The following is a 229,503-nucleotide window of genomic DNA, read 5'->3' on the forward strand; positions in this document are numbered from 1 at the left end:
ACGAAGGCGATGACCTCGCCGCGTTTGATCTCGATCGACACCTCGCGCAGGGCGGGCTCCTCGGAGCCGGGGTAGGTGAAGGTGATGCCGGAGGCCGTGATGTGGTCGAAGCCGTCCGGGGCCGCGGCCGGGCGGGGGCCGATCAGGCGGCGCTCGGCGTCCTCGCAGAACTCCAGGAAGTCGGTGAAGTAGAGGCCCTGCTCGTAGAGGCTGTTGGTGGCGTACAGGAAACCGCTCAGCGAGCTCTGCGCCGATCTGATCGCCAGGACCGCGGTGCCCGCCACCGCCAGCGGGATGGCGGCCACCGCCAGGAGCAGGCCGAGGGCGACGTAGACGAGGGCGGAGCCGAGGCCGCCGAGAGCCTCGCCGACGAGCCGGGCGACGGTCTGGCGTCTGGCCAGTTGCAGCAGGACGTCCTGCTCGGCCGTGGCCACCGCGTCGTACATGCGCAGCAGGAAGCCGCGCATGGTGAACGAGCGCACCTCGGCCGCCGGATCGCGCTCGGCCAGCAGCTCCGCGATGATCCACTTTCGGCGGCGGGCCGGGATGAGGCCGTACATGGTCGCGTAGCTCATGCGCGCGCTGCGGACCGCCGCCCAGGCGTCGGGCAGGACGGCGAGCAGCAGCAGCGGCAGGAGCACCGGATGGAGCAGGCCGAGCACGCCGGTCGCGGCCGCGATGCCGACCGCGGCCGTGACCACGTCGATGGCCGACGACACCACCCAGCCGGCCACGCCCACGCCCCGGGCTCTGGCACGTTCCAAGGCGTCGTGGAACTCCGGGTCGTCGTAGGCCACGAGCTCCACCCGGCTGGTCAGCCCGTACAGGCGCTCCTCCGTCAGCCGGGTGATCTGCGGGGTGAGGCGTGCCTCCGCCCAGCCCGCGCCCGCCTGAACCGTCGTGCGCAGCACGGCCGCGGCGCCGACCAGGACGAGGCTGGGCAGCGCGGCCAGCACGCGGTCGGGGGTCGGGCCCTCGCTGAAGAGGGCGGTCAGGACGCCGGTGGTCGCCAGCAGGCCGAAGGCCGTGAAGACGCCGCCGAGGAGGTTGAGCGTGATCGTGGCCAGGGTGTCGCGCCGGCTCGCGCCCCAGGACATGCGCATCGCCTGCGCCACGAGTGAGGGCAGCCGCCTGGCGATGGTCAGGAAGCCGACCTCCGCCATCTTGTCGTTGTGAACGTTCCAGGTGGGGGTGGCGATCTCGCCGAGTTCGAGAGGCTCATCCTGCATGCTCTGAGTATGCGTTCGGCCACTGACAGTTTTGGTGGGGCCGTTCTCCGCGACCGCTGAGGGGCCCCGCCATATCACCGCGATAGGGGCAATCTGGTACGTCTCCCGGGGCGGACGGCATGCATACCGTGGCGGCACCCCCAACTCCCGGAGGAGGCCCCGTGCCAAGACCCCTTCGTCTCGCGCTCTCCCTCTTACTCGGTCTCACGTTCCTGCTGGTCACCGCGCCCGCGCAGGCCGCGGCCCTGGTCAGGGTCGTCAGGTACGACGCGAGCAGGGCGGCCGAGTTCGTGTCCACGGTGAACCAGGCGGCCCAGGTCTGGAACGCCGGCGTCGTCAACGTCCGGCTCGTCCAGGGAACACCCGCCGACTTCGTGGTGTACGCCGACAACGGCTGGCCGCGCGCGCTGCCCACCAGCCTGGGCCGCGGCACCATCTGGATCGGCAGGCAGGCCACCGCGCAGGGCTACAACCCGCTGCGCATCTCCACCCACGAGATCGGCCACATCCTGGGCCTGCCCGACCGGCGCACCGGGCTGTGCTCCGACCTGATGTCAGGGTCGAGCGCACCCGTGAGCTGCACCAACGCGAACCCGAGCGCCGCCGAGCGCGCCGAGGTCGACCGCAACTTCGCCGGCAGCACACCGGCGGTCGAGTTCGACCGGCTGCACGTCGACCGCTGACCGTGACCGGGTGGCGGCGGGGCCGGGCGGCCCCGCCGTCACCCGCAGGCATAGCCGGACGGCAGGCGGTTGTCGCCGTCCGGGCGGCTGCCCTGGAAGCCGAACGACGTGCTGGCCCCCGGGGCGAGCGAGCCGTTGTGCGCGGCGTTGCGGGCGGTGACGGCCTGGCCGGACGTGGTCATCGTGACGTTCCACCCCCCGACGATCGTGTGCCCGGGCGGCACCGTGAAGGTGACGGTCCAGCCGGCCAGGGTCGTGGAGCCGGTGTTGGTCACGGTGACCTGGATGACGTACCCGGTGCTCCACTGGCTCTGCACGGTCGCGGTGGCCGTGCAGCCGCCCGCCTGAGCGCCGCCCGTCGTCACGCTCACCGTCCCAGAACGCGGCGAGCGGTTGCCCGCCGCGTCCCTGGCGTACACGGCGAAGGTGTACGAAGTGCCCGCCGCCAGCCCCGTGACGGTGGCCGAGGCCGTCGTGCTCGTGGTCACCGTCGTCTCCGTCGAGCCCTGTACGCGGACCACGTCGTACCCGGCCACCGCCACGTCGTCGCTGGACGCGGCCCACGTCAGGGTCGCCGACGACGAGGTGACCGCGGAGGCGGCCGGCGTGCCTGGCGCGGTGGGCGGGCTGGAGTCCCCCTGCGCGTACGTCAGCCCGAACCCGTACGGGAACAGCGGCGTCTTCCCGTCCCCCGAGTTGATCGGCTGCTGGGACGCGCTGCTCATCCACGTCATGGGCAGCTTACCGGTCGGCTGGACGGCCCCGAACAGCACGTCCGCCACCCCCTGCCCCTCCGTGCCCGGCAGCCAGGCGGCCACCAGCGCGTTCCAGCCGGACAGCTGGGAGGCGATGTCGAGAGGGCGCCCCGAGACCAGCACCACGACGACCGGGACGCCGGACGCGCGCAGGTTCGCGATGGTGTTGAGGTCAGCGGCGTCCAGGCCGAGCCCGCCGGGCCGGTCGCCCTGGCCCTCTGCGTACGGCGTCTCGCCGACCACCGCGACGGCGACGCGGTAGGAGGAGTCGATGCCGGTGCCGTTCTGGCTGTAGGTGACGGTCGTGCCGGAGCCCGCGCCGTTCCTGATGCCCTCCAGGATGGTGGTGCCCGGGGTGATGTTGCCGGACGAGCCCTGCCAGGAGATCGTCCAGCCGCCGCTCTGGTGGCCGATGTCGTCCGCGCTCCTGCCGGCCACGAAGATCTTGCCGCCGCGGGCGAGCGGCAGCACGTTCCCGGCGTTCTTCAGCACGACCTGCGACTTGGCCACCGCCTCGCGGGCCAGCGCGCGGTGCGCCGCACTGCCCACGGTCGAGGTGTACGAGCGGTCCGTCAGCGGCTTCTCGAACAGGCCGAGCTCGAACTTCTTGGTCAGGACGCGCCGCACCGCGTCGTCGATCCTGGCCGTGGTCACCCGGCCGGCCTGCACCTCGGCCCGCAGCAGGTCGATGAACTGGCGCCAGGCCGTGGGGACCATCACCATGTCGACGCCCGCGTTCACGGCGGTGCGCACGTCGAGCGCGGACGTGCCGGTGGCGCCGTCGATCTGGTCGATGCCGTTCCAGTCGGAGACCACGAACCCGGAGAAGCCCAGCTCGCCCTTGAGCACCGTGGTGATCAGGTACTGGTGTCCGTGCAGCCTGGCGCCGTTCCAGCTGCTGAACGAGATCATCACCGAGCCCACCCCGCGCTCCACCGCAGCCCTGAACGGCGGCAGGTGGATCGCCCGCAGATCGGCCTCGGACAGCTGGGTGTCCCCCTGGTCGACGCCACCAGCGGTGCCGCCGTCGCCGACGTAGTGCTTGGCGGTGGCGAGCACGGACGCGGGGCCGTTCAGCGTGGCGCCCTGCAGGCCTGTGACGATCGTGGCCATCGACGAGGTCAGCTCCGGCGTCTCGCCGAAGGACTCGTACGTGCGGCCCCACCGGTCGTTGCGGGCCACGCACAGGCAGGGGGCGAAGTCCCAGTCGACGCCGGTGCCCGACACCTCCTCGGCCACGGCCCGGCCGACGCGCTCGACCAGGGCGGGATCCCGGGTGGCGCCGAGGCCGATGTTGTGCGGGAAGATCGTGGCGCCGACGACGTTGTTGTGGCCGTGCACGGCGTCCGCGCCGTAGAGGATGGGGATGCCGAGCGGCGTGGCCAGGGCCGCGTTCTGGTACCCGTCGTACATGTCCGCCCAGGACGTGGCCGTGTTGGGCGACGGCGCGGAGCCGCCGCCCGACAGCACCGAGCCGAGCCGGTACGCGGTGACGTCGGAGTTGCCGACCGAGCCGCGTTCGGCCTGGGTCATCTGGCCGAGCTTCTCGTCCAGCGTCATCCTGGACATGAGGTCGGCCACCCGGGTGGGCACGGGCAGGCTCGGGTCCTGATAGGGGGCGGCGAGCGCCCGGGGAACGACCAGTCCGGCGGCGACGAGCAGCGGCACGGCCGCCTTGATCGCCCACTGTCTGCTGCTCATGGCACGTCCAGAGGCTTGGGAGCGCTCCCAACACTCTAGAACACCCCCGCCCGGCCGCCCAGACCCAGCCCGCGGCCATCCTCCTCACCAGCGGGGACAGGGTGAAAGTTTCACCCTCGCGGACGGGCGAACGGCGGCAGCGCGGACAGGTCCTGGAGCGGGCCGCTGAGCTGGAGGTTGGCGATCACCCAGCACTCGCCCTGCCTGACGGCGACCAGGGTCACCCGGAACAAGTCGTTGACCTCGTGCCCCCTGACCGACGTGCGCTGCTCCTGCACGCCGTGCACGATCGCGACGTCGTCGTGAAGGCGCACCCGCGGGTCGAGGATCTCGAAGTGATGGTTCTTCAGATCGCCCCGATGCCGGTCGGCCCACTGCTGTTTGTCCAGCTTGAACCCCACGGGACCGATGCCCGCGAAGTCCTCGCCGAGAAGGTCGCCGAAGGCGTCCGCGTCGCCGTCCAGCTCGGCCCGCGCCCAGCGGCGAACGAGGTCGAGGACCTGCTCCTGACTGCTCATGATCTGCCCCTCTCAATAACCGGGGAAAAACTCCCCACTTAAATCTGGCACGACTCCACGACCGGCACAACCCCAACCGGGGAGTTTTCCCCCATATGCTGGTGAGTGTGATGGCCAAGCCCATGCGGGCCGACGCACGGCGCAACCTGGAGCAGATCCTGCTCGCCGCCCGCGACATGGTCGCCGAGCGCGGCCCCGACGTCCCGCTCGACGACATCGCCCGCCGCGCCGGGGTCGGCAGCGCCACGCTCTACCGCCGCTTCCCCGACCGCGACGCCCTGCTGCGCGCGGTCGCGCTCGACGCCCTGACCAGGACCGCCGCCGTGGCCAAGGCGGCGGCCGAGGGGGAGCGAGATCCGTTCCAGGCGCTGGCGCGCTACCTGCGGGAGGCACTCGAACTGCGGGTCTCGGCCGTGCTCCCGGCCCTGCTCGACGCGGTGGACCCGGCCAACGATCCGGTGCTGTCGCCCGTACGCGAGGAGTCCGCCCGCACCATCCGCCGGATGATCTCCGGCGCCCACGCGGCGGGCACCCTCCCGGAGGGCGTCACGTTCATGGACATCACGACCATGCTCGTACAGATCTCCCGCCCCCTCCCCGGGCCGCTCCCGGACGCGGCCAAGCACGCGCTCGCCCGGCGCCACCTGGAGCTGTTCATCCGCGGCCTCCGGGCGATGGGACCTGCGTGAAACCTCCACCGCGGTTTTACCGCGCGTGATGCCACACACGCAGAGGAAAGCGCCTTCCGGCGACCTCTGGGGGCATCCGGGCCGGGGCAGGTCGCGAGAGGGACGCGAAGCGGCGTTGGCGAACCCTCTTTCCTGACAAGATCCCGCCCTGTATGTTCGATCCGAAAGAAAGTTTCACCAATGGAGGAACATTGGGCAAGAAGCTTCACATTCTGGCATTACCGATCGCCGCCGCGGCCCTGGCACTGACGGCCGTGCCCGCGCAGGCGGCCGACGGCTATGACCGTTGCCCCGCCAACTACTACTGCCTGTTCTCCGGCCTGGACGGCACGGGCGACATCGTCCAGATCCAGAGCAACACCCCGGACCTGGCCGCCCTGAACATGGCCGACCGCGCGAAGTCCGACTGGAACCGCACGGGCTCGACCATCCACCTCTACTCGGAGGCGAACTACGACGGCTGCTCCGCCGTGACCGTGGCCGGCGGGAAGGGCAACTTCTTCAGCTCGTTCCGCGACTTCTTCAACTCCGTACGCGTCGGCGGGCCGAACGGCCCGGCCTGCGAGACCTTCGCCAAGGCTCGGCACACCGACTCGCACGGCTGATCACGGTCTGAGCGCCGCCAGGAAGCGGTCGGCCTCCGCGGCGATCCGCGGCAGGTCGGCCGCCGGGTCGGCGGACCGAGCCAGCAGCATGCCACCTTCGCACAACGCGCCGAAGACCAGCTGCGCACGGATGGGCAGACCGCCGTCGGCCGCCTGCCCGTCCGCCGTTGCCAGCCGGAGCCCGTCGAGCAGGACCCGCAGCGTGTGACCGTACTCGATCTCGCGGACCGCCTCCCAGCCCAGCACCGACGGCGCGTCGAGCAGCACGATCTGCCGGAACCCAGGATCGAGGCAGCGCTCGAGGAAGGTGCGGCAGCCGCGCCGCAGCGCCGCCCACGGGTCGGACTCCGACAGGGCGGCCCACTCCAGGGCGGCGGCGACCTCCTCCTGCTCCCCCACGAACGCCGCCCGAAACAGCGCGACTTTTCCGTCGAAGTGGTGGTAGGCCGCCCCCTTGGTCACCCCGGCCGCGGCGGCCACCGCGTCGATCGACGTGAGCGCGTAACCATGGGCCCCGAACAGCTCCCGCGCGGCCCGCACCAGCCGCCCCGTCGTCTCGTCCGATCGCTCTGCCTGGGTACGGCGGATCATCGTGCTCCCCTTGACCTGCATACTCGCGGTACGTAACTTCGAAGAAACAGTTACGTACCGCCAGTATGAAACATGGAGGTGAGTCGTGTCCCCCTCGTCCTCACCGCACATCGCCGTCTACGGCGCCACCGGTCACACCGGGCGACTGGTGGCCGCGGAGCTCCGCGCCCGCGGCAAGGAGGTCATCCTGGCCGGTCGCGACGGCGGAGCGCTCAAGGCCCTGTCCGACGAGCTCGGCGGGGCGCCCTTCCACCAGGCCCCGCTGGACGACCCCGCCGCGCTGCGCGAGCTCGCGGAGCAGGCGGCCGTGCTGATCCACTGCGCGGGCCCGTTCACGCACACCGGCAAGCCCGTCGCCACGGCGGCGGCCGAGGGCGGCTGCCACTACGTGGACCACGCCCTGGAGCAGCACCACACGAAGTGGATGTTCGACGCCATGCCAGAGCCCGCGAGGAGAGCGGGCATCACCATGGTCACGGCGATGAGCTTCTACGGCGGGACGGGCGACCTGCTCGCCGCCGCCGTGGCCGACGGCCTGACGGACATCGAACGGGTGATCACCGCCTACGCGGTGTCCGGCTGGCGGCTGACGACGGGCGCGAAGCAGACCGCCGAGTTGCTGTTCGCCGACACCCGGCGGATCACCTACGCGGACGGTGAGCAGCACATCGGCTACGTCGAGCCGCGTAACGCCGTCTTCCCGTTCCCGCCGCCGCTCGGCCCGCGCACGATGATCGCCCCCGTCCCGTTCTCCGAGGTCGTCACCGTCCCCAGGCACGTACGCACGCGCCGGGTCGAGGCGCAGCTCACGGCGGACACCTTCCAGGAGGAGCAGGTGTTCACCAGCGAGGACGCGGACGCCGGGACGCGGGCGGGCTCCGCGTTCACGGTGGCCGCGCAGGTGATCACCGCCGACGGCGGCGGCGGGGCCGGGCAGGTCAGCGGGCGCGACCTGTGGCGCATGAGCGCGCTGGCCTCGGTGGAGGCCGCTGTCCGCCTGGCCGCGAACCCGGGGAGCCCCGGCGTGTACGGCCCGGCCGAGGCCTTCCCCGCCGGGCCGCTCCTGCGCGACCTGGAGCGGCTCGGCCTGTTCACCCTCTCCCTGCCCGGGAAGGAGGCGTGATGATCCTGGTCACGGGAGCGGCCGGCGGCCCGCAGGGCTCGACCGGCCGGCACGTCGCGAACCTGCTGCTGGAGCGCGGCCAGGCGGTGCGCGCCTTCGTGCACTCTGACGACCACCGGGCCGAGGAGCTGCGCAAGCTCGGGGCGGAGGTGGTGGTCGGCGACCTCAGGGAGATCGCGTCGGTGCGGCCCGCCATGCGCGGGATCAGCAGGGCGTTCTTCACCTATCCGGTGACGGCCGGGCTGCTCGACGCCACCGGCGTGTTCGCCGCCGCGGCCAGGGAGGAGGGCGTGGCGCGCGTGGTCGAGGTGTCGCAGCTCGACGCCTCCCCCGAGGCCCTCACGCCGCGGATGCGCCGGCACTGGGTGGCGGAGCAGGTGTTCGACTGGGCCGGGGTGGGCGCGGTGCACCTGCGGGCCGCGGTCTTCTTCGAGAACCTGTCCGTCGCCGCCTCGGGCGGCACGCTGGCGCTCCCGCTGGGGCCGCGCGACACGCGGATCCCGCTGGTCGCGGGCGAGGACGTGGCCAGGGTCGCCGCCGGGCTCCTGCTCGACCCCGGGCCGGCCGACCCGGTGTGCCTGGTGACCGGGCAGATGACGACGATCGGGGAGGCGGCGGACGCGCTCGGGCTCTCGTACGCCGATCTGCCGCCCGAGGAGTGGGAGGCGCGGGCGCTGGGCGTCTACGGCGACCCGTACACGGTCGATCACCTGACACACCTGTGGGCGATCTTCCGCCTCATCGGCTCCGGCGACCACCCGCTGTACCGGGTCACCGAGAGCATCAAGCGTTACGGCGGCCGCCCGCCCATGACGCTGCGGGAGTTCGCCGGATAAATCCGGATAAAACGGGAAACCCCCGGCCGGAGGAGCGGCCGGGGGTTCCGTGGCGAGGGCGGGGATCAGCCGGTGAAGCCGACCGACGTCCAGTCGATGTACGCGTAGCCGCGGGCGCCGTAGTTGGCGACCGTCTTCTTGACCACCTTGATCTCGGGGCGCTGGTACAGCGGGATGGTGTGCACCAGGTCCCAGATCATCTTGTCGGCGGCGTTCGCCAGCTCATTCGCCTTGGTCTGGTCCGTCTCGTTCCCCACGGCCTCGATGGCCTTGTCGAGCTCCGGGTCGTTGCTCTTGGGGAAGTTGCTCTCGGAGCCGGTCTTGTAGATCTGCGGCAGGCCGCCGAGCGGCAGCGGCGTGCCGATCCAGGAGAACGGCACCAGGTCGAAGTCGCCCTTGATGATGTAGTCCGTGAAGAACTTGTCATCGGGGACCGGGCGGATCTCGATCTTGATCCCGGCCTCCTTGAGCATGGCCTGGGTGAGCTCGCCCTCCGTCTTAGCGGTCGGCACGCCCGCGGGGATGACGAAGGTCAGGTCGAACTCCTTGCCGTCCTTCTTGCGGTACTCGCCCTCCTGCTTCCAGCCGGCCGCGTCCAGCAGCTGCTTGGCCTTGTCCAGGTTGTACTTGCCGATGTCGCCGGAGTTGTCGACGTAGGCCTTGTGGTTGTTCATGAAGACGTGGTTGCCGAGCGTCTGGATCGGCCAGTCCATGTCCTTCAGGTCGGACTGCGTGATCACCTCACGGTTGATCGCGTACGCGACGGCGTGCCGGACGTTCTTGTCCTTCAGGAACTCGCTCTGGTTGTTGACGGTGATGTGCCGCCAGTTCGGGCTGAGCGACTTGCGGACGTCCGCGCCGGGGACCTCCTTGGCCCGCTTGAGGTCGGCCGGGTTGCCCGCCTGGATCGCGACCTCGTCGAGCTCGCCGTTGGCGAAGGCGTTCACCTCGGCGGCGGGCGTCTCGATCGTGCGGAAGATCACCTTGTCGAGCTTGGGCTTCTGGCCCCACCACTTGTCGTCACGCACGAGCGTGAGCGTCTTGGTGCCCTCGTCGATCTTCTCGACCTTGAAGGGGCCCGAGGTGACCGGGATCTTCTGCAGGTAGTCCTTCTCGTACTTCTCGGGGTCGAGCATGTGCGAGGCGGGGAAGAGGTGCGTGGTGCCCCGGTTGAACAGGCCCTGCCACTCGAGGTACGGCTTGGAGAAGGTGATGACGGCGACCTTGTCCGTGGCGCCCTTCGTCACCGACTCGATCTTGTCCCAGCCGTCCGTGGAAGCCGGCTTGTACTTCTTGTCCTTGCCGTTGTTGATCTTCCAGGCGGCCTCGAGGTCCTTCCACGTGATCGGCGTGCCGTCCGACCACACGGCCTTGTCGTTGAGCGTGTAGGTGACGACCTGCTTGCCGCCCACCGTCTCGTTCTTGACGTCGGTGACGTAGTCCTTGTTCGGCGTGAAGTTGGCCTCAGCGTCGGCCATCATCAGCTGGGGCATGAACACGTCGAGCATGTCCGCCGTGTCGGCCTGGTTGCCGTCGACGTGGTTGCCGTTCCACTGGCTCGGCCACTGGCCGACCGCCAGGGTCAACGTGCCGCCGTCCTTGACCTGCGCGTACGGCACCGGGTTGATGCTGATGGCCGGGGTCTCCGCCATCTGCTGCTGGGCCTGCTGCGACTGCTCGGCGCTCGGCTTCTTGCTCTCGCTGCCACCGCCGCCGCAAGCCGCCACGGCCATCGCCAGGACAGCGAGCCCTGCCGCCGCCCGGTATCGAACCTTCACTCTTCCTCCTGATTGTCCGAGGCCGTGATGACCTCGATCTCCTCCGCGTAGTGGCAGGCGGCGCCGTGATCCACGGCGTTCGCGAGCCGGGCAACCGAGGGCTCCTCTTCTACGCACCGCCGCCGCTCCGCCTCGCCGAGCTGGGCGAACTTCGGACAGCGAGTGCGGAACCTGCAGCCAGACGGCGGGTCGGCCGGGCTGGGCAGGTCGCCTTCGAGCAGGATGCGCACGCGCGTGCGCTCCATCTCGGGGTCGGGCAAGGGGATCGCCGACAGCAGCGCCTGCGTGTACGGGTGCGCGGGACGGTCATAGACGTTCTCGACCGTCCCGATCTCGGCGATCCTGCCCAGGTACATGACGGCGACACGGTCGGCGAGGTGCCTGACCACGGCCAGGTCGTGGGCCACGAACAGGTAGGACAGGCCCAGCCTGTTCTTGAGCTCCTCCAGCAGGTTGATCACGCCTGCCTGGATGGACACGTCGAGCGCGGACACCGGCTCGTCCAGCACCAGCAGCTTCGGCTCCAGCGCGAGCGCGCGGGCGATGCCGATGCGCTGACGCTGGCCGCCGGAGAACTGGCTCGGATAGCGTTCGGCGTGCTCGGGCGAGAGCCCGACGAGCTGGAGCAGCTCCGCCACCCGGGCCGAGGCGTTCTTCCTGCCGTGCGCGCGCAGCGGCTCGGCGATGATGTCGCCGACCGGCATGCGCGGGTCGAGCGCGGCCATCGGGTCCTGGAAGACGATCTGCAGGTCGCCCCGGAGCTCCTTGCGGGCGGCCTTGTCCAGCTTGGCGCTGTCCTTGCCGAGCACCACGACCCGCCCGCCCTGCGGCGGCTGGAGCTGCATGATCTGCTGCAGCGTGGTCGTCTTGCCGCAACCGGACTCCCCGACCAGGGCCAGAGTCTCGCCCTCGGCTATGTCGAGGCTGATGCCGTCGACCGCGAACACGGTGCCGACGCGGCGCTTGAAGACCGCGCCCTTCATCAGCGGGTAGTGCCTGATCATGTCGTCGAGCTCGAGCACCGTGGCGCGCTCGGCGCGCGGCACGCGTACCACGTCACTCGGCGGGATGACCGGCACGGGGAACACGTCGGGCCCGGTCAGGCCCTTGTGCTCGATCTCGTGCGAGCGGATGCACGCCACGTGGCGGCTGCCGCCGAAAGGCGTCAGCGGCGGCTCCTCGTCGTCGCACATGTCCACCTTCATCGGGCAGCGCGGCGCGAAGGGGCAGCCCGGCGGCAGCGCCGACGGCGACGGCGGGTTGCCCTCGATCGGCACGAGCGGCCCCTCCTCGCCGTCGACCCTGGGGATCGAGGCGAGCAGGCCCATCGTGTACGGCATCCGCGGCCGGTAGTAGATGTCGTCCACGGGGCCCTGCTCGACCGGCCGGCCCGCGTACATGACCAGCACCCGGTCGGCCATGCCCGCGATGACGCCCAGGTCATGGGTGATCATCACGATGCCGGCGCCCGTCTCCCGCTGCGCGGTCTTGAGCACCTCCAGCACCTGCGCCTGGATGGTCACGTCGAGCGCGGTCGTCGGCTCGTCGCAGATCAGCAGGTCGGGGTCGTTGGCGATGGCCATGGCGATCATCGCCCGCTGGCGCATGCCTCCCGAGAACTCGTGCGGGAACGCCTTGGCCCGCAGGTCCGGGTTCGGGATGCCGACCAGGTCGAGCAGCTCGACGGCCCGCTTGGCGGCCTTGTCCTTGGCCATCTTCTGGTGGACGCGCACGGCCTCGGCGATCTGGTCGCCGATCGTGTAGACGGGCGTGAACGCCGACAGCGGATCCTGGAAGATCATGCTGATCGCCTTGCCGCGCACCTTGATCAGCTCGTCCTCGTCCATGCCGAGCAGCTCGCGGCCGTGCAGCTTGGCCGAGCCGCTGACCACGGCGTTGCGCGGCAGCAGGCCCATGACCGCGAGCGAGGTCACGGACTTGCCGGAGCCGGACTCGCCGACGATGCCGAGCACCTCGCCGCGCTCGACCTCGTAGCTGACGCCGCGCACGGCCTCGATGCCGCCGGGGAAGGTGACGGTGAGGTCCTTGACCTCCAAGATGCTCACGAGTTGCTCCCCGGGTCGAGTGCGTCGCGCAGGCCGTCGCCGATCAGGTTCACGGCGAGCACCATGGCCACCAGCAGGCCGGCCGGAAAGACGAACAGCCACGGGTAACCGGTGGCGTTGCGCGAGCCCTCCGCGATCAGCGTGCCGAGCGAGACGTCCGGCGGCTGGATGCCGAAGCCGAAGAAGGACAGCGCCGCCTCGCCGATGATCGCGCCGCTGACGTTGAGCGTGGCGTCGATGATCAGCAAGGAGGACAGGTTGGGGACGATGTGCCGGAAGATGATCTTCCAGCGCGGGATGCCCATGTAGACGGCGGCCAGGACGTACTCCCGCTCGCGGAGCGAGAGCGTCATGCTGCGCACCACCCTGGAGGTGATCATCCAGGAGAACGCGGCGAGCAGCACCACGAACCAGAACCAGGAGCCGCCCTTCAACCTCGGCGAGATGATCGCGATGATCAGGAAGCTGGGCAGGACCAGCAGCAGGTCCACACCCCACATGAGCAGCTTGTCCGCCCAGCCGCCGAAATATCCGGCGAACGCTCCGACCACCGCGGCCAGGCCGGTGGCGATCAGCGCGACCAGCAGACCGACGATGATCGACTTCTGCATGCCACGGAGCGTGACCGCGTACATGTCCTGGCCGATCGAGGTGGTGCCCCACCAGTGGTCGGCGTCGGGGGCCGACAGGAAGGCCATGAAGTCCTTGTCCGTCCAGTCGTACGCGCCGATGAAGGGGCCGACGTACGCCAGCAGGACCAGCAGGACCATGGCGGCTATGCCGTAACGGGCCTGCTTGTTGCGGAACAGGCGCCGGAGGACGACTTTCGAACGCATCTCAGCTCACCCGCACCCGAGGATCGAGGGCCGCCACCAGCACGTCGGACAGGAACGCGGCGAACAGGACACACACCGCGGCGAAGAAGGTCACCGCCGCGACGGAGTTGACGTCGTTCTGGTTGATCGAGTCGACCAGCCAGGCGCCCATGCCGTGCCAGTTGAAGATCTTCTCGGTGAAGGTGGCCCCGGTGAACAGCGTGCCGAACGCGAACGCGAAGTACGTGGCCGAGGGGATCAGCGAGGTGCGCAGCGCGTGCTTGATCAGCGCGGTCCTGCGCCGCAGGCCCTTGGCCATGGCCGTGCGGACGAAGTCCTGGCCCAGCACGTCGAGCATCATGTTGCGCTGGATGCGGCTGTAGAACGCGATCGAGCCCAGGCTGAGCGAGATCGTGGGCAGGATCAGATGGTTCAGCCGGTTGAGGAACTGGTCCCAGCCCACGAGCTTCGGGTTGTACTCGCCGGTGTACTCGATCAGCGTGAACCCGAGCCCGTCATTGAGGCTGTACGTCGCGATGGCCAGCACCGTGGCCAGCACGAACACCGGGATCGCCATGATCACGAAGGAGCTCACACCGATCAACCGGTCGCTGAACTTGTACTGTTTCACCGCCGAGATCGCGCCGAACGCCACCCCGACGGCGAAGCCCACCAGCGTGCCGATGAGCAGCAGCCGCAGGCTGACCATGATCCGGCGGCCCATCTCCTGGTTGACCGAACCTCCGTTCCAGGTTTTGCCGAAGTCTCCCGTGATGACGCCCTTCGCCCAGGTCCCGTACCGCACAAGCACCGGAACCTTGTCGTTCAGGTTGTAGGCGTCGAGCGTGGAGTCGATGACCGACTCGGCGATGGGAGGCTGGCGGGCCTCATACGCGGCTCGCGGGTTCATGGTGGTGGCCGCGAGCATGTACGCGAGACTCGCCGCTATGGCGACCAGGATCACGTTTATTGCCAACCTGCGGAGCAGGTACTTGCCCATTACTCTCCGTTCGCGCTGACGGGGGGCGCGCACGTCCGGCCGGAGTGGCGTCCCCGCAACGAAAACCCGTCCCGCAGCTGAAAAACCAGTTGCCACGAGATGGCGATCAACGCGCAGAATATAAGCAAAGATGTAACAGTCAGAAACCGTCCGACATAACGGTAAGGTCACTCGCAATAGATCGACAAGACCGACACGACCTCTTACCACAACCACTCTGACCTGCGAAAACGTGTCACTTTAGACGTTCATTACCGGGCCATCCAGGCGTCTTGTGTCACGAAATCCGGACATAAATTGACGACTACGCAAAGTGATCCACTTCACGGCGCTTCTCATCGTCAAGTGAGTTCGGACAGCACCTTGGCGACGGCCTCATAAGAGTGCCTGACGCCGTCGTGGTTGCCCAGGCGGTGGCGCTCCAGCCGCACCGCCCCGAGATGGCGCACCTCATAGATCAGGGAACGCCAGGTCGCGGCCGGCCCGGGGTCCGGCTCCCCGTACGCGTCCCAGAACGCCACCCGCTCGTCCCGCCTGGCCGAGGCCATGCGGATGGTCCAGTCCGCGGCCGGGTCGCCCCACGAGGTGCGGTCCAGGTCGAGCACGCCGGTGATCAGCGGCTCGGGGGCGCCTCGGGCGATCATGACGTTGACCGTCCACAGGTCGCCGGCGAGCAGGCGGGGCTCGGTGATCTCGTCGAGCACGGCGCAGCGCTCCGCCGCCAGGGCGGCGGCCTCGCGGACGTCGGCCGCGTCCAGGGCGCATCGGTCGAGGTCGGCCGCGATGTCCTCCAGGGAGGCGAGCACGGCCGCGCTCCAGGAGACGTGCCCGCCGCCGGCGACCGGCCCGAACGCCGGTCCGCGTACCGCGTGGACGCCGCGGGCGATCTCCCCCAACTGACGGAAGAACGTCGTACGGGCCGCGCGCGGGTAGTCCCCCAGCCCCTCCGGCGCCGGCACCCCGTCGAGGAAGGTCTGCACGAGGTAGTCGCGGCCGATCAGCTCGTGCGACCAGTCCGCCGCGATGACCCGCGGCATCAGCGGGGCGATGACGGCGAGGTACGGCACGGTGGCGTACTCGTTGCGCATCAGCTCCCGCTCGGAGCCGAACTGCGCGGCGGGCTCCGGCGCGAACCGCACGACCACCGGCCGCGCCCGGCCCTCCACGGTGACGCGATAGGTGCTGTTGTACGCCCCGAGCCCCAACTCGACGGCGGACCGGGCATCCCGCCCGAAGACGCGGCGGCACACGGCCTGGATGCGGTCGGGGCTCACCGGCCGCTGGAACGCGTCGGCGGCCCGCTCGATCGGCTGGAAATCCATCCGGCCATCCTCCTACACCCGGGAACGGCACGCGAAAAGCGTCAGAGCATCACCGTGGGCACCGGTTTACTCACCGAGCGGATTCACAGTGTTATCTCGAGTTGACGCCTTTACAGCGAACCGGTTGCGAGGGATCATCTCTCTAGAGAGCTTGAGTCTGATTAGGCCTGCCAGCCGGTTAGAGGGGCCTCTTGGCAGAAATTGTGGACCACGACCCCATTATCGTCCTCGCCTCTCCCCAACTCCTTCTCGACCCCTATCCCTGGTACGAAGAACTCCGCCGGGAACGGCCCGCGTTTTTCTACGACCGACTTGACTCCTGGATTTTCACTCGTTACGACGATTGCGTCGCCGTGCTGAAGGACAGCGCGAACTTCGCGGCCGACTGGCGCCGGGTCGGCGAGACGATGCCGCCGCGGGCCATCAACATGCTGACCCTGGACCCGCCGGAGCACACCGTGGTCCGCCGGTTGTTCATGGAGGCGCTGCGCGCGCAGGACCACCAGGCCCTGGAACGGATGATCGAGCAGCACACGACCGAGCTGCTGGCCGTCCTCGCGCGCCGTCCGTCGTTCGAGTTCCTCACGGAATTCGCCGAACCGCTGGCGCTGTCGACGACCTCCGCCTATCTCGGCGTGCCGATGCCGGACCCGGCCTGGGCCTGCCGGATCGCCCGCGACATCGTCGCGGGGATGGACGCCGGGCTGTGGCCGGAGCGGGGGCGAGCCGTGGTGGCCGCGCAGGAGGAGCTGGCCGTGCTGGTCGAGGACTGGCTCGACCGTCCGCCGCCCTCCGGCGTCGTCGGCGTCATCGCGAAACAGGCCGCCGGCGGCGGCGTGGCCCCGGACATCGTCGCCAACACGGTGCGCGGGCTGCTGTTCAGCGGCTACAGCTCCGGCAGCAAGCTGCTCGGGCTGGTGGCGGTCGCCCTGCTCCACCAGCGGGCCGCCGGGCTGGAGCGGTTCCGCGAGGCCGACACCGCCCGCGCGGTGGACGAGATGGTCCGCTACGCCTCCCCGATCCAGGCGGTCGCCCGCGCGTGCGTGCACGACACCGAGGTCGGCGGCAGCCCGGTGCGCGCGGGGCAGGCGGTCACGCTGCTCCTGGGCGCGGCGAACCGGGACCCCGCGCGCTTCCCCGACCCGGACACGGCGTTGCTGGACCGGCATCCCAATCCGCATCTCGGCTTCGGCCGGGGCCCGAAGTCCTGCCTCGGCTCACCCTTTACCGCCATCTTCACCCGGGTGGTGCTCCGCGTCATCGCCGAGCGATATCCCGGCATCAGGGCGCGCGGCGCGCCGACGTATTTCCCGAACCTGACGGCCCGCAGCATAGAGCGTTTCGAGGTCGCCCTTCGGTGAAGGAGGTGTGCATGCTGAAGGTCGTCGGAGCCTCGTTCGGGCGTACCGGGACCTCTTCGGTCCGATTGGCGTTGGAGACTTTGGGATTCGGCCCCTGCCATTACATGAGGGAGCTTTTCGCCAGCCCCGCGCACGCGCAGGAATGGCTGCGGGTCGCCGACGGCGGAAATCCCGACTGGAAAAGGCTGCTCAACGGTTTCGCCACGACAATTGCCTGGCCGGCGGCATTTTACTGGCGAGAGCTCGCCGCCGCCTTTCCCGAGGCGAAGGTTCTGCTGATCGTGCGGGATCCGGCCTCGTGGTACGCCAGCATGAGCCGCACCCTGTACCGCACCAGGCCCGCGGAAGCCGAAGAGACCGTGCGGGACCTGGTCATCGAGAAGATCGTCTGGCGGGGGACGTTCTCCGGGCGATTCGGGGATCGCGATCACGCCATGGGCGTTTACCGCGCCCATCTGGACGAGGTTCGCCAGGCCGTGCCGCCCGGCCGGCTCATCGAGTTCGAGCCGTCGCGTGGCTGGGAGCCGCTCTGCGCCGCGCTGGGGGTCGACGTGCCGGATCTGCCCTTCCCCGTGGCGAACACCACCGACGAGTATCTGCGCCGCGCCGAGCAGGCCGGGGTCATCCCGCCACGGTGAGCAAGCATCAGAGGGGACAGGAAGTGGCACTCGCCGTTTCGTCCGCCGCCGACCCGTACGGAGCGGTGGCGGCTCATTGGGACGACCTGCACGTGGGCCCGCGCTCGGCGGCGCTGGTCTCCTTCTTCGCCGGCCTGGCCCCGCCCGGCGGGCACGCGCTGGAGATCGGGCCGGGCACCGGCCGGATGACCCTGGCGGTGGCCGGACGCGCGGCGAGCGTGCACTGCCTGGAGCCCTCCCCAGGGATGCGTACGGTGCTCATGACCAAGCTGGCCGGGCAGCCGGACCTGCGGCACCGGGTGACCGTGCTCGACGGCGCCGCGCCGGGCTTCCGGCTCGGCCGGCGCTTCGACTACGTCTACCTGGCCGCCGTGCTGCAGGACGTGCCGCCGCGGGCGCGCCTGCCGCTCTTCTCCGGCCTGGCCGAGCACCTCGCGCCGGATGGCGTGCTGGCCATGGACATGCTGACCGACGAGGCCGTACCCGATCATCCCGAGCGTGAGATGCGCAGCGCGCGCCAGGGAGAGTGCCGCTACACCCTGTCGTCGGCCGTCCGGCCGCTCGGGCAGGACCTGGCGTGGGTGCGGCGCGTCTACCGCACCTACCACCGCGACGTGCTGGTGGCCACCGAGACCGTGGAATGCGACTACCACCTCCACCGGCCCGCCGACGTGCTCGCCGACCTGCGCGCGGCCGGCCTGACCGCCGTGGGCGGCTCGGCCGTCACCGACGAGATGACCCCGCTCGACGACATGGGAACGCTGATCGCCCGGCACGACAGCTGACCGCTCTGGCCTCGGGGCCTGCCGTTCCGGCCTCGAAATCCGTCCGTCGGACCTCGACGGGCGGCAGCGGCGAATCAAGGAGGTGCACCATGCGGTACTGGTACTGACAGTTCACACCGTGGCCTGATCCTGCGCGATCAGGCCACGGCCTGGCACCCAAACGCCGACACGAACGGGAGTCATCCGATGCCGCGGTCCCACGACACCGAGGTGCTGGTCGTCGGGGCCGGCCTGACCGGGTTGTCCTGCGCCCTGTTCCTGGCCCGCCACGGCGTGCGGTGCACTCTCGTGGAGCGCCACCCCGACCTGCTGAGCCATCCCAGGCAACGCAGCCTGGTCCCCCGCCTCATGGAGATCTACCGGCAGGTCGGACTGGAATCCAGAATCCAGGAGAACCGGGTGGACTTCGCCGGTGCGGCCGAATACGTGGCCGTCCGCGCGGAAACGCTGGCCGACGCTCGGCATCTCCCCGTGGATCAGCAGGACGACACCGCGCGGACCGCCGCCTTCAGCCCCTGCGCGGGCACGCCCATCGACCAGAACCGGGTCGAGGACCTGCTGCGGACCCGCGCGCGGGAGCTCGGCGCCCGGATCCGGTTCGGCACCGAACTGCTCGATGTCTCCCAGCATGAGGGCGGGGTGGAGGCGCGCCTGCGCGATCTCGACGGCGCCGAGCACCGGCTCCTGGCCCGGTATCTCGTCGCGGCCGACGGCGGGCGCAGCTCGGTCCGGAGCGGGCTCGGCATCCCGATGGACGGGCCGGTCGACTTCTTCCGCCTGCTGACGCTCATGGTCGACGCCGACCTGCGTCCGGCGCTGGCCGGCCGTACCGTGCACATGGCCTTCCTCGAACGTCCCCGGCAGCGGACGTACCTTATGGCGCTGGACCGGACCGGTCAGCGCTGGGTCTTCGGCACCACGGACGATCCGGACGGCGCCGCGCCGGATGAGGACGAATGCATCGAACTGGTGCGTGCCGCGGCCGGCCTGCCGGCGGCGCGGGTGGCGCTCCGGCCGCAGATACCCGGCACCACCAGGACCGTCCTGCGGTTCGAGGTCGGCGCGGCCGTGGCGACCGCCTACCGGAAGGGGCGCGTGTTCCTGATCGGCGACGCGGCGCACCTGATGCCGCCGACCGGGGGGTTCGGCGGCGTCGTGGGCGTGGAGGACGCGCACAACCTGGCCTGGAAGCTGGCCGCCGTCGTACGTGGTCACGCCGGGGAGCCGCTGCTCGACACGTACCAGGACGAACGCCGCCCGGTCGCCGAGTTCGCCCTGCGGCAGGCGCTCACGCGGTACCGGTCCCGCCTGGCCGCCGGGGACGGCCCCGCCCACGACGAGCGGCCGGTGGACCGCTCGACCGTGATGATGGGACACCGGTACCGGTCGACGGCGGTGATCGGCGGCGCGAGCGAGCCGGCCGGGCCGGTGGAGGTCTCCGGCCTGTGCGGCGAGCCCGGCACGAGGGCGCCGCACCTCCCGCTCGCCGGAGCCGGCGAGCGATCCACCATCGACCTGTACGGCGCCGGCTTCGTCCTGCTGACCGGCCACGACGGCCAGGACTGGGTGACGGCGGCAGGCAAGATGCCGTCGCCGGTGACCGCCCGGCGGTTGGGGGCCGACCTGGCCACAGCCGGGATGCCCGCGGCCGACGCGGCGGCCCGGCACGGCATCGGGCCGGGGGGCGCGGTGCTGGTGCGGCCGGACGGGTTCGTGGCCTGGCGAAGCACGGGACCGGCCGCGGACCCCACCGCGGAACTGCTCGCCGCGCTCACCGCCATCCTGTCCGCACAACCCCCGGTGTGAGAGCCGGGCCCGTCAGGGCATCCACTTGCCGCCCGCGACGTCGATGGTGAGCCCGGTCAGCCATGAGGAGACGTCGGAGGCGAGGAAGGCGGTCACGTTCGCGACGTCGAGCGGGGTGCCGAGCCGCCCGAGCGGGTGCTCGGCCAGCATGCGCTCCTTGAACTCCTGCGGCATGCGCTCCTCCAGCCGGTCCGTCATGATCGTCGAAGGGGCGACCGAGTTGACCCGGATGCCGGTGGGGCCGAGCTCGGACGCCAGTTGCTTGGTCATCGCGATGATCCCGGCCTTGGCCGCCGTGTACGCCACGGAGGCGGAGGTCGGGGTGCGGGCCGCCAGCGACGACATCGTGATGATGGAGCCGCTGCGCCGCTCCCTCATGCGCGGCAGGAAACCCTTGATGACCAGGAACGTCGAGGTGAGGTTGGCGTGCATGGTGGCGTGCCAGTCCTCCTCGCTCGTCTGGTCGATCGGCCGCGGCATCCCGGCCCCGCCACCCGCGAAGATCGCCAGCACGTCGACGGGTCCGAGCCTGCGTTCGACCTCCACCCGCATCTCCTCGACGGCGGCGAAGTCGGTGGTGTCGGCGGCCACGCCGAGCGCCCCGCCGCCGATGCTCTTCACGGCGGCCTCGATGGCGCCGGGGTCGCGCCCGTTGACCACGACCCGCATGCCCTGCTCGGCCAGCACCCGGGCGGTCTCCCGCCCGATCCCCCCGGAGCCGCCGGTGACCAGCGCTACCTTGCCCTGCAGATCCGGATACATCATGACTTCCACTCCCTCACCGATCGCAGCCGTTCCCTTGCGAGTCAACGTTGCCCTGTGCGGGGGGCTCGGTGCGTCAGGCGCGAGGGGCGTTTCCGGCTGCGCCCGCGGGCGTGCGCCAGGGGCACGGTCCGTACTCCGTGGGTCGTACACCGCCCGATCTCGAGCGGATCTTCGCGGCAAGCGCCCCCTTCAGCGTGCGACGGCCAAAAAGTAGTCGTCGCCGCCGACCTGGCCGCCCTTCAGCGCCACTTCGAGCCCGTCGCATGCGGGGTCGTCCGAGGTCAGCACGCATACCGGGGCGCCAGGCGCCAGCGCGGCGACCACGTCCAGGGAGCGGGCGCCGAGGGCGGCCACGACCTGGCCCGAGGTGTCACCACCCGCCACCACCAGCCGCCCGACCAGCCCGGCCCGGACGGCTACGGAGGCGACCCGCCCGAGGAGGTCACCGATGATCGCGGGGTCCCGGGCCGGGCCCCGGGTGGACTGGACGATCGTGTGCCGCCCCTCCCCCAGGCTCTCCGCCACCTCGGCGAGCAGCCCGGCGAAGGAGCCACCCGACCCAGCGGCCGCACCCCCGCCGCGAAGGCCGGCGGAGGCGTCCAGCACGCGCCAGCCCGCGCGCTCGGCCGTGTCGATCTGGCGGGCGGTGATCGGAGAGCGACTGCCCGACACGACCAGCACCGGGGCTGCGGGGCCGAGCGGCTCGATCTCTTGCCGCTTCCCCGCACCGGCCGCCGCCACGTGGGCGAAGGCGAGGGCGTAGCTCAGGCCGCCGGAGCCGACGCAGTACAGCGGACCGCCCCGGCTCCTCGCGTCGGCGACCAGCAGGCGGCCGAGGGTTCGGACGTGATCCTCGGTGTGGGCATCCGCCACGAAGGCGGCGTTCTCCCCCAGCGCCCGGTACGTCTCCTCCGACGGCGGGGGCGACGCGGGCAACCAGCCGATAGGTCCCGCGCCCTGCTCGGCCAGGCGGATCCGGAGGTCGGCCTCCGAGGCAGGGGTGATCGGGTGGTCGCGCATGGGCGGGTAGCGGTCGAGCCGGTGGACCTCGGCGCCCGAGCGTACGAAATGGTTCGCGAACCAGGTGTAACGCCCCAGCTCCGGCTGGGCGGCGAGCACCGGGACCGGGCCCCGCGCCAGCCCGTCCCGGTGGAGGGCCGCGATGACCGCCCCGATGCTCCCGTGCGCGGGCGAGGAGTCGAACGTCGAGCAGACCTTGTACTGGATGACCAGCGGCCTCAGCGCCGCCATGGCCTTGAGGACGGGCAGCACCACCGGCACCGGGTCCGCGGCCGCCCGGGCGGTGGTGGCGACGCCGATGACGTCGTACGCGTCGTCGGCCTCGTGCAGGCGGGCCGCGTCGGTGACCAGGGAGCCGGTCAGCCCGAACCGCCTGAACTGCCACAACGCGTCGGTCGCCCCCGTGAAGTCGTCCGCGACGAAGGCGAACAGCGTCACGACCGCACCGCCCCGGACCGGCCCCGTCCCCGCCGCGCGCAAGCCCGCCGCACCACCCCGGACCGGCCCCGTCGTGGCCGCCCACAAGCCCGCGTCACTTGCGGATCACCCCGCCGAAGTGCTTCAGCGCCGCGCGCAACTCCGGCTCGTCCACCTCGTCCAGCGGCACCCCCGCCACGGAGGCCGCCCAGGCCTGGCGGATGCTCGTGATCCCCGCGGCCGGACCGTCCGGATGGCCGAGCACGCCGCCCCCGGCCAGTACGAGCAGGTCGGCGGTCCCCGTACGGTCCAGGGCGACGGGGGCGGTGCCGGCCCACTGGGCGGACGACAGCACGGGCAGGCAGGGGAAGCCGCCGAGCAGCGGCTCCCGGACCGCCGCCACCGTCGAGGCCACCTCGTCGTCGGTCACGTAGAACTTGCTGTGGAACCCGCCGCAGTGCAGCTGGTCGACCCCCGCCAGCCGGGCCAGCTTCTGGTAGGCCACGTGCCCGATCCCGAGCCCCGGATGGCGGGCCAGCGCCCCGATGCCGGTGACATGGCCGTGGATCGGCACCTGGGCGTGCCGGCGCAGCATGGCGACGGCCGGGAGGCCGACGATGTTGAGGTTGGCCATCACGCAGGTGCCCCCGGCGGCCACCACCAGGTCGTGGTTGCGCAGCATCCGGTCGGGCTCGTCGCTGATGTTGAACGCGTACATCGGCCGCCGCCCGGTCCGCCGCTCCACCTCGTCGAGGGCGGCCGTCACCGCGCGGATCCGCTCGGGGAGCGGGGCGGGCGGGCAGTCGGCGTTGACCTCGTCGTCCTTGATGAAGTCGGCGCCGGCCAGGCCGAGCTCGCGCACCAGGTCCACGTAGTCGGCGGGGCGCAGCCCGACGTTCGGCTTGACGATGGTGCCGATCAGCACCCCTTCGGGGCGGCCGACCAGCCGCCGGGTGCCCTCGACGGCGAACCCCGCCGGCAGGTACGCCTCCCCGAAGGCCGCGGGCAGCTCCAGGTCCACCAGCTTGAGCCCGGCCAGCTCGCGCAGCTCGTAGAGGTTGCCCGCGACCACGGGGAGCAGGTTCGTGAGCGAGGGGCCCGTGTTCTCCAGCGGAAAACCGATCTTGACCAGGCCCGCCGTGAGAGGCCCGTCCCCGATCGCCCCCGGCAGCGGCTCGGAGACGGGAAGCGGGGTCTCCGCGATGGACAGCACCACGGCGCCGTGGCGGGCGCGCAGCTCGTCGGTCTCGCCGCGCACGCTGACGAAAGTGCCCGTGCTCTGCTCCCCCGCGACCGCGCTCACCGCCTGCTCCAGCGGGAGGCGGGTGAGCACCCGGTACGTGGCGACGATCCGCTCGCTCACAGCACGCCCGCCAGGTGCTCCATCGCGAGCGGCGGGCTGGCCAGGATCGGGACCGGGGCCTCGGCCGTTCCGGCCACGCGGGCCATCGACGCCTGGGCCAGCACGATCACGTCCACCTCCCCGCCCAGCGCGGTCAGCGCCGCGGCCACCCGCGCGTCGTGCGTGGCGGCGTCCCCGCCCATCAGGGCCTCGAACGCCCCCTCGCACACCCTGGCCGTCAGCGAGACCTCCCGGCCCAGGGCGGCGGCGCGGCGGCGTACCAGGTCGGCGGTGGGGTCGAGGGTGGTGGACAGGGTGGCGAGCACGCCGATCCGGCGGCCGAGGGCCACGGCGCGGTCGGCCATCGGGCGGTCCACCCTGGTCACCGGCACGCCCGTCAGCGGCTCGGCGGCCTCCACGGCGGCGCCGATCGACGAGCACGTCACGAGGATGTGGTCGGCTCCGGCCGCCTCCGCGGAGCCGATGTGGCCCGCCACGCGCCGGGCGGTCTGGGGGGTGAGGTGGCCGGCGGCGATGGTGTTCTTGATCAGGCTGTCGTCGACGATGTTGAAGGTCTCGACTCCCGGCAGGTGTTCGGCGCACAGCTTGGCGAACACGTCGACCAGGGTCGCGGAGGTGTGGATCAGTCCCAGCCTCTTCGTCATGAGCCTCACTTCATCCGATGAAATGTCATCTTCATCGGATGAAATGCTATGAAAAATCGGGCGAGAGCGGTAGCGTCCGGAGCGTGGCAATCGATCCCAAACGGGACAGGCACGCCCAGGTGGTCCAGGCCCTCGGCCCCCGCATCGTCACGGGCGAGCTCGCTCCCGGCACGTCCATCCCCATCGAGGAAGACCTGGTGGGCGAGCTGGGCGTCGGCCGCTCCGCGGTCCGGGAGGGCGTGAAGGTCCTGGCCGGCAAGGGCCTGCTGGAGACCAGGCGGAGCGCGGGCACCCGAGTGCGCCCGCGCGGCTCCTGGAACCTGCTCGACCCCGACGTCCTGAGCTGGCGGTTCGAGCCCGAGCCACGCCCCGGCGACATCCAGATGCTGGCCGACCTGCGCGTCGCCCTGGAGCCCGGCGCCGCCAGGGTGGCGGCCGAGCGGGCGGACGCGGTCGCGGTCCAGCGCATCGACGAGGCCGTGGCCGCGCTGTACGCCACGGCCGACGACCCCGAACCCTTCATCGAGGCCGACCTGGCCTTCCACAAGGCGGTGTTCGCCGCGGCGGACAACGACCTGCTGCTCTACATCTACGACATGATCAGCATCGCCCTGCGCTCCGTACGGCAGGTGCACACCCGTTCGGTCGCGCACAACAAGGAAACGCTGCCCGGCCACGAGCGCGTGGCGCTGGCGATCAGGCGACGGCACCACCGCAAGGCCGAGGAGGCCATGCGCGAGGTGGTCGAGGTCGCCCGCGCCGACGCCGAGCAGCACATCCGCCTCTGCTGCTAAGAACCAGAAAGAGCCAACCTTGGACGTCCTCATCGACGTGGACGGCCCCGTGGCCGTCGTCACCCTCAACAGACCCGCCAAGCTCAACGCGATCACCCCCGACATGGCCGCCGCGCTGCGCGCCTGCCTGGGCCGGGTGGACGCCGACCCCGCCATCCGGGTCGCGGTGCTCACGGGCGCGGGCGAGCGCTCGTTCTGCGTCGGCAGCGACATCCGCGAGCTGGACGAGTACGCCACGCCGTGGGAGTTCCGCAACCGCGGCGACTACGGCGACGCGGTCCGCGCCCTGCGCAAGCCGATCGTCGCGGCCGTCAACGGCTACGCCTACGGCGGCGGCCTGGAGCTGGCCCTGGCCTGCGACATCCGCCTGGCCTCGGAGACGGCCACGTTCGCCGCGCCGGAGATCAAGCTCGGCTGGATCGGCGGCAGCGGCCAGTCGGCCCTGCTGGCCCACTCCGTCGGGCCCGGCAACGCCGCCACGATGCTGCTCACCGGCGACCCGATCGACGCCGCCCGCGCGCGGAGCTGGGGGCTGGTCACCGACGTGTTCCCGCAGGAGAAGCTGGTGCCGGCGGCGCTCGAACTGGCCGCGACGATCGCCGGGCGCCCGCCGATCGCCGCGCAGACCGCCAAGGCCAACCTCAAGGCGGCCTACTCGATGCCGCTCGACCAGGCCATCCAGTACGAGCGCGACCTGCAGACCGTCTGCTTCGCCACCGAGGACGCGGCCGAGGGCAGGGCCGCCTTCGCCGAGCGCCGCGAACCCGTCTTCGAGGGGCGCTGATGGGCGTCCTGGACGGCTACCGCGTGGTCGACCTGTCCATCGCGATGGCGGGCCCGCTGGCCGCCATGCGGCTGGGCGACCTGGGCGCGGACGTGGTCAAGGTGGAGCCGGTGACCGGCGAGTGGCAGCGGCACGCCCCGGCGGGAGGGGCGACGGGCAACCAGGTCAACGCCTCGTTCCTGTCCCTCAACCGCAACAAGCGCAGCCTCGCCGTCAACCTCAAGTCCGACGAGGGCCGCGCCATCGTGCACAGGCTCGCCGCGACGGCCGACGTGTTCCTGCAGAACTACCGCGCCGGCGTGGCCGAGCGGCTGGGCATGGACTACGAGACGATCCGCGGCATCAACCCCGGCATCGTGTACGTCTCCATGTCCGGGTACGGCGAGAGCGGCCCGTACGTGTCGAGACCCGGCCAGGACCTGCTCCTGCAGGCCATGAGCGGCGCCATGCTGAGCACCGGCCGCGACGGCGACCCACCCGCGCCCGCGGGCACCTACGCGGTCGACGCCATCACCGCCTACAGCGCCTTCGAGGGCGCGCTGGCCGCGCTGCTGCACCGCGAGCGGACCGGCGAGGGCCAGCGGGTGAGCGTCAACATGCTCGACGCGGCCGTCGCCGTGCAGATGCAGGAGCTGTCGATCTTCACGGTCGGCGGAGTGCCGCAGCGGCGCGGGCACGAGCCGCACGGACACACCTACATCCGCGCGCCGTACGGGGTGTTCGCCACCAAGGACGGCTATCTCGCGCTCGGCATGCCCAGGCTGGACGCGCTCGCGGTGGCCCTCGACCTGCCGGAGCTGGCGGGCATGGACGGCGACGCCGACGGCCACACCAGGCGCGACGAGATCACCGCGCTGGTCGCCGGGCGGCTGCCGGACCGGACGACGGCCGAGTGGCTGGAGATCTGCGCCCGCCACGACCTGTGGGCGGGCCCGGTGTACGGGTACGCGGAGCTGGTGGCGGACCCGCAGGTCAGGCACAACGGCTCGTTCGTCACCTACGAGCACCGCACCGAGGGCACGGTCACCACGCCCGGCTTCCCCTACGGCTTCAGCGCCACCCCGCCGCGGGTGCGCCGGGGCGCGCCGCTGGTCGGCGAGCACACGAGGGAGCTGCTGGCGGAGCTCGGCTACCCGCCGGAGCGCACAGCCGAGCTGGTGGCGGAGGGCGTGCTGGCATGCGAGGACTGACCTGGGACCATCCCCGGGGGTACGCGCCGCTGGACGAGCTGACGCGGCTCGACCTGGCCGGGGGCAACCCTTACGGGGACGTGCCGGAGCCGATCGAGTGGGACCGGCAGCCCCTGGAGGGGTTCGAGTCGGAGCCGATCGCGAAGCTGTGCGAGACGTACGACGTGCTGGTGATCGACCATCCCGGGCTGGGCGCGGCCATGGACGCGCTGGTGCCGATGGACGAGCTGTTCGACGAGCCGGTGCGGACGCGGTTCGTCGGCAGGAGCCACGAGAGCTACCACCTGGAGGGCCGCCAGTGGGCGCTGCCGCTCGACGCGGCCACCCAGGTGAGCGCGGCCGGGCCCGGCGTCGAGGTCCCGAGGACGTGGCCGGAGATGGCGGAGTTCGCGCGGGACGCGCGGATGGCGCTGTGCCTGGGCGGGCCGCACGCGTTCCTCATGTTCTGCGCGCTGTGCTCGGGTGACTTCCTCGACGAGGCGGCCGGGGCGCGGGCGCTGGAGCTCATGTCGGAGCTGCTCGCGCGGTCCGATCGCGACGTGTCGCTGCTCAACCCGATCGGCGTGCTCGACACCATGACGGCCGGCGGGGTGGACTGCTGCCCTCTGCTGTACGGCTACGTGACCTACCCTCTGACCTTCTCGGACGCCCCCGCCTGGCCGGGCGAGCCGCCCGGGAGCGTGCTCGGCGGCACCGGGCTCGTGGTCTCCAGGCGGCGCATCGGATCGATCCGCGAGGCCGTCCGCGCCCACCTGCGCCGCCTGGTGTCGGAGCCCGTGCAGACGAGGCTGTTCCCGGCCACCGGCGGGCAGCCCGCGGCCCGCGCCGCCTGGCAGGGCGACCCCACGCTCGCCACCTTGGAGGCCGCCTGGATCAGGCCGCGCTTCTCCGGCTACATCGCCCTGCAGGAGAGGTCGTCCGCGCTGGTCCGCGACGGGCTGCTGGCCCGCGCCCGGCCTCGCGACCTGCTCAGGGATCTGCACAAGGAATGGAGGCGGAGATGACCACCGCGCTCGTGACAGGCGCCGCCGGGGCGCTCGGCAGGGCGATCGTCCGCCGGCTGGCGGCCGACGGCCACCAGGTGGCGGCGCTCGACCTCGACGCCGGCTCCCTCGAAGGCGCGCTCAACCTCAAGACGGACCTGCGCGACCCGGCCGCGATCGAGTCGGCGTTCGCCGAGACGGCGGCGCGGCTCGGCCCGGTCGGCATCCTCGTCAACAACGCGGCCGTCTATCCGGCCAGGCCGTTCCTGGAGGTGCCGCTGGCCGAGTACGAGGACGTGCACGCGGTCAACCAGCGGGCCTACTGGCTGGCGGCCCAGCACGCGGCCAGGCAGATGACCTCGGGCGGCGCGATCGTCAACATCGCCTCGATCACCATGCACGGCGGCTGGTCCGACCTGGCCGCGTACGTGGCCACCAAGGGCGCGGCGGCGGCGCTGACCAGGGCGCTGGCGCGCGAGCTGGGCCCGCGCGAGATCCGGGTCAACTGCGTCTCGCCCGGCGCGTTCCCGACGGCGGCCGAGGAGATCCACGAGGACCCCGAGGCGTACAACCGGTTCGTCCTGGAGCGGCAGTCGCTCCAGCGGCGCGGCACGCCCGACGAGCTGGCGGCCGTGGTGTCGTTCCTCGCGGGCCCGGACGCGTCGTTCGTCACGGGCCAGACCATCGAAGTCAACGGAGGGTGGGTGATGGCATGACGCCGGACCGCAGGCGGCTGGCCGAGCTGACCGGGGACCTGAGCGCGGCCGGCGGGGTCCGGCTGGTGACGCTCGGGGACGGGGTCGAGCGGGGCATCAGGACGCTGGAGTTCCGCACCGGCTCGGGGCTGGCGTTCGACGTGCTGGTGGACAGGTGCATGGACATCGGGCACGCCGAGCACGCCGGGCGCTCGTTCGGCTGGCGCTCCCCCACCGGCTTCCGCCACCCCGGGCTGCACGAGAACGCCGACGAGGACGGGCTGTCCTGGCTGCGCTCGTTCTCCGGGCTCATCGTCACCGCCGGGCTGGACCACACGCTGTTCGGGGGCGACGTGCCCGCCGACACCTACCGCTACCCGCCCCGGCAGTCGGTGCGGCACGGGCTGCACGGCCGCGCCGGCAACCTCCCGGCCCGGCTCACCGGGTACGGCGAGCGCTGGGACGGCGACCGCTGCGTGCTGTGGGCCGAGGGCGAGGTGCGCCAGGCCGCGGTGTTCGCCGAGAACCTGCGCCTGGTCCGCCGCGTCGAGGCCGACCTGGGCGGCGACGAGATCCGGCTCGTCGACACCGTCACCAACGCCGGGTTCGAGCCGGCGCCGCACATGTTCCTGTACCACATCAACCTGGGCTGGCCGCTGCTCGACGAGGGCGCCAGGCTGGAGGCCGACATCCGCGAGACGCTCTGGCAGAGCGACAGCGTGGCCGAGCAGAAGGCCGACCACGTCACCTTCCCGGGGCCGGCGCCGGGGTTCGTGGAGCAGGTGTACGAGCACGCGCTCAACCCCGGCGCGGACGGGCTGCACCGGGTGGCGGTGGCCAACGACCGGCTGGGGATGAAGGTCACCGTGGAGTGGCGGGCGGAGGAGTTCCCGTACTTCTTCGAGTGGCTGAACCTGCGCTCGGGCAACTACGCGGTCGGCCTGGAGCCGTCCACCCACCACGTGTCGGGCGACGCGGCGGCGCGGGAGGACGGCAGCATGATCTGGCTGGGCCCGCAGGAGTCGCGGACGTACCGCACGACCTTCCGCGTCTCCTAGTGGGTCTCCTAGCGGAGTCGATACGCGCGGCGGGCGGTGCCGGCGAAGACCTCGGCCCGCTCGCCCTCCGACAACCCGGCGCACAGGTCGTCCGCGGCCTGTGCGACCTGGTCGTACCCGGCCGCGAGCAGGCAGACCGGCCAGTCGGAGCCGAACATCACCCGCTCGGGCCCGAACGCCTCCAGGACGGTCTCGGCGTACGGCCGCAGGTCGGCCACCTGCCAGGACGTCCAGTCGGCCTCGGTGACCATGCCGGACAGCTTGCAGTAGACGTTCGGGCGGGCGGCCAGCTCCAGGATCCGGGTCCGCCACGGCTCCAGCTCGCCGGTGGCGATCGGCGGCTTGGACAGGTGGTCGAGCACGAACGTGAGCTCGGGCATGGCCGTCACGGTGTCGATGGCGGCGGGGAGCTGGTGCGGCAGCGTGAGCAGGTCGTACGCCAGCCCGGCTGCGGCCACCGCGGCGAGCCCGCGCCGCACGTCGGGCCGGGTGAGCCAGCCGGGGTCCGGCTCGGACTGGACGCCGTGCCGGACGCCCACCAGCCCGGCCGGCAGGCCCGCCAGGGTGCCGGCGGCGTCGGGCGCGGTCAGGTCGATCCAGCCCACGACGCCCGCGACCAGGTCGGACTTCGCGGCCAGCGACAGGAACTCGCGCGTCTCCGCCAGGTCGGGCAGCACCTGCACCAGCACGGTCGCGGTCACCCCGGCCGCCGCGGCGGGCCCGGCGAGGTCGTCGAGGGTGAACGTGCGCCGGACGGGCGCCATCGGGTCGGAGTCGAGCCAGCCGTGCGGGCGGGCGGCGAGGTCCCAGACGTGGTGGTGGGCGTCGATGCGGTTCATGGCGCGGGTCATGGCTCAGTCCAACTCGGTCCAGAGAGCTTCGGGAATCGGGGTGGCGGCCAGGGTGAGGTCCTCGGCCACCTCCTCGGGGCTGCGGGCGCCGACCACGATGCCGGTCACGGCCGGGTGCCGCAAGGGGAACTGGAGCGCGGCCGCCGCGAGCGGCACGTCGTACGCGGCGCAGCGCTCGGCCAGGCCGCGCGCCCGCTTCAGCACGGGCTCGGGCGCCGGGGCGTAGTCGTAGTACGCGCCGGGCCCCGGGTCGGCCAGGATGCCGCCGTTGAACACCCCCGCCACCAGCACCCCGGTGCCGCGCTCCGCGCACAGCGGGAGCAGCTCGTCGGCCGCCGTGCGGTCGAGCAGGCTGTAGCGGCCGGCCACCATCACGCAGTCGACATCCGTCTCCCGCACGAACTTGACCAGCATCTCGGCCTGCGTCATGCCGACTCCGACGGCCCGCACCCCGCCCTGCTCGCGCAGCCGCGCGAGCGCCGGGTAGGCGTGCCGCACGGCCTCCTCCCAGTGGTCGTCGGGGTCGTGGATGAGCAGGATGTCGAACGCGTCGAGCCCGGAGCGCTCAAGGCTGGCGGCGAGCGAGGCGTAGACGCCCTCCACGGTGTAGTCGCGCCTGGCGGGGTCGAGCAGCGCGCCCACCTTGGTGCTCACCGTCGCCTCGGACCGGTCGACGCCCGCCAGGAACCGGCCCAGCCTGCGCTCGGCCAGCCCGGAGCCGTAGCGGGGAGCCGCGTCGAAGTAGCGGACGCCCGCGGACCAGGCGGCTTCGAGCGTGGCGGCGGCCTGCTCGTCGCCGACCGCGGTGTACAGCCCGGCCAGGGGCGCGGTGCCGAGGCCGATCCGGGAAACGCCGACGCCGCTGCGCCCGAGCTGCTCCATGATCGGCAACCTAGCAGAGCTCCCATCTTTCGGCTAGATCTGGGGGAGGTATGGACATCGGATGACGTTGTAGCGTAGAGATACATCCTACGTTCACCGCGCTTGTGGCGTCCCTGTGAGCGGCTGCTGAGCCGGACAGGTCGTACGCATCCATGCGCCCCCTCCACCGTGTTCTGGAACAGGAGTGACGGTGTCCAACGACGGCTACACACGACGAGGCGTGCTCAAGACCGGCTTAGGCGCCGCGGCCGGATCCCTGCTCGTGACAACTCCCGCGCACGCCTCCACGGCTGCCGGCCCGCTCGTGCTCTGGTACGACCGCCCGGCGGCGGCCTGGTTGGAGGCGCTGCCGGTCGGGTGCGGGCGGCTCGGGGCCATGGTGTTCGGCGGCGTGGCCACCGAGCGCCTGCAGCTCAACGAGGACAGCATCTGGGCCGGCGGGCCGCACGACTACGACAATCCCGAGGCCCTGGCCGCGCTGCCCGAGATCAGGCGGCTGGTCTGGGAGGACAAGTGGCAGGCCGCCCAGAACCTGGCGGACAAGAAGTTCCTCGGCAAGCCCAGCGAGCAGGCGGCGTACCAGGTGCTGGGCGACCTCACGCTGACGTTCCCGGGCGCGGCCGAGTTCACGGAGTACCGCCGCGAGCTGGACCTGACCAGGGCCGTCACCACGGTCACGTACGTGCGGGACGGCGTGCGCCACACGCGCGAGGTCTTCGCCAGCAACCCCGACCAGGTCCTCGTCGTACGTCACACGGCCGACCAGCCCGGCGCGGTGACGTTCCAGGCGGCCTTCACCAGCCCGCAGGCGTCCTCCTCCGCCGCCGCCGGCCGCGACTCGATCGCCCTGGACGGGGTCAGCACCGACACGCAGGGCCTGAAGGGCGAGGTCCGCTTCCGCGCCCTGGCCAGGGCGCAGGCCCGGGGCGGCGCGGTCCGCACGGACGGCGGCACGCTGATCGTCGAGGGGGCGGACGAGGTCACGCTGCTGATCTCCATGGGCTCCAGCTACCGCAGCTACAAGGACGTCGGCGGCGACCCGGCCGAGGTGGCGGGCAGGCATCTCACGCGGGCGTGCGGGCAGCCGTACGAGGTGCTGAAGCGCAAGCACGTACGGGACCACCAGCGCCTCTTCGGGCGGCTCGAGATCGACCTGGGCACCTCGGAGGCCGCCGCGCTCCCCACCGACCAGCGGATCGCGCGCAAGCAGCTCGACACCGACCCCGGGCTGGCCGCTCTGTACTACCAGTTCGGCCGCTACCTGCTGATCTCCAGCTCCCGCTCGCCCGGCTACGCCGCCAACCTGCAGGGCATCTGGAACGACTCGCTCACGCCCGCGTGGGAGTCGAAGTACACGATCAACATCAACTGCGAGATGAACTACTGGCCGGCCGCGCCCGCGAACCTGATCGAGTGCATGGACCCGCTGTTCGACCTGATCAAGGATCTGGCCGAGACGGGGGCGAGGACGGCCGCGACGCAGTACGGCGCGAAGGGCTGGGTGGCGCACCACAACACCGACGGCTGGCGCGGGACGGCGCCAGTGGACTTCGCGTTCTACGGCGTGTGGCCCAGCGGCGGGGCGTGGCTGTGCCTGATGCTCTGGGAGCACTACCTCTACACGGGGGACGAGCGGCGCCTGCGCGAGCACTTCCCGCTGATCAAGGGGTCGGTGGAGTTCTTCCTGGACACGCTGCAGACCGATCCCAGGAGCGGCTACCTGGTGACGAACCCGTCGCACTCGCCGGAGGTCGGTCACCACGAGGACGGCGGGGAGAACGTCAGCATCTGCGCCGGACCCACGATGGACATGCAGATCCTGCGGGACCTGTTCGGGGCCTTCTCGGAGGCGTCGGAGATCCTGGGGGTCGAGGCGGAGATGCGCGCCAAGGCCGCCGAGGCCCGCTCGCGGCTCGTCCCGAACCAGGTCGGCCACCTGGGGCAGATCCAGGAGTGGCAGGAGGACTACCGGGGGGACGCCGCGCTCTCCCGCAGCCGCCACATCTCGCACCTGTGGGGCCTGTTCCCCGGTCACCAGATCGACCCCCGCCTGTCGCCCGACCTGGCCGCCGCCGCCCGGCGCACCCTGGAGCTGCGGGGCGAGGCGGGGGCGGGGTGGTCGCTCGCCTGGAAGATCAACTTCTGGGCGCGGCTGCTGGACGCGCCCGAGGCCTACAAGCGGCTGTCGAACCTGCTGCTGCCTGCCCGTACGGCGCCGAACATGTTCGACCTGCATCCGCCGTTCCAGATCGACGGCAACTTCGGCGGGACGTCGGGGATCACGGAGATGCTGCTGCAGAGCCACGGCGACCAGGTGCACCTGCTGCCCGCCCTGCCCGCCGCCTGGCCGACGGGGTCGATCCGGGGCTTCCGGGCACGGGGCGGCTTCGAGGTGGACCTGTCGTGGAGCGCGGGCGGGCTGTCCCGGGGGCGCATCCGCTCGGACCTGGGTCGCAAGCTCACCCTCCGGACGGCCGCACCGGTCACGGTGACGTCCCATGGGCGCCCGGTCACGGTCTCCCGCCCCGAGCCGAACGTCGTCGTCTTCGACACCCGTCGAGGAGGCGCCTACGACGTCACTCCGTCAGCCTGAGCACCACCCCCGCGGGGCCCAGTGGGGTGCGGGGGCGGGTGCGGGAGGCTTCGCCGCGGGCGTGGGCGGCGAAGAGGCGGGCGGCCTCGTCCGGGTCGCCCGCCGCCAGGGCCGCCACCAGGTCGTCGTGGTGGCCCGCCATCGCCGTCCAGTCCCCGTCGTACAGCGGGTTGCCCACCACGTGCAGGCTCCACAGGTTCGACTCGATGGTCCGCCACAGCCGCAGCAGGAACGAGTTGCCGCACGCCGCGCAGACCCGCCGGTGGAAGGCCAGGTCGGCGTCGCGGAAGGCGCCGATGTCCCCGTCCTGGGCCGCCTGCCGCATGGCCAGCACGTCGGCCGAGAGCTCCCGCAGGGTGTCGGCCTGGATACGGACGGCGGCGCCCCGTGCGGCATACTCCTCCAGCAGCACCCTGATGTCGCGAACTTCCCGGGCCTGCTCGTCCGAGATCTCCGCGACATAGCTCCCCCGGTTGGGATAGGAGATGACCAGCCCCTCGTGCGCCAACCGCTTGATCGCCTCACGCGCCGGGGCCTGGCTGGTGCCGACCCGGCGGGCGATCTCCGCCTCCACCAGCCGCTGCCCCGCCACCAGCTCCCCCGAGACGATCCACCCCCGCAGCAGCGCGTAGACGCGGTCGGACAGGAGCTCCCTGGGCAGCAACCGGGCGGCGGGCGGCGCGATCTGCTGCTCCTGCCAGATCCGGGCCACCGTCGACTGCGACAGCCCGAGCTGCCGCGCCATCGTACGGGTCGAGGGCACGGCGGGGCCGTCGGCCGCGGCGGCGATCACCCGCTCGGCCTCCTGCCGCTCCGCGCTGCGCGGGCGGCCGGGCCGCGGCGCGTCCGCCAGCCCGTCGAGCCCGCGCTCCACGAAACGGGCCCGCCACTTGGCCACCGTCGCCGGGCTCACGTCGAGCCGGACGGCGATCTCCTTGCGAGGCAGCCCGTCCGCGCAGGCGAGCACGATCCGGCTGCGCAGCCCCAGCCCTCCGGAGGCCCCTTCGGCCCACTCGCGCAGGGCGGTGCGCTCCTCCTCGCCCAGCACCAGCCGCTTGTCGTCATCGCGTCCAGCCACGGCCCCACCTTAACGTATTTATGACTCAGTCATCCGCTGGAAACTTATTTGTAGCACCACATATCCCCTTGACGAGGGTATGTGACCAACGTATTAAATAATCGCTAATCGAGTATCGACCCATTAAAAGGCGTCGCAGATCTCGCCCCCTTGGAGGTGCGATGCGTTCCCCCCATCCATTCCTCGCCCCCACAGCCCTCGGTTGCCTACTCCTGCTCACCGGCTGCGGCGGGGGCGGCTTCGCCGGCGATTCGCAGGCCAAGCAGGGCGAGAGCGGCCAGATCACCGTCCGGATGCTGGTCAACATCACCCCCAACCTCACCCAGGCGTACTGGGACGGCCTGGTCAAGCCGTTCGAGCAGGCCAATCCCGGCATCGACGTCAAGGTCGAGGCGCCGACCGGCAAGGGCGTGGCCGACACGCTGCCGCAGCAGCTCGCCGCGGGGAACGCGCCCGACGTGGTCGAGACGCTGACGGCGGACGAGACGCTCTCCAAGCAGATGCTCGACCTCACCGACCAGCCGTGGACGAAGGACACGCCACTGGCCAAGGAGGCGAGCCTGGGCGGCAGGATCTACACGGTCGGCGTCGGCGTGCAGGCGCAGTCGCTGGTCTTCTACAACAAGAGCGCGTTCGACAAGGCCGGGATCGACCGGCCGCCGACCACGCTCGACGAGTTCGACGCCGCGATGGGCAAGCTCAAGGCGGCCGGGTGGCTGCCGCTGCAGACCGGCGGCGAGTTCCTGACCGGGCTGCAGCTGCTGCAGTTCTCCGGCCCGTCGCGCGCCCAGCTCCACCCCACCTGGCAGCAGGACGTCAAGGCGGGCAAGCTCAAGGCCGGCGAGTCGCTGCTGCCCTACCTGGAGCGCTACCGCACCTGGATCGACAAGGGGTACGTCGACAAGAACGCCCTGGGCACGAAGTACGCCGACGCCGAGACCTCGTTCCTGTCCGGCAAGGCCGCCATGTACGTGATGGGCAGCTGGTTCACCGCCGCCGAGGCCAAGTCCAAGAAGGACTTCGAGGTCGGCGTCTTCCCCGCCCCGGTCGACAAGGGCCAGGCGTACCCCGGCCCGCAGGGCGCCACGATGGCGGCCCCGTACATGATCCTCAAGTCCACCCCGAACAAGGACGCCGCGCTCAAGCTGGTGCAGTGGCTCGTCAGCGACCAGGCGGCGGTCAAGAGCCAGCTCAAGCAGGACGGCAACTTCCGCGCCGGCGTGGAGCGCGAGTTCACCCCGCTGGAGAAGCAGGTCCAGCAGATCCTCGACAGCGCCCCCTCCGGCGTCCCGCAGGGCGAGGGGTACGGCGACGCGACCCTTCCCAAGGGCTTCAACGCCGCCTGGAACACCGAGGTCCAGGGCCTGTACGTGGGCAAGTCGCCCAAGGAAGTGGCCGAGGGCGTGGACCGCTGGCTGGCCGGCCGCAAATGACGCTCACCCGGGAAGCACCCGCAGTCATCCCAGAAACCCCCGTCCTCCAGAAGAGAAGGCGCGGCGACGGGTGGGCCACCACGATCATGGTCGCCCCCGCCACCGTCCTCTACACCGTGATGCTGATCGTCCCGGTCGGCCTGGCGCTCTACCTGAGCCTCACCGACTGGGACGGCTTCAGCGCCGATCCGGCCTTCGTCGGCGCCGCCAACTACCTCGACCTCCTCGACGATCCGGAGCTGCGCCGCGCCGCCCTCGTCACCCTGCTGGTCGCCGCCGCGGGCACGGCCGGGCTCAACCTGCTCGGCCTCGGCTTCGCCCTCCTGGTGAACGGCGCCTCGAAGGCGAACACGTTCTTCCGGATCGTCCTGTTCTATCCGCACGTGCTCAGCGCCCTGGTGGTCGGCTTCCTCTGGTCGGCGATCCTCGGCACGAACGGCGCGGTCAACAACCTGGTGACGAAGTGGGGCGGCGAGGTGCTGCCGTTCCTGTCGGATCCGGCCTGGGCCACGGTCACCATGATCGGGGTGCTGGTGTGGGCCGGGTTCGGGGTCAACGTGGTGCTCTACCTGGCCGGGCTGCAGGCCGTGCCGCACTCCCTCATCGAGGCGGCGCGCATCGACGGCGCGACGCGCTGGCAGGTGTTCAGGAACGTGACGCTCCCGGCGCTCGGCCCGTCCGTGACCGTCAACATCGTGCTGTCACTGGTGACGCTGCTCAAGACGTACGACCTGGTGGTGTCGCTGACGGCGGGCGGCCCGGCCGGGCAGACGCAGACCGTCGCCTACCTCATCCTGTGGAACTCCTTCCACGACGCCCGCCTCGGCTTCGGCTCCGCGCAGTCGGTGCTGCTCATGCTGGTGACGGGGGCGCTGGCGTTCGTGGTGACCAGGTTGCGCAGGCGCGGCGAGCTGGCGGTGCACCAGTGAGAAGGATCTTCCTCTGGGCGACCGTCGCCTTCATGCTCATCCCCCTGTACGTGCTGACCGTCAACGCGTTCAAGGGCCAGCAGGACATCCTGGCCGACCCGTTCGGCCTGGGGACCCTCACATTGGAGCCCCTGGGCAGGGCGCTGACGAACCCGCAGTTCAACGTGGTCAAGGGGTACGCGGTCACGCTGCTGTTCGTGGTGGCGGTCAACGTGCTGTCGGTGGTCCTGGCCGCGCCCGCCGCCTACGTGATCGCGCGCAGCCCGAAGCGCCGCTTCCGGGTGCTGATGCTGTTCTTCCTGGCCGGGACGTTCATCCCGGGCCAGGTGCTGGTCATCCCCGTCGTGTACGTGCTCAAGACCCTCGGCCTGATGGGCACCATCCGGGGGTTCGTGCTGTTCGAGACCGTGTTGACGCTACCGTTCTCGATCTTCCTGTACGCCGGCTACATCGCCACCGTCCCGGCCGTGCTCGACCAGGCCGCGGCCGTGGACGGGGCGGGCAGGCTGCGTACGTTCTGGCAGATCGTCTTCCCGCTGATGAGGCCCGCGGTCGCCACGATGGTCATCCTCAACACCTTCTCGGTGTGGAACGACTTCGTGAACCCGCAGATCATCCTGGGCCCCGGCAGCGGCCTCTACACCGTGACCACCGGCGTCTACGCGGCCGTCAGCCAGTACTCCACCGACTACACGGTGGTCTTCCCGACGCTGCTGCTGGCCATCGCGCCGCTGCTGGTCTTCTTCGTCTTCATGCAACGGCACATCATCAGCGGCCTGACCGCCGGAGCAACGAAAGGGTGAAGATGCGGACAGTATCCCCGGGACCCGCGGACGGTCCCTCTGTCACGGCAACCGTCCCGCTCGGCGTGCCACCGGCCTGGGCGGTGCTCGAACGCAGGCTGTTCGACGCCCTCGACGAGGCCTGGCGGGCCTTCGCCCGCCGCTACTGCGGCCCCGACGGGCGGCTCGTCTACCACGGACCGGCCGCCGACCGGGACGGCGCCGACGACTTCTACGAGGCGTTCTTCAACTGGCCCACGCTCTACCAGCTGGGCGGCGCCGACGACCTGCTGGACGCCTCCAAGCACCACTGGGAGGGCGTGACCACGCAGCTCACGGAGCTGGGCTACCTGGTGGACGAGTTCGAGCGCGGCTATGACTGGTTCCACCAGGGCGAGTCGCTGCTGCTGTTCTACGGCATCTGCGCCGCCGACCCGCGCGACGAGCGCTTCCGCGAGCGCGCCTGCCGCTTCGCCGACCTCTACCTGCCCGGCTCGGCCAACTACGACGCCGAGCACGACATCATCCGCGCCCCGCACAACGGCGCCGGCGGCCCCCGCTACGGCCTGCAGTGGGAGTGGGCCTCCTACCACACAGACCTGGTCAGCATGCGGCCGTACGGCCTGCCGCTGCGCGACCTGCCCGGCATCGCCGAGTGGGAGGACCTGGGCGACCCGAGCAACGCCGCCCGCATGGGCGCCGCCATGAGCGAGCGCCTCGGCCGCGGCGACGTGGCCGTGAACCTGGCCGCGACCAGCCTGGCCGTCAACGCCTGGCTGTACGACGGCGACGACCGCTACCGCGACTGGGCCCTGCGCTACATCGCCGCCTGGGAGCGCCGGGCGGCGGCCAACGGCGGGATCCTGCCCGACAACGTGGGCCTGTCCGGAGAGGTCGGCGAGCTGCACGGCGGCCGCTGGTACGGCGGCACCTACGGCTGGCAGTGGCCGCACGGCCTCTACAGCGTCGGCGCCGCCGCCGCGGTCGCCGCCGTCAACGCCCACCTGCTGACCGGCGACGCCGCCACGCTCGCCATCGGCCGCGACCCCCTGGAGATCGTGTACGACAAGGCCGTCCAGGCCGGGGTGACCGAGACGGAGATGAGCACCAGCGACCGCTGGCTGGCCGAGCTGGGCGACGAGGCCGGCAAGCCGACCATGCTGGTGCCGAACCGGCACGACGACCGGGGCTGGTTCGACTTCCAGCCGCCGCAGCTCGGCCTGCCCGTCTGGCTCTGGCACGCCTCGCTCGGAAGGGACGACGCCGAGCGGCTCGACCGGCTGAGAGCCGCCTCCGGCTACGACTGGGCCACGGTGCGCCCGTTCAGGAACAAGGAGGAGGCCGGGCACGAGGCGCCCTGGCTGGAGTTCCTGCGCGGCGCCAACCCCGGCTTCCCCGAGGCCATGCTGTCCACCGCGCTCGGGCAGGTGCAGCGCCGGATGGCGCTCATCGACGCCGACCACGAGGACCTGTCCGCCATCCACGTCCACCACTGGCAGCGGCTCAACCCGGTGCTCACCGAGGCGCTGCTGCAGCTCGTCACCGGCACCCCGCAGGTGCTCTACAACGGCGGGCTGCTGCCCACCCGGCTGGCCTACTTCGACGCCGACCGCCACCGCCCGGGGCTGCCCCGGGACGTGGCCGCGCTGGTCGACTCGGTACGCCCCGACGGCACCCGCGTCGAGCTGGTCAATCTCGGCCTCACCCACACCCGCAGGGTCGTGCTCCAGGCGGGCGCATTCGGTGAGCACCGCATCGACCGCGCGGTCGCCACCCGGGGAGAGGAGGGCTACCCCGGTGACCCGCGCGCCTACACCACTCCCCCGATCACCGAGTCCGAGCGGGAGGTGACGGTGGACGGGCCGCGCCTTCTCGTCGAGCTGCCGCCCGGCCGCCGCATCCGGCTCGACCTGCACACGACCGCGCGCGTCCGCACGCCGTCGCACCAGCACTACTGAGGAGTTACATGGACGACGCCATCTGGGATCTGCCTGTTCGCGGGCCACTGCCCGCCGGACCCGATCCCGTCCTCGTGGAGGGGCTGAAACGGATCAGCTCGGCCACCGCCTGCGCCAAGCTGCACGCCCAGGGCATCCGGCGGACCTTCATCGAGGGACCGCGTCCCATCGCCCAGGGGCAGAAGATCGCCGGACGGGTCCGCACTCTGCAGTTCATGCCGCAGCGCGAGGACATCGCCTCCGGGCTCGGCCAGGAGTACGTCGAGCGGCACACCGCGCTGTGGGCCGTCCTGGAGACGATCGAGCCGGGCGACGTGCTGCTCGTGCAGGCGTACGGCAGCGCGTACACCGGCTGCTTCGGCGACATGCTGGTGCGCTACTTCAAGCGCAGGGGCGGCGCGGGCATCGTCGTGGACGGCCGGGTCCGGGACCTGCCCCGGGTGAGCGGCATCGGGCTGCCTCTCTGGACCACGGGCGCGACCCCTCATTACGCCTCGCAGGCGGAGCTGTTCCCGTGGGCGTACGACGTGCCGGTGGCCGTGGGCGGCGCGCTCGCGCTGCCCGGCGACCTGTGCGTGGCCGACGACGACGGCGCCGTGGTCGTGCCGCGCCGGCGCGCCGCGTCGGTGCTCGAGGCCGCCGCCGACCACGAGCAGTGGGAGCGCTACAGCCGCGCCCGCATCGAGGAGGGCGGGGCGCTTTCTGACTACTACCCACTCACCCCCGAGACCCGCGCCGAGTACGAGCGGTGGCGGGAAGTTAAGGAGAGCCAGTGATCCTCAGGTCCCTGGGCGCGGTCGTCTTACTCCTGGGCGGGCTGACGACCCCGACCCCGGCGGCTGCCGCCAAGACGTGCGACTATTTCGTCTCCCCCTCAGGCGGCGACCGCGGCGACGGCAGCGCCCAGCGCCCGTGGAAGTCCATCGAGCAGGCCCGCGACCGGCTCCGGGCCAAGAAGAAGCAGCACCAGAACTGCGACATCGTGGTCAACCTCAAGACCGGTGACTACGTCGTCGACAAGACGATCACCTTCACCGAGGCCGACTCCGGCGAGAACGGCCACAAGATCATCTACCGCAGCGCCGACGGCCCCGGCAAGGCCAGGCTGCTCGGGGCCAGGCCGCTGGCCGGCTGGCAGAAGTACGACGACAACATCTACAAGACCAAGGTCGACCGGAACTTCTACACCCTCTTCGAGGACGGCAAGCGCGCCACCACCGCCCGCTACCCGAACAGGACCAGCGACGACCTCTGGTCGCCGTACCTGTTCTCGGTGCTGCCCGAGGCGGAGTACCAGGCCGTGCACAACTGGCTCTTCTTCGACCCCAAGGACGTCCCGAAGGAGTGGGACGCCGACTTCGACAAGAACGCCCAGATGGTCGTCTGGTCGGGCGGGTCGTGGAGCTGGTTCAGCGACACCGTGCCGCTGGGCGGGGCCGACTTCCGCAAGAACTTCTTCACGTTCAACCACGACACCCGCTTCAGCCTCGTCAACAGCCGCAGCGGCTCGCGTTACTTCCTGCAGAACACGCTGCGCTTCCTCGACCAGCCGGGCGAGTACTACTTCGACTTCGCCAACAGCGAGGTCTACTACTGGCCGAAGGGCTCGATCGACAAGGTCCTGGCCCCCACCGTCAAGACGCTCATCTCGCTGGCCGGGTCCTCGCCCGAGCGGCGGGTGCAGAACCTCTCCTTCGACGGGCTGGCGCTGCAGTACTCCGACTTCGTCGACTGGTACCGGTACGGGTGGAACGCCGCCGGCGACTCGGGCTACGAGCACAAGTACCCGATCTACGACCGGCAGATCGAGATGCCGCGCAACCGGTTCGGCATGATCACCGTGACGAACTCCCGCGACATCGACCTGACCAGGCTGCACCTGTCCGACAGTGGCTTCACGGGCGTCTTCCTGCTCTTCGCCAACGAGCGCGTCAAGGTGACGGACAGCCTGCTGGACAACCTCGGCGGCGACGGCATCAAGGTGGAGGGCGGCTATCCCGGCGAGGGCGACATCACCGGGCACCACACGTTCTCGAACAACTACATCTACCACGTCGGTGAGCTGGTGCCCGGCGACGCGGCCGGCATCGAGCTGATGAACACCGGCAACAACGTGGTCAGCAACATCGTCGTCAAGCACAGCGCCCGCTACGGCATCAGCCTGGAGGTCCGCCCCGAGATCAAGAACGAGGACAACTACGCCCGCAACAACCGCTTCTCCTACATCCGCCTGGAGGAGGCCGGCCTCGACAGCGGCGACATGGGCGCTTTCTACACCTACGGGGTGCACAACGTCGAACCGCACCCGATCGACAACTACGTCTCGCAGATGGTGATCGGCGACGTCATCAACGACCCCGCCGGGCAGATGCCGGACTCCGGCACGCGCGGCGTCCACATGGACGCGGGCGGCTGCGGGTTCTCGATCGAGAACGTCGAGGTGGGCAAGGTCAGCGACGACAAGTACCAGGCCTACAAGTGCAACGAGGTCAAGAACGCCAACTGGGCGGACGGCTTCGACACCTCGAAGATGGAGTACGACAAGATCGGCGTGACGAGCGCGTTCCCGTACCCGATCCCCAGCTAGACGCGGTAGGCGAGAGTCCGGTCTCGATCCGGGCCGGGCCCTCGCCCACGCCCCGCCGCCCGGCGTCGCATCGCGGCGCGGGTGGCCCGCGTAACCGGCCTCCGAGCAGCCTGCGTCCCGCGTCCGTCGCGCGGGCGCCGCACCCCCTGGAGCGCACGCATCATGGACGACCTCTCGCGCCGCGGCTTCCTCTTCACCGCGACCCTCGCCCTCACCCTCGCCTCCGGCTCGCCCGCCTCCGCCGCCGGCCCTCCCGGGGCCGGGTGGTTCGCACGGCCACGCCGGGCCGTGCGGCCGATGGTGCGCTGGTGGTGGCCCGACGCCCATGTCGATCCCGCCGAGATCCGGCGGGAGGTGGACCGGCTCGCGGACGCCGGGTTCGGCGGGGCGGAGATCGCGGCGGTGCACCACAGCATCCGCGACAAGTCGCTGCTGGACCCGGCCGGGCACGGCTGGGGCACCCCCGCCTGGAACGCCGCCGTCGAGGCCGCGCTCGACCAGGCCGCCAGGCGTGGCCTGGCCATCGACCTCACCATCGGCCCCTCCTGGCCGGCCGCCGTCCCCACGATCACGCCCGAGCACCCGGCCGCGGTCAAGGAGCTGGCGCACGGCTCGGTCGCCGTGGCCGCAGGCGCCACGTACGCGGGCGAGGCGCCGCCGCCCGCCGTCGCCGGGCGTCCGGCGCGAACGCCGCTGCTGGTCCAGGCGGCCCGGCTCGACCCCGCGAACTCCACCCGCAAGGAGACCGGCCTCGACCCCGCCTCGGTGGTACAGGTGCCCGTGAGCGACGGGCGCGTCGACTGGACGGCGCCCGCCGAGGGCGAGTGGGTGCTGATCGCGTACTGGGAGCGGGGCTCGGGCCAGCGCCCCGAGTCCGGCCCGCACACCGCGCCCGAGGCGTACGTGGTGGACCACTTCAGCCGGGCGGGCACTCAGGCGGTGATCGACTACTGGGAGTCCCGGCTGCTCACGCCTGCCGTGCGGCGGCTGCTGAAGCGGGCGGGCGGTGCGCTGTTCGAGGACTCCATCGAGATCGAGAGCGACGCGCTGCCGTGGACGACGGGGCTGCTCGCGGAGTTCGAGCGGCGGCGGGGGTACTCCCTGGCGCCGTTCCTGCCGGTGGTGGTGCTGGCGGACGAGGACCCGGTCTTCGCGTACGACGCCGTGCTGACCAGGCATGCCCGCAAGGACTACTGGGACACGGTGTCCGAGCTGTTCAACGAGCACCACTTCGGGATGTTGCGTGACTGGGCGCACTCGATCGGCCTGGAGCTGCGCGCGCAGCCGTACGGGCTGCAGACCGACGCCATCGCCGCCGCGGCCATCCTCGACGTGCCCGAGGGCGAGTCGCTCGGCTTCAAGAACCTCGACGACTACCGCTGCCTGGCCGGTGGCCGGGACCTGGCGGGGCACGAGGTGCTGTCGTGCGAGGCGGGGGCGTACGCGGGCGGGGCGTACACGACGACCTGGAAGAAGCTGCTGCGTACCGTGGGAGGCGCGTACGCGGCGGGGCTCAACCAGGTCGTCCTGCACGGCTTCTCCTACGCCACCGCGCCCGGCGCGACCTGGCCCGGGTTCGCCGCCTTCACCCCTTACTCGGGAACGGTCGGGTACGCGGAGTCATGGGGGCCGCGGCAGCCCACCTGGGGGCACGTCGACGACATTTCCGGATATTTCGCCCGCGTTCACCTGGTCCTGCGGGAGGGCGCCCCGCGGGCCGACGTCGCCGTCCTGCGGCAGACCGGCTACACCAAGACCGGCATCGGCGCCGCCTGGTTCACCGCGAGCGGCATCCCCACCGGGTGGACCCACCAGTTCGTCAGCGCGCCCCTGCTCGACCTGCCCGCCGCCCGCGTCTCGGGCCGGCGCCTGGCGCCTTCCGGGCCCGCCTACAAGGCGGTGTTCGTGGAGGGCGACCGCTTCTACGCCTCCGAGTGCACGATGACGGTCGCGGTGGCGCGGCGGCTGCTGGAGTACGCGCGAGCCGGGCTGCCCGTCGTGCTCCTCGGCGCGTGGCGGTCCGCCTCGGTGCCCGGGGTGGCCGCGGAGGGGGAGAACGAGCGGCTCCGAGCGGTTCTGGCCGACCTGCTGGCCGAGCCGTTCGTCCGGCTGATCGCCGACCAGGCCGAGCTCCCGGACGCGCTCGCCGCCCTCGGGGTGCGGCCCGACGTACGGTACGCGACCGCGTCCACACTGCTGGCGGCCCACCGGGTGGCCGGTGAGGTGGACTACTACTACCTCTGCAACGGCAAGCACGGCGAGAACGTCAAGCCACCGGTGACGCCCATCGACCACGACGTCACGCTGGCGCGCACGGCCCGCGACGGCGTCCCGTACCTCCTGAACCCGTGGACCGGCCGGGCCGAACGCCTGGCGCTCCACACGACCGACGCCGACGGGATCCGGCTGCGGGTGCGGCTGCAGCCAGGCGAGTCGATGATCGTGGCCATCGGCCCGCCGGGGCTGTTCGGAACGCCGCCGTGGCAAGGCCCGCACGTCACGGCGACCGACGCGGACCTCGTCCGGCACTCCGACAGTGCCCTCGTGCTACGTGCCTCCCGCGCCGGGACGTACACCACCGAACTCTCGGACGGCCGCACCCTCACCACGTCGATCGGCCCGCTCCCCGAGCCCGTGCCACTGTCGTCATGGCACCTCACGGTGGAGGACTGGCAGCCCGGCCCGTCACCGGTGGAGACCGTCAAGCTGGAACACTCGCTGGACCTGGACCGGCTCACCACCTGGGCGGACCTGCCCGCGCTGGCCGACGTGTCGGGCGTCGGCACGTACACCACCCGGGTGGAGATGGACTGGGCGGGCGGGGCGTACCTGGAGCTCGGGGAGGTGACGGACACGTGCCGGGTACGCGTCAACGGCCGGCGCCTGGACCCGGTGGACCAGATCAACCCGGTGGTGGACGTGGGGCCGTATCTCAGGCGGGGGACCAACACCATCGAGGTGGAGGTGGCGACACCGCTCGGCAACCGGCTCAGGACGGTGGACCCGTCGGTCTACGGCGGACTGACCCGCCAACCGTACGGCCTCATCGGGCCCGTACGGCTTGTCCCGTACGGCGAGGGTCACCTGACGACTCCAGGTCCGGGCGTCCAAGGACCGTAACCGGCCAGGTGGCAGACGTCATGGGTGTTGATCAAGGAGGATCTCGGGTCTGCAATTCGCGGTTCTACTGGGGACTGAAGCTGTACCTGGTGTGTACCCCAGCCGGGATGCCGATCCTGTGGGCCTTGGCCGACCCGAAGATCGGCGAGCGCGAGGTACTGGCCGCGATGCTGGAAGTCGAGGCGAGCGTGGTGGCTGACCACGACGGCATCCTCCTGATCTGCGACAAGGGGTTCGCCGGCAAAGACTTCGAGACTCTGCTGGGCGAATACACGATCGCGATGCTGCGGCCATCCCGCAAAAACGAGTAGGCCCGCTACGGCGAGCCGATGCTCAAGAAGGTCCGGCAACTGATCGAGTCGGTTAACGACACCCTCAAGGGCCAGCTCAACCTGGAAGACCACGGCGGCCGGTCCTTCGAAGGCGTCGCCGTCCGCGTCGCCCAACGCGTCCTGGCGATGGCCGCCGCGATCTGGCACAACAACGCAACCAACGCACCTATCACCCGGTCACTGACCGCTTACGACCACTGACCGGAGATCTGTCGGTGCGCATCGAAGATGGCAGTGATCGACGTCGATGAGCTTGGCATTGACAAGTAGCGTGAGGTGAGCCGAGCACGTTCTTGCTCACTCAACTTGTCCTATTCCTGATCGGAGCCGGCGCACCATCGGGTCCCCGAGCGTTGGCCTGGGAGAAAGAGCTCACCAAGCCGATGTCACTGTTGGCGGCGATGATCGAAGATCGAGGCGTCGTTGTCCGCACGGGCATCGTTGAACACCGCTGCCAAACCCAATCGCTCGGCTAGCTCTCTCGGTGTCTCATGAGGGTTGCTCTGAAGGTCTGGGTCGGCGCCGTGGCGGAGAAGTACTACGACGACATCGAGCCGCGGGGTTAGCAGCGCGCCGTACAGTGGTGACCACCCGACGGCGTCGGCGGGTCCATTGACAGCGGCTCCTGCCGCAAGAAGCGCCTTCACAATCTCGACCGGCCCGCCGAGGGCCGCAAGCAGCGGATACGTGCTCCCCAGCCGAGCTTGAGGGTCGGCTCCGGCGTCGAGCAGGCGCCGAACCAGATCAACGTCCTTCCACTCGATGGCCCGAAACAGCATCGGATCCGTAGCGGCAGATAGTGGGCGCGGCCCATCTGGGTGAGGATCGTAGCGATCGACTATAAGCTGAAGATCGGCCCAGTCGCCGCCGTAGACCATACTTTCAGCGGCTCCAGGCTCGCGACTGTGCGCCAGCTCGTAGTACTTGTCCCAGGCGAAGAACACGTCACCGGGACCAAGATGGGACCAGGGCAAGCACCCCCATACCTCGTCGTCGAGGACTGTGCGCACCCTCAGGATGAGGTAGTAATCGGAGTCATCTCCATCGACGCGCGGCAAGGTATAGCTGAGCGGGTCAGCGAGCGCTGCATATCTACCCTCGTGCCGCACCACCACCGTGCGGTGAAGCGTAACTCCGTTTGTCCCGTAGTAGAACCTGTCGCCAGGCTCACCGGCGATGAGTGCGCGCCAGTCGGCTCCTAACCACTCGCCGTCCGCGTCACGGGCAGGTAGCGGCACGTCGAAGTACGTAACCGTGTCCCAACTGGCCGAGGCGTCCCCGGACACTGCCATGGAGGCAAATGATAGCCCGGCGCGTCGAGCATTCAACCAGCCTGCTCCTGCTTCCTGACACGTCGGTGATCATCTTAGGTGGTGATCAACATGACAAGATCATCAACCAATGCCAAGTTCATGACAGCAAGGGCGAGCCTGCCAACTTTAGCGAGCAAGGACAAGATCGGACTTACTCGTCTAGGTGGTGACAAGGCGGGCAACTGGGAGCGGCGGTACATGGAGAACATCCCGCTGGACCGAAGAGCTCTATACCCTCTACACCAGCGATAGCGAGGAGTGAACATGCCGAAGAGGACGCCGGGAGCCTGGGAAGACCTGGAGCTGGAACTGCACGCTGCTGGAGTCGCTCCGGCAGAGATCGAGGCAGGAGCACGACGCCTGCTCGCCGAAGCAAGGGGCCACCAACTGGCCGAAGCGCGGAAAGAACGCGGCCTGGGACAGAAGGACGTTGCAGCGATCATGGATGTGAGTGTTGCCCGAGTTTCGCAGATCGAGCACGGCGAGGTGGGGTCTCTCGATGTCATCGCTCGCTATGTCGAGGCACTCGGCGCACGCCTCGACTTGGTCGTCGACTTCGCCGACCGGACCTTGCGACTGCCTGTAACTGAGAAGCCAATAGACAGCGCCGCCTGACACGTCGTCGATCACCCATCGTCCAACGGAAACGGTCTGCCGGGGTCAGGGGGTGGAGGAGGGCTCAGGGGTCCCGTTGGGCCACAGACAGGTGGAGGTGGCGGTCCTCATCGCCAAGCCTTCAGAGATCTTCGACCGCGATGCGGAGTGGGCCGAACTGGTCGACTTCATCAACGATGATTCTCCATATCCGACGCTCGGCGTGGTGTCGGGGAGGCCGCGCCAAGGAAAGACCCTGCTCCTCGGCTCCATCTGCGATGCGGCCGGGGGCATCTACATCGAAGGTACCGAGGCGGTTCCCGCCGAGCACTTCCACCTGATCGGCGAACTGCTGGCCACCCAACTCGGTAGCCCTGCCCCGCTCCACTTCACCTCCTGGCGCGCGGTCATCGACGCAATCCTGGATCTGGAGACCTCATCGCCGCTTCCCGTAGTGATCGACGAGTTCCCCTACCTGGTCAAGGTCTCGCCTGAGCTGCCGTCCGTCCTCCAGGCAGCCCTGGATCTGCGGCGGCGTAAGGGAGGATCACCGATTCGCCTGATCCTGTGCGGCTCCGCCCTCACCTTCATGGGCGGGCTGCTGGCCGGGAACGCACCGTTGCGCGGCAGGGCGGGTTTGGAACTGGTCCTTCCCACACTGGACTATCGGCTCGCGGCGGAATTCTGGCAGATCAGTGATCCCCGGCTCGCCTTGCTGACGCACGCCGTGGTGGGCGGAACTCCTGCCTACCGCCGCGAATACACTCGCGATGACGTTCCACGGTCACTCGCCGACTTCGACGGCTGGGTCAAGCGCGCGGTGCTGAATCCCGCTCGCCCCCTCTTCCGTGAGGCACGCTATCTCCTCGCAGAGGAGCCGGATCTGCGTGATCCCGCCCTGTATCACTCCGTCTTGGCAGCGGTGGCGGAGGGGAACGCCTCGCGCGGCGGCATCGCCAATTACATCGGCCGGAAGGCCACGGAGATCAGTCACCCGCTCGCTGTACTGGAGGACGCGGGACTGCTGGCCAAGTCCCCCGACATGTTGCGTGCCGCCCGCCCGCTCTACCGAATCACGGAACCACTGATCACCTTCTACCACTCGGTGATGCGACCTGCGTGGCGGGAGCTCGAACGCAGGCGAGCCGACCAGGTATGGAAGCGCAGCCGTGATCGGTTCCTGAGCGGAGTGGTGGGGCCGCACTTCGAAGACATCTGCCGCACGTGGGCCGCAGACTTCGCAGGCGCCGAGGCGTTCGGCGACGTTCCCGCGGAGGTCGGCCACGGCGTCGTCAACGATCCCGAACGTCGCACCAGCCACGAGGTCGACGTGGTGGTCCTGGCAGAGCCGGACGGAGGACCTCGCAAGGTGCTCTCCTTGGGAGAGGTCAAATGGGGAGACGTCATGTGCGAAGGCCATGTCGAACGGCTCCGCCGCGTCCGCGACCTTCTCGCGACCCGCGGCTATGACACGCGATCGACCCGCCTGACCTGCTACAGCGCCGCCGGGTTCACGGCAGATCTACGCTCGGCGGAGAACAGTGACGTCATGCTGATCGATCCTGAGCGGCTCTACTCCTGAGGGAATCTTGCTTCGCAGGGAGGCTTTCGCGGTGGACCCACCAGTGGGATCGCGAGGCTGATCGGAGATAAGGGTGATTTTCGCGGTCGCGGCCGTGATAACGCCCTGCGACGCGTTGTCCCAGGTCGCGTTGCTCGCTAAGTCTGTCAAGCCCTCCGAGGGCATCTGGTCACTCAGAGCTACTTTGCGGCGGGCGTACGGCTCGGGCAGGCGAGCAACTCAGGACCGGACAGGCAGCGGCGAGCATGCGCCGGCTCCGCTCTCGGTTGGTGATCGTGCCCGTCACCGAGCAACCGGCCGATCTGACGTTCAGCCGAGCTCACATTCACCCTGCCCCCATTTCGCCAGAACGGGCCCCTTTCGCACCCGAGCCGCCGGCACCTAATCACATCCCGGGGGAGAAAAACGCCGGACGCCGGGAGAAACAATCACACCCGAGCGAGAAGCCATGACCTGCAAGAACTCCAACAGTGTGGCACTGTGCTCACCGTCAGACCTTGCACCCACGCACTGGTGCGGGATTGCCCTTCCCACCTTCGCAAAGGCAGGAATGCGGTGAACATAGAGGCACAGATCCTCACTTTGATAACGCGTATCCAGGCACTCGAGGAGAGCATGCAGCCCGGAGACGACAGCACCAAGACGGTCGGAATTGCCCTGGTGCCGGCGGATCTCGCCGACATCCGGGCCGAGATGAGACAAGACCTCGCGGCCCTCGGTGACGAACTCGCCGGCCTTCGCCGCCATATGGACGAGTGCTTCACCGCCATCCGATCCGAACTGCACAGGATCGGCGGGCTCCCACCCGAAGTGATCAACTAGCAACCCGGGAGGCCGGCCGATCGCTGGACGGCAAACACCCCCGTCTGAGACTGCCCTTCACAGGGAGTCTCAGGCGGGGCCGTCTTTTGAAACACGCCCTGGGCTGGCCGAAGCGCGGGAAGAACGCGGCTTTGGGCAGAAAGACGTTGCAGCGATCATGGATGTGAGTGTTGCCCCGGTTTCGCAGATCGAGCATGGCGAGGTGGGTCTCTCGATGTCATCGCTCGCCATGTCGAGGCACCCGGCGCACGCCACCACTTGGTCGTCGACTCGGCGGACCTTGCGATTGCCCGTCACCGAGAAGCCTGTAGACAGCGCGGCCTGACGCCTCTTCGATCACCATCCCAACCGAACCGGCCCAACGGAGTCAGGGGGTGGGGGAGGGCTCGGGGGTGCCGTTGGGCCACAGGCATGTCGAGGTGGCGCCCAGGCTGAGCACATCGCCCTCCGTCCAGCCGATGGACATGAAGAAATCTTCCAGGCGGGAGCGCCCGTAGAGCTGCAGGCCATTCTCGGACTCGGCCTGGATGTGGTGACCCTGGCTCTGCCAGTAAGTCTTCACCTGGGCGATCACCTCCTTGAGCGAGCCCTTGGGCAGTCCGCGCAGGTAGTACGCGCGGTTGACCACGATCCGCTCTTCCGAGCCTCCGTCGAGCGGGTCGAGGCAGAGACCGTCATTGAGACTGGGCCGATGCAACTCCAGCTCGGGCTTGGGACGGATGATGCCGGCAGTCCCGTTGATGAGCTGCTCGATCCGGGTGAGCGCCTGGGCCTTGGTGATCGTCGGCTTGTCGGTCGATCCGTTCATCACTCCTCCTAGAACTCCGCCGGACGCGCACCCGGCGACGAGCACCGCGGCTGCGATGATCAACATCACGGAGCGGAACATCTACTCTCCCGACGAAGTGGGTGAGGGCTGCGGAATGGGCGACGGCGGGGACACCGGCTCCGGAGAGGGGTGCGACTGGGATGGCGTCGGCAGCAGCGGCGGAGGCGACACCGGCTTCGGCGTCGGCAGCTTAGCCACGTGATCATACTGACCGTTGATAATGAATCCCATGTTCTTCAGCGATGTCGTGTGATCGTCCCAGTAACCGGAGTGTGTCCCGATGTCGTACCCGGTGAAACCCAGAAGACCCGAAACCGGTGCGGGGTCGACGAGAAAGCGGTTGGCGCCGAAGGTGATGTTGCTGGGGTCGGTGCCGAAGGGGCCGGGGCCGTTCGGGAAGGCGGGTTGCAGCACGCCCGAGATGGGGTGCCGCCCGCCGCTCAGCGGAACGTGCCCCAGGTCGGCTACCGGGTCCTGCGGCGACTCCCCCACCCACACCTGCTTGACTCCCAGATCGCCCGCCTGCATCGCCATCGTCCCCGGGCTGCCCACGAGAATGAGCTGATCGGCGAACGCCCCCTTCCGTGTCTGGGCGGCGATGCCGGTTACCACGCTGCCGTAGCTGTGGCCCAGAACGGTGAACCGTGGAGTGTCGGCCGCCTGGTGTGTGGCGTGCAGGCCGTCCAGGAAGCTGGCCAGCGGGCCGGCTCCGGCCTGGGCGAGATGGGGTGAGGCCACGGAGGTGTCCGCCCGGAGGATCCCGGCGTCGAGTTGCGGGGCCGTGTAGCCGAGCCACAGGATCGAGGCGGTCGTCGTGCGGGGGGCCGAACGGTTCGCCTGGTCCCACAGGGTTCCGGCGCGGGCCACGTCGGCGCCGATCCCCTCCAGAGTGCTGCCCGTGCCCGGCACGGAGGTGACCACCGAGTCGGCCTTGTCGGGGTCGCCGAAGGAGATGGCGGCCTTGCCGAGCCCGCCCAGTTCGAGGGCGAGCAGGAGCGCGGGCGGGCGGCCGTTGATCCCGCCCAGGGCCAGGCTCTCGGTGATGGCGTCGATCTGCCGCTGCTGCCGCTCCAGCTCCTCGATCTCGCGATGCGTGCTCATCCTCTGCCACGCGTCCGCCGCGATGACCCCCTTCGCCACGGACTCGTCCAGGACCCGAAGCTCCGCCAGCCGCTTGGCGATGGCGTCCTTGCGCAGGACCAGGTAGGCGCGGTTCGCGCTGTCGCGGGTGGCGGCGGGCACGCCGTTGAGGGAGCCGACCAGTTGCGGCGCGGTGTCGATGAGCCGCTGGCGCGCGGCCGGGTCGAGCAGTTGCCACCAGGCGCCGACCCGGGCGGCGAGGGTCGGGTTCTTGCCGGCGTTCTGCGCCGCCACCAGCTTCTCCAGCGCCGAGGTGTCGCCGACCGCGGCGGCGGCCAGCACGTCGCCGAGGCGGCCGGGGCCGGGGGCGGACCCGCCGAACAGCCCGAAGCCGAGCACGGCCGCGGTGCCCGCCTCGCCCCCGGGGCGACGCTGGAGTACGGTCAGCCGTCTGCGCAGGTCGACGACCTGTCCGGCGGCCCAGGCGCCCACGTCCGCGACCTGCTGGGCGGGTACGGCACTGACGCCCGCGGCGGCCAGCGCCACCGAGAGCCGGCCTCCAGCGGCCGGCAGGTCGTACCCGGCGCGCTCCAGGTCGGCCACCATGCGGGTCATCGCCTCCACGTCCATCCCGGCGTAGCCGCCGCGCGCGGACGGGGTGGCGGCGAGCGAGGCGGACAGCGACGGCGCGGCGGCGTGCCCGCCGAGGGCGCGGATGCGCTCGGCGATCTGCGCGGCGGCGGTTTCGAAGGCACGCTGCAACCGGGCCCGCTGCTCCCCCATGGCCTGCGTGAAAGGGCCCGCGCCGCCGCCGACCCAGGCGCGGGCCGCCATGTAACGCATGCTGGAGTCGAGCGCGCCGACGTGATCGCCGGCCAGTCGCACCACCCGGGTCAGGGCCTCCTCCAACCCTGCGGTGTCACCTGCCACAACCGTCGACGGTGACACAATCTCCACCGTACGGCGGCTCGCCATAGCCAACCGCTATCGGCGGCCACCGCAGAGTAGCCGGGCATGATAAAGGGGCAGTTGCCGGGCCGATCCTTCCTTTCCGAACGCCACTCGCTCGTTCACCTGTGGGAACGCTACCGTGCGTCCCCTTCGAGGATGCCGTGCCACAGGCGCTTCGCCTCCGCGTCCCGGAGCCACGGGCTCTCGCTGACCCGGTCGCCCTTGGCGGACCTCTCCGTTCGGCGGATATGGCCGAGGCCGCCCGCCACGCAGAGCTCGTACACCGTCGGCAGGCAGTCGCACGTGTAGCTGCGGACCCTGACGGAGTTGCATCTGGCCATCGGGGCGGACCAGTCGATGGCCACGTACGCCTCTTTCAGCGGCTTCACATGCGGGCCATGAAATTCCTCCATCGTCATGCCGACCTCCAGGGCCGATCGTGATGTCCAGTTCCTGGCAACGGGATGCCACTCAACGCCGTGTTCGCCCTGAGCGGGCCGGGCAAGGGTGGGCACGTGCCGGTTCGGGCAGCAGATCACGCCGATCGTGGCAAACCGGCCTCCTTGCAGCCATTCACCCCACTGCACGTCCACACCTCGGGGGAGCAGATCAAGAGCAATCTCCAGTCGGTCCTTCAGAGGCACCCCTTCAGGCAGCAGAAGCGCCTCGCGCACCTTCGCGTACTCGTCTGCCATCCAGTCCGTCGCCTGCCCGGCCTCGTGGAACGTCGCCGCGATGCGCGATGCGGGCTTGGCCAGCCAGTCACCGGTCCGCATCGGCGGTAGCACCGAAGAGAGGAAGTCGGACACGCTCGGCCTCGTTGGCGCGATCGGCTCCGGCGCCGATCCAGTGGTAGGCGTGCCAGTGCGTGGCGAGGAGCTCCAGTACGATCCTGGGAGGCGGCGGCCCCTGTTTGCTTCGATCAAGCAGGGACCGCCGTCCTCAGTGGACGCTTAGACAGTGGCTATCCCGGCCGCGCGAAGCTCGTCACCGGTGAACCGGAGGGTCCCGGCGTCCGGGTTCTTCGTGTCACGCAGGGCGTAGGCGTCCGCTATGCCGGGGAGCGGGGCGATCAGGACACAGCTCTCCATCTCCCCCTCCTGCTGATTTCCGCCGCACATCTTGGTGAAGGGCACGTCGCCCAGATGTCCGATGTACAGATCCATCACGCGATCTCCTTTGTCCGCATTGATACCCATACGTGATGCCTCGATTACCGAGAGCCATGCGAAACAATAGCGCACCTGTACCCACCTGTCTAGGACTAGTCCCGCATCGACCTGTACTGTTGTGTCTATGTATGAAAGTAGATGACGGTCTATGGTCCGCCTGTGATGTTGCCTGACACGCCGTGGTCCGCAGACGACTGGAACCCCGAGTTCTACAGATATGAGCAGATAGCCGATTGGATCGGAGAACGCGTCCGAACCGGCGACTATCCGCCGCGCACTGTACTGTCCGAGGTGCAGCTACAGGGCTATTTCGGCGTCGGCCGTGACACCATCCGCAAAGCATTCGCCATCCTCCGCGAACGCAAGCTGATCATAACCAAACCCGGCAGAGGGTCCGTCGTCATCCTCCACGAATGACGAGGGCTTCCAGCCGCGGTAGGTGGAACGGGTGTCAATCGATGTACAGCACCGCTCGCTGGACCGCCTCCAGATCGAAAGGCTTTGGATAAGACTCCGCAGCGCTGGTCAGCCCCGCCCATCGCACCAGGTGCTCGTGCTCCTCATGGCGGGGATCGGCCAGAACGGCCCCGAGCTCGCGATATCCCCACGTCCCGCCGCAGTCCTCCGGCGGGCAGGCACCCTCTCCTGCCACGACCGCAGCAAGCCGTCATCCCATTCGCGCGAGGGCCGGCCGTAGCGCCGTTCTCCGATGGTGAGGACGTGCAGGTGATAGTGGGCCCCATGGCCACGGCCAAGATACGGTGCGGCCGCGCCGACTAGATGGCGCCGCCGTACCACGGGGTCTCGGTGTCCGGCAGCGTGACCTTGAGCTCCTACACCGCCTCGCCCGGAGCGGCCTCCCCCAGGGTGCTCCGTATCGCCTCCTGGCCGAGTCGGCTCAGCGCGGCTTCCCCGTTCGTCGGCTCGATCGTTCCCAGGTGTTCCAGCGCGCTCAGCGGTGGCGCTGGCGCCGTCCCATCCGACGTCGTCATGCGGTCGTCTGCTCCCCGTCGGAGTTGGGGCGGTATTGGAACCGCGTCACCCAATTCGGGAGATCACGTTCGACGTCGCTCCGCTGCTGGAGCCCGGCCTCGAAGAGATGTCTTGCGATGTGTTGCTGGGCCGGACGGTTGACCGCATCCCAGAACGCCGTCATCTGGTCTGTGTACTCGGCCTCCGGCCGCTGCGTGGCGAGGTTGACGAAGTGCTTGATGTCCCTGATCGTCTGCAGGTCGAAGGAGGCGACGCGGGACGCGAACTCGTCGACGAAGCCGTCGAGCTCGTCGTCGGGCAGGGCCCGGTTCACGTACCCGTACCGTTCGGCAAGCGCTCCGTCGTAGTCGAGACCGCCATAGAGGATCTCGAACGTCCGGCCCCGTCCGACCAGGGCAGGTAGACGTGAGGCGGGACCTCCGCCCGGGATGGCGCCCATGCCGATCTCGAACTGACCGATGAAGGCCTTCTCGCGGCTGGCGAAGCGTATGTCGGTGGCGAGCAGGAACTCGCTGCCCGCGCCGCGCGCCCTTCCCCTGATGGAGGAGATGGTCGCCAGGGGGAGGGAGCTGAGACGGGTGAGCAGCGCCGTCCAAGGATGGATCTCCTTCGGGTGGGCCAGGACATGCTTCAGCTCGTCTGCGTTGGAAAGGTCGTAGTGAGCCAGGTAGAAGTCGGGGTCGGCGCTGTCGAAGACGATGACCGCGAGGCTGTCGCTCGCCTCGGCGCGCGCGAACAGAGCATCCAGCTCGCTCGTCATCGGCGCGTCGACAAGATTGACAGGAGGGTTGTCGAACGTCACTCGCCACAAGGTGTCCGAGTGCTCGGTCAGAGTGAAGCGCGTCGGTGAGTCCATGGATCCGACGCTAACGATCGGCGGCTAAACAGCAGCTCAGCCCTCGCCCAACCGAGGCTTCTGTATTGCCTTCCGCCGGTAGACCTCCTCCCCAAACGCCGGGCCACCGTATGACGCCCTCGCGGCGCGCCGATACGCCTTCGAGCACGTTCCCAGCCCGGACCACGACCGAAGACTGCGCGAGACCGCCGAGCAGATTGGCACCTGGACGTTCTTGCGTGCCGTTGCGCTGGACCATCTTCGTGCGAAGGCGCACACATCCCACCTCATCTCAGTCCTAGGGCTGAGTGCCTGGCCGAGAAGGCTTGGCAGCTCGCCGTAGCCTTCCCCGGTGAGGTATCCCGCGGGCTTCCCCAAAGCCGAAGCCCACCCGCCCGGAGACCTGTATGGGGTGCTCCGGCCCATAAGCTGGGTTCGTGAACGCCGGAGTGAGACGCGAGTGGTGACGCGCAACGACGTGGCGCGGCTGGCGGGCACCTCGCCCGCCGTGGTCAGCTACGTGATCAACAACGGGCCCCGGCCGGTCTCGGAGTCGGCCAGGCAGCGCGTGCTGGACGCCATCAAGCAGCTCGGCTATCGCCCCAACGCGGTGGCCAGGTCACTGCGCTCGCGCCGCTCGTGGACCATCGGCGTGATCGCCTCCGACAGCGCCGGCGGGAAGAGCCCCTTCTTCGGCCAGTTCACCCGGGCCTGCGAGGAGGTGGCCTGGCAGCGGGGCTACTCGGTGCTGTTCGGCAACTCGGCCGAGGATCCGGCGCGGGCGGAGGGCTATGTCCGGGGGTTTCTGGAGCGGCAGGTCGACGGGCTGGTGCTGATGCGGGTGCCGGTCTCGCCCGATCAGGCCGAGGAGATGCGGGGACGCGTTCCGGTGGTCACCATCGACCACGCGGCTCCGCCGTTCTTCTCCCGCCTCGCGGTGGATGACGAGGAGGGCGGCTACCAGGCCACCCGGCACCTCCTGGAACACGGCCACCACCGCATCGGCTTCGTCGGCGGCCCGCTGGACATCACCCCGGTGCGGCTCAGGGCCGCGGGCTGGCGCCGCGCGCTCCAGGAGGCCGGCGTCGAACCGGCGGCGGAGCTGGTCGCGGAGGGCGAGCTGAGCCTGGAGGGCGGCTACGACGCCGCGCTGCGGCTGCTGTCGCCGCCCGCGCGTCCCACGGCGCTGTTCGCCTCCATCGACGGCCAGGCCATCGGCGCGATGCGCGCCGCCGCCGACCTCGGGCTGCGGGTGCCCGGGGACGTGGCGGTGGTGGGGTTCGACGGGGCGCGGGAGGCCGCGTACACGGTGCCGGGGCTCTCGACGATCAGCCAGCCCATCGACGAGATGGCCCGGCACGCGACGGAGACGCTGGTGAGTGCCATCGAGTCTGAGGGTGTGGAGCCGGTTACCAAGATCTTCTCCGCTCACCTGGTCACCCGCGGCTCCTGCGGCTGTCCCGAGCCCCGCCTGCACCGCTGATCGCCCTGCCGTACGCGGCCTGCCTGCGCCGCTGCGTCGCCGTGTCGCGTGCGGTCCGTCACGGCTCTTCCAGTGCGTACGCGACCGCCTGGAAGAGCTCGAGCCGCGTGCCGTCGCGGAAAGCCGCCGTGAACGCCCGAGCCCCCAGCGCGCGACGCGCCCGCTCGGCACACTCCTGGTGCGATCTCGCCTGGTACCGCATCCGCGCCGGAGAGGCGGCCACCGCCTCCCACAGGACATGGGCGGCGCCCAGCAGCCGGGCGGCGCGCTCGTACCGGCCACGTGCCCCGGCCGTCCACGCCAGGACCTCCAGGGACTGCGGAAGGCCCCACCGGTCGTCCGCGGCGGCCCAGAACGCGGCCACCTCCCGCATCTTGGCCTCGGTCTGCCGCAAGTCACCCTGCTCCCAGCGGGCCATGCCGACCGCGTACAGTGCGTACGCACCGAAGAGCGTCGCGTTACGCTTCTCGCACAACGTCACCAGTTCCTCGCCGTACTCTGCGGCCCGGTCCGGGCGCATCGTGGCGGCGAAGAGGGCGGCGACGTACAGGGTGACCCCCACGGCGTGGACGTCGCCTCTCGCCCAGTGCCGGACACGGGCCTCCTCCAGGAGCGCGAGCCCGGCCTCGACGTCGCCCTCGGACAATGCCGCGACGCCGGAGAGCTGGACAGCGAACGCGAGCGCTCCCTCGTCCCCCAGCCGCCGCGCGAGCTCCAGGCACTCCCGCGCGCCGGCCGCCGCCGCATCGCCCTGGTAGAAGGCGAGCAGCCCGTCGGCCCACAGGCCCATCGCCCTGGCGACGCTCGATCGGGGCACGATCGCGAGGCCGCGTTTCAGCCAGTGCCGGCCTTCGCTGAGAGCACCGGCCACGAGCCAGTTGGCCCATAGTTCGGAAGCGATCTCCAGACCGGCGGGTACGTCGGCGGGCCGGGCGAAGCAGAGGTCGAGGGCGACGCGCACGTTGGGAAGCTCAGACTTCAGCTTCCGCATGCGATCGAGCTGGTCCGGCTCCACCTGGTCCACGCGCACTCGCTCCGCCAGCCGGCGATAGTGGTCGATGTAGCGCTCGCGCAGCGCCTCCGCCTCCGCCGCGGGCATCTGCTCGCGGCCGTACGCGCGGATGGTCTCCAGCATGCGGTGGCGGGCCCCGGCGTGGTGCGGCTCCGCCCCGCACAGGACGGACTTGTCGACGAGCCCCATCATCAGATCCAGCACGTCCTCGCGGGCCAGCCCCTGCCCGGGGCAGACGGCCTCGGCGGTCTCCACGTCCACACCCCCCGGGAACATCGACAGCCGCTCCCACAGCCGCCGCTCGCCGGAGGAGCACAGCCCGAAACTCCACTCCATGGTCGCCCGCAGGGTCTGGTGGCGGGCGAGCGTGCCGGGGCTGACCTCGGCCGGAAATTCCAGGCGCTTGTCGAGCTCGTTCACGAGGTCTTCCACCGACGTCGTCCGCAGCCGTACCGCCGCCAGCTCGATGGCCAGCGGGATCCCGTCCAGGCGCCGGGCCAGCCGGGCGACCGCCTGGGCGTTGGCGGCGTCGACGAGGAAGCCGGGCCGGATCGTCGCCGCCCGCTCCGCGAAGAGGCGTACGGCGTCGCGCCGGGCGATGTCGCGCGTGCTGTCGCCGGGCTGCGGGGTCGGCAACGACGGCACGGGGAGGACCCGCTCGCCGTACACCCCGAGCGACTGGCGGCTGGTGGCCAGGATCTGCACCCGCGAGGTGCCGTGCAGGAGCTGCCGCACCAGCCGGGCGCAGGCGCCGAGCAGATGCTCGCAGTTGTCCAGCACCAGCAGCAGTTGCTTGTCCGCCAGGTGCTCGATCAGCAGGGCTTCCAGGTCCGGGGTGCGGTCCTGGATTCCCAGCGCGGCGGCCACGGCGGGGGCCAGCAGGTCCTCGTCGTCGATGGTGGCCAGCTCCACCAGCCGGACCCCGTCGCGGTACCGCTGCGGCAGGATCTCGCTGACGCGTCGCGCCAGCCGGGTCTTGCCGACTCCGCCCACGCCGGTCAGGGTCAGCAGGCGGGTCTGCGCCAGGAGCCTCCTGACCTGGGAGATCTCGTGCCGCCGTCCGACGAAACCGCAAGAGTCACCCTGCCGCAGGTCTGCGGCTGGGAGGTTGCGGACTTTCACCGGCATGCTCACTCGCCCCCGGGAGGCCGCTCGCCCGTGCGGCGGGCCTGCTCGGCGACCCAGCCGACGATCTGGGTCCTGGAGTTGAAGCCGAGTTTGCACAGAACATGCTCGATATGGCCTTCGACCGTGCGCTGAGCGATCACCAGCGCCGCCGCGATCTGCTTGTTCCTCATTCCCCGGGCGATGAGCCGGGCGATCTCCGTCTCGCGCGGGGTGAGCGGCGCGTACTGGTCCGCCGCACCGGACCGGCAGCGAGCGGGCGCCTCCTGCTTGAGTGCGTACGCGAGCACCTGTTCCGGGGTGCGCCTGGCCCCGCGCTTGACCGCCGCCTGGAAGGCCTGCTCGCCGAGGTCGCAACGCGTACGGGCCGAGCATTCGTCGTGATATCCGATGAGGTGGCCGAATCCCAGCAGCGGCGCGCCGATCGCCTCCCAGAGGGTGCGCAGCACGCCCAGCAGCTCCCCGGCCCGCGCGTACTCCCCTTGCGAGGCGGCGATCCAGGCCAGCACCTCGATGGTGAGCCCGACCCCGACCGGGTCGTCCAGGTCGTGGAAGACGTGCAGGCTCTCGTGTTCCAGAGTGGTCGCGCGCCGCGGGTCGCCCTGGCGCCAGAGCTCGATGCCGAGCGCCGCCGTCGTGTACGCCCGGTGCCAGCTCTCGCCATGAGCGTCGCAGATGGCGATGCCCTCCTCGGCGGCGGCGACGGCGCGTTCGGAGTCGCCGAGGAAGGAGTGCGCGAGGGTGAGCCAGGTCAGCGCCTGCACCTCGCCCGCGGGGTCGCCGTCGGCGCGATGGTGGGTCACCGCCTCCTCGAAGGATCTGACGGCCGACGCGGTGTCTCCCGCGTGCATGGCGACCATTCCGGAGTAGAGCTCGACGTAGCCGAGCACCGATTTCAGCCCGAGTTGCTCGCCGAGCGTCCTGCTCTTGGCCAGCAGCCCGATGGCCGAGGTCTGGTCGCCCTGGATGATCGCGAGCGAGCCGCAGGCCCAGAACGCCCGGGCCCTGACCTCGGAGCCGCCGGCGGCCTGCGCGAGCCCCTGTTCGAGCCAGTCGCGCCCTTCGCCCAGGTGGCTGCTGGTGATCCAGTGGTCGAGCAGGTCGCTCGCCATGTCGATGCAGAGCCCGGCGCGCTCGGCGTGGCAGTACTCCAGGGCCGTACGCAGGTTGGGATGCTCGGCGCGCAGCCGGGTCAGCAGCTCGGCCTGCCCCGGGCCGAACAGCTGCGCCTGCGCCTCGCGCGAGAGCCGCCGGTAGTAGTCGCGATACCGGCGTTTCAGCTCCTGCTCCTGGCCGGAGGCGGCGAGGCGCTCACGCCCGTACTGCCGGATCGTGTCCAGCAGCCGGAACCGCACCCCGTACGGGTGCTCCTCCCGGATCAGGACGGACTTCTCCACCAGGCCGATCATCAGATCGAGGATCTCGTCGTGGGGAAGGCCGGCCCCGGCGCAGATCTCTTCCGCCGCCTCCAGGTCCAGGCTGCCGGTGAACACCGACAGGCTCGCCCACAGCAGGCGCTCGTGCTCGGTGCAGAGCCCGTGACTCCAGTCGATCAGGGCGCGGAGCGTCCGGTGGCGGGACGCGGTGGCCTTCGAACCCGCGCTGAGCAGCCCGAAGAGATCGTCCAGCCGGTCGAGCAGCTGGTGGACCGAGAGCACGCGCAGCCGCACGACGGCGAGCTCGATGCCGAGCGGCAGGCCGTCCAGGCGGCGGCAGATCTGCTCGATCACGTCCTGGTTCTCGTCGGTGACGGTGAAATCGGGCAGCACGGCCGTGGCCCGCTCGGCGAAGAGCTGTACCGCGTCGGACATGGTGTTCTGGGGGTCGCCGCTCGGCAGCGGCAACGTCGGCACGGGGAACTCCTGCTCACCGACGACCCCCAGCGGCTGCCGGCTGGTGGCCAGGATGCGGAGTTCGGGGGCGGAGCGCAGCAGCGCCTGGGCCAGCAGGCAGGACTCGTCGAGGACGTGCTCGCAGTTGTCCAGGACGACCAGCGCCCGCTGTTGGCGCAGATGCTCGGTGAGCACCTGGACGGGCGGCCGGGCGGCGTGGCTCTGGATCTTCAGCGCGGCGACCATGGCCTGCGGCAGCAGTGCCGGGTTGTCCAGTTCGGCGAGTTCGACCAGCCAGACCCCGTCGGGGAAGGCCCGGCGCAGGTCGGTGGCGACGCGCAGGGCCATGCGGGTCTTGCCGACGCCGCCGGGACCGGTGAGCGTCACCATGCGGGCGTCGGCCAGCAGGCGCTTGACCGCCGCTACTTCGTGCCGACGCCCGATGAAGCTGGTCACCTCCGCGGGCAGCCCGCCGGCGTACGTTCGCGCCGAGACGCGCGACGTGGCAGTGGACATCGATGCCTCGCATCGGCTCGGGCGAGTTGGTCACCATACGCCGCCAAGAGCCGATATAACCAACATTATGCCCATGACGGGCGCCGACCACCTGGACGACATGCCTGGTCATCGTGCATATCGGACCCTCGTACCGAATCATTGACAACATCGGCCTCGCCCATGGAGCAAACTTTGTGGTTCACCGCGCCGGCGAGCCGGTCACCAGGGGCCCCAGGCGTCTGACTCGTCACTTAACTACCCAACGCAACGCTCTGATACGATCTTGGCCAATTTGACCGGCTGGAGGCTTGGTGGCCGAAGTGTTGGCCCTGTTGGCCGAGGACCCCAGGACAGTGGGGCCCTACCGCCTGGAAGGGCGGCTCGGGGTGGGCGGGCAGGGCACCGTCTACGTGGGGCGAGGCGACGACGGCGTGCCCGTGGCGGTCAAGCTCTTACACCCGCACCTGATGGCCGACCAGCGGGAGCAGAAACGTTTCCTGCTGGAGGTGGAGACCGCCCGGCGGGTGGCGCTCTTCTGCACGGCCCAGATGCTCGACTGCGGGTTCCTCGGGAGCAGGCCGTACATCGTCAGCGAGTTCGTCGACGGTCCGTCGCTGCACGCCGCCGTACGGGACAACGGGCCGCGCGGGGCGGCCGCGCTGCAGCGGCTGGCGATCAACACCGCGACCGCCCTGATGGCCATCCACGAGGCGGGGGTGGTGCACCGCGACTTCAAGCCCGGCAACGTGCTGCTCGGGCCCGAGGGCCCGGTCGTCATCGACTTCGGCATCGCGCGGGCGCTGGACCTCAGCCAGTCGGTCGTCAGCAGCCAGGCCATCGGCAGCCCCGCCTACATGGCGCCCGAGCAGATCTCCGGCGGCGGCGTCGGGCCCGCCGGCGACCTGTTCGCCTGGGCCGCGACCATGGTCTACGCGGCCACCGGGGAGCATGCCTTCACCGGCGACTCGATCCCCGGCGTCCTGCACGCGATCCTGCACGGCGAGCCGGACCTGGGCGGGCTCCAGGGGCCGCTGCGGGGGCTACTGGAGGAGTGCCTGTCCAAGGCCCCGGACCGGCGGCCCACCGCCGCCCAGGTGATCGAACGCCTGCGCGCGCTTCCGTCCCCCGTCTGGAACACCGTTCCGATCACCCGCCCGGGAAGGCCCGCCGCCGCGCAGAATGCGAGCAAGCAGAATGCGAGCAAGCAGGCTGCGAGCAACCGGCGGCGCGGCCTGATCATGGGTACGGCGGGCGCGACCCTGCTCGTCGCCGCCGTGGCCGGCTATTTCGCGCTGGCGCCCGTCGCGTCCGGCGACAGGGCGCCGGGGACGACCTCGGCGGCGTCGGTGCCCGTGTCCGTGCCCTCTGTGTCCTCTGTGCCCTCGCCGTCCACGAACACCCCTGAGACGCCGCTCGCCCAGGACACGCCCGTCCCGGCGGCCACCGAGCGGAAGTTGTCGGCCGAGGCCGTGCCCAGCCCGAGCACCGTCTCACGGGGCACGCCCACACAGACCCACACGCCGCGGCGCACGAAGGCCTCGGTCGTCGAGCCCACCCGGAAACCGACCAAGAAGCCGACCCGCAGGCCCACGACCAAGCCGACCAAGACCACACCGCCCCCGAGCAGCGGCCCGCCGCAGCCCGCCCAGGGCTCGATCACCTTCAACGACGCCCACGAATACTGCAAGGCGGAGGGCTACAGCATGGCCGCCGGCAACTGGGACAACCTGTCGTGCTTCGGCATGACGAGCAAGAACATCACGGCGACGTCGGTGTGCCAGTTCAAGTACCAGGGCCGCAATGCGGTCGCCGAGCAGCCTCAGTACGCGTATTCGCAGGAGACAACCTGCCGGCTGTCGTAGCGACGTTCAGGCCTGCGCGGCCACGATCCGGCGGACGATGTCCCGGGCGATGGGCTCCGGCGAGCCCGAGACGGTGACCCGGGTCCGGCCTCCCCCGGGCACGAACGTGCTGGAGCCGTCCGCCCCCACCTCCACCCGCCCCTCCGGGCTGAAGGTGAACAGGCCGGGCACCAGCATGCTCAGCACCGTGATCGGGTCGTGCGGGCTGTTCCACTCCTCGTTCCAGAACCGCCACCACTGCTCGATCTCCGCCTTCAGCGCCTCCCCCAGCGCCCCGGCCCCCGCGATGGCGGCCACGTCGGCCTCGTCCATCCGGACCGTGGTGGTGATCTCCAGGCCGGTCACCGTGATGGGCACCCCCGAGCCGAAGACGACGGCCGCCGCCTCCGGATCGCAGCGCAGGTTGTGCTCGGGCTCGGGGTCGTCGAAGCGGCCTCCCATGATCCACAGGTGCCGGACGTCCCTGGCGAACGACGGGGACGCCGTCAGGGCGTTGGCGATGTTGGTGAGGGGCCCCACCGCCACCACGTCCACCTGGCCCGGCGCCCGGCTCACCCGGTCCACCAGGTACGCCGCCGCGTCCCCGGGCTCCACCGCCTCGGTCTCCAGGTCGGTGAAGAGCCTGCCCTCGTGGCCCGCCCACCAGACGGGCCGGTCCGTCAGGGTCCGGGCCGCCCCCGGGATGACGGTCAGGGAGCGGTTCGCGAGGCGTACGAGCCGCTTGGCCAGGCGCGCCCGCAGCAGCGTGTCACCGTAGACGGTCGTGCAGCCGAGCAGGTCGACCTCGGGCGAGCCGAGCAGGACGGCGAGCGCCAGAGCGTCGTCCACGTCGGAGCCGATGTCGGTGTCGAAGACGACGCGCATGGTCGGAGAACTCATGAAGACCCTTCTCGGAGGCTATTTGAGGCCCGTGGTGGCGATGGACTGCGTGAAGTGGCGCTGGAAGCGCAGGATGATCAGCAGCGGGATGACCGTCAGCACGATCGAGCCCGCGAACAGCTGGCCGTAGTCGATGGTGAACTGGCCGCGCAGGTTGGCCAGGGCGATCGGGCCGAGCTGGTGTGCGGCGTCGGTGCCGATGAGCAGCGGCCAGACGTACGACTGCCACTGGAAGATGAACAGCGTCAGGCCCGCGCTCACCAGGGCGGGACGCGAGAGCGGCAGGTAGATCCGGGCGAACACGCCGAACCAGCCGAGCCCGTCGATGCGCGCCGCCTCCACCAGGTCCTTGGGGATGGCCAGGAAGAACTGGCGCAGCAGGAAGATGGCCAGGCCGTGGCCCAGGCCCGGGAGGATTAGCCCGGCGTAGGTGTTCGTCAGGTCCCAGTCGCGGAACAGCGTGGCGAGCGGGATCGCGATCGCGTCGAACGGGATGAGGAAACTGAGCACCACGATCGCGAACAGCGCCCCCTGGCCCCTGAACCGCACCGCCGACAGCCCGAACGCCGCCGCCGCCGAGATCAGCAGGCCCGCGGCCACGGTGACCAGCGCCACGAGCAGGGAGTTGAGTATCGCGCGGCCGAAGTCGCCGGTGACCAGGCTCGCGTAGTTGCCGAGCGTGGGGTCGGCCGGTACGAACGTCTCCCACGACAGTCGCGAGATGTGCCGGAAGATCTCCGAGCCGCCGCGCAGCGAGCTGGACAGGGCCCAGAGCAGGGGCAGCGCGAAGGCCAGGCCGACGATCGTGCCCAGCAGGGCGTACAGGCGTCTGGACACCGTGGTCAGTCCCTCCCCCGCAGCAGCCGGAACTGCACGATCACCACGGCCAGGACGAGCAGCACCAGCAGCATCACCTCGGCCTGGGCGAGGTTCAGGTCACCCACGGAGTAGGCGCGGGTGAAGATGTCGAACATGGTGACGTTGGTGGAGCCCTGCGGGCCACCGTTGGTCAGCATCTGCACCGGAGCGAAGACGAGGAAGTTCGAGACGGTGTCCGCCACCAGCACGAACGCGAGCGGCCTGCGCAGCAGCGGCAGCGTGACATGCCAGAAGCGCGCCCAGGCCGACGCCCCGTCGATCGCGGCGGCCTCGTACAGGGAGGCAGGGATGTCCTGGAGCCCGGCGATGAGGAACATCATCCAGTAGCCGACGCCGATCCACGACAGCAGCACGATCAGCGACCACAGGGCCTGGCCCGGCGAGGTGAGGAACGGCTGCGGCGAGACACCCAGCACGCTCAGCACCGAGTTGAGCAGGCCGTCGGGCCGGTAGGCGACGCTCCAGATGGCCGCCGAGACCGCCGGGGGCACCGCGATCGGCAGGATCACCAGCACCCGCAGGAACCGCACGCCCGCGAAGCGGCGGGTGAACAGGACCGCGAGGGCGAGGGCGGCGGCGATCTGCAGCGGGTTGACGATCAGGCTGAACACGAGCGTGACGCGGACGCTCTGCAGGAACGTCGGGTCGGCGAAGAGGGTGGCGTAGTTGCCCAGGCCGACGAACGCGGTCTCGCCGCTGACCAGGCTGGTGTGGCTCAGGCTGCTGGCGAACGCCATCGCGGCGGGGATCAGCCGGAGGACGAGGAGCGCGACCAGGGCGGGCGCCAGGAACGCCAGCGACACCAGCACCGGCCGCCCGACCCCGGTCCGCGACCGGCCGCTCATCGCAGCTGGGCCCAGGCCGTCTTGATCTCCTGCGTGGCCTGTTCGAGCCGGGGCTTGGGCTCGGCGCCGTTCCTGATGTCGGCGAACGCCTTGGTCATGATGTCCTCGAACTGGATGTACCCCACCGACCTGGGCCGCGCGACCGCCGTGTGGTCGGCGTCGTATTTGAGGATCTCGCCGACCCCCTTGCTCTTGTCACCGCCCAGCGCGTCGAGGGTGGGCACGTACTTCTCGAAGGCGGCCCGGTTCGACGGGATGATCGTGGTGGCCTTGGTGGTCAGCAGGTTGCCCTCGGGGTCGAGCGCGCCGTACTCGAGGAACTTGCGCGCGAGCTGCTGGTTCTCCGAGGCCGGGTTGATGCCCCAGGACCACGAGCCGGTCGGCGTCACCTGCTTGCCGCCCGCGAAGTAGGGGTACGGCGCCACGCCCCAGTCGAGGTCCTTGGCCGCCGAGAAGACGCCCACGTCCCACGGGCCGCCCGCGAAGAAGGCCACCTTGCCCTCGGTGAACAGCGGCGAGGTCTGGAACGAGCCGACCCCGCGCGGCGCCAGCTTGTTCGCGAACAGGTCGCGGTACCAGGTCATCGCCTTCACCCAGCCGTCGGTGGTCAGGTCGGGCGTGAGCATGTCGGGCCCGGTGATCCCGGAGCCGCCGCCGAGCGACTCGGCCAGGCTCTGCAGCTGGTAGTACTGCTCGATCTGCTCGGGGATGAACGCCCACTGGGCGCCGCCCTCGGCCTGGGCCTTCTTGCCCGCCTCGATCGTCTGCTCCCACGTCCAGCGCTTGGCGGGGTCGCTCGGCGGCGGGGTGATCCCGGCCTTCTTCAGCAGGGTCTTGTTGTAGAAGAGGAACTGGTCGGAGGTCCAGACGGGGACGGACCAGAGCTTGCCGTTGTGCTCGTTGACCTCGTACTGGGCGGGCAGGGCCGCCTGCTTGACGCGGTCCTTCCAGTCGCTCAGGTCGGCCAGGAAGCCCCGGGTGGCCAGCGCCGCGACGCGCGGCTGGTCGACGGTGTAGACGTCGATCGTGTCGTCCTTGGCGGCCAGCCGCTGCTGCAGGGTGCTGTTGAGCTGGTCGAAGGGGATCTGCGTGTACGCGACCTTGACGCCGGGGTTCCTGGCCTGGAACCCGTCGATGACCGGCTGGAACGTCTTGGGATCCTCGGGACCGACGAACCGCAGCGTCTTCGACGCCGAATCTCCCCCGCCGCCACCAGATCCGCACCCGGCGGCCAGCACGGCCAAGAGGCTCACCAGGGCCAGGCTCTTCTTCATGGCTTCGCTCCTTCAAGCCCTCCGGCCGCTGACCAGGTCAAGCGCCGAGTCTACACGTGTCACATCCGCGATGGCCGCCCAGCATGCCACGAACCCCCGCCAACCGACAAGACCTCCTGCCCTTGACCGATCTTGTCGAGCCGTCTACATATATATTCAAAGCCAACTATCCATTCGCTCTTTGAGAGGTGAATGTGAAGGCCCCGATCACCGCGCTCGTCGCCGCAGCGATCGCCCTGTCCCCCGCCCCCGCACCCCTCGCCGGCGCGACCACGCCGCCCACCGCCCCTGCCATGGACGGCGGGGAGGGGGTGCGGTTCTCGGTGCCGGGGCGCGCGAGGGCGACCTGCGTCGACGCACCCCTGAAGATCACCTTCCCGGCGCCCCCGACGCTGGGCTCCTCCGGGGCGATCGAGGTGCGCCGGGCCGACGGCACGCTGGCCGACCGGATCGAAGCCGCCACGGCCGGAGCCGACAAGAAGAACATCGGCGCCGCCGTCTCCGACACGGGACTGCCGCACGACTTCTCGTACGAATCAGTCATGATCGACGGCAACACGGCCAGCGTGTACCTGCACCGGCGGCTCGAGTACGGGCAGGAGTACTACGTCACCGTCGACCCCGGCGTGTTCACGGGGTTCGGCGGCGTGCCGGAACCCGGAAGGTGGGAGTTCAAAACCCGCAAGCAGGGCGTTCGGACCCGGCACCTGACGGTCTCCGGGGCCGGGACCGGGGACTTCTGCACCGTGCAGGGCGCCGTCGACGCCGTGCCCGTCGGCAATCGCTCGCCCGTGACCATCGACGTCCGGCCGGGCGTCTACACCGAGATCGTCTACGTGCGCGAGGACCGGCCCCACATCACCGTGCGCGGGGCGGGCGCGGGCCGGACCGTGATCCGGTACGCCAACAACGACCTGCGCAACGGCGACGCCGCGCTGCGCCAGGGCGGCCCCGCCGACGTGTGCCCGCGCCGCGTCCTGGAGACCTCGGACCTGCACAACTGCTGGCGGGCCATGTTCGGGGTGGACGCGGCGGACTTCCGGATTCAGAACCTCACGCTGCACAACACGACCCCCGACGGCGGCTCGCAGGCGGAGGCGTTCCGGGGCAACAACGAGCGGATCGCACTCGAACGCGTCGACCTGCGCAGCCACCAGGACACCCTGCGCCTGCAGGGCAAGGGGTTCGTCACCGGCAGCCGGATCAGCGGCGACACCGACTTCGTGTGGGGCACCGGCACGGTGTTCATCCAGGACTCGGTGCTGGAGTCGACGGACGCCGGCTACATCTCGCAGAGCCGCAACGACGCGACCAGGCCAGGCGCCGTGTTCGTCCGCACGAGGCTGACGCGCGCCCCCGGCGTGCCGGACGGCTCGGTGGTGCTGAGCCGCAGCGCCGTGTGGCGCTTCACGCACAGCCAGGCGGTGTTCATCGACACCAGGATGGACGGGCACATCGCCCCCGCCGGCTGGGCCATCGACCCGAACGACTGCGCGCAGGCGCAGAACCTCTCCTTCTGGGAGTACGGCAGCACCGACCTCACCACCGGTCGCGCGATCGACACCGCCCAGCGGTTGCCCTGCTCCCGCCAGTTGACGACCGCCGAGGCGGAGCGATGGAGCGACCCCGCGTACGTCCTGGGCGGCTGGAATCCCAGGTCGCCGCGTTGAGATCACGGGTTTGACGTAGCGAAAGGAATGGACGGCATGGACAGGTTGGCGAGCAGGCGTGCCCTTCTGGGCGGAGTGCTGGGCGGCATCGGGGCGGCCGCCGTCGCGGGTCCGGCGGAGGCGGCGAGCCGTACCGATGCGGCGGACGTGGGGTTCCACGGGGACAAGGGAGCGGCGCGGCCGGTGGCGCCCGTCAATCAGGAGGTGGCGGCCCGGTTCGGCCCCGAGTACAAGACGCTGCCGGCCGCCGTCGCGGGCGTCGACATCGAGCCGCTGATCGGCATCGCGTCGGCCGCCGACCTCGCCGCGAAACGCGAGCGCATGGTCGACTACATCTGGAAGGGCGCGGGCCGGCCCAAGACGCTCCCCACCGTCGAGAGCGGCGTGCCGGCCCCCGACTTCGCCTCCCTGACCGGCGTCCGCAGGATCGACCGGCTGACGGTGCCGCTGCGCTACCAGGTGTCGGCCAAGGTGTACGACATCGTCCCGCGCCGCGCGTGGAACCGGCGCCTCGCGCTCTACCACAACGGCCACGGCGAGCCGTTCGACACCATGCTCCGCACGGTCCAGGCCCTGCTCGATCGCGGTTACCGGGTGATGGCGTACGCGATGCCGTTCCAGCACTGGAACCAGCAGCAGATCGCCGACCCCGACGACCCGGCGAAGCTGCTGCCGAACCCCTCCCACCGCGAGCTCCCGCCCTGGGAGAGCGCCGAGTTCTCCGCCCTGACCTTCTTCCTCGAACCGCTCACGGTCACCCTCAACCACGCGCAGGCCACGTACCGGCCGGCCTCCGTCGAGATGATCGGCCTGTCGGGCGGCGGCTGGACGACGACGGTGTTCTCGGCGCTGGACCCGCGCGTCACCCGCAGCTATCCCACGGCCGGGTCGCTGCCGTTCTTCCTGCGTCCCGCCTCGCCCAAGCCGCGCCCCACGACCGGCGACTGGGAGCAGACCAAGGAGGCGCTGCCCGGCTTCTACGCGGCCACCTCCGACGACTTCCTCGACATGTACGTGCTGGCGTCGGTGGGGCCGGGGCGCGGGCAGCTGCAGATCCTCAACCGGTTCGACGAGTGCTGCTTCAACGGGGTCGGCCACCGGGTCTACCACGCCCCGGTGCGCGACCGGGTGGCGCTGCTCGCCGGGGGGCGGCCCGAGCGGGGGCGGTGGGATCTCCTTGAGGACGCCACGCACGACGACCACACCATCTCGCCGCACGCGCTGTCCGTCATCCTGTGGGACCTTGACACCACAAATGTCACAACATAATATCAGAATATAGATACTTGCTTGAATGGATATTCAAGCTCGATGGAAGGGTGTGCATGGCGGGCCGTACCTTTTCCCACCGGCGCAGAGTGATCGTCAACACCGACGCCAAAAACGAGGCGGACGACCAATTCGCCATCGTGCACGCCCTGCTGTCCCCGAGCCTCGATATTCGCGGCCTGATCGCCGCGCATTTCGGAAACCGCCGCACCCGGTCGAGCCTGGAGGAAAGCCGCGCGGAAATCGACCTGTTGCTGCGGTTGATGAAGCTCGACGGCACGGTCAGGGTCGAGGACGGCGCCCCGTACGCGCTGCCCGACGTGGTCACCCCCGTCCCGTCGCCGGGCGCGGACCTGATCATCGAGGAGGCCATGCGGGACGCCCCCGAGCCGCTGTACGTGGCCTTCCTCGGCCCCCTGACCGACATGGCCTGCGCCCTGCTCCTCGAACCGCGCATCGCCGAACGCGACGTGACCGTGATCTGGATCGGCGGCAACGGGTACGACGGGCGCGGCGGCCAGGGCGGCCGGCCGGAGTTCAACCTGTCCAACGACATCGTGGCGGCGAACGTCGTGTTCTCCTCGGCGCTCAAGGTCTGGCAGGTCCCGGCGCCGACGTACCGGATGACGGCGGTCGGCTACGCCGAGCTCGACGCGAAGGTCGCACCGTACGGCGAGCTCGGCGACTACCTCGTGCGCCAGCTCGTCGAGTGGAACGAGCAGCACAGCGGGTCGATCGAGTTCCGCGCGCTCGGCGACTCCCCCGCGATCGGGCTGATGCTCCACCCCGACTGCGGCACGTGGGTGGAGCGCCCCGCCCCGAACTTCCGCCACGACGGATCGTACGACTTCTCCGCCGACAACCGGGCGATCCGTACGTACGACTCGATCGACGCGCGGTTCATCTTCGAGGACTTCTTCGCGAAGCTGCAGGCCTTCGCCCGGCGTTAGGCGGCGGGAGGGCTCGGTGGGCCGTGCGGCGGCCGGAGACGTCGGCGGGATGGTGCGAGCGTCGCCGCGGCCTAGCAGAATGGCACTCGGCAGTGGCCCGGGCTCGCCACCGGACCAGCATGAGCGGCGAAGCCGAAGCGGAGGCCAGCGATCGTGGGAGCTGACAGTCAGTTCGAGAAGGGCCGCTCCGGCGGCGAGCCCATGAGGTTCGGCGGTCGCAGGCTCGGCCAGGAGTCGGAGCGCATGCGGCTCCTGGTGCGGGTCGCCCGCCTCTACCACGAGCACGGGGTGCGCCAGCCGCAGATCGCCGCGCAGCTGCGCATCTCGCAGCCGCGGGTGTCGCGGCTGCTCAAGGAGGCCGCGGAGATCGGCATCGTACGCACGGTGGTCGTGGTGCCCAGCGGTGTGCACGCACTGCTGGAGGAGGACCTCGAGCGCAAGTACGGCGTGGAGCAGATCATCGTCGTGGACGCCACCGGCGACAACCACGACGTGGTGACCGCACTGGGCTCGGCCGGCGCCACGTACCTGGACGCCACCCTGATCGGCGGCGAGCACCTGGGCATCTCGTCCTGGAGCGAGAGCCTGCTGGCCACGGTGGAGGCCATGCAGCGCCGCCCGGTGCAGGTGGCGGAGGAGGTCGTCCAGCTCATCGGCGGGGTGGGCAAGGGCTCCGCCCAGGTCCAGGCCACCCGCCTGGCCGCCCACCTGGCCGACCTCACGGGCGCCGAGCCGGTCTTCCTGCCCGCGCCCGGCCTGGTCGGGTCCGCGGCGGCGCGGCAGGCGCTTTCCGACGATCACGTCGTACGGCAGGTGGTGGACGCCTGGTCGCGGCTGACCACGGTGCTGGTGGGGATCGGGAGTCTGGACCCGTCGCCGCTGCTGCGTGACAGCGGCAACGCCATCTCGGAGGAGGACTTCGAGACGCTGCGGGAGCTGGGGGCGGTGGGGGACGCCTGCCTGCGCTTCTTCGACGCCGAGGGGCGGCTGATCGCCTCGCCGCTGGAGGAGCGCATCCTCGGCATCTCGGCCGCCGACCTGCTCCGGGTGCCCCGGCGGATCGCCATCGCGGGGGGTCGCCGGAAGACGGCGGCCATCCGGGCGGCGCTGCGCGGGGGGTGGGTGAACACGCTCATCACGGATGTGGGCGTGGCCGAGCAACTTCTGAAGGACTGACCTCCGCCTCACCGGGACGGCCAGGGCGTACGGTGCGCCGTCGGGGGTGCTCTTGTGCGTGTTGCGCCGAGCCGCGCCGTCCCGCGTCGCGCCCGGGGCGCGAGGTTGACGCGGGAGCCTGCTGGGTTGGAAAGCGCTCTTGACAGTCACAACAGTGTCGTTCACGATGTGATGAATCCACTCTATTCATGGCTGAATAAAAATTCTCACCTAACGGCAGCGTGGTCCGGAGTCGTGCCAAAAGACGGCACAGCCCTGTCTATTCGGGCGGAAAGAGAGCGTTACGCATGACCGAGGCCCTTGGCTTCGATCGCCAGCAATCAGAATTCAGTCGCCGGGATTTCGTGCGGTCCGCGGCATTGGTCCCGCCCGCCGTGGCATGGGCGGACAACGTGGCGGCAACGCCCAGCCCGAGCCCGAGCCCCACGCCCACCATCGCGCCGAAGGTGAAGGCGAAGGGTGTGCCCGCCTTCCCCGGCGCCGAGGGGGCCGGGATGTACACCACCGGCGGCCGGGGCGGTGCCGTGTACGAGGTGACCACCCTCGACGACGACGGCCCGGGATCATTACGTGAGGCGGTGGCGAAGTCCGACGGGACGGTCGTCTTCCGGGTGTCCGGCAACATCAAGATCAAGGGCGGGCTGGACATCACCGGCTCCAACCTCACCATCGCCGGCCAGACCGCCCCCGGTCACGGCATCACCGTCATCGGCAACGAGACGCAGATCAAGGGCAGCAACATCATCCTGCGCCATCTGCGCTTCCGCGGCGGCGACGAACTCGGCACCGCCATCGACACCTTCGGCGCCCGTGGCGTGCGGGACATCATCATCGACCACTGCTCCTTCAGCTGGGGCGTGGACGAGTGCTTCTCCGTCTACGGCAACACCAACGTGACCGTCCAGTGGTGCATCATCTCCGAGGGCCTGGTGAACTCGGTGCACCCCAAGGGCCGGCACGGCATGGGCGGCCTGTGGGGCGGCGACACCATCACCTACCACCACAACCTGCTCATCCACGAGAACGGCCGCAACCCGCGCTTCAGTTTCACCGAGGGCATGAGCCTGATGGTGGACCACCGCAACAACGTGATCTACAACCCCGGGATCACGTCCTGCTACGGCGGCGAATGGGCCAACGGCATCAACATCATCGGCAACTACTACAAGCCCGGCCCCAACACGCTGCTCCCGATCGCCAGGACGATCGTGGCCCCCGGCCGGTTCGGCGAGTGGCACGTCAGCGGCAACACGGTCGAGGGCCACGCCGACCTCACGGCCGACAACACGCTCGGCATCACCTACCCGACCGGCGGCATCACGCTGCGGCCCAGACCGGTGGAGTTCGAGAACGGCATCACGGAGCAGCCCGCGCAGCAGGCGTTCGCGACGGTCCTGGAGCAGGCCGGAGCCATCCTGCCGCGGCGGGACGCCATCGACGCCCGGCTGGTCAACGAGGCGCGCACCGGCACGGGGCGCCACATCAACTCCCAGAAGGACGTGGGTGGCTGGCTGCCGTCGCCGCCCGAGGCGCCCGCTCCCGCCGACAGCGACCACGACGGCATGCCGGACGAGTGGGAGATCGCCCAGGGGCTGAACCCGGAGAGCGCCGACGACGCCAGGACGGTGGACGGCAGCGGGTACACGAACCTGGAGCGCTACCTGAACTCCATCCAGCGAGCCGGGGCCCGCAACCCCGAGGTGGCGATTCTCTCCCCCAAGATCGACCAGGTGTTCGCGGCGGCCACGGACCAGCAGTCCATCGTCGTCCAGGCCGACGCCAAGGCCCTCGACGGCGCGTCCATCGCCAAGGTCGAGTTCTTCCACGGCGACAAGAAGATCGGCGAGGCCACCGCGGCGCCGTACCAGGCGACCTGGGCGGACGCGACCGACGGCACCTACGCCCTGACGGCGCGCGCGACCGACAGCACCGGGTCGGCGACCACCTCGTCCCTGGTGCCGATCCACGTCACCCGCACCATGACCCACAAGCCATGGACGGCGAAGGACATCGGCGAGGTGGCCATCCCCGGGAGCACGGCGCTGAAGGACGGCGTGTTCACGCTGAAGGGATCCGGGAAGATCGCCGGCTGGAAGGACTCCTTCCACTTCGCCTATCAGGCCGTCGGGTTCAGCAGACGGGGCGAGGTCCTCGAGATCACCGCCCGGGTGGACAGCATCAGCATGGGGCACGTCGACGCCGTCGCGGGCATCATGGTGCGTCAGGACCTCGCGCCGAACTCACCGTTCATGCTGGCCGGCATCGGTTTGTCCGCGAGCGGTGACGACGGTGCCGGCATGCGCGCCAAGGCCGTCAGGGTCGCCTCGAACGGCAAGCAGCCCAGCGTCGGCATCTGGCCGGCCGCCGGCGAGGACCCGCTGAACCCGAAGAAGCCGTACTGGCTGCGCCTGGTCTGCCGGAGCCTGCTGACCGGGGACAACGAGTTCGAGGCCTTCCTGTCGTCCAACTCGCTGAACTGGGACCGCATCGGCTACGAGCGCATCGTGATGCGGACCGGCCGGTTCTACATCGGCCTCGCGGTCGACGGCAACCAGGAGGCTAACGCCGTCCACGCCTACACCACGGCCAGGTTCAGCCTGGTGCAGGTCAATCGTTAGAACTGGAGCACCCCCATGACCCACCAACCGTTCACGAGGAGGAACCTCCTCCGCGGCGGCGGCCTTCTCCTGCTGACCACCGCCACCGGCTGCAGCTTCCTCGACACCAGCCCCGACACGGGCGGGGCCGCCCAGGCCGCCGACATGTCCGCCAAGGAGTCCCCGGCGCTGGCGCAGCTGGTCAAGAGCGGCAAGCTGCCGCCGCTGGAGCAGCGCCTGCCGAAGAACCCCCTCGTCGTCACGCCGCTGAAGGAGCCGGGCACGTACGGCGGCACCTGGGCCTCGGCCATCGTCGGCGACGACGACATCGACTGGCTGATCAACACCCTCGGGTACGAGCCGCTGGTCAGGCTCAAGCCCGGCACGAACGGCCAGAAGGGGCTCGACGACATCGTGGCCAACGTGGCGGAGTTCGAGGTCAGGAACGACGGCCGGGAATACGTCTTCCGCCTCCGCGAGGGCCTCAAGTGGTCGGACGGCCAGCCGTGCACCGCCGACGACCTGATGTTCGCCTTCGAGGACGTGGCCACGTACCACGACCTGCACACCACCGGCATCTACGACCTCTTCCTGGAGAACGGCAGCACCACCGAGCGGGTGAAGGTCGAGAAGGTCGACGACCGGACCGTCCGCTACGTCTACAAGGAGCCGAAGGCGGGCCTCCTCTTCCAGATCGCGGTCGCGACGTTCGAGCGGCCCGGCCTGAGCGGATTCCTGCTGCCCAAGCACTACCTCAAGCAGTTCCACAAGAAGTACACCCCGAACGCCGACCAGCTGGCGAAGGACCAGCAGCTTGAGGACTGGACGCAGCTGTTCATGCTGAAGCAGGACCCGTGGCACAACCCCGACCAGCCCACGTTGCACGCCTGGAAGGTGAGCAACCCGATCGGCAAGGGCACGGCGCTGGTGGCCGAGCGCAACCCGTACTACTGGAAGGTCGACCAGCAGGGTCGCCAGCTCCCGTACATCGACCGGTACCGGGCGGAGGTGCTGGGAGACGTCCAGGTCGAGCTGCTGAAGATCATGAACGGCGAGATCGGCATGCAGCTGCGCAACTTCAACACGCCGGAGAACAAGCCGCTGGTCTCCCAGAACTCCGCCAAGGGCAAGTACCGGCTGTTCGACGTGCCGAGCCGGCTCAGCAACACGATGATCATCCAGTTCAACCAGACGATCGCGGACGACGAGCTGCGCAAGCTGTTCCAGAACAAGGACTTCCGGATCGGGCTGTCGTACGCGATCAACCGCAAGGAGATCATCGACGGCGTGTACGCGGGCCAGGGCGAGCCGTGGCAGGGCGCCCCGTCCAAGCGGAACGTGGTCTACGACGAGGCGTTCGCCAAGCAGTACACCGAGTTCGACGCGGCGAAGGCGAACGAGCACCTCGACAAGGCCGGGCTGACCAGGAAGGACGCCGACGGCAAGCGCCTGGGCCCCGACGGCAGGCCGCTGATCGTCACGGTCATGGCCAGCACCGAGTTCCCGCACCACACCGAGGCGCTGGAGTTCGTGAAGAAGGGCTGGGAGGCGGTCGGGGTCGGGCTGCGGGTGGACCCGGTCGCGGGCACGCTGTTCACCGAGCGCTCGATGGCGAACCAGCCGCAGGCCTCGACGTACACCTGCAGCGACTTCGACATCATCACGGGCACCGGCGGCGACCACTACTACGTGCCGAGCAACTCCGGCAGCGCCCGCTACGCCATCCGCTGGGCGCAGTGGTACGGCAGCAAGGGCAAGGCCGGCGACGAGCCGCCCAAGGAGGTGCGCGACCAGCTGGAGGCGTTCACCAAGATGCGCACCGAGTACGACACCACCAAGGCGATCGAGTCCGCCAAGAAGGTGATCGAGATCGCGGCGCAGCAGTTCTACGCGATCGGGATCAGCACGTACCCGGACGAGTACGGCATCGTGTCGAACAGCTTCAAGAACGTGCCCGACTCGATGGCCAACGCACTCACCAGCCCCGGGCCGACCCAGCCCGAGCAGTACTCGCTCTGAGGAGCCGACGTGCTGGGCTACTTCGGCCGCCGCCTGGTGTACGTGGTGGTGACGCTCTGGGCGATCTCGATCGTCACGTTCGTCATCATCAACCTGCCGCCGGGCGACTACGTCTCGACGCTCGTGGCCAACGCGCAGGCCGGCGGCGAGGGCCTCACCCCTGCGGAGATCGCCAACCTCAGGCACCGGTACGGCCTCGACGACCCGCTCCTGCTGCAGTACTGGCGCTGGATCACGGCGATCCTCCTGCACGGCGATTTTGGTCAATCGTTTGCCTGGAACCAGGCGGTCTCCACGCTCATCGGCGAACGGGTCGCGCTGTCGGCGGTGCTGTCGATCAGCTCGCTGCTCATGGTCTGGGCGATCGCGTTCCCGATCGGCATCTACAGCGCGGTCAAGCAGTACTCGTGGGGCGACTACGGCTTCTCGTTCCTGGGGTTCATCGGCATGGCGGTGCCGGAGTTCATGCTGGCGCTGATCCTCATGTACGTCGGCTTCCGCTTCTTCGGCCAGAGCGTCGGCGGCCTGTTCTCCCCCGAGTTCCAGGACGCCGCCTGGAACCTGGGCAAGGTCCTCGACCTGCTCGGCCACCTGTGGGTGCCGATCGTGGTGATCGGCGTGTCGGGCACCGCCGGCATGATCCGGGTCACCCGGGCGAACCTGCTGGACGAGCTCTACCGCCCGTACGTGCACACCGCCAGGGCCAAGGGCCTGCCGGAGTGGAAGCTGCTGCTGAAGTACCCGGTGCGGATGTCGCTCAGCCCGTTCTTCAGCACGGTCGGCTGGCTGCTGCCCGGCCTGATCGGCGGCGAGACGATCGTGTCGGTGGTCATGAGCCTGCCGACCGGCGGCCCGCTGCTGCTCAACGGCGTCATGAACCAGGACATGTACCTGGTCGGCAGCTTCATCATGATCCTCAGCACGCTGACCGTGATCGGAACCGTGGTGAGCGACCTGGCGCTGGCGTGGTGGGACCCGCGAATCCGTAAAAGGCTCAAGAGCGAGTAGCCAAGAGAGAGTAGCGCAGCATGTTCCTCAGGCAACCCACCAAGGAAGTGGGAACGCTGCCGCAGTGGCGGCTGATGTGGCGGCAGTTCCGCAGGCACCGGCTCGCGCTGGCCGGCATGGCCATCCTGGTCCCGGTGTATTTCGCGGCGATCTTCGCGGAGTTCTTCGCGCCGATGTCCAGCTCGACCGCGAACACCTCGATGACGTACGCGCCGCCGCAGGTGCTGCGCTTCTCGGGCGATCTCGGCCTGTACGTGCACGGCTACCGCACCGAGCGCGACCCCAAGACGTACGAGCAGCGCTACACCGAGGACCCCGGCCGGCGGATCGACGTCGGGCTGTTCGTGCACGGCGACGAGTACGAACTGCTGGGCCTGATCCCGTCGGACCTCCACCTGATCGGCCCGGTCACCAAGGGCGAGCCGGCCTTCCTGCTGGGCTCCGACCAGAACGGGCGCGACCTGCTGTCCAGGCTCATCCACGGGGCCCGGGTGTCGCTGTCGATCGGGCTGGTGGGGGTGGCGGCCAGCTTCTTACTCGGCATGCTCATAGGCGGCATATCCGGATATTTCGGGGGCGGCGTGGACAACGTCGTCCAGCGGGTCATCGAGTTCCTCATCGCGATCCCGACACTGCCGCTCTGGATGGCGCTCTCGGCCGCGCTCCCCACCGACTGGGGGCCGCTGACCAGGTATTTCGCCATCACGGTGATCCTGTCGCTGATCGGGTGGACCGGGCTGGCGCGGGACGTGCGCGGGCGCTTCCTGTCGCTGCGCGAGGAGGACTTCGTCATGGCCGCCCGGCTGGACGGCGTGGGGCGGCTGTCGATCATCTTCCGGCACATGATCCCGTCGTTCGCCAGCCACATCATCGCGTCGCTGTCGCTGGCCATCCCGAGCATGATCCTCGGCGAGACGAGCCTGAGCTTCCTCGGGCTCGGCCTGCAGGCGCCGGCGGTGAGCTGGGGCGTGCTGCTGGAGGGCGCCCAGAACGTCCGCGTGGTCGCGAACGCGCCCTGGCTGCTCGCGCCCGGCGTCGCGGTGGTGGTGGTCGTGGTGGCCATGAACTTCTTCGGTGACGGGCTAAGGGACGCCGCCGATCCGTACGGAGCGGCGAGCCGAGCCCGGAGAAGGAAGCCCTTCTGGCGTAACCGCGGAGGGCGACGGTGAGCGCGACCATCGGCACAGCAACAGGGGGGCTCGGCGTGGCGGTAGACGACGTGCTGCTTGAGATCGAGGACCTGCGTACCCACTTCCTGCTCGACGACGGCGTGGTGTGCGCGGTGGACGGCGTGGACCTGCGGGTGCGCAAGGGCGAGACGCTGGCCATCGTCGGCGAGTCCGGCTGCGGGAAGAGCGTCATGGCCCGCTCGATCCTGCGCCTGGTGGACCCACCGGGCCACATCGAGGGCGGGCGGATCACGCTGCACCGCGACGGCGGACCCGTCGAACTGGTCGGCGCCGACCTCAAGCTGCTGCGGCAGATCAGGTGGCGGGACATCGCGATGGTGTTCCAGGAGCCGATGGCCTCGCTGAGCCTGGTGCACACGATCGGCAGCCAGATCGTCGAGGCGGTCCGCCTGCACGAGAACGTCGGCAAGGCCGCCGCCCGGCAGCGCGCGATCGAGATGCTCGACCGGGTCGGCATCCCCATGCCGCAGCGGCGGGTGGACGCGTACCCGTTCGAGCTGAGCGGCGGGATGCGGCAGCGGGCGATGATCGCGATGGCGCTGTCGTGCCGGCCGGGCCTGCTCATCGCCGACGAGCCGACGACCGCGCTGGACGTCACCACCCAGGCGCAGATCCTGGAGCTGCTGCGGGACCTGCAGGCGGAGTTCGGCATGGCGATCATGCTGATCACGCACGACCTGGGGGTGGCCGCGCAGGTGGCCGACAGCATGGCGGTCATGTACCTGGGCCGGGTCGTGGAGTACGGGGCGGCCGAGCAGGTGCTGGCCGAGCCCCGGCATCCGTACACGCGGGCGCTGCTGCGCTCGATGCCCCGGCTCGGGCGGGCCTCGCGGGCCCGGCTGACGGCGATCAAGGGCATGGTGCCTCCGCCGTACGCGCGGCCGGACGGCTGCACGTTCCACCCGCGCTGCGACTCCGTCATGGCCGGGAAGTGCGACGCCGTGCCGCCGCGCCTGGTCCCCATGACCGGCCGCGAGGTCTCCTGCCTGCTCTACGAGGAGGAAGCGTGAGCACGGAACCCCTGCTCAGCATCGAGGGGCTGACCAAGCACTTCCCGATCCGCAGCGGGCTGCTGGGCCGCCAGGTGGGCGCGGTGAAGGCGGTGGACGGGGTAGACCTGGCCATCGAGCCGGGCAGCACGCTCGGCCTGGTCGGCGAGTCCGGCTGCGGCAAGACCACGCTCGGCCGGTGCATCGTGCGGGCCCACGACCCGACCGGCGGGCGCATGCTCTACCGGCGGCCGGACGGCTCGGTCATCGACGTGGCGGGGCTGAAGGAGAAGGAGCTCAAGCCGTACCGGGCGCAGGTACGGATGATCTTCCAGGACCCGCACTCCTCGCTGAACCCGCGCAAGACCCTGCGCGAGATCATCGGCGAGCCGATGCGGGCCCACAGGTACGGCGCGAAGGAGGAGATCGACGAGCGCGTCGGCGAGCTGCTCGACCGGGTGGGCCTGCGCCCCGAGTACGCCAACCGCTACCCGCACGCCTTCAGCGGCGGCGAGCGGCAGCGGGTCGGGATCGCGCGGGCGCTGGCCCTGTCGCCCCGGCTGGTGGTGGCCGACGAGGCCGTGAGCGCGCTGGACGTGTCGGTCCGCGCCCAGATCCTGAACCTGCTGATGGACCTGCAGGAGGACTCGGGCCTGGCCTACCTGTTCGTCAGCCACGACCTGGGCATCGTCGAGCACGTCTCGGACGTCGTCGCGGTCATGTATCTCGGCAAGGTCGTCGAGCAGGGCCCCACCGAGGAGCTGTACACGAGGCCGCTGCACCCCTACACCGAGGCACTGCTGTCGGCGGTGCCCGACCCGGACCCGGCGGCCAAGCGGCACCGGGAGCGGATCAAGCTGCTGGGCGACATCGCCGACCCGGCGCACGTGCCGCCGGGCTGCCCGTTCCATCCGCGCTGCGTGTACGCCAGGGACACCTGCCGCACGGAGCCGCCGCCGCTGCGCGAGGTCGGGGGCCGCCGGGTGGCCTGCCACCTGGCCGAGGAGCTGGAGCTGCGCGGCGTGCCGGACCCGGACGTACGGGAGGTAAAGGCATGAGTGATCCGCGTTTCGACGGCGTCGTCCGCCCGGCGGCGGGCCTTCCCGGCGTGCGCGAGGCACTGCTGCCCGCGCCGCACGGCCCGGACAACCACGCGGCCAACCTGCTGCGCACCCGGGGCGGCGACCTGCTGTGCGCCTGGTTCAGCGGCCCCGAGGAAGGCCACCCCGGCACGGACGTCGTGCTGTCGCGGCTGACCGGCGGCCGATGGGAACCTCCCCAGGTGGTCGCCGCCGACCCGGGGCGCAGCGAGCAGAACCCGGTGCTGTTCGAGGCGGACGGGCTGGTCTGGCTGCTGCACACCTCCAGCGAGCCGTACGACCAGAAGACCGCGCACGTCGTGGCCAGGACCTCGGCGGACGCCGGGCGCACGTGGAGCGAGCCCCGGCTGCTCCTCGCCGAGCCCGGGATCTTCGTGCGGCACCCGCCGCTGATCCTGGACGACGGCACCTGGCTGCTGCCCGCCTACCACTGCGGGGCCTCCGGCGACCGCAGCGTCGTCGAGGTCAGCGCGGACGGCGGGCGCACGTGGGCCGAGCACCAGGTCCCCGGCAGCCGCGACCTGGTGCAGATGACGATCGCGCGACGGCCGGACGGCCGGCTGCTCGCGCTGTTCAGGGACCGGAGGGCGGGGCGCATCCACGCCTCGGCCTCCGCCGACGGCCGCACGTGGTCGGCTCCCGAGCGGACCGACCTGCCGAACAACGACTCCTCCGTCCAGCTCACGAGGGTGGATGGCCGGTTCGCGCTCGTCTACAACGACGCGAGCCTGGAGCGCGACCAGTTCAGATGGGTGACCAAGAACGGGGAGCGGCGCAGGAAGGCACTGCGCACGCCGCTCGTCCTCGCGACGTCCGAGGACGGCGGCGCCCGCTGGCCGCACCGGCGGGTGCTGCAGGACGCCGACCCCGAGTACTGGCAGAACGAGCTCGGCTACTCCTACCCGAGCGTCATTGACGGCGGCGGCGGACGCCTCCACGTCGCCTTTTCCTACCTGCGGAAAACCATCAAATATCTGGAGATTGGCCAGCCATGAAGTTCAGGCAGAGCATTTTGTACGGCGCGCTGGCGGCGGCCGTGGCCGTCCCGTCGTACCTCACCGATGACGGCGGCGGAGTGGTACGCGTGGAGCCGACCGGCTCGTACGCCTGCCGCCAGGACGTGGCCGCCCCCGACCCGAACGTGCCCAAGGTGCACGCGGCGGCGATCGCGCAGGCCCCGACGGGCGACATCCTGACCGTCTACTACGGCGGCACCTCGGAGGGCGCTCCCAACCAGGCGCTCTACCTGTCGCGCCTGGCGGTGGGCAAGAAGACCTGGTCCAAGCCCGAGGTGGTGTTCGACGAGGCGGGCAAGGCCGACGGCAATCCCGTGCTGTGGTCGGACGGCAAGCGCCTCTACCTGTTCTTCGTGACGATCGAGGGGCACGGCTGGGAGCAGGCGCCGATCCGGCTGATCACCTCGGACGACGGCGGCCACACCTGGAGCGACCCGGCCTACATCCGCAGGGAGTGGGGCTGGATGGTCGGCACCAACCCGATCCGCATGTCGAACGGGGAGGTGCTGGTGCCGATCTACGACGAGGCGGAGTCCAGCTCCGGCTTCTACGTCTTCAGCCAGGACATGAGCTCGTGGAAGGCGTATCCGGAGGAGCACACGAGCTGGATCAAGACGGCGAAGAGCTCGATCCAGCCGACGGTCGTGGAGGTCGAGCCGGGCCGCCTGGTCGCCTACATGCGCACCGGTGACGGCGCGATCTACAAGAGCGAGTCCAGGGACTTCGCCCGCACGTGGAGCGCGCCCGTGGCCGAGCCCATCGGCAACCCGAACTCGCGCATCGCCGCGCTCAAGCTGGACAACGGCAAGCTGGTGCTGGCCTACAACCCCTGGGTCGAGCACCGCTCCCCCATGCGGGTGTCACTGTCTCCCGACAAGGGCCGGACCTGGGAGAACTCCGTCGACGTGGAGGCGCAGTCGGGGCCGCAGTTCACCTATCCGGTGATGACGCAGAGCAACGACGGCTTCATCCACATGGTCTATTCCTACAACCGCAACAACATCCGGCACGTCGTCTTCAACGAGTCCTACCTCCGCGACGCCGTGGGCCTGCTGTCGAACTGGCCCGAGCACACGATCACCGAATTCAGGAACGGCGTCCGGCGGAACGTCGTGCGCCAGTGCAGCTACACGCCTTCCAAGGGGGAGACCCGATGAACAACAAGGCCCGCGGGCTCGCGCTGCTCGCCCTCGCTCTGACCGTCGTCTCCGCTCCCGCCAACGCTTCGGCCGCAGTCTGCAAGGACGTGCCGAACAAGTACAACCAGCCGTTCAGCGTCTGCGACGACGAGCTGTTCATCTTCGCCGCCAACTACAAGCCGTTCGAGTCGAGCGTCGACGGGAACAGGCAGGGGACCAGGGTCTTCGACGAGATCATCGGGAACAGGCTGCGGGCGGCGTTCCCCGGCGTCAAGATCAAGTACGCGACGTGGGACCTTCCCGTGCGTTACGAGAACCTCAAGAGCGCCGGGGTCACCCCCGACATCATCATCGAGGACCCGAAGTCCCGCATCGACCGCGACCTGGAGCCGATGGGCTGGGTCGGCGACCTCACCGCCGACCTCCAGAAGGCCGGCATCGACCTGGGCAAGCTCAACAAGGCCAGCGTGGAGCTGGTCAGGTCGCGCTCCGACGGCGGGGTCTACGGCGTGCCGCTGTTCATCGACGAGCACGTGCTGCTCTACAACAAGAAGATCTTCGACAAGTTCGGGGTGCGGTACCCCAAGCCCGGCACGACGTACGACGAGGCGTACAAGCTGGCCAAGAAGCTGACCAGGGACGACGGCCTGGACCACTACAAGGGCTACATGCAGCACCCCGACCAGTACCTGGAGTTCAACCAGCTCGGCCTCTACCCGTTCCAGCCCACCACGAGCGAGGAGCCGAAGCCCGAAGAGGTCAAGGTCAGCATCACCGGTAACGGCTGGAAGCAGTACGTGGAGAACCTGTACCGATTCCTGGAGATCCCGCGCAACGACTTCACCACCGTCACCGACTTCCTCAAGGGCGACATGAGCCGGCCGGGGCACCTGGCCATGGCGGTCGAGACGCTCTCGCGGCTGAACATGTACGCCGGCAGCGAGCTGTTCATCGAGGACGGGGACGAGGAGTCGTTCAAGGAGCAGGCCAAGAACGTCGACATCGGGGTCACCTCGATCCCGGTGCTCAAGCAGGGCTCCAAGGCGATCTACCAGCCGAACACCCGGGCCGCGTTCATCCCGCCGTCCTCGGCCAAGAAGGAGCAGGCGCTGCAGATCGTCAAGTGGCTGGTCTCGGAGGAGGCCCAGACCGAGCTGTCCAGGCAGGGCATCAAGGCCGTCCTGCAGACCGACAACGTCGTGTCGAACTTCGGCAAGAGCGTCCCCGAACTGGCCGGCATCGACACTTCGGCCGTGTACTGGGGCGAGAACGCCACGGTGTCGAACTACCGGAACACCGAGTTCTGGGACCTGCCGCTGTACTCGGTCTTCCGCCAGCACGTGCTGCGCGACGGCATGACGCCCGACCAGTCGCTGACCGCCTCCGAGCAGCAGGACATCCCCGCCTACATCAAGGCGCAGGCCGCCGCTGGGAAGGACTGGTGACCTTTCCGGACACCGTGGAACGCTGGGGCGTCCACGAGATCGAGCTGGCCGGACCGGCAGGCGGCAACCCCTTCGCGGAGGTCCGCCTGTCGGCCCGGTACCGCTACCGCAACCGCGTCGTCGAGGCCGAGGGCTTCTACGACGGCGACGGTGTCTACCGCGTCCGGTTCATGCCGGACGCGGTGGGTCCGTGGCGGTTCGACACCGTCAGCAACGTGAGCGAGCTGGACGGGCACGCGGGCGGCTTCGAGGTGACGCCCGCTTCCGCCGGCAACCACGGCCCCGTGCGGGCCGCGGGGACGGGCTTCGCGTACGCCGACGGCACGCCGTACCTGCCGTTCGGGACGACCTGCTACCACTGGACGCACGACATGGACGAGGACCGCGAGCGCGAGACGCTGCGGACGCTGGCGGCCTCGCCGTTCAACAAGCTGCGCATGTGCGTGCTGCCGACCGGGCGGATGTCGCCGCCCGAGGTGCCCTTCGCCGGGGACGATCCCGGCGGGCTGGACAAGACGCGCTTCAACCCGGTGTTCTTCCGGCACCTGGAGGCCCGGATCCGGGACCTGCGGGACCTCGGGGTCGAGGCCGACGTGATCCTCTTCCACCCGTACGACGAGGGTCTGCGCGGGGTGGAGGACATGGGGCGCGAGGCCGATCACGCGTACGTGCGGTACGTCATCGCCCGCCTGGCGGCCTACCGGAACGTGTGGTGGTCGGCCGCCAACGAGTACGACTTCAACCACGCCAAGACCGTCGCCGACTGGGACGACGTGCTGCGGGCGATCGTGCGGCTGGACCCGTACGAGCATCTGCGGTCGATCCACAACGGGACGCGGATGTACGAGGTCGCGTCCATGTACGACTTCACCAAGCCGTGGGTGACGCACCAGAGCGTGCAGCACTGGGACGCCACGCTGACCGGCGAGTGGCTGCGTGCGTGCCCCAAGCCAGTGGTGATCGACGAGATCTCCTACGAGGGGGACGCCGGCAAACGCTGGGGCAACATCAGCGGGCCCGAGCTGGTGGACCGCTTCTGGGAGGGCATGGCGCGCGGCGGGTACGTCGGGCACGGCGAGGTCGTGACCGGCGGGCCCGGCCGCCCGTGGGTCGGCAACGGCGGCACGCTGCGCGGGGAGAGCCCGGCCAGGATCGGGTTCCTGCGCGAGGTCATGGAGACCCGCCGCGACGGTGTCCTGCTCCGCTACCTCGGCCGCCGCCGGCCCTCCTCCGTAACCGTCGAACTCCCGGAAGGGGACTACGAGGTGGAGCTGATCGACACCTGGAACATGACGATCACCCCGGTGGACGGGGTGCACCGGGACCGGGTGCGCGTCGGGCTGCCCCGCCGGCCGTACCTGGCGCTGCGAATGACGAGGGTGTGATCATGGTTTCGCTGGCGACCACCGCGCTCGGCTGGCACCTGCACGGCGAGAAGCGGCGGGCGCGGACGCTGGCCACGCTGGAGTCGTCGCCGTTCGACCGGGTGCGGATGGCGGCGTTCGCGACCCGGTGCACGCTCGACTCGCTGGAGGAGCGGGTGGCGGAGCTGGGCGCGATCGGCGTGACGGCCGAGCTGGTCCTGCTGCATCCCTCCGACGGCGCCGGGGACGTGGACGCGGCCGCCCGCCTGGTGGCGGAGGTGGTGCCCCGGCTGGCCGCGCACGCGAACGTGTGGTGGTCGCTGGCCGCCGACCCCACGCTCTTCCCCGGCATCTCCGAACACGACTGGGTACGGCTCGCCGACCTGGTGGCCGAGGAGGACCCCGGGCAGCACCCGCTGTCGATCACCGCCGAAGCGGGGTCGCCGCTGCTGTGGCGGCGCGCGTTCACGCACGGGAGCGTGGCCGCGCGCAGCCCGCGCGACGCCTGGGTGCGGACGCGCGACCATCACAAGCCGGTGCTCATGGACATGTGCGGGTACGAGGGGGACTCGGACGATCCGTGGCACAGCCTGACCCCCGAGGAGGTCGTCGCCCAGGCGTGGGACGGGTCGGTGCGGCGCCGGTACGTCACGCACGGGGAGTCGTACCTCGACGACGAGGGGCTGACCTGGTCGGAGTCCGGCGGCACGCTGGTGGGCGCGGCCGTGGCGCGGCTGGGGCTGCTGCGCGAGGTGATCGCGGAGACGCCCGAGGCGGCGCGGTACCGGGACCGGGACGCGCCGATGCTGGAGGTGCCCGGCGAGTTCTACCTGGAGTACTGCGGGGAGCACCGGTTCCCGGTGCGCGAGTACGAGGTGCCGCGCGGGCGGTACGACGTCGAGGTGATCGACACGTGGGAGATGACGGTCGGCTCGCTGGGGGTCCAGGAGGGCGAGACGCTGACGGTCCCGCTGCCGGCCACCGGAGCCCAGGCCGTCCGCCTCAGGCGGCGCCCATGACGGCGCCCTCGAACGGCGCGCCCGCCCCGGCGCCACCCGGGCGGGCGCCCGCCGGGGGCGTCGTCGCCGCCCTCACCGAGCCGGGCGGGAAGGTCGTCGAGGTGGTGGCCGGGGAGGGCGGCCCCGAGGTGCGGCTGCGTCACCGCGACGCCGGCGCCCCGCACCTGCGGGCGCCCCTGCGCGGCCTGCTCACCGCCTCCACCGGCCGCCCCTGGCACATCAACCCCGCCCAGGCCGGCTCGATCGGGGTGCACGGAGCGGGAGGTGAGGTCGTCGTCACGGCGCGGACCGGGCCGCTCGGCGCGCGTCTGGAGCTGGCCTTCACCCCCGGCGGCCTGCTCACCCTCACCGCCACCTGGCACAACGACTCCGCGCACGAGGTGACCGACGTGGCGGCGGGCCTCCTGCTCCCCCTCCCCACCTCCGACGCCAACCTCACCATGCCCGGCGTCCTCTACAACGGCAACCCCTCCTCCGACCCCCGCCGCAAGGTCCCCCGCGTCGAGCCGGGCGGCGGTTTCGTGTGCGAGCAGGACCGCCTGCCCATCCCCGCCGTGAACGCCGCCTGGGACGACCGGTACGTCAGCCTGTTCGCCCACCCGGCACCCCGCCGCGACGCGGACGGCAAGGTCGCCTACGACTCCCTGGGCGTCGTGCGGCAGCCGGGCCTGACGGTGGCGGCCATGACCGGCGTGATCATGTTCGACGGAAGGCCGGACGTCTGCTACGTCAGCAAGGCGGAGGTCGCCGACCACCCGATCGGTTACCGGACCCTGGCCCCGGGCGAGGCGATCAGCACCAGGCACACCCTCGACTGGGGCCCGGTCGCGCCGCGCGGCCACGGCTTCAGGAAGCTCGTCCACACCCGGCTCCACCAGGAGACCGAGGGCGCCCGCCCGCTCGGCCGCGAGGACATCGTCCGGCTCAAGGCCCACGCCATGGACGCCCGCTGGACCGGCGACGGCTACCTCGCCTACGAGGGCACCCGCCACGGACGCCCCCGCTCGTACATGTACGGCTGGACCGGCCAGTGCCTCAAGCTGGCGTTGTGCGACGCCCTGCTGGGCCGGCCGGAGCGGACCCGCCGCGCGGCGGACTTCTACGTCGAGGGCAGCCGGACGCGGACCCCAGGGCTGCGGCACGGCCGGTACCTGCTCGACGACGGCAGATGGGAGACCTTCCGCAAGGACGGCGCGGACTTCGTCTCCAGCCGCGCGCACGGCGAGACGATCGCCGACCTGGCCGGGATCGCGCGCCACTTCAAGGAGGCGGGGCTGCCGGTCCCGCCCGCGTGGGAGGAGGCGGTGGAGGACGCCGCCGCCTTCTTCTGGCGCACCAGGCTCCAGGAGGGCATCGTCCCGATCGGCTGGACGCCGGACGGGCGGCCGTTCTCGGGCATGGTCAGCGCGGCGGGCATCGCCTGCGTCCAGGCCATGCTGGGCGCGTACCGGCTGAGCGGCGAGCGGGTGTGGCTGCGGCGCGCCGAAGAGGTGCTGGGCCGCTACCACCGGCTGCACGCGGCCACGTTCGAGCGGCCGTTCGCGCACGCCACGCTGGACGCCTCCGGCGAGGACAAGGAGGCCGGGATGTACTACTTCCTGGCCGCCTTCGAGCTGTACCGGCTCACCGGCCGCGACCTCTACGCGCAGTGGGCGGAGGCGGCGGCGGACTGGCTGCTGACGTTCGTCTACGTCTGGTCACCGGAGTTCGACGCGGGGAGCACGTTCGAGCGGCGCGGGTTCAAGACCTGCGGCTGGCCGTCGGTCAGCGTGCAGAACCATCACCTCGACGTGTTCTTCCCGACCTCCGAGCTGATGGAGTTCGGCCTGCTGACCGGCCGGCCCCGGTACGCGGCCAGGGCCGAGACGATCCTGCACGCCATGGGCCAGGGCGTCTGCCGCGAGCCCGGCGACTGGGGCTTCGAGACGCCCGGCGAGCAGGGCGAGGGGTTCTTCCAGACCAACTGGCAGCGCAAGGGGGAGGCGAACACGTGGAACCCGTCCTGGGTGATCGCCCTGCCCCTCTACCACGCGCTGCGCATGAGGAAGGTTCCATGAACGAGGAAGAGGCGTGGCGGTACGCGGACGAGCTACGGGACCGGGTGCGTCCGCCGGAGTTCCCCGACCGCTGGTTCGACGTCACCGAGTTCGGCTCGGGAACGGAGGCGTTCCGCGCCGCCATCGAGGCGTGCCACCGGGCGGGCGGCGGTCACGTGCGGGTGCCTCCGGGCACGTACCCGACCGGCGCGATCCACCTGCTCAGCAACGTGGACCTGCACGTGGAGGCGGGCGCGACGATCCTGTTCAGCACCGACCCCGCCGACTACCTCCCGGCCGTCTACACCCGCTTCTCGGCCATCGAGTGCTACAACTACTCCCCCTTCGTCTACGCCTACGGCCAGGAGAACATCGCGATCACCGGCGCCGGGACGCTCGACGGCGGGGCGGGGCCGGAGCACTGGTGGCCGTGGGTGGGCACGCCGGAGTTCGGCTGGCTGCCGGGCACGCCGCACGAGGCCGGCGACTGGGCCGCGCTGCAGCGGATGGCCGCGCAGAACGTGCCCGTCGAGGAGCGCGTGTTCGGCGCGGGCCACTACCTGCGCCCCAACCTGATCCAGCCGTACCTGTGCCGCAACGTGCTGGTCGAGGGCGTCCGGATCGTCCGCTCTCCCATGTGGGAGATCCACCCGGTACGCTGCGACAACGTCCTGGTCAGGAACGTGACGATCCACTCGCGCGGCCCCAACAACGACGGCTGCGACCCCGAGTCGTGCCGCTCGGTGGTGATCTCGGGGTGCGTGTTCGACGTGGGCGACGACTGCATCGCGATCAAGGCGGGGCGCGGCCCCGACGGGCGGCGGGTCGGGGTGCCGTGTGAGGACGTGCTGATCGAGGACTGCGACATGCGCCACCGGTACGGCTCCGTCGCGATCGGCACGGACACGACCGGCGGGATCCGCAACGTGTTCGTCCGCCGCTGCCGCTGGGGCGGCCCCGGCCTGTACTTCGGGCTCTACATCAAGACGAACTCGGTGCGGGGCGGCTTCGTGGAGAACGTCTTCGTCAAGGACATCGAGATCAGCGGGCTGACCAAGGAGGCGGTCTCGATCGATCTCTACCACGGCGACGGTCACAACGGCGACGAGGCGCCGCTCATCCGCAACATCAACGTCGCGGGGCTGCGCAGCGACCGGACGCGCAGCGCGTACCTGCTGCGGGGGTATCCCGAGCAGCCGCTAAGGGAGATCACGATCAGGGACAGCTCGTTCACCGGGGTGCTCCGGGCCGACGTGGCACAGCACGTCGAGGGCCTGTCCGTTATAGGCGTCACGGTGGACGGCGCACCTGCGGGATGAACCCGAGGCGACGGCGGCGGACACGGTGAAGTCGCATTGAAGCGCTGGTAAGGAGTCTGACACCTGGAGTATGGTACGAAGTATGGCCTCTAAGAAGATAACGGTGACGATCCCCGAGGAGCTCCTTGACGAGATCCGCGCGGAGGCGGCAGAGCGGGGCCTGTCGGCGTATGTTGCCGAGGCGCTGCGCTTCAAGCGTGACCGAGACCGGTTGCTGGAGCTGGTGAACTGGCTGGAGGAAGAGTACGGCCCGGTCACCGATGACGAGCGCGCTGCGGCGATCGAGAAGCTGGAGGATCTCGACGCCGAGCACGAGCGCCGCCGCACCGACAGAAAGCGCAAAGCGGGAGAGGCCGCGTGAGGAAACGAGGCGGCGAGCGCGGACAGCAGCCGCTGCGGATCTTCGCACTCGACTGTCAAGCTTTGTCCCTGGCCGTGCGTGGCGACCGGGAGATGATCGCCTGGCTTGACCTTGCGGCCCGGGGGCAGGCCGAGGTGGTGACGGCTCCGATGACGGCGGTCGAAGCGCACGACGGCAGAATCACCGAGCAACGCTGGGACTGGGTGCTCTCCCGGCTCAACGTCGCCCGCATCGGGAAAGACGAGGCTCGCCTGGCTCGCCGGCTCCTGGCTGATGCCAACTTGCACGGTCACAAGTACGCGATCGACGCGGTACTCGCCGTCGTAGCACGACAGCAGAAGGGGCAGGTCACCATTTTCACCTCGGACGTGGATGACCTGGAGAAGCTGGTCCCGGACTCGATCGTCGTGAAGAAGGTATGACTGGCGGCGACCAGCCGGCCGGTGGACAGCGCGGTGGCGGCCGGCAGCGTCCTCACGGCGTGGGCACCTCCAAGCGTCGGGGGTACGGCCCAGAGATCATGTGTCAGCCGTGCATCGGCGCCCAGACCGTCATCGGGCCCGCCCCCCGGTTGGCCCACGCGTAGTACGGCACGAACGTGAGATCGACCGGGCCCGCGTGCTCCGGTTCGCGGGGGGCGGCGGCGGTGCGGTAGGGGAAGCCGCCGTCCTCCTCCCGGTGCACGTGGGCCCGGCCGCGCGCGATGACCGGCACCACCTCGGCGGGCAGGCCGGCGACGGAGGTCCCGTCGCGCAGGTCCGCGCCCGCCACGCACAGGTCGTCCACGATGACGCCGGGATGGTCGGCCTGCTCCAGGCAGTAGACCAGCGGGCCGCGCTCGACGGCCACCTGGCCGCGGGCCACGTCCAGCCGGGGCACGGCCACCGTGAGCCGGGGCCGGATCCCGAGGTCGAGCACGACCCGGTCGCCGGGCCGCCACGTCCGGCGGACACGGTGGTAGGTGCCGGGCTCGGCCGGCCGGTCGTCCACGCCGGCGGCGTCGGCCCAGGCGGGGATGCGGGCCGAGAGCGTCCACGGCCGGTCGGGGGTCTGCCTGACGGTGATCTCGATCCGGCCGCTCCACGGGTAGCCGGTCGCGACCTCCAGCACCACGGAGCCCGCCCGCACGGTGCCGGGCGCGTACAGGTGGAGCTGGACTCCGTCGCCGTCCCCGGTGGCGAGGTAGTGGTCGAGGGAGGAGAGCAGGCGCATCACGTTCGGCGGGCAGCAGGCGGTGCCGTACCAGTCCTGCCGGCCGCGTGCGGGCGAGCGCAGGTCGTCGGGGTCCGCGCCCGCGCGCACGCGCAGCGCGTTGACGTAGAAGAAGCGGTCGCCGCCGAGCGAGACGCCGGGCAGGACGGCGTTGTGGAGCGTGCGCTCGATCAGGTCGGCGAACCCGGGCGCGCCGGTGGCCAGCAGCATCCGCCACGCCCACTGGACGCTGCCGATGGCCGCGCAGGTCTCGCAGTACGCGGTGTCGGGCGCCAGCTCGTGGTGGCCGCCGAACGCCTCGCCGTACCAGTTGGAGCCGAGCCCGCCGGTCAGGTACGTCTTGGTCGCCACCATGTCGTGCCACTGCCGCTCCAGGGCGGCGAGCAGCTCAAGGTCGGAGGTCTCCACGGCGACGTCGGCCGCCCCTGCGGCCAGGTACATGGCGCGCACGGCGTGCCCCTCGACCGTGGCGGCCTCCCGCACCGGCACCCGGTCCTGCCGGTAGCCGGGCCCGTGGTGCCCCTTGAGCGGGATGAGCGCGTGGCCGCGGGTGGTCACCAGGCGCGCGGCCAGGTCCAGGTACGAGCGCGTGCCGGTCTCCCGGTGCAGCTCGGCCAGGCCCATCTCGACCTCGGGGTGGCCGTCGAGCGCGTCCGGGGCCAGCGCCGCCACCAGTTGGTCGGCGAACCGGGTGGCGACGCCCAGCAGCGTGCGGTCGCCGACGGCCCGGCTGCCTGCCACGGCCGCCTGCATGAGGTGGCCCGCGCAGTACAGCTCGTGGCTGGAGGCCAGGTCGGAGTAGCGCTCGGCGCCGGTGAGCTGGGTATGGGTGTGCAGGTAGCCGTCGGCGGACTGGGCGGCCGCGACCAGCTCGGACGCCTCCTTGTACGGCCCCGCGAGGTCGTCCCCGTCGGCCCTGCCGCGCTCCCAGGCGAGGGCCTCCAGCCACTTGTAGACGTCGGAGTCGGCGAACACCTTGCCGCGATGCGGGCCCGCCGTCCTGAGGTTGTCGAACGCGCCGGACTCGCGTACCCGCCGGCCGCCCAGCGGGATCGTGACCTCGCGGTTGACCCGCTGCCGCGCGCCCCAGAACCCGCCCTCGACCCGCCCGCCCGCCACGGGACGCAGGGTCACCGCCGCGTCGGGACCGGGCTGTACGGCCGAATACATCCGATCATCGCTCATGCCCTTCATCCTGCCTCAGGGTTACATACCCAACAAGAGTCGAATATTTATGCCCCTCGGCTGAAGTGTGGAGGCGTGCCTTGACGGGACGGAAGGGACGACGCACGCTGAATGGGACGTCTATGCATGCTTGAATATCTATGCGAAGGGACGCCCATGCCCGAGATCCCCGACACGGTGCTGCTCGAAGAACGGGCCGAGCTGGCGATGAACGCGGTGGCCGGACTGCCCGACCAGGACATGGACGGCATCCCGTACTTCAGCGCCGACCTCCTGGCCCGCCCGGCGGCCCTGCGGCACGGCGACTGGGACTACGGCTCCAGCCACGGACGGCTCCTGGACGCCTGCGTGCTCGCCCGGCACATGACCGGCAAGGACACCTGGCGGGAGGTCGAGGAGGGGTTCAGGCGGCGGCTGATCGGCTTCTTCGGCGACGACGGGCTGAGCTACCGCCTGGCGCGCCCCGAGGTGGGCTGGCCCCCGAACGCCAACCTCATCGACCAGCGGGCGGTCCTCCTGTCGCTCACCACCTGGTACGTCTCCGACGGCGACCCCGAGGCCAGAAGGCTGGCCGACCGCCACGTGGCCGCGCTCAAGCGGATCGCGATCAAGGAGCGGGACGTGTGGTTCTACCCCGCTTCCGAGTACACCCCCGACGGCTGGCCCTCGCCGAACGCCGTCGCGCTGCACCTCGCCCCCGACCCGGCCTCGTTCAGCGGCCGGCTCATCATGCCGCTGCTGCGCTACCACCAGGCGACGGGCAACGAGGACGCGCTGGAGCTGTGCGGCTGGTTCGCCCGCCTGATCGTGCACAAGAGCGGAGTCTTTGGGGACGACGGGAGCTTCAACCCCGCCCGCGCGTACCGCAGCGCCCACTTCCACACCCGGCTCGGCACGCTCGAAGGGCTCGCCCGCTACGCCCGCCTCGTCGGCGACCACGGGCTGACCGCGTACGTCCGCCGCGCCTACGACTGGGCCCTCGGCCAGGCGACCGCGTTCGGCTGGACGCCCGGCGACCTGGCCGACCAGCGGTACGAGCACGAGAGCTGCTCCCTGGTGGACCTGATCGGCACCGGCACCACGCTGGCCGGGTCGGGCCACACCGCGTACTGGGGCGTGGTGGAGCGGTTCCTGCGCAACCACCTCGTGGAGTCGCAGCTCCTGGACCTGAGCTGGGTGGAGTCCGCGCCCGACGCGTCGGGGGACGAGCCGGGCTGGGTGACGCACGTGCGCGTGGGCGAGCGGGTGCGCGGCGCCTTCGCCGGCTACGGCGCGCCCAACGACTTCGTCTGCGACGTGGAGCTGGGCCGCGGGCACACGGCCGACGTGCAGGCGTGCTGCGTCGGCTCGGGGCTGCGCGGCCTGTTCTGGGGCTGGAACTCGATCGTCACCGCCGACCCCCGGGCCGTCCGGGTCAACCTGCTCCTCACCCGGGCCACCCGGCAGGTCACCGTGCTCAGCCACCTCCCCCACGAGGGCCGCGTCGACCTGGACGTCCATGAGGACCTGCCCGAGCTGCGGATGCGGGTGCCCGACTGGGCCGGGTACGCCAAGGTCCGCGTCGCCCGCGAGAGCGGGGGCTTCGACGGCACCCAGGCCGGGGCGTGGGCGCCGGACGGCTACCTGTCGATCCCCGCGCCACGTCGAGGAGAACGCGTCACGGTCACGTTCCCCGTGCCGGAGACGGCGACCACCGAGGTGGCGGCGGGGCGGGAGTACCGCGTGCGTTGGCGGGGCGACGACGTGATCGGCATCAGCCCGGAGGGGAGCGCCCGGCCGATGTACAGCGGGCGCAAGGTCCACCCGACCGCGCCCCGGCGCGACTACCCGCTGGCCCGGCCGGCGAAGGAGTGGGCATGGTGAGCCGATCCCTTCCCGAGGTGCCCGCCGGCGGGGCGCTGCGGCCGTACGACCTGCGCTGCGAGCACCGCGGCACCCCGCTCGGCATCGGCGCGCCGGTGCCCAGGCTGAGCTGGCGGCTGGCCTCGGACCGGCGCGGCGACGCGCAGGAGGCGTACCGGATCCGGGTCCACGCGCGCGGCGCCCTGGTCTGGGACAGCGGCTGGGTCGAGAGCCAGGACGTCAGCGCCGACTACGGAGGCGCGCCGCTGGCGTCGTTCACGCGCTACACATGGCGGGTCGAGACGCGGATCGAGACGGGGCCCAGCGAGGCGGCGGAGTCGTGGTTCGAGACCGGGGTGCTGCACCAGGACGAGTGGGTGGCGGCGTGGATCGGCCACGATCCCGAGACCGAGCCGCCGTTCGAGCCGCCCACCGACGATCGCGAGCCGCGTTCGGCCCGCACCGCGTACCTGCCCGCGCCCCGCTACTTCCGGCGCGTGCTCGACCTGCCCCCGGCGACCGCCGTGCGGATCGCGTGCAGCGCCCGCGGCCTGTACGAGCTGCGCGTCAACGGCCAGCGCGTCGGCGACGGCGAGCTGACGCCGGGCTGGACCGACTACCGGCACCGGGTGCCGTACCAGGTGTACGACGTCACGGACCTGGCCGGCGACGGGCCCGTCTGCGTGGGGGCGATCCTCGCGGACGGCTGGTGGTCGGGCAGCCTCGGCTGGGACGCGCGGCAGCAAGCGCAGCGGTACGGCCGGCGCCCGCAGCTGCTGGTCCAGATCGTGGCCGAGCACGGGAACGGCTCCCGTACGGTCGCCGGCACCGACGGGCGGTGGCGGGAGAGCACCGGGCCGCTGCGCTACGCCGACCTGCTCATGGGCGAGTGGTACGACGCGCGCCTCGAACAGCCCGGCTGGGATCTGCCCGGCTTCGACGACACCTCCTGGGCGCCCGCGGGAGTCGTGGACACCGCGCACGACGTCCTCGTCCCGTCCGTCGCCGAGCCGGTCCGCGTCACCCAGGACCTCGTGCCGGTGGACGTCCGCCGCCCGGACGACGGCCGTACGATCGTCGACCTGGGCCAGAACATCGCCGGCCGGGTCCGCCTGGTGCTGCGCGGCGCCCCCGAGGGCGCCCGGGTCACGGTGCGCCACGGCGAAGCGCTGGACGACGACGGCGGCCTCTACACCGCCAACCTGCGCTCGGCCGAGGCGACCGACCATTACGTGGCCGCCGGGGCGGCGGTGGAGACGTTCGAGCCGCGCTTCACCGTGCACGGCTTCCGCTACGTCGAGGTCAGCGGGCATGCGGACGTCGAGGTCCTGGGGCGGGTGCTGCACTCCGACACGCCGGTGGCGGGCGAGTTCTCGTGCTCGGACGACCTGGTGCGGCGGCTGATGAGCAACATCCGGTGGAGCCAGCGCGGCAACTTCGTCTCCGTGCCGACCGACTGCCCGCAGCGCGACGAACGCCTCGGATGGACCGCCGACGCGCAGGTCTTCCTGCCCACCGCCTGCTACAACGCCGACGTGGCCGCGTTCTTCACCGGCTGGCTGGCGGACCTGCGGTGCGCGCAGACCGCCGAGGGCGCGGTGCCGGACGTGGTGCCGCACGTCATGACCGAGCGGCACGGCACCCCCGGCTGGGGCGACGCCGCCACCGTCGTGCCGTGGCACCTGTACCGGGTGTACGGGGACGAGCGGGTGCTGCGCGACAGCCTGCCCAGCATGCGGCGCTGGGTGGACCACGTCGAACGCCACAACCCCGACCTGATCTGGCGCAACCGGGTCGGCAGCCACTACGGCGACTGGCTGCAGGCGGGCGTGCGGACCTCGCGCGAGGTGATGGCCACCGCGTACTTCGCGCTGAGCGCGGAGCTCACCTCGAAGGCCGCCGCCGTGGTGGGCGACGCCGCCGCCCGCGCCCATTACGCCGAGCTGCGTTCGAGGATCGGGGAGGCCTTCGTCCGAGCGTTCGTGGCGGCGGACGGCCGCGTCACGGGCGACACGCAGACGGGCTACCTGCTGGCCCTCGCCCACGGCCTCGTCCCCGCGCCCCTCGTCCCCGCGGCCGTCGGGCACCTGGTGGCCGACCTCGAAGAACGCGGGCGACGCCTGACCACCGGCTTCGCCGGGGTGGGGCTGCTCGGCCCCGTCCTGTCCGCGCACGGCCACCACGACCTGGCCTACTCCCTGCTGCACGACGACCGCTACCCGTCGTGGGGGTACTCGATCAAGCGCGGGGCCACCACGATCTGGGAGCGGTGGGACGGGTGGACGGAGGAAAACGGCTTCGGGCCCGTCGCCATGAACTCCTTCAACCACTACGCGCTGGGGTCCGTGGGCGCGTGGCTGTACAGCGGGGTCGCGGGGATCGGGCAGGAGGAGGAGTCGGTGGGGTTCCGCCGCCCGATCGTCCGGCCGCTGCCCGGAGGACGGCTCCGGTGGGCCTCGGCCTCGTACGAGACGCCGCTGGGACGGCTGGCCTGCCGGTGGGAGGTGGACGGAGGGACGCTCCGGCTGGACGTCCGCGTCCCGCCGGGCGCGCTGGCCACCGTGCACGTGCCGACGTCCGACCCGGCATCGGTCCGGGAGTCCGGCACGCCCGTCTCCGGTGAGGCGGTCGGCGGGGCGCTGGTGTGCCGGGTGGCGTCCGGCCGGTACGCGTTCACCGCGGCGTGGGAGCGATGATCGAAGGCCGTCCGGTGACCACGTGGGCGGCCGCCGCCGAGCGGGCCGGGGGCGGGCTGCGGGACCTCACCGTGCGCAACGTCGTGCGGACCAGCGTGGGCGGGACCGGGTTGCGGGTGCGGCTGACCAACGCGCACGGGGACCGGCCGGTGACGTTCGGGCGCGTCCGCGTGGGCGTCCCGCGCTCCGGGGCGGCGCTGGTGCCCGGCTCGAACCGGGCGGTGACGTTCGGCGGGCGGGCGGAGGTGACGCTGGCCCCGGGCGCGACCGCGCTCGGCGACCCGCTGCCCGGACACGTGGCGGCCCGGCAGCGCCTCGCCGTCAGCCTCTGCCTTCGGGGCGACGGCGGCATCCTGACCGGGCGCAACCGGGCCACGGCCCCGCCGGGCGACGCGGCCTACCGGTCGCTCCCCGGCGACCACGCCGCCGACGAGGACGGGGCCGCGTACGTCGAAGGGGTGGCGATCTGGCACTGGCTGGACGCGCTGATCGTCACCGCACCCGAGCCGGTGTCGGCCGTGGCGGCGCTCGGGGACTCGATCACGACGGGCGTCGGATCGGAGACCGGCCACGGCTGGCCGGACCTCCTCGCCGACCGGGCCCTGCTGGAGTCGTGGCCGCTCGCCGTGGTGAACGAGGGCGTGTCCGGCGGCCGGGTGCTGGCCGCCGGGACGGGAGGCCACGCCGAGGAGCGGCTGGCCGCCGAGGTGCTGACCAAGCCGGGCGTCGGCGCGGTGATCCTGCTGGCCGGGATCAACGACCTCGGGGCGGGCGCGCGGGCGGAGCCGCTCGTCGCCGCTTACCGGCGCATCGCCGAGCGGGCGCACGCCGCCGGGGTACGCGTGATCGGCGGCACGCTCCCGCCCTTCGCGGGCGCGGCGTACCACACGGCCGAGGGCGAGCGGGCGAGGGAGGCGGTGAACGCGTTCGTACGGGACGGCGGCGTGTTCGACGGGCTGGCCGACTTCGACGCGGCGCTGCGCGACCCCGCCGACCCGTACCGCCTGCTGCCCCGCTACGACTGCGGCGACCACCTGCACCCGAGCGCGGCGGGCCACCGGGCGATGGCCGCCGCGCTCGAACCGCGCCGGCTCCTCGGCAACGCCGGTCAGCAGCCGGGAAGGCCGCTCGACGGGACCAGTCAGCGGCCGGGGCCGGGCAGGCGCGTCGCCGGCTCCGGGCGGTGGATGCCCCGGGGGCGGTAGCCGAGCGCGTCGGAGATGCCGAGGTAGTCGGCGAGCAGCCAGATGATGGCCAGCCACATCTCCGTGCCCTGCAGCCCCGGCGTGCGCGCCGCGCCGCTCCCCCGGGTCAGGGCGAAGCTGAAGCCCGCGCCGTCGTGCCAGCCGGCGACCGCCCGTGCGAGGTGCTCCCTCGCCCACGCCTCACCCTCCTCGCGGCGGTGCCGGGTCTGCCTGCCCAGCAGCCACAGCGGGTGGATGACGTCGAGCACGTTGCAGGCGTTGCCGGTGTCCGGGCCGAAGTAGCGCGGGTCGCGGGCCTGGGCGAGCACGGTGTCGACGGCCCGCTCGGGGTACGGCACCGGCACCCCGAACTGCGCGAACGTCCCGCGCGTGAGCCGGTAGAACCCGTTGACCACCTGCAGCCAGCCCGCGTCCGGGTCCGGTTCGCCCCACATCCCGTGGGCCTGACCGCAGCGGGTCAGCAGCCATCCGAACAGGGTCTCCGTCTCGCCGCGCACGCCGAAGTCGGCGAGGTTGCGATGGAGGCCGGTGCCGAACGCGTCCACCCACGAGCCCGCCGTCCAGGCGTTGCGCTCCCAGTCGAGGGCGTCGAGCGCGGCGATCAACTGCTGCGAGTTGACGTTCGCGACGGCGTGGACCGGGTGCCGGAACGGGGTGCCGAGGAGGTCGAGGGCGTAGCCGACGCAGAGCACGTGATAGGCGGTGACCCCGTCGAGCTCCGGTGTCCCGGAGGCGTCGAGCTCCGGGACCAGGCCCGTGGCCGGGTCCTGGCGGTCGCGCAGGAACGCGACGATCTCCTCCCGCGCCGGGGTCGGGGGCGGGCCGTCCAGGAGGAGGTCGGCGATCTCCACCGCGTCGCACCAGGCGCGTACGGTCGGCTGCGCGTCCGGGCGGTCCACGTACCGCTCCCCCGTCCAGCAGCGCCCGAGCACGTCCGCCGCCTGCTCCCTGGCGCGGGCGGCGAACCCGGCGAGCAGCCGTTCCAGGTCGTCGCCCGAGCCGGTGGCGCGGCGGTCGCGGAGGCGGCGGGCCGGGTTGCCCGCGACCATGGCCCAGGCGGGCACGTCCTTGGTGACGACCGCGCCCGCGCCGACGACGGCGTGGTCGCCGATCGTCACCCCGTCGAGCACGACCACGTTCGAGCCGATCCACACGTCGTCGCCGATCCTGATGCCCTTCGACGTGATCGCCTGGCGGAAGACCGGGCGGTCGGGCGCGGTGCCGTGGTTGAAGCCGAGCAGGGACGTGTGCGCGCCGATCCGCACGGCGTTCCCGAGCACGATGTTCCCCCGCACCACGGCGTACGGGTTGACGGTGCAGTCGTCGCCCATGACGACGTCGTCGGTGACGTACGCGTGGGCGGCGATGTAGCTGTGGTCGCCCATGCTCAGGCGGTCGGCGTACACGGCCGCCAGCGGCGACACGAACACCTTGCCCGCCTTGAGGTCGAACCTGGCCCGCAGCTCCTCCAGGTGGCTCTCCTGCGCGCGGCGGTCCTCCTCGGTCGCGTGGTCCCAGAACAGCCACGGGCAGAAGTCGAACTCGGTCGATTCCGTCATGCGATGAACATCCTCTCAAGCGGTCAACGTCATCGACCAGAAGTAGCACCGGACCGGCAGCCGGTACCGATCGGGTAGGGCCGGGCCGCAGGAGGCGCTGCCGACGCCCTGCTGCCCGTGATCCAGGTTCAGCCAGACCCGCCCGGAGTCGCGCAGGTCGTGCGGCCTGGCGGCGGCCTGCAGCGCCTCGCTGGTCCAGCGGCGGGCGGTGAAGTCCAGGTGCGGCTCGCCGTCCACGCGCAGGGCCGGCAGCCCCGGGCCCGACAGCTCCAGCCAGCGGGTCTCGACGTGGTTGCCGTTCTCCTGCGGCACCACGTACGGGGTCTGGAGCTCGTCGATCGCCCGCGCGAACCGGCCCACCCGCGCGGCGGCCCGGCTGTCCGCGTACGACTCGCCGGGGCCGCGCCCGAACCACGTGACGTCGGTGTAACCGCCGGGCAGGGCGAACCTGGCGCCCATGCGCGGCGGGCTCACGTTCAGGTGGCCGTACGCGGTGTCGTGCCAGTCGCCGACGGGCTCGGCCTCGATCCGCAGGTGCAGCGCGCCGTCGCGCCACCGCCAGGTGTACGTGGTGCGGAAGCCCAGGGTCCGGGTGGCCGGGCCGCTGCGGCCGCGTACGACGAGCGTGCCGTCGTCCGGTCTTTCCAGGGCGGCGGTGCGGTGGAGGAAGCGGTCGAGCCCCACGGCCTCCCAGTCGGCGGCCAGCGCGTTCCTGGGGCCCTGGCCACGGTCGTTCTCCGTCGGGGCGCGCCACACGTCCAGCACCGGCCCGTCCAGCTTGACGCCGCGCAGCCGAACCAGCCGCCCGGTCCTCCGATCGAACATCGCCCCACCCAACCGCACCCCACCGCCACCACCCGGCTCCCCGCCCGCGAGGGTCGCCGGCAGGCGGCGGTGGGCGGTGGTGCCCAGGCGGGACTGGCCGGAGGCGACGACGTGCCCCGCCGGTGCCCAGCGCGTCGCGGTCGCCAGCACCGCTTCGACCGTGATCCACGTCTCGCCCTCCAGGGTGCGGACCGCGACCTCCGGCAACGGCACCCGCACCGTCTGACGCGGCCCGCAGGCCGGAACCCGCAGCACCCCGCTCCCGCCTTCAGGAACGCCGTCCACCTCCACCCGCCAGCGGAACTCCAGGTGGCCGAGGTCGATCAGGTCGTGCTTGTTGGCGACCGCCACCTCCCCCGCCGCCACGTCCACCGCGATCCCGACCGGCTCGATCGCCTTGCGCAGCTCCGCCAGCCCCGGGGACGGCGTGCGGTCGGGGAACAGCAGCCCGTCCAGGCAGTACCGGCCCCCGTTCGGCTGGTGATCGATGTCGCCGCCGTGCCGGAAGTACGGGCGGCCCGACGCGTCGTGCCCCGTCAGCCCGTGGTCGATCCACTCCCACACGAACGCCCCGCAGAACCGCTCGTACGACTCCAGGACCGCCTGGTAGTCGGCCAGCGAGCCGGGCCCGTTCCCCATGGCGTGGGCGTACTCGCACAGCAGGAACGGCAGCCCGCGACGGCGCACGTCGTCGGCCGACCCCGGCGCCACGCCGTCCGGCGTGTCCTCCTCGCGCCGCCCGATGCGCTCCAGGTCGTCCAGCGACGGATACATGAGGCTGTGGAAGTCGGAGTGCCGGTAGCTCGGGTCGCGCTCGTAGTGCAGCGGCCGGCCGGGATCGCGGGCCCGGATCCACCGCTCGATGTCGCCGAACGCCGGCCCGCTCCCGCTCTCGTTGCCCAGCGACCAGATGACCACGCTGGGATGGTTCTTGTCGCGTTCGACCATGCGCCGGGCCCGGTCGAGCAGGGCGTCGCGCCACATCGGCTCGGCCGGCGGGTTGCCCTCCCAGCCCGCGTAGATGAACCCGTGGGTCTCGATGTCGCACTCGTCCACCACCCACAGCCCGTACTCGTCGCACAGCCGCAGGAACTCCGGGTGCGGCGGGTAGTGGGCGGTGCGGACGGCGTTGACGTTGTGCCGCTTCATCAGCACGATGTCGCGGATCATGGTCTCGCGGTCGAGGGCGCGGCCGCGCTCCGGGTGGTGTTCGTGCCGGTTGACGCCGCGGAAGAGGACCGGCGCCCCGTTGATCAGCAGCCGCCCGCCGGCGATCTCGATGGTCCTGAACCCGATCGCGAGGTCGATCGCCTCCCCGGCCGCGGTGAGGGTGCCGCGGTAGAGGCGCGGGCGCTCCGCGCTCCACGGCTCGACGCCGGGGACGGCGACCTCCTCGCCGGTGGCGACGGCGAGGCCCAGCTCGGGGATCTCGACCAGGCCGGGGGCGTCGGCGGTGACGAGGAGGGCGCCGGAGCCGTCCGAGGAGTCGTACGAGGCGCGGACGGTGAAGTCGTCGACGCCGCCGGAGGGGCGGGCCAGCAGCTCGACGTCGCGGAAGATGCCCGGCAGCCACCACATGTCCTGGTCCTCCAGATAGCTGCCCGACGACCAGCGGTGCACGCGTACGGCGAGCAGGTTGCCGCGCGGCCGGACGAGCCCGGTGACGTCGAACTCGAACGGCAGCCTGCTCCCCTTCGAGTGGCCGAGCAGCGAGCCGTTCAGCCACACCGTGCCGCAGGAGTCCACCCCCTGGAAGCGCAGCACGGCCCCCTCGGCGGACCAGTCTTCGGGCAGGTCGAAGCGGAGGCGGTAGTCGCCCGTGGGGTTGCCGTCGGGCAGGTGCGGCGGGTCGACGGGGAACGGGTAGGCGGTGTTGGTGTAGAGCGGGCGGTCGTGCCCCTCCAGCACCCAGTGCGACGGCACCCGGATCGTCTCCCAGCCGCCGTCGTCGAGCGCCGGGTCGGGCAGCGAGGGGCCCGTGCCCTCGGCCGTGCCGGAGAGCCGGAAGCGCCACCGGCCGTTGAGCGACAGGCGCGGCGCGTCGGAGAGGAAGTCCGCGCGGGCCGCCCGCCGCCCGGACCCCGGTCCGGGATCTTCGTGGAAGTCAACCATCCGCACACCCCTCCGCGACAAAACGTTTTAACCCTATACGCGAAGATTCCCGCCTGCCATGCTCATTATGCATTGACATCCGACATTGAATAAATATACAATGAGTAAATCGTTTCAATAGGATAGGCAGGTCATGCGCGGGTTTCTGCCGGACTGGGAGTCGTTACGCCGTCACCGCATCCCCGGGTGGTTCGGGGAGGCCAAGTTCGGCATCTGGTCGCACTGGGGCCCGCAGTCCGTCGGGAGCTCCGGCGACTGGTACGCCCGCCACCTCTACGGCATGCAGCCCTGGTCCGAACCCTGGGAGCGGCGAAGGGCCGAGCGCCAGCACGCCCACTTCGGCCGGGGCGGCGGCGCGAAGGACCTCTTCCATCGCTGGCGCGCCGAGCGCTTCGACCCCGACGAGCTGATCGACCTGTACGTCTCCAGCGGCGCCCGCTACTTCGTCGCCCTGGCCGCCCACTGCGACAACTTCGACCTGTGGGACTCCAAGCAGCACGCGTGGAACGCCACCCGCGTCGGCCCGCGCCGTGACATCGTCGGCGCCTGGGAGCGGGCGGCCCGCGCCGCCGGGCTGCCGTTCGGGCTCAGCTTCCACAACAACTGGACCTGGCGCTGGCTCGACGTCGCGCACGGCGCCGACCCGGACACCGGCGAGCCGCACGACGGCGGGCTGACCAGGGGCGACGGCGCCGGCACCTGGTGGGAGGGCCTCGACCCGGCCGAGCTCTACCCGGACCGGCACGCCCCGGGCGCCAAGCCCCCGCCCCGCGTGGCGGACCGCTTCTACGCCCGCGTGCGCGAGGCGCTCGACCGCTACCGGCCCGACCTGGTCTATCTCGACGACGGCCGCCTGCCGTTCGACGCGGGCAGCGTGGTCGAGTCGGAGCCGGTCAGCACGCGGGGTCTCGACCTGCTCGCCCACTACTACAACACCTGCCCGACCGGCGGCCTGGTGACCGTCAAGGACGTCCCCGACGCCGACCGCACCGCCGTCGTCCTCGACTGCGAACGCCGCCAGCTGGACGCGGCCCAGCCGTACCCCTGGCAGTTCGACACCAGCGACGGCGAGTGGTTCGACTGCTCGGACGACGACCCGATGTTCCACCCGCGCAAGACGTCCCAGCAGGTCGTCCACACGCTGATCGACGTGGTCAGCAAGAACGGCACCCTGCTGCTCAACGTCCCGCAGCGCGCCGACGGCACCGTGGACGAGCACGCCCGCGCCCTGCTGGGCGAGGTGGGCGAGTGGCTGCGGGTGTGCGGCGAGGGCGTCTACGGCACGACGCCGTGGCGGCGGGCCTCCGAGGGCGCCACGGGCCTGGGCGAGACCAAGGGCTACGAGGGCTACAACGAGGCCGACCGCGCCTACCGACCGGGAGACATCCGCTTCACCCGGCGCGGCGACGCGGTGTACGCAACCCTGCTCGCCTGGCCGGCGGACCGGACCGCCGCGATCACCAGCCTGGGCACCGGCGCGGGGCTGCTGGAGCGCCGCCCCGCCGGGGTCGAGCTCCTGGGTCACGGCCCCGTCGCCTGGCGGCTGGCCGAGGAGGCCCTCTACGCCGACCTGCCCCCGAAGCCGCCCACGAAAGCCGCGTACATGATCAAAATCACCTGACCTGGAGCCCATCGCCATGGTGACGAACCTGCGAACGTGCGACCTGATCGACCCCCTCGGCATCGAGATCACCCGGCCGGCACTGAGCTGGCAGCTCACCGGCACCGAGACGCAGACCGGTTACCACATACAGGTCGAGCCGGGCTTGTGGGACACCGGCGAGGTCGAGTCGGCCGACCAGCGCGTGGTGTACGACGGGCGGCCCCTGACCACGCGTACGGCGGCCCGCTGGCGGGTGCGGATCCGCGACGCGGCCGGCCGCTGGTCCGGCTGGAGCCCGGACGCCCATTTCGAGCTGGGCCTGCTGCGCCCGGACGACTGGTCGGCCTCGTGGATCACCCACCCCGACTGGTACGACGAGGGCAACCCGCGAGCCGGCGAGGGCCGGCCGCTGCCGCTGCTGAAGGGCGAGTTCGTGCTGGCCAGGCCGGTCACCCGCGCCCGGCTGCACGTCGCGGGCCTCGGTGTCTACGTCGCCACGGTGAACGGCGCCCCGGTGACCGACGCCGTGCTGGAGCCCCCGTACACGGACTTCACCAGGCGCGTGGTCTACGCCACCCACGACGTGACGGAGCTGCTGCGCGAGGGCCGCAACACGCTCGCCGTAGAGCTGGGCCCGGGGATCGCGCACGTCTTCCCGCACCAGGACCGGTACATGAAGTTCTTCGGCTCCAAGGTCGCCCCGCGCGCCATCGCGCAGCTCGAACTGGGCTACGCCGACGGCTCGTTCGGCCGGTTCGTCACGGGCCCGGACTGGCGGGCCGCCGACGGCCCGACCGTGCGCTCGCACTGGTACGGCGGCGAGGACCACGACGCCCGCCGCACCGCCGCCGACTGGCGCCCCGTCACCGTCGTCCCGGGCACGAAGGACGTGCTCAGCTCGCGCGCCTGCCCGCCCGTCAAGGTCACCGAACGGCTGCCGGCGACCGCCAGGCTCGTCGCCACCGACGGCACTCCGGTCTTCGACGTCGGCGCGGTCGTGGCCGGCTGGGCCGAGCTGAGCCTGGACCTCCCGGCCGGCCGCCACCTGCGGCTCGTGCCCGGCGACCAGCTCGACGACTACGGCCGCGTCATCCAGTCGAAACCCACCACCGGCGCGCCGATCTTCAACACGTACGTCACCAAGGACGGGCCGCAGACCTGGCACCCGAGCTTCCGCTACGACGGCTTCCGCTACGTCGAGGTGCAGGGCCTGCCCGAGCACGCGGGCCCGGAGGCCGTGACCGCGCTCGTGCTGCGTGCCGGCAACACCCCCACCGGCACGTTCGAGACCTCCGACCCCCTGGTCAACGACATCCACGCGATCATCGACCGCGCGGTGCGGGGCAACATGTACAGCGTCCTCACCGACTGCCCGCACCGGGAGAAGCTGGGCTGGCTGGAGCAGACCCACCTGCTGTTCGACGTCGTCGCCTACAACTACGACGTGGCCGCCTACTACCGCGAGCTGCTGGTCACCATCGCCGAGGCGCAGACCCCGGACGGGCTGGTGCCGGACATCGCGCCGGAGTTCCTGGTGTTCGACGCCCCCTTCAGGGACGACCCCAACTGGGGCGGCGCGATCGTCCGCATCCCGTGGCAGCTCTACCGCTGGTACGGCGACCCGTCCGCGATGAGGACGCACTACGACGCGATGCGCCGCTACGTGGACTACCTCACGTCCAAGGCCGAGCACGGCGTCCTGGGCCACGGGCTGGGCGACTGGATCGGCCTGGACGACTCGACGCCCGTCCCGCTGGTCTCGACCTGGGGTTACTGGCGCGCCGCCGACACGATGGCCCGCGCCGCCGGGGTGCTGGGCCGCGACGAGGACGCCAAGCGCTACCGCGCCCTGTCCGAGCAGATCACCGCCGCGTTCACCCGTACCCTCGCCGAACCCCGCAGCCAGGCGTCGGAGATCCTGGCCTTCGACATGGGCGTCGTCACCGACGAGCGGGTGCTGGACCGGATCGCCGAGGCGGTGGCGGGCGGCGGCATCACGGTCGGCGAGATCGCGCTGCCCGCCCTGTTCAGGGTGCTCGGCCGGGCGGGGCGGCATGACGAGCTGTGGGCGTTCGCCACCTCGACGAGCCACCCCAGTTACGGCTACCAGGTGAGGCACGGCGCCACCGCGCTCACCGAGGCGTGGGACGGGCCGACGCGGGGCCTGTCGCAGAACCACTACATGCTCGGCGCCATCGACTCCTGGTTCTACCGCGGCCTCGGCGGCATCGGCCAGGCCCCGGGCTCGAACGGCTTCCGCAGGCTGCTGATCGAGCCCGCCGCCCCCGGCGACCTGGAGTCGGTGCGGGCGAGCACCGGGACCCCGTACGGCACGGTCGAGGTCTCCTGGACCCGCGCCGACGGGGAGTTCACCCTCGACGTGACGGTCCCGCCGGGCTCGTCGGCGGAGGTGCGGCTGCCCGATCTCGGGCTCGCGCGGCACACCGTCCCGGACGGGGCGGTCAAGCTCGGGGCCCGCGCCTACGAGGTGCCCGCCGGGCACTGGACGTTCGGGACTGCTCGATGATCGGGACGTATGACGGCGCCCGAATCCGGACGCCGCACAAGGCCGGCAGGCTGCTGGTCGAGGGGTCGCGGGAGCCGGGCAGGTTCGACAGCCTCTTCGTGGACTGCCCGTTCGTGTGCTCCGACGGCGGCGAGTACCTGATGACGTACGTCGGCTTCGACGGCACCGGCTACCAGACCGCGCTGAGCCGCTCGGCGGACCTCGTGTCGTGGACCCCGGGCGAGGTGATCCTGCCGCGCGATGCCGCGCACCCCTACCGGGGCTACAACGCGGCGCTCACCTCGATCGTCCGCGACAACCGCCTCGGCTCCCCCGGCCAGGTGACCCGGGTGGACGGGCGGGCGGTCGGCACGTACCACGCCTATCCCGAGGCGGGCATGGAGATGGGCGCGGCGGTCATCGGGTTCGTGACCAGTGGGGACCTGCGTACCTGGGAGGACGTCGGGCCGGTGCTGCGCCCGCAGGACGGCGGCGCGTGGGAGCGCGGCGGCCTCTACAAGTCGTGGCTGCTGCGCCACGACGGCCTCTACTACTGCTTCTACAACGCCAAGAACCGCACCTACGACGGCTGGCGCGAGCAGATCGGCTACGCCGTCTCCCCCGACCTCGAACGCTGGGAGCGCCCGGAGCCCGGCCCGGTCGTCCCGCACGGCGGTCCGGGCGAGTTCGACGAGCGTTTCGCCTCCGACCCGTGCGTGCTGCGCGACGGCGACTGGTGGGTGATGTTCTACTTCGGGCTCTCGTTCGACGGGCACGCCCGGGAGAGCTACGCGGTCTCCCGCGACCTGCGCACCTGGCGCAAGAGCGGCGAGATCCTCGTCGACGTGGGCCTGCCGGGCTCGGCCGACGACACGTACGCGCACAAGCCCGCGCTCGTCTCCCACGGCGGGCGGCTCCACCACTTCTACACGGCGGTGCGGCGGGTGGAGCCGTACCGGATCGGCGAGCACACCCTGGTCGAGCGGCGCGGCATCTCCCTGGCGCATGGATAGGAGGACTCGATGAACCGGTCCCGCAGGAGCTTCCTGGCCGCCGCGGCCGGCGCCGCGCTGGCGCCCCAGCTGGCCGGCCGGGCGGAAGCGGCCCCCGACCTGGGAGGCTGGGCCAGGGTGCCGCTGATCCGGCGGCGGATCAGGCCGCCCCGCTTCCCCCGCCGCACCTTCCCCGTCACGCGTTACGGGGCGGCCGGCGACGGGACCGCGATGTGCACCGACGCCTTCAGGCAGGCGGTCGCGGCCTGCGCGGCGGCGGGCGGCGGGCGCGTGCTGGTGCCCGCGGGGATGTACCTCACCGGCGCGATCCACCTGGCCGGCAACGTCGAGCTGCACCTGGAGGCGGGCGCCACGATCCGGTTCAGCCGCAACCCGGCCGACTACCTGCCGGTCGTCCACACCCGCTACGAGGGCGTCGAGCTGATGAACTACTCGCCGTTCATCTACGCCTACGGGCAGGAGAACGTCGCGATCACCGGCAGCGGCACGATCGACGGCCAGGCCGACGCCACGCACTGGTGGGACTGGTCGGGCGACCCGCCGCCGTCCGAGCGGCCCGACAAGAACCTGCTGGCCGCCATGGCCGAGCAGGGCGTGCCGGTGGCCGAGCGGGTGTTCGGCGAGGGCCACTACCTGCGCCCCAACCTCATCCAGCTCTACCGCTGCCGCAACGTCCTGATCGAGGGCGTGACGGTCAAGGACTCCCCCATGTGGAACATCCACCCCGTCCTGTGCGCCAACGTGACCGTCCGCGAGGTCACCGTGGACAGCCCGAACGGCCCCAACAACGACGGCTGCGACCCCGAGTCCTGCGTGGACGTGCTCATCGAGCGGTGCGAGTTCAACACGGGCGACGACTGCGTGGCGATCAAGGCGGGCAAGAACGCCGACGGCCGCCGGGTCAACGCGCCCTCCATGAACGTGCTCGTGGACTCCTGCGTGATGCGCGACGGCAACGGCGGCGTGACGATCGGCAGCGAGACCACCGGCGGCGTGCGCTGGGTCTACGCCTGGAACTGCACGATGAGCAGCGCCCGCCTGGAGCGCGCGATCCGCGTCAAGACCAACCCCGACCGCGGCGGCTACGTCAGGGACGTCTACTTCAGGGACATCACGGTGGGGCAGGCGGCCGACGCGGTGATCGAGGTGGCCCTGAACTACGAGAACAAGGACACCGGCCCCTACTTCCCCGACGTGGGCGCCATCGACGTGCGCCGCCTGCGGGCCGGGCGGGCGCCCCGGGCGTTCAACCTGATCGGTAACCCGGGCAACCCGATCAGGGGCGTGCGGGTGGCCGACAGCGTGTTCGAGGAGATGGCCGAGGACGACGTCGTGCGCGAGGTGACGGGGTTCGTCCTGCGCGACGTGTGGGTCAACGGCCGCCGAGTCGACTCCGGAGGATGAGACGGCTCCGGGACGAGGCGGGCCCGCCGCCGGCCGGGGTCGCCGGTACGGCATCGTCGTGACCCTCATGAGCACCCTGATGGCCTGGGCGTACGTCTGGTTGCGCTACTTCGCCTGACGGGGGAGATCAGGGGAAAGTCAGGGGCGATCACCGATGAGCGCCCCTGCGTGAGGGGGCATCGTGGCCCTCATGAACCGCCTCACCCAGATCTCCTTCACCGCGGCGCCCGCCACGCTGCTCGCCGGCACCCTCCTCATGCGCCTCCCGGATGCGGACTACGTCGGCGGGCCGTGGTGGGCGGCCGCGCGCGCGGTCCTGCTGGCCGGGTTCCTGATGTTCGGCGTCATGATCACGGCGCTGCGCGGCATGGGCGGGCCCGTGACGGGCGGGTGGCGGGCGGCGGTGGACACGGCGACGGGGCTGGCGCTGCTCAGCACCGCCGCCAACGTCGTCGGCCTCGCCGTCGACCTCTACAACAGGTTCGAGAGCCAGCGCGTCATGGCGTGGGAGCCGCTCGTCTACGGGGCGGCCTTCGCCGCCCTGGTCGCGCTGGCGTCCGTCCTCGCGGCGCTGCGGCGGGTCACGCTGGTGAGCGCGGTCGTCACGGCCACGGGCGTGGCGGTGCTGATCGGCGGGTTGCTCCAGCCGGCCCTGACACCGGTCGGCATGGCGCTCATCTGGCTGGGCACGCTGCTGCTGAGCCGGGGCCCCGCCGAACCGGCGGGGCAGATGGGCTACCGGCTCCCCTGAGATCGGCGCGATCACCCGGGCCCAGAGCGGGTACGTCCATGAAGGTCCCAGTTCCCGGCTTTCATGAAGGAAGTGGTTCTCCATGCTCTACGTCTTCGGCTTCGACCGGGTCGGCGTGGCGGTGAGCGACATCTACTTCGTCGACCCCAACCCCGCCAGGGGCCAGGAGGGCGCCGAGCGCGGCGTACGTCTGGAGCTGCGGAAGCTGGAGCCGGGCGAGCTGAAGGGGTCGATCTACTCGGCCCGCCCCATCACCGTCGAACGGCCTCTCTGGCGGATCGACCTGCTGGAGTCGGTCAGCGGCACTCCCGGCAGCTTCGACCGCACCCACCATCACCCCGGCGTCGACGGGTGGGAGCCGGGGCGGCGGGTGTTCGACAAGGAGCTCTCCGGCGAGCCGCTGAAGTGGCTGGGCGAGCGGCTGGCCAACCTGGAGGGCGTGCTCGACTCGGCCGGAGTGGACCGCGACGAGGTGAGCCCGGCGGACGTGGCCGGGCTGCGCGAGCGCGCGCAGGAGATCGTCGACACCGTCGGCCGCCTCCTCGACGGCGTGCGCTCCGGCGACCTGGCCACCCCGCCGGGTGACGCGTCGGCCACCGGCGTCCGGGCGAGCTGGCTGTAACCCCCTTGTGATCGGCCGGGCGGCGCTGATCAGGATCCAGGGGGTCCGGGCGGGGGGCTGGGGGTAGCCGGGCGGCGGTGGAGCAGGCCGAAGCGTGTCCACATGGCCTCCGCCGCCTCGATCGAGGCGCCCGTACGGGCCGGGTCCACGGCGGCGAGCTGGGTGACCAGGGCCTGGGCGACCGCCATGCCCGCCGTCAGCGACGGGAAGAACGCCTCTCCCTCCGCCGGCACCATGACCACCTCCTCCGCCGCCTCGGCCAGCGCGGGACTGGCCGCGTCCGTCAGGGCGAACACCCGCACCCCGCGCGAGCGGGCCACGTTCGCGGCCAGGACCGTGCTCTCGTACAGGCGCCAGAAGCTGATCGCCACCAGCACGTCCCCGGCGCCGAGGGCGGCCACCGTGTTGGCCAGCTCCGCGTCGCCGTTGGCCACGGCCGTGACGGGATAGCCGGCCAGGCGCGCGTTGTGCGCGAGGGCGAGCCCGACGGCCGCGTAACTGCCGTTGGCGACGATCACGGTACGCCCCGCCGCGGCGACGGCCTCGGCGATCGTGGCCAGGACGCCCTCGTCGAGGCGGCGGTTCAGCAGCGCGAGGCTGTCCAGGTCGCGCCGGAGGGAGCGGGAGCTGGGCGAGCCGGTGCCGCGGTGCTCGGCGGCCACCTGGCCGGCGCTCAGCGAGGACAGGTAGCGCGCCCGCAGCTCCTGCTGGAGCGCCGGCCACCCCGCGAACCCGAGCGCCTGCGCCGTACGCGTCACTGTCGCCACGTTCACCCCCGCGACCTGCGCCAGCTCCCCCGCGGATCCGAACGACGCCCGCCGCGGCTGCGAGAGCAGAATCTCCAGCACCGCGGCCGCCTTGCCCCGCAGCCCGCGCGGGGGCACCCGGGCGCGCAACCAGTCTTCGAAGCTGTCCGTGGCCTGCTCTGTCACGTGTCCCTCTCTCAACGCGGAAGTACGCCCGCAACGGTCCCATCCCACGGCAAGACGTCGCCAATCTGCAAAGACCATTGCAATTTCGATATTTCGCACTATATGTTGCTTCGCATTCGACCTGAAGGGCCATGACCTCGGGAAAGGTGTGCTCTATGACCTTGTTGGCCCGTCTGGACCGGCTCCCGCTGAGCCGCCCCCACTACCTGCTCCTCCTCATCGGCGGCCTCGGCTACACCTTCGACGGCATGGACTCGGCCGTCGTCGCGTTCTTGCTCCCCAGCGCGCAGGACGCCTGGGGCCTGTCCAACGGACAGCTCGGCCTCATCGGGTCCGCGACCCCGTTCGGGTTCCTGTTCGGCGCGACCGTCGCGGGTCTGCTCGGCGACCGCATCGGCCGCAAGAAGGTCATGATGTACGCGCTCGCCTTCTACGCCGTCTTCTCCGTGGTCGCCGCGTTCGCCCCGAACTACGAGGTCTTCCTGGCCTCCCGGGTGCTGGCCGGGGCCGGCGCGGGCGCGGAGAGCGCGATCATCGCGCCGTTCCTGTCCGAGTTCGTGCCGGCGAAGCGGCGCGGGTGGTTCATCGGCGCGCTGGCCGGGTTCTTCTCGTTCGGGTTCGTGATGGCGGCGCTGATCGGGCGCTTCGTCGTGCCGACGATGGACGACGGCTGGCGGATCGCGCAGGTGATCACCGCGCTGCCGATCGTGATGCTGCTGTGGTGGCGCCGCTCGCTGCCCGAGTCGCCGCGCTTCCTGCTGCAGCACGGGCGCGTGGACGAGGCCGAGGCGGTGGTCGCCGACCTCGAACGCCGCGTCGAGCGGGCCACGGGCCGGCCGCTCCCGCCGGTGCCCGACTCGGCCCTCCAGCCTGCGGCCGGCCCGGCCAAGGTCAACCTGCTCAGCGCGCTCCGGTTCCTGTGGAGCCCGGTCATGGCCAGGCGGACGGCCGTGACGTGGCTGGTCTGGTTCGTGATCACGTTCTCGTACTACGGGTTCTTCTCGTGGATCCCCACCCTGCTCGTGCAGCGCGGCATCACGGTGACCAAGAGCTTCGAGTTCTCGATCATCATCTACCTGGCGCAGGTCCCCGGCTACTTCTCCGCGGCCTGGCTGTCGGAGCGGCTCGACCGCAAGAACACCATCGCGATCTACCTGTCCGGCTCGGCGGTCAGCGCGTTCTGGCTGTCCCAGATGGACTCGCCCGCCACGATCACGCTCGCGGGCGCGGTGCTGTCGTTCTTCCTGAACGGCACGTACGCGGGCGTCTACTCCTACACCCCCGAGGTCTTCCCCACCTGGATCCGCGCGACCGGAACGGGCCTGTCGAGCGCGTTCGGGCGGGTCGGCAGCATCCTGGCGCCGACGATCATCGGGCTGTCGGCGGCCCGGCTCGGCTTCGGCGGAGTGTTCGGCTTGACGACGGCGGTGCTGGTGGCCGGGGTGGCGTGCGTGCTCGTGTTCGGCCTGGCCACGGCCGGGAGATCACTTGAGGAATTGACGGAGCCCGCTACAGGGGAGACCAGATGACCGCGTTGAGCGAGCTCGAGGAGACGCTACGGCGAAAGGTGGGAGTGCGGCTGTTCACGGTCCTGGCCTGGGTGCCGGAACGGCGAGCGCTGCGCCGCGTCCACACCAGCCATCCCGAGCAGTATCCGGTGGGCGGGGAGAAGACCGTGGAGGTCGCCCAGGGCTGGCTGGCGCGCTGCATCGAGGGCCGGGAGCCGTACTTCGGCAAGGACCGGGCCGCGGTACGGGAGATCTTCGCCGACCACGAGCTGATCGAGAGCCTGGGCTGCGGGACGATCATCAACGTCCCGGTGGTCGACCGAGGGGAGGTGCTCGGCGTGCTGAACATCCTCGACGCCGAGGGAAGCTATGACGAGGAGTCGGTGGCCGTGGCACGGTCGCTCGCGCCGCTCGCCGTCCCGGCACTTCGCGGGGGTGCGGCGTGAGCCTCCTACTGCGTAACGCCCTGGTCCTGGACGTGACGAGCGGCGAGTACGCCGAGGGCGACCTGCGCTGCGCGGACGGCCGGGTCGCCGAGGCGGGGCCCCGGCTGAGCGCGCCGGACGGCACGCGGGTGATCGACGTCGCCGGGGCGCACGTGGTGCCGGGGCTGATCGACGCCCACGTGCACGTCACCGCCTCCACCGCGAACCTCGGCACGCTCGGCGCCATGTCCCCCTCCTACGTCGCCGCGCACAGCGCCCGGATCATGGGCGAGATGCTCGACCGGGGCTTCACCACGGTGCGCGACGCGTCCGGCGCGGACTACGGGCTGGCCGACGCCCAGGTGGAGGGGCTGATCCGGGGCCCCCGGCTGCTGTTCTGCGGCAAGGGGCTGAGCCAGACCGGCGGCCACGCCGACTTCCGCGGCCGGGGCGAGCACCAGCGTGACGACCACCCGTGCTGCGCCGGCGTCGGCCGCGTGGCCGACGGCGTCGACGCCGTACGCACCGCCGCCCGCGACGAGCTGCGCAAGGGCGCGCACCACATCAAGGTCATGGCCTCCGGCGGCGTGGCCTCCCCGACCGACCGCATCGACTCGACCCAGTACTCCATGGACGAGCTGCGCGCCGTCGTCGAGGAGGCCGAGGCCGCCAACCGGTACGTCGCCGCGCACGCCTACACCGCCCGTGCCGTCAACCGGGCCCTCGAAGCCGGGGTCCGGTCGATCGAGCACGGGAACCTGATCGACGACGCGAGCGTGGAGCTGTTCCTGCGGCACGAGGCGTTCCTGGTGCCGACGCTGGTGACGTACTGGGCGCTCAAGGAGGAGGGGCTCGCGTTCGGGCTGCCCGAGGGGAGCTGGCGCAAGGTGGACGAGGTGCTCGAAGCCGGGCTGGTCGCGCTGGAGCGGGCCGCGAGGGGCGGGGTGCGGCTGGCGTACGGGACCGACCTGCTGGGCGGCATGCACCGGCACCAGAACCACGAGTTCCGGCTGCGGCGGGAGGTGCAGCAGCCGATCGACGTGCTGCGGGCCGCGACGACCGGGGCGGCGGAGCTGGTCGGGATGGCGGGCGAGGTCGGCACGCTGGCCGTGGGGGCCCACGCGGACCTGCTCGTGCTCGACGGCGATCCGCTGGCCGACATCGACGTCCTCGCCGACCCCTTCCACATCCGCCACGTCGTCCAGGCCGGCCGCGTCGTCTCCGGCTGAGACCCCTCGGAGGGACCAGCGCCACGGCGCCTCGGGGCTCCTTGAGGAGGCGGCGGAAGCCGCCGCTCCAGGGGGCGGTGGAAGTGCGGTGGGGCGGGCGGCGTTGCATAGTGGCAGGGTGACGACGCTGACGCGCGCCGCCCTCGTGGTGGTCGCGGTGCTGGTCCTGCTGCTGGCCCTGCTGTGGGTGTTCCAGCGGCGGCTGATCTACCTGCCCGACAGCGCCCCCGTGCCGCCCGCCGGCGAGGTCGTCCCGGGCGCGCGCGACGTCACGTTCACGACCGGCGACGGGCTCCGGCTGGCCGCGTGGTACGTCCCCGGCACCCGCGGCGTGACCGTCCTGATCGCCGGCGGGAACGCGGGCAACCGGCGGGAGCGCGCCCCCCTGGCCCACGCGCTGTCCGAACACGGGCTCGCGGTGCTCCTCATGGACTACCGCGGCTACGGCGGCAACCCCGGCACCCCGACGGAGGAAGGGCTGCACCAGGATGCCCTGGCCGCCCGCGACCACCTCGGCGACACCCGCGTCATCTACTTCGGCGAGAGCCTGGGCGCGGCCGTGGTCACCCGGCTCGCCCTGGAGCGCCCGCCCGACGGCCTCGTGCTGCGGTCCCCGTTCACCGACCTGGCCGCCGCCGGCCAGGTCAACTACCCGTTCCTCCCGGTCAGACCACTGCTATGGGACCGCTTCCCGGTCGCGGAGAGCATCCGGCGGGTGCGGGCGCCGGTCGTCGTCGTGTACGGCACCCGGGACACGATCGTGCCCCCGCGGCTCAGCAGGGCGGTCGCCGAGGCGGCGGGAGAGCGGGCCACGACCGTCGAGGTCGCCGGGGCCGGCCACAACGACCTGGTCATGCTGACCGGCGACGACGTCGTGGGCGCGGTGGTCGACCTGGCCGAGCGCATAAATCGCTAGTGCCACCACCCCCTCCCCGTGTACGGTCGGGAGCGAGGCGCTCACATGCGGTAATCAAAGGGGGGTCCAGTGAGACTCGTTCGCGTCGCAGCGGTAACGCTCTCCCTGGTCATGATCGCCACTCCCGCCCCCGCGGAATCGGCCCCGTCGCCGCAGGTGCGCACCGACAAGGGCGTGGTCAAGGGCGAGGTGCGCAAGGATCACCGCGCCTTCCGCGGCATCCCGTACGCCGAGCCGCCCACGGGCCCGCTCCGCTGGCGTCCGCCGCAGCCGGCCAAGCCGTGGAAGGGCGTCCGCGACGCGACGAAGTTCGGCGGCCAGTGCGCGCAGCTCGCCGAGTTCTACGGCGGCCGGACGTCGTACGGCGAGGACTGCCTCTACCTCAACGTCACCGCCCCGCGCCGGGGCCACGACCGGCCGGTCATGGTGTGGCTGCACGGCGGCGGCAACGCCAGCGGCAACCCCGCCTTCTACGATCTGACCAAGCTGGCGACCCGGGGCGACGTCGTGGTCGTGAGCGTCAACTACCGGCTCGGCGCGCTCGGCTGGCTGGCCCACCCCGCGCTGGAGGCGGGCGAGCGCTACCAGAGCGGCAACTACGGGCTGCTCGACCAGCAGGCGGCGCTGCGCTGGGTGCGGCGGAACATCGCGGCGTTCGGCGGCGACCCCCGCAACGTGACGCTGTTCGGCGAGTCCGCGGGAGCGGCCGACATCTGCGCCGGGCTGGCCTCGCCCACCGCCGCCGGGCTGTTCGACAAGACGATCGCGCAGAGCTTCAGCTGCTCCTCCGCCACGCGCACCGAGGAGCAGGCGGAGGCCGAGGGCGTCAAGTTCGCCGAGGCCGTGGGCTGTTCCGCCGGCCCCGCCGCCTGCCTGCGGGCGCTGCCGGCCAAGAAGCTGATGGAGGCGTTCCGGGGGCAGAACCCGTACCCGGTCGTGGGTGGCGACCACGTGCTTCCCCTGCAGCCCCGGGCAGCGTTCGAGAGCGGCCGGTTCAACCGCGTGCCCGTCATGCACGGCAACACGCTCGACGAGATGCGCCTGTACGCCGGCCTGACCTATCCGAAGCCGATCACGCAGGCGCAGTACGAACAGATCGCGCGCGCGACGTACGGGGCGAACGCCGCCCAGGTCCTGGCCCGCTATCCCGCCGCCGGCTACCCCGACCTGCGGATCGGGCTGGCCACCATGATGACCCACGGCACCGGCCCGCTCGCCACCTGCGCGCACCAGGACGCGTTCGCCCTGCTCTCCCGGGCCGGGGTCCCGGTCTACGCTTACCAGTTCGCCGACCGCACCGCGCCGCCGCTGATGGACGTGCCCGGCTTCGAGGAGGGCGCCGAGCACACGACGGAGCTGATCTACCTGTTCCCCGGCCTGCTCGGCCGGCTGAACGCCGAGCAGCAGCGGCTGTCGGACGCCATGGTCGGCTACTGGACGTCGTTCGCCCGCGACGGCCGCCCGCAGTCCGCCCGCGCCCCGGGCTGGCCGCAGTTCCGCGGCCCCGGCGACGTGCTCAGCCTGGCGCCGGGGCGCGGCGGCATCCACCCTGCCGACACCGCCGCCGAGAGCAACTGCGCCTTCTGGAGCTCGCTGCGGCCATGAGGTCCCATCGTGCGGACGGGCCCTGAAGTCGCAGCCCTGACCTTGGGGCCCGCACACCAGTGGCTCGAACGAGGTGGCGCCGGACCCCTGGCCGAGAAGCCGGACTCCTGCCCCAGCAGGCGGTCGGCTCAGGACGGGGGGTGGAGGAGGGATTCGAGCTCGGCGACCGCGTGGGCGCGATGGACGTCGAGTGTCGTCACGGCCTCGTCGGCGGCGCGCCGGCGCAGGGCGTCGAGGGTGGCGCGGTGCTCCTTGACGACCCGCTCCCGATTGCCCGCGTCGCCGTAGTACATCGAACGGTAGGCATCCGTGGTGTCCCACAAAGTCCTGATCAGGCGGACCAGCCGCGGCATGCCCGCGCAGTCGAACAGCGCCATGTGGAACAGCCGGTTGGCCGTCGCCATGGCCAGCACGTCACCCGCCGCCGCGGCCCGCTCGACCTCGTCCTGGGCCGACTCCAGCCGGGCGAGGTCGGCGTCCGTGAGCCGCTCGACGGCCCGGCGCACGGCCTCCTCCTCCAGCAGCTCGCGGATGCGGTAGACCTCGCGCAGGTCGTCGAGCGAGAGCGTCTCGACGAAATAGCCCCGATGCGCCTCGTATCTGACCAGGCCCTCACCCTGCAGCGTCTTGAGCGCCTCGCGCAGCGGGACGCGGCTGACCTCCAGCTCCTCGGCCAGCGCGTCCTGCCGGATGGGGGCGCCGGGGCGCAGGCGCCCGGTGGTGATGGCGCTCCGGATCTCGCCCAGCACGAACTGCTGGGCCGTCGGCGGCCTGCGTCGTGCCTGGTCCGGACTCACCGTCCCAATATCTCACGGACCCAGTCCTCGTCCTGCCCGAGCCCGGGTGGCGGGCGGCGGTAGGAGGGCGGGGTGGCGCTGAGCCGTACGGGGTTGGCGACCTGGCCGACCCCGTCCAGCTGTACGGACGGCTCCAGGCCGAGCTCGTCGGCCAGGGCGAAGGCGGCGGCGAGGTCGTTGATCGGGCCGCAGGGCACCCCGGCGGCGGTGAGCGTCTCGAACCACTCGTCCGCCGTGCGCTCCGACAGCGCGGCATTGATCTCGGCGACGAGCCCGGCGCGGGCGGCGACCCGGCCCGCGTTGGTGGCGTGGCGGGGGTCACCGGCGAGGTCGGGGCGGTTCAGCGCCGCGCAGAGCGCCTGGAACTGGCGGTCGTTGCCGGCCGCGATCACGATCGGGCGGTCGGCGGCCTCGAAGACCTCGTACGGGACGATGCTGGGATGCCGGTTGCCCATCGCCTGGGGAACCGCTCCGGCGGCGGCGTAGGCGGAGGCGTGGTTGGTGAGTGCCGAAAGGAGCGACGACAGCAGCGAGACCTCGACGTGCTGCCCCTCGCCGGTGCGGTCCCGGTGGCGGAGCGCGGCCAGGATGCCCAGCCCGGCGTGCAGGCCGGTGATCACGTCCACCAGCGCGACGCCGGCCTTCGTGCCGGGCCCGCCGGGCTCACCCGTGACGCTCATCAGCCCGCCCACCGCCTGCGCGATCAGGTCGTAGCCGGGCAGCCCGGCCCCGGGCCCCGACCCGAACCCGTTGATCGAGCAGTAGACGAGCCCGGGGTTGAGCTCGCGCAGGCCCGCGTAGCCGAGCCCGAGCCGGTCCATCGTGCCGGGCCGGAAGTTCTCGACCAGCACGTCCGCCCGGGCGGCCAGGGCCCGCGCGACCTCGATGTCCGCGCGCAGGTCGAGGGCGATCGAGCGCTTGTTGCGGTTGACGCCGAGGAAGTACGTCGCCTCGCCGTCCGGTGCGTAGGGCGGCCCCCAGGCGCGGGTGTCGTCCCCGGCGCCCGGCCGCTCCACCTTGACCACCTCGGCGCCCAGATCGGCCAGCAGCATCGTGGCGTACGGCCCCGCCAGCACCCGGCTGAAGTCCGCCACCAGCAACCCCGACAAAGCACCGCTCACGCGCCCTCCTTCGTCGGTCGCGTGAGCATGCTGCTGCGTCTAATTGTTCGCTCGCTACGCTCGCTCACGCCGGCGACCCGAGGTAGACGGTCATCGTGTGGGTGAAGAACTCGCGTGCCGCGCGCCCCTGCTCCTTGGGCCCGAAGCCGCTCTGCTTGACCCCGCCGAACGGCACGTACGGGAAGGTCCCGGCCGACTCGGAGTTGACGTGCAGCACGCCGACGTCCAGCCGCTCGATCGACCGCAGGGCCACGCCCAGGTCCCTGGTGAAGATGGCCGCCGACAGGCCGTGGTCGCTGAGGTTGGCCAGCGCCAGCGCCTCCTCGGTCCCCGACGCCCGCACCGCGCCCACCACGGGCCCGAACAGCTCGGTACGCCAGAAGTCCACCCCGGTCCCCGGCAGGTCGAGCACGGTCGGCGGCACGAACCAGCCGTCGCCGTCGTACGGCGAGGAGCCCGCCAGCGGCTTGGCCCCCTCGTCCACGGCCCGCGCCACCCCGGACGTCACCCGGTCCCGGGCGGCCGAGCTGACCAGGGGGCCCATCTCGACGTCCGGCGACAGGGGGTCGCCGACCACGAGGCGGGCGGCCCGGTCGGCCACCCGTTCCAGCAGTTCGTCCGCGACCTGGGAGGCCACGATGAGCCGCGAGGTGGCCGTGCACTTCTGGCCCGTGGAGCGGAACGCGCCGAGGCAGACCTGCTCGGCCGCGTGGTCGAGGTCGGCGTCGGCGAGCACGACGGAGGCGTTCTTGCCGCCCATCTCCGTCTGCACCGGCTTGCCCAGCTCGCCGCAGCGCGCGATCACGGCCCGCCCGACGGCGGTGGAGCCGGTGAACGAGACCGCGTCCACGCCGGGGTGGTCCACGATGGCCGAGCCGGCGTCGGCCTCGCCGTATACGAGGTTGAGCACGCCGTCGGGCAGCCCCGCCGACGCCAGCGCCTGCGCCAGCCGGTACGCCAGCAGCGGCACCAGCGACGACGGCTTCCACACGACGGTGTTGCCGTAGCTCAGGGCCGGGGCGATCTTCCAGGCGGGGATGACGATCGGGAAGTTGAACGGCGTGATCAGCCCGGCCACGCCGATCGGCTTGCGGACCACGAGGACGTTCTCGCCGGGCCGGGGAGAGGCGAAGATCTCGCCGCTCTCGCGGTCGGCCTCGCCCGCGTAGTAGCGCAGGATCCGGGCCGAGCCCCGTACCTCGGCGACCGCCTCCGGCAGCGTCTTGCCCTCCTCGCGGGCCAGCTCGGCGCCCCACTCGCCGGCGGCGGCGTCCACGATGTCCGCGGCGGCCACGAGCAGCGCGGCGCGGGCGTGGTGGGGCGTCGCCGCCCACCCGGGCGCGGCCTCGCGGGCCGCCGCGACGGCCCGCCCCACCTCGGCGGCGGAGGCGAAGCGCCCCCGCGCGACCACTTCACCGGGCCGGGCCGGGTTGGTGTCGGCGAACTCCTCGCCGTCGCCCTCGACCCAGCGCCCGCCAATGAGATTCAGAACGTCCATGGTCAACGCACCCTAACTGTGCCATATTGGATTTTCAATATTGGATCCAAAATACGGAGGCTGTCCGATGATCACCCCGACCGCGCTCTTCGCCTTCGACACGCTGCTCACCGAGGAGGAGCGCGAGATCAGGAACACGGTCAGGCGCGTCTGCGACCGGGAGATCCGCCCGTACGTGGCGCAGTGGTTCGAGGCCGGAGAGCTGCCGGCCCGCGAGCTGGCCCGCACGCTCGGCTCGGTCGGCGTGCTCGGCATGCACCTCGACGGCTACGGCTGCGCGGGCATGGGCGCGGTCTCGTACGGGCTGGCCTGCCTGGAGCTGGAGGCGGCGGACTCCGGGCTGCGCAGCCTGGTGTCGGTGCAGGGCTCCCTCGCGATGTACGCCATCTGGAAGTACGGCAGCGAGGAGCAGAAGCAGGAGTGGCTGCCCGCGATGGCGGCCGGCGAGCGCATCGGCTGCTTCGGCCTGACCGAGCCGGACTTCGGCTCCGACCCGGCGGGCATGCGGACCACGGCCAAGCGCGAGGGCGGCGACTGGGTGCTGAACGGCACCAAGATGTGGATCACCAACGGCTCGGTCTCGGACGTGGCGGTGGTGTGGGCGCGTACGGACGAGGGCGTCAGAGGCTTCCTGGTCCCGGCGGGCACGCCGGGCTTCACCGTGAACGACGTCAAGCACAAGATCTCGCTGCGCGCGAGCGTGACGAGCGAGCTGGTGCTCGACGGCGTGCGCCTGCCGGACGCGGCCATGCTGCCCGGCGCGAGGGGCCTGTCGGGGCCGCTCGGCTGCCTGAACGAGGCGCGGTTCGGGATCGTGTTCGGGGCGATGGGGGCGGCGCTCGACTGCCTGGAGACGGCCATCGCGTACGCCGGCGACCGCGAGGTGTTCGCCAAGCCGCTGGCCTCGTTCCAGCTCACCCAGGAGAAGCTCGCCGACATGGCGCTGGAGCTGGGCAAGGGCCTGCTGCTCGCCGTGCACCTGGGCCGGCTGAAGGAGGCCGGCGCGCTCACCCCCGAGCAGGTGAGCGCCGGCAAGCTGAACAACGTCCGCGAGGCCCTGGAGATCGCCAGGAAGTGCCGCACGCTGCTCGGAGCGAGCGGCATCACCCTCGAATACCCGGTGATCAGGCACTCCGTGAACCTCGAATCGGTGCTGACCTACGAGGGCACCTCCGAGATCCACTCCCTGGTGCTGGGCAAGGCGCTAACCGGGATCGCCGCGTTCCACTGATCAGAACGTCTGCCAGGTCGCCTCGGTGACCTGGCACGGCCCGCCCTGGTGGACCCGCAACCGTGCGTCGGCCAGGTCCAGCGCGATCGTCGCGACGGTCTCCCACCGCTGGTTGATCGGCATCGTCTGGTCCGGGTGGGCGCAGACGGGCGCGTCGTCGGGGCCGTGGCTGAGCATGGCCAGCGCCCGCTCGGTGTGGTCGTCGCTGCTCAGGCCCTCGATGTTGGCCCGCAGGTGCTGGAACCTGACGTACGTGCTGGGCCGGTCGGTGGAGTGCCGCTCCTCCTCGGCCAGCGCGGGGTCGAGGAAGTGGTTGCAGTGCTGCAGCACGCCGTCCGGCTCCGGCGGCACGACCGCGACGCCGGCCGGGGAGATCTCGATCGAGGCCGCGTCCGACATGGTCACGGCCGTGATGACGGTCGAGGCGGAGACGGTGGCGGAGCGCGCGATGTCGGCGGCCTCCTCGACCGTGGTGGCCTCGTCCAGGATCCTGCGGGCGATCAGGTGGACGGGCACGCCGAGGTCGGCCGTGTCGGAGTCGTGGCGCAGGATGTTGAAGTGGATGCCGAGCCCGGCCGTGTTCACCCCGATCTTGGCCAGCGCCCCGGCCTCGGTGAACGTGCGCACGACGTGCCCCGGACGCGGCTCCAGCTCCCAGAGCATGGGCGCGTCGCGCAGGTGGTCGTGCCAGTCCCAGGTCTGCACCGTGCGCGGCGTCTCCCCCGCCCCCGGCAGCACGACGGAGGTGGAGCACTCCCCCTCACCGGTCGCGTCGATGGCCGCCAGGATCTCCGTGCGCGCGTTGACGACGGCGACCTGCCATGGGTCCAGACCGACGCCGGACGCGATCCCCGCGATCTCCTCCGCCAGATGCGGCGCCCAGTCGGCAGTGCGCTCCAAGGCCAGCTCGCCCCACGCCCGGACCTGCGTCGCGGAGGCGCCCGCGACGGTGAACAGGTCGGAGTAACCGGCGAGATTGGCGAGGATCGCCCTGCTCCGGTGCGTGCCGAGTTCTTTGCCGCGGGCTCGGGGGTCAATCTGCGTCGACGTGAAGCTGGGGAAAGTCATGAACCATCCATCAGGTCGGCGAGCCTGGGGTTCTCGGCCGCGAACGAGGCGCGGACCCGCGCGTACCGCTCGGCGTCGATGTCCTGGCTCAGTTTGAACATGCTCTTCTCGGTATGCACATGCACCCGAAAAGCCACTACCCCAGGCAAGAGCGCCGCGAACCTCTCCCTGGACGCCGGGGTCGGCTCCCAGGAGGGCGAGCGGAGCGACTCCGCCGCCGCGACGGTCCGCTCCACCACGTCGAGCGCGTCGTCGACCAGTTCCACCCGGCCCGTCACGTGCACGGCCGCGTAGTCCCAGGTCGGGACGGCCGGATCGGTCGCGTACACGGTGGGCGAGACGTACCCGTGCGCGCTGGAGAAGACCACGAGCACCTCGGGCGAGGACGCGAAGGAGCGCCAGTGGGGGTTGGCGCGGGCCATGTGCCCGAGCAGCGCGCCGCCTTCGAGGGTGTCGCCTTCGAGGATGACGGGGACGTGCGTGGCGGCGGGCACGCCGTCCACCGTGCTGACGACCAGGGCGAACGGGTTCCGCCTGACCAGCTCGACCGCCTGGGCCGGGTCCTTGGCGGCGTAACGGGGGAAGACGTGCATGAGGGCTACTCCACCGCGCTCAGGACGGCGTCCCAGGCCAGCTCGGAGGCGAGCGTCCCGAGGCCGGTGGGCTTGACGCTCACCAGGTCCACCTCGTCCGTGGTCATCGCGAACAGCACGTCGCCGTCGTTCATGGTGTGGAACGGCTGGATGCCGCGGTGCATGGAGCTGTGCACCTGGCGGCCCACCTGGAGCAGCTCGATGTCGGTCAGCTTCACGTTCGTCACCATGACGGTCAGCGTGGTGTTGCCCATGACGGCCGGGGCCGGGTCGCCGACCATCGCGGCGTAGTCAGCGCCGGGGTGCCGGCGGGCGCCGTCCTCGGCGTGGTAGTTGCCGCGCACGATCCCGCCCTGCCGGTCGACGACCGCGCCGACGGCGTTGACCACCGTCGCCACCAGCACCTTGGCCTCGCCGAACGTGCCGAACGCGGCCCCCTGGCCGGCGAACTCGGCCCGGCCGAAGTCCACCTTGCCGGCGCTCGCCGTGCGTCCCGCGCCGCACCGGCCCACCGGGAACTCGCCTTCGACGGCGTTGCGGAGCGCGGCCCTGCCCAGCTCGCCGTCCGGGTAGACGGCGGTGTCCCTGGCCGAGAAGTCGTAGATCACCGCGCCGGACACGAGCTGGAGGTCGTCCCACCGGGTCCGGTTGTCCCTGCGGGCCAGCAGCTCGTCGCTCACGCCCGCCGCGGCGGCCAGCCCGTACACCGAGCCGCCGGCGAAGCAGATGGCGTGGTTGAAGTCGTACCCGCCGCTCACGCCGACCGCGCCACCGCGCGCGTCCACCGCCGTGCGCGCGCCGGCCGGGACGTGGATCACGGTGCACCCGGTGGGGCCCTCCGCGTACTCGGCCGTGCCGACGAGCACGCCGGGCAGGTCGAACGCGACCGACCCGCGCCCGGGGCTGGCCTGCGGGGTCAGCGGCAGGTCCGCGTTGCGCGGCACGCCGGGCGCGAACGACGATGGGGTCGCGAGCCGGGGCTCACTGGTCACAGTGTCATTCATAGGGCCTCCAGAAGCTGCTTCGAATACTCGTGGGCGGGTGCCGTGTAGAAGGTCGCCGTGTCGGCGGTCTCGACGATCTCGCCCTTGCGCATGACCGCGATCCGGTCGGCGACGTAGCGGACCGCGCCGAGGTCGTGGGAGATGAACAGGGCGCTGAAGCCGTACTCGGCCTGCAGGTCCTTGATGAGGTTGAGTATCTGCACCTGCACGGAGACGTCCAGCGCGCTGACGGCCTCATCGAAGACGATGAACCGCGGCCTGGTGACCAGCGCGCGGGCGATGGAGACGCGCTGGCGCTGGCCGCCGGACAGCTCATGAGGATAGCGGGAGGCGAACGACGCCTCCAGCCCCACGTGCTCCAGCATCTCGGTGACCGCGTCGCCGGCCGGTCTGCCGAGCACGGCCAGCGGCTCGGCCACGCTCTGGCCGACGCGCATGCGCGGGTTGAGCGACCAGTGGGGGTGCTGCAGCACGGCCTGCATCCGGCCCGCCAACTCCCGCCGCCGCTTGGGGAAGGGGCGGCCGTCGAACCTGACCGTGCCGGACGTGGGCCGCTGCAGGCCGAGCGCGACCCTGCTGCTGGTCGTCTTGCCCGAGCCGGACTCGCCGACCAGGCCGAGCGTCTCCCCCTCTGCGACGGACAGGGAGACGTGCCTCATGGCGTCCAGGTGGATACGCCGCAGCGGCGGGCCCGCGGCGAAGGTGACGGTGACGTCGTCGAGTTCGAGGATCATGCCACCACCTCTCCCGCGCGGTGGCAGAGCACGTCCTGCTCGCCGACCCGGACGGGAGCCGGCCGCTCGTGCTCGCAGCGCTCCTCCGCGAACGGGCAGCGCGGCGCGAAGGCGCACCCCGGGGACGGCCCGGTGAGGACGGGCGGACGGCCGGGCACGGGCTCCAGGCGGACACCCTGGGCCGCGGCGGCGGGCGCCGACCCGGCCAGCGCCGCCGTGTACGGGTGGGCGGGCTTGCCCAGCACCTCGCGGGCGGGCCCGGACTCGACCACCCGGCCGCCGTACATGACCGCGACCCGGTCGCACCTGCGGGCGACGGCGGGCAGGTCGTGGCTGAGCCACAGGATGCTCGTCCCGGCCTCGGCGGCCAGGGAGAAGACCACGTTCAGCACCTCCTCGCGCACCTGGCTGTCCAGCGCGGCGGTCGGCTCGTCCGCGACGAGCAGCTCGGGCGAGGTGGCCATGGCCATCGCGATGGCCACCCGCTGCGCCATGCCGCCGGAGAGCTGGTGCGGGTACGAGCGCATGACGCGCGGGTCGTCGAGCTTGACCCGCCCCAGATGGAAGCCCACGTCGGCGCCGCGCCCGAGCATCAGGCGGAGCTGGTTGCCGACGCGCATGGTCGGGTCGAGCGAGGCGATCGGGTCCTGGAAGACGAACCCGAGATGCCGTTTCCGCAGCCGGCGCAGGCGCTTGGGAGGCAGGTCGAACACCGGCTCCCCGGACACCACGACCTCCCCCTCGCTGCGCCGGGCCGTCCCGGGCAGCAGCCGGCCGACGGCCGAGCCGAGCGTGGACTTGCCGGAGCCGCTCTCGCCGACCAGGCCGACCGTCTCACCCCGCGCCACCTCCAGGTCGGCGCCGTCCAGCGCCCTGGTCGCGGCGTAGTCGATCACCAGGTTCCGCACCGTGAGCAGGCTCATGTCAAAGACCTCGTCTCCCGGGGTTCGAGCCGGTCGCGCAGCCCGTCGCCCACCACGTTGATCGCCAGGATCGCCGCCACGAGCACGACCCCGGGGCCGAGGATCAGCCAGGGCGCGGCGATCATGTAGGTGCCGCCCTGCTGGATCAGCACGCCGAGCGAGGCCTGCGGCGGCTGCACGCCGAACCCGAGGAAGCTCAGCCCGCCCTCGACCGCGATCCCGACCGACAGCGCGTACGTGCCCTGCACCGCGATCGTGCCCGCCACGTTGGGCAGGACGTGCCGGCCGAGCACCCGCGGCAGCCGGGCCCCGCTGATGACCGCCGAGGTGACGTAGTCGCGCTGCGAGACGGCCACGGCGGCGGCCCGCACCAGCCGGGTCATCAGCGGGATCGTCACCAGCACGATGCTGGCCAGCGCCGCCGTCTGCCCGGGGCCGAGCACGGCGGCGACCAGGATCGCGAGCACGATGGCGGGGAAGGAGTAGAGCACCTCCACCAGGCGCATCACCAGCTCGTTCAGGTAGCCGCCGCGATATCCGGCGATGATGCCGAACGTCGCGCTCAGTGCCGCCGTCACCAGCACCGCGACGGACGACAGCAGCAGCGTCGTGCCCACGCCCTCCAGGACGCGCGGCAGCACCGAACGGCCCAGGTTGTCGGTGCCCAGCCACCAGCCGGGCCCCGGCGGCTGCAGGCGCGGGCCGACGATCGCGTCCGGGTCTCCCCCGGCGCCGACCAGCGAACCCAGCGCGAACACCACCAGGACCGCCAGGCAGACGAGCCCGGCGACGGACAGCCGGTCCAGCTTCCTCATGAGCGCCTCCCCGCCAGCACGCCGAGTCTCGGGTCCAGGACGCCGACGAGCAGGTCGATCAGCACGTTCATCACGATGAACACCGCCGCCGCCAGCAGCACGCCCGCCTGCACGACCGCGTAGTCGCGCCGGCCGACGGCCTGCACGACGTACGAGCCGACGCCCGGCAGGTTGAACACGTGCTCCACGATCAGCGCCCCGCCCAGCAGGTACGCGGTGATGGTGCCGAGCAGCGTCACCACCGGGGTGGCGGCGTTGCGCAGGATGTGGTGCCGGACGATGAACCACGGCGACTCGCCGCGCCCGACGGCGGCCGTGACGTACGGCTCGACCAGCACGCCGAGCACGGCGTCCCGGGTGGTCCTGGCGGTGACGGAGACGGCGAACACCGACAGGACGGCGGCCGGCAACACCATCGTGGCCAGGTTCGCGGCCGGGTCCTGCGTGAACGGCACCCACGTGCCGACTTCCAGGCCGAGCGCGTACCGGGAGAAGACGAACACGACCAGGCTGCCCAGCACGAACTCCGGCACGCTGACGCCGAGCCCGCTGATCAGCCGCCCCGCCGCGCCGCCACCGCCCGGTCTGGCGCGCACGGCGGTGAGCACGCCCAGGGGCACCCCGGCCAGCGCGCTGGCGAGCACCGCCAGCACGGTCAGCTCGCCGGTCACCGGCAGCCGGGCCAGGAGCTCCGCGCCGACCGGCTGGCGGCTGATCATGGAGATGCCGAAGTCGCCGCCCCCGACGGCGGCCAGCCAGTGCCCGTACTGCATGAACACCGGCTGGTCGAGCCCGTAGCGGGCGGCCAGCTCCGCCTTCTGCTCGGCCGTGGCGAACGGCCCCAGCACGGTCTCCGCGAAGCCGCCGGGCATGAGACGCACGGCCGCGAAGATCAGCACGGAGACGCCCAGGAGTGTGGCGGCCGAGCTGAGCGCCCGGCCGGCCCACCACATCAGCAGGCGCATGGCTACTGGGTCTTCTTCACGCGGGCGTCGGCGACCAGGCGCAGCACGTTGCCGTACCCCTCGGTGGCGTACAGGCTGGGGCTGAGCGCGTCGGCCCGGAAGGCGACCGTGGCCGGGCGGGTGACCAGCGGGATCATCTGCGCGTCGGTGTCGGCCTTGGCGCAGACGGCCGCCAGCGCCTTGTCGCGGGCGGCGCCCGCGGGCTCCTTGCCGGCCGCGTCGATGAGCGTGTTCAGCTCCTTGTCCGGCTTCATGAAGCCGACGTTGAAGCCGGCCGTCTCCGGGTTCCACCACTTGGTGACCATGCCAGCGTCGGCGTAACCGGCGAACCAGGACAGCGCGGCGTCGAACTCGGCGGGCGCCTTGCCGTACACCTTGCCCGACCAGCTCGCCTCGTCCAGCTGCTCGATCTTCACGGTGATGCCGGCCTGCTGGAGGTTCTGCTGGATCACCTGGGCGACCGCCGGGGCGGGCTCGGTGGAGAAGATGCTGAGCGTGAAGGTGAGGTTCTGGGCGCCCGCCTCGGCCAGCAGCTTCTTCGCCTCGTCCACGCTCTTGGACGCCGACGGCAGCGCGGCCGGGTCGCACGCGCCCGGCAGGCCCGCCGGGGTGACGGCCGTCGGCCTGCCCTTGCCGCCGAGCGCCACGTCGGCGATCTGCTTCTGGTCGAGCGCGATGGCGATGGCCTGGCGCACCTTCGGGTCGGCGAATCTGGAGCCGGGGGCCTGGGTGTTGAGCATCAGGTAGTAGAAGTCCGTGGTGGCCTGGGTGACGACCTGGACGTTCTTCGCCCCGGCCAGCATGGTCGCCGAGTCGACGTTGCCCAGCGTGGCCAGGGCGGCGCTGCCGTTCTGGAGGGCGGCGATGCGCGCGGCCTCCTCGGGGGCGATCGTGACGTTGACGGCGTCGGCGACCGGCTTGCCCTTGGCCCAGTACTTGTCGTTGCGCTTGAAGGTCCACGACACGTCCTGGCGGTGGTTCTCCACCACGTACGGGCCGGTGCCGAGCAGCGTCTTGGCCGGGTCGACCGACTTGTCGTCGATCTCCTTCATGGGCAGGACCGCGGCGGGGATGTTGGCAAGGGCGGCCAGGAACGGCGTGTACGGCTCGCTCAGGGTGACCTTGACCGCGCGGTCGCCGTCCTTGGTGACCGACTTGACCGGGCCGAGCTGGCCGCGCCAGACCGACTTGGAGGCCAGCAGCCGCTTCAGGCTGCCCACCACGTCGTCGGCCGTCATCTCGCGGCCGTTGGAGAAGGCGACGCCGTCGCGCAGGTGGAAGACGTACGTCTTGGGGTCGGGGGTGTCCCACTTCTCGGCCAGCATGGGCTGCACGCTGAAGTCGGGGCCCACTGTGACCAGCGTCTCGTAGGACAGCGAGAGCAGCTGCCAGGTGGTGGCGACGTCGGCGAGCTGGGGGTCGTACCCGGTGGCGGCGCCGCTGTCGATGTGCACGGCCAGGTTGAGCGTGCCCCCGGTGGGCAGCGACTGGTCGGCCGTCGCGAGGTAGCCGGTCGGATTGGGCTGGTCGGGGGCTGTGGCGGGGGTGGTGGCGGGGGTGGTGGTCGTGCCGGTGGCGGCGCAGGCCGAGGCCAGCAGGGCTGCCATGACACCGCAGGCCAGGCGTATGGGACGCATGGGCCTCTTCTCCTCTAGTGGCAGGAACGTTCGGCGGCGCTCGGCGGGACGTCGAGCGTGGGGTTCCGGTCGAAGAACCCGACCGGCTTGAGTACGAACCCGCAGGTGTCGACCGGCATGATCGGCCAGTCCTCGGTGCGGGGGAAATGTGTCAGGCCGAACGTGTGCCACAGCACGATGTCCTGCCCGTCGATGTCGCGGTCGGCCCTGGTGTAGGCGGGCAGGCCCGCGCCGCCGGGATGCTGGTTGACCAGGTCACCGGCAGGATAGCGCTCTGCGGGATGGTACCTCGTCACCCACAGATGCCTGGTCGCGAACTCGGCCCGCCTGCTGATGGACGACTCCGGGTGCGCGAGGAGGGTCGGCTTTCCCTCGGGGTGCAGGGCGTAGCCGACCGGTCGGCCGAGGCGGTTGCGTGCCTCGGGGTTGACGACGTGCCAGGTGCGCTCCTTGGCGAGGTCGGCGTCGCGCCGCGCCTCCCCCTCGGTGCGCAGCCGCTTCACGGCGCGGCCGACGGCGTTGCCGTGCGGGCTCTCGACCCTGATCGCCTCGACCTCGTCGACCGCGTTCGCCACGCCGTCCACCGTCATGTCCAGCCGGGCGCTGAACAGGTGCTGGTGGTACGGCGCCGCCAGCCCCGGCGCGACCTCCGAGCTGTAGGGCGCGGCGCGGTCGTCGTAGGCGCCGGTGAACACGATGCCGGTGGCCTTGACCTCCAGCTCGATGGTCCCGTCGAGGTAGAGGTACCAGTAGAAGCCATAGTCGTAGTTGCCCACCGTGACGAAGAACGAGATCACCAGGCGCCGCTGCCTGCGGGTCTCCCTGGAGCCGTTGGCCGGATCGGTGTGCTTCCACAGCACGCCGTAGTCCTCCTCGTGCATGCAGATCGCGTTCGTGATCACCTTGGGCACGCCGGCGCCGTCCGTGACGACGGCGTCGAAGTACGTGATCTCGCCGAGGCAGTCGCAGCCGAGCTCCAGGGAGTTGGCCAGCTTGCCGAGCTGGTACTCGCCGGTGTCGAAGTAGTTCTGCCAGAACCGGATCGGGCTCGGGTCGCCGTACGGGACCAGCATCTCGGCCACCGACGCCCGGTAGACGATCGGCCTGGTGCGGCCGTCGTCCTCGAAGCCGATCTGGTGCAGGGTGAGCCCTTCGCGCATGTCGTACCCGAGGCGCAGGCTCCACTTCTCCCAGGTGATCAGCGGGCCGTCGACCGTGAAGCTGGGGCCGTCGGGCTGGGTGATGTGGATGGGCTTCTGCGTGGTCCGGTGCGGGCCGTGGTGGTAGTCGCCGGGCTCCTCGGGGATCGGCTGGGGGCCGGTGTCCACGATCTCCATGACCTCGCCCTTGACCAGGTCCACGTACGCGACCAGGCCGTCCACGGGGTGGGCCCACGGGAGGCTCTCGGGCGTGGGCATCAGGTGCGCCAGCACCCTCGCCACCCGCCGCCCCTCCTCCTTGGGCAGGCCGAAGTTGCCCGCGCTCAGCGCGGCCAGGTAGACGCCCGCCGGGTCCTCGATCCCCCTGCGCCGCAGCGACTCGGCCCAGGCCGGGTCCTCCCTCAGCACCCGCCTGACCAGGGCGTGCTCCTCGTCCAGCATGGGCACCTGGCCGTCGGTGACCGGGTCGATCGGCCTGCGCTCCTCGACCGTGCCCGCGCTGATCGACACGATCACGTCCTCGGCCGTCTCGGTGGCCAGGTCCAGGAGGAACGCGCGGGCCCGGCGGCCGACGGGGGCGCCCGGCTCGTACGCCAGGACCTCGCCCTTCTGCGGCTCTTCGAGGCCGAGGTAGGCCACCCGCACCGTGTCGGTCAGCAGGCCTTCCTCCATCAGGATCCGCCTGACCTCGTCGATCTCCTGCGCGGCGAGGGGGTCGAGAGGGTGGGGGTGCTTCCCGGTGGTCAGGTGCAACGTTCCGCCCCTTTCTGATGCCGGAACGTTCCGGCAAGGTTTGGGCTAACTTAGTTGCGACCACCGGACCGAGACAAGACCCAGGAGCCACCCGAAACAGAGCGTTTACCGAAGCCCCACCGTCCGCACGGGCCCCTTCCGCTCCCGGCGTGCGTCGGTGAGCACGGGGAACACCGCAGGGCGCGGCGGCCGGGGCTCCCACCGCCTCGCCCGGCCCCGGCAGCCGGATCGGGCAGCGCCCGGGCCCGGCGGGCTCCCGCCGCCTCGCCCAGGCCCGGCAGCGGCAGCCGGATCGGGCGTCGCGGGCGGCGGAAGCGGGCGATCAGGGCGGCTACCATCGGGGCGTGCGAGCAGACGAGGGGCGCGAGCAGGCAGGCGTGCGCGCGGAGGAGCCGGTCACGATCCTCACCGTCGCCAGGGAGGCGGGGGTGTCGAAGACGACGGCCTCCGACGCGCTGCGCGGCTCCGGGCGGGTCTCGGAGCGCACCCGGGAGGCGGTCGCACAGGTCGCCGAGCGGCTCGGCTACGTGCCCAACGGCTCGGCCAGGCACCTGCGCAAGGCCAGCACCGGCACCATCGGCCTGCACGTGCCCGAGGTCCTGACCCGCTCCTCCTACTACATGTCGTTCGTGTTCGGCGTGGTGGAGCAGGCGGCGCGGCACGACTACGACGTCACGCTGATCACGTCCGGCCAGCGCCGCTCACGGCCGCCCCGCGTGGACGGCCTCGTGCTCGGGGACCCGCTGGGAGGCGACCCCGTGGTGGAGAGCCTGATGGCGACGGGGCTGCCGACGGTCTCGTGCGAGCGCTTCCCCGGCTCCCGGCAGGCGGACGGGGTGGTGTGGTCGGAGCACGCCTCGATGCTGGCCCGCCTCCTCGACCACCTGCGCGAGTCGGGCGCGTCGCGGCCCGCGCTCATCGTGGCGGGGGACGAGAGCGACTGGGCGGGGAACGTGCACCGGGGCTACCTGGAGTGGTGCGCGGCGCACGGGGTCGTGCCGCTGGTGCGGCGGGTGTCCTTCGACGCGCCGGGCGACGAGGTACGGGCCGCCGCCCGCGCCCTCCTCGACGCCGGCGGGGCCTCCGGGCGGGGCGATGGCCGGTCCATCAGCCGGGACGCCGGCCAGGCACCGGACGAGGCGGTGGCAGCCCTGGGGCGGAGCGGGGAGGGGCCTCTGGACGCTCTCGTGTGCGCGCCGGCCGGGGCGGCGACCGAGGTGGCGCCGCTGTTGCGGGAGGCCGGCGTGAACGTGCTGCTCGCCTCGTGCGTCGACAGCGCCGCCACCCGCCTGGCCGACCCCCCGATCACCGCGATCGACCTGCGCCCGAAGGAGGCGGGGGCGAGCTGCGCGGAGTTGCTGTTCGAACTGCTGTCCGGGGCCGCGCCCGTGGGCACGGAGCGCGTGCACCCGATAGAGCTCTCCGTCCGCGCCTCGACCCGCCCCCACCTCCGGCGGATCAGCCGAAGTTGACGTCGCTGCAGAAGTAGAACGACTGGTCCATGTGCGAGGCCTGCCAGATCACGTAGATCACGTGACGGCCGGTGCGCGAGCCCTTGCCGAGGTTGTTGATCATGTACACGTCACCGGGCGCGTACTTGGGGGTCGTGCGGACCAGCTCCAGGTGGTTCCACCCCAGGGGCGTGGTGAGGGCGTTGTATCCCTGGCGGGTGATGTAGACCCTGATGTAGTCGGCACCGTGCCTGGCCTGGTCGCTCAGGCGGATGTTGAACGTGCTCGCGAGGTTGGCCATCGTCCACGGTCCCGGCGTGTCCATGGAGCGGTAGCGGCCGCCTTCGGTCAGGCCGGCGCTGCACAGCTGGCCGTTGGGGATGACCGCCTCATGGTTGCCGCCGACCCCGTTGCGGTAGAGCCCGTTCCAGTTCCACATGGCGTTGGTGTTGTCCTGCCACGCCTGCCAGCACATGGGGTCCTGCTGCTGCATGGCGGGGTTCTGGAAGTCGTTGCCCCAGCGCAGCCAGCAGCCGTAGTTGCGGGAGGCGGGGTCGACGACCGAGCCGTGCGCCGAGGCGGAGTCGGCCAGGGGGACGGCGAAGATCATCGCCGTTGACAGCAGCACAGCGAGGGCGCGCCGCGCCCAGCGGTGGGATCCGGCTTGGGGCATAGTGCGATCTCCGTGTTCCGGTCGGGGGGTTCCGGGAAGGGGGAGCGCTCCGCGGGGCGACCGTATCTGACCCCGCAAGTCCACACAAATGACGGGCCATGTCAGCTCATGGTCATCATTCCGCGGGCCCAGGTCGACGTGCCGGATGAGCAGCGGAAAGGGCTTTCCCGCCGAGTGGTCAGATTGACTGAAACTTTCACTTATGTCCGATCCGAAAGGGATGTATCAATACGTGACTAACCCGGAACTTAAAGTGATGGAAATTGGGGAAGTAACATGTGAGCGAGGGCGAGATTCCCGATACTTGGTGGGTGACCGCAATGGCGACGATCGAACCGACCACGAGGCGCGAGATTGTCATTCCTGCGCCGCCGTACACAGTCGACGACCTGCTCGAGTTCCCCGACGACGGGAACCGCTACGAGCTCTTCAACGGGAGCCTACTGGTGAGCCCTTCCCCCACCTCGCCCCACCAGCGCGCTATCTATCGGCTACAGCGCATCCTCGACGATGCGGCGCCACCCGAGCTGGAGCCCCTGGCAACCGTCAATCTCCGCGTCACCGACAAGGACTACTACATACCTGACCTTGTCATCGTGCCCGCAGACATGGACCAGCTCATGTACTCGCCGGAGGATCTCCAACTCGCCGCGGAGGTGGTCAGCCCGAGCACCAAGATGAGAGACAGAGTCCTCAAGATCGATGCATACGCGGCGGCGGGCATCCCCAACTATTGGCGGATCGAGCTGAACGAAGGGCCGACGCTCTACGCCTATGAGCTGAACGGCGACACCTACGACCCGCCGACCGCCTACAAGGCAGGTCAGGTCGCGAATCTGACGACGCCGTTCCCCGTCAGTTTCGATCCTGGCGATCTCGAGCGCCCTCGACGTTGAGCCAGAGGCGGAGTAAGTGGCGGCGGCGGGCGGGGTCCGGGTGGTCCGCGTAGGCGGTGCGGCTGTGCAAGGTCACGTGGTTGTTGAGGAACTGCAGGTCGCCCGGCCGGAAATCCATGGTGAGCGTGAAGCGGGGGTCGTTGGTCAGGTCGTCGAGGAGGGTCATGACCTCCTCCTGCTCCGGGGTGAAGGGCGGCACGGTGGCGCCGCGCTGGGCGGAGCGTAGGTAGTCGGGGCCGTACGCGATGGACACCCCGCCCCCGGGCCGGGCCGTGCAGATCGGCTTGGTGTAGAAGCTGTCGGGGCCGTCGCCGGTGCGGCGATCGTGCCACCACGGCTCGTAGAGGAGCTCCGCCAGGTCAGGGCGGGTGCGCACGACCTCGTTGTGCACCGCCACGGAGCTGACGACGGCGCTGAGGCCGCCGGACTCGGCCGGGCGGACGCAGAGGAGGGCCACGACGTCGGTCGGGTCGCTGTGATAGCCGAGCCGGCCGCTGTGCTGGTAGCTCTTCGTCCGCGCCTGCGCCGGATCGGCACCCGTGTCGCGGACGTGCATGAGCGGCGCCCCCTCCGGACCCTGGGGGACGATGGCGCCCACGTGGGCGGCGAGACCGAGGGCGGCCGTCTCGCACTGGCGCTCGCTCAGCTCCTCGACGGGCACTCCCTGGATGAGGGCGAAGCCACGCCCGTGGGTGAGCTCGTCGCGCACCCGGCGAAGGACGGGAGCGAGCTTCGGCAGCCGGAAGCTCTCCCGCGAGATCCCGCCCCCGGCCGCGTGGACGGCGGCGAGCACCTCCTGCCGGTGCGCCCGCGTGAGCGGGACCCGCCAGGTGTCCTCGCCCCGGAGCTCCGACCCCAGCCACTCCCCGGCCCCGGCACCTCCACGACCGCCATGACGTGGCACCACCTCTCGATCGGCCGTCCGTTCGAGGTCCACCTTGCCCTTCCGGCTCGGCCGGGTCAGCCCCGCATCGCCCACGGCATAACGCCTTCACCCAGGGCGGAACTCGTCGGACTGCGTGCCGCGGGCGGCCAGGGAGGTGTAGACGGTCACCTCGTCCGGCTGGACCAGCCCGTCCTGGATGGCGCAGATGAGGAGTTTCTCCTTGGTCGGCGCGGGGCGGCCGGCGGCGGCGTACTTGACCCTGGCGCGATCGATGTACTGGCGCACGGTGCGCTCCTTGATGCCCATCCTGGCCGCCACCGACGCCTTCGACATCGACTGGAACCAGTACAGCAGCGCGGCCCGCTCCTTGTCGGACAGCTGCGGCCGGTGCGGGCCCTCGTCCGTGGCTATCGCCTGGGCCATGGGCGGCGTGACGGACGGCCGGTCGGCCGCCACCTCCAGGATGGTCTCCAGGCAGGACTCCCGGGTGGCCCGGCCCTTGCCGATGAAAGCCGAGGCCCCCGCGTCCAGCACCGCGCGGACCGTCTCCGGCTCCTCGTGCTCCGAGAAGACGACGACCCGCTGGCCGCCCGCGCACAGCTCGGCGACCCGGTCCACGACCATGGTGCCGTTGAGGTTGAGGTCCAGCAGGAGCACGTCGGCCCGGACGCCGCGGACGGACTCGATGGTCGGCCCCTGCGCGACCAGCTCCACCGGGCTCGGCGGCCCGAACCACGACCTGACGCCGTCCACCACCACCTGATGGTCCTCCACCAGGGCGACCGTCACGCGTCCTGCCGCTCCGCCGGGCCCTCCCAGATGCTGTTGACCCATACCTCCCCTCCCTGCCGCTGATAGGTGACGACGACCCCGCTCGGCTCGCGTACCGGGACGGTGCTGACGGGCAGGTCGTCGTTGTCGGCCACGACTGCCACGCTCACCATCGTGGACATCGCCGACACCGTTACCCTGGCCCGCGACCTCGCCCCGTCCAGCACCCGCACGGGCGCTCTGAGCAGATCCTCCCGTACGCCGTCCGGGAGGGCGGGCATGCGCTCCCCGAACGGCGGCGCCGTCACGAGGACCTGGCGCCGCTCGGCCGCGTCGATGCGCTCGCGCAGCACCGACACCAGCTCGTCCGGTACGTCCTCCCGCTCCGTGATGAGCCGCCGCAGCCGCATGGCCCCGGCCGTGCAGTCCTCGCGTACCCGGGGGTCCCCCGGGTCGGCCCCGTCGGCGAGCTGTTCGAGCAGCGACTCCGCCACGTCGCGGATCGCGGCGTAGCGGCGGAGCCGGTCGGCGTGGATGCGCTGGGCCGACATCCGCCAGGCGTCGTCGGCGGCCAGCTGGCGGGCCAGCAGCGCGGCGTCCTCGGCGCGGACGCGCAGCGTGTGGCAGCCCGCCGCGTAGCCGAGCTGGAGCGTGATGCTGCCGACCATGACCATCAGGTATTTGGCGATGGAGACCCGGTCGACGGTCCCCGTCACGATCATCGCCGTCAGCATGATCCCGGCGTTGAGCGAGAGGAACGCGATCAGCTCGCGCCGCCAGGCCGGCCGGTTCCACATGAGCAGGACGCCGACCCAGCCCACCGAGCCCCAGCCCCAGTCGCTGGGACCGAGCAGGTCCTCGGGGCGGCCGGACACGATCACCGCGACGTCCGCGGCCAGCACGACGGCGGCCAGCTCGCGGGCCCTGGCCGGCCCCTCGAACACCCGGACCAGCGACCGCGCGGCGATCACGACGATCACCGTGTAGGCGGTCCAGGCCACCGCCACCAGCCACGGCCAGCGGAAGGCCGACCAGCCCGAGACGGTGACGGTGAGGTCGTAGCCGGTGTGCCAGACCGCGGTGATCACGACCGCGCCGAGCGCGGTGTAGCGGGCGTACCGCCGCGCCACCTCTTCGATGTCGTCCGTCATGGCCGCCCCCGCCCCCGAACGCCGCCGGTCATGGCCGCCACCACAGGCTCACCCGGGTGCCCTGGTCGCCGGACCGGATGTCGGCGCCCGCGTTCGGGAGCGAGCGCATCGTGTCGAGGATCGACCCGCGCACGCCGAACCGGTCCGACGGCACCCGTTCCACGTCGAAGCCGCCGCCCGCGTCCGCGACCTCCACCCTGATCTCGCCGTCGCACCGGCGGGAGACCAGCTCGGCCTCGCGCACGCCGGCGTGCAGCGCCACGTTGGCCAGCGCCTCGGTGACCGCGCGGGCGAACCGCTCCGCGACCTCCCCCGGCACCGTCTCCGGCGTCAGCCGCCTGCGGACGGCCAGCCCCGTCGCCCGCCCGGCCACCTCGTCGAGCAGGGCGTCGAGGGCGATGGGAGCGGACTCGGCGCTCGGCCTGTCGCGCAGCTTCTCCAGCGCCGCGAGGTCGGCCACCGCCTGCCGGCGCAGGGTGGGCGAGGGCTTGTCGTACGTGCCCAGCCCGACCATCGTCAGCGTGTGCAGCGACGTCTCGTGGATGCTGCCGACCTGGCGCAACTCGTCCTCGCGGCGCAGCCGCTCGACGATGAGCGCGATCTCGGCGCGGGCGCTCTCCCGCAGGAACGCGTCCGCCGAGGCGGCGGAGCGGCGCAGCAGCGTCATCAGCAACGCGATGCACAGGATCTGCACGAGGTGGATCCCCAGCGTCCCGGCCACCTCCTGGTACGGGACCGCCAGCCGCATCCCGGCCAGATACGCCCCCGCCACGACGAGCCCGGCGGGCACGGCCGCCCACGGCCGCCACGCCACCCCCGAGACGACGATGGTCATCGTCACCAGCCCCGCGATCCAGCTAGACCCGCCCTCGAGCGCGGCCCCGCCGACGAGGTGACCCTGCGCGAGGCAGAGCGCGACGGTGATGACCGCGTCACCGGCCACCAGCCAGACAGGAAGCCGCCGGCCGCGCCAGGCCACCCGCAGGAACAGCCCCGTCCACACGAGGTCGGCCGCGAGCGCGGGCGCCAGCCAGGCGACGGACACCGGCGGAACGGCCCCGAGGGTCGCGGCGACGATCGCCACGAAGCCCACCACGCCCCGCGCCCCCGCACCGGTGCGCGCGATGGTCCGCTCCATGTGCCTGGTCGCGGAGTCGTAACTCGTGGAACCGGGGAGAGACATGAGCCGCCCGCTCGCGATGACAGCACAAGACGGGCTTCACAATAACGCAAGAGCGTCTCTGTGGCGGCGGGTGGAGACATGGGTCGCATGGTCATTTCCCTCGTGCCGGCTCTGCTCGCGGTGTCGACCGCCTTCCCGCACCCTGTCCCGCCGCGCGTCCGGCGGCATGACGGCTGATCGGCCGTCAACCGCTACGACGGCCGATCAGCCGTCAGTCGCGTCTGCTCGGTAACGCGTGTACTGGGCTGCGGGTCGCGACGACGCGGCGAGAGGGGATCTCATGACCTTGCTGGTGATCTCGATCCTGGTCGGCTGCCTGTCCGTGATGACGGTCCGCGGCCGGCGGGGGAACTGGCCGGCCGGCATGCCGGTGGCGCGACCGCGCCTGGTGGCGGTGGGGGGCACGTACGAGGGCTCGCGCGGCCGGCCGTCGGACGCGTACGTCATCCAGGAGCGGCTGGTCGCGGCGGCCCACGGCACGGCCGGCGGCGCGGCGGCGGCCCTGGCGCTGGGCGCGGTGGTCGGCGCCAGGCCGCAGTACCAGGAGGACCTGGACGAGTGCGCGCAGACGGCGCATCGCGCCGTGCGGACCGCGTCCCTGCACGGCCCGGCGCGCGACACCTTGGTCAGCACCCTGGATGTGATCGTCCTCGAACCGGGCGAGAGCCCGCGCCTGCGCTTCGCGCACATCGGCGACGGCGCGATCTGGCACTGCCCGAAGGGCGCCGAGCCGCAGCAGCTCACCACGCCGCACTCCTTCGAGAACGGCCCGCTGCTGCGCGGGCTCGGCCTGCCGTCGGAGCTCAACCCGGAGGTCGGCGCCGTCGCGCTCCGTCCCGGCGACCGCGTGGTGGTCGTCACGAGCGGCGCGATCAAGGCGCTCGGCGCGGCGCGCATGAAGGAGCTGTTCACGGGGGGCATGTCGCCGGGCGCGTGCCTGGACCGGCTGTACGACGAGATGGCCGTGGCCGATCCCAAGGACGACGCCACGGTGATCATCGCCGACTACGTCACGGCCTGAGACGCCCACGCCGGCGACGGGTTCGACCTGATGGAGCCGGGGTTGGTGGCGGTCTCGGAGTGGCACGACACACCGCTCTTCGCCGCCCCCGCGACCTGGATGTACGCCGAGGTGGGCCGCAAGCGCTGATCCCCGCGAACGCCGAACCTGAGAGTGAGCTGTGGACCCGGCGCGGGCCGCTCCAGAGCGGTTTAAGGTTCAAGCAGTGGAGCAACTCGGGAACGGGACGGCGGAGTGAGCACAACGGTGGAGACCGGGCAGGCCGCTGGCTCCCCCGCTCCCAAGAGGCGGCGCAGGCGGTGGCCAGCCTGGACGGTCGTCGCGCTGCTGGCCCTGTGGGCCGTCATCAGGGTCTCCGGCATGGAGGCCGGCTCGTTCGTCACCCAGCTCATGACCGTGACCCCCATCGGTGCCGGGCTGGCGGCGCTGACCGCGATCCTTTCGCTGCTCAGGCGCAACCGCCCGGCCGCGCTCACCGCCGCGCTCGCCTGCGCGGTGATGGTGTCGGTGGTGACGCCGCGGGCCTTCAGCGCCGACCAGCCGCCCGCGAACGGCGCGGCGCTGCGGGTGCTGTCGATCAACCTGTTCGGCCGCGGTGACGCACAGACCGTGGTCGACCTGGTACGCAGGTTCGACGTCGAGGTGTTCAGCGCCCTGGAGCTCACCCCGGCCGAGGTCGAGCGCCTGGACGCGGCCGGACTGAAGCAGCTCATGCCGTACCGGGTGCTGCAGGCCGACTTCGGCGCCACCGGGAGCGGCATCTTCTCCAAGCATCCGGCGACGGAGCTGACCGGCCTGTTCACCCCGATCGGCCACAACATGCCCGCGGCCACCGTCTCGCTGCCCGGCGGCGGCAAGGTCGAGTTCGTGGCCATCCACCCCAATCCGCCGCTCGGGCGCATGGAGCAGGAGTGGAACGCCTCTCTGCGGGCGCTCCCCCCGGCCTCGCCGTCGGCGGTCCGGGTGCTGGCCGGCGACTTCAACGCCAGCCTCGACCACCGCGCCTTCCGCGACCTGCTCGACCGCGGTTACGTGGACGCCGCCGACCAGGTGGGCAAGGGCCTGGTCCCGACCTGGCCGAACGGCCGGGGGATGCCGCCCATCATCTCCATCGACCACGTCCTGGCCGACCGGCGGGTGGCCGTGCGGCGGGTCGAGATCGTGGACGTGCCCAGAACCGACCACCGCGGCGTGTTCGCCGAGCTGCGCCTGCCGTAGCCGGGCGAGCACGTCCGCCGCGGGGTCTTTCACTTCTGCGTGGTGTGCCGCCGCCTGGAGCCGAGCACGACGGTCTCGCCGGTGAGCCGGACGGGGGCCCGCAGCGGCAGGTCTTCGGCGGAGGGCCCGGCGGAGAGCACAATCGTCCCCGGCTCGACGATGCGGCGCAGGTCGGGACCGGTGTACGAGAACGCGTCCGCCGGCACGTCGAACGCCACCGCCCGTTCCTCCCCCGGTTCCAGCCTGACCCTGGCGAACCCGATGAGCTGCACGGCGGGCCTGGCGACCTGCGCGACCGGGTCGGAGGCGTAGAGCTGCACGACCTCGTCGGCGGCCCTGGCGCCGGCGTTGCGGACCGTCACCCTGGCCTCGACCGAGCCGTCGGTGGGGCATTCGGCCTGGTCGGTCGTCATGGCCGCGTACTCGATGACCGAGTACGACAGGCCGTGCCCGAACGCGTACGCCGGCGTGGGGTCGAGCACCGTGATGCCCTCCGCCTTCCTGCCCAGAGGCGGCTGGAGGTAGGTGGACGGGCTGATCGGCGGCGTGCCGGGGATCTGCACCGGCAGCCGTCCCGACGGGTTGACCCGCCCGCTCAGCACGCCCGCCACCGCGGCCGCTCCCTCCACGCCGGGGAAGAACGCCTGGACCAGGGCGGCCACCCGGTCCTGGTAGGCGCCGATCGCGTACGGCCGGCCGGACACCACGACCAGCACGGTCGGCGTGCCGGTCGCCAGCACCGCCTCCACCAGGTCGGGCTGGAGCCCGGGCAGCCGCAGGTCGGCCACGTCGCAGCCCTCGCCCGACGTGCCCCCGCCGAACAGCCCGGCCCGGTCGCCGACGAACACGAGCGCGAGGTCCGCCTCGGCCGCGACCTCGGCCGCCGCCTCGATCCCCGAGCCGTCGTCGCCCGACACCTCGGCCCCGAGCGCGTACCGCACGTCGGCGTAGGGGAACTCCCGCGTCAGACCCTCCCTGACGGACGGGATGGGCAGGCCCATGCCGTGCTCCGGGTAGCTGTCGAGCACGTGGTTGGGGAAGGCGTAGCAGCCCATGAGGGTACGCGGGTCGTCGGCGCACGGCCCGATGACCGCGAGCCGAGCGGTCGAGCCGGAGCCGATGGGCAGCAGGCCGTCGGGGTTGCTCAGGAGCACGATGGAACGTTCCGCGAGCTCGGCGGCTATCCCGCGATTGCGCGGGCTGTCCAGATCGACGTCGTCCGCGCCGTCCGGCACGAGCGGGCCGCCGTCCAGCAGACCGAGCTCGATCTTCTGGCGGAGCACGCGGCGTACCGACTCGTCCACCAGCGCCTCGTCCACGTGGCCCGCGCGGACGTTCGCGACCAGGTGCGCGCCGTACGACACCGTCTCGGGCAGCTCCACGTCGATGCCCGCCCGCAGCGCGACCGCCCCGGCCCCGGCGTCGTCCTCGGCCACCCGGTGCCTGGAGGCGAGGAACGGGACGGCCCAGTAGTCGGACACCACGGTCCCGTCGAACCCCAGCTCCTCCCGCAGCAGCCGCCGCAGCAGGTCGGCGCTCGCCCCGGCCGGGACGCCGTCGAGGTCGGTGTAGGAGTTCATCACCGAACGCGCCCCGCCCTCGCGCAGCGCCACCTCGAACGGCGGGAGGACCACGTCGGCGAGCTCGCGCGGCCCGATGCTGACAGGGGCGTGGTTGCGGGCCGCCCGCGAGGCCGCGTACCCGGCGAAGTGCTTCAGGGTCGCGATGACCCCGGCCCCCTCCAGCCCGCGCACGTAGGCCGCCCCGATCTTGCCCACCAGATACGGGTCCTCACCCAGGCTCTCCTCGACCCGCCCCCACCGGTAGTCGCGCACGACGTCCAGCACCGGCGACAAGCCCTGGTGCACGCCCGCCGCCCGCAGATCGGCGCCGATCGCCGCCGCCATGCGCTCCACGAGACCGGGATCGAACGTCGCCGCCCAGGCCAGCGGCGTCGGATACGCCGTCGCCCCGAACGTCGCGAACCCCGTCAGGCACTCCTCATGGGCGATGGCCGGAACGCCGAGCCGGTTCGAGGCCACTACAAGCTCCTGGAGCTTCCGCAGCCGGGCCGCGCCCTCGGCCGCCGACAGCGGCGCGGTGCCGTACACGCGGGTGAGGTGGCCGAGCCCGTGGCTCAGCTGCTCGTCGAGCGCTTCGGCCTTGTTGAAGCGGTCCTGCCCCGGGGCCACGTTGCCGTGCTCGGGCCCGTTCCGGAGCCAGACGGAGCCGAGCTGCGCGACCTTCTCCTCCAGCGTCATCTCCGCGAGGAGGGACTCGACCCGTTCGCCGACCGTCCGCGCGCTGTCCCGCCAGGGCGCCAGGCCCGGCGCGTTCACTGATGTCATGGCCTTCCTTCTGGAACCTTCGAAAGCTCATTCCGATCATTGAATTCGGACTCTAAGTGCCCACCGCAAAAGCCGTCAAGAATATTTCGACCGATCACCGAAACTTTCGGACTGGGGCATTATCTAGGAAAATCGCGAAAAATCTGGCCGCGTCCCCACACAGGCACACTGGCCAGGTCGCCCGCCCAGACGCCACCTCCAGGACGTGCTCGGAACCGGGCGATCCTGGGTCACCGGAGCGGCAGGCGACTGTCACCGGAAGGCTAGCCCGAAAGCGTGTTCGAGCATGGAAAGGTCATCATGCCCGGGACCACGGGGGCCCGCCGACAGCGAGGAGACCTGCCTTGCCCGTTCTGAGATCCTTACGCGCGACCGCGCTCGCGCTGGTGTGCGCCGCCGCGCTCGCCCTGCCCTCCTTACCCGCCCTGCCCGCGCAGGCCACCGGCACGAATGCGGTCGTCCGGTGGAACCAGGCGCTGCTCGCAGCGGTGCGCGGCGGCACGCTCGGGCCGCCGCTGGTGGCCAGGGCGCTGGCGATCGTGCACACCTGCGCCTACGACGCGTGGGCCGCCTACGACGCGGTCGCCGTCGGCACCCGGCTGGGCGGCTCGCTGCGGCGGCCCGCGCCCGAGCGCACCGACGCGAACAAGGCCGAGGCCGTCAGCTTCGCCGCCCACCTGGCGGCGGTCGACCTCTATCCGGCGCAGCGGGCCACGTTCGACGCGCTGATGGCCGAGCTGGGCTACGACCCGGCCGACGCGTCGAGCGTCCCGGCCCAGACCGGCGTCACCGCGTGCCGGGCGGTGCTCGACCTGCGGCACACCGACGGCTCCAACCAGCTCGGCGGCTACGCCGACACCACCGGCTACGCGCCGGTCAACGCTCCCATGGTGGTGGCCGACCCGCTGACCTCGCTCAACGACCCCAGCCGGTGGGCGCCCCTGACGTTCGTCAACCGGGCCGGGGCGACGGTCACGCCGCCGTTCCTCGCGCCGCACTGGGGCCAGGTGGCCTCCTTCAGCGGCGCCGCCCGCGGTCTCGCCGACGCCGTGCCCGCGCCCTATGTGTACGGCTCGTCCGGCTTCCGTACGCAGGCCGCCGAGATCCTGTCCACCACGGCCGCGCTGACCGACCGGCAGAAGGCGATCGCCGAATACTGGGCCGACGGCCCCAGCAGCGAGACGCCGCCCGGCCACTGGAGCCTGTTCGCGCAGCAGATCTCGGCGCGTGACCACCACGGCCTCGACCAGGACGTGAAGCTGTTCTTCGCGCTGGCCAACTCGGTCATGGACGCCGGGATCGCCTCGTGGGAGGTCAAGCGCGACCACGACTCGGCCCGCCCGATCACCGCGATCCGGTTCCTCTACAAGGGGCAGCAGATCCCGACGTGGGGTGGCCGGGTGATCGACGGGGCCACGTGGGTGCCGTTCCAGACGACGACCTTCCCGACGCCGCCGTTCCCCGAGTACGTCTCGGGTCACAGCACGTTCAGCGCGGCGGCGGCCGAGGTGCTCAAGCGCTTCACCGGCGGCGACGCGTTCGGCGGCCAGGCCGTGATCGCGAAGGGCTCGTCGCAGGTGGAACCGGGCGCGACGCCGGCGCAGGACGTGACGTTGCGCTGGCACACGTTCTCCGGCGCGGCCGACGAGGCCGGGATGTCGCGCCGCTACGGCGGCATCCACTTCCGCCTGGGCGACCTGCGGGGCCGCGCTCTCGGCCGGGCGGTCGGCACGGCGGCATGGGACCGCGCCAAGGCGTACTGGACCGGCCGCGGCTGACGTCCGCCCCGGCACCACGGAGGCGCCCGCTCCACTGCGCTGAGAGCGGGCGCCTCTTCGTGCAGCGGGGCGTCAGGCCACGTTCTCCTCGGCCAACCGGTTGAGCGTCTCAAGGTCGAACGCACCCGCCTTGACCGCCGCGGTGAACGACTCCCAGTCGCGGCGCGGTACTTCCAACACCGCGTCCGGGTTGTCGACGTGAATCAGCTCCACGTGGTCGTTGAGCCGCTTGGCCTCGACGCGGCCGGCTACTTGATTCATCCGCACTCCTTCCAGTGCCCTGCGAGGTTCCCACCCCGGCCACCCGTTCGCAGGGGGACCGGGGCGGATGCGGGAAGCCTTCCATCCCGAGGGGGGCAGCGGCCACTGGGCCGGGGGGCAGGGCGGTTGGAAAAACCTACTCACGGGAGGCGATCTCTTGACCTCGGGCGCAAGATTGCCGACCCCAACCGTCACGCTGTGGGACATGTGGGGCTAGTGATGGTCAAGTGGCTGTAAGAGCTTTTTAAGTGAGCAGTTAGTGATGGGGCGTAAGTTCTCGATAAATCACAGCACAGCACCACAAAGAGGGCACACTCATGAACTTGACCCCGGAGCGACCGGCGCGCGTCCCGGAAAGCCGCAGCGTTCGCATCACGTAGAAGTTGATCATCCACTTACGGATGTTTCGAGCATTCTCGAAGCATTCCTCCGGCGATGTCCTCCCTGTCTACAGTTCCTACCTGTGGGGGCCCAAGTCACAAGTACCAAGGTGTGGAGCGAGCTGCGCGTGCGCTCTACGCCCCAGCTCCATATCGCCATCTCGCCCAACCTGACCGTCCTCGCCATGATCGCCGACGCGCTCGCCGGCCGCCGGCGCGGTCTGCCTGAGCTCTGGCGGCGGGCGATCAGCTCGCGGGTCGGCCCGCTGGGGCACGAGGCCGTGCGCCCGCTGGCCGCTCCCGGCCACTCCGTCGCCCCGGACAGCCTGGTGCCGTACACGCCCATCGGCCAGGACGTCTCCATGCAGGCCCAGATCAGCGCCCTGCACGACACGCCTCCGGACCACCTGATCAGGGACCTTGAGCAGGCGTTCGGCTCGGGCCCGCTGCCCGCGCACTGGCGGGGGGCGGCCGAGCGGCCGGGGCGCTGGCTGAGCGGGTACGCCGGGGCGCTGGCCGACGTGTGGAACACCACCGAACCCTTGTGGAAGCGCGGCCGGCCGCTGCTGGACAAGGAGATCGAACGGGTCGGCGTCGCCACCGTGCGCGGCGGGCCCGAGTTGCTGCTCGGCTCGCTCAGCGACCGCATCGCGTACGGCGAGCGCGGCCTGCTCGTCGCGGACCTCGAACCCGGCACGTTCGAACTGGGCGACCGCAAGATCGTCCTGGTGCCGATGCTGGCCGGGAAGGACGCCCTGATCCTCAGCCTGGACCACCCGGAGGCGGTGTGGATCGCCTACCCCGTGCGCGGGGCGGAATCGTTGTGGCGCAAGCCGGTCGCGCCCGCGGTCGACGAGTTGTCGGCGCTGGTGGGGCCGGTCCGCGCCGACCTGCTGTGCGCGCTCGACCAGCCCATGACCATGTCGATGCTGGCCACCGACATGAAGATCGCGCCCAGCGGGCTCACGTACCATTGCGACCGGCTGCGGGCCGGACGCCTGATCACGCGGGAGCGCCGCGGGCGCGAGGTGTGGATCGCCCGCACCCATCGGGCGGATGAACTGCTGGAGCTGTTCCGGCGCTGACGGAAGGAGCGGGATGCTCAAGTTCCAGCGCGACGCGCTGGCCGCGTGTGCCGAGGCGGCCCGTGAGGCGTCGGGCGCGTTCGCCGGCATGAAGGGCCCGGCCCCGGGCGCGGCGGCGTTCGGGGACGTGACGGGGTCCCCCGCCATGGCCAGGGCGGTGGCCGACCTGGCGCGGGTCTCCGAGGTGGCGGCACGGACCCTGGGCGGCCGGCTGGACGGCGTGGAGCGCACGCTGGACGCCGTCCAGCGCACGATCATCGCCGCCGACGGGGGCGCGGTTCGCCCATGAGCACGCCGGACGGGATGAGGGCCGCACCGGGTGGTGCGGTTCGAGCATGAGTGCGCTTGAGGAGGTCAGAGGCGCTCCGGGTGGTGCGGAGCTGGCCGGGCTGGCCGCCAAGGTGATCGGCGACCCGGGCGGGATCGCCGCGGCGGCGAACGCCTGGCGCACCGCCGCCGGCACCGGTCAGCGGCACACCGAAGCGGTCCGCACCGCGACCGCCGGCGTGGGCGGCGCGTGGCAGGGCGGCAGCGCGGAGGCGTTCGCCGGGTACATGGGCCGGGTGGTGCGCTGCGGCGACGGGCTGCGGCAGGCGCTGCAGGAGTGCGCGGGCCACCTCGACGCCGCCGCGAGCACCCTGCGCGCGGCCGAGTCGTCGGCGCTGGAGATCTGCCACTCCTACGCCGCCGCCGCGCGGCAGGCGCGGGGCGGCGACCCGCCGCCCACCGAGGAGCAGGTCGCACAGAGCCTGAAGCCCGCGCTGGACCAGGCCCGCGGCACGCTGCGGCAGCTCGTCGCCGACACCGGCACGATCCTGTCCGACACGGCGGGAAAGATCCAGAAGGCGCTCGGCACGATCCCGGACGTCGCCGACGAGCTGGGCGAGCCGGACGCGCAGCCGTTCGCTCCCGCCCCGGGCAAGCCGCTCGGCTGGTCACCGGCGCAGCAGGAGTCGCGACCCACGACGCTCGCCGCCACGGGCTCGTCAGGCACGGGCACGCCGGGCACGGGCTTCGGCGGGTACGGCTCCAGCGGCCCGCCCCCGCCGGGCGGCGGTCCCGCCCCGCAAGGGCAGATCGCCGACTGGATCAACCAGGCCGTCGAGATCCTCAAGGCCAACGGCTACCCGGTCGAGAAGATGAACGTCAACGACATCTACACGATCATCCGGCACGAGTCCGGCGGCAATCCGAACAGCATCAACACCTGGGACTCCAACTGGGTCAGAGGCACACCGTCCAAGGGGCTGATGCAGACGATCGACCCCACCTTCCAGCGGTGGAAGCTGCCGGGACACGACAACGTCTACAACCCGGTGGACAACATCATCGCGGGCGTCCGGTACGCCATCGAGCGCTACGGCTCGGTCTCGAACGTGCCCGGCGTGGTCGGGATGAAGACCGGTAGCGGCTACCGCGGTTACTGACCCGCGGCCTGCTGCCGGCCCCCTTCGAGCACGGGCCTGGCGGCCCTGGCCGGGTCGAGCACCGGCCCCTCGGGGATGAGCTGGAGCACGTTGGCGGGCACCGGCGTGGCCTGGCCGGGGGCGTAGCCGAGCTTGGCCAGCACGTCGGCGCCGGGCACGGCGTAGCGGCGGCCCTCGGCGGTGATCAGGTAGTAGGACTGGACGGCGTTCAGCTGCCCGTCGCCGGGCAGGACGCCGGCCAGCACCGCCCTGCCCGGCGGCAGGCGTACCAGGTCGGTGGCGTCGCCGCGCGGCTCGGGCAGTTCGGCGCCGGTGATGAGCCGGGCGCGGGTGGATCCGGTGCCCGTGTCGGCGTAGACGACGCAGACGGGGCTGCCTGGGCCGTACGCGGTCATGCGCGGCATGACGGCGGGCAGGCCGTCGGCCGGGATGGCGGTACGCGAGCGGGGGGCGGCGTTGGCGGAGGCGGCGTCGACGGCGATCTCCCTGACCGCGCCGCCGCCGTAGGCCGCCCTGCTGTCGGGATCGCTCAGCAGCAGCGTGGCCTGGGCCTGCGTGATGGGGGCCAAGCCGTCGTCCAGCAGCACGTACCAGCGGTCCTCGCCGCCGGCCACGCCGCCCGCGCGGAAGACCTGCCCCACGGCCGCGGTCCTGCCGCCAGGCCCCGCCACCGGCCGGCCGCGCCCGCGGACGTCGGGCGCGGCCAGGTCGGGCCCTTCGGGCAGCGCGTTCAGCCAGGCCACGGGCACGGCGGCGGGGACTACCGAGGTGAGCCCGCGGGCGATGCCGGTGGGGACGCGCATGCGGGTGCCCCGCCAGATCGCCCACTGCCGGCCGCCCACGTCGACCAGCAGCGCGTGCCCCTCCGCGACCGGCGTGCCGCCGAGGTCGCGACCGGCGACCAGCGTCACGTACGGCTTGCGCCCGGTCGGTTCGGCGCGCTCCTGGACGCAGGCCGCCCAGGGGCCGCGGGCCAGGTTCGCGGGGCCGGGCAGCGAGTCGGGGGCCTCGGGGATGCCGATGAGGGCGCCGCGCTCGTACTTGGCCAGCGCCTCCCGCGCGACGACGCGCTCCTTGACGTCCTGGGAGGCGAGCACGAGGCGGGCGGAGGCGTAGTTGGCGACGGGGATGAGCCTGCGCTGGTCCTGGCTGTAGACGAACCTGGCGCCGGTCTCGCGCTCGATGATCAGCGTGCCGGGCTCCTCCAGCGCCTTCGTGCCGCCCGGGCGCAGCAGCCCGAAGACCGCGAAGCCGACGCAGAGCAGGACCGCGACCATGATGCCGGCCAGGAAACCGATGTTCTGCCGGCGGAGCGGCCATTCGGGCTGGTTCGGCTGGGCGCGCAGGAGCGCCAGGCCGATGCGCTGAACGGTGAGGCGGTACGCCTGATAAAGGTCGCGCTGGCTGTGCAACTCCCGCCCCTTGGATCACATGTCTCCCCTACATAACCCAATTTATCGGGATAAATGGGGAGAAGCTGTCTGGTTTCGTGATTGAGAATGATCAATGACCAGTGAATGACGGACCTGTTCCGCGCGCCCGGCACGTTACAAGCTGATCATCGTGAATCCGGATACGCGTTATATCACTCCTGACGCGATCGCCAAGGTTCGGCGGGACATCAGGGACGACCTCCTGCCTGTTTTCGACGAGGTACGCCAGATCCTCGAGGAGAACAGGGCGGTGGGCTTCCCCGGATGGGGGCCGCTGGGCGAGTGGACGGTCGGGGAACTCTACCGGTCGCTGATCGAGTCGTTCGTCCGCGACACCCAGACCGCCCTCGGCGTGATGCGGAAGTGGGAGGGCGAGGACCTGACCCACGCCGAGGGCAACTGGCGCACCGCCGAGGACCTGATCGTCCAGCGGGTGAAGAAGCCATGAGGCCCAGAGTGGCCGGACGCGCCAGGGACGGCTCTCCCCTGCGCCCGTCGAAGAACCCGCCCGACCCCGAGGCCGTGCAGGGCATCCTGCGCAAGGCGGCCAGGATGGAGCCGTCTGTCGTCGTCGGCATGCTCGCCACCGTGCCCGCGGTCGCGAACGTGCCCGGCATCTGGGAGGCCGCCGCCAACCTCCAGGCGGGCGCGGGCGGCCGGCTCGACAAGGGCGCGAACAACACGCTGACCATGGTGATCAACAACTCGGGGCAGAACTGGATCGCCGACGACCAGAAGGCGTTCGCGGGCGCGGCCACCAGGCTGAGGTCCGAGCTCGACGCCTTCCGCACCAACGTGCAGTGGGTGGCGGGGCACGTGGACAGCATCGGTGACGGGTTCATGGTCTACTGGGGGGCGGCGGCCAAGATCGCGCAGGAGACGTACCTGCGGCTGGCCGCGCTGCAGGCGCTCTCGCTGGCCCCGCAGACCAGGCTGGCCGCCCGGGTCGCCATGCGCAGGACGGGGGTCCAGGCGAGCGCGTCGCTGGCCGCCTCGACCAGCACGCTCAAGCGCTTCCTCGGCTCGCTCGGGCTCAAGGACGTGCTGGGCGGCGTCGCGGCGGGCGTCGGCGGCACGGCGGCGGTGCAGCTGGCGTTCATGCGCCCGACCGGGAGCGCGGCGATCGACTTCAACGCGGGGGCCATCGACACCGCGAAGGCGGGCACGTTCACCGAACCTCCGCAGGGCCAGCCGCTCCCGCCCATCACGCAGTCCTTCCAGTGGACGGTCAAGGCGCCGGGCGGCACCATGAGCCTCGAGGACGTGGTCAAGAACCGCAGCTAGCTCACCAGGCCGCGGATGGTCTCGTACACGTCCATCACGGCCAGCGCCAGCGGGATCAGGGCGATCATCAGCAGGATGTCGAAGATGTCGCCCACGCGGCCCCAGAAGGGGGACGGTCGCGCGGACGTGAGCCACAGCGCCGTCCCCATCACGCCCAGGGCGAGCACGACCAGCCCGGGGACGATCCCGTAGAGCACCACGCCGTCCGCCGCCGTGACCACCGCCGCCGCGGCGGGCAGGGCCACCCCCAGCAGGGCCGCGGTCAGCAGCCAGGCCCGCTGGCCGCGCCCCTCGAACACGCGGGCCCGCATGAGCAGCGACAGCGACAGCGCGGCGCTCATCGCGAGCGCGACCCACGTGCCCGCCACCGTCAGCAGCGCCTGGGCGGCGAGCACGATCACCGCCACGCCGGCGACCAGCCCCGTGCAGAAGCGGTCGGCGAGCACGGTCTTGTCGATCACCAGCTCGCCGTCCAGGGCGCCGCTCTCGCGGCGCAGCTCCTCCGCCGTGGTCGGCAGCGCGGGCAGCGGCATGCCCGCCAGCCGGAACGACACCGAGGGGATCGCCGTGGTCAGCCCCACCGCGAGGGCCGCCAGCACCGCCGCCACCCCGGCCGCGGGCAGGTCGAAGGCCATGACCAGCCCGGACGCCAGCAGCCCGGACAGCGCGGCGGCGGCCACGCCGAGGAACGTCGGCAGCCCCTGGGCGACGGCGAACCCGGTCGCCGTGGCCAGCATCAGCACCACGCCGCAGGCGGACAGCAGGGTGTCCGGCTGGACGACGGCCGCCGACGCCGGTCCGGTCAGGCCCGCGACGAACCCGTACGGCAGGGCCGCGTACCCGATCACCGCGCCCGCCCGCGCGTCGCCGAGTGCCCGCGACAGCGCCACGGCCACCAGCAGCAGGACCAGCGCGACGGCGCCCGCGACCAGGGCCGTGGGCAGCCAGGGCGGGCCGCTCAGCAGCAGCGCGGCGGCCCCCGCGCCCAGCAGCACGGCGGCGGCGCGCAGCCCGTAGGCCCTGGTCGTGTCCGGCTGCCAGCGGCCGGTGCGCTCCAGCACGCCGGTCGCGACCGCGTCGGCGACGTCATCGAAGGCGATCTCCGGCAGCTCGTGGCCGCGCGGCCGCAGGTGCAGCATCTCGCCGTCGTGCACGGCGAGCTCCGACAGGGTGGCGTTCACGTCGAACGGCGGGCCGCCCAGGCGCTGGAGCACCCAGCCGCCGTGGGCCAGGCCCGCCTCCGCGAGCCCTTCGCCGGCGACGCGCAGCAGGGTGGGCAGCAAGTTGCCGAGCGGGATGTCCGGCGGCAGGCCCAGGTCCAGGAATCCACGCGGGGTCACGACGGTGACCCGGCACAGGTCGGTTCCGGTGGCGCTCACCCGGACGAGTGTATGGACCGGACACCGAACGCGACGGGTGTAATCCGTACAGGAATTTTGAAGTATCGCCTGTTTCGCTACGTCAGTGGCTTGTATGGCATCGTGAGCGGCAGCCTGATCGTGGTCCGCAGGCCCGAGCGGCGCCGGCCACCCGAACCCCCCGGCGGCGAGATCCTGCTGGAGTCCCCGCCGGAGATCCCCGAGACGGTGACGGGCGGCGGGCTGACGCAGCTCCTGACGTACCTGCCGATGCTGGCGGGCGCGGGCGCGATGGCGCTGATGTTCACCGGCGGCTCCACGAACAACCCGATCATGCTGGTCTCCAGCGGCCTGTTCGCGGTCTCGATGATCGGCATGACCGTGGGCCAGATGATGCGCGGCGCGGGCGAGCGCAAGAGCCAGCTCAACGGCCAGCGCCGCGACTACTACCGCTACCTGGAGCAGGTCAGGAAGCGGGTGCGGGCCGCCGCCGCGCAGCAGCACAAGGCCATGACCTGGAACCATCCGGACCCGGCCGCCCTGTGGTCGCTGGTGATGACCACCCGGCTGTGGGAGCGGCGGCCCCGCGACGACGACTTCGCCCAGGTCAGGATCGCCACCTCGGCGCAGCGGCTGGCGCTGCCGATGATCCCGCCGGAGACCAGGCCGATCGAGGATCTCGACCCGGTGACGGCGGGCGCGCTGCGGCGGTTCGTCCGCACGCACGCCACCGTTCCCGGGCTGCCGGTGGCGCTGGCGCTGCACTCGTTCGCCAGGATCGTGATCACGGGTGACCCGGCGGCGGCGCGCGGGCTCGTGCGGGCCCTGCTGGCCCAGGCGGCGGCGCTGCACGCGCCGGAGGACCTGCGGATCTCGGTCTGCGCGGGCGCCGAACGGGCGCGCGAGTGGGAGCCGGTCAAGTGGCTGCCGCACGCCCTGCACCCCGCGGAGGAGGACGGGGCCGGCCCCGTGCGGCTGGTCACGGGGGACCTGGGCGAGCTGGACGACCTGCTGGGGTTCGAGCTGAAGGACCGGCCGCGCTTCAGCAAGGGGCTCTCGGCGGACGCGCTGCCATACCACGTGGTCGTCGTGGACGGCGGCACGGTGCCCGCGGGCAGCCAGCTCGGCCTGGACGTCATCGAGGGCGTGACCGTGATCGACGTCGGCGGCGCCACCGCGCAGGTGCCCGCGCAGCTCACGCTGCGGCTGGAGGTCGGCGGCGACGAGGTGGTCAGGGTCGCCGAGGACGAGCTCGGCAAGGAGGTCAGGTCGGGGCTGGGGCGGCCGGACCGGCTTGACCCGCCCGCGTTCGCCGCCCTGGTCAGGCAGCTCGCGCCGATGCGGACCGGCTCGGGAGCCGGCGCGGAGGAGGTGCGGGACGTGTTCGCCACGAACACGACGCTCACCGACCTGCTCAGGATCGGCGACGCGCGGCGGCTCGCGCCCGCCCAGACGTGGCAGCCCCGCCCGGTCAGGAACCGGCTGCGGGTGCCGATCGGCCTGGGCGCCGACGGGCGGCCCGTCGAGCTGGACATCAAGGAGGCCGCGCAGGGCGGCATGGGCCCGCACGGCCTCGTGGTCGGCGCGACCGGCTCCGGGAAGTCGGAGCTGCTGCGCACGCTCGTGCTCGCGCTGGCGATCACGCACTCCTCCGAGACCCTGAACTTCGTGCTCGTCGACTTCAAGGGCGGCGCCACCTTCCTCGGGCTCGACACGCTGCCGCACGTCTCGGCGGTCATCACGAACCTGGAGGACGAGCTGCCGCTGGTGGACCGCATGCACGACGCGCTCCACGGCGAGCTGGTGCGCCGCCAGGAGCTGCTGCGGGCGTCCGGCAACCACGCCTCGCTGCGCGACTACGAGCAGGCCCGCGAGCAGGGGGCGAAGCTGCGTCCGCTGCCGACGCTGTTCATCGTGCTGGACGAGTTCAGCGAGCTGCTGTCGGCCAAGCCGGAGTTCATCGAGCTGTTCGTGATGATCGGGCGGCTCGGCCGGTCGCTGGGCGTGCACCTGCTGCTGGCCTCGCAGCGGCTGGAGTCGGGACGGCTGCGCGGGCTTGACACGCACCTTTCGTACCGGATCGGCCTGCGGACGTTCTCGGCGGCCGAGAGCCGGGCCGTGCTGGGGGTGGCGGACGCGTACTCGCTGCCGCCCGAACCGGGAAACGCGTACCTGATGTTCGAGACCACGGGCATGACGCGGTTCAAGGCGGCGTACGTGTCGGGGCCGTACCAGGTGGCCACGGCGCAGGGGCCGGCGGTGACGGCGCGCGCCGGGCACCGCGGGAAGATCGTCTGGTACGGGCCGGAACGGGTGCCGATGCCGCCCGTGGAGCAGTCGCCGCCTTCCGTGGAGGAGCACGGAAAGCAGGGCAGGAAGGACAGCCTGCTGGAGATCGTGGTGGGGCGGCTGGCCGGGCAGGGGCCCGCGGCGCACCGGATCTGGCTGCCGCCGCTCAAGGAGCCCGCCTCGCTCGACCAGCTGCTGCCGTCCGCCGAGGCCACGCCGGAGCACGGGCTGACGGCCGCGGGCACCGCCCAGGACCGGCCGGGGCGGCTGCACGCCGTGGCGGGGATCGTGGACAGCCCGTTCGACCAGCGGCGGGACCCGTACTGGCTGGACCTGTCGGGGGCGGCGGGCAACGTCGCGATCGTCGGCGCGCCGCAGACCGGCAAGAGCACGCTGCTGCGCACGCTGATCGCCTCGCTCGCGCTCACGCACACCCCCAAGGAGGTGCAGTTCTACTGCCTGGACTTCGGCGGCGGCACGCTGTCGTCGCTGTCCGGGCTGCCGCACGTCGGCGGGGTGGCCAACCGGCTGGACGCCGACGCGGTACGCAGGACGGTCGCCGAGGTCAAGACGCTGCTCGACCGGCGCGAGCGGCTGTTCGTCGAGCGCGGGATCGACTCCATGGCCACCTACCGGCGGATGGTCGCCTCGGGCGCCTACGAGGGCGACGGCTGGGGCGACGTGTTCATCGTGGTGGACGGCTGGGCGATCCTGCGCCAGGAGTACGAGCTGCTCGAACCCGACCTCGGCGACCTGGTCACCAGGGGCCTGGGGTTCGGCATCCACGTGATCGGCACCGCGAACCGGTGGATGGAGTTCAGGGCCGGGGTGCGCGACCTGCTCGGCACCCGGCTGGAGCTGCGGCTCGGCGACTCCTTCGACTCGGAGATCGACCGCAAGGCGGCCTCGAACGTGCCCGAGCGGGCTCCCGGGCGCGGGCTCACCCGCGAGTCCCTGCACTTCCTGGCCGCGCTGCCGCGCATCGACGGCCGCTCCACCGTGGACGACCTCGCGGACGGGGTCGCCGCCCTGGTCCAGGCCGCGGCGGCGGCCTGGCGCGGGCATCCGGCGCCGCCCGTGCGGCTGCTGCCCGCCCTGCTCCCCGCGCACACCCTGCCCGCTCCCCCGGACGGCGGCACCCGGATCCCGATCGGGATCGACGAGGCCGCGCTGGCGCCGGTACTGCTGGACTTCGAGGCCGACCCGCACTTCGTGGTGTTCGGCGACACCGAGAGCGGCAAGACCAACCTGCTGCGGGTGCTCGCCCAGGGCATCGCGAGCGGGAAGACGCCGCTGGAGGCGCGGTTCCTCGTCATCGACTACCGGCGCTCGCTGCTGGACGCGACCGACACCGAGCACCGGATCGGGTACGCGGCCTCCAGCACCGCCGCCGCGGAGCTGCTCAAGGGCGTCCATGAGGTGATGCAGACGCGGCTGCCGCCGCCGGACCTCACCTCGGAGCAGCTGCGGACGCGGAGCTGGTGGACCGGCCAGGACCTGTACGTCATCGTGGACGACTACGACCTCGTGGCGACCTCGGCCAACCCGCTGGCCGTGCTCGGCGAGCTGCTGCCGCAGGCCCGCGACATCGGGCTGCACCTGGTGCTGGCGCGCGCCATGGGCGGGGCCGGGCGGAGCATGCTGGACCCGATCGTGCGGCGGCTGAAGGAGATGAACTCGCCCGCCGTGATGCTGTCGGGCCCCCGGGACGAGGGCCAGCTGTTCGGGAACGTGCGCCCGCGGCAGCTCCCGCCGGGGCGCGGGCTCTACGTGGACCGGCGGTCGGGCGAGAAGCTCGTCCAGACCGCCTACCTGGACCCGGGTTCCTAGCTAGCGGTCGAGGTCGCGCTCGATGCGGCCCAGCTCGGCCACCGCCTGGTCCATGGCCTGCTCGTAGGCCTCCCGCGCGTCCCGCATGCGCAGGTCGGCCGGGTTGTTCTCGGCGGCCAGGTCCAGCGGGCCGTCCCCCAGGACGTCCCCGAGGAGCTCGGTGGATTTGGCCTGCATGTCGGACAGGGCGTCGGCGATCAGCACCAGGATCGTCTCGGCGAGGCGCTGCGAGCCCCAGCGCATGGCCCTCGGGTCGATGTCCAGCCCGGTGACCCCCTGCGCCGAGCACTCGACCCGCACCAGCTTGTCCGGGTCCTGCGCGGCCCCCTTGACGGTGAGAACCTGCTCGTACAGGTCGTCCAGCCCGCCCGCCGACCGCTGGGCCTCGGCGATCAGCCGGTCCAGGGTACTCTCGTCGAACGCCGTCACGACTTCACCTCCGGAGTCGTTTCGAGTCTCGTGCCGCTGAAGTGGTCGGCGACCGCCGACTGCCCCATCGCCCCGGCCGTGAGGGCCGCGGCGCCGCCCAGGACCACCTGCTTGCCGGGCGACATCTGCGCCAGCTTCTGCGCCACCTTGCCCAGCACGCCCTTGCCACTCTCCGCGAACGCCCGCGCCCTGGCCGCCATCGCCCCGGCCTGCTGGTCCGCCCGGCGGCCGAACCCGGTGGCGGCCACCTCCGAGGCGACCCTGGTGAACGCGTTCATCTGGGCGACCTTGCGCATCACCCCGGCCGTGAGGATGCTCGCGCCGGTGAGGAAGACGGCCTTGCCGAGGACGTCGTACACGTCGGCCGTGAGGCGCAGGGTGTCGGCCGAGGCCTTGGGTGAGGCGGACTTGTCCGCGGCGTCGTCGGAGTACTGCTGCACGGTGCCCTTGTAGAGCTCGGCGCTGGGGGCGGTCCACTCGACGTTCTTGACGGAGCCGTCCACGACATTCGGGTGCGCCCGCAGGGCCCCGGCCAGCGTCTCCCACACCTCAGCCGCCGCCCGCTGCTGGGCGGTGTCGCCGTACATGAGGGGCAGGACGAGGGTGGCGTAGCGGGCGCGGTTCCAGCCGAGGAGCACGGAGCCGGTCGCGGCCATCGCCGAGCCCTCGATGACGGACCACGGTTGTTCGATCATTTTCACGTCCTGGTGATGTTCGCGGCCGCCTGACCGGCGGTCCCGTCGCCGTCCACATAGGTGTTGGCCGTGCTGTACGCCTTGTCGTGGATGCCGGCCGCCTCGGCCCGCTTGGCCCGCAGATAATCCTGCGCGGCCTTCCTGACGTCGTCGAACGCCTGCCCCAGCGAGGAGCCGAGCACGCCGAACGCGCCGTAGGCGCCGGCGGAGAGATCGACGTGCCCGATGGCGGAGTACATCCGCTCCAGGTCCCGCATGGGGGCGGCGGCCATGTTGCGGCCCATCTGACGGATGGATTCGACCTGCGCCGCCACGAATTCGTCGGACATGGGCTCACCCCACCACCGGCGGGCCGTGGACGACCGCGGGGCGGAAGAAGTCGTCGTCGTCGCTCTTCGACGCGATCGGCCTGCGGGTGTTCTGCCCGCCGTCCGCAGGGCCGCCCATGGGCAGGAACGGCACGCCGCCGGACGCCGTCGCGCCGGGCTCGGCCCCCGCCACGGGCGATCTGGCCGGGGGCCATGAGCCGTCCACGACCGGGACGCTGCCCGGCCGCACGGACGGCCCGGCCGGCTCCTGGGCTGCGCTGGTGCGCGGGTCGGCGGGGCGGCCCTGATAGGGGTCCGCCGGGTTGCCCCGGTTCGTGGTCACCGGGCGGTTCGTCCCCGGGCGGCCCGTGCCCAGGTCGCCCGGCGGCCTCGCCGTCCCGGCCGGGGTGGGCGCCGTACCGGGGGACGGCGGCAGCCCGGCGGGCGGCGTGTTCCCGGCCGGGCTGGGCTGCCCGGCTCCCGGGGCTGCTCCCATGACCGGGCCGCCGACGGGCGGTGAACTCGCCAGGGAGGTGGCCAGGGAGGTGGGTGGTGACGTCCCCGCGGGCGCACCCGGCACCGCAGCTTGGCCGGGTAGCGGGCCCGCGGGAGTAGAGGGGTGGCCGGGCGTGCCGGCCAGATCGGTGCGGGACCGCACCGGGATCGTGCTCTCGTACGGCAGGTCGCCCCCCTGCGCCGGCCCCGGGACGGGGTCGACCGGCGGCGGCAGGTAGGGGGCCGGCGAGGCCAGCTCCGCGTCCCACGCCAGCCGGTCCGGCATGACCGTGTACGCCCGCTGGTAGGCGCCGTTGAGCTGCTGCATGAAGGCCCGCGCGTCCGCGTCCGGATCGTTGAGCGGCTGCATCGACCCCGCCCCCATGCCGCTGGCCTCCACCCAGTACTCCTGCTGCTCCGTGGCCTTGTCGAAGCGCTCCTTCGCCGAGGCCAGCTCGCCGCTCATCGTCTCCAGCCCGGGAGGGACGCCGTCCACACCGTTCCGCAGCGACTGCAGGTAGGTCTGGAGCCGGTTCATGCGCGTGAGCATGGCCCTGGCGGACTCCCCGCCCCAGTTCCCGTCGGCCACCAGACGCGCCGCGCTGTCACCCAGCGCCGCGATCGTGTCGGTGAGCAGCTGGGACGTCTTCTTGTACGCGTCCACGACCGGTGCGAACTCCTCCGGCCTGGTCCCCATGACCAGCCGCCGGATCTCCTCGCGCCCGCCGTACGCGTTGACGTTCCCGCCCTGCAGGCAGCCGTCCTTGATCGGTTGTGGTTCCGGCAACGCATCCCCTCGAATCACGTACGCGGCACCGCGCCGGCGGCCCGCTGGTCGGCGTCCCGCACGGTGTTCGCAGTGGCGGCCAGATCGTCGACGATCCGCTGGACCTGCTCCATGACGAACTGCAGCGAGTCGCCCGTCGCCACCCGGGCCCTGCGCACGGTCTCGCCGTACCCATGGGCGATGTCCCAGCTCCCCGGCGCGGCCGGCGACAGGTCAGGCACCTGGTACGCGGCCGTCCGCAACCGGGGCAGCAGGCCGTCGCCGAGCTTGCCGGCCACGTCGAGGAGGGCCTCCGGCTTGCATCTGGCCGTGTCGCCGGCGGTGGCCGGATCGATGAGCGGCTGGTCCACCGGTCTCAGGTGCCCCAGCGGCGGATGTTGACGGCCTCCGCGTCGCGCATGATCTCCGTGGCGTCGTGCAGGGCGGGGCCGAAGCGCTGCATGGTGTCGCCCATGGCCACGACCGCGTTGTTCCACTGCTCCTTGGCGGTCCGGTAGACCTCCTTGGCGGAGCCGTCCCAGGTCTCCAGGACCTTGAGGTCGTCTTCGAGGTCGGCCAGTTCGCCGACCAGATTCGCGTAGGCCCGGCCGAGCTCCGACGCGATCTCGTCCATCTCGTCGAAATTGGCGAGGATGATGTCTCCGCCACCCGTCATGGTGATCCTCCGTTCCTCAGAGCTGGCCGCCGCCGAGCGCGGCCTTGAGCTTCGTGGCGACCTCGCTGGCCTGGGTGTTCGCCTCGGTGTAGGTGATGCCCGAGCTCTTGAGGTTCTCGGCGATCGTGTGCAGCGCGTCGATGACCTTCTTGAACTGCGGGTTCCACTCGTCGAGGACCTGGCGGTAGACGTTCGCGGACTCGCCTTGCCAGGCGGCGCCGAGCGTCGTGGGAATCTGGGTGAGCCTGTTGTGAATCTGCGTGATGTTCTGGTGGGCGATGAGCGCGCGTTCGGCTGCGCTGTGTTGGCTGCCCTCTTGATAACGTGTCGGCTCTGCCACGTGCACCTCTCGGAATTTCGACCGGGTTTCCGTACTGCGGATCAAGTTAAATGGTCAAAGCGGGCAGGGCTACGATTTCAACTTTCCTGTAACTGTTGTGACCCCTCCGGCCCGCCAGCCCCTGCGACGGGCCCTGGGCAGCGTCAACGCCAGGAACACCACCAGCGCGGTGGCCCCCACCGCGCCCGCCGTGATCGCCACCGCGATGCCGCGCGTGCGCGGGTCCGGCACCGGGGCCCTGGCCAGCACGATCGGCGGCGCGGCGGGCGCGCTCTCCTCGGTGGCGGGCAGCACCGAGGTGACCGCGAGCAGCGGGTTGACGAGCCCGGCCCCGGTGCCGGCCGCGCCGCCGCCCTCCGCCGTGCGCTCCAGCCGGCGCTTGACCTGCCAGTGGTCGAGCTCGGGGTGCCGGGCCCTGACCAGGGCGGCGACGCCCGCCACGAAGGGGGCGGCGAAGCTGGTTCCGTCCAGCTCCGTACGGTAGCCGCCGCCGGTCCAGGCGCTCGTGATCCCGGCTCCGGGGGCGGTCACCGAGATGCGGGTCACGCTGTTGGAGAACTCCGACTTGCCGCCGTCCGGCGAGGCCGAGCCGACCGCGATCACCCCGGGGTACTCGGCCGGGTACGCGGGCGTGACCACGCCGTCGTCCTGGCGCACGTTGCCGGCGGCGGCCACGATCACCGCGTCCTTGGCCTGCGCGTACGCCACCGCGCCCTTCAGCGCGGGATGGTCGTGGGCCTGGACGGACACGTTGATCACGTCGGCGTTCATGTCCGCGGCGCGCCTGATGCCCTGGGCCAGCCTGGACACGTCGCCCGAGCTCCCCTCGGTCTGCTTGATCGACAGGATCCGCGCGGCCGGCGCGACCCCCATGACGGGCACGCCGCGCGAGGTGAGGTCGCGGCCCGCGATGATCCCGGCCACCGCCGTGCCGTGCCCGACGCAGTCGCGCAGGTCGGTGCCCGTCAGGTCGACCTGGGCGGTGACGGCGCCCGCGAGCTGGGGGTGGGTGGCGTCCACGCCGCTGTCCACGACGGCGACGGTCACCCCCTCGCCCCTGGTGAAGCGCCATACCCGCTCGAACCTCAGCCTCTCCTGCGGCCACGGCTTGCCGGAGACCTCCGCCACGCCTGGCTCGGGATCACAGGAGACCACGCGCGTGGGCCCAGGAGTCGACCCAGCGGTCGGCGCCGGGGTCGGGGTGAGCGTCAGCGCCAGGCCGATGGCCGCGGCGCCGAGCCAGGAGAAGGGCACGGTACGGCAGTCTGCCGACATTTCCGACCTATGGATGGTCTCTTAGAAATATCTTGAAATGAAGCGCAGCCCGGTGGAGCGCGGGATAGGCAGGTGTCGGTATGTCCTTCGACCGCGGAGAGGAAGCATGTCGACACCTGCGCCCGAGGGAGGCGACGCGCACGGCAACCCCAGGCCGGGACTCGGCCTGTCGGTATACCAGCGGCCGCAGATCAACCAGACCTACGAGGGCGGTTTCAGCGGCACCGAGTTCGACTTCGATCCGGACAACATCGAGGAGTCGTACGCCGACCACATCCACTTCCACCGCAACGGCGACTATCCGCCCGAGACGCCCAGGACGCCGACGGACGCCGACCGCGAGGCCCTGCTGGCCCGCAACCCGGTGGACCCGGGGACGGCGAAGAAGGAGATGTTCATCAAGGTCGGCGAGTACGAGGACCCGGCCACCGGCAAGCCGCTCCGGTCGTCTCCCGTGGAGCAGCTCCGCCAGGACCTCAAGCGCCTGCAGGGGGAGTTGGGCGGCCAGAGCCTCAAGGTCCGGCTCACCCTCGCCGGGCTGACGGAGCGCGACCTCGGCAACTGGCAGGCCGCCGCCGACATGAAGGCGACCACCGACAAGGCGCACAGCACGCTGGACGCCGCCATCAACCGGGTCTACTCGGTGTACGCGGCAGTGGTGCAGGCGCTCGACGACACCGTCAAGACCGCCAAGACCGCCGACCAGTCCATCGCGGGCGGGCTGCGCACGCGTACCTGACGGGGAACGGAATGACCGACTACTGGACAGATGCGCTCAAGGACACCCGGGCGCCGCAGATCGACGACATCGGGCCCACCGCCAACGGCGGTGACTCGGACAGCAGCGACGGCGTCGCCGCCCTGATCCAGGGCACCAACCCGGCCCGCGTCGCCGACGCGGGCAGGCGGTACAAGGAGATCGCCGAGATGTGCGCCGATTCCGTGAAGCTGCTGCACAACCAGGCCGGGCGCATCGCGGAGACGCTGGGCGGCGAGTCCCTGCAGAAGATCTTCGAGACCGTCGGCGAGCTGCAGCGCGACCTCGCGCGCATCAGCATCGCCGCCGACTCCGTCGGCGTGCCCCTGGAGTGGTACGGCGCCCGGGTGCTCCCCTGGTTCCAGAACAACGTGCCGCGGACGGGCGGCGTCGGCCTCGACGACGACCTCGGCGACGCCTTCGGCAGCGACACCAACGGCCACGCGCTCGCCCGCCATCACCTGCGGCAGCTCAACAGGTTCATGGGGGACGTCTACGGGTCCATCGCGGGCTATGTGGAGCAGCGCTCCTCGGCCCCCCAGGTGGGGATGACCGACCCGTCCCTCGGGCCCGGGCCGACGCTGCCGAGCGGTCTGACCGGCAGCCCGTACGCGGGCTCCGGCCTGGGCTCCCCGTACGGGACCTCCGGTCTCGGCCTGCCGGGCACCCCGTCCGGCCTCGACACCCCCGGCTACCAGGACCCGTCCCTTCAGAACCCGTCGCCGCAGAACCCCTCGCTCCAGGACCCTTCGCTCAAGGATCCGTCGCTGAAGGACCCCTCGCTCCAGAGCCCGCAGACCCCGGACCTGAAGAGCCCCGAGCTCAACAACCCCAACCTGCCCCAGACGCCCACCACGAACCTCGCGGGCCTGCCGCCCCAGACAAGCCTGCCGCAGACGAACCTGCCGCCCGGCGGGACCACCGGCCAGCCCACCGGCGGCGGCCCCGGCACCCTCCCGGGCAGCGCCCCGGCCACTCAGCTCAGCGGCTCGGGATCGCCCGCGGGCGGCGCGGGCCGACTGGGCGCCACCGGCATGCCGATGGGCATGATGCCGCCGATGATGGGCGGCGGCCAGAACGGGAACGAGCGGGACCGCGACCAGACCAGGCTCCCGATGGTGGAGGACGAGGCGTTCGAGACCGATGACATGGGCGGCCCGTCCGTGATCGCATGACGGTGACGACCGAGCGGGTCCGCGGCTACCGGCTGCTGGAGCGGGCCGGCCAGGACGGCCCGTGGACCGCGCATCTCGCGCAGAGCGCGACCACGGGTGCCGAGGTGCTGGTCAAGACGCTCGCGTGCCACCGGGCGGACCGGCGGGCGCTGAAGCGGATCGTGCGCGGCTTCGGCTTCCCCGAGGAGCTGGCCGCCCACGACGGCGTGATCCCGGTGCTTGAGGTGGGGGCCACCGGCGACGGGCGGCCGTACCTGGTGACGCCGCTCCACGGCGGCATCACGCTCGCCGAGCGGCCGGGGCGGAGCCTGCCGATGCCGCCCGACCAGGCGGTGGGGCTGCTGCGGGCGGTGGCGGGCACGCTCGCCGCGACGTACGCGGCAGGGGGCGTGCACGGCCGGGTCAGGCCCGAGAACGTCATCATGGCCGGTCGCGGGGTGATGCTCACGGGGTTCGCCATGTCCGCGCTGATGTCGATCGTGGAGCTGCCCGACGGCACCCTCCCGTCGGTGCACGCGGCGCCGGAGGAGCTGGAGGGCCACCCGCCGGTGCCCGCCTCCGACGTGTACTCGCTCGGGTCGATGGTGTACGAACTGCTGGCGGGACGGCTCGCGTTCCCGCTGGACGGGGCGGGGGGCACGGCCAAGTTCGTGCTCGGGGTGCTGACGGAGGCGCCGCCGCCGCTCCCGCCCGCGGTGCCGGCGGACCTGGCCGAGACCCTGCTGAAGGCGATGGCCAAGGACCCGGACGCCCGCCCGACGGCCGCCGACCTGGCCGCCGTCGCCCCCATCGCCGCCCCGCCCCTGACGGCCCGCCTGCCCACCGGAGACCCGGCCCTACCGCCGACCGCCCGCCTCCCCTCCCCCGCGCCGGAGGACTCGGGGCCGGCGGAGCGGTCGGGGCCGCGTGAGCTGGTCTGGACGGTGGATCCCGACCGTTCCCAGGTCAGGCCGCCCACCGGCCCCCAACCCTTCTCCCAGCCTCCCCCCGAGGTCTCCGCGCCCCACGCACCCGCCGCGGAGCCGGGCCGGAGCAGCCGGGTCCCGCTGCTGGTCACCACGGCCTCGGTGCTGGCCGTACTGGTGGGCGTGGGCAGCGTGGCACTGGCGATGAACGGCCGGCCCGGCGCCGACACGCGGCAACCCGCAGGCGCGACGGCCGCCGCGCTCGACACCGAGGACACCGGCACGCCGCCCCAGGCCGACCACCAGCCGACGGACCGGCCGGCAGAGCAGCCGACAGGACAGCCGACGGGGCAGCCGACAGAGCAACCGACAGGGCAGCCGACCGGCCGGCGAACACCGCCGGGCGAGACACCGCCGCAGACGCCGAGGCCGTCCGAGCAGCCCGCGCGCCGCCAGACCGTCGATCCCGCGACGGTGGCCGCGTACCGTCCCAAGAGCCTCAAAGTGGTCTCCGACAACGGCACCACGGTGACGCTCGCGTGGAAGGCGGTACGCAAGAGCGGCTATCCCGTGGTGATCCAGCAGGCTCCGGGCAACCGGCTGGTGCCGACGGCGAGCGGCGGCAACACCTACACCCTGGGCGGCCTGGACCCGGTCACGGGCTACTGCTTCAAGGTCGGCGCCGTGATCGCCCTCGGCCAGCCCTCGTCGGTGGCGTGGTCGTCGTCCCTGTGCATCCGCGGCGCCTCGGAGACGAGCCCGGGCGGCCAGGACGACCAGGTCCAGCCCCCGATCGTGCTCCCCCTGGCCACCCCGCCGCCCTCCTGAGGCGGGCTTATCCCACCAGGGACCTCGGCGACAGGCGGTGCGCGATCCTGGTCGCCAGGCCGGCCTTCCGCCGCACCAGCGCGTCCACACCGACGAAGTGCCGCCAGGCGAGGTCGGCGTCGGCCTGGTCCACGGGCGCAGCCCCGAACGTCGCCAGGTTGGCCAGGTCGGCGAGCGTCGTGAGCGGCTCACGCGCGGCGGCGCCCAGCGCGGACTCGGCCAAGGACGCCACCTCGCCGGCCGTCAGCGCGTCCGAGGGCACCGGGATCCCGGCCACGCGCAGCCTGACCACCGTCTGCCGCCACGCCCCGACCACCCGGGCGGCGGGCGCGGCGGCCCGGCGGCGGCGCATCCGCCTCAGCGGCGGCACGACGAGCACCGCGAGGAGGTACGCGAGGAGCGCGGCGGCGGGCACGGCCGCCCAGACGAGCGGGCCGGCGGAGCCGCCGGGCCGGGGCGCCGGGGTCGGGGTGGACCGGTTGGCCGCCGTCGGGGTCGGCTTGGGCTCGGAGGAGTCGCTGTTGATCGCCTGCTCGATCTCCCGCGCCTGCTTCGGCGCGCCCTCGGCCACGTCGCCACCCTCTCCCGAGCGCGTACGCGAGGGCGTCGGGTAGAACGGCACCCACCCGACCCCCTCGAACTCGACCTCGGCCCAGGCCAGCACGTCTCCGCCCCGCACCTGCCGCACCCCGCCGGAGCCCGCTCCCGGGCGGAAGCCCACGACGATCCGGCTCGGCAGCCCGATCGCGCGGGCCAGCAGCGCGAACGAGGCGGCGAACTGCTCCGTCGTCCCCCTGCGCGACTCCGTCAGGAAGAACTCGATGCTGCGATAGCCGTGTCCGGGCGGCGCGTTGACGTCGTTCACCGCGTGCTTGCGCAGGTAGGCAGCCAGCCGGGCAGCCCGCTGCGTGGGGTTCTGCGCCCCGGCGGTGGCGCGGCGGGCGATGGCGAGCAGGCGGGCCCGCTGCGGCGGCGTACGGCCGTCCGGCCCGTCCGGCAACCGCAGCGCGGCCGGGTCGGCGGCGGGGACGGCCGCGCGCAGGTCCTCCGCCGTGTAGTGGCGGATCCCCGAGGTCACCTCATACGTCATGCCCTCGCGCGCCTGCGTGCCGGCCAGCATGCCGGTCGCGGGATCGACCACGATGCCCGCGCCCTTCGCCAGCGTCGGCCGGTCGGCGGCGGGCAGCCACGGGCCCGGGAGCTTCTGCAGGGTGAACCGCTGCGTGACCGGGTCCCCGCCGCCCTCCCGCCCCGGCACCCGCCCGCCCGTGGGGACGAACCCCGCGCCCGACGTCCACGTGACCCCGTCGAAGGCGTCCAGGACCGCCAGGCGCAGGTTCGCCTCGGAGGGGGTGGCGACCGTGAACAGCTCGCGCTGCGGGTTCTGCAGCCAGGCCGACACCTGGTCGAGCGCGCTCACGCCGGTGATCGGCCGGGGCGGGGGCTGCTCCACGAGCCGGCGCACGTCGTACGGGCGGGACGCCATGGGCAGGGCGGGCGCCGTGACGACGGCGGCCAGCACCAGGCAGGCCAGCAGCGGCACGCCCACCGCGGCCGTCCCCGCCGACCTGACCGCCCTGACCAGGCCGAGCAGCAGGGTGAGCCCGGCGAACGCCGCCGCGTACGGCACCACGGACCCGCCCCCGGCGACCCCCAGCACGACCGCGACGGCGAGCACGGGGAGCGCGGCCAGGGCGGGCAGCATGACGGCCCTGGACCGCAGCGCGATCTCGGCCCCGGCCAGGGCGGCGGCCCAGACCAGGAAGCTGACCAGCACGATGGCCGTGCTGTCGGGCGCCGCTGGGAGAATCGTGGTCAGGAGCCGGCCGCCCGCGTCGCGCACGCCGAGCAGGGCCGCGCGTACGGCGGCCGGGCCGGGCAGGAACCCGAGCCAGGCCTCCGATCTGAAGAGGGTCGCCGACACCGCCACCAGCCAGCCCAGCACGCTGACCGGGATCGTTCCCCACAGCGGCAGCCGCCCGTACAGCAGCAGCGACAGCACGCACGGCACCCCGGCGGCCACGCCGACCACGGGGAGCAGGGCGGCCGGCGTGAACACCCCGTCGAACGCGAGCCCGGCCGTCGCGGCCAGCAGCGCCACGACCCCCACGGACGCCGGCCCGCGCACCGCCGGCCCCGGCCCGTGCGCCCCGGCCCCCGGCACCCCCGGCCCCGACGGCTCACCACCCGCCGCCCCGGCTCCGGGCCCGCCTGCCTGCACCTGCCCGGCGCCCGGCGACGTCGCGGTGCGCCCCTGTGGCACCGCGACGTCGCCCGATGCCGGGCGGGCTACCGGGGCCATGCCGCCGCCAGTTCCGCCAGGTCGCTGACCTCGATGACCGTCACCCCCGCCGCCGCGGGCCGCCCGCCCTCCACCGGGTCGCCGACCCGCACGAACAGCACCTCGTCGAAGCGGCGACGCACGGCGGCCGCGTCCGTGAGGCTCGCGAACGTGCCGCTGACCAGCACCAGCGCCCCGCCCGAGCCCGCCCGCCGCAGGGCGTGGAGCGGCGCGTCCGCCTGTTCGGAGCGCTCCACCACGGCGAGCCGGTCCAGGACCTCCTCGGCCTCGCCCGGCCCGCCCTTGGCGTGCAGCAGCTCCCCCTCCCCCGTGAGCAGCCGCACGGGGAACCGGTCGCGCGTCACGGCGCAGGCCACCGACGCCGCCACGTCCACGGCCAGCTCGAACTCGTCGTCCCCCTCGTACGACGAGCGCCGGGTGTCCAGGACGGTGACGGTGCTCGGCAGGTTGACGTCGGTCAGCTCCTTGACCATGAGGACGCCGGTGCGGGCCGTGGAGCGCCAGTGGACGTGCCGCAGGTCGTCGCCGATCACGTAGTCGCGCAGCCCGTTGAAGCTGATCGCCCCGCTCGGCGCGGAGCGCGAGTCGAGCCCGTCGAGGTGCCGCCGGCGGCCGGCGTGCGGGGGCGCGAGCGGCACCGTACGCGGCCGGACCAGGAGCAGGTCGGTGCGCCCGTACGCGATCGAGCGCCGCGCCAGCCCGAACGGGTCGGTGCGGTCGAGCAGCAGCGGCCCGACGGGCGTCTCCCCGCGCCGCCGGGTGGGCAGCCGGTACGACACCGTCCGCGCGGTGTCGCGCGCCAGCGCCGGCACCTCTACCGTGACGGACGTGCCCCGGCAGGTGTCGCGGGCCACCAGCCCGGCGTGACGCCGGCGGCCGGTGTTCCGCACGTGCAGGAGCGCCACCGCGGGCTCGCCCCTGGCCACCTTCACCGGCGTCAGCTCCCGGCGCACGTCCAGCCCGGCGCCCCGGAGCGTCCACAGCGCGCTCGCGCCCACGGCGGCCAGCCCCGCCACCGCAAGGACCGCCGCCTGGGCGTACCCGAGCGGCGCCCCCACGGCGTAGACCAGCACCGAGGCGGCCGCCAGGCCCCACCCCGCCCTGGTGATCATTCGCACTCCCAGAGCGGGGCCGCGGGGAAGCCCCCCTTCGGGGTGTCCATCAGCACGTCGTTGAGCCATCCGTTGCCCCGGCTGGACTCCACCTTGTTCCAGACGTCGCTGCTCATGCCGGTGTCCGTGTCGGTGAAGGCCGCGCCCTTCTGCTGGCAGAGCACGGTCATCGTGATGTACTCGCCCTTGGGGATGCGCCCCGCCTCGGCGCCGGCGCTCGGCCCGGAGCGGATGAGGGTGTCCCTGTCGTTGTTGTTGGCGTTCCTGAACTGGGCGGACGGCGGGCGCAGGTCGGCTGTCGCCTCCGCGCGGTCCTCGCTCTCGCCCGCCGCGTTCTTGGCCCGCAGCGTCCAGGTGTAGGACTGGCCGTTCTTGAGCCCGGTGACCTCGGCGCCGACGCCGTCGGAGGTCGCCGGGTGGTTGCCGGGGCCGTCCAGGGTGTAGCTGACGCCGCCGTCCTTCGCGTTCTCCGGGGCCGACCAGGTCAGGTCGGCGCCGTGGTTCTTGGCCTTGGCGGCGAAGTCGGACGGCCGGCCCGGCGCGACGCACGGACGGACGGGCACGGACGGCGGGGACTCCACCTCGCCGCCGGACCACGCGGCGACCACGGTGAAGGTGTACTCCTGGTCGCACCTGCCGCCGTTCACCCGGAACTGGTACGGCCCGTCGGGCTGCACGCGGGACGGCGTGACGTCGGACGCGCCCTTGAGCGTGTAGCCCTTGACCGTGCCCTGGCGGGAGGGCGTGAAGGTGACCTCCATCCAGCCGGGCCCGGACCTGGCCGTCACCGCCCCCGGCGGATCGGGGGTCTGGGTCGGCGTCGGAGTGGGCGTCGGGGTCCGGGTCGGCGTCGGGGTCGGCGTGTTCGTGGGAGTGGGGGTCGAGGTGGGGGTGGGGGTCTTCGTCACGGTCACGGTCGGCGCGGCCGTCTTCGTCTTCGTCGGGACGGACGTCGGCTTCCCGGTGGGCTGCCTGGTCGACCGGGTGGGCACCTGCGTCGGCTGCACCACCGTGGGCGTGAAGGTCGGGATCGGCAGCGGCGTCGGCGTGTCCTTCTGGCCGAGCGCCTCGTCGTACTTGCCGACCCGGTGCCCCCTGCCGTCCTGCTCGATGACCAGGGCGGTCTCGCTGAACTGGTCGTTCACCCAGAGCAGCCCGTCCTTGACGAACACCTCCAGCGGCCCCGCCTTGCCGGTGACGACCTTCTCGGGCTCGAACGCCTTGGCCACCGTGTCGTACACGATGAGCCGGCCCGTGCTCTCGTCGGCGATGTAGACGCGCCGCCCGAGCGCCTGCGGCGCCCCCAGCTTGCCGCCCTTCACCGAGACCGTGGTCAGCCCGCCGCCGGCGGTGTCGACCAGGACGAGCGCGCCCTTCTTGGGCTCCAGGATCGGCACGATCTGGCTCTCGGCCACCGCCGGGACCAGCAGACCCGCGCCGCCCGCGCCCGTCACCGTGCTGGGCAGGGCCACCTGGAGCCTGGTGCCCGCAGGACCGATCAGCAGGGCGGAGGCGGCGGCGGAGTTCGTCACCAGCGGGGCGCCGTTCGCCATCGTCAGGGTGAGCGGGTCGCCGGGCTCGCCGACCTTCACGGCCTTGACCTGCCGGCCGTCCTTGACCTGGACCAGCGTGCCCTCCTCGGGCACCGGCACCCACAGCGTGCCGTCCTTGCCGAGGCCGGCCTGGCCGAGCGGCGCCTTGAGCGTGAGCGGGGAGCCGATCGTGCTCACCGTCATCGGGTCGAGCTGCTGCACGGTGCCGGCCCGCGGGTCGACCCCGTACGCCTTCCCGCCGCCCATCACGATCTGCATGCCGCCCGCGCCGAGCGTGTTGGTCTGGGCGACCTCAAGCTGGGTGGGGTCGATGCGGCCGACCTTGCCCGTGGAGTCCATGACGAGCACGTTGTTGCCGTCCTGCACCACCTTGAGCGGCTCGCCCTCGGCGGAGGCCAGGTCCACGCGGCCGTCCAGCTGCCCGGACAGGCCGTTGGCGTGCACGACCTCGCCGTTGAGCGCGCTGCCGAGCCACGCCCCGACGTCAGAGAGCTTGGGGCGGGCGCTGGAGACGCCCTGGCCCAGGAACAGGCCGACGCCGACCAGCAAGGCGACGAGGGCGCCCGCGACGATTCCCGCCGCCCGCCGTCCCGCCGCGATACGCCACCGAATGGCCACCGACTCACATCCCGTACGTGTACGTGCCCGCGGACACCCTAGGGGGACGGCCGCGGATCGCGAGGTTCCTTCAAATAACCTGGAAGTGTCCGATCATCGGCTGTCACAGGTACGGTCCTCGATGGCCCGCAACCGCTCGTCCATGGACGACTCGAACGACTCCAGCACGCTGCCGAACTCCTCGTCGATCAGCTCCCTGCCGGGCAGTGCGCCGCCGAGCGACTCGGCCATGACCGCGTCGACCTTGGCCGCGACGTCGTCCTGGGCCTGCTGCGCGGCCCGCAGCACGGCCTCGGCCAGCTTGTGGCTGTCCAGGCGCATGGCGCGCGGCGCGAGGACGACGTCCATGAGCCGGCCGGAGGAGCCGGCGGTCACGCGTACCAGCCCGTCCGCCGTCTCGCCGTGGCCGACGACCACGTCGATCTCGCTTCTGAGCTCCTCGACGCGGGCCAGCATGTCCTCCGCCTGCGCGGTGATCCGTTCCAGCTCTTCGGGGTCGAAGTCGTTCACCGTACCTCCCGGGTCTCTGCGACGGGAGAGTACGGGGGAGACGCTCCATTTCGGAAAAAGTTGAAGCGTGCGGAGCGGTGTCAGCCCCGCCGGGCGGTCAGGGCGAAACGGCGGGCGGTCGCCTTCAGCGGCATGTCGCCGTGCAGCGCGCGCAGGCGGTCGTCGTACGCGCCGGCGTCGAAGCCCGGGATCTGCCAGGAGATGACCCGCAGGAACAGCACGAGCGCTCCGACGTCGTGGAACGCGACGGGATAGGCGGCTTCCGCGCTCCAGGTGACCTCGAGCCCGGCGGCGTCGAGCGCGGCGGTCGCGGTGGCGAGGCCCCAGGCGTGGTCCTCGTGCGGCGGGCCGCCCAGCGCCGCGTTGAGCTCCTCCAGGTCGCGCCCGGCCACCTGCTGGGTGACGAACGTGCCGCCCTCGGCCAGGAGGCGGCGGATCTCGTGCGCGTCGTACGCCTCGTGCCGGTCGACGATCAGCCCGAACGAGCCGTCGGGGAAGTTCCGGGTCGACTCGGCCACCTCGACGCCCAGTGGTTCCAGGCGGTCGCGGGCGACCGGAAGGTTCGGCGGGTAGCCCTCGGTGGCGGCGGTGCGCGGCGGGAGCGGTGTCAGGGACGACAGCAGCTCGCCCCCGCCGGTGCCGAGGTCGAGCAGGGACGGCGTGTGCGGCAGCCGCTCGCGCACCAGCCGCTCGTAGTCCCAGGGCAGGTCGTCGTCCGCGGTCATCCGGCCGCGGAACACCGCCCAGTCCCACCCCTCGAAGGGCGTGGCCAGCGCGTCGCGGATCAGCTCCTCGTAGTCCATGGCCATGATCGTCCCCTGGGGAGCAGCCGGCCCGCACGTGCTTTTCGCCCGCCCGGGCCGGCTACCTCCCTCTCGGGACAGCGGTGCCGGGGGTGCTGTCGCGCAGGACGACGCGGGCCGGGAGCCGCACGTCGGGTGCGCCCTCGTCCTCCGACAGCGCCAGCCGCATCGCGCTCAGGCCCGCCTCCCGCATCGGCACGGCCACGGAGGTGAGGGCGGGCACGACGTCCAGCGCCGAGGCGATGTCGTCGAAGCCCGCCACCCCGATGTCCCTGCCCGGCACCACCCCGGCGTCGCGGAAGGCGGTCATGGCGCCGATCGCCATCACGTCGTTGACCGCGAACACCGCCTCCACGTCCACCGGCCCCCGCTCCACCAGCCGGCGCGCCGCGTCGTAGCCGCCCGCGTGGGTGAAGGCCGTCTCGATCGCCAGCGGCTCGGCCGCGCCGGGGCCCAGCCCGGCGCGGAAGCCGTCGTGGCGGTCGCGGGACGTGCGCAGCTCGTCCGGGGCGTGGAAGACGGCGAAGCGCCGGTAGCCCACCTCCAGCAGAGCCAGGGCGAGGTCGCGGGCGCCGCCGTGGTTGTCGATCGTGACGGTGCCGAACGGCAGGTCACGCTGGCTGATCATGACGACCCGCCCGCCCGCCGTCCGGTACTGCTCCAGCTCCTCCACAAGCGCGTCCCGGGTCGCGGAACCCGCGACCCGGCTGCCCGCGACGATGATGACGCGCGGCCGCTGACCCCGGAGCGTCCTGACGATCTCCAGCTCGCGCTCGGGCGACCCGTCCGCCACCGCCATGGTGACGATGAGCTGCGCGGCCTCCGCCGCCTGGGTGACCCCGGCGGCGATGGCCGAGAAGTAGGGGTCCGCCACGTCGCGCACCACCAGCGCGACGGTCCTGGTCGAACCCCTCGCGATGGCCTGCGCCGACAGGTGCGGCTCGTAGTTGAGCTTGGCCGCCGCCGCGCGCACCCTGGAGACGTTCTCGGACCTGACGTTGCGCGTGCTGCCGTTGAGCGCGCGAGACGCCGTCGCGATGGACACGCCCGCCTCGCGGGCGACGTCGTGCAGGGTCGGCGGGGCCGTGGACCCCTCCTCCATACCCGTCATTCTGTCACCAGAGTCAGCGGATCGCTCCTGGTCACACCTGCCGCGTTCGCCAGCTCGGCCACGTACGTGCGCGTTCCCGCCGGCCGTCCGGACAGGACGGTGGCGGCGCTCTGCGCGGCCGGGGTGGCGGCATCGAGCTGCTGGGTGTCGACCAGCACGCCGTCCTCGTAGAGGCGGTAGGAGGTGGCGTTGGTGCCCCACCACAGGTTCATGCGGATGGTGTAGTCGCCGTCGCCGTCCCAGTTGTCGGAGCTGAGCACGGGTTTGCCGGGGTTCGCGTCGGTCACGACGACCTTCGCGGACGTGGTGGCGGTCCGGCCGGCCTGGTTGAGCAGCTCGCCGGTGTAGACGTAGGTGCCGTTGCGGCGGCCGGTGACGGGGACGGTGGCCTTCTGGGCCGACGGCGTCTTCGGGGTGAGGTCGCGTCTGGCGATCTCCTTGCCGTTCTCGTACAGGACGAACACGCTGGCGTTGACGCCGTACCAGAGGTTCATGGTCACGTCGTAGGCGCCGTCGTGGAGGCCGTCCCGCCACCCGCTCGTGGTCGAGAGCGCCGCCCGCGCGGGCGGCGCGGTGGCGCCGTCCTGCGGCAGCTGGGGCTCGGGACGGGTGACCTTGATCCGGTACGTGGCGTCGGCCGTGCCGTCCTCGGCGACCACCTTGACGGCGACCTCGGTGTCGCCGACGGGGAGCTCGACGGGCGGGGAGGCGGCGCCGCTCGCGACCGGCCGGCCCTGGACCGCGATGGCGGCCTTCGGGTTGAGCGCGGTCGGTGTGAACGCGACCCGGTCCCCGGGGACGGTCAGGGCGTATTCGAGGACGTCGGGGTCGAAGGCCGGCTCCAGCGTGCCCGCGTCCGGGACGAGGGCGGACAGGGTGGTGTCCTGGGCGAGCGGGCGGCGCCTGATCTGGAGGGTGTGGGTGGCCTCGGTGCCGTCCTCGGCCGTGACCACGATGGGCACCTCGGCCCCCGTCGCGCCGAGCGTGACCTTCCGCGTCGCCTGCGCGCCGTCGGCGCGCTCGCCGGAGATGCTCACCGACCTGGCGAACGGGCTGCGCGCCACGGCGGTCACCTCCACCTCGGCGACCCGGGCGGGCACGTCCAGCACGCCGTCGGCGGGCGCGCCCTGGCTGGTGTCGACGCTGAGCAGGCCCGCGTCGTCGCGGGCGAGGCCGACGCCCTGGGCGACCCGGAGGTCGTCGAGGTGGATGCCGCCGTAGTTGCTGCTGTTGGCGTAGTAGTCGATCTGCGCCACGGTGTCCATCGCGGTCCTGAACGCGGCGCCCTCGATCGCCTTCCGGCCGTCGATGACCAGGTCGAAGCGCTGGTTGACGGTGTCGATCACGGCCTTGACGTGGTACCAGCGGCCCGGCTCGTACGCGCCCACCGTGCGCGTGGTCGTGCCCGCGTAGGCGACGATCGTGTTCTTGGTGAAGGCGAGGCTGACGGCGTTCTGGCCGCTCGCGTTCCTGACATAGGGGACGGACCACCAGTGGTTGCCCGAGGTATAGGGCTCCTCGCTCATGACGCGGGCCTCGACGGTCACCACGCCCTTCAGCGCGAACGCCTGGGAGACGCTGGTGCTGCCGGTGTTCGCGGTGCGGGTGAGCTTCAGGCTCCTGCCGCCCGGCGTCTCGACGACCTCGACGCTCCCGCCGGCGGCGCTCACGGTGAGGCCGTCACCGCCGGTCAGCGGCCCGGCCGGCAGGTCGTCGAAGTCGTGCACGGCCACGTAGTCCGGGATCGGGCGGACGAGGAGCAGCGCGCCCGCGTCGGTCGCCGTGGCGGCCTCCACGGTCACCCCCGGCCGGGTGGCCGTCACGTACCCGCCGGACGTGGCCTGGACCGCGTACCCGTTCCCCACCGGGACGTCCGCCACGGTGAAGGCGCCGTCGGCGCCGCTGGTCGCGCTGGCGAGCGTCTGGCCGCCGTCCTTGACGGTGACCGTGGCGCCGGCCAGCGGGCGGGCGGCCTGGTCGAGCACGCGCCCGGTGACCGAGCCGACCGTGCTGGCCGAGGCCATGCTCAGGCGGACGGTGACGGTGTTGCCCGGGCGCACGTCCACGGTTTCGGTGGCGCTCGCGTAGCCGTTCCTGGTGGCGGTGACCTCGACGCCGTCGGCGAAGGGGAGGTCCCTGATCGCGAACCGGCCGTCGGCCCCGGTGGTCGCGGTCTTCCCGGCCGCCGTCACGGTCGCCCCGGCGACGGGGGCACCCGAGGGGGTGCGGGCGGTGCCGATGACGGACTCGGTGGTGGCGCCCTGGGCGGTGGTGTACTCGAAGGCGCCGATGTCCGCGCCGCCGTTGTAGAGCGGGGTTCCGGCGTAGTCGCGGCCGCCGTTCCCGGCGATCTCGGCGCCCGCGTCGATCGCGTACGAGCCGGAGGAGACGCGCAGGCCGTACGCGGTGTCGAGCCGGGGACCCGACTCCGGCGTGCCGTACGGGCCGGTCGGCGGCGCCTTCGCGAACAGCGGGTCGGCCACCACGGCGTCCGCGTCGCCGGCCGGGACCGCGAGGTCGGCCCCGCCGTACAGGTTGTGGCCGTAGGCGATGGTCGGGCTGGTCGTCAGCGTCGCCGGGCGCGTGGAGTACAGGAGGTTGTTGGAGATGTCGTAGCGGGCCTCGATGTAGGAGCCGTACCCGTAGATGAGGTAGTCGCTCTTGTCGTTGTAAATCGTGTTGTTGTAGACCTTGGCGGTCGCGGCCCGGTCGGAGTGCAGGTAGATCTGGTAGCGGGTGTTGCTCGCGATCACGTTGTTCCTGACCACGGCGTCACCGAACGCGAACTGGCACAGCAGCACGCCGTCGCCGTTGCCGTGCAGGTAGTTGTACTGCACGACCTGCCGGGTGGTGCCCTTGTCCGGGTCGATCCCGTTGGAGTCGGCGCCACCGGCCTTCTGCTGCGTCTCGTACACCTCGTTGAACTGGAACGTCACGTCGTCGGCGTAGTACGACTCGATGCCCGAGGTGCCCGCCCGGTAGACGACGTTGTGCTCGACCAGCGCGCCCCGGACGTTCGTGATGTACATGCCGTTGCAGCCGTAGGCGGTGTCGGCCTGGGTGACGTGGTTGTTCCTGATGACGATGTTCGTGTGCGGGGTGAACTTGGGGTCGTCGGCGTTCTGCCGCGTGCCCCAGCCGGTGGCCGTGGCGATCGTCTCGCCCGCGTCGTTCTTGCCGTCCCCGGTGTACTGCTTGAACACGATCCCGGCGAACGAGGTGTTGGCGACCGTGGAGTTCTGGATGACCACGTCGTTCAGCACGGTCGCCTGGTCCGGCGGCGTGTGGATGTCGGGCACCGTCGTGTCGAACACGATGCCGCCCGTCTTCTTCGAGCCGTCCCACCCGGTCTTGAAGCGCACGCCGGGCGCGTTGTTGTCGGTGCTGCCGCTGATCCAGTTGACCTGGCCGGTGACGTCGTGCACGTCCACGGCGTCGATGACGAAGCCGTCGAGGGTCTGGCTGTTGTCGCCCGAGACGTGGATGCCGCGCAGGTCGCGCAGGTTCTCGCCGGGGGTGCCCGTCGGCGGCACCTCGTTCGTGACCTCCAGGTTGCGGATGGTCCAGAACTCCTGGTTGAACAGCCGGACGGCGTCGCCGGCCTGGCCCGCGCCGTCGATGCGGGGCTTGCCGCCCTCGCCGTACCGGTCGACGGTGATCGGCGCGCCGCTCTCTCCCGAGCCCTTGGGCCAGAGCTGGCCGGTCCACCGCCGGCCGGCGCGCAGGAGGATGCGGTCACCCGGGCGGAAGGTGGTGTCGTTCACCTTGCCCAGGCTCTTCCAGGGGTGGTCCTGGTCGAGGCCCGAGGCCGAGTCGTCGCCTGCCGTGGCGTCGACGTAGTACGTGGCGCCCGCCGTAACGGTGGCCGGGATCGTGGCCGGCTGGGTGAATGTCAGGATCATGGCAGCAGCGGTCAGCAGTTGGGGGAACATCGCCGGGCTCCTGGGGGGTGATGCGGCGCGCCCCCGAGGGGGCGCGCCGGTGGGCGATCAGCTCGGTTCTGGGGTGTGGACGATCGGGTGGGCCACGTCGTGCGCGCGCAGGTTGCCGCACATGCCCCACCGGTCGTGCGGCGGGCTCTCCATCAGGGCGGAGCGCCGCAGGTGCGCGCCGTCGCCGCGCTCCAGGGCGTCGAGGATCCCGGCGGTGCGGCGGGTCTCCTCGGCGACCGTGTCCTCCCAGATCGCGCGCCAGGCGGCCGCCTTGGGGCGGACGAGGGCGAGGGCCTGGTCGTAGAAGCGGTGCAGCGGGCCGAGGTCGCCCTCGGCGGCGGCGTCGGCGAGCCGCAGGAACCCCTCGACGGCCAGCTCCCGCCGCCTCCGCACGGCCTCCTCCTCCCCCTCGGCGGGGAGGGCGGCGGCCTCGCGGTAGCGGTCCGGGTCGGCCACGACCTCCGGGGGGAACGTCATGACCGCGTCTCCGGCCTCGGGCAGGCCCGCGTTCGACATCACGACCACCACCTCCAGGCCGCCCCCATTGACCGCGCGGTGGATGGTGCCGGGGGTGAACCACACGGTCGTCCCGGCGCTCAGCGCGGTCTCGCGCAGCCCGTTCACGTCGAGCGTCTGCAGCGTGCCGTGCCCGCCGATGACCACGTACGCCTCCGTCGAGGCCGTGTGCAGGTGCGGCGTGCCGCCCTCCAGTCCGTCGGCGCACGGGCTGCCCGAGTAGACCGTCAGGCGGCTGACGGACGTGCCTCCGGGGAACGTCATGCCAGCGCCGCCCTCCCCTGCTTGGCCAGCAGCTCCGTCCCCTCCTCGCCCCGGTCGCCGTCGGCGATCACGACCGCGTACCGGAAGCGCAGCGACTGCCCGTCCGGCAGCTCGACCTCCTCGCTGAAGAACGGGGCCGGGCACAGGCAGGCGAAGTCCTCGCTGCGCGCGAACCACTGCGGCGGGTGCTGCGGGTTGTCGGCGGCGTCCACCATGACGATCGTCGAGTGATCGCCGGTCTCGTCGTGCCGGCCGCGGAAGCCGAACCACTCGGCGCGCGTGCCGCGCAGCTCGTCCCCGCCCGCGCCGGCGGGCGACTGAATGGTCCCGCCCGTGAACGACCGGGGCCCGCGCCAGAAGAGCCCGCCGTACCCGGCGTTCTCGCGGCCCTTCGTGGTCGGGGAGCCGAACGCGAGCGTGCCGCCCGACACGTTGGTCAGCTCCGTGTCGAACACCAGCGCCCACGTGGCCTCGTCCACGACGTGCGCGGCCAGCGAGCGCCGCTCCTCGATGACCGGGGCGCCGGCCTGCGCGGTCCAGTCGAGCGTGTGCCCGAGCTCGACCCGATCGCCGGTGGCCGCCAGCGTGGTCATCTCGCGGTGCGTGGCGCTGCCGTTGTTGTCCAGCTGCACGTAGAACCTGCCGTGCACGTACGTCGGCCCGCCCCAGAAGTTGTGCTCCCCCACGTGCGGCAGCGACCAGGCGATCCCCTTGTGCCAGACGTGGTCGTGCGGCCGGAACAGCGACACCAGCCGGCCGCCGAGGGTGCGGATCGGGTGCAGGTACGGCTTGGGCGACTCCAGCACCGGCGTGTCGGGGCTGTAGACGTACGTGAACAGCTCGACGTCGCCGGCCGCGACGGTCACCGACCGGCCGAGCGCGTGGGTGGCCTGCAGGCTCACGGGTTCCTCACCTTCTCCCAAGGGGCGCCCGTGCCGTCCATGCGCAGGGCGAACGGGCTGTCAGCAGTGATCTGTCCGGCCTGCACGCGTTCGCCGGTGAAGGCGGAGGCGTACAGCGCGGAGATGAACTCCATCGTCCGGCGGGTGTCCTCGGCGGTGACCGGCGGCGCCTCGCCCCGGTCGAGCGCGTCGAAGACGGCGGCGAGCCAGCCGTCGTGGCCGCTCGACGTGGTGGTGCGGCCCTGCGCCCACAGGTCCAGCACACCCTCCTGGCCCGGCGCCGGGGTCACGGTCCAGTCGTCGTCGGTGTAGCCGTACAGGTGCTCCACCTCGACGGTGGCGCGCTCGTAGTCGAAACGGAGCTGGGAGGTCTGCCTCGGGGAGACGACGGAGTTCACGATCGTGGCCACGGCGCCGTTCTCGAACGTCACCAGCGCCAGCGACACGTCCTCGGTGTCCACCGGGCGCGCCTGGCGGGCGGCCACGGCCGTGACCTCGCGCCACGGGCCGAGCACCGAGAACAGCAGGTCGAACTGGTGGATGCCGTGCCCCATCGTCGGGCCGCCGCCCTCCGACTCCCACGTGCCGCGCCACGGGACCGCGTAGTACGCCTCGTCGCGGTACCACTGGGTGTTGCAGGTGGCCAGCAGCGGGCGGCCCAGCTCGCCGGCCTCCTGCAGGCGGCGCAGCCGCCGCGCGCCCGCCCCGAAGCGGTGCTGCAGGACGGTCGCGACGTGCGCCGTCGAGCGCCGCTCGGCCTCGATCACCGCGTCGAACTCCGCGAGCGAGAGCGTCGGCGGCTTCTCCACCAGCGCCGTGACCCCGGCCTCCAGGCACGCGATGGCCAGCGGGGCGTGCAGCTGGGGCGGCGTGCACAGGTGGACGAGGTCCACCTGCTCCTCCCGCAGCAGGTCGTCCAGGCTCGCGTGGGTGCTCGGCCCGCCGTACTTGCCGGCGAACTCGCTCACCCGGCCGGCGTCCACGTCCGCCACCGCCACGAGCTCCGCCCGCCCCGACCCGAGCAGGGCCTGCGCGTGCGCGTGGGCGATCCCGCCGGTCCCGACGATCGCGGCCCGGTAGTTCCGTTGACTCAAGATGATGCTCCTATGTGGGGGTCTGTCAGGCGCCGTCGATCTCGGCTTGCAGTTCCGTGATGAACGCCTTGGCCGCCTGCTCCGGGGTCTCCCGGTCGAACAGCACCTCTTCCGTGTGCCGCTTGATGATGGCTTCGAGATCGCTGGCGCCGTTCGGGGTCACTCTAGGGGCTTGCCCGACTTTGGCGGTGTCCAGGTACTCCGCTGCGGCTTTGTCCGTTTCAGTGAGCTTCGGGGTGATGGCCGCGCGGATCTTCCTGTTCGCGGGGACGCCGCGGTCGGTCAGCAGGATGTCGGCCGCCTCCTGGCTGTTGGCCAGGAAGTCCACGAACAGCGCGGCCTCGGCCGGGTGCTTGCCGCGCGCCGAGATCGACCAGTACATCGAGGACTTGAAGTACGCGCCGGGCGACTTGGCCTGGGACTCGCCGGGGAGCCTGAGCAGCTTCAGCTTGGTGCCGCTCGCCGTGGTCAGCGAGCTGAGCTGGGTGTTCCACCAGGTGGCGAAGACCGACGCGTTCGTGGCCGTGCCCGACTGGTCGAGCGAGGCGCCGGCCCGCTCGATGGTGACCGACGGCGGCGGCGTGACGCCCTGCTTGGCCAGGTCGCGGATGTAGGTCCAGTACGAGGTCAGCACCTCCGGCGGGACGGCGACCTTGCCGTTCGCGTCGAACAGGGCCGCGCCCGCCTGCCTGGCCCAGATGTTGAGCCCGCCCGCGTCGAAGCCGAGCGACTGCACGCCGGTGACCTTGCCGCCGCCCGCCTTCGAGACCTCGTCGCCGACCTTCTTCAGGTCCTCCCACGACCAGGTGTTGTCGTCCGGGAGCTTGATCTTGAACTTGTCGAGGAGGTCGGTGTTGGCGACGATCGCGTACGTGGACAGGCCGACGGGGAGCGCGTACTGCTTGCCCTTGACGACGCCCGTGTCCAGGGCGGACTTGTCGAAGTCGGCGGTCTTCAGATACTTGCTCGCGGTGCCGAGGTCGAGCAGGGCGCCGCGCTCGGCGTACGAGGAGAGGTAGAGCTCGTCCATCTGGATGACGTCCGGCGCGTCGTTGGCCGCCACCGTGGTCGCCAGGCTCTCCCAGTAGCCGTTCCAGTCCTTGAACTCGCCCTTGACCGTGATGTTGGGGTACTTCTTCTGGAAGAGGTCGATGACCTGCTGGGTGCGCTTGTGCCGTTCGTCCGCGCCCCACCAGGTGAAGCGGAGGGTGACCGGGTCCTTCGACAGCTCCTGACCGGCGCTGCCGCCGCTGCCGCACGCGCTGAGCATGAGGACCGACGCCATGGCGAGGGCTATTCGTCGCATGATGATTCCTCTTCGCGGGGGGTTACTTGCCGCCGGTCGTGGCGATGCCTCGGATGAGGTAGCGCTGGCCGACGAGGAAGGCGATGAAGACCGGAGCCAGGGACACCACGCTCATGGCGAACATGGATCCCCATGAGGTCGAGACGGTGGCGTCCACGAACGAGCGCAGCGCCACCGGCACCGTGTACATCTCCGGGTCCGTCAGGTAGATGAGCTGGCTGAAGAAGTCGTTCCAGGTCCAGATGAACGTGAAGATCACCGTGGTGGCGAGGGCCGGGAGCATCAGCGGCAGGATGATCCGCAGGAAGATCCTCGGGTGGCCGCAGCCGTCGATCCTGGCCGCCTCGTCCAGCTCGCGCGGCAGGCCGCGGATGAACTGCACCATGAGGAAGACGAAGAACGCGTCCGTGGCCAGGAACTTCGGCACCACCAGCGGCAGGAACGTGTTCACCCAGTCGAGCTGGGAGAACAGGATGTACTGCGGCACGATGATCACGTGGATCGGCAGCATGATGGTGCCGAGCATGATCGCGAACCACAGGCGCTTGCCGGTGAACTCCAGCCTGGCGAACGCGTACGCGGCCATCGAGCAGGACGCCAGGTTGCCGATGATGCAGGCCAGCACGAGGATCGCCGAGTTGGCCAGGTAGTGGCCGAACGGGGAGGCCAGGGCGGTCCAGCCTTCGCCGTAGTTCTGGATCTGGAGCCCGTCGAGGATCAGGCCGGGGCGGCGGAAGATCTCGTTGTCGGGTCGCAGGGAGCTGACCACCATCCACAGCACCGGGTAGAGCATGACCAGCGCGAGGAGGATGAGGGCGGCGTGCTTGATCAGCTTTCGGAGTTCAGTCATCGTAAACGACCCAGAATTTGGCGGCCCAGAAGTTGACGGCGGTGAAGCCGGCGATGATCACCAGGAGCAGCCAGGCGAGCGCCGAGGCGTATCCCATGTCGAAGTTGTTGAACCCGCGCTGGTACAGGTAGAGCGTGTAGAACAGGGTCGAGTCGGACGGCCCGCCGGTGCCGCCGGAGACCACGAACGCCTGCGTGAACGACTGGAACGCGTGGATGATCTGCAGGACCAGGTTGAAGAAGACGATCGGCGACAGGAGCGGGATGGTGATGCTCCTGAACTGCGTCCACTTCCCCGCCCCGTCCGTGGCCGCGGCCTCGTAGTACATCCGCGGGATCTGGCGCAGCCCGGCCAGGAAGATCACCATCGGGGCGCCGAACGTCCACACGTTGAGGATGATCAGCGTCGACAGCGCGGTGTCCGGATCGGAGATCCAGCCCCGGCCCTCGATGCCGAACAGCTGGTTGACCAGGCCGTCCGCGCCGAAGATCTGCCGCCACAGCACCGCGACGGCCACGCTGGAGCCGAGCAGCGACGGCAGGTAGAACGCCGACCGGTAGAACGCCAGCCCGCGCAGGCCCTTGTCGAGCAGCAGCGCCAGCCCCAGGGCGGCGGCCAGCTGCAGCGGGACGGAGACGACCACGTAGATCAGCGTGACGCCGAGCGCCCGGTGGAGGCGGACGTCGGTGAGCATGCGGGCGAAGTTGTCCAGGCCGTTGAAGGTGGGCGGCTGGATGAGGTTGTAGTCGGTGAAGCCCAGCACGAAGGAGGCCACGATCGGGCCGGCCGTGATGAACAGCAGGCCGCCGAACCAGGGGGCGAGGAACGCGAAGGCGGCCTTGTTGTCCCGCTTGCCGCCGCCGAGGGGTCCGCGGCTGCCCTTGCGCATGCGCTGGAGCTCGCCGAGAGCACTCACACGTGACCTCCTTGGGGATGCTGGAAAACGTATTCCGTTGGAAAACGTATTCCGCAGTTTGCACGCGTGTTACCTGCGCGTCAAGGGTGTTACCGAGCGACTACAGGGGCCGGACGCGCATGGTGCGGCGGCGCTCCCGGCAGCGGGCGCGGGTGGGTGGGGGTTACGAGCGCGTACGGGTGCTTTCTCGCACGATCAGCCGCCCTTCCAGCGTGAGCCGCCGCCCCGCACCCGCATTTCCCCATGCGAAACGGATCGCCTCCACTCCCGCCTGCGCCAGCGGAAGCGCGACAGTCGTCAATCGCGGCGTCACATCCCCGGCGAGCGGAATATCGTCGATGCCCGTCACGGAAACGTCCTCGGGAACAGCCAGCCCCGCGGCGCGAAATCCTGACATCGCGCCGATGGCGACGGTGTCGTTGACCGCGAGAACCGCGTCCGTGCCGGACATCCCCTCCTCTGCCAGCCGCCGCGCCGCGTCGAATCCGCCCTGGCGGCTGACTTCGCAATAAACGACCCGGATATCCCGCTCGTCAAGCCCGCCGGCGCGAAGTCCCTCCGCAAAACCGGCCGTCCGCGATCCCAGGTTGCTGAGCTCGCGAGCGCCGCCGAATATCGCCACCCGCCGATGTCCGGTTTCCGCGACGAATGCGCCCACCGAGCGCCCGGCCGCGAAATCGTCGAATCCGATCGCGTCGAAAGTCATGTCCGTCTCGCCGACGATCACGACCCGGCCGCCTTCGCGTTCGTACGAAACAAGCTCCTTGAGCAGCCGCCCGCCGAGCGCGTTCGCCATGAACCGGCTGGAGGTCAGCACCAGCGCGCGCGGCCGCAGCGAGCGCAGCAGCCGGACCGTCTCGAACTGCCGCTCGACCGACGCCATGGTGGACGAGACGGTGACGAACGCGCCGGCCGTACGGGCTTCGCGTTCCATCGCGGCCACGACCATGGCCATGGACGGCGTGGTGAGGTCGTCGGCGACGAGCGCGATCGAGTCGCTCGCCCGGCGCATCGCCCTGGCCGAGGCGTCCACCGTGTAGCGCAGGGCCGCCGCCGCGGCCAGCACGCGGGCCTCGTTCTCGGGCGCGACCTTCCGCGTGCTGCCGCCCAGGACCCTGGACGCGGTGGCGATCGAGACTCCGGCCGCCGCGGCCACGTCGTGCAGCGTGACCGTGGGCCTCGCCGCATGGGGCATCCGCAGTGTCCTTTCCGATGGCGAACAGACCGGTTAAGAAGAGTACCCGTAGCGGATCCGCGGGCCTGCTCACCCACCAGGCACATCATCCGTAAGGCCGAGAATGTCATGGGTTCGGGATGATCCGTGTCATGGGGACCCGGTGACACCGCGGACTAACCTCGCGAGCCCGGCTCAATCATGCTGACGGCCATGACATCCCTCCGATTCAGGACATTGATCTCGGCCGTGGGGCGCGCCAGACGGCTGGCCCTCGCGACCGGGCTGGGTGCGCTGCTCACCGCGGCGACCCTCACCGCGCCGGCCGCCGCCCAGACGGCGACCACCACCGCGACCGGCCAGGATGGCGGGCTGGACCGGCAGGCGCTCCGCAAGTCCCTGGACGCCGTCCACGAGGCGGGCATGTACGGCATCTACTCGCAGGTGCGCGACCAGGGGCAGGTCTGGCAGGGCGCGTCCGGCGTGGCCGACGTCGGCACCGGCCGCCCCGTACGGCCCGACATGGTGCACCGGGTGGGCAGCATCACCAAGACGTTCACCTCGGTGGCCATTCTCCAGCAGGTGGAACGCGGCGCCATCGCCCTGGACGCCCCGATCGGCCGCTACCTCCCGGACCTCGTCCCCGGCGACCGCGGCCGGCGGATCACCGTACGGATGCTGCTCAACCACACCAGCCACATCGGCGACTACGTCGCCCCGGCGTTCCCGTCGCTGCTGGAGGGCTCGACCAAGAGCCTGGACGACAACCGCTTCCGCACGATCACCCCGAAGGAACTGGTCGGGCTGGGCCTGGCCGCCGCCCCGACCGGCGAGCCCGGAGCGACGCCCGGGTCGTACTCGAACACCAACTACATCCTGGCCGGCCTGCTCCTGGAGAAGGTGACGGGCACGGACGCCGAGCGGTACATCACCCGCAACGTCATCCGCAAGGCGGGCCTGCGGCACACGTCATTCCCGCGCACCCCGGTCATCCCGGGGCCGCACTCCAAGGCGTACGAGTCGATGTACGGCCTGATCGACCCGCCGCGCGACTACAGCGTCTACAACATGTCGTGGGCCGGCACGGCAGGCGCGATCGTGTCCACGATGGACGACCTCAACCGCTTCTACCGCGTGCTGCTGCGCGGGGAACTGGTCGGCGCCGCACAGGTCGCCGAGATGCAGAAGACGGTTCCGGTGCTGGCCGGCGGGACCGCGATCGACTACGGCCTCGGCCTCTACTCCCTCGACCTGCCGTGCGGCCGCTTCTGGGGGCACGACGGGGGCGTGTTCGGAATGATCACGCAGTCACTGTCCACCCCGGACGGCAGCCGCCAGCTGTCCTTCGGAGTGAACCGCGCGAAGTACCAGCAGATCGACGAGAACGGCCAGATCGTGCCGAGCCCGATCGACTTCGCCCTGGTCGACCACCTGCTCCTGGCCCTGTGCGGCACCACCACGCCCGAGGCCAAGTCCTCCCGCCTCCCGCTCACCCCGTTCCCGGCGGACAGGCTGGCGGCCGCGGTCCGTTGATCGCCTGGCAGGTGTGCTGCCCGTCACTCTCGGAGTGCGGATTTGTCCACAGTTGATCGCACGGAATCTCCGTAATGTCCCTGCTGCCGGGTCAACCGGCGCACGACAAACGGGGAGGAACCCAATGCGTAAGACCCTCGCGATCGCGGCTCTGGCCGGTTCGATGGCCGTCACCGGCCTCGCTCTGAGCCCGGCCGCCGCCCAGGCCGCCACCGCCACCACCGCCACCACCGCCACCACCGCCACCACCGCCACCGCCACCACGACCTCGACGGGGACGAAGTGGGGGAAGTTCTTCTCCAGTGACCGCAAGGCCTACACGTTCGGCAAGACGTGGAAGAGCGGCGGCGTGGTCCACACGAAGTGGTACGGCGTGGACAAGGTCGGCGGGAAGAAGGGCTGGGTGTGGTTCGAGTTCTACCAGAACGGCAGCTGGCACAAGTTCAACCGCTCGTTCGACGGCAAGGTGGTCGGGAGCTGGCGCGGCAAGGGGATCAAGAAGGTCTTCACCTACACCTGCTGGGCCGGCAAGTCCGACAACTGCGGCCGTAAGTACCGCATCTACTAATCCGCCTCCGGACGGCCCGGCGCTACTCGCGCCGGGCCGTTTTTCTTACGGCTGACTTCGGCCGGGCTCCCTTCGCGGACGGGCCTGTCACGACTCACCTGGTCAGCCCAGGTCGAGGCGGGCGAGCTCGGTGCGGGTGGTGACGCCGAGCTTGGGGAAGGCCCGGTACAGGTGGTGGCTGACGGTCTTGGGGCTGATGAACAGCTGGGCGGCGATCTCGCGGTTGGTGACCCCCGTGGCGGCGAGGCGTACCACCTGCAGTTCCTGGGGTGAGAGCAGGGCGGCCGGCTCGGGGGCGCCCTGGGCCACGGTCTCACCGGCCGCGCGCAGCTCGGCGCGGGCCCGCTCGGCCCACGGGAGGGCTCCGGCGCGTTCGAAGGTCTCCAGCGCGGCGCGCAGGCGGGTCCGGGACTCGGTCTTCCTGCGGGCGCGGCGCAGCCACTCGCCGTGGAGCAGGTCGGTGCGGGCCCGTTCGTACGGCCGGTTCGCGACGGCGTGCGAACGCGCGGCCCGCTCCCAATGCCGTTCCGCCTCGTCGTCGTCATGGGCGAGCAGGGCCCGGCAACGATGCAGTACGGCCTCCGCCCACGGATGGCGGGCGGCCGTGGCCCAGGACTCGAAGCGGGCCAGCGGTCGCGCGGCGCGGTCGGGCAGGCCCAGCCGTACGGCGGCCTCGATCTGGTCGGGAGCGAAGTAGACGGGCATGATCTGGTGCCGGAGCGGCCCGCGGGTGGCGGTCTCGAAGCGTTCCAGCGCGGCCTCGAAGCGGCCTTGGCCGAGATCCAGGAGGCCGAGCGCCCACTCGGCCCAGCCGACGATCGTCGCCACCGGATGGGCGGTGCCGTGCGCGATCGTCCGCTCGGCGAGCTCACGGCAGTCCTGTTCGCGGCCCTGGACGGCGCTCACCATGGCCATGACGCTCTCGAAGTGGGCGATGCGGTGCGTCTGGCCGATGTCGGTGGCGAGCCGGCGTCCCTCGGTGGCGGTCGTGACGGCGTCGCGGAAGCGCCCGAGGTACATCTGGTGGATCGCGAGCACCGCCTGGGCGAGCGGCAGCAGCCCGATCATGCCGTCGGACCGGCATTCCTCGATCGCCGAGCGGGCGATGGTGAGCCCGCTGTCGAAGTCTCCCGATATCCCGGCCAGCGAGCAGATGCTGATCCGGAGGGCCGTCAGGCCGGAGGGAATCGCCGCGGCCATGGCGATGAGCTCGCGAAACGGCGGGAGGGCCCGGTCCAGGTCGCCGGCCAGGAAGTCGGCCATGGCACGCGCCGCCCGGACGAACCCGTCGAGCCCGTCCTCCGGCGTCAGCGGCAGGCCGCCGAGCCGCGCCGCGGACTCGCCGACAGCCGTCGGATCGCTGAGGTACCACGCGTTGCGCACCGCGTCGAGCAGGAGCAGGGCCGCGCCCTTGCGGTCCAGATCGGCGATGGAGGCGGCGCCGTCGAGGAGGATCCGGTGGGCGTCATGCACGGCGCCCCGGTCGAACGCGATCCGCCCGCGCAGCCCCGCCAGCCGGGCGAGGGTCAGCGGGTCGTCGCCCAGCCGCCGGGCCTGGTCGGCCAGGATCTGCGCGTGCTCCAGGGCGCCGGCGTCCGCGGCGGCCTCGGCCGCCAGGGCCAGCCGCCGGGCACGTTCGGCCAGGCCGGGGGTGAGCCGGGCCGACCGTTCCAGGGCCGCGGCGGCCGCGGCGTGGCCCGCGCGCTCGCGGGCGCGGCCCGCCGCCTGTTCGAGCGCGGCGGCGATCGGCTCGTCGCGGCCGGTCACGGCGGCGGCCAGGTGCCAGGCGCGGCGGTCGGCGTCCTGCTCGTCGTCGAGCACGTCGGCGAGGGCGCGGTGCGCGGCCAGGCGCTCGTCGTAGGCCGCCCGGCGTGCCGCCGCCGTACGCATCAGCGGGTGGCCGAAGTCGAGCCGCCCGCCGGCGGTGGACAGGAAACCGGCGCGTTCGGCCGGGCCCAGGGCGGCGGCGTCGATCCCCAGCGTCCCGGCCGCCCGCACGACGACGTCGAGATCCCCCGCGTCGTCGAGCGCCGCGATCAGCAGCATCGTCTGGGCGCCCGGCGGCAGGACGGCGATCCGCGCCTCGTACGCCTCCTGGATCCGGCGCGGCAGCGGCAGCCCGTCCTGCGCGTCCTTGAAGGAGTCGGACATCCGGGGCAGCTCGATCAGCGCGAGGGGGTTTCCGCCGCTCGCGGCGAGGATCCTCTCCCTTACGGCGGGACCCAGACCGGGCGTGTGCTCGCGCAGCAGGCCGTCGGCTGCCAGGGGATGGAGGCCTTCGAGCCGCAGCTCGGGCACCCCGGGCGCGTGGAACCCGTCCCTGGCCGCGAACAGCAGGGCGATCCCCTCCGAGTGCAGCCGCCGGGCCGCGAACAGCAGCGCCTCGGCCGACGACCGGTCCATCCACTGGGCGTCGTCGACCAGGCAGAGCAGCGGGCCGTCCTCGGCCAGTTCGGTGAGCAGCGACAGGGCGGCCAGGCCGATGAGCAACCGGTCCTCAGGGGCGGCGGCCAGGCCGAACGCGCCCTCCAGTGCCCTGGCCTGCGGCGCCGGAAGCCTGCCGATCCGGTCGAGGGCCGGGCGGAGCAGCAGGTGCAGCGCCGCGAAAGGCAGCTCGGCCTCGGTCTCGATACCGGTGCCGCGCAGCGGACGCATCCCTTCCGACAACCGGGCGGCGTGGTCGAGGAGCGCGGACTTGCCGATCCCGGGCTCGCCCCGCAGGATCAGGCTCCCGCTCCGGCCGTCCCTGGCCTGCGCGACCAGCGCCTCGATCGCGGCCTGCTCCGTCTCACGCCCCCGCAGCACCATCAGAATCTACCGTCCCCCGCCGGACCGGTTCACCAGACAATCGTCCGATACCGGGCAGACGCTCCCCGTCCCTAACGTCGTACCGCGAGACACGGAGACGTGAGGAGAACCGTGGACTTCTTGATCTTTTTACTGCTGTTCGTCGTGATGTGCGGCGGACTGCACCACTGGGCCAACCGGGCCCCCAAGGAGGGACGCTGAAATGCTCGTCGGACACTTCGGGCTGGCCGCCGCGGTCAAGGCCGCCCAGCCGCGCGTCCCGCTGTGGTCGCTCATGCTCGCCACCCAGTTCCTCGACGTCATCTTCGTCGTCCTGTACCTGGCGGGCGGGATCGAGTCCTTCAAGGCCGTCACCCCGGGCACCTACGGCGAGGCGCTGATCGACGCCCAGTACACCCACTCGTTGCTGGGCGCGCTGCTGCTGTCGGCGCTGTACGGCGGCCTCGGCGCCTGGCGGTGGGGCCGCAAGGCCGGGTGGGTGCTGGGCGCGACGGTGTTCAGCCACTGGCTGCTCGATCTGCTCGTCCATCGCCCCGACCTGCCCCTGCTGCCCGGCAACGCCGGCGACCTGCCGCTGCTCGGCCTCGGACTGTGGCAGGTCCCGTGGGCCACGGCCGTGGTGGAAGGGGTCCTCATCGTCGTCGGAGCGGTCCTGTACTTCCGCTCGGTACGGGAACGCGCCTCGACCACCTGGCGCGCGATCGCCTCCGGTGGCGCCATGGCCCTGCTGCTCGCGCTGGGCCTCGTCGTGGACGTCCTCAGTTAGGGAAGGTAGCGAATGTTCGTTGACGTACCGGGCGGTCGCCTGGCCTACGACTCCGCCGGCGAGGGGCCGCTCGTGGTGTGCGTACCCGGTCTGGGAGACACCCGCGAGGCCTACCGGTCGCTGCGCCCGCCCCTGGTGGAGGCGGGTTACCGGGTGGTGACGGCGGACCTGCGGGGGCACGGGGAGTCGTCGGTGGGATGGGAGGACTACTCCCAGTCTGCGGTGGGCGGCGACATCGTGGCCCTGCTGGAGGAACTGGACGCGCCCGGCGCCGTCCTGCTCGGCAACTCCTACGCCGGCGGCGGCATCATCCGCGCCGCCGCCCAGGCGCCCGAGCGGGTGGCCGGCATCGTCCCGATCGACGGCTTCATCCGTGCCCTCCCCCTCAACCTCGCCGTCCGCGCGCTCGTCCGGCTGATCGCCTCGTCCCCGTGGTTGTGGAGCCTCTACTACGCCACGGCGCATCGCACCGCCAAGCCCGCCGACCTGGCCGAACACCGCGCCAAGCTGGTGGCCATGCTGCGCGACCCCGAACGGCGCGAGGCGATGCGCACCATGCTCCTCAACCGCGAACCGGACGCCGAGCACGCCATCCCGCAGGTCCGCTGCCCCGCCCTGGTCCTCATGGGCGCCAAGGACCCCGACTTCCCCGACCCGGCGGCGGAGGCGCGGACCCAGGCGTCGCTGCTGCGGGGGCAGGCCGTCGTGATCGACGACGCGGGCCATTACCCGATGTCGGAGTTCCCCGGGCGGACGGTCGAGGCTCTGCTGCCTTTCCTGAAGAACGTCTTCTGACCGGTCACCTGGTAACCGCCTGGGGGTGCGTGGCCTTGGGCCCGGGACCGTACGTGTGACAGGCGCGGCGAAATTCGTTCGATGCGGACCGCGAAACCTCCAGGGGTAGGAGGGCTGGAGAATGGGCCTGGCGACGGAGTGCGTGGCACCGGTCAAGCGGGGGGATGGCAGTGACGGATCCTGGATCGGACAGTCCGAAAGATCTTGAGCAGGCGGTGGCGGTGTTCGCCGACGTGCGGCCGCGCCTGTTCGGGATCGCGTACCGGATGCTGGCCAGCGTCACCGAAGCCGAGGACCTGGTGCAGGACGTCTGGCTGCGCTGGCAGGCCCACGACCGCGCCGCGGTGGACAACCCGGCCGCGTTCCTGGCCACGATGACCACCCGGCTGGCCATCAACGTCACCCAGTCCGCACGCGTACGCCGCGAGACCTACCTCGGCCCGTGGCTGCCCGAACCCGTCGACACCCGGGCCGATCCCTACCTCGGCGCCGAGCGCGGCGAGGCCCTGGAGTTCGCCGTGCTGCTGCTCCTGGAACGGCTCTCACCCACCGAACGCGCGGCGTACGTGCTGCGGGAGGCGTTCGACTACCCCTACCGGCAGATCGCCGACATCATCGAGCTCAACGAGCCGGCCGTGCGCCAGCTGGTCAGCAGGGCCCGCAAACGCGTGCTCGTCGAACGCCGCACCCCCGTGACCGGAGCCGAACAGCGCAGGTTGCTGAAGGCGTTCGTCTCCGCCGCCCGCTCCGGCGACATGACCGCGCTGGAAGAGCTCTTCGCCGCGGACGTGATCAGCTACTCCGACGGCGGCGGCGCCGTACGTGCCTCCCGTTTCCCCGTGGTGGGCGCGTCGCGGGTGGCGAAGTACCACAAGGCGTTCGCCCACCGGTTCTGGGCCGGGGTCGACGTGGCCTGGGCCGGCACGAACGGCCAGACCGCCGCGCTGCTGAGCCGCGACGGAGAGGTGTTCGCGGTCGTCACCGTCACCGCCTCGGAGCAGGGCATCGACCAGGTGCTGTGGATGATGAACCCGGCCAAGATCACCGCGGTGTCGCCCGAGGCGCCGAGAGCCGCGGAAGGCCCATAGACCCCTCCTCGTTCACGACTCGACGACCTGCGGACTCTGGCGGCGCGCCGCACCGCGGCCCCCCGCCGCGGTCATGATCGAGACGGCGACCAGCACGACGCAGACCGCCGTGATCGCCGCGACCACGCCCGCCACCCCCAGCCACGGCGCCGCGAACGGCAGCGCCCAGATCAGCGCCACGCAGCCCATGGCCGCGGCGGGATGGACGACCGGCGCGCCGGCCACCAGCGCGTGCACCGCCCACAACACCGCCAGATACACCCCCACCGGAACCGCGACCGCGTACCCGATGGCAAGGGGTGAGGCCGCGACGTCGTGCCCGCTCTGCTCCACCGCCACCTCCAGCCCCGCGCCCAGGGCCGCCAGCGCCGCGAAAATCCCGTAATGGCCGTATCCCCACAGGTACGACCGATCGCGGCGACCGCTCAGCCCCTCCCCCGCCTCGACGAGGAAGTACAGCCACCACAGCGCGAACAACAGCACCAGCCCGCACCCGGCGACGGCGACCAGGGGCCCCTTGACCCCGTCCGCTTCGAGCGCCCCTGCCACGCCCTGGCTCACGGCCAGCACGCTCTCCCCGAGCAGAATGATCGTGAACAGGCCATAACGCTCGGCGATGTGATGCGGATGCCAGGCCGTGGCCCGGGTCCGCTCCGCCCACCACGGCACCGCCAGCTCCAGCACGACCAGGCAGACGAAGAACGGCAGCCCCGAGAACGAGGACAGGATTCCCATCTCCGCGATGAGCAGCCACAGCAGCCACCCCAACTGCGCGACGGTCATCCCGACGGCGTAACGCAGCGCGGTACGACGCCGGGCCTGGTCCTCCAACCCGGCCCGCACCCACTGGGCCACCAGCCCGATCCTCATGATCACGTAACCAAGCGCGACGATCCGGTAGTCGGAGTGCGTGGCCGCGGCGGGCACCCCCGCGGCCAGGGTCAGCACGCCGGCCATCTGCACCAGGGTCAGCAGCCGGTAGAGGACGTCGTCGGTGTCGTAGGACGAGGCGAACCACGTGAAGTTCATCCACGCCCACCAGATCGCGAAGAACACCTGCAGGAACGGCACCAGCCCGGCCAGGCCGTGTCCCTCGGCGACGCTGTGCGCGAACTCGGCGGTGACGGCCGCCACCGCGACCACGAAGGTCAGGTCGAACAGCAGCTCAAGCTGGCTCGACACACGATGCGGCTCGTCGATGGGCCGCGCGCTCATCCGGACCCGGATCCGGATGCTGATGCCGGCTGGTGGCAAGGTCTCGCTCCTGTCGCTCCGCGAACGTCCGGTCCGACGGAAAGACAGGACAGAGAGCCGTTCTGTGACAACCCCGCGCTCATTCACCCGTCGCCGGTGTCAGGGAGACGTTCCAGAAGCCGGCGTAACGACCGTCGCGGCGCAGGAGCTCGTCGTGGCCGCCTTCCTCCACGATCCGGCCGCCGTCGAGGAAGACGATGCGATCGGCGCGCTGGACGGTCCGCAGCCGATGCGCCACCATCACCACCGTCCGGCCGGCCATCAGGCGTTCGATGCCCTCGTGGACGGCCGCCTCGTTCACCGGGTCGAGCGCGGAGGTCACCTCGTCCAGCAGCACGATGGGCGCGTTCTTCAGCAGCGCCCGCGCGATCGAGACCCGCTGGCGTTCGCCGCCCGACAGCAGCGCGCCACCTTCGCCGACCTCCGTCGCCCATCCGCCGGGCAGCCGCTCGACCACCTCGTCCAGCCGCGCCGCGGTCGCCGCGGCCCGCACCTCGGCCTCGTCGGCGTCGGGACGGCCGAGACGTACGTTCTCCTCGATCGTGCCGTCGAAGAGATAGACGTCCTGGAAGACGATGGCGATCCGCGCCATCAGCGCCTCCGTGTCGATCGCGCGTACGTCCGCGCCTCCCACCCGCACCGCGCCCGCGTCCACGTCGTAGAAGCGCGCGAGCAGCTGCAGCAGCGTGCTCTTGCCCGAGCCCGACGGTCCGACCACGGCGAGCCGCTGACCCTCCGGCACGGACAACGACACCCCGTCCATCACCGTACGGTCGCCATGCCGGAAGGTGACGCAGTCGAGCTCCAGGTCATGGCCCGCCGGCCGGATCGGTTCGCGAGGTTCCGGCAGCGGCTCGGTGCGTAACACCATGTCGAGTCTCGCCAGCTCGGAACGCGCGCCGCGCAGTTTGCCGCCGAGGTCCGCCAGCGACAGCAGCGGATCGGCGCAGCGGGCGGCGAGCACCAGGATCGACAGCACCTCCGCCGCGCCGATGTCACCGCCGAGCGCCAGGTAGGCGCCCAGGACCAGCAGCGCGGTGAACATCGCCTGCACCGTCAGCGCCAGGCCCAGCACGCCGGGCAGCACCGACAGCGTGGTGCGGCGCGAGGCGCGCTGGACCTCCCGCAGCGAGTCGTCGAGCAGCCGGAAGCGTTCGACGGTCCGGCCGCCGGCGCGCAGCACCGGCTGGGCCTGGAGATATTCGATGACCCGCCCGGCGGCCTCGTGGTCGCGTTCGTGGCGGTCATCGTCGGTGGCGGCCATCGAGCGTCCCGTCCAGACCTGGACCGCCGCCACGACCGGGACGGCGACCAGCGCGGCCAGCCCCAGTTGCGCGTTGAAGGCGAGCATCACGACGACGATCGTCAGGGGGGTCACGCAGGCGGAGATGTACGGCGCCAGCAGATGCACGATCACGCTCATCGCCTGCAGCACGCCGCGGCTGGCCAGGACGGACACCTCGCCGACCCGGCCGGCGCCGTACCAGCCCAGCGGCAGCCGGGCCAGGTGATCGCCGAGACGGTGGTACATGCCGCGCAGCAGCACGGTCCCTGCGCGGAAACCGGACAGGTCGCTGAGATAGCGCAGCGCCGCGTAGACCGCGACCGCGGCCCCGAACGCGACCAGCCACGGCCAGGCGTCCGCGGGCGTGCTCCCGAACAGCGCCCGAAGCACGGGAACCAGCAGCGCGTAGGACAACCCCTCGGCCACCGCGGTCGCCGTCATCAGGGCCACGGTGCGGCGCACGGGCCGGCCGTACTCGGGTCCGAGCACGCGCAGCAGCATTCGGATCATCGGGGATCGTCTCCTCGTTGTACGCCGTCGGCGACCGCCGACCGTCGGGTTCGCCAGAACGCGGCGAACTTTCCGTTCCTCGCCAGCAGCTCGGCGGGCCTGCCGCGCTCGACGATCGACCCGTTCTCCAGCATCACGACGGTGTCGGCGTCGGCGACCGTCTCCAGGCGATGGGCGATGACCAGGACCGTGCGATCTCCCGCCATCGTGGCCAGGGCCCGGCGCACGGCCTGTTCGGTGGGCGGGTCGGCGAAGGCGGTCGCCTCGTCGAGCACCAGAACGGGCGTGGCGGCGAGCAGTGCGCGCGCGATCGAGATCCGCTGTGCCTCGCCGCCCGACAGCCCGGCCTCCTCATGGATCACCGTGTCGTATCCGCGCGGCAGCTCAAGGATCCGATCATGGATGTTCGCGAGCCGGGCGGCGCGGACCACGTCCTCGGGGCCGGCGTGCGGCACCGCCAGCGCGATGTTGTCCGCGACGGACGCGCGCAGCAGGCGAACGTCCTGGAAGACGAAGGAGACCGTCCGATACAGCTCCTCGCTGCCGAGCTCGCGCAGATCGACACCGCCCAGGACGACCGAGCCGCTGGTCGGGTCGAAGAACCGCGGCAGCAGCTGAACCAGCGTGGACTTCCCGCTGCCCGACGGCCCGACGATCGCGGTGACCGTCCCGGGTTCGAGCACCAGGTCGATCCCGCGCAGCACCTCGTGCTCCGCTCGCTCGTAACCGAATCGAACGTCACGCAGCTCCACCCGGTGCCCCCGCGGTGCGCGCGGATGCGCGGGCTCGGGCAGCGACGGCACCGCGAGCACGTCCCGGATCCGGCCGACCGCGCGCCGGGCGGCCTGCAAGTCGTCGAAGCCGTGGCCGAGGGCCGCCACCGGGGCGGTCAGGCCCAGGCCGAGCAGCAGGAAGGGCAGCAGGTCGGCCGGGGCCAGGCCACCGCCCGCGATCAGCGCCGCACCGCCGATCAGCACGACCAGCAGCACGAACGGCGGCGACAGCGCCAACTGCATCCCCGCGGCGATCGGGGCGAGACCGCGCACCCACCGGAAGAAGGTGACGACGAAATCGTCCACCGCCGTGCGGAACCTGTGATGGGCGCGCTCGGATCCGCCGAACGCCTTGACCACCGAGATACCCTGCACGAACTCGACGACCGAGCTCGCGATCCGCCCCATCCCCGCGTCGAACTCCTCCTGCTCCCGCAGCCGGGCCGGGGTCATCATCAGCGGGACCAGCGCCACCGCCAGCACGACCGGCGCCAGCGTGATCAGCGTGAGCCGCCAGTCGACGGTGAACAGGTAGACCAACGACACCAGCGGCACCACGAACGCGGCGACGAGCTCGCCCGGGGTGTGGGCGATGAAGGGGTGCACGGCGCTCACGTCCTCGCCCACGACCTTCGCCAGCTCGCCGGTCCGGCGCCGGGCGAACCAGCCGATCGGCACGCGCCCCAGCCGCGCGGCCAGCAGCCGGCGGAACGACAGCTGCACCTGGCCGTCCAGAATGTGCCCGATGCCGGACGACGCGGCCGTGAACAGCAGCCGGACGAACAGGCCGGCCGCACCCGCGACCACGACGGACCAGACATGACCGTGATCGGCCGGGCCGGGCGACAGCAGGGTGCGGCCCAGCTCGACGACCGCGAGCAGCGGCGCCAGGCCCGCGACGGCACCGATCACCTGCAGGACGACGACGGCGGCGAAACTCCACCCGTACGGGCGCAGCAGCCGTGTCAGGCTGTCGCCGCTCCGGGCAGGGCCGGCTGGGGCTCTCATGGCCGGAATTGTCGTCCAGCCACCGTCCGGGGGGCGTCCTACGTGCGGAGTGATCTGCCGCTACCCCACCGGGATCAACGACCGGCCGGACTACGACGCCGGGAGTAATCGTGCACCTCGCCGACCCCACCGCCACCTGGATCACCGGCCAGGTCCTCACCGTCGACGGCGGCCTGGAACTCACCTAGGACTCACCGCCCGCGGCCGCGTCAGCGCGCCCACCGGCGTACGCCGCCGCGCCACACCTCGACGATGTCCCGGGTCGCCGTGATGTCCGTGGTCGCGTCGCCGTTGACGAGCAGCAGGTCAGCTCGCAGGCCAGGGGCGACGCGGCCCCGGTCGGTGAGGCCGAAGAGGCGGGCCGTCGTGCCGGTGGCCGCCGCGAGCGCCTGCTCCGCCGTCCAGCCCGCCTCCGTCAGCAGGAGCAGCTCGTGGTGCAGGCCCGCCCCGTGCACCGGCCCGAACGGGGTGCAGTCCGTGCCCGCCAGCACCGGCACCCCCGCCCGGCGCAGGGCCGCGGCCGCGTGCGCGGCGTTCATGACGCCCTGGGAGTGCATGGGGAGGTCCGCCCGCTCCCGGCCGAACGTGGCCTTCGAGCGGTCCGACATCCGCGCGGCGATCCGCGGGTCCCGCAGCAGCTCCTGGCCGTTCGGGTCGCCGGTGACGGCCTCGATGTACGTGATCGTGCTGATCACGAACGCGTCGTACGAGGCGATCCTGGCCGCCGTCTCCTCGGCCTGCTCCTCGTCCACGTCGGAGTACAGGTGCGCCAGCCCGTCGGCCCCCGCGTCCAGGGCGATGAGCGCCTCCCTGGCGGTGACCGTGTGCGCGATGACCCGCAGGCCGGCGGCGTGCCCGGCCTCGACCAGGACGGCGGCGAGCTCGGGGCCGAGGGCGGGCAGCCGCATCCCCGACGACCCGCCGTCGTCGATGGCGATCTTGAGGTAGTCGGCGCCCTCGGCCAGCCGCGCCTCCACGAACGCCTTGGCCTCGCCCGAGTCGGCCACCGTGTCGAGGGTGCGGTCCGTGCCGAGGGCCTTGAGCACGTCGGCGGTCATGATCTGGGTCGGGTGCCCGTTCGGGGCGGTCGCGATCATGCTGGAGCTGCGGATGTCGGCCACGTCGTCGCGCTCGGCGGCCTGGCGGCGCTGGGCGGCGAGCAGGGGCGGCAGGTTGTTCATGTCGAGCTCGGTGGTGACGCCGAACGTCAGCGCCTCCGCCAGGTCACCGTCGAAGGCGTGCGCGTGGGCGTCGATCAGGCCCGGCAGCAGGGTCTTCCCGGTGCCGTCGATCACCACGTCCGCGCGACCGGACTCCGGTGAGCCGATGCGGTCGCCGTCGATCACCACGTCGGCGGCGGGCACGGTCCGCTCGCCGTCGAAGACGCGGACGCCACGGATCAGGGTACGCATGTTTCTCCCCCAGATAATTCGATGTCAAACTAAATTGCATCGAATAGTACGACCTCAAACTACCAGGGCGCAATAAGGCCCGCGCCCTGACCACGGACGCGGGCCCTACTACGGAGTCAGAACGTCAGCGCGAGAACGCCTGGAACTCGGCCGCCCTCACCTGCTCCCGCTGCGGGCTGGCCGTGGCGCAGTCCGTCGCGGAGTTCGGGTCGCGGTCCTGCTCACCGGCGTACAGCGGATTGCCGGTGCACTGCGTGCTGAGCACCCGGAGCATCAGATGCGTGGCATTGGTGTCCCGCACGTCGAACGACTTGAAGATCATGTTGGCGCCCCGGGGACGCGGCAGTCCCGACTTGAAGGCGTCGGAGGGACTGGTGTAGATCTTCGTGAAGTTCGCCGGGTCGGTGCAGCCCGAGCCGCAGGCCAGCACCTCGAACGAGCGCAGGCTCGAGAACCGGTTCTGCCCGCCCGGGTCGGCCGCGTCGCCGACGTTGGGCCGCAGCATGGCGCTCACCTGCACGCGCCGGACCTTCACCGGCGCGTCACCCGCCAGGTCCACCACGACCGACTTGCCGGCGGGCGCGCCGGTGAGCGAGGCCCAGTTCGTGGCCTCGGTCTCGTCGATCAGCTTGGCCTGGTTGACGCCGTCGCCCGTGGCCGCCGCGCCGCCCGCCGCCGAGGCGAGGTTGCGGGCCAGCGGCAGCGGGAGCGGCAACTGCACGCCGCCCACCACCACGAACTTCAGCCTCGTGTGCCCGAACCCGTTGCCCGCCACGACGAACGAGTACACGCCGGGCGTCATCTCCACCGTGTCGCCCAGCGGCGTCGCCGGGTCAGTGTCGGCGACCGGGACCGCGCGGCCCTCGTAGTCGCCCACGTACAGCCGCAGCGCCGCGCCCTTCGCCTCACCCAGCGGCTTGAGCTGCAGCGAGCCGTTCTTGCCCGCGGGGTTGACGAAGCTGGGCGTCGGGTCGGCGTCGCTCGGGCCGTTGCTGGCCGCGCCCTTGCCCAGGCCGTGCTCGGCGAACGCGCGCCACATGATGTCCTGGTTCTTGCCCCCGAACCGGATCGCGTCGGCCGCCAGCAGCGCGTCGCGGTGGTCGACGTAGCTGACCGCGCCCGAGGCCATCAGCAGCAGGGCGTCGAACGAGAGCTGCGCCCAGCGCCGGTTGCCCGGACACTGCTCGACCGGCGTCCGCCCGTCCGCGCAGGCCCGCTGCTGCCTGGCCGTGCCGTCGCCGTACCGCTTGATGAACGCCGCGCGCACGTCGAACTGGGTGGCCGACCAGATCTCACCGTCCGCGTGCACCTGCTGGCCGACGATGTCGTACGCGACGTCGCTGTAGTTCAGCGGCGACCTGGACATGTCGTAGTTCCTGATGCCGCGTTCCTTGTCCCCGGTCACGTAGCCGCCGGTCACATACGGGGTCAGGCCGGAGGGGCGGAAGCCGTACTCGAAGAGGTGCTCCATCGCGAACAGGTCGGAGGTGCTCTCGTTCATGGCCCCGGCCTGGGCGCCGCTCCAGCCGGCGTTCGGGCCGCCGATCATGCGGCCGGAGATCGCGTGCGTGTATTCGTGGCCGATGACCGACATGTCGTAGTCGCCGTCCACGCACGGCGAGTAGAACGAGCCGGCGATCGGCTGCCACAGGTACATGTTCGTGATCGGCGCGACCCCGTCGGGGCCGGTGATCTGGTTGGCGTTGTCGCGCACGGACAGCACCCGCGCGCCGGCCTGCGCGTTCCCCTGCTCGGGGTCTCCGCCGAGGCCGCCGCGCTCGCCGTTGTCCGCCTGCATGTTCCAGGCCGTCTCGGTGAAGCCGAGGCGGTAACTCCAGTCGTGCATGCGGTTGTGCATGGCGTTCAGGTTGGCGATGGCGGCTTCCAGGTCGTTCTCGCCGTCCTGGTCGAATGCCGCCGGGTCGCACTTGGACTCGTACCAGGCGTTCTTCCACGGGAAGAGGTAGTTCCTGCTCGGGGTGAGCGCGTTGGTGCGGGTCCCGACGGTGAACGGGTCGCCGCTCGCCCGGTTCTCGGTCGTCTTGGTCGAGTTGCCGGCGCTGGTGTTCGTCGAGGCGTCCGTGGTGTGGTCGACGTCCCAGGCCTTGCCGGTCGCCGGATCGCCGCCGGTCACGTAGTCGCAGCCGGGGCCCGCCGCGAAGCACCAGGTCTGGCGGGTGTCGCGGGAGGAGTAGTCGTCGCGGGGGTTCGCCGGGAAGGCCTCCCAGCGCGGGTTCTCGGGGTCGAAGTGGTCGACCAGGTTCTCCCGTACGAGGATGGCGCCGCTGACCGCGTCCACGTGCGTCGTGTATCCCGCCGCCTCGCCGCGCGAGCCGCCGATCAGGACCACCTGGTACGCGCTGTGCACCCCGTCGGGAGCGGGCACCGCCACCGGCGTGGCCTGCTTCGTGGTCGCCGTGGCCAGGTCGACGCCGCCGTCCCTGGCCGCGATCTCCAGCGCCTGCTGCGCGGTGATCGTCGCGGCCGGGGGCGCCTCCGTCTCGCGGGACAGCGAGGAGGTGACGTGCCTGATCTGGCCGTTCACCACGCCGATCGCGACGAGGCCGTCCACGCCGGCCGGCAGGTCGCCGAAGCGCTGCCGCAGCAGTACGGCGTGCCCCGCGCCGATCGGGTTGACCGCGACCCGCTCCAGCGCGTCCACCGCCTGCGCGGACAGGCCGAAGACGGCGGGGTTGTCCTTGAGGTAGGTCCGGGCGGCCTGCTCGGGGTCGGACCCGAGGCCCTCGGCCAGCGGTTCGGCGCTGGTGACGGCGGCCGGGGTGCCGAGAGCGTTCCAGCGGATCTCGGCCGCGGCCCCGGCGCTGCGGGCGTTCAGTCCGGCGGGCGGGGCGACCCTGCCCTGCCGGTTGTCCACGTCCGGCTTGCCGTGCTCTTCGGCCTGGAAGTCATGTACGGGGGTCTGCCCGCCGGGTTCGCCCAGAGCGGGCCCGGCGAGGGGTAGTGCCGACGCGACGAGCGCGACGGCGACGAGTGCGCTGCGTAACCAGGACAACGGTTCCCTCCTGCGTCTCGGGGATGCGCGGATTGCACGCATCTCGCAAGAGGTAACACCGAGTCAGGTGACTGGCAAGATCTCAGTGCGGGACCGGTGGCCGGCGCCTCGGCGAACCATGGAGCCGTTCTCAGAACGACGCCCTTACATGGCATGAGGGGTTCAGCCCGCCGCGCCCGGCGCAGTTCCCGCACTGATCATTCAACCTGCCGCCCCGCTGCCGCCGCAACCGGATTTACCGGCCGGCGAACAGGGACGCGTACACCGGCCGCCCGTGCTCGGTGACCACCTGACCGGCCAGCCCGCCGCCGGTCACGGTGGACAGCCGCAGGTCGAGGTAGCGCTCCTCCTCGACCATGCGCACGTCACCGGCCGGCGTGGGCAGCCAGGAGGCCACCTCGGCCTGACGCGCGGCCCGGTCGCGCGCCAGCTCCGCGCGCAGCTCCGCCAGGCTGCCGGCGTCGTACGGCTCCGCGCCGGCCCGCTCGGGCTCGGCCCGCCAGGCGGCAACCCCGTACGCGAAGCAGACCAGCGCCATCCACAGCTCGGCGAAGTACGCCGGGTCGGGCGCCAGCTCCAGCCCCGCGAACCTCTCACCGACGAAGAACAGCGCGCCGAGCTGACCCGGCATCAGCTCCAACCGGCTCTGGAACTGGGTCAGCATTGCCCGCTTGCGCGACAGGATCTGCTCCAGGTGCCCGCGCGAGGGCAGCCCGCACGCGGCGTTGAGCGCGGAGATGTCCGCCCACAGCTTGGCGTAGTCGCGCTTCCCGCGCAGCTCCAGCGCCCTGGCCCGCAGCTCGGCAGGCAGCACGAAGAACCACTGGTCGCGGCCCTCCAGGTAGCCGCCCTGGCCGGACTGGACGCAGCACGCGTCGTCGAAACGCCTGGTCTGCCCGGCGCCCAGCAGCGCCGCGGAGCACAGGGCGTGGTTCTGGGCGGCGTCCTGGATGTAGCCGATGTGCAGGGGCACGATCGCCACACCCTCGCGGGCGCCGTTGAGCAGCTCGACCCGGCCATACCCGACGACCCGTTCGAGCTTCAGCCCGGAGCGGGGCGGCACGATGCCGGGCCGCTCGGGGCCCCAGATCGGCACCATGGTCAGCGCTCCGCCGCGCTGCGGCGTGCCCGCGCGATAGCCGCGCAGGTCGAGCGGCGCGGGCAGGAGCGTCTCGAGTGCGGTCATGTGCGTCCTCCTTCCAGCCGACCTTCGAGTCCGCCTTCGAGTCGGCTCAGCATGGCCGTACGGATCCAGTCACGGCCGGGCGCGCAGTGGCCGAACAGCCACGGCAGCAGCCCGGCGAAGTCGTCCTGATGCCAGAACGGCTGCCGCGGCAGCACCGGCGCCGGGTCGCGCAGGGTCAGGTCGTCGCCGCCGGTGAACGTGGCCTGGCAGAGCACCACCGGAGTGGTGACGCCGGCGCGGGGCAGCGTGGCCGCGACCCTGGCCAGGTCGCCCGGCATGAGGTTCTCGTAGCCGTCGGTCACGATCACCACCAGGTCGGGACGGGTGTCCAGGGCGTCGAGCAGCCCGGTCGCCAGGTCGGTGGCGCCGTCGGCGGCGGTCTCGATCACCGTGAGGCGTTCGCAGACCTCGCCCAGGACCAGCCTCAGCGCCGCGGCCTGCGACATGACCGCCCACTCGCGCTCGCCGTACCCGCGCATGGAGCCGGACGCGTCGAGCACCACGGCCACGTGCCCGGCCAGGCGCGGCAGCCCGCGCGTCGCCTCGGCCACGTAGCCCGCCAGCGCGGGGCGCAGTTCGGCCGCCGGTCCGCCCCGGTAGAGGTGCACCAGCGTCGCCGCGATGTCGCCCCGGTTGGTCGGGGTCACGATCGCCGGGTGCTCCCTGACCGGGTCGAGCCGCGCGGGCGGCTCCTGCGGGGCCACCGCGCCGTACGTGCCGGGCGCGTAGAGCGCGCGCACCCGCTCGATCGCCGCGGCCGGGTCGGAGGTGAAGCGCAGCAGGCTCCTGCGCAGCCGTCCGGAACCGGTGTCGCCCTCGGCGATCAGGCGGGCGCACCCGCGGGCGGTCGCCTTGCCGAGCGCGTGCTCGAAGCAGTCGACCAGCGCCGGCCGGCGGGCCTCGATGAGCGCGTCGGCGTCCGGGTGCTCCAGGACGAACGTGACGACGGCCCGCGTGGTGTGCTTGTGGTTGGCACGCAGCCGCCGCAGCGCCAGGAGCGCGGTGACGGCGTGGGCCGGCGGCAGGCCGAACATGAGCGCCTTCGTGACCTTGGCCAGGGTCGCGCGGGTGCGCTCGTCCAGGCCGTCCTGCGAGGCGGCCAGCGTGCACAGCAGCACGCGGGCCCGCTGCCAGGGGAGCACACCGGGCACCAGCGCCAGCAGCGCGTATCCCTCCGGGTCGCTCAGCCGGGCACTCCGGTGGAGCTCCGCGTCGTCCCAGGCCGGATCGCCGCCCCTGGACAGGACCAAAGGGGTGTCATGCGTCCTGAAATGCTGGAGAAGAGTCGGGGTGTCCACGTCATCGAGATTAAGGAATCGGGCCCGCCGCGCGACACCTATTTTTGGCGCGTACGTTTCTTCCCGGCCTTCCCGGCCGGAGAGATATGCGGGCACGCGTCAAGTGCTTTTTCGCAGACCGCCAATTCCGCGTCTGTGTAGGCCAGCAAATAGACGCTTTCGACGTGCTGCGGGCGGCTGTCGGTCAGGTGCGCGACAATGGCCGTCAGCATGCTCTGGACCGTGGACTCGATGTCGGCCGCCGCCTCGCCGGTCCCGAAGATGGGAAACACGATCGAGCCGGCCCGCCGCCCGCCGCCGGCGATCTCCTCGGCCCTCATGAACACGTTGCGCACGCACGTGCCGAGGTCGTCCACCCGGCGGTACCCGACGCCCGCGGCCCCGTGGACGGCGGCGGCGTGCACGATGCCCATGACGCCGTTGCGCTCGGCGAGCTGGTGCGGGCCGGTCACGATGGCGGTCCCCGGCTCCACCGGAACGTTGGCGCCCACGCGCCGGCCGAGCTCGTCTGCCACGCAGTCCTCGACCACCCGCTCGGTGAGGGGGTCGCGCCGCGCGCCCTCGTACCGGATCACGGCGGAGATCGACCGCTCGTGGAACCTGGACATCTGCATGTCGGTGTTCTCGGAGTTCACCCAGACGTCCACGTCCTTGACGTTGCGCAGGTCGCCGGTGATGAGCGTGAGCCGCCGGGCGGGCCGGCCGGGGACGGCGTACTCGTACGTGCGCGTCTCCTCGATGGGCCGCGGCCGGCGCACCTTGGCCTGCGTGTCGACCTGCTCGCGCAGCTCGCGGAGCTCCTTCCGGTATTCGTCCGCCCGGCCCGCGGTGCGCAGGGAACGCAGCCCGTACCACCAGATGAACGCCCACAGCCCGACGGCGCCCGTCATCGTGGCGCCCTTGATCTCGGCGGAGAATTGGCTCTGCGGGAAGAATGAGAACAGCAGGGTGACGGGAAAGAGGGCGAGCAGGGTCCAGGAGATCATGTGCACCCGCTCGTTTCCGCCGTCCGGCGCACGCCACTGCCAGGCGAAGGCGCCGAGACCGAGAACGAGACTGAACACCGCCGTCAGCAGAACAACGGGATCGGTCTTCATTCGCCCTCCCAGCCGGATAAATGCGGGATGCGATTATCAGGCTAATACGTCGCGCGTTCGGATGGGCCGGTCAGGCATACTTCTGTGCCCCGGCACCCCTATCGACATATGAGGCATTTGTGACATTTCCCCCCGTACCGCGACTCGACATCCACGAGCACCTGACCGAACTGCCCGTACCCCTTACCTACGAAAGCCCCTGTCCCGGCGGCCAGGTGGGCGCCGCCTACGTACGCTGGCCCGACGGCCACCTCTCGGTCCTGACCCGCGGCCCCGACGTGAGCGAACTGCTGTCGGTGGCGCGGGCGGCAGGCGTCCCGGCGCCGCGCTACGAGCTGGTCCACCCACCGGTCGTCGTCCAGGAGCTGCTCCCCGGCACCATCGCACGCCTCCCCACGGCGGCGACCGTACGGGACATGCTGGAGATCAACCGGCGGTGCCGCGGCGTGCTCGCCGGCCGCACCGACCTGCCGGCACTCCGGCTCCACCTGCGCGCGGACGGGCCGGGCTTCTGCCTGCACGGCCCGCTGCGCGCGTACGACCGCCGCACCCGCCACCTGCTCGACCAGGTGGAGGAGATCGGCCGGGCGTTCCCGGACACCCTGGAGGGCGACGACCTGGTCCACACCGACTTCCACCCGGAGAACGTCCTGGTGGACGCGGCGGGCAGGGTCACCGGCGTGATCGACTGGGACGGCGCCACCCGCGGCCACGCGGACTTCGACCTGTTCACCCTCCGCTTCGACCTGACCCACCGCGCCCCCGACCTGGCCCGCCGAACCCCCGCCCTCCAGACGCACGCCCCGGACCCGGCGGCGGCCCTGGCCTGCTGGGCACACATGAGCCTGCGCATGGTGGACTGGGCCATCCGCCACTTCACCGCCTCGGACGTCACCACCTGGCTCAACATCGCCCACACCCTCAAACCCTCCAGCTGACCGGGTAGGCGCCTGGAGGGTGGGCGGGCGCAGCGGTCGCGCCGCAGTGGAGCCGAATGAGTGCGACCACAGCGTCGGCGGTGCGGTCGAGGTAGCTGCGTCCATCGGGTAGCTGCGCGTCCGGGCTGATGTAGCTGCGCCGCCCCATATGGGTGGCCGGGTCGAGCCCGTGTGCGGTGATCTTTCCGGCGCGGACGGCCCGGTTCCATCCACTGCGGCGGAACAGCCGCCACCGCTGAGGGAAGATCCAGGTGCTGAGCCGCTCGATCCAGTCGCTGTCGCTGGTGAGCTGATGCAGATGATGGGCGTGGGTGAGATCGTTGGCGCCGTTGTGGAAGCCACCGAGAGTGATCAACAGGAGCGGGGCACGCAGCTGGGTGTGCAGTTCTTCAACCGCGCCGGTGGCGACCTGGGCGCCACCGCTGTAGCTGAGCAGCACCACGGGTACGCCGCTGTCGGGCCGGTAACCGGCCAGGCGCAGTTGCTTGGCGATCTGGGCACCCACGGCGCGGTTGTACAGGGGACGGTACCGGTGGTCGGCAGCGACAAAGATCTGCATGACGTTGTGCAGGAAGAGCAGGAGCCCGATGTGGTGGCGAAGCCACTCCCACACAGGCCGGTTGACGAGCGGGTCGGCCAGTGGAGAGTAGGGTTGCACCTGCCCCAGCACCCTCAGTTCCGGTGCTTTGGCGATCAGGGCCTTGACCAGCTGGCCCCCGTCCCGGGTGTCGGTGAAGCGACGTTTGCCGATGCCGTCCAGATAGACCAGGAAGGCGTCCGGAGGGCGGTCGGGGTCCGCGCCCCGGGCGTAGGGCATGCCGTGGGGGAGCTGGGTGGTAGGAGTCCGCCAGCCGGCCGTGTAGGCCATCACCTCGTAGCGGGCGAGCAGAGCTTCGGCGAGCAGGACCGGGCCGAGCACCAGGACAAGGAGCGGGAACTCGATCATGTGATCAGTTCCCGTGCCCCGGCGCCGCTGATCTTCGCGACCAGGCGCCGGACAACGTCGACGGCGGCGGCCAGCCCGGCTCCGGCGACGGCCACGCAGCCCGCGGCAGCCCACCAGCCCACCCCGGTTGTCGCGGAGAGCGGGGCGACGAGGCCGGCCCCGACCCCCACGAAGAGCAGCAGGTGCAGCAAGGGCCCGAGCAGCGGGAACGCGAGGACGGCGGCGAGCAGCAGCGGGGCGACCAGGCCGGGTGTCCAGGTCAACGTGGCGACGCCGGACAGCGGAGGGGACAGCACCAGCTCGGCGACGGTCCATGCGGTCAGTGGCCACAGCGCGAACACAGCGCCCTCGACCACGGCGCCGAACAGCAGTAGCAGGACCGCACGGGACCGCGAGTCGATGGGTCGGCTGGCTACCAGGGGCAGGATCCGCCCGGCGGCCTCGGACAGCCCGGCGAGCAGCAGCAGGACGGCGACGATGGATGACATCGGTCAGCGCTCCTGTGGCGAATCTGCCGTAGCCGGCCGACCGGCCCGGCCGACCCGGTGGAGGTAGCGTTCGAGTTCGTCGGCACCGCGCAGATACCCGCCCGCCTCGCGCTGGGCGACCTGCAAGGTGCCCGCCGCGGCCCGGAAGCCGGGTTCGTCGAGCAGCCGCCGGGCGAGGGCGTTCACGGGTCCCGCGGCGGCGTCCTGGGTGCGGATCGACAGGCCGGCGCCGAGCTCGACCACCCGCCGGGCCACCAGTGGCTGATCCGCTCCGTGCGGGATCACCAGCATCGGGACCCCGGCGTGCAGAGCCTCGTTGACGCTGTTCATCCCACCGTGAGTGACGAACAGCGCAGCGCGGGCCAGCACCTGGGGTTGCGGTACGAAGCGGCGAGCGAGCACGTTTTCCGGCAGCGGATCCAGCGCGGCTGGATCGGTCTTCCCGGTGGAGATGACCACGGTGCCGCCCAGTGGCGCGAGCGCGGTGGCGAAGGTGCTCAGCAGCCGTGGACCGGCATTGACCAGCGTCCCCATCGAGACGTACAGCACCGGGGCTTTCAGGCGATCGGCCGGGAACGACGGGTCGGGTAGACGGGCGCCGATGCTTGGGCCGATGAACTGGTAGGACTGGTCGAAGGCGTCGACGCCGAGCTGGAATGCCCGCGAGGTGAAGACCAGGTTGAGCGGCTGGCGTATGTTCGCCAGGTCGAGCAGGGGCAACCCGCGGGTGTCGTAGCGGCGGTGCAGCTCCCACCGCGACCGCAGATAGCCCTGGACGTTGCGGGGCCGGGTCGCCGACGTGGCCAGCAGTTCCCAGGAGGCGCGGGTGGGGCTGGGCGCATACCGGTTGAACGCGAACGTGGTGAACGTCGCTGCCGCCGGCACCTCGAGTTCTCGGGCGGCGACCGCGCCCCAGGGGCAGGCGGCGCCGTGGACGATCAGATCAGGCCGGATGCGACGTAGGTCGGAAAGCACAGCAGGCAGCAGACCGACGGAGGTGCGCGCAAGCCCGTCCAGCATCGTGAGCGGAATCGGCGGATCGGGGAGCGGGGGATCATCCCCGGGGTAGAGGCAGACGGTCGCGCCGGTGGCCTCGATCTTCTTCGCGAACGCGGGCGAGGTGTGATACGTGACGGAGTGGCCACGGCGGACAAGCTCGGCTGCGACCGGAAGCGTCGGGTTGACGTGCCCATGCATGGTGATGTTGAGGAACGCGATGGTGCTCATCAGTCGGCCTCCCCTACGGCGGTGCGTGCCTTGCCCTGGCCGGCCGATGTCGCCGGGGGATCGTCGACCTGATACAGGCCGCACCCGTTGACGCACAGCTCATCGATGAAGCGGCCCGCTGTGAGGCAAGCAGTGGTGATCAGCCGCCGGGACTGGCCGAAGTCCCACGGGGCGGGCCAGGTCTCGACACCGGTCGGCAGCACGACGGTCGGAATCTGTCTGGACACCTCGTGCAGGTCGCGCTCGATCTGCTGGTGCAACAGCAGCAGCCCTGCCCTGGCGACGACCGCGCGGGCCCGCAGGGGCGGGATGGGTGAGCTCGGCGGCCAGCTCTGCGGCCCCGTCGACAGCACCACCACGCTGGCCGCCCCTGCCTGCAGGGCCGCTCGTACTGGGACAAAGGCCACGACGCCGCCGTCGACGAGCGTCCGGCCTTCCCGATGCACCGGGGGCAGGACCCCCGGAATGGCCGCACTGGCCAGCAGCGCGGACTCGAGATCTCCGTGGTCGAGCAGCGCCTGAGCGCCGGTGGCAAGATCCATGGCCACCGCGATGAAGGGGACCTCCAGTTGTTCGATTCGCGACGGCAGCTCGGCCCGGGCGATCAGCCTGCGCAGGCCGCGATCGGCGAAGAGGCTCGCCCGCGCGGACAGGACGTCGAGCGGAAACACCTCACGGCGACGCACGTGGGTCCACACGTGGTCCAGCCACGGTGCGGCCTTGCCGGGGTGGGCGGCTGCGATGGCTCCATTGAGGGCGCCCACCGAGGTTCCGACGATCAGGTCCGGGACGAATTCTCGCTGCTCCAACGCGTACCCGAGCCCGACCTGCGCGGCTCCGAGCACTCCGCCGCCCCCTACCACCACCGCCACGGGACGGGGAAGGGCGCGCAGGCCCACCGGCTTCGGGCCCCCGTCAGGCCGGCTCGGCGACGGGGGGCGCGTTTCCTCGTCGCCCGTCATGGCTCGACGCCTCTCATGGCCGTGACCACCCGGCGAGTCGGCCTCGCTGAAACCGCGAATGCCGAGGAGGTCGATCTCCGGCGGTAGGCAACGCTCATGGTCCGTCCTCTCGCTCCACAGCGCTGAGTCGCATTTCATTTCAGATAATACAGTATCAAACGAGATCATCTCTGATGATATGGGTGTCGGTGTTCCTCGCAGACCGCTGCCTCGCGTGCGACCGACCGCCCCGGGGACACTTCGCTCTCGCTCTTGGCTTGCCGCCGCACCAGGCGCGGCCGCGTCTTTACCCGCAGGTCAGAGATCGAGCACCTACTGACCGCTCGGGCCCCGGGCTCTCACTTTCCTGGGGTGTTCGCCACCGGCTGCCGCACCATGAAGACGTCGACCGGGTCCTGGGTCTCCACCGTGAACCCGTGGCGTTCGTACAGCCGTTGCGCCGCGCTCCCCCGCAGGACGTTCAGCCGGACGGTCGCGCGTTCGGCGTCCGTCCGTCCCAGCAGCTCCCGCAGCACGGCCGAGCCGAGGCCGCGGCCCTGGAGATCCTGGGCGAGGTAGAAGTGCTCCAGCCACCATCCGTCCTCGGCCGGGCGCAATGTCACGCAGCCCGCGAAGCCGCCGCCCGCCTCGATGATCGACGTGTGGTCCGGGGAGAAGGAGTCCCGGAACCGCTGGCGGACCCGGTGCTCGTCGAAGCGGCCCAGCCGCTGCAGGTCGGCGCGCAGGACCGTCGCGCGCAGCTCCGCGATCGGCTCGACGTCTTCCGGCTCCGCGCGACGCAGCGTCCAGGTCGGCACAGGGTGGCCTGGTCCGATCCCGTGCTGCGCCGCGTCTGTACTCATGCGCGGGAGTATCCCAAAGGCCCGTCCGCGAACCGGCGACCGGGGGTGGCGGACCGGCGCGGGCCCCGCAGGGCGTTCGGGTACGGCGGGGCGGTTATGACGAACCGGCCGGCCTGCGCGAGGCGTTCGATCATGATCACGTACATCTGCGCAGGTCCCTGCCGGCGATGTGATCATTGTGGGTGCCGGTCCGACCGGCCTGATGCTGGCTGCTGAACCATGCTGCACACCCGAGCCCAGGTCGCATTGCGGCGCGGGCACGATACGGCCGCCGAAGCGCTCCGGGAAGTCTTCCAGGAACTGCTCACCGACGAACAGCCGCTGCGCCGCATGGGAGCCCTCGTCGCCGGCAGCAAGACCCTGACCGCCTCGGTGACCTGGGTGGACGAGGCCACCAGGGGCCCGGCCAAGGACTTCCAGAAGCTGGTGGACGGGCTCGTCCAGGAGGTGTTCTGCGGTGGGCAGGCCGGGGCGGCTGCCAAGGCCAAGCCGGCTCAGTAGACGGGGGACCTGTACGCCTTGAAAGGGTCGTACATCAGGTGGAGCGTGAACCGAGCCACGCCGAACTCGGCGTGGCCGGTCCACATGCGCACACGTCGGGCCGACAGGGCAGAATTGCCGGCGGGTCGGCACCCGGGCCGCGGCGAACAACATCGAGATCGCCAGCAGGGCAGCATGATCCGCCGCTACCCCATCTGGCGAGACCGCCACGTCGACGACCGGCGCCTACGCTCCAACGTCGCCTGACCGTACAAGAGGCAGGGAAGATGACCGCACAGACCGACCGTGTCGACCACGAACTGATCCGGGCAGCCGCGCACGTCGCGGCCACCCGCTGCCGGGGCGACAACCACACCATGGCGGCCGCGGCCCGCGCCCGAGACGGCCGGATCATCACTGCGGTGAACGCCTATCACTTCACCGGAGGCCCCTGCGCGGAGCTGGTCCTGATCGGCACCGCTGCCACCCAGGGTGCCTATGACCTGGACACCGTCGTCGCCGTGGGTGACCGCGACCGAGGCGTCGTGCCTCCCTGTGGCCGCTGCCGCCAGGTCCTTCTTGACTATTTCCCAGCCCTCGAGATCATCGTCGGGACAAAGGACGGCCTCCGGATGGTGCCCGTCACAGACCTGCTTCCCGAGAGCTACATCTGGGCGGACCACCAGCTCGACGCCGAGGAGAGCGCACCACTCAGCACGAGCTGACGCCCAGGGGGCGGCTCCGGCACGCGCACCCCCACAACAACGACCGGCTCATCGCCGCCCACACAGACGAGCCGAGAAGAACCGGGAATGTAGCCGTCAGGCATAGACGAAGGGTTTCGGTCATGATTGCACGTGTATGGAAAGGGTGGACCACACCCGAGAACGCCGACGCGTATCAGCGTGTTGTGAGCACGGAGGTACTGCCGGCCATCGCCGGCCGTGGTCTCGAGGGGTATCAGGGCGCCTACCTGCTGCGCCGTACGCTCGAGGACGGCGAGGTCGAGTTCTCCACGATCATGTTGTTCGACTCGATCGACAACATCAAAGCGTTCACCGGCGATGACTACGAGGTCGCGCACGTCCCACCCGAGGCTCGTGCTGTACTGGCTCGCTTCGATGAGCGCTCGGCTCATTACGAGACGCTCCTGGCTCCGGAGGAAACCCGTACCCACTGACGAGGCCACGATCCTTGGCGCCGCGAACAGCCGTGAGGGGCATGCGCCCTGTCGGTGATCGATCGGCTGCGCAGCCCAGCATTACCCTAATTGCCTACCAATTGAGTTGACTTTACGGGTGGGGCGATCTACGTTTGGGAGCGTGACGACCACGGCTCTGACCATCCGGGGCCACGTGGACTTCTGCCGCGTGGCCAGCGCGCTCTGTCCTTCCTTCCGATCGACGGCAAACCCTCTTACGGAAGGAAGAATCCCATGTCATCCCTGTCCATCGTCCCCGTCGCCGGCCGGATAGGCGCCGAGATCTCCGGCGTGCGGCTCGGCGGCGATCTGCCTGCCGACGTCGTCGCGGAGATCCGCCTGGCGCTGCTCGGCCACAAGGTGGTCTTCTTCCGCGGGCAAGACCATCTCGACGAGCGGAGCCAGGTGGCCTTCGCCCGGCTGCTCGGCGAACCGACCGCCGCGCACCCGACCGTCCCCTCGCTCGACGGGAACGACCACGTTCTCGACCTCGACTACAGCAGCGGCCAGAAGGTGGACCGCTGGCACACGGATGTGACGTTCGTGGACCGGCCACCGCTGGCGTCGGTGCTGCGGGCCGTCACCGTTCCGGAGGCCGGCGGCGACACGCTGTGGACCAACACCGTGGCCGCGTACGAGCACCTGCCCGCCGAGCTGCGGGATCTGCTCGACCGGCTGCGGGCCGTACACACCAACCAGCACGACTACGCCCGCATCGCCGCCTCCGACGATCCCGAGCGGGCACGGAGGCAGGCCGACGTGTTCGCCTCCACGGTGTTCGAGACCGAGCACCCCGTGGTGCGGGTGCACCCGGAGACCGGCGAGCGCTCGATCCTGCTCGGGGACTTCGCCAAGCGGCTGGTGGGGCTGTCGGCGCACACGTCCTCCTCGCTCATCCGGCTGATCCAGGAGCACGTCACCGAGGTGGAGAACACGGTGCGCTGGCGCTGGGCGCCCGGCGACGTCGCCATCTGGGACAACCGGGCGACGCAGCACCGGGTGGTGCACGACTTCGGCGACCGTCCGAGGCGGCTGCATCGGGTCACGATCGCGGGGGACGTGCCAGTGGGCGTGGACGGCCGGCCCAGCGTCGTGCTGAAGGGTGACGCGGCCGCGTACTCCCCGATCGCCGCCTGACCTCTCCTTGTGTGTGGCCCCGGCCCCGATGACGTGGCCGGGGCCATCCGCGTGTCCGTACACTCGACGTCGTCCGGTGCGTGAACGCCGGGCACGCCGCCGAGTTGCCGGACGCCAGGCGTCGGGCGGCAGGTGATCTGCCCGTGCCGGCCTGCGGTTTTCCGCAGGGCAACAAGGCAGAGCACCTCATTCTGCCGCGGGTCGGCCTTCCCTAGCGTTGAGCCCCATGATGCAGATGCTGATGAACGCGCTGGTAGCGGTAACTGTTGCGACGGGTGGTCAGGGCGCCGGGGTGGGCCCCGAGTTGGAGAAGATCGTGGACGGCAAGGGGGCCACCGCCGCTCTGGCGCGGGTCTCCGACGGAGGGCGGACCTGGTCCGGCGCCGCGGGAGTGCGCGACATCGAGCGCGGCGGGCGACCCTCGCCCAACGGGTACTTCCGGATCGGCAGTGTCACCAAGACATTCGTCGCGACCGTGGTGCTCCAGCTCGTCGACGAGGGCAAGGTGCGGCTCGACGATCCCGTCGACCAGTACGTGCCGGGCCTGGTCCCGGGTGGGGACCGCATCACGGTCCGCCGGCTCCTCAACCACACCAGCCATCTGTACGACTACATGAGCGAGCCGGGCTACTCGACCAACCGGTGGCGCGGCGCGGCGCGGTTCCGCTCCTACCAGCCACGTGAACTGCTGAAAGTGGCCTTCGCCAAGGAACTGCCCGACGACGGCGAGTGGCACTACTCCAACACCAACTACGTGGTGCTCGGGCTGCTGGTGGAGAAGCTGACGGGCCGGTCCTACGGCGAGGAGGTCGCGCGCCGCATCCTGCGCCCGCTGAACCTGCGCCACACGCTGGTGCCGGGCAACCGGGCTGGAGTGCCGTCGCCGCATGCCAAGGGGTACGAGCCGATGCCCGACCTGGTGGACGCCACGCGGATGAATCCCTCGCTCGACTGGGCGGCGGGCGAGATGATCTCGACCACGGCGGATCTGGAGCGGTTCATGTCCGCCCTGCTGAACGGCAAGCTGACCAGCGCCGCATCGCTGCGGGCCATGCGGACGACCGTCGAGACGGAAGCTGGGTTCGGCTATGGACTGGGACTGCAGGCGTACACGCTGCCGTGCGGCACGGTGTGGGGTCACAGCGGCGAGCTGATCGGGTATCTGACGTTCGCGTTCCGTTCGGACTCGGGCAAGTCGCTGACCATGTCGATCAACCCCTCCACCCGCAACCCGTCCACGCAGGAGGTCATGGGCATCGCCGCCAAGGCGTTCTGCGGCGCCACGGGCTGAGGACCCCACCGAAACGATCTTGGAGGTGACCGGCGGCTTCACGCTGTCGCCGATCACCGTGAGGGTCGGTCGAGCGGGACGCCCGTGTGGCTCTCCAGGACGTGAATGAGGCGAGCCTGGAAATCCTCGTCTTGCGACGCGGGGTGTGGCGTCTGCACCCGCTGGTGATACCAGTAACCGCCGGTGCCCGGGGTCATGCTGACCGTTTCCGTCCGACGGCTGCACGACACCGGCAAGTCCGGTCCCTCCCCCAAGGCCGCAGGCCACCCCGTCGGTGAGCCGTCGAAGTCGTTCCAGATGCACGCGACCGACTTCATCATGCTCTCCGGCGAGGCCGAACTCGTCGGCATTGGCCAGGAGCAGGGTCACGACCGGTTCGGGGACGGGTGAGGCGGCCGCCCGGCGGTGTGCCGGACGGCCGCGTGCGCTGGATGGTTGCTCTATGGGTGGGCGATGAAGCGGCCGAAGCGGCCCTGGTGGTAGATGAGGGGACGGCCTGCGCTGTGCACCCTGGCCTCGGCTACCAGGCCGACCACCAGGATGTGGTCGCCGACGTCCACCGTCTCGCGCGGGAGGCAGATGAGGTGGGCGGAGACGTCCTGGAGCAGGGGCGCGCCCAGGGTGCCCGGACGCCAGCGGGTGGGCTCGGCGAACCGGTCGATGTCCTTGCGCGCGAACCTGGCCGCCAGGTCGGCCTGGTCGCTGGCCAGGACGTTGACCGCGAAGTGGTCCGCGGAGCGCAGCCAGGGCCAGGTGGTGGAGGACCGGTCGACGTAGAAGGACACCAGCGGTGGGTCGAGGCTTACGGAGGAGAAGGATGTCGCCGTGAGCCCGACGGGGATGCCGTCGGTCTGGGCCGTGATGATGACGACCCCGGCGGCGTGTACGGCGAGCGCCTGGCGGAACCCGGCGGCGTCGACCGCGCCGCTCGCCGGTGGCGGAGGCGCCGCCGGGCGCGGCTCAGGCACTGTCGGCGCCTCGGATGCCAGGCGGATCTCGTGCCCAAGGCGAGAGCCGGCCTCTGGAGGAGAGTCGGGAGCTGGGCGAGCGTCAGTGGCCGGACGCGAATCCAGGGCCGGGTGAGTGTCTGTCGCTGGGCGGGGGTCCGGGGATGGGCGGGGGTCTCTGGTGAGGCGGGTCTCTGCGTTGCGTCGCGCGTCGCGGGCCTGGCGGGCCTCTCTGGCTCGTCTGGCCTCTCTGGCGGCCACCGTCTCGGTCACGAAAGCGCCCCTTCCTTGAGCACAGCGGCCACCTGCGTCGCCACACGATCGGCCCACCCCGCCACCACCTCTCCCAGCTCTGGAATCTGCGACTCCAGCACCGCCAGCCCCGGTGTCGGGACGAAGGCCCCCAGTTCCACCAGCAGCGGGCGCAGGTGCACCTCCACCGCCAGCGAATGCTTGGGGTCCCCCATGACCAGGAGCGGCAGCGCCGCCGTGCCTGCCAGCGCGTCCGGTGGCAGGCGGTCGAGGAACGACTTCAGCAACCCCGTATAGGTGCCCTTGTAGGTGGGACTCGCCACCACGAGGACGTTCGCCCCGGCCACCAGCTCCAGCGCCGCGCCCACGTCGGGGTGTTTGTCGGGTGAGAGCAGATGGGGCGCGAGCCCGGACAGGTCCACCACCTCGTGCGCCCCCGAGGCGGCGCCGAGGCGGTCGCCGACGGCCCGGGCGGCGGAGGCGGCCACCGAGAGCGTGCGGGAGCCGGGCCGGGGGTTGCCCACGAGTGTCACGACGCTCATCGCGCCACCGCGACTTCCCGCAGCTCGGCGGTGTACCGGGACGGGGGTCTTGACAGGCCGTAGTTCTCCCGGAGCGTGCGTCCCTCGTACTCGTGCCGGAACAGCCCCCTGATCCGCAGCTCCGGCACCACGTGGTCGACGAAGTCGCTCAGGCCGCCGGGCAGGATCGGCGGCATGATGTTGAACCCGTCGGCCGCGCCGGCCAGGAACCATTCCTGGATCTGGTCGGCGATCTGCTCCGGCGTCCCCGCGACCACGCGGTGGCCCCGGCCGCCCGCCAGGCGGTTGAGGAGCTGCCTGACCGTGAGGTTCTCGCGCCTGGCCAGGTCCACGACGAGCTTGCGGCGGCTCTGCGCGCCCTCCGTCTCGACGGGTATGTCGGGCAGGGGCCGGTCCAGCGCGTCCTCGGTGAGGTCGATGCCGGTCAGGTTGGAGAGCTGCGCCAGCCCGTACGCGGGAATGATGAGGTCCTCCAGCTCCTTCTCCAGGCGCAGCGCCTCGTGCTCGGTCGAGCCGATGATCGGCGAGATGCCGGGCAGGACGAGCAGGTCCTCGTGCCGCCGCCCGTAGGCGGCCAGCCGCCGCTTCAGGTCGGCGTAGAACTCCTGCCCTTCCCGCAGGGTCTGCTGGGCGGTGAAGACGGCCTCCGCGTAGCGGGCGGCGAACTCCTTGCCGTCCTCCGAGGACCCGGCCTGGACCAGGAGCGGGTGCCCTTGGGGCGAGCGGGAGGCGTTCAGGGGGCCGCTGACCGAGAAGTGCTCGCCCGCGTGCTCGATCGGGTGGATCTTGCCGGTGTCGGCGTAGTGGCCGACGGTGCGATCACTCAAGACCGCGTCGTCCTCCCAGCTGTCCCACAGCTTCCGTACGACCTCCAGGAACTCGTCGGCCCTGGCGTAGCGGTCGGCGTGCGAGGGTCGGACGAGGCCGAAGTTGCGGGCCTCGGCCTCGCCGGCGGAGGTGACGATGTTCCAGCCGGCCCGGCCGCCGCTGATGTGGTCGAGCGAGGCGAACTTGCGGGCCACGTGGAAGGGCTCGTTGTACGTCGTCGACACGGTGGCGATGAGGCCGATGTGGTCGGTGACGGCGGCCAGGGCCGACAGCAGGGTCAGGGGTTCGAGGCCGCCGAGCGCGTTGTGCCTGACGTTGCCGTGCAGCGCCAGGCCGTCGGCGAGGAAGACGGAGTCGAGCTTGCCGCGTTCGGCGATCCTGGCGAGCTCCTGGTAGTGGCGGACGTCGGTGAGGCGGGCGGGCTCGGTTCGGGGATGTCTCCAGGCCGCCTCGTGGTGGCCGACGCCCATGAGGAAGGCGTTCAGGTGGAGCTTTCTCGTCACGTGGTCCTCCAGGTGGAGAAGCGGCGCTCGACGCCGACCAGGAGCAGGTTGAACAGAAGACCGAGTACGGAGATCGTGATGATTCCCGCGTACATGTCGGGGATGCGGAAGCTGGACTGGGTGTCGAGGATGAGATACCCAAGCCCGGCCTTGGCGCCGACCATCTCGGCGAAGATCAGGACGAGGATCGAGTACGCGCCCGCCAGCCGCACCCCGGTGAAGATGGTGGGCACGGCGGCGGGCAGGATCACCTTCTGGAACAGGCGGACCGGGCCGAGGCCCATCGACCTGGCCGACTTGATGAGCAGCGGCTCCACGGTCTTCACGCCGCTGATGGTGTTGAGCAGGATCGGCCACGCGCACGCGTACAGCACGAACGTGACCTTCGTCGTCTCCCCGATGCCCAGGATCAGCGTGAACACCGGCAGCAGGGCCACCGCCGAGGTGTTGCGGAACAGTTCGAGCAGCGGGGTGAGGAACTCGGCGACCGGCTTGTACCAGCCGATCAGCAGGCCGAGCGGGATCGCCAGCACGATGGCCAGGCCGAAGCCGGACAGCGAGCGGGCCAGCGACGCTTCGAGGTGCTCGGGGAGTTGGCCGCCGGCGACGAGGTCGTACCAGGCGACCAGGTCCTCCGAGAGCGGCGGGACGAAGACGGGGTCGAGCACGCCGAGCCTGGGCAGCACCTCCCAGGCGGCGAGAAGGAGCAGGATGGCGGTGGAGTTCGTGACCGCCCGCCGCAGCCGCCCGGCGAGCCACCGCCGACGCGGCGCCCCCACCGAAACCGAAGCCGGGGCCGGGGGCAGGGGCAGGGCCGGAGCCGGGGCGGCCGCGTCGTCAGGGAGGTCGTACCGGTGGACGTCGCCGGGGAGCAGTTTCTGTTCAGCCACGGACGGTCGCCACCTTCCGCTCCTGCACCTGCGCCGCCGCGACCTCTTCCCGCAACAACCCCCACACGCGATGGCGGTACTCGCCGAACACCGGGTCCGCCCGCAGGTCGCCCTCCCTGGAGTCGAAGCGCACGTCGACGACCTCCTTGATCCGGCCAGGCCGGGAGGTCATCACGGCGACCCGCTGCCCGAGGTAGACGGCCTCGTCGATGCCGTGCGTGATGAACACGACCGTCTTGCCCGTCTGCTCCCAGACGTGCACGAGCTCCTCCTGCAGGGACTCGCGGGTCTGCGCGTCCAGGGCGGCGAACGGCTCGTCCATCAGCAGCACGTCGGGGTCGAACGCGAGGCTGCGCGCGATGGCCACCCGCTGGCGCATGCCGCCGGACAGCTCGTGCGGGTAGCGTTCCTCGAACCCGGCCAGCCCCACGAGCGCGAGGTGCTCGCGGGCCCGCCGCGCCCGCTCCTTCCTGGGCACGCCCTTGGCCTCCAGCCCGAACTCCACGTTGGACCGGGCCGTGCGCCAGGGGAAGAGCGCGTACTGCTGGAAGACGATGCCCCGGTCGAGCCCGGGTCCGGAGACCTGCGCGCCGTCGATGAGGATCTCCCCGGACGTCGGCGCGGTCAGCCCGGCGATGAGGTCGAGCAGGGTGGACTTGCCGCAGCCGCTGGGGCCGACGAGCGTGAGGAACTCGCCCTCGCGCACGTCGAGGTCGATGCCGGAGAGCGCGGTGAACGGCCGGTCGGCGTCCCTGACCTGGAAGGTCTTGGTCACGTTCCGGATGCTGATCTTGGTCATGCCCCGCTCCCGCCGGCATAGGGATTGAACTGGTTGGTGTAGAGGTCGGAGACCTTGACCTGGCCGGGCCTGATCTCGCCCTCGCGCTCCAGCCAGTCGATCCAGGTCTTGAACTCCTGGTCGGCGATGACGCCGCCCTTGGCGGCGATGCCGGTGCTCTTCCAGAACCGCACGGTGTCGGCGCTCTCGTTGCGGCCGCGCTTGGCGATGATCTGCTGGAACTTGGTGACGACCTCCTCGCGCGAGTGGGTCTGCGCCCACTCGATGGCCTTCGCGAATCCGGTCACGAACGTCTTGACGGTGTGGGGGTTGCGGGCGATGAAGTCCTCGCGGAGCACGACGGACCCGGCGGTGAACGGGCCGAACAGGTCCACGTCCTTGAACAGGGGGCGCAGGCCGCCCCGTTCGAGTGCCTTGTCCCTGAGCACGCCGCCGAGGGTGCCGACGTCGAGCTGCCCCTGGCGCAGGGCCTGCTCGGTGTTGACCGGCGGGATCACCACGAGCTGGACCTGCTTGACCTCCTCGGGCGTCAGCCCTTCGCGCTTGAGGTACTCCTTGATGACGGCCTCGTGGTGCGCGCCGAGGGTGTTGACGCCGATCTTCTTGCCGATGAGGTCGCGGGCGGACCTGATCGGGCTGTCCTGCTTGACGTAGTAGCCGTTGTAGGTGTCCTGGTCGGAGCCGTAGTAGCCGATCACCGCCTTGATCGGCGCCTTGGCGGCCTTGAGCTTGACGATGGCGCCGTTGAAGGCGCCGCCGAAGTCGGTCTGCCCGGTCGCGGCCGACTGGATGTCCTGGGGGCCGGAGGTGGTGTTGCCGACCCACTTCAGCTTGACGTCGCCGAGATAGCCGAGCTCCTCGGCCAGCTCGGGGAAGGTGACGTTGCCGGCGCTGCCCTGGTAGCGCAGCACCTTCACCTCTTGTTGGGGGTTCGCCTGGGCCGTGCCGCAGGCCGCCAGGACGGCGGACACCAAAGCGGCCAGGAGGGCATGTCTGGTCTTGATCACGATGTTTCCTCTGAGGGAAGGAGAGGGGTTGTGGCGAACGTGATCAGCGACACTGCGCGCTGGCGACGTGGCCGAAGTCCACGTGCGGGCGCCGGGTCAGGTAAAGGCCCATGCCCAAGAAACTACGGTTCTCCGTCGCTAAAGTCAACTTTTCCTACCAGACATACATGAATTATCCCCAGGCGCCCGCGAGCAGCTCATACGAGCGGACGCGGTCGGCGTGGCCGTGCGTGATGGTGGTGATCAGCAGCTCGTCCGCCCCCGTGACCCGCTGGAGCACCCGCAGCCCGTCCGCCACCGCCTTCGGGCCGCCGACGAACTGGGTGTCGAGGCGGTCGGCCACCAGCGTCCTGTCCTCCTCGGTCCACACGTGGGCGTCGGCCTCCTCCGGAGTGGGGTACGGGATCGCGCCCTGCCCGGTGCGGATGCTGCGTACCCACAGGCCGTAGGGCCTGGCCAGCTCCCGCGCCCGGGCCTCGTCCTCCGCCACGACGACGTCCGCGGACACGATCACGTACGGCTCCGCCAGGACGTCGGACGGCTTGAACGCCTCCCGGTACGCCTCCACGGCCTCCAGGACGCCGGCCGGGCTGACGTGGTAGTTGGCGGCGAACGGCAGGCCCCGCTCCCCCGCCACCCGCGCGCTCTGGCCGCCGCTGCTGCCGAGGATCCACACCTCGACGTCCGCGCCCTCGCCCGGGATCGCATGGGCGGTCCGGCCGTCGGAGGAGGTGTAGGTGCCCGCCAGGAACGACTGGACGTCGTCGACCTGGTCGGCGAAGTCCGGCGTCTCGGCGCCGGGCTGCTGCAGGAGCGACGCCTGGACGGCGAGGTGCGGCGCCGCCCTGATCAGCGCGGAGAAGTCGAACGGGGGCGGGATGAGCAACCCGTCGACCACCCGCGCGGGGGGAGCCGGAGGACGTCCGGAGTGGCGGGCGAGTTCGGCGCGGCGCTGCCCGGAGCGGCCGAGGCCCAGGTCGATGCGGCCCGGGTGGGCCGCGTCCAGCAGGCCGAACTGCTCCACCACCGCCAGCGGCGTCTGGTGCCCGAGTTGCACGGCTCCCGAGCCGACCCGGATCCGGCCGGTCGCCGCGGCCACCAGCCCGATGAGCACGGCGGGCGCCGAGCCGGCCACCCCCGCCGCGAAGTGGTGCTCGGCCAGCCAGTACCGGCGGTAGCCGAAGGACTCGGCCTGCCGCGCCAGGTCGACGGTGTTGCGGATCGCGTCCCGGGCGGTCCCGCCGGAGGGGATCGGCGCCAGGTCGAGGACGGACAGAGATACGGTCATGAGGAACCTCCCGGGAACGGCCTGCTGGGGATCTCCTTGCGCAGCACCGGAGCGATGTCCGACTGGAACAGCTCCAGCGCCGAGCGGTGCTGCGCGTCCGTCAGCCCGTCGGCGTCCGCGTGGAGGTGCATCACCTCGTGCCCGAACCGGTCGTGGTAGCGGTGCACCTTGTCGATGATCTGCTGCGGGCTCCCGACCAGGATGGAGCTGCGCTCGATGGCGTCCTCCAGCGAGTGGAAGACGGGCGGCGCCCCGTAGCGCCTGAAGCTCTCCTGGCGGGCCTCGAAGATCGGCCGGTACGTCTCCACGGCCTCCTGGGAGGTCTTCGCGGCGTAGTAGCCCGCGGTGCCGGCGCCGATCAGGGCTTCGGCCGGGTCGTGCCCGTAGTGCGCCCAGCGCTCCCGGTAGTGGTCGATCAGCTCGGCGTAGGGCTCGATGGGGTTGGTGACGTTCGCGGAGAAGAGCGGGTCGCCGAAGCGCGCGGCCAGGTCGGCCGACTCCTTGCTGGTGGCGCTGCCGTGCCAGACGCGCACCGGCCGCTGGAGCGGGCGCGGCCAGGTCTCGGCCTCGGTCAGCGACGGCCTGAACCGCCCTTCCCAGGTGACCTTGTCCTCCCGCCACAGCCTGCGGAACAGCTCGTACGACTCTCGGTTGCGCTCCCACTGGTCCTCGGCTGTGACGTGGAAGAGCTGGGCCTGGGCGGCGCCGTTCCCCTTGCCGATGATCAGTTCGAGCCGGCCGCCGGACAGGTGGTCGAGGGTGGCGTAGTCCTCGTACGCCCGGACCGGGTCCAGCAGGCTGAGCGTGGTGACCGCGGTGAACAGCCGGATGCGGGAGGTCCTGGCGGCGATGTGGCTGAGCACCACGGGCGGCGAGGAGGAGATGAACGGCCGCTCGTGCCGCTCCCCCACCCCGAACCCGTCGAACCCGAGCTCCTCGGCCAGGACCGCGTTGGAGACGACCTCGCGGAAGCGCTCGGTGGTGGGCTTGCGGCCGTCATGAACAATCAACGTGATGGCCAGAAATTTCACGCAATGTCAGCTTTCTGGGAGGCGTAACGGTTGATCGCTTGCGGCAGCCCGAGGTGCCCGCGCAGGGTGGCGGCCTCGTACCGGCTCCTGAAAGCACCGCGCCGCTGCAGCTCGGGGACCAGCTCGCGGGTGATCGCCGACAGGTCGCGCGGCACGGCGCCGGGCCGCAGCCGGTACCCCTCGACCCCGGCCTCCTGCCAGTCCAGCAGCAGGTCGGCCAGCTCGGCGGCGGTGCCGGTGAAGGTGCAGGCGTCGGATTCGGGCGGCGGAGCGAGCTCGTCGAGCCGGGCCCTGCGGTCGGCCGCGTCGTCGCCGACGTGGACGAGCAGGTCGGCCAGGATCTTGAGCGGCCGCCCGTCCCTGGGCAGGCTCCTGACCTGCTCGACGATGTCCCGAGCGTGGTCGCGGCCGTGCGGGGTGACGATGACGACGTCGGCGGAGCGGGCGGGCAGCTCGTACGGCACCGGCGACCCGCCGTGGTCGAGCACGGCCACGACCGGCTGCCCCTGCGGCGGCCTGGGCGTGATCGACGGCCCCTTGACGGAGAACCCGGACCCGGCGAAGTCGATGTAATGGAGCTTGTCGCGGTCGATGAACCGGCCGGTGGCCACGTCGCGGATCTCGGCGTCGTCCTCCCAGCTGTCCCACAGCCGCCTGGCCACCTCGACGGCGTCGGCCGCCTCCGCGAAGAGGTCCGCGATCAGCCGCCGGGCCCGCTCGTCGGGCTCCCACCGGCCCGCCGTGTCCCGTTTGGGGATGAGCGCTGGGATCTCCCTGCGGCCGAAGTGGGCCGCTTCCCAGGCGCGGGCCGAGACCTGGACCCGCCAGCCCGCGCGCCCCAGGCTGACGTGGTCCAGGCTCGCGATGCCGGTGGCCACGTGGAACGGCTCCGTGTGCGTCGTCGTGGCCGTGGGCACCAGCCCGATGCTCGTGGTCAGCGGCGCGAGCGCCGCCGCGAGCAGCACCGCGTCGAACCGGCCGCGCACCTGGTCGGTGCGGTCGTCGGGCCCGTCGAGGCGCGAGGTCTGCAGGCCCAGGGCGTCCTCGATGGTGACGAAGTCGAGCAGCCCGCGCTCGGCCTCGGCCACGAGCCCGGCCCAGTGGCGGGCGGTGAACAGCTCCCGCGCGTCGACGGCCGGGTCCCGCCAGGCGGCCGGATGCCATCCCGCGCCGTCGAGCGCGACGGCCAGGTGCAGGGGCGCCCGCGTCATGCCGCGTCTCCCAGCCCGAGGTGGTCGCGGAGCGTGGCGCCCGCGTAGTCGGTACGGAAGACGCCGCGTTCCTGCAGCAGCGGCACCACCCTGTCCACGAAGTCGTCCAGCCCGCCCGGCGTGAGGTGCGGGACCAGGATGAACCCGTCGGCGGCGTCCGTGCGCACGAACTCCTCGATCTGCGCGGCCACGGTCGCGGGCGAGCCCACGAACGACTGCCGCCCGGTCATGTGGATCACCAGTTCGCGGATGCTCAGCTCCTTCTCCTCGGCCACGGCCCGCCACCGCCGGGCCACGTCGACGCGGTCGGCCACCTGCACCCGGCCCTGGGAGACTCCCTGCTCGACGGCGGGCTCCACGTCGGGCAGCGGCCCTTCGGGGTCGTACGCGGACATGTCCCGGCCCCAGACCTGCTCCAGGAAGGCGAGCGCGGTCTGCGGCCCCACCTGCTGGCGGCGGATCTCGCCGGCGCGCTCGGCCGCCTCGGCGTCGGTGTCGCCGAGCGCGAACGTCGCCGCCGGCATGATCTTGAGCTGGTGCGGCTCCCGCCCGTACGCGGCCAGGCGGCGCTTGACGTCGGTGTAGAAGGCCCGACCCTCCTCCAGCGTGCCGTGGCGGCTGAAGACGACGTCGGCGTTGGCCGCAGCGAACTCCCTGCCCTCGTCGGAGTCCCCCGCCTGGATGACCACGGGGTGCCCCTGCGGGCCGCGCGGGACGTTGAAGCGCCCCTCGACGGTGAAGTGGCGGCCCTGGTGGCTGACCGCCGAGACGGACCCGGGCCGCAGGAACCGCCCGCTCTCCTGGTCGGCGAGCACGGCGTCGGGCCGCCAGGAGTCCCACAGCTCGCGCGAGACCCGGACGAACTCCTCGGCCCGCATGTACCGCTCGGAACGGTCCAGGTAGCCGCCGCGGCGGAAGTTCTCGCCGGTGAAGGCGTCGGAGGTGGTGACCACGTTCCAGGCGGCCCGGCCCGCGCTGAGGTGGTCGAGCGTGGCCAGCCGCCTGGCCAGCTCGTACGGCTCGTTGAAGGTCGCGTTGACGGTGGCGGCCAGCCCCAGCCGCTCGGTGACGGCCGCGAGCGCGGCCAGCACGGTGAGCGACTCGGGGCGGCCGACCACGTCCAGGTCGTGGATGCGGCCCTTCAGCTCGCGCAGCCGCAGGCCCTCTGCCAGGAAGAAGAAGTCGAACTTGCCGCGCTCCGCGGTGCGGGCCAGCTGCGCGAACGACGTGAAGTCGATCTGGCTGCGGGAGCGGGGGTCGGCCCAGACGGTGGTGTTGTTGACGCCGGGGAAGTGCGCGGCCAGGTGGACCTGCTTCATGTTGAACCGGTCATAACGTGCTCCTTGGTCAATACCCAGTTAAACAGTAGGAAAACTGGGTATCGCTGTCAACGGAGCGCGGAAGCCGGCAACGGGATCGCGGGGAACGGGTTGTCGGGCAGCAGGATGACGCGGCGCGGACGGTCGGCCTGACCTGCGGCGTCGAGGTGGAGGAGGGCGGCGCCGATGCCGGCCGCGCCCACCATGTAGCCGGTGTCGGCCGTCACCTCTCCGGGCCGCAGCCGCCGGTACGCCTGGTACCAGCGGTAGCCGCGCCCGTCGTGGTCGGTGGCCCGGCCGATCAGGTCGGTGGCGAGCCCGCGGGCGTACTCCAGGTGGGACTCCTCCCCCGTCGCCGCCCACAGCCCCACGAAGAACTCGACGAGGCCGGCCGTGCCGCAGCACTGGCAGGCCACGTTCCAGTAGCCCTCGGTACGGCGGCGCGGCACGCCGCTCTTGACGATGCCGCGGGCCAGCCGCTCCACCCATTCCAGGTCGCCGGGGTCGCCCCCCACCCGGTACAGCTCGTAGAACATCCTGGCCACGCCCGCGGAGCCGGAGCAGAAGCCCAGGTAGTGCAGCTCCCTGGCGTGCGGCACGTGGTGCGGCACGACCGCGCAGCCGCCGGTCACGACGCTGATCTCGCGGACGAAGGCCGCTCCGCTGCGCGCGGCGAACAGGAAGCGCTCGTCGCCGGTCACGCCGTACAGGCGGGCCAGCAGGAACGCCGTCCCGGCCGTGCCGGCGAGGAAGCCGGGCGTGACGGCGTCCAGGGGCAGGTCGGCGCAGTCGCCGAAGCGGTGCCCCGGGACGGGCAGCCGGGCGATCCGCAGGCCCGCCTCGACGGCCGCCTCCTCGTACGCGGGCACCCCGAGGTGGGCGGCGGCGCGCAGCAGCCCGAGGATGACGCCGCCCTCGCCGCGCTGCGCGGGATCCCGCGACCACCCGACGCCCTCCGCCGACTCCCGGCCCCGGCGGACGATCAGGTCGGCGATGGCGGCGGCCTCGGCCTCGAACGCGCCCTCGCCGAGCACCCAGCCCGCCTCCATGAGCGCGACCATCGTGCCGGTCAGCCCGTGATAGAGGGAGAGGTCGTCCTGTTCGCGCCAGGTGGCGGCGAGCCTGCGGGCCCCCTGCCGGGCGTCCTCCAGGTACGCCTCATGGCCGGTGGCCGCGGCCAGCTCCAGGAAGAACAGCACGACCCCGGCGGCCCCCGAGTAGAGGGACCAGGGCTCGGAGGTAACCGCCGACCCGCCGTGCGGATCGGGATTGGCCAGCCAGCGCCTCCCGCGCTCGTCGTCGGCCGCGGCCGACCTGATCCACCTCCCCGTCAGGATGGCGGCGGTCAGCGGGGAATCGGCTCGGGCGCTCGACGCGCGGATCCTGTCCAGACTCACCTGTCCATTATCCCACACATTTGGTAGGAAATTCAGGAAAGCCGGGGAGCCGCCGCGACGAGTTCCCGCGTGTACGGGTGCCGGGGCCGGGTGAACACCTCCGTCACGTCGCCCTCCTCGACCACCCGGCCGTCCTTCATGACCAGGACCCGGTCGCTGACGTGGTGCACCACGCCGAGGTCATGGCTGATGAACAGCATGGCAGTACCGTACTCGGCCTGGATCTCGGCGAGCAGGTCCAGCACCTGGGCCTGGATCGAGACGTCGAGCGCGGACACCGGCTCGTCGCAGACCAGCACGTCGGGGCGGGGGCCGAGGGCCCTGGCGATGGCGACGCGCTGCCGCTGACCGCCCGACAGCTCCCGCGGGTGGCGGCCGGCCACGCCGGGCGGCAGGCCGACGCGTTCGAGCAGGTCGAGCACCCGCGCCCGGCGCTCGGCCCTGGGCAGGTCGAGCGGCTCGGCGACCAGGCGGCCGACGGTGTGGCGGGGGTCGAAGGAGTCGAGCGGGTTCTGGGAGATGAGCTGGATCCTGCGGCGGAGCGGGCGGCGCCTGCGCTCGGGCACGCGGCTCCACTCGCGGCCGTGCAGGGCGACCCGGCCCGCGTCGGGTTCGAGCAGGCCGAGGGCCAGCCGGGCCAGGGTGGTCTTGCCCGAGCCCGACTCGCCGACGACGCCGAGCGTCTCTCCCTCGCACAGGGTGAACGAGACGTCGTCGACCACCCGGCGCGGCCCGTACGACCTGGACAGCCCGGTGCCGGCGAGCACCTGCGCCGACGGGTTCGGGGTGCGCCGGGGCGCCGGCAAGCCCGCTTGCGCGGCCGAGAGGCGGGTGCCGCGGGAGGCGGCCGACGGGACGGCGGCCAGCAGCGAGCGGGTGTAGTCGTGCGAAGGCGCCGACAGCACGCTCGCGGTGGGCCCCTCCTCGACCACGCGGCCCTCCTTCATGACGAGGACGCGGTCGGCGATCGAGGCGACGACCGCCAGGTCGTGACTGATCAGCAGCAGCGCGCAGCCGGCCGCCCGGCGTTCGGCCAGCAGGCGCAGGATCTGGGCCTGCACGGTGACGTCGAGCGCGGTGGTCGGCTCGTCGGCGATGATCAGCTCGGGCCCGGCCGCGACCGCCGAGGCGATCAGCACCCGCTGCCGCAGCCCGCCGGAGAGCTGGTGCGGGTGCTGCCCGACGCGCAGCGGCGGATCGGGCACGCCGACCGCGTCGAGCAGTTCGAGCGTCCTTTCGCGGCGCCGGGCCCGCGGGACGACGTCGTGCACGGCCAGCACCTCGCCGATCTCGGCTCCGACGGTCCGCAGCGGGTCGAGGGAGACCAGCGCGTCCTGCAGCACCAGCCCGGCGAACCGGCCGCGCAGCCGGCGCCACTGGGCCGGTCCGAAGCCGAGCGCGTCCCGGCCGCCGACGCTGAACGCGGACGCCCGCACGGTGGCGCCCGGCCCGGCCAGGCCGAGCAGCGTGCGGGCCGTGACGCTCTTGCCCGATCCGGACTCGCCGACGACGGCCACGCACTCGCCCGGGGCGAGCGACAAGGAGACGCCGCGCACGACCTCGGTCCCGCCGAAGCTCACGCGCAGGTCCTCCACGGCGACGAGGGTGGCGGTCGTCGGCGGGGAAGCATAGGTCGTCATGGGGTTCTCCCCTCGAAGCGGCGCTGCAGACGGCGGCCGACGACGGTGAGGCTGACCACGGTCAGCGTGATCG

At 71.6% G+C, this 229,503-nt stretch carries 195 protein-coding genes (1 of these 195 only partly in view); 91 read left to right on the top strand and 104 right to left on the bottom strand.

Annotation, left to right across the window (positions count from 1 at the left end; genetic code table 11):
• Window positions 1-1,229, bottom strand: a 1,229-nt coding sequence (locus ACIBQ1_RS04385; protein ID WP_397274562.1) for an ABC transporter ATP-binding protein, incomplete at its 3' end; no start/stop codon positions are given.
• Window positions 1,230-1,390: 161 nt separating this feature from the next.
• Between ACIBQ1_RS04385 and ACIBQ1_RS04390 the strand changes: the two genes are divergently transcribed.
• Window positions 1,391-1,912 (top strand): snapalysin family zinc-dependent metalloprotease, encoded by a 522-nt coding sequence (locus ACIBQ1_RS04390; protein WP_397274563.1) that lies wholly within the window; start codon window positions 1,391-1,393, stop codon window positions 1,910-1,912.
• A 38-nt stretch (window positions 1,913-1,950) separates the two neighbouring features.
• On the opposite strand, the gene ACIBQ1_RS04395 is transcribed toward ACIBQ1_RS04390, so the two are convergent.
• Both ACIBQ1_RS04395 and ACIBQ1_RS04400 read right to left on the bottom strand, forming a co-directional pair.
• Complete coding sequence (locus tag ACIBQ1_RS04395; protein ID WP_397274564.1) at window positions 1,951-4,368, bottom strand: glycoside hydrolase family 3 N-terminal domain-containing protein; 2,418 nt, start codon at window positions 4,366-4,368, stop codon at window positions 1,951-1,953.
• A 110-nt stretch (window positions 4,369-4,478) separates the two neighbouring features.
• On the bottom strand, window positions 4,479-4,886 hold the full coding sequence (locus ACIBQ1_RS04400; protein ID WP_397274565.1) for a nuclear transport factor 2 family protein: 408 nt from the start codon (window positions 4,884-4,886) through the stop codon (window positions 4,479-4,481).
• Window positions 4,887-4,981: 95 nt separating this feature from the next.
• Here ACIBQ1_RS04400 and ACIBQ1_RS04405 point away from each other — a divergent pair, with 95 nt between their 5' ends.
• Window positions 4,982-5,575, top strand: a complete 594-nt coding sequence (locus tag ACIBQ1_RS04405; protein WP_397274566.1) for a TetR/AcrR family transcriptional regulator — start codon at window positions 4,982-4,984, stop codon at window positions 5,573-5,575.
• Window positions 5,576-5,766: 191 nt separating this feature from the next.
• Window positions 5,767-6,180 carry a peptidase inhibitor family I36 protein gene (locus tag ACIBQ1_RS04410; protein ID WP_397274567.1) on the top strand — a complete coding sequence of 138 codons (414 nt, stop codon included), beginning with the start codon at window positions 5,767-5,769 and terminating at the stop codon, window positions 6,178-6,180.
• Here the strand turns inward: ACIBQ1_RS04410 and ACIBQ1_RS04415 are convergent, their stop codons facing one another.
• Window positions 6,181-6,771: a TetR/AcrR family transcriptional regulator gene (locus ACIBQ1_RS04415; RefSeq protein ID WP_397274568.1), complete on the bottom strand. Its 591-nt coding sequence runs from the start codon at window positions 6,769-6,771 to the stop codon at window positions 6,181-6,183.
• Window positions 6,772-6,856: 85 nt separating this feature from the next.
• Here ACIBQ1_RS04415 and ACIBQ1_RS04420 point away from each other — a divergent pair, with 85 nt between their 5' ends.
• The gene (locus ACIBQ1_RS04420) at window positions 6,857-7,894 is read left to right on the top strand and encodes a saccharopine dehydrogenase NADP-binding domain-containing protein (protein ID WP_397274569.1); all 1,038 of its coding nucleotides are present in this window, start codon (window positions 6,857-6,859) and stop codon (window positions 7,892-7,894) included.
• Entirely contained in the window at window positions 7,894-8,730 is an 837-nt protein-coding gene (locus ACIBQ1_RS04425) for an NAD(P)H-binding protein (RefSeq protein WP_397274570.1), read from the top strand. The genes ACIBQ1_RS04420 and ACIBQ1_RS04425 overlap by 1 nt, the downstream gene beginning before the upstream one ends.
• Window positions 8,731-8,795: 65 nt before the next feature.
• Here ACIBQ1_RS04425 and ACIBQ1_RS04430 read toward each other — a convergent pair whose 3' ends face one another.
• The 5 genes from ACIBQ1_RS04430 to ACIBQ1_RS04450 form a co-directional block, all read right to left on the bottom strand.
• Window positions 8,796-10,508: an ABC transporter family substrate-binding protein gene (locus tag ACIBQ1_RS04430; RefSeq protein WP_397274571.1), complete on the bottom strand. Its 1,713-nt coding sequence runs from the start codon at window positions 10,506-10,508 to the stop codon at window positions 8,796-8,798.
• Window positions 10,505-12,574 carry a dipeptide ABC transporter ATP-binding protein gene (locus tag ACIBQ1_RS04435; protein WP_397274572.1) on the bottom strand — a complete coding sequence of 690 codons (2,070 nt, stop codon included), beginning with the start codon at window positions 12,572-12,574 and terminating at the stop codon, window positions 10,505-10,507. Before ACIBQ1_RS04435 ends, ACIBQ1_RS04430 begins: the two co-directional genes overlap by 4 nt.
• On the bottom strand, window positions 12,571-13,410 hold the full coding sequence (locus ACIBQ1_RS04440) for an ABC transporter permease (protein ID WP_355387275.1): 840 nt from the start codon (window positions 13,408-13,410) through the stop codon (window positions 12,571-12,573). The genes ACIBQ1_RS04435 and ACIBQ1_RS04440 overlap by 4 nt, the downstream gene beginning before the upstream one ends.
• Window position 13,411: 1 nt before the next feature.
• Window positions 13,412-14,389 (bottom strand): ABC transporter permease, encoded by a 978-nt coding sequence (locus ACIBQ1_RS04445; RefSeq protein ID WP_397274573.1) that lies wholly within the window; start codon window positions 14,387-14,389, stop codon window positions 13,412-13,414.
• A 341-nt stretch (window positions 14,390-14,730) separates the two neighbouring features.
• A complete protein-coding gene (locus ACIBQ1_RS04450; RefSeq protein ID WP_397274574.1) occupies window positions 14,731-15,711 on the bottom strand; it encodes a phosphotransferase family protein in 981 nt (326 codons plus the stop codon).
• 353 nt (window positions 15,712-16,064) lie between these two features.
• Here ACIBQ1_RS04450 and ACIBQ1_RS04455 point away from each other — a divergent pair, with 353 nt between their 5' ends.
• The 4 genes from ACIBQ1_RS04455 (at window position 16,065) to ACIBQ1_RS04470 (ending at window position 20,301) form a co-directional block, all read left to right on the top strand.
• Window positions 16,065-17,072 (top strand): cytochrome P450, encoded by a 1,008-nt coding sequence (locus ACIBQ1_RS04455; RefSeq protein ID WP_397274575.1) that lies wholly within the window; start codon window positions 16,065-16,067, stop codon window positions 17,070-17,072.
• Between the two features lie 11 nt (window positions 17,073-17,083).
• Window positions 17,084-17,710: a sulfotransferase family protein gene (locus tag ACIBQ1_RS04460; RefSeq protein ID WP_397274576.1), complete on the top strand. Its 627-nt coding sequence runs from the start codon at window positions 17,084-17,086 to the stop codon at window positions 17,708-17,710.
• Between the two features lie 23 nt (window positions 17,711-17,733).
• Window positions 17,734-18,495, top strand: a complete 762-nt coding sequence (locus tag ACIBQ1_RS04465; protein ID WP_397274577.1) for a class I SAM-dependent methyltransferase — start codon at window positions 17,734-17,736, stop codon at window positions 18,493-18,495.
• Window positions 18,496-18,681: 186 nt separating this feature from the next.
• The gene (locus tag ACIBQ1_RS04470; RefSeq protein WP_397274578.1) at window positions 18,682-20,301 is read left to right on the top strand and encodes an FAD-dependent oxidoreductase; all 1,620 of its coding nucleotides are present in this window, start codon (window positions 18,682-18,684) and stop codon (window positions 20,299-20,301) included.
• Window positions 20,302-20,313: 12 nt separating this feature from the next.
• Here ACIBQ1_RS04470 and ACIBQ1_RS04475 read toward each other — a convergent pair whose 3' ends face one another.
• From ACIBQ1_RS04475 to ACIBQ1_RS04490, 4 genes are all read right to left on the bottom strand, one after another.
• Window positions 20,314-21,066, bottom strand: coding sequence for an SDR family NAD(P)-dependent oxidoreductase (locus ACIBQ1_RS04475; RefSeq protein ID WP_397274579.1), 753 nt, complete (start codon window positions 21,064-21,066; stop codon window positions 20,314-20,316).
• A 189-nt stretch (window positions 21,067-21,255) separates the two neighbouring features.
• Entirely contained in the window at window positions 21,256-22,524 is a 1,269-nt protein-coding gene (locus ACIBQ1_RS04480; RefSeq protein ID WP_397274580.1) for a four-carbon acid sugar kinase family protein, read from the bottom strand.
• 94 nt (window positions 22,525-22,618) lie between these two features.
• A complete protein-coding gene (locus ACIBQ1_RS04485; RefSeq protein WP_397274581.1) occupies window positions 22,619-23,866 on the bottom strand; it encodes a RuBisCO large subunit C-terminal-like domain-containing protein in 1,248 nt (415 codons plus the stop codon).
• On the bottom strand, window positions 23,863-24,510 hold the full coding sequence (locus tag ACIBQ1_RS04490) for an aspartate/glutamate racemase family protein (RefSeq protein ID WP_397274582.1): 648 nt from the start codon (window positions 24,508-24,510) through the stop codon (window positions 23,863-23,865). The genes ACIBQ1_RS04485 and ACIBQ1_RS04490 overlap by 4 nt, the downstream gene beginning before the upstream one ends.
• 83 nt (window positions 24,511-24,593) lie before the next feature.
• Between ACIBQ1_RS04490 and ACIBQ1_RS04495 the strand changes: the two genes are divergently transcribed.
• From ACIBQ1_RS04495 to ACIBQ1_RS04520, 6 genes are read left to right on the top strand one after another with little or no spacing between them, the layout of a single operon-like run.
• Window positions 24,594-25,304 carry a FadR/GntR family transcriptional regulator gene (locus ACIBQ1_RS04495; RefSeq protein ID WP_397274583.1) on the top strand — a complete coding sequence of 237 codons (711 nt, stop codon included), beginning with the start codon at window positions 24,594-24,596 and terminating at the stop codon, window positions 25,302-25,304.
• A 19-nt stretch (window positions 25,305-25,323) separates the two neighbouring features.
• Window positions 25,324-26,088, top strand: a complete 765-nt coding sequence (locus ACIBQ1_RS04500; RefSeq protein WP_397274584.1) for an enoyl-CoA hydratase/isomerase family protein — start codon at window positions 25,324-25,326, stop codon at window positions 26,086-26,088.
• The gene (locus ACIBQ1_RS04505; RefSeq protein WP_397274585.1) at window positions 26,088-27,278 is read left to right on the top strand and encodes a CaiB/BaiF CoA transferase family protein; all 1,191 of its coding nucleotides are present in this window, start codon (window positions 26,088-26,090) and stop codon (window positions 27,276-27,278) included. The genes ACIBQ1_RS04500 and ACIBQ1_RS04505 overlap by 1 nt, the downstream gene beginning before the upstream one ends.
• A complete protein-coding gene (locus ACIBQ1_RS04510) occupies window positions 27,266-28,282 on the top strand; it encodes a hypothetical protein (protein WP_397274586.1) in 1,017 nt (338 codons plus the stop codon). Before ACIBQ1_RS04505 ends, ACIBQ1_RS04510 begins: the two co-directional genes overlap by 13 nt.
• On the top strand, window positions 28,279-28,977 hold the full coding sequence (locus tag ACIBQ1_RS04515; RefSeq protein WP_355387318.1) for an SDR family oxidoreductase: 699 nt from the start codon (window positions 28,279-28,281) through the stop codon (window positions 28,975-28,977). Before ACIBQ1_RS04510 ends, ACIBQ1_RS04515 begins: the two co-directional genes overlap by 4 nt.
• Complete coding sequence (locus tag ACIBQ1_RS04520; protein WP_397274587.1) at window positions 28,974-30,014, top strand: aldose 1-epimerase family protein; 1,041 nt, start codon at window positions 28,974-28,976, stop codon at window positions 30,012-30,014. Before ACIBQ1_RS04515 ends, ACIBQ1_RS04520 begins: the two co-directional genes overlap by 4 nt.
• 8 nt (window positions 30,015-30,022) lie before the next feature.
• Here the strand turns inward: ACIBQ1_RS04520 and ACIBQ1_RS04525 are convergent, their stop codons facing one another.
• Together ACIBQ1_RS04525 and ACIBQ1_RS04530 are read right to left on the bottom strand one after the other, a co-directional pair.
• Window positions 30,023-30,865 (bottom strand): amidohydrolase family protein, encoded by an 843-nt coding sequence (locus ACIBQ1_RS04525; RefSeq protein WP_397274588.1) that lies wholly within the window; start codon window positions 30,863-30,865, stop codon window positions 30,023-30,025.
• A 3-nt stretch (window positions 30,866-30,868) separates the two neighbouring features.
• Complete coding sequence (locus ACIBQ1_RS04530; protein WP_397274589.1) at window positions 30,869-31,747, bottom strand: aldo/keto reductase; 879 nt, start codon at window positions 31,745-31,747, stop codon at window positions 30,869-30,871.
• Between the two features lie 190 nt (window positions 31,748-31,937).
• On the opposite strand from ACIBQ1_RS04530, the gene ACIBQ1_RS04535 reads away from it, so the two are divergent.
• The gene (locus ACIBQ1_RS04535) at window positions 31,938-34,340 is read left to right on the top strand and encodes a glycosyl hydrolase family 95 catalytic domain-containing protein (protein ID WP_397274590.1); all 2,403 of its coding nucleotides are present in this window, start codon (window positions 31,938-31,940) and stop codon (window positions 34,338-34,340) included.
• Here the strand turns inward: ACIBQ1_RS04535 and ACIBQ1_RS04540 are convergent.
• Window positions 34,324-35,418, bottom strand: a complete 1,095-nt coding sequence (locus tag ACIBQ1_RS04540) for an FCD domain-containing protein (protein WP_397274591.1) — start codon at window positions 35,416-35,418, stop codon at window positions 34,324-34,326. The two genes, ACIBQ1_RS04535 and ACIBQ1_RS04540, sit on opposite strands and share 17 nt — an antisense overlap.
• A 161-nt stretch (window positions 35,419-35,579) precedes the next feature.
• On the opposite strand from ACIBQ1_RS04540, the gene ACIBQ1_RS04545 reads away from it, so the two are divergent.
• The 9 genes from ACIBQ1_RS04545 (at window position 35,580) to ACIBQ1_RS04585 (ending at window position 46,760) form a co-directional block, all read left to right on the top strand.
• Window positions 35,580-36,851, top strand: a complete 1,272-nt coding sequence (locus ACIBQ1_RS04545) for an ABC transporter substrate-binding protein (protein ID WP_397274592.1) — start codon at window positions 35,580-35,582, stop codon at window positions 36,849-36,851.
• Window positions 36,848-37,780 carry a carbohydrate ABC transporter permease gene (locus tag ACIBQ1_RS04550; protein WP_397274593.1) on the top strand — a complete coding sequence of 311 codons (933 nt, stop codon included), beginning with the start codon at window positions 36,848-36,850 and terminating at the stop codon, window positions 37,778-37,780. Before ACIBQ1_RS04545 ends, ACIBQ1_RS04550 begins: the two co-directional genes overlap by 4 nt.
• Window positions 37,777-38,583 (top strand): carbohydrate ABC transporter permease, encoded by an 807-nt coding sequence (locus ACIBQ1_RS04555; RefSeq protein ID WP_397274594.1) that lies wholly within the window; start codon window positions 37,777-37,779, stop codon window positions 38,581-38,583. The genes ACIBQ1_RS04550 and ACIBQ1_RS04555 overlap by 4 nt, the downstream gene beginning before the upstream one ends.
• A 2-nt stretch (window positions 38,584-38,585) precedes the next feature.
• Complete coding sequence (locus ACIBQ1_RS04560; protein WP_397274595.1) at window positions 38,586-40,520, top strand: hypothetical protein; 1,935 nt, start codon at window positions 38,586-38,588, stop codon at window positions 40,518-40,520.
• A gap of 8 nt (window positions 40,521-40,528) precedes the next feature.
• Window positions 40,529-41,296 (top strand): hypothetical protein, encoded by a 768-nt coding sequence (locus ACIBQ1_RS04565; protein ID WP_397274596.1) that lies wholly within the window; start codon window positions 40,529-40,531, stop codon window positions 41,294-41,296.
• Window positions 41,293-43,107 (top strand): right-handed parallel beta-helix repeat-containing protein, encoded by a 1,815-nt coding sequence (locus ACIBQ1_RS04570; protein WP_397274597.1) that lies wholly within the window; start codon window positions 41,293-41,295, stop codon window positions 43,105-43,107. Before ACIBQ1_RS04565 ends, ACIBQ1_RS04570 begins: the two co-directional genes overlap by 4 nt.
• A gap of 162 nt (window positions 43,108-43,269) precedes the next feature.
• Window positions 43,270-46,227, top strand: a complete 2,958-nt coding sequence (locus ACIBQ1_RS04575) for a glycosyl hydrolase (RefSeq protein ID WP_397274598.1) — start codon at window positions 43,270-43,272, stop codon at window positions 46,225-46,227.
• Window positions 46,228-46,334: 107 nt separating this feature from the next.
• Window positions 46,335-46,538: a hypothetical protein gene (locus tag ACIBQ1_RS04580; protein ID WP_397274599.1), complete on the top strand. Its 204-nt coding sequence runs from the start codon at window positions 46,335-46,337 to the stop codon at window positions 46,536-46,538.
• Between the two features lie 18 nt (window positions 46,539-46,556).
• Window positions 46,557-46,760, top strand: coding sequence for a hypothetical protein (locus ACIBQ1_RS04585; protein WP_397274600.1), 204 nt, complete (start codon window positions 46,557-46,559; stop codon window positions 46,758-46,760).
• Window positions 46,761-46,945: 185 nt separating this feature from the next.
• Here the strand turns inward: ACIBQ1_RS04585 and ACIBQ1_RS04590 are convergent, their stop codons facing one another.
• Window positions 46,946-47,851: an ankyrin repeat domain-containing protein gene (locus tag ACIBQ1_RS04590; RefSeq protein ID WP_397274601.1), complete on the bottom strand. Its 906-nt coding sequence runs from the start codon at window positions 47,849-47,851 to the stop codon at window positions 46,946-46,948.
• Window positions 47,852-48,136: 285 nt separating this feature from the next.
• Between ACIBQ1_RS04590 and ACIBQ1_RS04595 the strand changes: the two genes are divergently transcribed.
• The 3 genes from ACIBQ1_RS04595 to ACIBQ1_RS04605 all read left to right on the top strand — a co-directional run bounded on the left by ACIBQ1_RS04595 (window position 48,137) and on the right by ACIBQ1_RS04605 (window position 50,870).
• A complete protein-coding gene (locus ACIBQ1_RS04595) occupies window positions 48,137-48,487 on the top strand; it encodes a helix-turn-helix domain-containing protein (protein WP_397274602.1) in 351 nt (116 codons plus the stop codon).
• Between the two features lie 97 nt (window positions 48,488-48,584).
• Entirely contained in the window at window positions 48,585-50,048 is a 1,464-nt protein-coding gene (locus tag ACIBQ1_RS04600) for an ATP-binding protein (protein WP_397274603.1), read from the top strand.
• A gap of 555 nt (window positions 50,049-50,603) precedes the next feature.
• Window positions 50,604-50,870, top strand: a complete 267-nt coding sequence (locus ACIBQ1_RS04605) for a hypothetical protein (RefSeq protein ID WP_397274604.1) — start codon at window positions 50,604-50,606, stop codon at window positions 50,868-50,870.
• A 367-nt stretch (window positions 50,871-51,237) separates the two neighbouring features.
• On the opposite strand, the gene ACIBQ1_RS04610 is transcribed toward ACIBQ1_RS04605, so the two are convergent.
• The 4 genes from ACIBQ1_RS04610 to ACIBQ1_RS04625 form a co-directional block, all read right to left on the bottom strand.
• The gene (locus ACIBQ1_RS04610) at window positions 51,238-51,678 is read right to left on the bottom strand and encodes a hypothetical protein (protein ID WP_397274605.1); all 441 of its coding nucleotides are present in this window, start codon (window positions 51,676-51,678) and stop codon (window positions 51,238-51,240) included.
• A gap of 81 nt (window positions 51,679-51,759) precedes the next feature.
• On the bottom strand, window positions 51,760-53,709 hold the full coding sequence (locus ACIBQ1_RS04615; protein ID WP_397274606.1) for an alpha/beta hydrolase: 1,950 nt from the start codon (window positions 53,707-53,709) through the stop codon (window positions 51,760-51,762).
• Window positions 53,710-53,864: 155 nt separating this feature from the next.
• On the bottom strand, window positions 53,865-54,539 hold the full coding sequence (locus ACIBQ1_RS04620) for a hypothetical protein (RefSeq protein ID WP_397274607.1): 675 nt from the start codon (window positions 54,537-54,539) through the stop codon (window positions 53,865-53,867).
• A gap of 144 nt (window positions 54,540-54,683) precedes the next feature.
• Window positions 54,684-54,896, bottom strand: coding sequence for a DUF397 domain-containing protein (locus ACIBQ1_RS04625; protein WP_397275528.1), 213 nt, complete (start codon window positions 54,894-54,896; stop codon window positions 54,684-54,686).
• Window positions 54,897-55,064: 168 nt separating this feature from the next.
• Between ACIBQ1_RS04625 and ACIBQ1_RS04630 the strand changes: the two genes are divergently transcribed.
• Window positions 55,065-55,319 carry a winged helix-turn-helix domain-containing protein gene (locus ACIBQ1_RS04630; RefSeq protein ID WP_397275529.1) on the top strand — a complete coding sequence of 85 codons (255 nt, stop codon included), beginning with the start codon at window positions 55,065-55,067 and terminating at the stop codon, window positions 55,317-55,319.
• A 34-nt stretch (window positions 55,320-55,353) separates the two neighbouring features.
• On the opposite strand, the gene ACIBQ1_RS04635 is transcribed toward ACIBQ1_RS04630, so the two are convergent.
• Window positions 55,354-55,554 (bottom strand): hypothetical protein, encoded by a 201-nt coding sequence (locus tag ACIBQ1_RS04635; RefSeq protein ID WP_397274608.1) that lies wholly within the window; start codon window positions 55,552-55,554, stop codon window positions 55,354-55,356.
• A gap of 336 nt (window positions 55,555-55,890) precedes the next feature.
• Window positions 55,891-56,751: an enoyl-CoA hydratase/isomerase family protein gene (locus ACIBQ1_RS04640; RefSeq protein WP_397274609.1), complete on the bottom strand. Its 861-nt coding sequence runs from the start codon at window positions 56,749-56,751 to the stop codon at window positions 55,891-55,893.
• A gap of 442 nt (window positions 56,752-57,193) precedes the next feature.
• On the opposite strand from ACIBQ1_RS04640, the gene ACIBQ1_RS04645 reads away from it, so the two are divergent.
• Window positions 57,194-58,213, top strand: a complete 1,020-nt coding sequence (locus ACIBQ1_RS04645) for a LacI family DNA-binding transcriptional regulator (protein WP_397274610.1) — start codon at window positions 57,194-57,196, stop codon at window positions 58,211-58,213.
• A gap of 58 nt (window positions 58,214-58,271) precedes the next feature.
• Here ACIBQ1_RS04645 and ACIBQ1_RS04650 read toward each other — a convergent pair whose 3' ends face one another.
• Both ACIBQ1_RS04650 and ACIBQ1_RS04655 read right to left on the bottom strand, forming a co-directional pair.
• Window positions 58,272-60,353: an ATP-binding protein gene (locus ACIBQ1_RS04650; protein ID WP_397274611.1), complete on the bottom strand. Its 2,082-nt coding sequence runs from the start codon at window positions 60,351-60,353 to the stop codon at window positions 58,272-58,274.
• Between the two features lie 2 nt (window positions 60,354-60,355).
• Entirely contained in the window at window positions 60,356-62,698 is a 2,343-nt protein-coding gene (locus ACIBQ1_RS04655) for an ATP-binding protein (protein ID WP_397274612.1), read from the bottom strand.
• Between the two features lie 293 nt (window positions 62,699-62,991).
• Here ACIBQ1_RS04655 and ACIBQ1_RS04660 point away from each other — a divergent pair, with 293 nt between their 5' ends.
• Window positions 62,992-64,542, top strand: a complete 1,551-nt coding sequence (locus ACIBQ1_RS04660; protein ID WP_397274613.1) for a serine/threonine-protein kinase — start codon at window positions 62,992-62,994, stop codon at window positions 64,540-64,542.
• Window positions 64,543-64,548: 6 nt separating this feature from the next.
• Here ACIBQ1_RS04660 and ACIBQ1_RS04665 read toward each other — a convergent pair whose 3' ends face one another.
• The 4 genes from ACIBQ1_RS04665 to ACIBQ1_RS04680 are packed head-to-tail and all read right to left on the bottom strand — an operon-like array spanning window position 64,549 to window position 68,419.
• Window positions 64,549-65,421, bottom strand: coding sequence for a nucleoside hydrolase (locus ACIBQ1_RS04665; protein ID WP_397274614.1), 873 nt, complete (start codon window positions 65,419-65,421; stop codon window positions 64,549-64,551).
• Between the two features lie 18 nt (window positions 65,422-65,439).
• Window positions 65,440-66,258, bottom strand: a complete 819-nt coding sequence (locus tag ACIBQ1_RS04670; protein ID WP_397274615.1) for a carbohydrate ABC transporter permease — start codon at window positions 66,256-66,258, stop codon at window positions 65,440-65,442.
• A 5-nt stretch (window positions 66,259-66,263) separates the two neighbouring features.
• A complete protein-coding gene (locus tag ACIBQ1_RS04675) occupies window positions 66,264-67,145 on the bottom strand; it encodes a carbohydrate ABC transporter permease (protein WP_397274616.1) in 882 nt (293 codons plus the stop codon).
• On the bottom strand, window positions 67,142-68,419 hold the full coding sequence (locus ACIBQ1_RS04680; protein ID WP_397274617.1) for an ABC transporter substrate-binding protein: 1,278 nt from the start codon (window positions 68,417-68,419) through the stop codon (window positions 67,142-67,144). Before ACIBQ1_RS04680 ends, ACIBQ1_RS04675 begins: the two co-directional genes overlap by 4 nt.
• 194 nt (window positions 68,420-68,613) lie before the next feature.
• On the opposite strand from ACIBQ1_RS04680, the gene ACIBQ1_RS04685 reads away from it, so the two are divergent.
• The 19 genes from ACIBQ1_RS04685 to ACIBQ1_RS04775 all read left to right on the top strand — a co-directional run bounded on the left by ACIBQ1_RS04685 (window position 68,614) and on the right by ACIBQ1_RS04775 (window position 92,508).
• Complete coding sequence (locus ACIBQ1_RS04685; RefSeq protein ID WP_397274618.1) at window positions 68,614-70,089, top strand: pectinesterase family protein; 1,476 nt, start codon at window positions 68,614-68,616, stop codon at window positions 70,087-70,089.
• A gap of 36 nt (window positions 70,090-70,125) precedes the next feature.
• Entirely contained in the window at window positions 70,126-71,358 is a 1,233-nt protein-coding gene (locus ACIBQ1_RS04690; protein ID WP_397274619.1) for a hypothetical protein, read from the top strand.
• 56 nt (window positions 71,359-71,414) lie between these two features.
• Window positions 71,415-72,308 (top strand): nucleoside hydrolase, encoded by an 894-nt coding sequence (locus ACIBQ1_RS04695; protein WP_397274620.1) that lies wholly within the window; start codon window positions 71,415-71,417, stop codon window positions 72,306-72,308.
• A gap of 153 nt (window positions 72,309-72,461) precedes the next feature.
• Window positions 72,462-73,484: a sugar-binding transcriptional regulator gene (locus ACIBQ1_RS04700; protein WP_397274621.1), complete on the top strand. Its 1,023-nt coding sequence runs from the start codon at window positions 72,462-72,464 to the stop codon at window positions 73,482-73,484.
• A gap of 446 nt (window positions 73,485-73,930) precedes the next feature.
• Window positions 73,931-76,102, top strand: a complete 2,172-nt coding sequence (locus tag ACIBQ1_RS04705) for an Ig-like domain-containing protein (RefSeq protein ID WP_397274622.1) — start codon at window positions 73,931-73,933, stop codon at window positions 76,100-76,102.
• Window positions 76,103-76,117: 15 nt separating this feature from the next.
• Window positions 76,118-78,100 carry an ABC transporter substrate-binding protein gene (locus tag ACIBQ1_RS04710; protein ID WP_397274623.1) on the top strand — a complete coding sequence of 661 codons (1,983 nt, stop codon included), beginning with the start codon at window positions 76,118-76,120 and terminating at the stop codon, window positions 78,098-78,100.
• Window positions 78,101-78,109: 9 nt separating this feature from the next.
• On the top strand, window positions 78,110-79,108 hold the full coding sequence (locus tag ACIBQ1_RS04715; protein WP_397274624.1) for an ABC transporter permease: 999 nt from the start codon (window positions 78,110-78,112) through the stop codon (window positions 79,106-79,108).
• 20 nt (window positions 79,109-79,128) lie between these two features.
• The gene (locus ACIBQ1_RS04720; protein ID WP_397274625.1) at window positions 79,129-80,277 is read left to right on the top strand and encodes an ABC transporter permease; all 1,149 of its coding nucleotides are present in this window, start codon (window positions 79,129-79,131) and stop codon (window positions 80,275-80,277) included.
• A complete protein-coding gene (locus ACIBQ1_RS04725) occupies window positions 80,274-81,308 on the top strand; it encodes an ABC transporter ATP-binding protein (protein ID WP_397274626.1) in 1,035 nt (344 codons plus the stop codon). Before ACIBQ1_RS04720 ends, ACIBQ1_RS04725 begins: the two co-directional genes overlap by 4 nt.
• Window positions 81,305-82,345, top strand: a complete 1,041-nt coding sequence (locus tag ACIBQ1_RS04730; RefSeq protein WP_397274627.1) for an ABC transporter ATP-binding protein — start codon at window positions 81,305-81,307, stop codon at window positions 82,343-82,345. The genes ACIBQ1_RS04725 and ACIBQ1_RS04730 overlap by 4 nt, the downstream gene beginning before the upstream one ends.
• Window positions 82,342-83,382 (top strand): exo-alpha-sialidase, encoded by a 1,041-nt coding sequence (locus tag ACIBQ1_RS04735; protein WP_397274628.1) that lies wholly within the window; start codon window positions 82,342-82,344, stop codon window positions 83,380-83,382. The genes ACIBQ1_RS04730 and ACIBQ1_RS04735 overlap by 4 nt, the downstream gene beginning before the upstream one ends.
• Window positions 83,379-84,560 carry an exo-alpha-sialidase gene (locus ACIBQ1_RS04740; RefSeq protein ID WP_397274629.1) on the top strand — a complete coding sequence of 394 codons (1,182 nt, stop codon included), beginning with the start codon at window positions 83,379-83,381 and terminating at the stop codon, window positions 84,558-84,560. Before ACIBQ1_RS04735 ends, ACIBQ1_RS04740 begins: the two co-directional genes overlap by 4 nt.
• Window positions 84,557-85,987: an ABC transporter substrate-binding protein gene (locus tag ACIBQ1_RS04745; RefSeq protein WP_397274630.1), complete on the top strand. Its 1,431-nt coding sequence runs from the start codon at window positions 84,557-84,559 to the stop codon at window positions 85,985-85,987. Before ACIBQ1_RS04740 ends, ACIBQ1_RS04745 begins: the two co-directional genes overlap by 4 nt.
• Window positions 85,984-87,372 (top strand): DUF5060 domain-containing protein, encoded by a 1,389-nt coding sequence (locus tag ACIBQ1_RS04750; RefSeq protein ID WP_397274631.1) that lies wholly within the window; start codon window positions 85,984-85,986, stop codon window positions 87,370-87,372. Before ACIBQ1_RS04745 ends, ACIBQ1_RS04750 begins: the two co-directional genes overlap by 4 nt.
• A gap of 2 nt (window positions 87,373-87,374) precedes the next feature.
• Window positions 87,375-88,370 carry a DUF5605 domain-containing protein gene (locus tag ACIBQ1_RS04755; RefSeq protein ID WP_397274632.1) on the top strand — a complete coding sequence of 332 codons (996 nt, stop codon included), beginning with the start codon at window positions 87,375-87,377 and terminating at the stop codon, window positions 88,368-88,370.
• The gene (locus tag ACIBQ1_RS04760) at window positions 88,367-90,427 is read left to right on the top strand and encodes a hypothetical protein (RefSeq protein WP_397274633.1); all 2,061 of its coding nucleotides are present in this window, start codon (window positions 88,367-88,369) and stop codon (window positions 90,425-90,427) included. The genes ACIBQ1_RS04755 and ACIBQ1_RS04760 overlap by 4 nt, the downstream gene beginning before the upstream one ends.
• Entirely contained in the window at window positions 90,424-91,725 is a 1,302-nt protein-coding gene (locus tag ACIBQ1_RS04765; RefSeq protein WP_397274634.1) for a glycoside hydrolase family 28 protein, read from the top strand. Before ACIBQ1_RS04760 ends, ACIBQ1_RS04765 begins: the two co-directional genes overlap by 4 nt.
• 82 nt (window positions 91,726-91,807) lie before the next feature.
• On the top strand, window positions 91,808-92,086 hold the full coding sequence (locus ACIBQ1_RS04770; protein WP_397274635.1) for a CopG family transcriptional regulator: 279 nt from the start codon (window positions 91,808-91,810) through the stop codon (window positions 92,084-92,086).
• 62 nt (window positions 92,087-92,148) lie between these two features.
• Window positions 92,149-92,508 (top strand): hypothetical protein, encoded by a 360-nt coding sequence (locus ACIBQ1_RS04775; RefSeq protein ID WP_397274636.1) that lies wholly within the window; start codon window positions 92,149-92,151, stop codon window positions 92,506-92,508.
• A 103-nt stretch (window positions 92,509-92,611) separates the two neighbouring features.
• On the opposite strand, the gene ACIBQ1_RS04780 is transcribed toward ACIBQ1_RS04775, so the two are convergent.
• The gene (locus ACIBQ1_RS04780) at window positions 92,612-94,483 is read right to left on the bottom strand and encodes a glycoside hydrolase family 127 protein (RefSeq protein WP_397274637.1); all 1,872 of its coding nucleotides are present in this window, start codon (window positions 94,481-94,483) and stop codon (window positions 92,612-92,614) included.
• Window positions 94,484-94,639: 156 nt separating this feature from the next.
• Here ACIBQ1_RS04780 and ACIBQ1_RS04785 point away from each other — a divergent pair, with 156 nt between their 5' ends.
• The 3 genes from ACIBQ1_RS04785 to ACIBQ1_RS04795 are packed head-to-tail and all read left to right on the top strand — an operon-like array spanning window position 94,640 to window position 100,226.
• Entirely contained in the window at window positions 94,640-96,346 is a 1,707-nt protein-coding gene (locus ACIBQ1_RS04785) for a hypothetical protein (RefSeq protein WP_397274638.1), read from the top strand.
• A complete protein-coding gene (locus ACIBQ1_RS04790) occupies window positions 96,340-99,021 on the top strand; it encodes a family 78 glycoside hydrolase catalytic domain (RefSeq protein WP_397274639.1) in 2,682 nt (893 codons plus the stop codon). The genes ACIBQ1_RS04785 and ACIBQ1_RS04790 overlap by 7 nt, the downstream gene beginning before the upstream one ends.
• Window positions 99,018-100,226 carry a GDSL-type esterase/lipase family protein gene (locus ACIBQ1_RS04795; RefSeq protein WP_397274640.1) on the top strand — a complete coding sequence of 403 codons (1,209 nt, stop codon included), beginning with the start codon at window positions 99,018-99,020 and terminating at the stop codon, window positions 100,224-100,226. Before ACIBQ1_RS04790 ends, ACIBQ1_RS04795 begins: the two co-directional genes overlap by 4 nt.
• On the opposite strand, the gene ACIBQ1_RS04800 is transcribed toward ACIBQ1_RS04795, so the two are convergent.
• The gene (locus tag ACIBQ1_RS04800) at window positions 100,163-101,785 is read right to left on the bottom strand and encodes an acyltransferase (RefSeq protein ID WP_397274641.1); all 1,623 of its coding nucleotides are present in this window, start codon (window positions 101,783-101,785) and stop codon (window positions 100,163-100,165) included. The two genes, ACIBQ1_RS04795 and ACIBQ1_RS04800, sit on opposite strands and share 64 nt — an antisense overlap.
• Before the next feature lie 15 nt (window positions 101,786-101,800).
• The gene (locus tag ACIBQ1_RS04805) at window positions 101,801-104,722 is read right to left on the bottom strand and encodes a glycoside hydrolase family 2 TIM barrel-domain containing protein (protein ID WP_397274642.1); all 2,922 of its coding nucleotides are present in this window, start codon (window positions 104,720-104,722) and stop codon (window positions 101,801-101,803) included.
• 133 nt (window positions 104,723-104,855) lie between these two features.
• Between ACIBQ1_RS04805 and ACIBQ1_RS04810 the strand changes: the two genes are divergently transcribed.
• The 6 genes from ACIBQ1_RS04810 (at window position 104,856) to ACIBQ1_RS04835 (ending at window position 112,621) form a co-directional block, all read left to right on the top strand.
• Window positions 104,856-106,343, top strand: a complete 1,488-nt coding sequence (locus ACIBQ1_RS04810) for an alpha-L-fucosidase (protein ID WP_397274643.1) — start codon at window positions 104,856-104,858, stop codon at window positions 106,341-106,343.
• Window positions 106,344-106,359: 16 nt separating this feature from the next.
• Window positions 106,360-108,852, top strand: a complete 2,493-nt coding sequence (locus tag ACIBQ1_RS04815; RefSeq protein WP_397274644.1) for a family 78 glycoside hydrolase catalytic domain — start codon at window positions 106,360-106,362, stop codon at window positions 108,850-108,852.
• The gene (locus tag ACIBQ1_RS04820) at window positions 108,849-109,844 is read left to right on the top strand and encodes a hypothetical protein (protein WP_397274645.1); all 996 of its coding nucleotides are present in this window, start codon (window positions 108,849-108,851) and stop codon (window positions 109,842-109,844) included. The genes ACIBQ1_RS04815 and ACIBQ1_RS04820 overlap by 4 nt, the downstream gene beginning before the upstream one ends.
• A gap of 9 nt (window positions 109,845-109,853) precedes the next feature.
• On the top strand, window positions 109,854-111,248 hold the full coding sequence (locus tag ACIBQ1_RS04825; protein ID WP_397274646.1) for a glycoside hydrolase family 28 protein: 1,395 nt from the start codon (window positions 109,854-109,856) through the stop codon (window positions 111,246-111,248).
• Window positions 111,249-111,438: 190 nt separating this feature from the next.
• Window positions 111,439-111,999, top strand: coding sequence for a hypothetical protein (locus ACIBQ1_RS04830; protein ID WP_397274647.1), 561 nt, complete (start codon window positions 111,439-111,441; stop codon window positions 111,997-111,999).
• Window positions 112,000-112,081: 82 nt separating this feature from the next.
• Window positions 112,082-112,621, top strand: coding sequence for a hypothetical protein (locus ACIBQ1_RS04835; protein WP_397274648.1), 540 nt, complete (start codon window positions 112,082-112,084; stop codon window positions 112,619-112,621).
• A 29-nt stretch (window positions 112,622-112,650) separates the two neighbouring features.
• On the opposite strand, the gene ACIBQ1_RS04840 is transcribed toward ACIBQ1_RS04835, so the two are convergent.
• Window positions 112,651-113,553 (bottom strand): MurR/RpiR family transcriptional regulator, encoded by a 903-nt coding sequence (locus ACIBQ1_RS04840; RefSeq protein ID WP_397274649.1) that lies wholly within the window; start codon window positions 113,551-113,553, stop codon window positions 112,651-112,653.
• A 155-nt stretch (window positions 113,554-113,708) separates the two neighbouring features.
• On the opposite strand from ACIBQ1_RS04840, the gene ACIBQ1_RS04845 reads away from it, so the two are divergent.
• The 5 genes from ACIBQ1_RS04845 (at window position 113,709) to ACIBQ1_RS04865 (ending at window position 119,236) form a co-directional block, all read left to right on the top strand.
• Window positions 113,709-115,082: an MFS transporter gene (locus ACIBQ1_RS04845; RefSeq protein WP_397274650.1), complete on the top strand. Its 1,374-nt coding sequence runs from the start codon at window positions 113,709-113,711 to the stop codon at window positions 115,080-115,082.
• Window positions 115,079-115,507: a GAF domain-containing protein gene (locus ACIBQ1_RS04850; RefSeq protein ID WP_397274651.1), complete on the top strand. Its 429-nt coding sequence runs from the start codon at window positions 115,079-115,081 to the stop codon at window positions 115,505-115,507. The genes ACIBQ1_RS04845 and ACIBQ1_RS04850 overlap by 4 nt, the downstream gene beginning before the upstream one ends.
• Window positions 115,504-116,715: an amidohydrolase family protein gene (locus tag ACIBQ1_RS04855; RefSeq protein WP_397274652.1), complete on the top strand. Its 1,212-nt coding sequence runs from the start codon at window positions 115,504-115,506 to the stop codon at window positions 116,713-116,715. The genes ACIBQ1_RS04850 and ACIBQ1_RS04855 overlap by 4 nt, the downstream gene beginning before the upstream one ends.
• Window positions 116,716-116,833: 118 nt before the next feature.
• Complete coding sequence (locus ACIBQ1_RS04860) at window positions 116,834-117,631, top strand: alpha/beta hydrolase (RefSeq protein ID WP_397274653.1); 798 nt, start codon at window positions 116,834-116,836, stop codon at window positions 117,629-117,631.
• 69 nt (window positions 117,632-117,700) lie between these two features.
• Complete coding sequence (locus tag ACIBQ1_RS04865) at window positions 117,701-119,236, top strand: carboxylesterase/lipase family protein (protein WP_397274654.1); 1,536 nt, start codon at window positions 117,701-117,703, stop codon at window positions 119,234-119,236.
• Window positions 119,237-119,364: 128 nt separating this feature from the next.
• Here ACIBQ1_RS04865 and ACIBQ1_RS04870 read toward each other — a convergent pair whose 3' ends face one another.
• From ACIBQ1_RS04870 to ACIBQ1_RS04880, 3 genes are all read right to left on the bottom strand, one after another.
• Window positions 119,365-120,033: a GntR family transcriptional regulator gene (locus ACIBQ1_RS04870; protein ID WP_397274655.1), complete on the bottom strand. Its 669-nt coding sequence runs from the start codon at window positions 120,031-120,033 to the stop codon at window positions 119,365-119,367.
• Window positions 120,030-121,154 carry a CaiB/BaiF CoA transferase family protein gene (locus ACIBQ1_RS04875; protein ID WP_397274656.1) on the bottom strand — a complete coding sequence of 375 codons (1,125 nt, stop codon included), beginning with the start codon at window positions 121,152-121,154 and terminating at the stop codon, window positions 120,030-120,032. Before ACIBQ1_RS04875 ends, ACIBQ1_RS04870 begins: the two co-directional genes overlap by 4 nt.
• 64 nt (window positions 121,155-121,218) lie before the next feature.
• Entirely contained in the window at window positions 121,219-122,652 is a 1,434-nt protein-coding gene (locus ACIBQ1_RS04880; protein ID WP_397274657.1) for an aldehyde dehydrogenase family protein, read from the bottom strand.
• Window positions 122,653-122,719: 67 nt separating this feature from the next.
• Here ACIBQ1_RS04880 and ACIBQ1_RS04885 point away from each other — a divergent pair, with 67 nt between their 5' ends.
• Complete coding sequence (locus ACIBQ1_RS04885; protein ID WP_397274658.1) at window positions 122,720-123,883, top strand: acyl-CoA dehydrogenase family protein; 1,164 nt, start codon at window positions 122,720-122,722, stop codon at window positions 123,881-123,883.
• On the opposite strand, the gene ACIBQ1_RS04890 is transcribed toward ACIBQ1_RS04885, so the two are convergent.
• Genes ACIBQ1_RS04890 through ACIBQ1_RS04930 form a run of 9 tightly spaced genes read right to left on the bottom strand, consistent with a single transcriptional unit; the run spans window position 123,884 to window position 133,535 of the window.
• Window positions 123,884-124,951 (bottom strand): C45 family autoproteolytic acyltransferase/hydolase, encoded by a 1,068-nt coding sequence (locus tag ACIBQ1_RS04890; RefSeq protein WP_397274659.1) that lies wholly within the window; start codon window positions 124,949-124,951, stop codon window positions 123,884-123,886.
• On the bottom strand, window positions 124,948-125,544 hold the full coding sequence (locus tag ACIBQ1_RS04895; protein ID WP_397274660.1) for an FMN-binding negative transcriptional regulator: 597 nt from the start codon (window positions 125,542-125,544) through the stop codon (window positions 124,948-124,950). The genes ACIBQ1_RS04890 and ACIBQ1_RS04895 overlap by 4 nt, the downstream gene beginning before the upstream one ends.
• 5 nt (window positions 125,545-125,549) lie before the next feature.
• Entirely contained in the window at window positions 125,550-126,548 is a 999-nt protein-coding gene (locus ACIBQ1_RS04900) for a P1 family peptidase (RefSeq protein WP_397274661.1), read from the bottom strand.
• Complete coding sequence (locus ACIBQ1_RS04905) at window positions 126,545-127,282, bottom strand: ABC transporter ATP-binding protein (protein ID WP_397274662.1); 738 nt, start codon at window positions 127,280-127,282, stop codon at window positions 126,545-126,547. The genes ACIBQ1_RS04900 and ACIBQ1_RS04905 overlap by 4 nt, the downstream gene beginning before the upstream one ends.
• A complete protein-coding gene (locus ACIBQ1_RS04910) occupies window positions 127,279-128,205 on the bottom strand; it encodes an ABC transporter ATP-binding protein (RefSeq protein ID WP_397274663.1) in 927 nt (308 codons plus the stop codon). Before ACIBQ1_RS04910 ends, ACIBQ1_RS04905 begins: the two co-directional genes overlap by 4 nt.
• On the bottom strand, window positions 128,202-129,020 hold the full coding sequence (locus ACIBQ1_RS04915) for an ABC transporter permease (RefSeq protein WP_397274664.1): 819 nt from the start codon (window positions 129,018-129,020) through the stop codon (window positions 128,202-128,204). Before ACIBQ1_RS04915 ends, ACIBQ1_RS04910 begins: the two co-directional genes overlap by 4 nt.
• Window positions 129,017-129,985, bottom strand: coding sequence for an ABC transporter permease (locus ACIBQ1_RS04920; RefSeq protein WP_397274665.1), 969 nt, complete (start codon window positions 129,983-129,985; stop codon window positions 129,017-129,019). Before ACIBQ1_RS04920 ends, ACIBQ1_RS04915 begins: the two co-directional genes overlap by 4 nt.
• A 2-nt stretch (window positions 129,986-129,987) precedes the next feature.
• Window positions 129,988-131,622 (bottom strand): ABC transporter substrate-binding protein, encoded by a 1,635-nt coding sequence (locus tag ACIBQ1_RS04925; protein WP_397274666.1) that lies wholly within the window; start codon window positions 131,620-131,622, stop codon window positions 129,988-129,990.
• A 14-nt stretch (window positions 131,623-131,636) separates the two neighbouring features.
• Window positions 131,637-133,535 carry a primary-amine oxidase gene (locus ACIBQ1_RS04930; protein WP_397274667.1) on the bottom strand — a complete coding sequence of 633 codons (1,899 nt, stop codon included), beginning with the start codon at window positions 133,533-133,535 and terminating at the stop codon, window positions 131,637-131,639.
• Window positions 133,536-133,879: 344 nt separating this feature from the next.
• Here ACIBQ1_RS04930 and ACIBQ1_RS04935 point away from each other — a divergent pair, with 344 nt between their 5' ends.
• Window positions 133,880-135,007 carry a LacI family DNA-binding transcriptional regulator gene (locus tag ACIBQ1_RS04935; RefSeq protein ID WP_397274668.1) on the top strand — a complete coding sequence of 376 codons (1,128 nt, stop codon included), beginning with the start codon at window positions 133,880-133,882 and terminating at the stop codon, window positions 135,005-135,007.
• Here the strand turns inward: ACIBQ1_RS04935 and ACIBQ1_RS04940 are convergent.
• Window positions 134,994-135,659, bottom strand: a complete 666-nt coding sequence (locus tag ACIBQ1_RS04940) for a lytic polysaccharide monooxygenase (RefSeq protein WP_397274669.1) — start codon at window positions 135,657-135,659, stop codon at window positions 134,994-134,996. The two genes, ACIBQ1_RS04935 and ACIBQ1_RS04940, sit on opposite strands and share 14 nt — an antisense overlap.
• A 278-nt stretch (window positions 135,660-135,937) precedes the next feature.
• Here ACIBQ1_RS04940 and ACIBQ1_RS04945 point away from each other — a divergent pair, with 278 nt between their 5' ends.
• The gene (locus tag ACIBQ1_RS04945; protein WP_397274670.1) at window positions 135,938-136,555 is read left to right on the top strand and encodes a Uma2 family endonuclease; all 618 of its coding nucleotides are present in this window, start codon (window positions 135,938-135,940) and stop codon (window positions 136,553-136,555) included.
• Here the strand turns inward: ACIBQ1_RS04945 and ACIBQ1_RS04950 are convergent.
• Genes ACIBQ1_RS04950 through ACIBQ1_RS04965 form a run of 4 tightly spaced genes read right to left on the bottom strand, consistent with a single transcriptional unit; the run spans window position 136,515 to window position 140,546 of the window.
• Window positions 136,515-137,534 (bottom strand): TauD/TfdA family dioxygenase, encoded by a 1,020-nt coding sequence (locus tag ACIBQ1_RS04950; protein ID WP_397274671.1) that lies wholly within the window; start codon window positions 137,532-137,534, stop codon window positions 136,515-136,517. The two genes, ACIBQ1_RS04945 and ACIBQ1_RS04950, sit on opposite strands and share 41 nt — an antisense overlap.
• Before the next feature lie 12 nt (window positions 137,535-137,546).
• Complete coding sequence (locus tag ACIBQ1_RS04955; protein WP_397274672.1) at window positions 137,547-138,230, bottom strand: response regulator; 684 nt, start codon at window positions 138,228-138,230, stop codon at window positions 137,547-137,549.
• A complete protein-coding gene (locus ACIBQ1_RS04960; RefSeq protein WP_397274673.1) occupies window positions 138,227-139,363 on the bottom strand; it encodes a hypothetical protein in 1,137 nt (378 codons plus the stop codon). Before ACIBQ1_RS04960 ends, ACIBQ1_RS04955 begins: the two co-directional genes overlap by 4 nt.
• Before the next feature lie 28 nt (window positions 139,364-139,391).
• The gene (locus ACIBQ1_RS04965; protein WP_397274674.1) at window positions 139,392-140,546 is read right to left on the bottom strand and encodes a sensor histidine kinase; all 1,155 of its coding nucleotides are present in this window, start codon (window positions 140,544-140,546) and stop codon (window positions 139,392-139,394) included.
• Window positions 140,547-140,826: 280 nt separating this feature from the next.
• Between ACIBQ1_RS04965 and ACIBQ1_RS04970 the strand changes: the two genes are divergently transcribed.
• Window positions 140,827-141,567 (top strand): PP2C family protein-serine/threonine phosphatase, encoded by a 741-nt coding sequence (locus ACIBQ1_RS04970; protein ID WP_397274675.1) that lies wholly within the window; start codon window positions 140,827-140,829, stop codon window positions 141,565-141,567.
• Here ACIBQ1_RS04970 and ACIBQ1_RS04975 read toward each other — a convergent pair.
• On the bottom strand, window positions 141,552-141,638 hold the full coding sequence (locus tag ACIBQ1_RS04975) for a CxxxxCH/CxxCH domain-containing protein (RefSeq protein ID WP_397275530.1): 87 nt from the start codon (window positions 141,636-141,638) through the stop codon (window positions 141,552-141,554). The two genes, ACIBQ1_RS04970 and ACIBQ1_RS04975, sit on opposite strands and share 16 nt — an antisense overlap.
• A 163-nt stretch (window positions 141,639-141,801) precedes the next feature.
• Between ACIBQ1_RS04975 and ACIBQ1_RS04980 the strand changes: the two genes are divergently transcribed.
• Window positions 141,802-142,785, top strand: coding sequence for an endonuclease/exonuclease/phosphatase family protein (locus ACIBQ1_RS04980; protein WP_397274676.1), 984 nt, complete (start codon window positions 141,802-141,804; stop codon window positions 142,783-142,785).
• A gap of 29 nt (window positions 142,786-142,814) precedes the next feature.
• Here ACIBQ1_RS04980 and ACIBQ1_RS04985 read toward each other — a convergent pair whose 3' ends face one another.
• Complete coding sequence (locus ACIBQ1_RS04985; RefSeq protein WP_397274677.1) at window positions 142,815-145,133, bottom strand: glycoside hydrolase family 3 N-terminal domain-containing protein; 2,319 nt, start codon at window positions 145,131-145,133, stop codon at window positions 142,815-142,817.
• A 344-nt stretch (window positions 145,134-145,477) separates the two neighbouring features.
• Between ACIBQ1_RS04985 and ACIBQ1_RS04990 the strand changes: the two genes are divergently transcribed.
• A complete protein-coding gene (locus ACIBQ1_RS04990; protein ID WP_397274678.1) occupies window positions 145,478-146,911 on the top strand; it encodes a vanadium-dependent haloperoxidase in 1,434 nt (477 codons plus the stop codon).
• 72 nt (window positions 146,912-146,983) lie between these two features.
• On the opposite strand, the gene ACIBQ1_RS04995 is transcribed toward ACIBQ1_RS04990, so the two are convergent.
• Window positions 146,984-147,172 carry a hypothetical protein gene (locus tag ACIBQ1_RS04995; protein ID WP_397274679.1) on the bottom strand — a complete coding sequence of 63 codons (189 nt, stop codon included), beginning with the start codon at window positions 147,170-147,172 and terminating at the stop codon, window positions 146,984-146,986.
• 508 nt (window positions 147,173-147,680) lie between these two features.
• Here ACIBQ1_RS04995 and ACIBQ1_RS05000 point away from each other — a divergent pair.
• The 3 genes from ACIBQ1_RS05000 to ACIBQ1_RS05010 are packed head-to-tail and all read left to right on the top strand — an operon-like array spanning window position 147,681 to window position 150,064.
• Entirely contained in the window at window positions 147,681-148,637 is a 957-nt protein-coding gene (locus ACIBQ1_RS05000; RefSeq protein ID WP_397274680.1) for an ArsR/SmtB family transcription factor, read from the top strand.
• A gap of 13 nt (window positions 148,638-148,650) precedes the next feature.
• Entirely contained in the window at window positions 148,651-148,926 is a 276-nt protein-coding gene (locus tag ACIBQ1_RS05005) for a hypothetical protein (protein ID WP_397274681.1), read from the top strand.
• A 46-nt stretch (window positions 148,927-148,972) separates the two neighbouring features.
• Window positions 148,973-150,064, top strand: coding sequence for a transglycosylase SLT domain-containing protein (locus ACIBQ1_RS05010; RefSeq protein WP_397274682.1), 1,092 nt, complete (start codon window positions 148,973-148,975; stop codon window positions 150,062-150,064).
• Here ACIBQ1_RS05010 and eccB read toward each other — a convergent pair.
• The gene (eccB, locus tag ACIBQ1_RS05015) at window positions 150,058-151,476 is read right to left on the bottom strand and encodes a type VII secretion protein EccB (protein WP_397274683.1); all 1,419 of its coding nucleotides are present in this window, start codon (window positions 151,474-151,476) and stop codon (window positions 150,058-150,060) included. The genes ACIBQ1_RS05010 and eccB overlap by 7 nt on opposite strands.
• A gap of 151 nt (window positions 151,477-151,627) precedes the next feature.
• Between eccB and ACIBQ1_RS05020 the strand changes: the two genes are divergently transcribed.
• Window positions 151,628-151,945: a hypothetical protein gene (locus ACIBQ1_RS05020; protein ID WP_397274684.1), complete on the top strand. Its 318-nt coding sequence runs from the start codon at window positions 151,628-151,630 to the stop codon at window positions 151,943-151,945.
• Complete coding sequence (locus tag ACIBQ1_RS05025; RefSeq protein WP_397274685.1) at window positions 151,942-152,781, top strand: hypothetical protein; 840 nt, start codon at window positions 151,942-151,944, stop codon at window positions 152,779-152,781. The genes ACIBQ1_RS05020 and ACIBQ1_RS05025 overlap by 4 nt, the downstream gene beginning before the upstream one ends.
• Here the strand turns inward: ACIBQ1_RS05025 and eccD are convergent.
• Window positions 152,778-154,160, bottom strand: coding sequence for a type VII secretion integral membrane protein EccD (eccD, locus tag ACIBQ1_RS05030; RefSeq protein WP_397274686.1), 1,383 nt, complete (start codon window positions 154,158-154,160; stop codon window positions 152,778-152,780). The genes ACIBQ1_RS05025 and eccD overlap by 4 nt on opposite strands.
• A gap of 102 nt (window positions 154,161-154,262) precedes the next feature.
• Between eccD and eccCa the strand changes: the two genes are divergently transcribed.
• Window positions 154,263-158,258, top strand: coding sequence for a type VII secretion protein EccCa (eccCa, locus tag ACIBQ1_RS05035; protein WP_397274687.1), 3,996 nt, complete (start codon window positions 154,263-154,265; stop codon window positions 158,256-158,258).
• On the opposite strand, the gene ACIBQ1_RS05040 is transcribed toward eccCa, so the two are convergent.
• From ACIBQ1_RS05040 to mycP, 8 genes are all read right to left on the bottom strand, one after another.
• Window positions 158,259-158,687: a YbaB/EbfC family nucleoid-associated protein gene (locus ACIBQ1_RS05040; RefSeq protein WP_397274688.1), complete on the bottom strand. Its 429-nt coding sequence runs from the start codon at window positions 158,685-158,687 to the stop codon at window positions 158,259-158,261.
• Window positions 158,684-159,382, bottom strand: a complete 699-nt coding sequence (locus tag ACIBQ1_RS05045) for a hypothetical protein (protein ID WP_397274689.1) — start codon at window positions 159,380-159,382, stop codon at window positions 158,684-158,686. The genes ACIBQ1_RS05040 and ACIBQ1_RS05045 overlap by 4 nt, the downstream gene beginning before the upstream one ends.
• A gap of 2 nt (window positions 159,383-159,384) precedes the next feature.
• Window positions 159,385-159,711, bottom strand: a complete 327-nt coding sequence (locus tag ACIBQ1_RS05050; RefSeq protein WP_397274690.1) for a hypothetical protein — start codon at window positions 159,709-159,711, stop codon at window positions 159,385-159,387.
• A 4-nt stretch (window positions 159,712-159,715) separates the two neighbouring features.
• Window positions 159,716-160,972, bottom strand: coding sequence for a hypothetical protein (locus ACIBQ1_RS05055; protein WP_397274691.1), 1,257 nt, complete (start codon window positions 160,970-160,972; stop codon window positions 159,716-159,718).
• Window positions 160,973-160,986: 14 nt separating this feature from the next.
• Window positions 160,987-161,322, bottom strand: coding sequence for a hypothetical protein (locus tag ACIBQ1_RS05060; protein ID WP_397274692.1), 336 nt, complete (start codon window positions 161,320-161,322; stop codon window positions 160,987-160,989).
• Window positions 161,323-161,327: 5 nt separating this feature from the next.
• Entirely contained in the window at window positions 161,328-161,627 is a 300-nt protein-coding gene (locus ACIBQ1_RS05065; RefSeq protein WP_355389343.1) for a WXG100 family type VII secretion target, read from the bottom strand.
• A 16-nt stretch (window positions 161,628-161,643) separates the two neighbouring features.
• Entirely contained in the window at window positions 161,644-161,967 is a 324-nt protein-coding gene (locus ACIBQ1_RS05070; protein WP_397274693.1) for a WXG100 family type VII secretion target, read from the bottom strand.
• Window positions 161,968-162,036: 69 nt separating this feature from the next.
• The gene (gene mycP / locus ACIBQ1_RS05075; protein ID WP_397274694.1) at window positions 162,037-163,221 is read right to left on the bottom strand and encodes a type VII secretion-associated serine protease mycosin; all 1,185 of its coding nucleotides are present in this window, start codon (window positions 163,219-163,221) and stop codon (window positions 162,037-162,039) included.
• Window positions 163,222-163,348: 127 nt separating this feature from the next.
• Between mycP and ACIBQ1_RS05080 the strand changes: the two genes are divergently transcribed.
• From ACIBQ1_RS05080 to ACIBQ1_RS05090, 3 genes are read left to right on the top strand one after another with little or no spacing between them, the layout of a single operon-like run.
• Window positions 163,349-163,981: a hypothetical protein gene (locus tag ACIBQ1_RS05080; RefSeq protein WP_397274695.1), complete on the top strand. Its 633-nt coding sequence runs from the start codon at window positions 163,349-163,351 to the stop codon at window positions 163,979-163,981.
• Window positions 163,982-163,992: 11 nt separating this feature from the next.
• Window positions 163,993-165,174, top strand: coding sequence for a hypothetical protein (locus tag ACIBQ1_RS05085; RefSeq protein WP_397274696.1), 1,182 nt, complete (start codon window positions 163,993-163,995; stop codon window positions 165,172-165,174).
• Entirely contained in the window at window positions 165,171-166,907 is a 1,737-nt protein-coding gene (locus tag ACIBQ1_RS05090) for a protein kinase (protein WP_397274697.1), read from the top strand. The genes ACIBQ1_RS05085 and ACIBQ1_RS05090 overlap by 4 nt, the downstream gene beginning before the upstream one ends.
• Window positions 166,908-166,914: 7 nt before the next feature.
• On the opposite strand, the gene ACIBQ1_RS05095 is transcribed toward ACIBQ1_RS05090, so the two are convergent.
• From ACIBQ1_RS05095 to ACIBQ1_RS05160, 14 genes are all read right to left on the bottom strand, one after another.
• Window positions 166,915-169,209: a DUF3488 and transglutaminase-like domain-containing protein gene (locus tag ACIBQ1_RS05095; protein WP_397274698.1), complete on the bottom strand. Its 2,295-nt coding sequence runs from the start codon at window positions 169,207-169,209 to the stop codon at window positions 166,915-166,917.
• On the bottom strand, window positions 169,197-170,321 hold the full coding sequence (locus tag ACIBQ1_RS05100) for a DUF58 domain-containing protein (RefSeq protein ID WP_397274699.1): 1,125 nt from the start codon (window positions 170,319-170,321) through the stop codon (window positions 169,197-169,199). Before ACIBQ1_RS05100 ends, ACIBQ1_RS05095 begins: the two co-directional genes overlap by 13 nt.
• Window positions 170,318-172,492 (bottom strand): hypothetical protein, encoded by a 2,175-nt coding sequence (locus ACIBQ1_RS05105; protein ID WP_397274700.1) that lies wholly within the window; start codon window positions 172,490-172,492, stop codon window positions 170,318-170,320. The genes ACIBQ1_RS05100 and ACIBQ1_RS05105 overlap by 4 nt, the downstream gene beginning before the upstream one ends.
• 93 nt (window positions 172,493-172,585) lie before the next feature.
• Window positions 172,586-173,002: a YbaB/EbfC family nucleoid-associated protein gene (locus tag ACIBQ1_RS05110; protein ID WP_397274701.1), complete on the bottom strand. Its 417-nt coding sequence runs from the start codon at window positions 173,000-173,002 to the stop codon at window positions 172,586-172,588.
• 80 nt (window positions 173,003-173,082) lie between these two features.
• Entirely contained in the window at window positions 173,083-173,811 is a 729-nt protein-coding gene (locus tag ACIBQ1_RS05115; RefSeq protein ID WP_397274702.1) for a class I SAM-dependent methyltransferase, read from the bottom strand.
• Window positions 173,812-173,866: 55 nt separating this feature from the next.
• On the bottom strand, window positions 173,867-174,907 hold the full coding sequence (locus ACIBQ1_RS05120; RefSeq protein ID WP_397274703.1) for a LacI family DNA-binding transcriptional regulator: 1,041 nt from the start codon (window positions 174,905-174,907) through the stop codon (window positions 173,867-173,869).
• A 5-nt stretch (window positions 174,908-174,912) separates the two neighbouring features.
• A complete protein-coding gene (locus tag ACIBQ1_RS05125) occupies window positions 174,913-178,848 on the bottom strand; it encodes a carboxypeptidase regulatory-like domain-containing protein (protein WP_397274704.1) in 3,936 nt (1,311 codons plus the stop codon).
• A 57-nt stretch (window positions 178,849-178,905) separates the two neighbouring features.
• Window positions 178,906-179,628 carry a cupin domain-containing protein gene (locus ACIBQ1_RS05130; protein ID WP_397274705.1) on the bottom strand — a complete coding sequence of 241 codons (723 nt, stop codon included), beginning with the start codon at window positions 179,626-179,628 and terminating at the stop codon, window positions 178,906-178,908.
• Entirely contained in the window at window positions 179,625-180,530 is a 906-nt protein-coding gene (locus tag ACIBQ1_RS05135) for a PmoA family protein (RefSeq protein ID WP_397274706.1), read from the bottom strand. The genes ACIBQ1_RS05130 and ACIBQ1_RS05135 overlap by 4 nt, the downstream gene beginning before the upstream one ends.
• Window positions 180,527-181,624 (bottom strand): Gfo/Idh/MocA family protein, encoded by a 1,098-nt coding sequence (locus tag ACIBQ1_RS05140; protein WP_397274707.1) that lies wholly within the window; start codon window positions 181,622-181,624, stop codon window positions 180,527-180,529. Before ACIBQ1_RS05140 ends, ACIBQ1_RS05135 begins: the two co-directional genes overlap by 4 nt.
• A 25-nt stretch (window positions 181,625-181,649) precedes the next feature.
• Window positions 181,650-182,930: an ABC transporter substrate-binding protein gene (locus ACIBQ1_RS05145; RefSeq protein WP_397274708.1), complete on the bottom strand. Its 1,281-nt coding sequence runs from the start codon at window positions 182,928-182,930 to the stop codon at window positions 181,650-181,652.
• 22 nt (window positions 182,931-182,952) lie between these two features.
• Window positions 182,953-183,780 carry a carbohydrate ABC transporter permease gene (locus tag ACIBQ1_RS05150; protein WP_397274709.1) on the bottom strand — a complete coding sequence of 276 codons (828 nt, stop codon included), beginning with the start codon at window positions 183,778-183,780 and terminating at the stop codon, window positions 182,953-182,955.
• Window positions 183,773-184,669 carry a carbohydrate ABC transporter permease gene (locus ACIBQ1_RS05155; RefSeq protein WP_397275531.1) on the bottom strand — a complete coding sequence of 299 codons (897 nt, stop codon included), beginning with the start codon at window positions 184,667-184,669 and terminating at the stop codon, window positions 183,773-183,775. The genes ACIBQ1_RS05150 and ACIBQ1_RS05155 overlap by 8 nt, the downstream gene beginning before the upstream one ends.
• Window positions 184,670-184,859: 190 nt before the next feature.
• Entirely contained in the window at window positions 184,860-185,891 is a 1,032-nt protein-coding gene (locus ACIBQ1_RS05160) for a LacI family DNA-binding transcriptional regulator (protein ID WP_397274710.1), read from the bottom strand.
• 192 nt (window positions 185,892-186,083) lie between these two features.
• Between ACIBQ1_RS05160 and ACIBQ1_RS05165 the strand changes: the two genes are divergently transcribed.
• Both ACIBQ1_RS05165 and ACIBQ1_RS05170 read left to right on the top strand, forming a co-directional pair.
• Window positions 186,084-187,403, top strand: coding sequence for a serine hydrolase domain-containing protein (locus ACIBQ1_RS05165; RefSeq protein ID WP_397274711.1), 1,320 nt, complete (start codon window positions 186,084-186,086; stop codon window positions 187,401-187,403).
• 124 nt (window positions 187,404-187,527) lie between these two features.
• The gene (locus ACIBQ1_RS05170; protein ID WP_397274712.1) at window positions 187,528-187,971 is read left to right on the top strand and encodes a hypothetical protein; all 444 of its coding nucleotides are present in this window, start codon (window positions 187,528-187,530) and stop codon (window positions 187,969-187,971) included.
• A gap of 102 nt (window positions 187,972-188,073) precedes the next feature.
• Here the strand turns inward: ACIBQ1_RS05170 and ACIBQ1_RS05175 are convergent, their stop codons facing one another.
• On the bottom strand, window positions 188,074-190,779 hold the full coding sequence (locus tag ACIBQ1_RS05175; protein WP_397274713.1) for an AAA family ATPase: 2,706 nt from the start codon (window positions 190,777-190,779) through the stop codon (window positions 188,074-188,076).
• 202 nt (window positions 190,780-190,981) lie between these two features.
• On the opposite strand from ACIBQ1_RS05175, the gene ACIBQ1_RS05180 reads away from it, so the two are divergent.
• The 3 genes from ACIBQ1_RS05180 to ACIBQ1_RS05190 all read left to right on the top strand — a co-directional run bounded on the left by ACIBQ1_RS05180 (window position 190,982) and on the right by ACIBQ1_RS05190 (window position 193,428).
• The gene (locus tag ACIBQ1_RS05180; RefSeq protein ID WP_397274714.1) at window positions 190,982-191,545 is read left to right on the top strand and encodes a permease; all 564 of its coding nucleotides are present in this window, start codon (window positions 190,982-190,984) and stop codon (window positions 191,543-191,545) included.
• 12 nt (window positions 191,546-191,557) lie between these two features.
• Window positions 191,558-192,340 carry an alpha/beta fold hydrolase gene (locus ACIBQ1_RS05185; protein WP_397274715.1) on the top strand — a complete coding sequence of 261 codons (783 nt, stop codon included), beginning with the start codon at window positions 191,558-191,560 and terminating at the stop codon, window positions 192,338-192,340.
• 170 nt (window positions 192,341-192,510) lie between these two features.
• Entirely contained in the window at window positions 192,511-193,428 is a 918-nt protein-coding gene (locus ACIBQ1_RS05190; RefSeq protein ID WP_397274716.1) for an RNA polymerase sigma-70 factor, read from the top strand.
• 12 nt (window positions 193,429-193,440) lie between these two features.
• Here the strand turns inward: ACIBQ1_RS05190 and ACIBQ1_RS05195 are convergent, their stop codons facing one another.
• The 8 genes from ACIBQ1_RS05195 to ACIBQ1_RS05230 form a co-directional block, all read right to left on the bottom strand.
• Window positions 193,441-194,682: a low temperature requirement protein A gene (locus ACIBQ1_RS05195; protein ID WP_397274717.1), complete on the bottom strand. Its 1,242-nt coding sequence runs from the start codon at window positions 194,680-194,682 to the stop codon at window positions 193,441-193,443.
• Between the two features lie 79 nt (window positions 194,683-194,761).
• Window positions 194,762-196,477 (bottom strand): ABC transporter ATP-binding protein, encoded by a 1,716-nt coding sequence (locus ACIBQ1_RS05200; RefSeq protein WP_397274718.1) that lies wholly within the window; start codon window positions 196,475-196,477, stop codon window positions 194,762-194,764.
• Window positions 196,474-198,258 carry an ABC transporter ATP-binding protein gene (locus ACIBQ1_RS05205; RefSeq protein ID WP_397274719.1) on the bottom strand — a complete coding sequence of 595 codons (1,785 nt, stop codon included), beginning with the start codon at window positions 198,256-198,258 and terminating at the stop codon, window positions 196,474-196,476. The genes ACIBQ1_RS05200 and ACIBQ1_RS05205 overlap by 4 nt, the downstream gene beginning before the upstream one ends.
• A gap of 209 nt (window positions 198,259-198,467) precedes the next feature.
• The gene (locus ACIBQ1_RS05210; protein ID WP_397274720.1) at window positions 198,468-199,670 is read right to left on the bottom strand and encodes an amidohydrolase family protein; all 1,203 of its coding nucleotides are present in this window, start codon (window positions 199,668-199,670) and stop codon (window positions 198,468-198,470) included.
• Window positions 199,671-199,794: 124 nt separating this feature from the next.
• Window positions 199,795-202,683 carry a M36 family metallopeptidase gene (locus tag ACIBQ1_RS05215; protein ID WP_397274721.1) on the bottom strand — a complete coding sequence of 963 codons (2,889 nt, stop codon included), beginning with the start codon at window positions 202,681-202,683 and terminating at the stop codon, window positions 199,795-199,797.
• Window positions 202,684-202,918: 235 nt separating this feature from the next.
• Entirely contained in the window at window positions 202,919-203,869 is a 951-nt protein-coding gene (locus ACIBQ1_RS05220; protein ID WP_397274722.1) for an ARPP-1 family domain-containing protein, read from the bottom strand.
• Window positions 203,866-205,167 (bottom strand): hypothetical protein, encoded by a 1,302-nt coding sequence (locus ACIBQ1_RS05225; RefSeq protein WP_397274723.1) that lies wholly within the window; start codon window positions 205,165-205,167, stop codon window positions 203,866-203,868. Before ACIBQ1_RS05225 ends, ACIBQ1_RS05220 begins: the two co-directional genes overlap by 4 nt.
• A gap of 38 nt (window positions 205,168-205,205) precedes the next feature.
• The gene (locus ACIBQ1_RS05230; protein ID WP_397274724.1) at window positions 205,206-206,264 is read right to left on the bottom strand and encodes a macro domain-containing protein; all 1,059 of its coding nucleotides are present in this window, start codon (window positions 206,262-206,264) and stop codon (window positions 205,206-205,208) included.
• Between the two features lie 119 nt (window positions 206,265-206,383).
• On the opposite strand from ACIBQ1_RS05230, the gene ACIBQ1_RS05235 reads away from it, so the two are divergent.
• Entirely contained in the window at window positions 206,384-207,202 is an 819-nt protein-coding gene (locus ACIBQ1_RS05235) for a phosphotransferase family protein (protein WP_397274725.1), read from the top strand.
• On the opposite strand, the gene ACIBQ1_RS05240 is transcribed toward ACIBQ1_RS05235, so the two are convergent.
• From ACIBQ1_RS05240 to ACIBQ1_RS05260, 5 genes are all read right to left on the bottom strand, one after another.
• Entirely contained in the window at window positions 207,186-208,148 is a 963-nt protein-coding gene (locus ACIBQ1_RS05240) for a hypothetical protein (RefSeq protein WP_397274726.1), read from the bottom strand. The two genes, ACIBQ1_RS05235 and ACIBQ1_RS05240, sit on opposite strands and share 17 nt — an antisense overlap.
• Window positions 208,145-208,636 (bottom strand): hypothetical protein, encoded by a 492-nt coding sequence (locus ACIBQ1_RS05245; RefSeq protein ID WP_397274727.1) that lies wholly within the window; start codon window positions 208,634-208,636, stop codon window positions 208,145-208,147. Before ACIBQ1_RS05245 ends, ACIBQ1_RS05240 begins: the two co-directional genes overlap by 4 nt.
• 3 nt (window positions 208,637-208,639) lie before the next feature.
• Window positions 208,640-209,863, bottom strand: coding sequence for a macrolide family glycosyltransferase (locus tag ACIBQ1_RS05250; RefSeq protein ID WP_397274728.1), 1,224 nt, complete (start codon window positions 209,861-209,863; stop codon window positions 208,640-208,642).
• A complete protein-coding gene (locus ACIBQ1_RS05255; protein WP_397274729.1) occupies window positions 209,863-210,825 on the bottom strand; it encodes a patatin-like phospholipase family protein in 963 nt (320 codons plus the stop codon). The genes ACIBQ1_RS05250 and ACIBQ1_RS05255 overlap by 1 nt, the downstream gene beginning before the upstream one ends.
• A gap of 338 nt (window positions 210,826-211,163) precedes the next feature.
• Window positions 211,164-211,667: a GNAT family N-acetyltransferase gene (locus tag ACIBQ1_RS05260; protein ID WP_397274730.1), complete on the bottom strand. Its 504-nt coding sequence runs from the start codon at window positions 211,665-211,667 to the stop codon at window positions 211,164-211,166.
• Window positions 211,668-211,886: 219 nt separating this feature from the next.
• On the opposite strand from ACIBQ1_RS05260, the gene ACIBQ1_RS05265 reads away from it, so the two are divergent.
• The 6 genes from ACIBQ1_RS05265 (at window position 211,887) to ACIBQ1_RS05290 (ending at window position 216,166) form a co-directional block, all read left to right on the top strand.
• A complete protein-coding gene (locus tag ACIBQ1_RS05265; protein ID WP_397274731.1) occupies window positions 211,887-212,168 on the top strand; it encodes a hypothetical protein in 282 nt (93 codons plus the stop codon).
• A 266-nt stretch (window positions 212,169-212,434) separates the two neighbouring features.
• Window positions 212,435-212,872, top strand: coding sequence for a cytidine deaminase (locus tag ACIBQ1_RS05270; protein ID WP_397274732.1), 438 nt, complete (start codon window positions 212,435-212,437; stop codon window positions 212,870-212,872).
• Window positions 212,873-213,057: 185 nt separating this feature from the next.
• Window positions 213,058-213,327 (top strand): hypothetical protein, encoded by a 270-nt coding sequence (locus ACIBQ1_RS05275; RefSeq protein WP_397274733.1) that lies wholly within the window; start codon window positions 213,058-213,060, stop codon window positions 213,325-213,327.
• Between the two features lie 255 nt (window positions 213,328-213,582).
• Window positions 213,583-214,485 (top strand): TauD/TfdA dioxygenase family protein, encoded by a 903-nt coding sequence (locus tag ACIBQ1_RS05280; protein ID WP_397274734.1) that lies wholly within the window; start codon window positions 213,583-213,585, stop codon window positions 214,483-214,485.
• 226 nt (window positions 214,486-214,711) lie between these two features.
• Entirely contained in the window at window positions 214,712-215,776 is a 1,065-nt protein-coding gene (locus tag ACIBQ1_RS05285) for a serine hydrolase domain-containing protein (RefSeq protein WP_397274735.1), read from the top strand.
• A 195-nt stretch (window positions 215,777-215,971) separates the two neighbouring features.
• On the top strand, window positions 215,972-216,166 hold the full coding sequence (locus tag ACIBQ1_RS05290; RefSeq protein ID WP_397274736.1) for a hypothetical protein: 195 nt from the start codon (window positions 215,972-215,974) through the stop codon (window positions 216,164-216,166).
• Between the two features lie 50 nt (window positions 216,167-216,216).
• Here the strand turns inward: ACIBQ1_RS05290 and ACIBQ1_RS05295 are convergent, their stop codons facing one another.
• From ACIBQ1_RS05295 to ACIBQ1_RS05355, 13 genes are all read right to left on the bottom strand, one after another.
• A complete protein-coding gene (locus tag ACIBQ1_RS05295) occupies window positions 216,217-216,744 on the bottom strand; it encodes a flavin reductase family protein (protein ID WP_397274737.1) in 528 nt (175 codons plus the stop codon).
• Window positions 216,745-216,992: 248 nt separating this feature from the next.
• The gene (locus tag ACIBQ1_RS05300; protein ID WP_397274738.1) at window positions 216,993-217,517 is read right to left on the bottom strand and encodes an NADPH-dependent FMN reductase; all 525 of its coding nucleotides are present in this window, start codon (window positions 217,515-217,517) and stop codon (window positions 216,993-216,995) included.
• The gene (locus ACIBQ1_RS05305; protein WP_397274739.1) at window positions 217,514-218,848 is read right to left on the bottom strand and encodes an LLM class flavin-dependent oxidoreductase; all 1,335 of its coding nucleotides are present in this window, start codon (window positions 218,846-218,848) and stop codon (window positions 217,514-217,516) included. Before ACIBQ1_RS05305 ends, ACIBQ1_RS05300 begins: the two co-directional genes overlap by 4 nt.
• Window positions 218,845-219,738 (bottom strand): ABC transporter permease, encoded by an 894-nt coding sequence (locus ACIBQ1_RS05310; protein ID WP_397274740.1) that lies wholly within the window; start codon window positions 219,736-219,738, stop codon window positions 218,845-218,847. Before ACIBQ1_RS05310 ends, ACIBQ1_RS05305 begins: the two co-directional genes overlap by 4 nt.
• Window positions 219,731-220,537: an ABC transporter ATP-binding protein gene (locus tag ACIBQ1_RS05315; protein ID WP_397274741.1), complete on the bottom strand. Its 807-nt coding sequence runs from the start codon at window positions 220,535-220,537 to the stop codon at window positions 219,731-219,733. The genes ACIBQ1_RS05310 and ACIBQ1_RS05315 overlap by 8 nt, the downstream gene beginning before the upstream one ends.
• Window positions 220,534-221,544, bottom strand: a complete 1,011-nt coding sequence (locus ACIBQ1_RS05320; RefSeq protein WP_397274742.1) for an ABC transporter substrate-binding protein — start codon at window positions 221,542-221,544, stop codon at window positions 220,534-220,536. The genes ACIBQ1_RS05315 and ACIBQ1_RS05320 overlap by 4 nt, the downstream gene beginning before the upstream one ends.
• A gap of 172 nt (window positions 221,545-221,716) precedes the next feature.
• On the bottom strand, window positions 221,717-222,832 hold the full coding sequence (locus ACIBQ1_RS05325) for an LLM class flavin-dependent oxidoreductase (protein ID WP_397274743.1): 1,116 nt from the start codon (window positions 222,830-222,832) through the stop codon (window positions 221,717-221,719).
• Window positions 222,829-223,863, bottom strand: a complete 1,035-nt coding sequence (locus tag ACIBQ1_RS05330) for an LLM class flavin-dependent oxidoreductase (protein ID WP_397274744.1) — start codon at window positions 223,861-223,863, stop codon at window positions 222,829-222,831. Before ACIBQ1_RS05330 ends, ACIBQ1_RS05325 begins: the two co-directional genes overlap by 4 nt.
• Window positions 223,860-225,074: an LLM class flavin-dependent oxidoreductase gene (locus ACIBQ1_RS05335; RefSeq protein WP_397274745.1), complete on the bottom strand. Its 1,215-nt coding sequence runs from the start codon at window positions 225,072-225,074 to the stop codon at window positions 223,860-223,862. The genes ACIBQ1_RS05330 and ACIBQ1_RS05335 overlap by 4 nt, the downstream gene beginning before the upstream one ends.
• Window positions 225,071-226,393, bottom strand: coding sequence for an NtaA/DmoA family FMN-dependent monooxygenase (locus ACIBQ1_RS05340; RefSeq protein WP_397274746.1), 1,323 nt, complete (start codon window positions 226,391-226,393; stop codon window positions 225,071-225,073). Before ACIBQ1_RS05340 ends, ACIBQ1_RS05335 begins: the two co-directional genes overlap by 4 nt.
• Window positions 226,394-226,461: 68 nt before the next feature.
• Window positions 226,462-227,790 (bottom strand): lanthionine synthetase LanC family protein, encoded by a 1,329-nt coding sequence (locus tag ACIBQ1_RS05345; RefSeq protein ID WP_397274747.1) that lies wholly within the window; start codon window positions 227,788-227,790, stop codon window positions 226,462-226,464.
• 32 nt (window positions 227,791-227,822) lie between these two features.
• Entirely contained in the window at window positions 227,823-229,430 is a 1,608-nt protein-coding gene (locus tag ACIBQ1_RS05350; RefSeq protein ID WP_397274748.1) for a dipeptide ABC transporter ATP-binding protein, read from the bottom strand.
• A protein-coding gene (locus tag ACIBQ1_RS05355; protein ID WP_397274749.1) for an ABC transporter permease crosses the window boundary here: on the bottom strand, window positions 229,427-229,503 show its final stretch. It continues 730 nt past the right edge of the window; only the last 77 of its 807 coding nucleotides appear in the window; the start codon falls outside the window, past its right edge; it ends in the stop codon at window positions 229,427-229,429. Before ACIBQ1_RS05355 ends, ACIBQ1_RS05350 begins: the two co-directional genes overlap by 4 nt.

Origin of the sequence: Nonomuraea sp. NPDC050153 (assembly GCF_044460125.1) — a bacterium.
Lineage (GTDB): Bacteria > Actinomycetota > Actinomycetes > Streptosporangiales > Streptosporangiaceae > Nonomuraea.

Bases quoted from the DNA above. Each gene is read 5' to 3' on its own strand.
- ACIBQ1_RS05125 (WP_397274704.1), bottom strand. From the start codon at position 178,848: ATGTTCCCCCAACTGCTGACCGCTGCTGCCATGATCCTGACATTCACC.
- ACIBQ1_RS04640 (WP_397274609.1), bottom strand. From the start codon at position 56,751: ATGGACTCACCGACGCGCTTCACTCTGACCGAGCACTCGGACACCTTG.
- ACIBQ1_RS04805 (WP_397274642.1), bottom strand. From the start codon at position 104,722: ATGGTTGACTTCCACGAAGATCCCGGACCGGGGTCCGGGCGGCGGGCG.
- ACIBQ1_RS05315 (WP_397274741.1), bottom strand. From the start codon at position 220,537: ATGACCAAGATCAGCATCCGGAACGTGACCAAGACCTTCCAGGTCAGG.
- ACIBQ1_RS05250 (WP_397274728.1), bottom strand. From the start codon at position 209,863: ATGAGCACCATCGCGTTCCTCAACATCACCATGCATGGGCACGTCAAC.
- ACIBQ1_RS04895 (WP_397274660.1), bottom strand. From the start codon at position 125,544: ATGCACGTCTTCCCCCGTTACGCCGCCAAGGACCCGGCCCAGGCGGTC.
- ACIBQ1_RS04395 (WP_397274564.1), bottom strand. From the start codon at position 4,368: ATGAGCAGCAGACAGTGGGCGATCAAGGCGGCCGTGCCGCTGCTCGTC.
- ACIBQ1_RS04690 (WP_397274619.1), top strand. From the start codon at position 70,126: ATGGACAGGTTGGCGAGCAGGCGTGCCCTTCTGGGCGGAGTGCTGGGC.
- ACIBQ1_RS05165 (WP_397274711.1), top strand. From the start codon at position 186,084: ATGACATCCCTCCGATTCAGGACATTGATCTCGGCCGTGGGGCGCGCC.
- ACIBQ1_RS05150 (WP_397274709.1), bottom strand. From the start codon at position 183,780: ATGACTGAACTCCGAAAGCTGATCAAGCACGCCGCCCTCATCCTCCTC.
- ACIBQ1_RS04850 (WP_397274651.1), top strand. From the start codon at position 115,079: ATGACCGCGTTGAGCGAGCTCGAGGAGACGCTACGGCGAAAGGTGGGA.
- ACIBQ1_RS04595 (WP_397274602.1), top strand. From the start codon at position 48,137: ATGCCGAAGAGGACGCCGGGAGCCTGGGAAGACCTGGAGCTGGAACTG.
- ACIBQ1_RS04650 (WP_397274611.1), bottom strand. From the start codon at position 60,353: ATGCCGGTGAAAGTCCGCAACCTCCCAGCCGCAGACCTGCGGCAGGGT.
- ACIBQ1_RS05210 (WP_397274720.1), bottom strand. From the start codon at position 199,670: ATGCGTACCCTGATCCGTGGCGTCCGCGTCTTCGACGGCGAGCGGACC.
- ACIBQ1_RS04440 (WP_355387275.1), bottom strand. From the start codon at position 13,410: ATGCGTTCGAAAGTCGTCCTCCGGCGCCTGTTCCGCAACAAGCAGGCC.
- ACIBQ1_RS05175 (WP_397274713.1), bottom strand. From the start codon at position 190,779: ATGGTGCTGCGGGGGCGTGAGACGGAGCAGGCCGCGATCGAGGCGCTG.
- ACIBQ1_RS05095 (WP_397274698.1), bottom strand. From the start codon at position 169,209: ATGGCCCCGGTAGCCCGCCCGGCATCGGGCGACGTCGCGGTGCCACAG.
- ACIBQ1_RS04550 (WP_397274593.1), top strand. From the start codon at position 36,848: ATGACGCTCACCCGGGAAGCACCCGCAGTCATCCCAGAAACCCCCGTC.
- ACIBQ1_RS05130 (WP_397274705.1), bottom strand. From the start codon at position 179,628: ATGACGTTCCCCGGAGGCACGTCCGTCAGCCGCCTGACGGTCTACTCG.
- ACIBQ1_RS04830 (WP_397274647.1), top strand. From the start codon at position 111,439: ATGAACCGCCTCACCCAGATCTCCTTCACCGCGGCGCCCGCCACGCTG.
- ACIBQ1_RS04915 (WP_397274664.1), bottom strand. From the start codon at position 129,020: ATGAGGAAGCTGGACCGGCTGTCCGTCGCCGGGCTCGTCTGCCTGGCG.
- ACIBQ1_RS05335 (WP_397274745.1), bottom strand. From the start codon at position 225,074: ATGACGCGGGCGCCCCTGCACCTGGCCGTCGCGCTCGACGGCGCGGGA.
- ACIBQ1_RS04560 (WP_397274595.1), top strand. From the start codon at position 38,586: ATGCGGACAGTATCCCCGGGACCCGCGGACGGTCCCTCTGTCACGGCA.
- ACIBQ1_RS05010 (WP_397274682.1), top strand. From the start codon at position 148,973: ATGAGTGCGCTTGAGGAGGTCAGAGGCGCTCCGGGTGGTGCGGAGCTG.
- ACIBQ1_RS04695 (WP_397274620.1), top strand. From the start codon at position 71,415: ATGGCGGGCCGTACCTTTTCCCACCGGCGCAGAGTGATCGTCAACACC.
- ACIBQ1_RS04765 (WP_397274634.1), top strand. From the start codon at position 90,424: ATGAACGAGGAAGAGGCGTGGCGGTACGCGGACGAGCTACGGGACCGG.
- ACIBQ1_RS04450 (WP_397274574.1), bottom strand. From the start codon at position 15,711: ATGGATTTCCAGCCGATCGAGCGGGCCGCCGACGCGTTCCAGCGGCCG.
- ACIBQ1_RS04515 (WP_355387318.1), top strand. From the start codon at position 28,279: ATGACCACCGCGCTCGTGACAGGCGCCGCCGGGGCGCTCGGCAGGGCG.
- ACIBQ1_RS04400 (WP_397274565.1), bottom strand. From the start codon at position 4,886: ATGAGCAGTCAGGAGCAGGTCCTCGACCTCGTTCGCCGCTGGGCGCGG.
- ACIBQ1_RS04885 (WP_397274658.1), top strand. From the start codon at position 122,720: ATGATCACCCCGACCGCGCTCTTCGCCTTCGACACGCTGCTCACCGAG.
- ACIBQ1_RS04795 (WP_397274640.1), top strand. From the start codon at position 99,018: ATGATCGAAGGCCGTCCGGTGACCACGTGGGCGGCCGCCGCCGAGCGG.
- ACIBQ1_RS04470 (WP_397274578.1), top strand. From the start codon at position 18,682: ATGCCGCGGTCCCACGACACCGAGGTGCTGGTCGTCGGGGCCGGCCTG.
- ACIBQ1_RS04745 (WP_397274630.1), top strand. From the start codon at position 84,557: ATGAACAACAAGGCCCGCGGGCTCGCGCTGCTCGCCCTCGCTCTGACC.
- ACIBQ1_RS05090 (WP_397274697.1), top strand. From the start codon at position 165,171: ATGACGGTGACGACCGAGCGGGTCCGCGGCTACCGGCTGCTGGAGCGG.
- ACIBQ1_RS05025 (WP_397274685.1), top strand. From the start codon at position 151,942: ATGAGGCCCAGAGTGGCCGGACGCGCCAGGGACGGCTCTCCCCTGCGC.
- ACIBQ1_RS04585 (WP_397274600.1), top strand. From the start codon at position 46,557: ATGCTCAAGAAGGTCCGGCAACTGATCGAGTCGGTTAACGACACCCTC.
- ACIBQ1_RS04940 (WP_397274669.1), bottom strand. From the start codon at position 135,659: ATGCCCCAAGCCGGATCCCACCGCTGGGCGCGGCGCGCCCTCGCTGTG.
- ACIBQ1_RS05285 (WP_397274735.1), top strand. From the start codon at position 214,712: ATGATGCAGATGCTGATGAACGCGCTGGTAGCGGTAACTGTTGCGACG.
- ACIBQ1_RS05085 (WP_397274696.1), top strand. From the start codon at position 163,993: ATGACCGACTACTGGACAGATGCGCTCAAGGACACCCGGGCGCCGCAG.
- ACIBQ1_RS04510 (WP_397274586.1), top strand. From the start codon at position 27,266: ATGCGAGGACTGACCTGGGACCATCCCCGGGGGTACGCGCCGCTGGAC.
- ACIBQ1_RS04675 (WP_397274616.1), bottom strand. From the start codon at position 67,145: ATGAGCGGCCGGTCGCGGACCGGGGTCGGGCGGCCGGTGCTGGTGTCG.
- ACIBQ1_RS04565 (WP_397274596.1), top strand. From the start codon at position 40,529: ATGGACGACGCCATCTGGGATCTGCCTGTTCGCGGGCCACTGCCCGCC.
- ACIBQ1_RS05080 (WP_397274695.1), top strand. From the start codon at position 163,349: ATGTCGACACCTGCGCCCGAGGGAGGCGACGCGCACGGCAACCCCAGG.
- ACIBQ1_RS05045 (WP_397274689.1), bottom strand. From the start codon at position 159,382: ATGATCGAACAACCGTGGTCCGTCATCGAGGGCTCGGCGATGGCCGCG.
- ACIBQ1_RS04960 (WP_397274673.1), bottom strand. From the start codon at position 139,363: ATGACGGACGACATCGAAGAGGTGGCGCGGCGGTACGCCCGCTACACC.
- ACIBQ1_RS05170 (WP_397274712.1), top strand. From the start codon at position 187,528: ATGCGTAAGACCCTCGCGATCGCGGCTCTGGCCGGTTCGATGGCCGTC.
- ACIBQ1_RS04425 (WP_397274570.1), top strand. From the start codon at position 7,894: ATGATCCTGGTCACGGGAGCGGCCGGCGGCCCGCAGGGCTCGACCGGC.
- ACIBQ1_RS04735 (WP_397274628.1), top strand. From the start codon at position 82,342: ATGAGTGATCCGCGTTTCGACGGCGTCGTCCGCCCGGCGGCGGGCCTT.
- ACIBQ1_RS05240 (WP_397274726.1), bottom strand. From the start codon at position 208,148: ATGATCGAGTTCCCGCTCCTTGTCCTGGTGCTCGGCCCGGTCCTGCTC.
- ACIBQ1_RS04835 (WP_397274648.1), top strand. From the start codon at position 112,082: ATGCTCTACGTCTTCGGCTTCGACCGGGTCGGCGTGGCGGTGAGCGAC.
- ACIBQ1_RS04925 (WP_397274666.1), bottom strand. From the start codon at position 131,622: ATGCGTCCCATACGCCTGGCCTGCGGTGTCATGGCAGCCCTGCTGGCC.
- ACIBQ1_RS04630 (WP_397275529.1), top strand. From the start codon at position 55,065: ATGTTGCCTGACACGCCGTGGTCCGCAGACGACTGGAACCCCGAGTTC.
- ACIBQ1_RS04525 (WP_397274588.1), bottom strand. From the start codon at position 30,865: ATGACCCGCGCCATGAACCGCATCGACGCCCACCACCACGTCTGGGAC.
- ACIBQ1_RS04405 (WP_397274566.1), top strand. From the start codon at position 4,982: ATGCTGGTGAGTGTGATGGCCAAGCCCATGCGGGCCGACGCACGGCGC.
- ACIBQ1_RS04460 (WP_397274576.1), top strand. From the start codon at position 17,084: ATGCTGAAGGTCGTCGGAGCCTCGTTCGGGCGTACCGGGACCTCTTCG.
- ACIBQ1_RS05145 (WP_397274708.1), bottom strand. From the start codon at position 182,930: ATGCGACGAATAGCCCTCGCCATGGCGTCGGTCCTCATGCTCAGCGCG.
- ACIBQ1_RS04770 (WP_397274635.1), top strand. From the start codon at position 91,808: ATGGCCTCTAAGAAGATAACGGTGACGATCCCCGAGGAGCTCCTTGAC.
- ACIBQ1_RS04740 (WP_397274629.1), top strand. From the start codon at position 83,379: ATGAAGTTCAGGCAGAGCATTTTGTACGGCGCGCTGGCGGCGGCCGTG.
- ACIBQ1_RS04815 (WP_397274644.1), top strand. From the start codon at position 106,360: ATGGTGACGAACCTGCGAACGTGCGACCTGATCGACCCCCTCGGCATC.
- ACIBQ1_RS04810 (WP_397274643.1), top strand. From the start codon at position 104,856: ATGCGCGGGTTTCTGCCGGACTGGGAGTCGTTACGCCGTCACCGCATC.
- ACIBQ1_RS04780 (WP_397274637.1), bottom strand. From the start codon at position 94,483: ATGAGCGATGATCGGATGTATTCGGCCGTACAGCCCGGTCCCGACGCG.
- ACIBQ1_RS04710 (WP_397274623.1), top strand. From the start codon at position 76,118: ATGACCCACCAACCGTTCACGAGGAGGAACCTCCTCCGCGGCGGCGGC.
- ACIBQ1_RS05005 (WP_397274681.1), top strand. From the start codon at position 148,651: ATGCTCAAGTTCCAGCGCGACGCGCTGGCCGCGTGTGCCGAGGCGGCC.
- ACIBQ1_RS05265 (WP_397274731.1), top strand. From the start codon at position 211,887: ATGCTGCACACCCGAGCCCAGGTCGCATTGCGGCGCGGGCACGATACG.
- ACIBQ1_RS04580 (WP_397274599.1), top strand. From the start codon at position 46,335: ATGCCGATCCTGTGGGCCTTGGCCGACCCGAAGATCGGCGAGCGCGAG.
- ACIBQ1_RS04905 (WP_397274662.1), bottom strand. From the start codon at position 127,282: ATGATCCTCGAACTCGACGACGTCACCGTCACCTTCGCCGCGGGCCCG.
- ACIBQ1_RS04800 (WP_397274641.1), bottom strand. From the start codon at position 101,785: ATGACGGAATCGACCGAGTTCGACTTCTGCCCGTGGCTGTTCTGGGAC.
- ACIBQ1_RS04655 (WP_397274612.1), bottom strand. From the start codon at position 62,698: ATGTCCACTGCCACGTCGCGCGTCTCGGCGCGAACGTACGCCGGCGGG.
- ACIBQ1_RS04505 (WP_397274585.1), top strand. From the start codon at position 26,088: ATGGGCGTCCTGGACGGCTACCGCGTGGTCGACCTGTCCATCGCGATG.
- ACIBQ1_RS04520 (WP_397274587.1), top strand. From the start codon at position 28,974: ATGACGCCGGACCGCAGGCGGCTGGCCGAGCTGACCGGGGACCTGAGC.
- ACIBQ1_RS05280 (WP_397274734.1), top strand. From the start codon at position 213,583: ATGTCATCCCTGTCCATCGTCCCCGTCGCCGGCCGGATAGGCGCCGAG.
- ACIBQ1_RS05050 (WP_397274690.1), bottom strand. From the start codon at position 159,711: ATGTCCGACGAATTCGTGGCGGCGCAGGTCGAATCCATCCGTCAGATG.
- ACIBQ1_RS05300 (WP_397274738.1), bottom strand. From the start codon at position 217,517: ATGAGCGTCGTGACACTCGTGGGCAACCCCCGGCCCGGCTCCCGCACG.
- ACIBQ1_RS04665 (WP_397274614.1), bottom strand. From the start codon at position 65,421: ATGAGTTCTCCGACCATGCGCGTCGTCTTCGACACCGACATCGGCTCC.
- ACIBQ1_RS04900 (WP_397274661.1), bottom strand. From the start codon at position 126,548: ATGAATGACACTGTGACCAGTGAGCCCCGGCTCGCGACCCCATCGTCG.
- ACIBQ1_RS05220 (WP_397274722.1), bottom strand. From the start codon at position 203,869: ATGACCGCACTCGAGACGCTCCTGCCCGCGCCGCTCGACCTGCGCGGC.
- ACIBQ1_RS05255 (WP_397274729.1), bottom strand. From the start codon at position 210,825: ATGACGGGCGACGAGGAAACGCGCCCCCCGTCGCCGAGCCGGCCTGAC.
- ACIBQ1_RS04970 (WP_397274675.1), top strand. From the start codon at position 140,827: ATGACCTTGCTGGTGATCTCGATCCTGGTCGGCTGCCTGTCCGTGATG.
- ACIBQ1_RS05270 (WP_397274732.1), top strand. From the start codon at position 212,435: ATGACCGCACAGACCGACCGTGTCGACCACGAACTGATCCGGGCAGCC.
- ACIBQ1_RS05155 (WP_397275531.1), bottom strand. From the start codon at position 184,669: ATGCGCAAGGGCAGCCGCGGACCCCTCGGCGGCGGCAAGCGGGACAAC.
- ACIBQ1_RS04475 (WP_397274579.1), bottom strand. From the start codon at position 21,066: ATGATGTATCCGGATCTGCAGGGCAAGGTAGCGCTGGTCACCGGCGGC.
- ACIBQ1_RS05350 (WP_397274748.1), bottom strand. From the start codon at position 229,430: ATGACGACCTATGCTTCCCCGCCGACGACCGCCACCCTCGTCGCCGTG.
- ACIBQ1_RS05185 (WP_397274715.1), top strand. From the start codon at position 191,558: ATGTTCGTTGACGTACCGGGCGGTCGCCTGGCCTACGACTCCGCCGGC.
- ACIBQ1_RS05200 (WP_397274718.1), bottom strand. From the start codon at position 196,477: ATGATCCGAATGCTGCTGCGCGTGCTCGGACCCGAGTACGGCCGGCCC.
- ACIBQ1_RS05290 (WP_397274736.1), top strand. From the start codon at position 215,972: ATGCTGACCGTTTCCGTCCGACGGCTGCACGACACCGGCAAGTCCGGT.
- ACIBQ1_RS04985 (WP_397274677.1), bottom strand. From the start codon at position 145,133: ATGACATCAGTGAACGCGCCGGGCCTGGCGCCCTGGCGGGACAGCGCG.
- ACIBQ1_RS04880 (WP_397274657.1), bottom strand. From the start codon at position 122,652: ATGGACGTTCTGAATCTCATTGGCGGGCGCTGGGTCGAGGGCGACGGC.
- ACIBQ1_RS04785 (WP_397274638.1), top strand. From the start codon at position 94,640: ATGCCCGAGATCCCCGACACGGTGCTGCTCGAAGAACGGGCCGAGCTG.
- ACIBQ1_RS04890 (WP_397274659.1), bottom strand. From the start codon at position 124,951: ATGACTTTCCCCAGCTTCACGTCGACGCAGATTGACCCCCGAGCCCGC.
- ACIBQ1_RS04445 (WP_397274573.1), bottom strand. From the start codon at position 14,389: ATGGGCAAGTACCTGCTCCGCAGGTTGGCAATAAACGTGATCCTGGTC.
- ACIBQ1_RS05260 (WP_397274730.1), bottom strand. From the start codon at position 211,667: ATGAGTACAGACGCGGCGCAGCACGGGATCGGACCAGGCCACCCTGTG.
- ACIBQ1_RS05115 (WP_397274702.1), bottom strand. From the start codon at position 173,811: ATGGCCATGGACTACGAGGAGCTGATCCGCGACGCGCTGGCCACGCCC.
- ACIBQ1_RS04790 (WP_397274639.1), top strand. From the start codon at position 96,340: ATGGTGAGCCGATCCCTTCCCGAGGTGCCCGCCGGCGGGGCGCTGCGG.
- ACIBQ1_RS04845 (WP_397274650.1), top strand. From the start codon at position 113,709: ATGACCTTGTTGGCCCGTCTGGACCGGCTCCCGCTGAGCCGCCCCCAC.
- ACIBQ1_RS04575 (WP_397274598.1), top strand. From the start codon at position 43,270: ATGGACGACCTCTCGCGCCGCGGCTTCCTCTTCACCGCGACCCTCGCC.
- ACIBQ1_RS04720 (WP_397274625.1), top strand. From the start codon at position 79,129: ATGTTCCTCAGGCAACCCACCAAGGAAGTGGGAACGCTGCCGCAGTGG.
- ACIBQ1_RS04415 (WP_397274568.1), bottom strand. From the start codon at position 6,771: ATGATCCGCCGTACCCAGGCAGAGCGATCGGACGAGACGACGGGGCGG.
- ACIBQ1_RS04545 (WP_397274592.1), top strand. From the start codon at position 35,580: ATGCGTTCCCCCCATCCATTCCTCGCCCCCACAGCCCTCGGTTGCCTA.
- ACIBQ1_RS04755 (WP_397274632.1), top strand. From the start codon at position 87,375: ATGGTTTCGCTGGCGACCACCGCGCTCGGCTGGCACCTGCACGGCGAG.
- ACIBQ1_RS05160 (WP_397274710.1), bottom strand. From the start codon at position 185,891: ATGCCCCATGCGGCGAGGCCCACGGTCACGCTGCACGACGTGGCCGCG.
- ACIBQ1_RS05065 (WP_355389343.1), bottom strand. From the start codon at position 161,627: ATGACGGGTGGCGGAGACATCATCCTCGCCAATTTCGACGAGATGGAC.
- ACIBQ1_RS04995 (WP_397274679.1), bottom strand. From the start codon at position 147,172: ATGAATCAAGTAGCCGGCCGCGTCGAGGCCAAGCGGCTCAACGACCAC.
- ACIBQ1_RS05100 (WP_397274699.1), bottom strand. From the start codon at position 170,321: ATGATCACCAGGGCGGGGTGGGGCCTGGCGGCCGCCTCGGTGCTGGTC.
- ACIBQ1_RS05180 (WP_397274714.1), top strand. From the start codon at position 190,982: ATGCTCGTCGGACACTTCGGGCTGGCCGCCGCGGTCAAGGCCGCCCAG.
- ACIBQ1_RS04590 (WP_397274601.1), bottom strand. From the start codon at position 47,851: ATGGCAGTGTCCGGGGACGCCTCGGCCAGTTGGGACACGGTTACGTAC.
- ACIBQ1_RS04910 (WP_397274663.1), bottom strand. From the start codon at position 128,205: ATGAGCCTGCTCACGGTGCGGAACCTGGTGATCGACTACGCCGCGACC.
- ACIBQ1_RS04965 (WP_397274674.1), bottom strand. From the start codon at position 140,546: ATGTCTCTCCCCGGTTCCACGAGTTACGACTCCGCGACCAGGCACATG.
- ACIBQ1_RS04490 (WP_397274582.1), bottom strand. From the start codon at position 24,510: ATGACGAAGAGGCTGGGACTGATCCACACCTCCGCGACCCTGGTCGAC.
- ACIBQ1_RS05340 (WP_397274746.1), bottom strand. From the start codon at position 226,393: ATGAAGCAGGTCCACCTGGCCGCGCACTTCCCCGGCGTCAACAACACC.
- ACIBQ1_RS04680 (WP_397274617.1), bottom strand. From the start codon at position 68,419: ATGAAGAAGAGCCTGGCCCTGGTGAGCCTCTTGGCCGTGCTGGCCGCC.
- ACIBQ1_RS05245 (WP_397274727.1), bottom strand. From the start codon at position 208,636: ATGTCATCCATCGTCGCCGTCCTGCTGCTGCTCGCCGGGCTGTCCGAG.
- ACIBQ1_RS04625 (WP_397275528.1), bottom strand. From the start codon at position 54,896: ATGGATCTGTACATCGGACATCTGGGCGACGTGCCCTTCACCAAGATG.
- ACIBQ1_RS04920 (WP_397274665.1), bottom strand. From the start codon at position 129,985: ATGCGCCTGCTGATGTGGTGGGCCGGCCGGGCGCTCAGCTCGGCCGCC.
- ACIBQ1_RS04530 (WP_397274589.1), bottom strand. From the start codon at position 31,747: ATGGAGCAGCTCGGGCGCAGCGGCGTCGGCGTTTCCCGGATCGGCCTC.
- ACIBQ1_RS04760 (WP_397274633.1), top strand. From the start codon at position 88,367: ATGACGGCGCCCTCGAACGGCGCGCCCGCCCCGGCGCCACCCGGGCGG.
- ACIBQ1_RS04825 (WP_397274646.1), top strand. From the start codon at position 109,854: ATGAACCGGTCCCGCAGGAGCTTCCTGGCCGCCGCGGCCGGCGCCGCG.
- ACIBQ1_RS05325 (WP_397274743.1), bottom strand. From the start codon at position 222,832: ATGACCGTATCTCTGTCCGTCCTCGACCTGGCGCCGATCCCCTCCGGC.
- ACIBQ1_RS05120 (WP_397274703.1), bottom strand. From the start codon at position 174,907: ATGGAGGAGGGGTCCACGGCCCCGCCGACCCTGCACGACGTCGCCCGC.
- ACIBQ1_RS05205 (WP_397274719.1), bottom strand. From the start codon at position 198,258: ATGAGAGCCCCAGCCGGCCCTGCCCGGAGCGGCGACAGCCTGACACGG.
- ACIBQ1_RS05230 (WP_397274724.1), bottom strand. From the start codon at position 206,264: ATGAAGACCGATCCCGTTGTTCTGCTGACGGCGGTGTTCAGTCTCGTT.
- ACIBQ1_RS04820 (WP_397274645.1), top strand. From the start codon at position 108,849: ATGATCGGGACGTATGACGGCGCCCGAATCCGGACGCCGCACAAGGCC.
- ACIBQ1_RS04610 (WP_397274605.1), bottom strand. From the start codon at position 51,678: ATGAACGGATCGACCGACAAGCCGACGATCACCAAGGCCCAGGCGCTC.